This window comes from Asanoa hainanensis (assembly GCF_900188485.1).
GTDB classification, from domain to species: Bacteria; Actinomycetota; Actinomycetes; order Mycobacteriales; family Micromonosporaceae; genus Asanoa; species Asanoa hainanensis.
Genome location: NZ_FZPH01000001.1, coordinates 395,422 through 623,763, shown reverse-complemented (window position 1 = coordinate 623,763; position 228,342 = coordinate 395,422). Strand labels below are relative to the sequence as shown.

At 72.2% G+C, this 228,342-nt stretch carries 209 protein-coding genes and 5 pseudogenes (2 of these 214 cut by a window edge); 102 read left to right on the top strand and 112 right to left on the bottom strand.

All coding sequences use genetic code 11. The annotated features are described in order from the left end of the window. Positions 1-271, bottom strand: partial view of a sigma-70 family RNA polymerase sigma factor gene (locus CHC05_RS41980; protein ID WP_218824405.1) — the 5' portion only. The gene continues 695 nt to the left of window position 1, outside the view; 271 of the gene's 966 nt are visible here — the first part of the coding sequence; the start codon lies at positions 269-271; the stop codon falls past the left edge of the window. Positions 272-356: 85 nt separating this feature from the next. Between CHC05_RS41980 and CHC05_RS02920 the strand changes: the two genes are divergently transcribed. After that, entirely contained in the window at positions 357-806 is a 450-nt protein-coding gene (locus tag CHC05_RS02920) for a carboxymuconolactone decarboxylase family protein (RefSeq protein WP_089244725.1), read from the top strand. A 6-nt stretch (positions 807-812) separates the two neighbouring features. Here the strand turns inward: CHC05_RS02920 and CHC05_RS02915 are convergent, their stop codons facing one another. From CHC05_RS02915 to CHC05_RS02905, 3 genes are read right to left on the bottom strand one after another with little or no spacing between them, the layout of a single operon-like run. Then, positions 813-992: a hypothetical protein gene (locus CHC05_RS02915; protein WP_089244315.1), complete on the bottom strand. Its 180-nt coding sequence runs from the start codon at positions 990-992 to the stop codon at positions 813-815. A gap of 49 nt (positions 993-1,041) precedes the next feature. Beyond that, positions 1,042-3,807, bottom strand: a complete 2,766-nt coding sequence (locus CHC05_RS02910) for a glycoside hydrolase family 2 TIM barrel-domain containing protein (protein ID WP_089244313.1) — start codon at positions 3,805-3,807, stop codon at positions 1,042-1,044. Beyond that, positions 3,804-4,658: an SMP-30/gluconolactonase/LRE family protein gene (locus tag CHC05_RS02905; RefSeq protein ID WP_089244311.1), complete on the bottom strand. Its 855-nt coding sequence runs from the start codon at positions 4,656-4,658 to the stop codon at positions 3,804-3,806. Before CHC05_RS02905 ends, CHC05_RS02910 begins: the two co-directional genes overlap by 4 nt. Positions 4,659-4,708: 50 nt before the next feature. On the opposite strand from CHC05_RS02905, the gene CHC05_RS02900 reads away from it, so the two are divergent. After that, positions 4,709-5,359 carry an O-methyltransferase gene (locus CHC05_RS02900; RefSeq protein ID WP_089244309.1) on the top strand — a complete coding sequence of 217 codons (651 nt, stop codon included), beginning with the start codon at positions 4,709-4,711 and terminating at the stop codon, positions 5,357-5,359. Here the strand turns inward: CHC05_RS02900 and CHC05_RS02895 are convergent. Then, on the bottom strand, positions 5,343-5,582 hold the full coding sequence (locus tag CHC05_RS02895) for a hypothetical protein (protein ID WP_089244307.1): 240 nt from the start codon (positions 5,580-5,582) through the stop codon (positions 5,343-5,345). The two genes, CHC05_RS02900 and CHC05_RS02895, sit on opposite strands and share 17 nt — an antisense overlap. A gap of 59 nt (positions 5,583-5,641) precedes the next feature. On the opposite strand from CHC05_RS02895, the gene CHC05_RS02890 reads away from it, so the two are divergent. Next, entirely contained in the window at positions 5,642-6,613 is a 972-nt protein-coding gene (locus CHC05_RS02890) for an SLAC1 family transporter (protein WP_218824403.1), read from the top strand. On the opposite strand, the gene CHC05_RS43360 is transcribed toward CHC05_RS02890, so the two are convergent. Together CHC05_RS43360 and CHC05_RS02885 are read right to left on the bottom strand one after the other, a co-directional pair. Then, a complete protein-coding gene (locus CHC05_RS43360; protein ID WP_425426701.1) occupies positions 6,597-6,695 on the bottom strand; it encodes an MFS transporter small subunit in 99 nt (32 codons plus the stop codon). The genes CHC05_RS02890 and CHC05_RS43360 overlap by 17 nt on opposite strands. Then, positions 6,692-8,098, bottom strand: coding sequence for an OFA family MFS transporter (locus CHC05_RS02885; RefSeq protein WP_179266024.1), 1,407 nt, complete (start codon positions 8,096-8,098; stop codon positions 6,692-6,694). The genes CHC05_RS43360 and CHC05_RS02885 overlap by 4 nt, the downstream gene beginning before the upstream one ends. 174 nt (positions 8,099-8,272) lie before the next feature. Here CHC05_RS02885 and CHC05_RS02880 point away from each other — a divergent pair, with 174 nt between their 5' ends. Next, positions 8,273-9,376, top strand: a complete 1,104-nt coding sequence (locus CHC05_RS02880) for a pyridoxal phosphate-dependent aminotransferase (RefSeq protein WP_089244303.1) — start codon at positions 8,273-8,275, stop codon at positions 9,374-9,376. 85 nt (positions 9,377-9,461) lie between these two features. On the opposite strand, the gene CHC05_RS02875 is transcribed toward CHC05_RS02880, so the two are convergent. Next, positions 9,462-10,988, bottom strand: a complete 1,527-nt coding sequence (locus CHC05_RS02875; RefSeq protein WP_179266023.1) for an MFS transporter — start codon at positions 10,986-10,988, stop codon at positions 9,462-9,464. A gap of 82 nt (positions 10,989-11,070) precedes the next feature. On the opposite strand from CHC05_RS02875, the gene CHC05_RS02870 reads away from it, so the two are divergent. Next, the gene (locus CHC05_RS02870; RefSeq protein ID WP_089244299.1) at positions 11,071-11,937 is read left to right on the top strand and encodes an arylamine N-acetyltransferase family protein; all 867 of its coding nucleotides are present in this window, start codon (positions 11,071-11,073) and stop codon (positions 11,935-11,937) included. A gap of 191 nt (positions 11,938-12,128) precedes the next feature. Here CHC05_RS02870 and CHC05_RS02865 read toward each other — a convergent pair whose 3' ends face one another. Then, entirely contained in the window at positions 12,129-12,821 is a 693-nt protein-coding gene (locus CHC05_RS02865; protein ID WP_089244297.1) for a DUF4328 domain-containing protein, read from the bottom strand. 142 nt (positions 12,822-12,963) lie between these two features. Between CHC05_RS02865 and CHC05_RS02860 the strand changes: the two genes are divergently transcribed. Further along, positions 12,964-14,190, top strand: coding sequence for an EAL domain-containing protein (locus CHC05_RS02860; RefSeq protein WP_089244295.1), 1,227 nt, complete (start codon positions 12,964-12,966; stop codon positions 14,188-14,190). Positions 14,191-14,251: 61 nt separating this feature from the next. Here CHC05_RS02860 and CHC05_RS02855 read toward each other — a convergent pair whose 3' ends face one another. After that, positions 14,252-14,794, bottom strand: coding sequence for a lamin tail domain-containing protein (locus CHC05_RS02855; RefSeq protein ID WP_089244293.1), 543 nt, complete (start codon positions 14,792-14,794; stop codon positions 14,252-14,254). Positions 14,795-14,998: 204 nt separating this feature from the next. Here CHC05_RS02855 and CHC05_RS02850 point away from each other — a divergent pair, with 204 nt between their 5' ends. Further along, positions 14,999-16,195 (top strand): cytochrome P450, encoded by a 1,197-nt coding sequence (locus CHC05_RS02850; protein WP_089244291.1) that lies wholly within the window; start codon positions 14,999-15,001, stop codon positions 16,193-16,195. 157 nt (positions 16,196-16,352) lie between these two features. Here CHC05_RS02850 and CHC05_RS02845 read toward each other — a convergent pair whose 3' ends face one another. The 4 genes from CHC05_RS02845 to CHC05_RS02830 all read right to left on the bottom strand — a co-directional run bounded on the left by CHC05_RS02845 (position 16,353) and on the right by CHC05_RS02830 (position 19,558). Beyond that, positions 16,353-16,739: a VOC family protein gene (locus CHC05_RS02845; protein WP_089244289.1), complete on the bottom strand. Its 387-nt coding sequence runs from the start codon at positions 16,737-16,739 to the stop codon at positions 16,353-16,355. 36 nt (positions 16,740-16,775) lie between these two features. Next, positions 16,776-17,549, bottom strand: a complete 774-nt coding sequence (locus CHC05_RS02840) for a D-Ala-D-Ala carboxypeptidase family metallohydrolase (RefSeq protein ID WP_089244287.1) — start codon at positions 17,547-17,549, stop codon at positions 16,776-16,778. Positions 17,550-17,669: 120 nt separating this feature from the next. Next, on the bottom strand, positions 17,670-19,247 hold the full coding sequence (locus CHC05_RS02835; protein ID WP_089244285.1) for a non-homologous end-joining DNA ligase LigD: 1,578 nt from the start codon (positions 19,245-19,247) through the stop codon (positions 17,670-17,672). After that, on the bottom strand, positions 19,241-19,558 hold the full coding sequence (locus CHC05_RS02830) for a DUF3040 domain-containing protein (RefSeq protein WP_179266022.1): 318 nt from the start codon (positions 19,556-19,558) through the stop codon (positions 19,241-19,243). Before CHC05_RS02830 ends, CHC05_RS02835 begins: the two co-directional genes overlap by 7 nt. Positions 19,559-19,726: 168 nt before the next feature. Here CHC05_RS02830 and CHC05_RS02825 point away from each other — a divergent pair, with 168 nt between their 5' ends. After that, positions 19,727-20,296 carry a GNAT family N-acetyltransferase gene (locus CHC05_RS02825; protein WP_245870628.1) on the top strand — a complete coding sequence of 190 codons (570 nt, stop codon included), beginning with the start codon at positions 19,727-19,729 and terminating at the stop codon, positions 20,294-20,296. Between the two features lie 176 nt (positions 20,297-20,472). On the opposite strand, the gene CHC05_RS02820 is transcribed toward CHC05_RS02825, so the two are convergent. Together CHC05_RS02820 and CHC05_RS02815 are read right to left on the bottom strand one after the other, a co-directional pair. Then, a complete protein-coding gene (locus CHC05_RS02820) occupies positions 20,473-21,240 on the bottom strand; it encodes an isocitrate lyase/PEP mutase family protein (protein ID WP_089244281.1) in 768 nt (255 codons plus the stop codon). Between the two features lie 36 nt (positions 21,241-21,276). Beyond that, complete coding sequence (locus CHC05_RS02815) at positions 21,277-21,894, bottom strand: DUF998 domain-containing protein (RefSeq protein ID WP_089244279.1); 618 nt, start codon at positions 21,892-21,894, stop codon at positions 21,277-21,279. 149 nt (positions 21,895-22,043) lie between these two features. Here CHC05_RS02815 and CHC05_RS02810 point away from each other — a divergent pair, with 149 nt between their 5' ends. Further along, positions 22,044-24,224, top strand: coding sequence for an MMPL family transporter (locus tag CHC05_RS02810; protein WP_089244277.1), 2,181 nt, complete (start codon positions 22,044-22,046; stop codon positions 24,222-24,224). A gap of 9 nt (positions 24,225-24,233) precedes the next feature. On the opposite strand, the gene CHC05_RS02805 is transcribed toward CHC05_RS02810, so the two are convergent. Then, positions 24,234-25,106: an NAD-dependent epimerase/dehydratase family protein gene (locus CHC05_RS02805; protein WP_089244275.1), complete on the bottom strand. Its 873-nt coding sequence runs from the start codon at positions 25,104-25,106 to the stop codon at positions 24,234-24,236. Positions 25,107-25,152: 46 nt separating this feature from the next. Continuing rightward, positions 25,153-25,839, bottom strand: a pseudogene (locus CHC05_RS02800) (MIP/aquaporin family protein); the annotation flags it as partial. 47 nt (positions 25,840-25,886) lie between these two features. Between CHC05_RS02800 and pdxR the strand changes: the two are divergent. Further along, entirely contained in the window at positions 25,887-27,299 is a 1,413-nt protein-coding gene (pdxR, locus tag CHC05_RS02795; RefSeq protein WP_089244273.1) for a MocR-like pyridoxine biosynthesis transcription factor PdxR, read from the top strand. Here pdxR and CHC05_RS02790 read toward each other — a convergent pair. Together CHC05_RS02790 and CHC05_RS02785 are read right to left on the bottom strand one after the other, a co-directional pair. Beyond that, a complete protein-coding gene (locus tag CHC05_RS02790) occupies positions 27,286-28,716 on the bottom strand; it encodes a caspase, EACC1-associated type (RefSeq protein WP_089244271.1) in 1,431 nt (476 codons plus the stop codon). The two genes, pdxR and CHC05_RS02790, sit on opposite strands and share 14 nt — an antisense overlap. Further along, the gene (locus tag CHC05_RS02785; RefSeq protein ID WP_089244269.1) at positions 28,713-29,081 is read right to left on the bottom strand and encodes a hypothetical protein; all 369 of its coding nucleotides are present in this window, start codon (positions 29,079-29,081) and stop codon (positions 28,713-28,715) included. The genes CHC05_RS02790 and CHC05_RS02785 overlap by 4 nt, the downstream gene beginning before the upstream one ends. A 203-nt stretch (positions 29,082-29,284) precedes the next feature. Here CHC05_RS02785 and CHC05_RS02780 point away from each other — a divergent pair, with 203 nt between their 5' ends. The 4 genes from CHC05_RS02780 to CHC05_RS02765 all read left to right on the top strand — a co-directional run bounded on the left by CHC05_RS02780 (position 29,285) and on the right by CHC05_RS02765 (position 34,467). Beyond that, complete coding sequence (locus tag CHC05_RS02780) at positions 29,285-30,817, top strand: DHA2 family efflux MFS transporter permease subunit (RefSeq protein ID WP_089244267.1); 1,533 nt, start codon at positions 29,285-29,287, stop codon at positions 30,815-30,817. 127 nt (positions 30,818-30,944) lie between these two features. Next, positions 30,945-31,823 carry an expansin EXLX1 family cellulose-binding protein gene (locus CHC05_RS02775; protein WP_245870627.1) on the top strand — a complete coding sequence of 293 codons (879 nt, stop codon included), beginning with the start codon at positions 30,945-30,947 and terminating at the stop codon, positions 31,821-31,823. 82 nt (positions 31,824-31,905) lie between these two features. Beyond that, positions 31,906-32,970: an LCP family protein gene (locus tag CHC05_RS02770; RefSeq protein ID WP_089244263.1), complete on the top strand. Its 1,065-nt coding sequence runs from the start codon at positions 31,906-31,908 to the stop codon at positions 32,968-32,970. A 27-nt stretch (positions 32,971-32,997) separates the two neighbouring features. Then, positions 32,998-34,467: a sugar transferase gene (locus CHC05_RS02765; protein WP_245870626.1), complete on the top strand. Its 1,470-nt coding sequence runs from the start codon at positions 32,998-33,000 to the stop codon at positions 34,465-34,467. Here CHC05_RS02765 and CHC05_RS02760 read toward each other — a convergent pair whose 3' ends face one another. From CHC05_RS02760 to CHC05_RS41265, 9 genes are all read right to left on the bottom strand, one after another. Beyond that, positions 34,468-35,715, bottom strand: a complete 1,248-nt coding sequence (locus tag CHC05_RS02760; RefSeq protein ID WP_342745602.1) for a DUF1501 domain-containing protein — start codon at positions 35,713-35,715, stop codon at positions 34,468-34,470. It lies immediately after the preceding gene. Positions 35,716-35,723: 8 nt separating this feature from the next. Then, on the bottom strand, positions 35,724-36,992 hold the full coding sequence (locus CHC05_RS02755) for a DUF1800 domain-containing protein (RefSeq protein ID WP_089244259.1): 1,269 nt from the start codon (positions 36,990-36,992) through the stop codon (positions 35,724-35,726). After that, positions 36,992-38,164 carry a glycosyltransferase gene (locus CHC05_RS02750; protein WP_089244257.1) on the bottom strand — a complete coding sequence of 391 codons (1,173 nt, stop codon included), beginning with the start codon at positions 38,162-38,164 and terminating at the stop codon, positions 36,992-36,994. The genes CHC05_RS02755 and CHC05_RS02750 overlap by 1 nt, the downstream gene beginning before the upstream one ends. Next, positions 38,161-38,985, bottom strand: a complete 825-nt coding sequence (locus CHC05_RS02745; protein WP_089244255.1) for a glycosyltransferase family 2 protein — start codon at positions 38,983-38,985, stop codon at positions 38,161-38,163. The genes CHC05_RS02750 and CHC05_RS02745 overlap by 4 nt, the downstream gene beginning before the upstream one ends. Beyond that, the gene (locus CHC05_RS02740; protein WP_144022453.1) at positions 38,982-40,109 is read right to left on the bottom strand and encodes a glycosyltransferase family 4 protein; all 1,128 of its coding nucleotides are present in this window, start codon (positions 40,107-40,109) and stop codon (positions 38,982-38,984) included. Before CHC05_RS02740 ends, CHC05_RS02745 begins: the two co-directional genes overlap by 4 nt. Next, complete coding sequence (locus CHC05_RS02735; RefSeq protein ID WP_089244251.1) at positions 40,106-41,203, bottom strand: polysaccharide pyruvyl transferase family protein; 1,098 nt, start codon at positions 41,201-41,203, stop codon at positions 40,106-40,108. The genes CHC05_RS02740 and CHC05_RS02735 overlap by 4 nt, the downstream gene beginning before the upstream one ends. After that, positions 41,200-42,546, bottom strand: coding sequence for a polysaccharide biosynthesis protein (locus CHC05_RS02730; RefSeq protein ID WP_089244249.1), 1,347 nt, complete (start codon positions 42,544-42,546; stop codon positions 41,200-41,202). Before CHC05_RS02730 ends, CHC05_RS02735 begins: the two co-directional genes overlap by 4 nt. Continuing rightward, complete coding sequence (locus CHC05_RS02725) at positions 42,536-43,813, bottom strand: O-antigen ligase family protein (RefSeq protein ID WP_089244247.1); 1,278 nt, start codon at positions 43,811-43,813, stop codon at positions 42,536-42,538. The genes CHC05_RS02730 and CHC05_RS02725 overlap by 11 nt, the downstream gene beginning before the upstream one ends. A gap of 85 nt (positions 43,814-43,898) precedes the next feature. Then, positions 43,899-45,062, bottom strand: a complete 1,164-nt coding sequence (locus CHC05_RS41265) for a hypothetical protein (protein WP_089244245.1) — start codon at positions 45,060-45,062, stop codon at positions 43,899-43,901. A gap of 138 nt (positions 45,063-45,200) precedes the next feature. Here CHC05_RS41265 and CHC05_RS02715 point away from each other — a divergent pair, with 138 nt between their 5' ends. Further along, complete coding sequence (locus CHC05_RS02715; protein ID WP_089244243.1) at positions 45,201-45,518, top strand: hypothetical protein; 318 nt, start codon at positions 45,201-45,203, stop codon at positions 45,516-45,518. Between the two features lie 88 nt (positions 45,519-45,606). Here CHC05_RS02715 and CHC05_RS02710 read toward each other — a convergent pair whose 3' ends face one another. Beyond that, positions 45,607-47,373, bottom strand: a complete 1,767-nt coding sequence (locus CHC05_RS02710) for a galactose-binding domain-containing protein (RefSeq protein WP_089244241.1) — start codon at positions 47,371-47,373, stop codon at positions 45,607-45,609. Between the two features lie 200 nt (positions 47,374-47,573). On the opposite strand from CHC05_RS02710, the gene CHC05_RS02705 reads away from it, so the two are divergent. Further along, positions 47,574-50,633, top strand: coding sequence for a discoidin domain-containing protein (locus CHC05_RS02705; RefSeq protein WP_089244239.1), 3,060 nt, complete (start codon positions 47,574-47,576; stop codon positions 50,631-50,633). On the opposite strand, the gene CHC05_RS02700 is transcribed toward CHC05_RS02705, so the two are convergent. Continuing rightward, complete coding sequence (locus CHC05_RS02700) at positions 50,630-50,995, bottom strand: VOC family protein (protein WP_089244237.1); 366 nt, start codon at positions 50,993-50,995, stop codon at positions 50,630-50,632. The two genes, CHC05_RS02705 and CHC05_RS02700, sit on opposite strands and share 4 nt — an antisense overlap. Before the next feature lie 93 nt (positions 50,996-51,088). Here CHC05_RS02700 and CHC05_RS02695 point away from each other — a divergent pair, with 93 nt between their 5' ends. Genes CHC05_RS02695 through CHC05_RS02685 form a run of 3 tightly spaced genes read left to right on the top strand, consistent with a single transcriptional unit; the run spans position 51,089 to position 55,454 of the window. Continuing rightward, positions 51,089-53,650: a hypothetical protein gene (locus CHC05_RS02695; RefSeq protein WP_089244235.1), complete on the top strand. Its 2,562-nt coding sequence runs from the start codon at positions 51,089-51,091 to the stop codon at positions 53,648-53,650. A gap of 36 nt (positions 53,651-53,686) precedes the next feature. Beyond that, positions 53,687-54,577, top strand: a complete 891-nt coding sequence (locus CHC05_RS02690; RefSeq protein ID WP_089244233.1) for an SDR family NAD(P)-dependent oxidoreductase — start codon at positions 53,687-53,689, stop codon at positions 54,575-54,577. Between the two features lie 16 nt (positions 54,578-54,593). Beyond that, entirely contained in the window at positions 54,594-55,454 is an 861-nt protein-coding gene (locus CHC05_RS02685) for a fumarylacetoacetate hydrolase family protein (RefSeq protein WP_089244231.1), read from the top strand. On the opposite strand, the gene CHC05_RS02680 is transcribed toward CHC05_RS02685, so the two are convergent. Genes CHC05_RS02680 through CHC05_RS02670 form a run of 3 tightly spaced genes read right to left on the bottom strand, consistent with a single transcriptional unit; the run spans position 55,451 to position 57,638 of the window. Then, the gene (locus CHC05_RS02680) at positions 55,451-56,188 is read right to left on the bottom strand and encodes an SRPBCC family protein (RefSeq protein ID WP_089244229.1); all 738 of its coding nucleotides are present in this window, start codon (positions 56,186-56,188) and stop codon (positions 55,451-55,453) included. The two genes, CHC05_RS02685 and CHC05_RS02680, sit on opposite strands and share 4 nt — an antisense overlap. After that, the gene (locus CHC05_RS02675; RefSeq protein ID WP_089244227.1) at positions 56,185-56,790 is read right to left on the bottom strand and encodes a winged helix-turn-helix domain-containing protein; all 606 of its coding nucleotides are present in this window, start codon (positions 56,788-56,790) and stop codon (positions 56,185-56,187) included. The genes CHC05_RS02680 and CHC05_RS02675 overlap by 4 nt, the downstream gene beginning before the upstream one ends. Before the next feature lie 59 nt (positions 56,791-56,849). After that, entirely contained in the window at positions 56,850-57,638 is a 789-nt protein-coding gene (locus CHC05_RS02670) for an endonuclease/exonuclease/phosphatase family protein (RefSeq protein WP_179266041.1), read from the bottom strand. A gap of 171 nt (positions 57,639-57,809) precedes the next feature. Here CHC05_RS02670 and pgm point away from each other — a divergent pair, with 171 nt between their 5' ends. Continuing rightward, positions 57,810-59,462 carry a phosphoglucomutase (alpha-D-glucose-1,6-bisphosphate-dependent) gene (pgm, locus tag CHC05_RS02665; protein ID WP_089244223.1) on the top strand — a complete coding sequence of 551 codons (1,653 nt, stop codon included), beginning with the start codon at positions 57,810-57,812 and terminating at the stop codon, positions 59,460-59,462. Here pgm and CHC05_RS02660 read toward each other — a convergent pair. Together CHC05_RS02660 and CHC05_RS02655 are read right to left on the bottom strand one after the other, a co-directional pair. After that, positions 59,459-59,887 (bottom strand): DUF1810 domain-containing protein, encoded by a 429-nt coding sequence (locus CHC05_RS02660; RefSeq protein ID WP_089244221.1) that lies wholly within the window; start codon positions 59,885-59,887, stop codon positions 59,459-59,461. The genes pgm and CHC05_RS02660 overlap by 4 nt on opposite strands. A 9-nt stretch (positions 59,888-59,896) precedes the next feature. Next, the gene (locus CHC05_RS02655) at positions 59,897-60,394 is read right to left on the bottom strand and encodes a hypothetical protein (RefSeq protein ID WP_089244219.1); all 498 of its coding nucleotides are present in this window, start codon (positions 60,392-60,394) and stop codon (positions 59,897-59,899) included. Positions 60,395-60,431: 37 nt separating this feature from the next. On the opposite strand from CHC05_RS02655, the gene CHC05_RS02650 reads away from it, so the two are divergent. Next, positions 60,432-60,908, top strand: coding sequence for a GNAT family N-acetyltransferase (locus CHC05_RS02650; RefSeq protein ID WP_089244217.1), 477 nt, complete (start codon positions 60,432-60,434; stop codon positions 60,906-60,908). On the opposite strand, the gene CHC05_RS02645 is transcribed toward CHC05_RS02650, so the two are convergent. The 4 genes from CHC05_RS02645 to CHC05_RS02630 all read right to left on the bottom strand — a co-directional run bounded on the left by CHC05_RS02645 (position 60,905) and on the right by CHC05_RS02630 (position 63,773). Further along, positions 60,905-61,480: a TetR/AcrR family transcriptional regulator gene (locus CHC05_RS02645; protein ID WP_089244215.1), complete on the bottom strand. Its 576-nt coding sequence runs from the start codon at positions 61,478-61,480 to the stop codon at positions 60,905-60,907. The genes CHC05_RS02650 and CHC05_RS02645 overlap by 4 nt on opposite strands. A 41-nt stretch (positions 61,481-61,521) precedes the next feature. Next, positions 61,522-62,748: an MFS transporter gene (locus tag CHC05_RS02640; RefSeq protein WP_218824399.1), complete on the bottom strand. Its 1,227-nt coding sequence runs from the start codon at positions 62,746-62,748 to the stop codon at positions 61,522-61,524. A gap of 81 nt (positions 62,749-62,829) precedes the next feature. Next, a complete protein-coding gene (gene smpB / locus CHC05_RS02635; RefSeq protein WP_089244213.1) occupies positions 62,830-63,348 on the bottom strand; it encodes an SsrA-binding protein SmpB in 519 nt (172 codons plus the stop codon). 44 nt (positions 63,349-63,392) lie between these two features. Further along, positions 63,393-63,773 (bottom strand): hypothetical protein, encoded by a 381-nt coding sequence (locus tag CHC05_RS02630; protein WP_089244211.1) that lies wholly within the window; start codon positions 63,771-63,773, stop codon positions 63,393-63,395. 86 nt (positions 63,774-63,859) lie between these two features. On the opposite strand from CHC05_RS02630, the gene CHC05_RS02625 reads away from it, so the two are divergent. Next, positions 63,860-64,942: a Kelch repeat-containing protein gene (locus CHC05_RS02625; RefSeq protein WP_089244209.1), complete on the top strand. Its 1,083-nt coding sequence runs from the start codon at positions 63,860-63,862 to the stop codon at positions 64,940-64,942. Here CHC05_RS02625 and CHC05_RS02620 read toward each other — a convergent pair. Beyond that, positions 64,902-65,765 (bottom strand): oxygenase MpaB family protein, encoded by an 864-nt coding sequence (locus tag CHC05_RS02620; RefSeq protein WP_089244207.1) that lies wholly within the window; start codon positions 65,763-65,765, stop codon positions 64,902-64,904. The genes CHC05_RS02625 and CHC05_RS02620 overlap by 41 nt on opposite strands. 85 nt (positions 65,766-65,850) lie before the next feature. On the opposite strand from CHC05_RS02620, the gene CHC05_RS41260 reads away from it, so the two are divergent. From CHC05_RS41260 to CHC05_RS02605, 4 genes are all read left to right on the top strand, one after another. Next, on the top strand, positions 65,851-66,027 hold the full coding sequence (locus tag CHC05_RS41260; RefSeq protein ID WP_179266021.1) for a hypothetical protein: 177 nt from the start codon (positions 65,851-65,853) through the stop codon (positions 66,025-66,027). A gap of 8 nt (positions 66,028-66,035) precedes the next feature. Continuing rightward, positions 66,036-68,438: an ATP-dependent helicase HrpB gene (hrpB, locus tag CHC05_RS02615; protein ID WP_089244205.1), complete on the top strand. Its 2,403-nt coding sequence runs from the start codon at positions 66,036-66,038 to the stop codon at positions 68,436-68,438. A 68-nt stretch (positions 68,439-68,506) separates the two neighbouring features. After that, positions 68,507-69,904, top strand: a complete 1,398-nt coding sequence (locus CHC05_RS02610) for a M1 family metallopeptidase (protein WP_218824398.1) — start codon at positions 68,507-68,509, stop codon at positions 69,902-69,904. After that, on the top strand, positions 69,901-70,923 hold the full coding sequence (locus tag CHC05_RS02605) for an NAD(P)H-dependent flavin oxidoreductase (protein WP_089244203.1): 1,023 nt from the start codon (positions 69,901-69,903) through the stop codon (positions 70,921-70,923). Before CHC05_RS02610 ends, CHC05_RS02605 begins: the two co-directional genes overlap by 4 nt. Positions 70,924-70,931: 8 nt before the next feature. Here the strand turns inward: CHC05_RS02605 and CHC05_RS02600 are convergent, their stop codons facing one another. From CHC05_RS02600 to CHC05_RS02585, 4 genes are all read right to left on the bottom strand, one after another. Further along, the gene (locus CHC05_RS02600) at positions 70,932-72,005 is read right to left on the bottom strand and encodes an ABC-2 transporter permease (RefSeq protein ID WP_089244201.1); all 1,074 of its coding nucleotides are present in this window, start codon (positions 72,003-72,005) and stop codon (positions 70,932-70,934) included. Between the two features lie 25 nt (positions 72,006-72,030). Further along, a complete protein-coding gene (locus tag CHC05_RS02595; protein WP_089244199.1) occupies positions 72,031-73,479 on the bottom strand; it encodes a DHA2 family efflux MFS transporter permease subunit in 1,449 nt (482 codons plus the stop codon). Beyond that, on the bottom strand, positions 73,476-74,234 hold the full coding sequence (locus CHC05_RS02590; RefSeq protein ID WP_089244197.1) for a glucose 1-dehydrogenase: 759 nt from the start codon (positions 74,232-74,234) through the stop codon (positions 73,476-73,478). The genes CHC05_RS02595 and CHC05_RS02590 overlap by 4 nt, the downstream gene beginning before the upstream one ends. 160 nt (positions 74,235-74,394) lie before the next feature. Further along, positions 74,395-74,985: a TetR/AcrR family transcriptional regulator gene (locus tag CHC05_RS02585; protein ID WP_144022452.1), complete on the bottom strand. Its 591-nt coding sequence runs from the start codon at positions 74,983-74,985 to the stop codon at positions 74,395-74,397. Between the two features lie 143 nt (positions 74,986-75,128). Here CHC05_RS02585 and CHC05_RS02580 point away from each other — a divergent pair, with 143 nt between their 5' ends. Further along, a complete protein-coding gene (locus CHC05_RS02580; protein WP_089244193.1) occupies positions 75,129-75,590 on the top strand; it encodes a nuclear transport factor 2 family protein in 462 nt (153 codons plus the stop codon). Positions 75,591-75,640: 50 nt separating this feature from the next. Here CHC05_RS02580 and CHC05_RS02575 read toward each other — a convergent pair whose 3' ends face one another. After that, positions 75,641-77,089: an alkaline phosphatase PhoX gene (locus tag CHC05_RS02575; RefSeq protein ID WP_089244191.1), complete on the bottom strand. Its 1,449-nt coding sequence runs from the start codon at positions 77,087-77,089 to the stop codon at positions 75,641-75,643. Positions 77,090-77,186: 97 nt separating this feature from the next. Between CHC05_RS02575 and CHC05_RS42270 the strand changes: the two are divergent. Further along, positions 77,187-77,522: pseudogene (locus CHC05_RS42270) on the top strand (VTT domain-containing protein); the annotation flags it as partial. 56 nt (positions 77,523-77,578) lie between these two features. Here the strand turns inward: CHC05_RS42270 and CHC05_RS02565 are convergent. Further along, complete coding sequence (locus CHC05_RS02565) at positions 77,579-78,652, bottom strand: AIR synthase related protein (protein ID WP_089244187.1); 1,074 nt, start codon at positions 78,650-78,652, stop codon at positions 77,579-77,581. Positions 78,653-78,722: 70 nt separating this feature from the next. Here CHC05_RS02565 and CHC05_RS02560 point away from each other — a divergent pair, with 70 nt between their 5' ends. Genes CHC05_RS02560 through CHC05_RS02530 form a run of 7 tightly spaced genes read left to right on the top strand, consistent with a single transcriptional unit; the run spans position 78,723 to position 85,769 of the window. Then, on the top strand, positions 78,723-79,490 hold the full coding sequence (locus CHC05_RS02560; RefSeq protein WP_218824397.1) for a phosphosulfolactate synthase: 768 nt from the start codon (positions 78,723-78,725) through the stop codon (positions 79,488-79,490). Beyond that, entirely contained in the window at positions 79,487-80,389 is a 903-nt protein-coding gene (locus CHC05_RS02555; RefSeq protein WP_089244183.1) for an XcbA family protein, read from the top strand. The genes CHC05_RS02560 and CHC05_RS02555 overlap by 4 nt, the downstream gene beginning before the upstream one ends. Continuing rightward, positions 80,374-81,681 (top strand): class-II fumarase/aspartase family protein, encoded by a 1,308-nt coding sequence (locus CHC05_RS02550; protein WP_089244181.1) that lies wholly within the window; start codon positions 80,374-80,376, stop codon positions 81,679-81,681. The genes CHC05_RS02555 and CHC05_RS02550 overlap by 16 nt, the downstream gene beginning before the upstream one ends. After that, on the top strand, positions 81,678-82,574 hold the full coding sequence (locus CHC05_RS02545) for a 1-aminocyclopropane-1-carboxylate deaminase/D-cysteine desulfhydrase (RefSeq protein ID WP_179266020.1): 897 nt from the start codon (positions 81,678-81,680) through the stop codon (positions 82,572-82,574). The genes CHC05_RS02550 and CHC05_RS02545 overlap by 4 nt, the downstream gene beginning before the upstream one ends. Continuing rightward, positions 82,571-83,995 (top strand): argininosuccinate lyase, encoded by a 1,425-nt coding sequence (locus CHC05_RS02540; protein ID WP_089244177.1) that lies wholly within the window; start codon positions 82,571-82,573, stop codon positions 83,993-83,995. The genes CHC05_RS02545 and CHC05_RS02540 overlap by 4 nt, the downstream gene beginning before the upstream one ends. Then, on the top strand, positions 83,992-85,368 hold the full coding sequence (locus CHC05_RS02535) for a YlbE family protein (RefSeq protein ID WP_089244175.1): 1,377 nt from the start codon (positions 83,992-83,994) through the stop codon (positions 85,366-85,368). The genes CHC05_RS02540 and CHC05_RS02535 overlap by 4 nt, the downstream gene beginning before the upstream one ends. Beyond that, positions 85,365-85,769 carry an OsmC family protein gene (locus CHC05_RS02530; protein ID WP_089244173.1) on the top strand — a complete coding sequence of 135 codons (405 nt, stop codon included), beginning with the start codon at positions 85,365-85,367 and terminating at the stop codon, positions 85,767-85,769. Before CHC05_RS02535 ends, CHC05_RS02530 begins: the two co-directional genes overlap by 4 nt. On the opposite strand, the gene CHC05_RS41255 is transcribed toward CHC05_RS02530, so the two are convergent. Continuing rightward, the gene (locus tag CHC05_RS41255) at positions 85,755-86,375 is read right to left on the bottom strand and encodes a cupin domain-containing protein (RefSeq protein ID WP_179266019.1); all 621 of its coding nucleotides are present in this window, start codon (positions 86,373-86,375) and stop codon (positions 85,755-85,757) included. The two genes, CHC05_RS02530 and CHC05_RS41255, sit on opposite strands and share 15 nt — an antisense overlap. Before the next feature lie 100 nt (positions 86,376-86,475). Between CHC05_RS41255 and CHC05_RS02520 the strand changes: the two genes are divergently transcribed. From CHC05_RS02520 to CHC05_RS02505, 4 genes are read left to right on the top strand one after another with little or no spacing between them, the layout of a single operon-like run. Next, entirely contained in the window at positions 86,476-87,828 is a 1,353-nt protein-coding gene (locus CHC05_RS02520) for an FAD-dependent oxidoreductase (protein WP_218824396.1), read from the top strand. Between the two features lies 1 nt (position 87,829). After that, the gene (locus CHC05_RS02515) at positions 87,830-88,081 is read left to right on the top strand and encodes a hypothetical protein (RefSeq protein WP_089244169.1); all 252 of its coding nucleotides are present in this window, start codon (positions 87,830-87,832) and stop codon (positions 88,079-88,081) included. Positions 88,082-88,121: 40 nt separating this feature from the next. Further along, on the top strand, positions 88,122-88,610 hold the full coding sequence (locus CHC05_RS02510) for an MSMEG_0572/Sll0783 family nitrogen starvation response protein (protein ID WP_089244166.1): 489 nt from the start codon (positions 88,122-88,124) through the stop codon (positions 88,608-88,610). Beyond that, positions 88,610-89,467 carry an amidohydrolase family protein gene (locus CHC05_RS02505; RefSeq protein WP_089244164.1) on the top strand — a complete coding sequence of 286 codons (858 nt, stop codon included), beginning with the start codon at positions 88,610-88,612 and terminating at the stop codon, positions 89,465-89,467. Before CHC05_RS02510 ends, CHC05_RS02505 begins: the two co-directional genes overlap by 1 nt. Here the strand turns inward: CHC05_RS02505 and CHC05_RS02500 are convergent. The 3 genes from CHC05_RS02500 to CHC05_RS02490 are packed head-to-tail and all read right to left on the bottom strand — an operon-like array spanning position 89,462 to position 93,011. Further along, positions 89,462-90,583 carry an MSMEG_0565 family glycosyltransferase gene (locus CHC05_RS02500; RefSeq protein ID WP_089244162.1) on the bottom strand — a complete coding sequence of 374 codons (1,122 nt, stop codon included), beginning with the start codon at positions 90,581-90,583 and terminating at the stop codon, positions 89,462-89,464. The two genes, CHC05_RS02505 and CHC05_RS02500, sit on opposite strands and share 6 nt — an antisense overlap. Next, positions 90,580-92,061 (bottom strand): AllF/FdrA family protein, encoded by a 1,482-nt coding sequence (locus CHC05_RS02495; protein WP_218824395.1) that lies wholly within the window; start codon positions 92,059-92,061, stop codon positions 90,580-90,582. The genes CHC05_RS02500 and CHC05_RS02495 overlap by 4 nt, the downstream gene beginning before the upstream one ends. After that, complete coding sequence (locus CHC05_RS02490; protein WP_089244160.1) at positions 92,058-93,011, bottom strand: carbamate kinase; 954 nt, start codon at positions 93,009-93,011, stop codon at positions 92,058-92,060. The genes CHC05_RS02495 and CHC05_RS02490 overlap by 4 nt, the downstream gene beginning before the upstream one ends. Before the next feature lie 120 nt (positions 93,012-93,131). On the opposite strand from CHC05_RS02490, the gene CHC05_RS02485 reads away from it, so the two are divergent. From CHC05_RS02485 to CHC05_RS02475, 3 genes are all read left to right on the top strand, one after another. Then, positions 93,132-93,746, top strand: a complete 615-nt coding sequence (locus CHC05_RS02485) for a hypothetical protein (RefSeq protein WP_089244158.1) — start codon at positions 93,132-93,134, stop codon at positions 93,744-93,746. A gap of 73 nt (positions 93,747-93,819) precedes the next feature. Further along, positions 93,820-94,947 carry an MSMEG_0568 family radical SAM protein gene (locus CHC05_RS02480; protein WP_089244156.1) on the top strand — a complete coding sequence of 376 codons (1,128 nt, stop codon included), beginning with the start codon at positions 93,820-93,822 and terminating at the stop codon, positions 94,945-94,947. A gap of 2 nt (positions 94,948-94,949) precedes the next feature. Beyond that, complete coding sequence (locus CHC05_RS02475; RefSeq protein WP_218824394.1) at positions 94,950-95,429, top strand: MSMEG_0567/Sll0786 family nitrogen starvation N-acetyltransferase; 480 nt, start codon at positions 94,950-94,952, stop codon at positions 95,427-95,429. 1 nt (position 95,430) lies between these two features. Here the strand turns inward: CHC05_RS02475 and CHC05_RS42970 are convergent, their stop codons facing one another. Beyond that, complete coding sequence (locus CHC05_RS42970; RefSeq protein WP_281257636.1) at positions 95,431-95,562, bottom strand: hypothetical protein; 132 nt, start codon at positions 95,560-95,562, stop codon at positions 95,431-95,433. Between the two features lie 145 nt (positions 95,563-95,707). Here CHC05_RS42970 and CHC05_RS02470 point away from each other — a divergent pair, with 145 nt between their 5' ends. The 5 genes from CHC05_RS02470 to CHC05_RS02450 are packed head-to-tail and all read left to right on the top strand — an operon-like array spanning position 95,708 to position 103,332. Beyond that, positions 95,708-98,161: a glycoside hydrolase family 97 catalytic domain-containing protein gene (locus tag CHC05_RS02470; protein WP_179266018.1), complete on the top strand. Its 2,454-nt coding sequence runs from the start codon at positions 95,708-95,710 to the stop codon at positions 98,159-98,161. Positions 98,162-98,191: 30 nt separating this feature from the next. After that, positions 98,192-99,448: an ABC transporter substrate-binding protein gene (locus tag CHC05_RS02465; protein ID WP_089244152.1), complete on the top strand. Its 1,257-nt coding sequence runs from the start codon at positions 98,192-98,194 to the stop codon at positions 99,446-99,448. Next, positions 99,445-100,374: a carbohydrate ABC transporter permease gene (locus tag CHC05_RS02460; protein WP_089244150.1), complete on the top strand. Its 930-nt coding sequence runs from the start codon at positions 99,445-99,447 to the stop codon at positions 100,372-100,374. The genes CHC05_RS02465 and CHC05_RS02460 overlap by 4 nt, the downstream gene beginning before the upstream one ends. Continuing rightward, positions 100,367-101,212 (top strand): carbohydrate ABC transporter permease, encoded by an 846-nt coding sequence (locus CHC05_RS02455; protein ID WP_089244148.1) that lies wholly within the window; start codon positions 100,367-100,369, stop codon positions 101,210-101,212. Before CHC05_RS02460 ends, CHC05_RS02455 begins: the two co-directional genes overlap by 8 nt. Then, the gene (locus CHC05_RS02450; protein ID WP_089244146.1) at positions 101,209-103,332 is read left to right on the top strand and encodes an alpha-galactosidase; all 2,124 of its coding nucleotides are present in this window, start codon (positions 101,209-101,211) and stop codon (positions 103,330-103,332) included. Before CHC05_RS02455 ends, CHC05_RS02450 begins: the two co-directional genes overlap by 4 nt. Here the strand turns inward: CHC05_RS02450 and CHC05_RS02445 are convergent, their stop codons facing one another. Further along, positions 103,333-104,196, bottom strand: a complete 864-nt coding sequence (locus tag CHC05_RS02445; RefSeq protein WP_089244144.1) for an AraC family transcriptional regulator — start codon at positions 104,194-104,196, stop codon at positions 103,333-103,335. Positions 104,197-104,296: 100 nt separating this feature from the next. On the opposite strand from CHC05_RS02445, the gene CHC05_RS02440 reads away from it, so the two are divergent. From CHC05_RS02440 to CHC05_RS02410, 7 genes are all read left to right on the top strand, one after another. Beyond that, a complete protein-coding gene (locus CHC05_RS02440) occupies positions 104,297-105,016 on the top strand; it encodes an SDR family NAD(P)-dependent oxidoreductase (protein WP_089244142.1) in 720 nt (239 codons plus the stop codon). Further along, entirely contained in the window at positions 105,013-106,182 is a 1,170-nt protein-coding gene (gene dgoD / locus CHC05_RS02435) for a galactonate dehydratase (RefSeq protein ID WP_089244140.1), read from the top strand. The genes CHC05_RS02440 and dgoD overlap by 4 nt, the downstream gene beginning before the upstream one ends. Then, on the top strand, positions 106,176-106,997 hold the full coding sequence (locus tag CHC05_RS02430) for a hypothetical protein (protein WP_089244138.1): 822 nt from the start codon (positions 106,176-106,178) through the stop codon (positions 106,995-106,997). Before dgoD ends, CHC05_RS02430 begins: the two co-directional genes overlap by 7 nt. Next, the gene (locus CHC05_RS02425) at positions 106,997-107,611 is read left to right on the top strand and encodes a bifunctional 4-hydroxy-2-oxoglutarate aldolase/2-dehydro-3-deoxy-phosphogluconate aldolase (RefSeq protein ID WP_089244136.1); all 615 of its coding nucleotides are present in this window, start codon (positions 106,997-106,999) and stop codon (positions 107,609-107,611) included. The genes CHC05_RS02430 and CHC05_RS02425 overlap by 1 nt, the downstream gene beginning before the upstream one ends. Next, complete coding sequence (locus tag CHC05_RS02420; protein ID WP_089244134.1) at positions 107,608-108,543, top strand: sugar kinase; 936 nt, start codon at positions 107,608-107,610, stop codon at positions 108,541-108,543. Before CHC05_RS02425 ends, CHC05_RS02420 begins: the two co-directional genes overlap by 4 nt. Positions 108,544-108,672: 129 nt before the next feature. Beyond that, positions 108,673-110,565 (top strand): Xaa-Pro dipeptidyl-peptidase, encoded by a 1,893-nt coding sequence (locus tag CHC05_RS02415; protein WP_089244132.1) that lies wholly within the window; start codon positions 108,673-108,675, stop codon positions 110,563-110,565. Between the two features lie 84 nt (positions 110,566-110,649). Further along, complete coding sequence (locus CHC05_RS02410) at positions 110,650-110,961, top strand: hypothetical protein (protein ID WP_089244130.1); 312 nt, start codon at positions 110,650-110,652, stop codon at positions 110,959-110,961. On the opposite strand, the gene CHC05_RS02405 is transcribed toward CHC05_RS02410, so the two are convergent. From CHC05_RS02405 to CHC05_RS02365, 9 genes are all read right to left on the bottom strand, one after another. Then, entirely contained in the window at positions 110,945-112,003 is a 1,059-nt protein-coding gene (locus CHC05_RS02405; protein ID WP_245870623.1) for an ABC transporter ATP-binding protein, read from the bottom strand. The two genes, CHC05_RS02410 and CHC05_RS02405, sit on opposite strands and share 17 nt — an antisense overlap. Continuing rightward, positions 112,000-112,818, bottom strand: a complete 819-nt coding sequence (locus tag CHC05_RS02400) for an ABC transporter permease (protein ID WP_089244126.1) — start codon at positions 112,816-112,818, stop codon at positions 112,000-112,002. The genes CHC05_RS02405 and CHC05_RS02400 overlap by 4 nt, the downstream gene beginning before the upstream one ends. After that, positions 112,806-113,657 carry an ABC transporter permease gene (locus CHC05_RS02395; protein ID WP_089244124.1) on the bottom strand — a complete coding sequence of 284 codons (852 nt, stop codon included), beginning with the start codon at positions 113,655-113,657 and terminating at the stop codon, positions 112,806-112,808. Before CHC05_RS02395 ends, CHC05_RS02400 begins: the two co-directional genes overlap by 13 nt. Positions 113,658-113,663: 6 nt before the next feature. Further along, positions 113,664-114,794 (bottom strand): ABC transporter substrate-binding protein, encoded by a 1,131-nt coding sequence (locus CHC05_RS02390; protein ID WP_245870622.1) that lies wholly within the window; start codon positions 114,792-114,794, stop codon positions 113,664-113,666. A gap of 16 nt (positions 114,795-114,810) precedes the next feature. Beyond that, a complete protein-coding gene (locus CHC05_RS02385) occupies positions 114,811-115,320 on the bottom strand; it encodes a DUF1638 domain-containing protein (RefSeq protein ID WP_218824393.1) in 510 nt (169 codons plus the stop codon). 76 nt (positions 115,321-115,396) lie between these two features. Continuing rightward, positions 115,397-117,217, bottom strand: a complete 1,821-nt coding sequence (locus CHC05_RS02380; protein ID WP_089244120.1) for an ASKHA domain-containing protein — start codon at positions 117,215-117,217, stop codon at positions 115,397-115,399. Then, positions 117,214-118,068 (bottom strand): dihydropteroate synthase, encoded by an 855-nt coding sequence (locus CHC05_RS02375; RefSeq protein ID WP_089244118.1) that lies wholly within the window; start codon positions 118,066-118,068, stop codon positions 117,214-117,216. The genes CHC05_RS02380 and CHC05_RS02375 overlap by 4 nt, the downstream gene beginning before the upstream one ends. Positions 118,069-118,082: 14 nt before the next feature. Then, positions 118,083-118,748 carry a cobalamin B12-binding domain-containing protein gene (locus CHC05_RS02370; RefSeq protein WP_089244116.1) on the bottom strand — a complete coding sequence of 222 codons (666 nt, stop codon included), beginning with the start codon at positions 118,746-118,748 and terminating at the stop codon, positions 118,083-118,085. A gap of 67 nt (positions 118,749-118,815) precedes the next feature. Continuing rightward, the gene (locus CHC05_RS02365) at positions 118,816-119,586 is read right to left on the bottom strand and encodes an IclR family transcriptional regulator (RefSeq protein ID WP_218824392.1); all 771 of its coding nucleotides are present in this window, start codon (positions 119,584-119,586) and stop codon (positions 118,816-118,818) included. Between the two features lie 86 nt (positions 119,587-119,672). Between CHC05_RS02365 and CHC05_RS02360 the strand changes: the two genes are divergently transcribed. From CHC05_RS02360 to CHC05_RS02300, 13 genes are all read left to right on the top strand, one after another. Next, the gene (locus CHC05_RS02360; protein WP_089244112.1) at positions 119,673-121,112 is read left to right on the top strand and encodes a trimethylamine methyltransferase family protein; all 1,440 of its coding nucleotides are present in this window, start codon (positions 119,673-119,675) and stop codon (positions 121,110-121,112) included. 102 nt (positions 121,113-121,214) lie between these two features. Continuing rightward, positions 121,215-122,291: a quaternary amine ABC transporter ATP-binding protein gene (locus tag CHC05_RS02355; RefSeq protein ID WP_089244110.1), complete on the top strand. Its 1,077-nt coding sequence runs from the start codon at positions 121,215-121,217 to the stop codon at positions 122,289-122,291. Continuing rightward, a complete protein-coding gene (locus CHC05_RS02350; RefSeq protein WP_089244108.1) occupies positions 122,288-124,288 on the top strand; it encodes an ABC transporter permease in 2,001 nt (666 codons plus the stop codon). Before CHC05_RS02355 ends, CHC05_RS02350 begins: the two co-directional genes overlap by 4 nt. Next, a complete protein-coding gene (locus CHC05_RS02345; protein WP_089244106.1) occupies positions 124,285-125,244 on the top strand; it encodes an ABC transporter substrate-binding protein in 960 nt (319 codons plus the stop codon). The genes CHC05_RS02350 and CHC05_RS02345 overlap by 4 nt, the downstream gene beginning before the upstream one ends. 10 nt (positions 125,245-125,254) lie before the next feature. Beyond that, positions 125,255-127,639, top strand: a complete 2,385-nt coding sequence (locus tag CHC05_RS02340; protein ID WP_089244104.1) for a GcvT family protein — start codon at positions 125,255-125,257, stop codon at positions 127,637-127,639. Next, positions 127,636-128,838, top strand: coding sequence for a sarcosine oxidase subunit beta family protein (locus CHC05_RS02335; protein ID WP_089244102.1), 1,203 nt, complete (start codon positions 127,636-127,638; stop codon positions 128,836-128,838). Before CHC05_RS02340 ends, CHC05_RS02335 begins: the two co-directional genes overlap by 4 nt. A 16-nt stretch (positions 128,839-128,854) precedes the next feature. Continuing rightward, positions 128,855-129,103: a sarcosine oxidase subunit delta gene (locus CHC05_RS02330; protein WP_089244100.1), complete on the top strand. Its 249-nt coding sequence runs from the start codon at positions 128,855-128,857 to the stop codon at positions 129,101-129,103. Next, positions 129,100-131,922, top strand: coding sequence for a 2Fe-2S iron-sulfur cluster-binding protein (locus CHC05_RS02325; protein ID WP_089244098.1), 2,823 nt, complete (start codon positions 129,100-129,102; stop codon positions 131,920-131,922). Before CHC05_RS02330 ends, CHC05_RS02325 begins: the two co-directional genes overlap by 4 nt. Beyond that, positions 131,915-132,664, top strand: a complete 750-nt coding sequence (locus tag CHC05_RS02320; RefSeq protein ID WP_089244096.1) for a sarcosine oxidase subunit gamma — start codon at positions 131,915-131,917, stop codon at positions 132,662-132,664. The genes CHC05_RS02325 and CHC05_RS02320 overlap by 8 nt, the downstream gene beginning before the upstream one ends. Then, entirely contained in the window at positions 132,661-134,319 is a 1,659-nt protein-coding gene (betA, locus tag CHC05_RS02315; protein ID WP_089244094.1) for a choline dehydrogenase, read from the top strand. The genes CHC05_RS02320 and betA overlap by 4 nt, the downstream gene beginning before the upstream one ends. Then, a complete protein-coding gene (locus tag CHC05_RS02310; protein WP_089244092.1) occupies positions 134,309-135,151 on the top strand; it encodes a methylenetetrahydrofolate reductase in 843 nt (280 codons plus the stop codon). The genes betA and CHC05_RS02310 overlap by 11 nt, the downstream gene beginning before the upstream one ends. A gap of 46 nt (positions 135,152-135,197) precedes the next feature. After that, entirely contained in the window at positions 135,198-136,175 is a 978-nt protein-coding gene (locus CHC05_RS42265) for a hypothetical protein (protein ID WP_144022450.1), read from the top strand. Next, the gene (locus CHC05_RS02300; protein ID WP_089244088.1) at positions 136,172-137,872 is read left to right on the top strand and encodes a peptidase M16 family protein; all 1,701 of its coding nucleotides are present in this window, start codon (positions 136,172-136,174) and stop codon (positions 137,870-137,872) included. The genes CHC05_RS42265 and CHC05_RS02300 overlap by 4 nt, the downstream gene beginning before the upstream one ends. Here the strand turns inward: CHC05_RS02300 and CHC05_RS02295 are convergent. The 4 genes from CHC05_RS02295 to CHC05_RS02280 all read right to left on the bottom strand — a co-directional run bounded on the left by CHC05_RS02295 (position 137,865) and on the right by CHC05_RS02280 (position 143,943). Continuing rightward, positions 137,865-138,377, bottom strand: a complete 513-nt coding sequence (locus CHC05_RS02295) for a histidine phosphatase family protein (protein WP_089244086.1) — start codon at positions 138,375-138,377, stop codon at positions 137,865-137,867. The two genes, CHC05_RS02300 and CHC05_RS02295, sit on opposite strands and share 8 nt — an antisense overlap. Positions 138,378-138,386: 9 nt before the next feature. Continuing rightward, positions 138,387-139,778, bottom strand: coding sequence for a hypothetical protein (locus CHC05_RS02290; RefSeq protein ID WP_089244084.1), 1,392 nt, complete (start codon positions 139,776-139,778; stop codon positions 138,387-138,389). A gap of 251 nt (positions 139,779-140,029) precedes the next feature. Next, complete coding sequence (locus CHC05_RS02285) at positions 140,030-142,357, bottom strand: bifunctional salicylyl-CoA 5-hydroxylase/oxidoreductase (protein ID WP_089244082.1); 2,328 nt, start codon at positions 142,355-142,357, stop codon at positions 140,030-140,032. After that, the gene (locus tag CHC05_RS02280; RefSeq protein WP_089244080.1) at positions 142,354-143,943 is read right to left on the bottom strand and encodes an AMP-binding protein; all 1,590 of its coding nucleotides are present in this window, start codon (positions 143,941-143,943) and stop codon (positions 142,354-142,356) included. The genes CHC05_RS02285 and CHC05_RS02280 overlap by 4 nt, the downstream gene beginning before the upstream one ends. 60 nt (positions 143,944-144,003) lie before the next feature. Between CHC05_RS02280 and CHC05_RS02275 the strand changes: the two genes are divergently transcribed. After that, entirely contained in the window at positions 144,004-144,843 is an 840-nt protein-coding gene (locus tag CHC05_RS02275; RefSeq protein WP_179266017.1) for a PaaX family transcriptional regulator, read from the top strand. Here the strand turns inward: CHC05_RS02275 and CHC05_RS02270 are convergent. Genes CHC05_RS02270 through CHC05_RS02250 form a run of 5 tightly spaced genes read right to left on the bottom strand, consistent with a single transcriptional unit; the run spans position 144,840 to position 149,410 of the window. Continuing rightward, the gene (locus CHC05_RS02270) at positions 144,840-145,217 is read right to left on the bottom strand and encodes a RidA family protein (protein ID WP_245870621.1); all 378 of its coding nucleotides are present in this window, start codon (positions 145,215-145,217) and stop codon (positions 144,840-144,842) included. The genes CHC05_RS02275 and CHC05_RS02270 overlap by 4 nt on opposite strands. 11 nt (positions 145,218-145,228) lie before the next feature. Next, positions 145,229-145,981 carry an SDR family NAD(P)-dependent oxidoreductase gene (locus CHC05_RS02265; RefSeq protein ID WP_089244076.1) on the bottom strand — a complete coding sequence of 251 codons (753 nt, stop codon included), beginning with the start codon at positions 145,979-145,981 and terminating at the stop codon, positions 145,229-145,231. Continuing rightward, complete coding sequence (locus CHC05_RS02260; protein WP_089244074.1) at positions 145,981-146,817, bottom strand: enoyl-CoA hydratase family protein; 837 nt, start codon at positions 146,815-146,817, stop codon at positions 145,981-145,983. Before CHC05_RS02260 ends, CHC05_RS02265 begins: the two co-directional genes overlap by 1 nt. Then, on the bottom strand, positions 146,814-147,962 hold the full coding sequence (locus CHC05_RS02255) for an acyl-CoA dehydrogenase family protein (protein ID WP_089244072.1): 1,149 nt from the start codon (positions 147,960-147,962) through the stop codon (positions 146,814-146,816). Before CHC05_RS02255 ends, CHC05_RS02260 begins: the two co-directional genes overlap by 4 nt. A 41-nt stretch (positions 147,963-148,003) precedes the next feature. Beyond that, the gene (locus CHC05_RS02250) at positions 148,004-149,410 is read right to left on the bottom strand and encodes an amidase (RefSeq protein WP_089244070.1); all 1,407 of its coding nucleotides are present in this window, start codon (positions 149,408-149,410) and stop codon (positions 148,004-148,006) included. 137 nt (positions 149,411-149,547) lie between these two features. Here CHC05_RS02250 and CHC05_RS02245 point away from each other — a divergent pair, with 137 nt between their 5' ends. Next, positions 149,548-149,907, top strand: coding sequence for a VOC family protein (locus CHC05_RS02245; RefSeq protein WP_245870620.1), 360 nt, complete (start codon positions 149,548-149,550; stop codon positions 149,905-149,907). Here the strand turns inward: CHC05_RS02245 and CHC05_RS02240 are convergent. The 7 genes from CHC05_RS02240 to CHC05_RS02210 form a co-directional block, all read right to left on the bottom strand. Beyond that, positions 149,902-150,351, bottom strand: coding sequence for a VOC family protein (locus CHC05_RS02240; RefSeq protein WP_089244066.1), 450 nt, complete (start codon positions 150,349-150,351; stop codon positions 149,902-149,904). The two genes, CHC05_RS02245 and CHC05_RS02240, sit on opposite strands and share 6 nt — an antisense overlap. Positions 150,352-150,371: 20 nt before the next feature. After that, the gene (mdlC, locus tag CHC05_RS02235) at positions 150,372-152,015 is read right to left on the bottom strand and encodes a benzoylformate decarboxylase (RefSeq protein WP_089244064.1); all 1,644 of its coding nucleotides are present in this window, start codon (positions 152,013-152,015) and stop codon (positions 150,372-150,374) included. A 125-nt stretch (positions 152,016-152,140) separates the two neighbouring features. Beyond that, the gene (locus CHC05_RS02230; RefSeq protein WP_089244062.1) at positions 152,141-152,713 is read right to left on the bottom strand and encodes a hypothetical protein; all 573 of its coding nucleotides are present in this window, start codon (positions 152,711-152,713) and stop codon (positions 152,141-152,143) included. After that, positions 152,710-153,798, bottom strand: a complete 1,089-nt coding sequence (locus CHC05_RS02225) for a PEP/pyruvate-binding domain-containing protein (protein WP_245870619.1) — start codon at positions 153,796-153,798, stop codon at positions 152,710-152,712. Before CHC05_RS02225 ends, CHC05_RS02230 begins: the two co-directional genes overlap by 4 nt. Continuing rightward, the gene (locus tag CHC05_RS02220) at positions 153,795-154,160 is read right to left on the bottom strand and encodes a DNA-binding protein (RefSeq protein ID WP_218824391.1); all 366 of its coding nucleotides are present in this window, start codon (positions 154,158-154,160) and stop codon (positions 153,795-153,797) included. The genes CHC05_RS02225 and CHC05_RS02220 overlap by 4 nt, the downstream gene beginning before the upstream one ends. 50 nt (positions 154,161-154,210) lie before the next feature. Next, positions 154,211-154,681, bottom strand: coding sequence for a hypothetical protein (locus CHC05_RS02215; protein ID WP_144022449.1), 471 nt, complete (start codon positions 154,679-154,681; stop codon positions 154,211-154,213). A 52-nt stretch (positions 154,682-154,733) separates the two neighbouring features. After that, positions 154,734-157,202 carry a X2-like carbohydrate binding domain-containing protein gene (locus tag CHC05_RS02210; protein ID WP_245870618.1) on the bottom strand — a complete coding sequence of 823 codons (2,469 nt, stop codon included), beginning with the start codon at positions 157,200-157,202 and terminating at the stop codon, positions 154,734-154,736. Between the two features lie 106 nt (positions 157,203-157,308). On the opposite strand from CHC05_RS02210, the gene CHC05_RS02205 reads away from it, so the two are divergent. Continuing rightward, a complete protein-coding gene (locus tag CHC05_RS02205) occupies positions 157,309-158,454 on the top strand; it encodes an ROK family transcriptional regulator (RefSeq protein ID WP_089244054.1) in 1,146 nt (381 codons plus the stop codon). A gap of 67 nt (positions 158,455-158,521) precedes the next feature. Then, positions 158,522-160,300, top strand: coding sequence for a DUF2207 family protein (locus CHC05_RS02200; RefSeq protein ID WP_089244052.1), 1,779 nt, complete (start codon positions 158,522-158,524; stop codon positions 160,298-160,300). Here the strand turns inward: CHC05_RS02200 and CHC05_RS02195 are convergent. From CHC05_RS02195 to CHC05_RS02175, 5 genes are all read right to left on the bottom strand, one after another. Beyond that, on the bottom strand, positions 160,250-161,269 hold the full coding sequence (locus tag CHC05_RS02195) for a LacI family DNA-binding transcriptional regulator (protein WP_089244050.1): 1,020 nt from the start codon (positions 161,267-161,269) through the stop codon (positions 160,250-160,252). The two genes, CHC05_RS02200 and CHC05_RS02195, sit on opposite strands and share 51 nt — an antisense overlap. Positions 161,270-161,348: 79 nt before the next feature. Further along, entirely contained in the window at positions 161,349-163,565 is a 2,217-nt protein-coding gene (locus CHC05_RS02190) for a patatin-like phospholipase family protein (protein WP_179266015.1), read from the bottom strand. An 88-nt stretch (positions 163,566-163,653) separates the two neighbouring features. After that, entirely contained in the window at positions 163,654-164,013 is a 360-nt protein-coding gene (locus CHC05_RS43355; protein WP_425426699.1) for a UBP-type zinc finger domain-containing protein, read from the bottom strand. Between the two features lie 34 nt (positions 164,014-164,047). Continuing rightward, entirely contained in the window at positions 164,048-164,512 is a 465-nt protein-coding gene (locus CHC05_RS02180; protein WP_089244046.1) for a hypothetical protein, read from the bottom strand. 149 nt (positions 164,513-164,661) lie between these two features. After that, positions 164,662-165,903 carry a beta-ketoacyl-[acyl-carrier-protein] synthase family protein gene (locus CHC05_RS02175; RefSeq protein WP_089244044.1) on the bottom strand — a complete coding sequence of 414 codons (1,242 nt, stop codon included), beginning with the start codon at positions 165,901-165,903 and terminating at the stop codon, positions 164,662-164,664. Positions 165,904-165,932: 29 nt separating this feature from the next. On the opposite strand from CHC05_RS02175, the gene CHC05_RS02170 reads away from it, so the two are divergent. Then, complete coding sequence (locus CHC05_RS02170; protein ID WP_089244042.1) at positions 165,933-166,511, top strand: TetR/AcrR family transcriptional regulator C-terminal domain-containing protein; 579 nt, start codon at positions 165,933-165,935, stop codon at positions 166,509-166,511. A gap of 46 nt (positions 166,512-166,557) precedes the next feature. Here CHC05_RS02170 and CHC05_RS02165 read toward each other — a convergent pair whose 3' ends face one another. The 5 genes from CHC05_RS02165 to CHC05_RS02145 all read right to left on the bottom strand — a co-directional run bounded on the left by CHC05_RS02165 (position 166,558) and on the right by CHC05_RS02145 (position 170,987). Beyond that, positions 166,558-167,334 (bottom strand): ABC transporter permease, encoded by a 777-nt coding sequence (locus CHC05_RS02165; protein ID WP_089244040.1) that lies wholly within the window; start codon positions 167,332-167,334, stop codon positions 166,558-166,560. Beyond that, on the bottom strand, positions 167,331-168,278 hold the full coding sequence (locus CHC05_RS02160) for an ATP-binding cassette domain-containing protein (RefSeq protein ID WP_245870617.1): 948 nt from the start codon (positions 168,276-168,278) through the stop codon (positions 167,331-167,333). The genes CHC05_RS02165 and CHC05_RS02160 overlap by 4 nt, the downstream gene beginning before the upstream one ends. A gap of 87 nt (positions 168,279-168,365) precedes the next feature. Then, the gene (locus tag CHC05_RS02155; RefSeq protein WP_089244036.1) at positions 168,366-169,208 is read right to left on the bottom strand and encodes a DUF4097 family beta strand repeat-containing protein; all 843 of its coding nucleotides are present in this window, start codon (positions 169,206-169,208) and stop codon (positions 168,366-168,368) included. A gap of 32 nt (positions 169,209-169,240) precedes the next feature. Beyond that, a complete protein-coding gene (locus CHC05_RS02150) occupies positions 169,241-169,753 on the bottom strand; it encodes a toxin-antitoxin system HicB family antitoxin (protein WP_089244034.1) in 513 nt (170 codons plus the stop codon). A 55-nt stretch (positions 169,754-169,808) separates the two neighbouring features. Continuing rightward, entirely contained in the window at positions 169,809-170,987 is a 1,179-nt protein-coding gene (locus CHC05_RS02145) for an FAD-dependent monooxygenase (protein WP_179266014.1), read from the bottom strand. A 114-nt stretch (positions 170,988-171,101) separates the two neighbouring features. On the opposite strand from CHC05_RS02145, the gene ku reads away from it, so the two are divergent. Then, positions 171,102-172,070, top strand: coding sequence for a non-homologous end joining protein Ku (gene ku / locus CHC05_RS02140; RefSeq protein WP_089244032.1), 969 nt, complete (start codon positions 171,102-171,104; stop codon positions 172,068-172,070). Positions 172,071-172,093: 23 nt separating this feature from the next. Beyond that, positions 172,094-173,053 (top strand): Gfo/Idh/MocA family protein, encoded by a 960-nt coding sequence (locus CHC05_RS02135; RefSeq protein ID WP_218824390.1) that lies wholly within the window; start codon positions 172,094-172,096, stop codon positions 173,051-173,053. Positions 173,054-173,142: 89 nt separating this feature from the next. Here the strand turns inward: CHC05_RS02135 and CHC05_RS02130 are convergent, their stop codons facing one another. The 4 genes from CHC05_RS02130 to CHC05_RS02115 are packed head-to-tail and all read right to left on the bottom strand — an operon-like array spanning position 173,143 to position 176,993. After that, complete coding sequence (locus CHC05_RS02130) at positions 173,143-173,784, bottom strand: response regulator transcription factor (RefSeq protein ID WP_089244030.1); 642 nt, start codon at positions 173,782-173,784, stop codon at positions 173,143-173,145. 1 nt (position 173,785) lies between these two features. Then, complete coding sequence (locus CHC05_RS02125) at positions 173,786-174,967, bottom strand: sensor histidine kinase (protein ID WP_089244028.1); 1,182 nt, start codon at positions 174,965-174,967, stop codon at positions 173,786-173,788. Between the two features lie 5 nt (positions 174,968-174,972). Continuing rightward, positions 174,973-176,280 carry an FtsX-like permease family protein gene (locus CHC05_RS02120; RefSeq protein WP_089244026.1) on the bottom strand — a complete coding sequence of 436 codons (1,308 nt, stop codon included), beginning with the start codon at positions 176,278-176,280 and terminating at the stop codon, positions 174,973-174,975. Continuing rightward, entirely contained in the window at positions 176,277-176,993 is a 717-nt protein-coding gene (locus CHC05_RS02115) for an ABC transporter ATP-binding protein (RefSeq protein WP_089244024.1), read from the bottom strand. Before CHC05_RS02115 ends, CHC05_RS02120 begins: the two co-directional genes overlap by 4 nt. Positions 176,994-177,112: 119 nt before the next feature. On the opposite strand from CHC05_RS02115, the gene CHC05_RS02110 reads away from it, so the two are divergent. Then, positions 177,113-178,441, top strand: coding sequence for an AI-2E family transporter (locus CHC05_RS02110; RefSeq protein ID WP_089244695.1), 1,329 nt, complete (start codon positions 177,113-177,115; stop codon positions 178,439-178,441). On the opposite strand, the gene CHC05_RS02105 is transcribed toward CHC05_RS02110, so the two are convergent. Beyond that, positions 178,438-179,085, bottom strand: coding sequence for an NAD(P)H-binding protein (locus CHC05_RS02105; RefSeq protein ID WP_089244022.1), 648 nt, complete (start codon positions 179,083-179,085; stop codon positions 178,438-178,440). The two genes, CHC05_RS02110 and CHC05_RS02105, sit on opposite strands and share 4 nt — an antisense overlap. A 99-nt stretch (positions 179,086-179,184) precedes the next feature. Here CHC05_RS02105 and CHC05_RS02100 point away from each other — a divergent pair, with 99 nt between their 5' ends. The 4 genes from CHC05_RS02100 (at position 179,185) to CHC05_RS02085 (ending at position 183,564) form a co-directional block, all read left to right on the top strand. Next, complete coding sequence (locus CHC05_RS02100; RefSeq protein ID WP_089244020.1) at positions 179,185-179,748, top strand: TIGR03086 family metal-binding protein; 564 nt, start codon at positions 179,185-179,187, stop codon at positions 179,746-179,748. A gap of 81 nt (positions 179,749-179,829) precedes the next feature. Then, on the top strand, positions 179,830-180,171 hold the full coding sequence (locus tag CHC05_RS02095) for a hypothetical protein (protein ID WP_089244018.1): 342 nt from the start codon (positions 179,830-179,832) through the stop codon (positions 180,169-180,171). Continuing rightward, complete coding sequence (locus tag CHC05_RS02090; RefSeq protein WP_089244016.1) at positions 180,168-180,509, top strand: hypothetical protein; 342 nt, start codon at positions 180,168-180,170, stop codon at positions 180,507-180,509. Before CHC05_RS02095 ends, CHC05_RS02090 begins: the two co-directional genes overlap by 4 nt. Before the next feature lie 97 nt (positions 180,510-180,606). Beyond that, complete coding sequence (locus tag CHC05_RS02085; protein ID WP_089244014.1) at positions 180,607-183,564, top strand: glycosyl hydrolase; 2,958 nt, start codon at positions 180,607-180,609, stop codon at positions 183,562-183,564. A gap of 19 nt (positions 183,565-183,583) precedes the next feature. On the opposite strand, the pseudogene CHC05_RS02080 reads toward CHC05_RS02085, so the two are convergent. From CHC05_RS02080 to CHC05_RS02065, 4 genes and pseudogenes are all read right to left on the bottom strand, one after another. After that, positions 183,584-183,892 (bottom strand): annotated as a pseudogene (locus CHC05_RS02080) (DUF952 domain-containing protein); the annotation flags it as partial. Between the two features lie 51 nt (positions 183,893-183,943). Further along, positions 183,944-184,471, bottom strand: a pseudogene (locus tag CHC05_RS02075) (GNAT family N-acetyltransferase); the annotation flags it as partial. A gap of 47 nt (positions 184,472-184,518) precedes the next feature. Beyond that, positions 184,519-185,349, bottom strand: coding sequence for an ABC transporter permease (locus CHC05_RS02070; protein ID WP_089244012.1), 831 nt, complete (start codon positions 185,347-185,349; stop codon positions 184,519-184,521). Next, positions 185,346-186,191 (bottom strand): ABC transporter ATP-binding protein, encoded by an 846-nt coding sequence (locus tag CHC05_RS02065; RefSeq protein WP_089244010.1) that lies wholly within the window; start codon positions 186,189-186,191, stop codon positions 185,346-185,348. The genes CHC05_RS02070 and CHC05_RS02065 overlap by 4 nt, the downstream gene beginning before the upstream one ends. Positions 186,192-186,315: 124 nt before the next feature. On the opposite strand from CHC05_RS02065, the gene CHC05_RS02060 reads away from it, so the two are divergent. The 3 genes from CHC05_RS02060 (at position 186,316) to CHC05_RS02050 (ending at position 189,502) form a co-directional block, all read left to right on the top strand. Then, a complete protein-coding gene (locus CHC05_RS02060) occupies positions 186,316-187,257 on the top strand; it encodes a helix-turn-helix domain-containing protein (protein ID WP_245870616.1) in 942 nt (313 codons plus the stop codon). A gap of 145 nt (positions 187,258-187,402) precedes the next feature. Next, complete coding sequence (locus tag CHC05_RS02055) at positions 187,403-188,257, top strand: MHYT domain-containing protein (RefSeq protein WP_342745598.1); 855 nt, start codon at positions 187,403-187,405, stop codon at positions 188,255-188,257. Between the two features lie 18 nt (positions 188,258-188,275). Beyond that, on the top strand, positions 188,276-189,502 hold the full coding sequence (locus tag CHC05_RS02050) for a D-arabinono-1,4-lactone oxidase (protein ID WP_089244006.1): 1,227 nt from the start codon (positions 188,276-188,278) through the stop codon (positions 189,500-189,502). Here the strand turns inward: CHC05_RS02050 and CHC05_RS02045 are convergent. From CHC05_RS02045 to CHC05_RS02035, 3 genes are read right to left on the bottom strand one after another with little or no spacing between them, the layout of a single operon-like run. Further along, the gene (locus tag CHC05_RS02045) at positions 189,492-191,726 is read right to left on the bottom strand and encodes an FUSC family protein (RefSeq protein WP_089244004.1); all 2,235 of its coding nucleotides are present in this window, start codon (positions 191,724-191,726) and stop codon (positions 189,492-189,494) included. The genes CHC05_RS02050 and CHC05_RS02045 overlap by 11 nt on opposite strands. 21 nt (positions 191,727-191,747) lie before the next feature. After that, the gene (locus tag CHC05_RS02040) at positions 191,748-193,244 is read right to left on the bottom strand and encodes a GMC family oxidoreductase (RefSeq protein ID WP_089244002.1); all 1,497 of its coding nucleotides are present in this window, start codon (positions 193,242-193,244) and stop codon (positions 191,748-191,750) included. Between the two features lie 38 nt (positions 193,245-193,282). Then, on the bottom strand, positions 193,283-194,476 hold the full coding sequence (locus CHC05_RS02035) for an MFS transporter (protein ID WP_179266013.1): 1,194 nt from the start codon (positions 194,474-194,476) through the stop codon (positions 193,283-193,285). 19 nt (positions 194,477-194,495) lie between these two features. On the opposite strand from CHC05_RS02035, the gene CHC05_RS02030 reads away from it, so the two are divergent. Then, the gene (locus CHC05_RS02030; RefSeq protein ID WP_144022447.1) at positions 194,496-195,053 is read left to right on the top strand and encodes an ABATE domain-containing protein; all 558 of its coding nucleotides are present in this window, start codon (positions 194,496-194,498) and stop codon (positions 195,051-195,053) included. On the opposite strand, the gene CHC05_RS02025 is transcribed toward CHC05_RS02030, so the two are convergent. From CHC05_RS02025 to CHC05_RS02005, 5 genes and pseudogenes are all read right to left on the bottom strand, one after another. Further along, complete coding sequence (locus CHC05_RS02025) at positions 195,020-195,997, bottom strand: Gfo/Idh/MocA family protein (protein ID WP_179266012.1); 978 nt, start codon at positions 195,995-195,997, stop codon at positions 195,020-195,022. The two genes, CHC05_RS02030 and CHC05_RS02025, sit on opposite strands and share 34 nt — an antisense overlap. A 9-nt stretch (positions 195,998-196,006) precedes the next feature. Next, positions 196,007-197,242, bottom strand: a complete 1,236-nt coding sequence (locus CHC05_RS02020) for an MFS transporter (protein WP_089243998.1) — start codon at positions 197,240-197,242, stop codon at positions 196,007-196,009. A gap of 70 nt (positions 197,243-197,312) precedes the next feature. Then, the gene (locus CHC05_RS02015; RefSeq protein WP_218824389.1) at positions 197,313-199,016 is read right to left on the bottom strand and encodes a glycerol-3-phosphate dehydrogenase/oxidase; all 1,704 of its coding nucleotides are present in this window, start codon (positions 199,014-199,016) and stop codon (positions 197,313-197,315) included. A 68-nt stretch (positions 199,017-199,084) separates the two neighbouring features. Beyond that, positions 199,085-200,602 (bottom strand): glycerol kinase GlpK, encoded by a 1,518-nt coding sequence (gene glpK / locus CHC05_RS02010; protein ID WP_089243994.1) that lies wholly within the window; start codon positions 200,600-200,602, stop codon positions 199,085-199,087. A 207-nt stretch (positions 200,603-200,809) separates the two neighbouring features. After that, positions 200,810-201,616, bottom strand: a pseudogene (locus CHC05_RS02005) (MIP/aquaporin family protein); the annotation flags it as partial. A 679-nt stretch (positions 201,617-202,295) separates the two neighbouring features. Between CHC05_RS02005 and CHC05_RS02000 the strand changes: the two are divergent. The 7 genes from CHC05_RS02000 to CHC05_RS01970 all read left to right on the top strand — a co-directional run bounded on the left by CHC05_RS02000 (position 202,296) and on the right by CHC05_RS01970 (position 207,732). Continuing rightward, complete coding sequence (locus CHC05_RS02000; protein WP_089243990.1) at positions 202,296-203,000, top strand: response regulator transcription factor; 705 nt, start codon at positions 202,296-202,298, stop codon at positions 202,998-203,000. Next, positions 202,997-204,499: a sensor histidine kinase gene (locus CHC05_RS01995; RefSeq protein ID WP_089243988.1), complete on the top strand. Its 1,503-nt coding sequence runs from the start codon at positions 202,997-202,999 to the stop codon at positions 204,497-204,499. Before CHC05_RS02000 ends, CHC05_RS01995 begins: the two co-directional genes overlap by 4 nt. A 138-nt stretch (positions 204,500-204,637) precedes the next feature. Then, positions 204,638-205,015: a DUF1622 domain-containing protein gene (locus CHC05_RS01990; protein ID WP_089243986.1), complete on the top strand. Its 378-nt coding sequence runs from the start codon at positions 204,638-204,640 to the stop codon at positions 205,013-205,015. Continuing rightward, positions 205,012-205,311: a hypothetical protein gene (locus tag CHC05_RS01985; RefSeq protein ID WP_089243984.1), complete on the top strand. Its 300-nt coding sequence runs from the start codon at positions 205,012-205,014 to the stop codon at positions 205,309-205,311. Before CHC05_RS01990 ends, CHC05_RS01985 begins: the two co-directional genes overlap by 4 nt. Before the next feature lie 107 nt (positions 205,312-205,418). After that, entirely contained in the window at positions 205,419-206,726 is a 1,308-nt protein-coding gene (locus CHC05_RS01980) for an N-acetylmuramoyl-L-alanine amidase (RefSeq protein WP_089243982.1), read from the top strand. 51 nt (positions 206,727-206,777) lie between these two features. Further along, positions 206,778-207,113: a heavy metal-binding domain-containing protein gene (locus CHC05_RS01975; protein ID WP_218824388.1), complete on the top strand. Its 336-nt coding sequence runs from the start codon at positions 206,778-206,780 to the stop codon at positions 207,111-207,113. A 163-nt stretch (positions 207,114-207,276) separates the two neighbouring features. Beyond that, positions 207,277-207,732 (top strand): hypothetical protein, encoded by a 456-nt coding sequence (locus tag CHC05_RS01970; protein ID WP_089243978.1) that lies wholly within the window; start codon positions 207,277-207,279, stop codon positions 207,730-207,732. Here the strand turns inward: CHC05_RS01970 and CHC05_RS01965 are convergent. The 3 genes from CHC05_RS01965 to CHC05_RS01955 all read right to left on the bottom strand — a co-directional run bounded on the left by CHC05_RS01965 (position 207,713) and on the right by CHC05_RS01955 (position 212,538). After that, positions 207,713-209,053: a diacylglycerol/lipid kinase family protein gene (locus CHC05_RS01965; protein ID WP_245870615.1), complete on the bottom strand. Its 1,341-nt coding sequence runs from the start codon at positions 209,051-209,053 to the stop codon at positions 207,713-207,715. The two genes, CHC05_RS01970 and CHC05_RS01965, sit on opposite strands and share 20 nt — an antisense overlap. 49 nt (positions 209,054-209,102) lie before the next feature. Continuing rightward, positions 209,103-210,632 (bottom strand): alpha/beta hydrolase domain-containing protein, encoded by a 1,530-nt coding sequence (locus CHC05_RS01960; RefSeq protein ID WP_089243976.1) that lies wholly within the window; start codon positions 210,630-210,632, stop codon positions 209,103-209,105. 178 nt (positions 210,633-210,810) lie between these two features. Next, positions 210,811-212,538, bottom strand: coding sequence for a peroxidase family protein (locus CHC05_RS01955; RefSeq protein ID WP_089243974.1), 1,728 nt, complete (start codon positions 212,536-212,538; stop codon positions 210,811-210,813). 313 nt (positions 212,539-212,851) lie between these two features. Here CHC05_RS01955 and chvE point away from each other — a divergent pair, with 313 nt between their 5' ends. The 7 genes from chvE to araA all read left to right on the top strand — a co-directional run bounded on the left by chvE (position 212,852) and on the right by araA (position 221,785). After that, complete coding sequence (gene chvE / locus CHC05_RS01950; protein ID WP_089243972.1) at positions 212,852-213,982, top strand: multiple monosaccharide ABC transporter substrate-binding protein; 1,131 nt, start codon at positions 212,852-212,854, stop codon at positions 213,980-213,982. Positions 213,983-214,055: 73 nt separating this feature from the next. After that, positions 214,056-215,621: a multiple monosaccharide ABC transporter ATP-binding protein gene (gene mmsA, locus CHC05_RS01945; RefSeq protein ID WP_089243970.1), complete on the top strand. Its 1,566-nt coding sequence runs from the start codon at positions 214,056-214,058 to the stop codon at positions 215,619-215,621. Next, positions 215,618-216,859, top strand: a complete 1,242-nt coding sequence (gene mmsB / locus CHC05_RS01940) for a multiple monosaccharide ABC transporter permease (protein ID WP_089243968.1) — start codon at positions 215,618-215,620, stop codon at positions 216,857-216,859. The genes mmsA and mmsB overlap by 4 nt, the downstream gene beginning before the upstream one ends. Positions 216,860-216,876: 17 nt before the next feature. Continuing rightward, a complete protein-coding gene (locus tag CHC05_RS01935) occupies positions 216,877-217,923 on the top strand; it encodes a LacI family DNA-binding transcriptional regulator (protein ID WP_089243966.1) in 1,047 nt (348 codons plus the stop codon). Between the two features lie 3 nt (positions 217,924-217,926). Further along, a complete protein-coding gene (gene araB, locus CHC05_RS01930; protein ID WP_089243964.1) occupies positions 217,927-219,579 on the top strand; it encodes a ribulokinase in 1,653 nt (550 codons plus the stop codon). Then, positions 219,576-220,262, top strand: coding sequence for an L-ribulose-5-phosphate 4-epimerase (locus CHC05_RS01925; RefSeq protein ID WP_089243962.1), 687 nt, complete (start codon positions 219,576-219,578; stop codon positions 220,260-220,262). Before araB ends, CHC05_RS01925 begins: the two co-directional genes overlap by 4 nt. Positions 220,263-220,276: 14 nt before the next feature. After that, entirely contained in the window at positions 220,277-221,785 is a 1,509-nt protein-coding gene (araA, locus tag CHC05_RS01920; protein ID WP_089244685.1) for an L-arabinose isomerase, read from the top strand. A 40-nt stretch (positions 221,786-221,825) separates the two neighbouring features. Here the strand turns inward: araA and CHC05_RS01915 are convergent, their stop codons facing one another. After that, positions 221,826-222,644, bottom strand: a complete 819-nt coding sequence (locus tag CHC05_RS01915) for an SDR family NAD(P)-dependent oxidoreductase (RefSeq protein WP_089243960.1) — start codon at positions 222,642-222,644, stop codon at positions 221,826-221,828. Positions 222,645-222,716: 72 nt separating this feature from the next. On the opposite strand from CHC05_RS01915, the gene CHC05_RS01910 reads away from it, so the two are divergent. The 4 genes from CHC05_RS01910 to CHC05_RS01900 all read left to right on the top strand — a co-directional run bounded on the left by CHC05_RS01910 (position 222,717) and on the right by CHC05_RS01900 (position 225,115). After that, positions 222,717-223,436, top strand: a complete 720-nt coding sequence (locus CHC05_RS01910) for a LysR family transcriptional regulator (protein ID WP_218824386.1) — start codon at positions 222,717-222,719, stop codon at positions 223,434-223,436. After that, positions 223,433-223,618 carry a type 2 periplasmic-binding domain-containing protein gene (locus CHC05_RS41970; RefSeq protein WP_218824385.1) on the top strand — a complete coding sequence of 62 codons (186 nt, stop codon included), beginning with the start codon at positions 223,433-223,435 and terminating at the stop codon, positions 223,616-223,618. The genes CHC05_RS01910 and CHC05_RS41970 overlap by 4 nt, the downstream gene beginning before the upstream one ends. Positions 223,619-223,695: 77 nt before the next feature. Then, the gene (locus CHC05_RS01905) at positions 223,696-224,142 is read left to right on the top strand and encodes a nuclear transport factor 2 family protein (RefSeq protein WP_089243958.1); all 447 of its coding nucleotides are present in this window, start codon (positions 223,696-223,698) and stop codon (positions 224,140-224,142) included. Positions 224,143-224,215: 73 nt separating this feature from the next. After that, positions 224,216-225,115, top strand: a complete 900-nt coding sequence (locus CHC05_RS01900; protein ID WP_089243956.1) for a quinone oxidoreductase family protein — start codon at positions 224,216-224,218, stop codon at positions 225,113-225,115. Between the two features lie 370 nt (positions 225,116-225,485). Here CHC05_RS01900 and CHC05_RS01895 read toward each other — a convergent pair whose 3' ends face one another. Both CHC05_RS01895 and CHC05_RS01890 read right to left on the bottom strand, forming a co-directional pair. Continuing rightward, complete coding sequence (locus CHC05_RS01895) at positions 225,486-225,791, bottom strand: EthD domain-containing protein (protein WP_089243954.1); 306 nt, start codon at positions 225,789-225,791, stop codon at positions 225,486-225,488. A gap of 27 nt (positions 225,792-225,818) precedes the next feature. Then, positions 225,819-226,415 carry a hypothetical protein gene (locus CHC05_RS01890; RefSeq protein WP_245870614.1) on the bottom strand — a complete coding sequence of 199 codons (597 nt, stop codon included), beginning with the start codon at positions 226,413-226,415 and terminating at the stop codon, positions 225,819-225,821. A gap of 59 nt (positions 226,416-226,474) precedes the next feature. Here CHC05_RS01890 and CHC05_RS01885 point away from each other — a divergent pair, with 59 nt between their 5' ends. Continuing rightward, complete coding sequence (locus CHC05_RS01885) at positions 226,475-227,068, top strand: TetR/AcrR family transcriptional regulator (protein ID WP_089243951.1); 594 nt, start codon at positions 226,475-226,477, stop codon at positions 227,066-227,068. On the opposite strand, the gene CHC05_RS01880 is transcribed toward CHC05_RS01885, so the two are convergent. Beyond that, positions 227,065-228,342: the 3' portion of an elongation factor G gene (locus CHC05_RS01880; RefSeq protein WP_089243950.1), read on the bottom strand. It continues 663 nt past the right edge of the window; 1,278 of the gene's 1,941 nt are visible here — the last part of the coding sequence; the start codon falls outside the window, past its right edge; the stop codon is at positions 227,065-227,067. The two genes, CHC05_RS01885 and CHC05_RS01880, sit on opposite strands and share 4 nt — an antisense overlap.

The following is a 228,342-nucleotide window of genomic DNA, read 5'->3' as shown; positions in this document are numbered from 1 at the left end:
CGTCGTCCGCCGGCGACGGGCCGTCGTCGACCGTCACCACGAGCTCGTCGTACGAGGCCGACGGGCGGCGGGACCGCAGCACGTCCAGGCTGATCCGGCCCACGACCGTCGTCAGCCAGCCGCCGAGGTTGCCGATGGTCGCCGGGTCCTGCAGGGAGAGCCGCAGCCACGCCTCCTGGACAACGTCCTCGGCGTCGGCGTGCGAGCCGAGCATGCGATAGGCGACCGCGTGCAGCCGACCCCGCTGGGCTTCGAACGCCTCGTCGATCATCGCTGTTACCTTCCTCGCGCTCGCTCCGTCATGGGTGATGACGGATCCCGGACCGCACAGGTAACCGATGAAGGAGCAAGCCAAGATGTCAGCACGTCTGCAGAACCGGAACAACCCCGACGTCGTCAGCGCGATCCAGCAGCTCGTCAAGGCTATCCAGGCCGGTGGCGCAGACCCGCTCGTGCTCGAGCTGGTCCACCTGCGGGCCAGTCAGATCAACGGCTGCAGCCCCTGCGTGTACGCCGGTGTCGCGTCGGCGAAGCGCCACGGCGAGACCGACGAGCGCCTGCACAACGTGGTCGCGTGGCGCGAGACGGCACTGTTCACCGAGGCGGAGCGGGCGGCGCTCGCGCTGGCCGAGGCCGCGACGCGGCTCCAGGACGGCGCACCGGGCGTGACCGACGAGGTCTGGGAAGCGGCGGCCGCCCACTTCGACGAGGCGCAGCTGTCGGCGATCGTCACGGAGATCGCGCTGACCAACTTCTTCAACCGGATCAACCGGACGCTCCAGGAGCAGGCCGGCAAGACCTGGTGAGGGGGCCTAGGTGGAGCGCCAGACGTCTTCGTCGGGGAGGATGTCGGGCCGGATCGGGCGGGGTTCGGTCTCCTGCAGCTCGACCAGCTCGTCGGGGCGCACCCGGGGCGGCAGCTCGCCGAACCGGGCGTGCCGCAGGAAGGCGGCCTCCTCGTCGGTGAACACCACGCGGTCGTCGTCCTCCATACGCACATGATGCATCCGCCGGGCCACCCGTGGGAGGCCCGGCGGAAGATCAGATGGCGCGCAGCGTGACCACGAGGTCGAACGGCTCGGCATGCAGCCACGCCTCCGGCGAAGGCGGCGGTCCGCAGGCCGCGGTGCCCAGTCCGTGGTGGCCGTGGTCCAGGTGCAGGTGCACGTCGCGACCCGGGACCAGGTCGTCGGTGTGCCGGGCCGCGGTCAGCTCGGCCGTGCTCCACCGGCGGGCGGTCAGCTCGAACGTCGGATGCCCGATGATCTCCAGGCCGGCGCCGGCCGGATCCGTGAACGACGCCCGGCGCACCTTCGTCCGGTTGCCGTTCTCCTGCGGCCGCACGTAAGGGGTGTGCAGACCATCCACCGTGGACTCGTAGCGGCCGACCAGCGCCGCCGCAGAAGAGTCCACATAGGCCTCGCCCGGCCCGCCGCCGAACCATTCCACGGCGCCCAGCCGGCCCGGGATCGCCATCGACACGCCGGCCCGGGGGAGGGGGAAGGACCAGTCGCCGGTCGGCTCGACGTGCAGCGCGAGGGTGACCGCGTCGTCGTCGGCCGTCCACGTGTACGTGGCCAGCAGGGCGCGGTCGCTGCCCGCAGGCGCGACCCGGCTGGTGACGACGATGGCGCCGATGGTGCCCGCGACCTCCAGCACCCGGTGCGTCATCCGGTGCAGGCCGGCGGCCCGCCACCGGGCGGCGACCGGGTCCGGGCCGAACTCGTCGTTGTCGATCGGCGCCCGCCACACGTCCAGGCGCGGGCCACGTAGCGCCAGGTCGCCGAGCGCGACCAGCTCGCCGTCGCGGAACCGGGCCGGGCCGAGCGAGTACCCCTCCCGCCGTCGACCGGTCCGCTTCGGACGCGTGGCGGCCGACCGCAGCTGGACCTGGCCCGCCCCGACGGTGGCGCCGGCCAGCCGGGCGGTCACGGTCAGCCAGACCTCGCCGTTGCCCGCAGGAACAGCGACGTCCGGTGCGGCAATCGGCGCCGACGAACCAGGTTCGAGCGAAGGCGCCGCCTGCGAGCCGGCGGCGACCGTGGTGCCGTCGACCTCGACGGTCCAGTCGAGCGTGACGCCGGTCAGGTCGCGATGGTCGTAGCCGTTGCGGACGGTCAGCGCCTCGCCGTCGGCCACGAGCCGGACCGGCGCGAAGATGGCGCCGAGCTCGGTCAGGCCCGGTGACGGGGTGCGGTCCGGGAAGACCAGGCCGTCGATGACGAAGTTGCCGTCGTGCACCGGCTCACCGAAGTCGCCGCCGTACGCGAAGTGGTTGCCCCGCCGGATGCCGTGGTCGAGCCACTCCCAGATGAATCCGCCCTGGCAGCGCGGGTAGCGCTCGAACAGCTCGCGGTAGGTGCTCAGCAGGCCGGGCCCGTTGCCCATCGCGTGGGCGTACTCGCAGAGCACGAACGGTAGCCCGTCGGGCGCGGCGCCGATCTCGGCCACCTCGTCCGGTGTCGCGTACATCCGGCTGTGCACGTCGGTGTGCGCGTTCGACCGGTCGCCCTCGTAGTGCAGCGGCCGATCCGGGTCGACGGAGCGCGCCACCGCGGCCATCGCGGCCAGGTTGCGGCCCATGCCGGCCTCGTTGCCCAGCGACCACATCACGACGCTCGGGTGGTTCTTGTCGCGCTGCACGGTCCGGCGCATCCGGTCGACCAGCGCGTCCGTCCACCGTGGATCGTCGGTCGGGTTGTCGCGCCAGCCGTTCTGCTCGAAGCCGTGCGTCTCGAAGTCGTTCTCCACTACCACCCAGAAGCCGAGCTCGTCGCAGAGGTCGAGCAGCGCGGCGTCGGGCGGGTAGTGGCTGGTCCGGATCGCGTTGACGTGGTGCGTCTTCATCAGCTCGAGCTCGGCGCGCACCACGTCCGGCGGCACGACCCGGCCGAGGTCGGGGTGGAACTCGTGCCGGTTGACGCCGCGGAAGAAGATCCGCTGCCCGTTCGCGGTCAGCAGTCCGTCGACCACGGCCACCGTGCGGAAGCCGATCCGCAGCGACACCGTCTCGGTGCCGGTCGACACCGTTGCCTCGTACAACGTGGGTGTCTCGGGTGTCCAGGGAGCCACCGCGTCGAGCACGTGCTCGGTGTTGACGGCGACGTTGTGCAGTTCGAGCGACGGCACTGACAGAACGGCGCCGGAAGGCGCGTCGACCCGCAGCGTGCCCCGCCCGTCGGCAAAGGAAGCATGCACGAACACGTCGTCGATCCCGCCCGCCGGCCGGACCTCCAGCGTCACGGCGCGGAAGATGCCGGGCAGCCACCACATGTCCTGGTCTTCCAGGTAGCTGCCGGCCGACCACTGGTGCACCCGCACCGCGATCAGGTTGGCCTCACCGGGCCGCAGGTGCGCGGTCACGTCGAACTCGTGGGTGAGCCGGCTGCCCTGGGTGGAGCCGACCTCGGCGCCGTTGACGAAGACCCGCCCGTGCGAGTCGACACCCTCGAAACGCAGCAGCACCCGCTGCCCGGCCCAGTCGGCCGGCACGTCGACCACGCGGCGGTGGTCGCCGGTCGGGTTCTCGGTCGGCACGTGCGGCGGGTCGACCGGGAACGGATAGGTGATGTTGGTGTACGCCGGCTGCCCGTACCCGTGCATGGGCCAGCTCGACGGCACCGGCAGCGTGTCCCAGCCGTGGTCGTCGTAATCAGTGGCCCAGAAGTCGTCGAGACCGGTAGCAGTGGGGGAGAGCCGGAACCGCCACGCGCCGGACAGGTCGATCGACGGCGCGTCGGTGTGCAGGGCGGCCCGCGGCGCGACCGTGCCGTGCGGCCGACCGAAGTCGCCGAGGTGGGCGGTCATCCGGCGAACCCGTAGTCGGCGAACCCGGAAACCCCCGGCCGGGCGCGGAACAGGGCCCCGCTGGGCGTCGGGTCGTCGGCCGACGGCCGGGACGTGGTGATGTAGAGGTCGGTCAGGTCCGGCCCGCCGAACGCGCAGGCGGTCGGGCGACCCACGGGCATCTCGATGACCGCGTCCAGGGTGCCGTCGGGGCCGTAGCGATGCACCGCGGCGCCGTCCCAGAGCGCCACCCAGACGCCGCCCTCGGCGTCGAGGCACAGGCCGTCGGGCGTGCCTACCTCGGCCGGCACGGTCACGAACGGCCGCCGGTCGAACAGGTCGCCGGCGGCGTCGACGGTGAACAGGTCGATCCGCTGGGTGCCCGAGTCGACGTAGTAGGCGGTGCCACCGTCGCGTGACCAGGCCAGCCCGTTGGAGATGGTCACGCCCTCCAGCACGACCGTCACGCTCAGGTCCGGGTCGAGCCGGTAGAGCTTGCCGGCGCCCGTCGACTCGTCGGTCGCCATCGAGCCGCAGTAGAACCGGCCCTGGGGATCGCAGCCGCCGTCGTTCATCCGGATCGCACCGGCGGGCCACAGCTCGGGCAGGATCTTCGGCACGCCGGCGCCGGCGTCGAGCAGCGCGAAGCCGCGTTCGACGGCGAGCACGAGGCCGCCGTCGCGCCGGGGGCGGATCGCGCAGACCACGGACGAGACGGGGGTACGGGTGACCGCGCCGTCGCCGGGGTCCAGCGAGAGCATGTCGCCGGCGAGCATGTCGACCCAGTGCAGTCGGCCGGTCGCTGCGTCCCACGCCGGACCCTCACCGTGCCCGGCGAGCCGGTCGGTGACCTGTTCAACGTTGATCTTCATATCCGCCTCATCCTGCCACGCTGACGCGCATGCGGCCTAGGCTGGGGATCATGCCCGACATCACCAACCCAGCCATCAGTGACTATGTGCTCGCCCACTCCTCGGCGTCCGACCCGTTGCTGCGCGAGCTCGCCATCGAGACCAACCGAGCCTTCCCCGATGCGGCCGGCATGCAGATCTCGCACGACGAGGGTGAGCTGCTGACCATGCTGGTCCAGCTCGTCGGCGCCACGCGGGCGGTCGAGGTGGGTGTGTTCACCGGCTACTCCTCGCTCTGCATCGCCCGGGGGCTGGCGCCCGGCGGCTCGCTGCTGGCCTGCGACGTGAGCGAGGAGTGGACCTCGATCGCGCGGCGCTACTGGGACCGGGCCGGCGTCGCCGAGCGGATCAACCTGCGGATCGCGCCGGCGATCGAGACGCTCCGGGCGCTGCCGACGTCGGAGGACATCGACTTCGCCTTCGTCGACGCCGACAAGACGGGCTATCCCGCGTACTACGAGGAGCTCGTCACCCGCCTGCGCCCGGGCGGGCTGATCGTGCTCGACAACGTGCTGCGCGGCGGCCGGGTCATCGACCCGACGGCCACCGGCGAGGCCGACCTCGCGATCCGCGAGATCAACGACCGCGTCGTCGCCGACCCGCGGGTCAGCGTCGTCATGCTGCCGGTGCGTGACGGCGTCACCCTCATCCGCAAGAGCTGACCGGGGGTTCCGGAGCGGTCGCCGCCGGCGACTCGAGCAGCGCCCGCAGCCGCTCGGCGTCGGCGGCGGCCAGCCGGAACGACGCCCGGCAGGAAACCCCGGACCACAGCGAGAGCACCACCATGCCGCGGTCGGCGTAGACGCTGACGCGCATGCGGCGCCCGCCGTCGCGTACGTCGTCGAAGGTGTCGCCAACTCCCGGGAGCGGGTAGACCTCACCCATCCATCGAGGATGCCGGATGCTGCCGCGCGAGGGAACCCCGCACCGGTAACCTCGCATACGTGGCATATCTGGGCAAAGTGCCACCAAACATCTTCGGCATGCCGTTCGGGCTCGCGGGGCTTGCGGGGGTTTGGGGGACGGCGCACTTCTACGGCATCTCCCCCGCGGGCGTCACCGACGCGTTGCTGGTCCTCGCCGGCGTGGTGTGGGTGCTGTCCTGCGTTCTGTACTGCTCCCGGCCGCGCGACGTGCGCGCCGATCTGACCGACAACATCCTCTCGCCGTTCATCGCGCTCGCGCTGATCACGCCGATGCTGCTCGCCGCTCTGGGGCTGCGACCCAGGGCGGCCACGGCGGCCCTGGTGGTGGTCCTCGTCTTCCTCTCGCTCACCGTGCTCTACGGCGGTTGGATCACCGGGCAGTGGATCTACGGCCCGGTCGACGCGCCGAAGATCCATCCGGGCTATTTCCTGCCCACCGTCGCCGGTGGATTCGTCGCGTCGGCCGCGGCCACCGCGGTCGGTCAGCGGCGGCTCGGTGAGGTGATGTTCGGGCTCGGGCTGATCTGCTGGCTCGTGGTGGGTTCGATCATCATGAACCGGTTGTTCGTGAACCCGCTGCTGCCGGCCCCGCTGATCCCGACGCTCGCCATCGAGGCCGCTCCGGCGCCGGTCGCGAGCCTGGCCTACTTCGCGCTCAACGGCTCTCGGATCGACGCGATCTCCTCGTTGATCGCCGGGTACGGCGTGCTACTCGTCATCGCGCAGTTCCGCTTCCTCCCGGCTTACCTCCGACTGAAGTTCACTCCCGGTTTCTGGTCCTTCACGTTCGCCTTCGCCGCCGTCGCCAACGTCATGCTGATCTGGATCAACATGGGTCGGCCGACCGGCCACCTCGCGCTGAGCTGGCTGGTGCTGGGCGCGATCACCCTGCTGATCCTCGGCATCGGCCTGCGCACCCTGGTCGCGATCGTCCGCGGCCAGTACTGGCCCAGGCCGACGCCGCCGGCCAAGGTCACTGGAACAGCTTGACCGCGGTGATCACCGTCTCCACCACTCCGTAGCCCAGCAGGATCGCGATCAGGGTCCAGGACACCGCCAGTCGCCCGCTCATGCCGCCTTCTCCTCCACCAGTTGGACCGGGTTCGCCTGGGCCTGCTCGTGGTATCGCTCCGGGACCGGCCTGATCAGCAGGTTCGCCATGAACCCGATCGCCAGGACACCGACCATCGTGAACAGCGCCGGCCGGTACGCCTCGGCGGTCAGCGAGCCCGGCCTGCCCTGCGCGTCGAGGAAGCCGTTGATGATCAGCGGCCCGGCCACGCCCGCCGCCGACCAGGCGGTCAGCAGCCGGCCGTGGATCGCCCCGACCTGATAGGTGCCGAACAGGTCCCGCAGGTACGCCGGGACGGTGGCGAACCCGCCGCCGTAGAACGACAGGATCACGCCGGCGAGCAGCACGAACAGGGCGGTCGCGGTGTGCCCGACGGCCGCGAGCAGCGCGTACAGCACCATGCCGACGCCCAGGTAGACCATGTAGATCGGCTTGCGGCCGATCAGGTCAGAGGTGGACGACCAGACGAACCGGCCGGCCATGTTGAACAGCGAGAGCACGCCCACGAACCCGGCCGCGGCCGAGACGGCGACCGTCGACGTCGTACCCTCCCGGAAGAAGTCCTGGATCATCGGGCTGGCCTGCTCCAGGATGCCGATGCCGGCGGTCACGTTGCAGAACAGCACGATCCAGAGCAGCCAGAAGCTGCGGGTACGGATCGCGTTGGCGGCCGACACGCTCGCCGTGGTGACCAGCGGCTTGGCGGCGACCGTGGCCGGGTCGAAGCCGTCCGGCCGCCAGCCCTCGGCCGGCACCCGCACGTTGAACACCCCGAACATCATGATCAGGAAGTACCCGATGCCCAGCGTGAGGAAGAGCGCGACGAGCGCGCCGCCTTCCGCGACCGAGGAGCTCACGTTGGGGTCGTAGCCGCTGTCGTAGAACGACAGGAGTTGGCGCGAGGCCGGGCCGGCGATCAGGGCGCCGCCGCCGAAACCCATGATGGCCAGTCCGGTGGCCAGGCCCGGCCGGTCGGGGAACCACTTGATCAGGGTGGAGACGGGGGAGATGTAGCCGATGCCGAGGCCGATGCCGCCGATCACCCCGTACCCGAGGTAGACGAGCCACAGCTGTTCGGTGGCGATGCCGAGCGCGCTGACCAGGAAGCCCGTGGCCCAGAACGAGGCTGAGACGAACATGGCCTTGCGCGGCCCGTTGTTCTCCACCCAGGTGCCGGCGACCGCGGCCGACAGGCCGAGCATGACGATCGCGATGCTGAAGATGATGCCGATCGCGGTCTGGCTCGCCCCGAAGTGCGCGACGAACGAATTCTTGTAGACGCTGGTGGCGTACGCCTGGCCGATGCACAGATGCACGGCGAGGGCCGCGGGGGGAATCAGCCACCGGCTGAACCCCGGTGGTGCGACGGTGTGCTCACGATCGAGAGCGGATAACAGGGCCATTGGGGTGCCTCCTGCCGCATGAATCGTTTTCAATCTAAGGCGATCATGGATGGCCCGCATGTCGAGGCGCGCGGTCCGCGCGGTGCGGTGAGCGGTCGTGGTGGCTCGCCGACCGGACCACCGTCCGTTGATTGGCTCTGCCTCTTCGCTCTCTGGCGTGGCCACCATCGAGGGATGGACCGCTTCCCGCCCACGCCGATGTCCGACCTCGTCGACGAGCCGTGCCGGTACGACCTGGCGGAGAGCACGAGCCCGCCGCTGCTGCTGGGCTCGCTGCTGTCTTCCTCGGGTCTCGAAGACCTGCCCCTCGGGTACGGGACGACGCCCGGCTCGGCCGCGCTGCGTACCGTGGTGGCTTCGGACCTCGGCGTCGACGCCTCCGAGGTGCTGCTGACTCCCGGGGGCGTCGCGGGGATGTTCCTGGTCGCCCTGGTCACCTGCGGCGCCGACGCGCATGCGGTGGTGGCGACGCCGTGCTTCCCGCCGGCCGTGTCGGTGTTGACCGCGCTCGGGGCCTCGGTCTCGACGGTGCCGCTGTCCTTTTCTGCTGGCTATCGGCTCGACGTTCCCGCGATGCTGGCGGCCGTCCGCCCGTCGACCCGGCTGGTCTCGGTCGCCTCACCCCAGAACCCGTCCGGCGTACGGATGGCCGCGCGCGACCTGGCTTCGCTGGTGGCCGGGGTCGCGCGGGTGGCCCCGGACGCCGTGGTGCTGGTGGACGAGACGTACCGGGACGGCGCGTACGACGGTGTGCCGGCACCGTCGGCCGCGTCCCTCGGACCGTCGGTGGTGACGTGCTCGTCGCTGTCGAAGGCCTATGGCGCGCCCGGGCTGCGGGTCGGCTGGCTGACCGCGACGTCGCCCGATCTTTACGAGCGGCTGCGCCGAGCCAAGTTCACCAGCTTGATAAGCGGGTCGGCCGTCGACGAGGCGTTGGCGCTGGAGGTGCTGCGCCAGCGTTCGGAGGTGCTGGGGTCACGCCAGACGGCGTTGCGGGCCGCGCTGGCCACGCTCACGTCGTGGGCTGCGGCGGTGCCGTCGGTGGAGCTGTTGCGCCCGGATGCCGGGGCGCTCTGCTGCCTGCGGTTGGGGCCGGAGGTGTCGGTCTCGCGGTTCTACGCGGAGCTGGCGTCGCGGGACGTGCGGGTGGGCCGCGGCTCGTGGTTCTCCGAGTCGGACCGGGTGTTCCGGCTGGGCTTCGGCCACCTGCCGCCGGACCTGTTCGCGGAGGCGCTGGACCGACTCGGCTCGGCGGTGACCGCGGCTCGGGACGAGTAGGTCCCGACCGTTCCTGCGGTGGGGGCGCGTGTCGCACGGTATGCCTTCTGGCCCTGGATCAGGTCCTGGTCGAACGTGCCGGGGGTCAGCGCCGCTCGACTGCCGTGGTGTCGACCGGGCGGGCCGCGGCGGCGGTTGCCACGTCGGTGCGGTAGGTGCGACGGGCCCGCAACAGCAACAGGCCGTTGAGCAGCAGCGGCACGAGCATGATGAGGAACGCGGAGCGCAGGCCGCCGCCGCGCCCGGCCGGGCCGCCGAGCTCGTCGGCGACGAAGCCGAAGGCGATCGGCCCGGCCGCCTCGGCGGCCAGCTGGAGCACGGTCCGCACGCTCTCCGCCCGACCCCACAGCGCAGCCGGCACGATGTCGAGCCGGGCCGCGCCCAGCGGCGGGTTCGCGGCGGCCAGGCAACAGGCGCCGAGCGTGAAGAAGCCGATGGACACCCAGATCTCCGCGGCCAGCAGGCCGGGCAGGAAGAACAGAGCGGCAGCGGAGTACGCCACCGCCGGCACCGTGACCCGCGCCCGCGTGTGGCGGCGACGTAAGGCCCGGTCGGTCAGCCGACCGCCGAACAGGGTGCCGGCCACCGCACCGAGACCGATCGGGATGACCACGAGGCTGACCAGGCCTTGCGACAGGCCGTACCGATCCAGCGCGAAGATCAAGGCGAACGTCCGCAGACCCGCGAAGAAGAAGTAGCCGATCGCGGTAGCGATGATCAACGTCCGCACGGTACGAATGCCGAGCACGTACCGCGCCGCCTGCCAGAATGTCATGGTGTTCGGGTCGTCCCGCAGCACCCTGTCCTGGTCGGGCGGAACACCCTCGCCGAGGACCACCTCCCGGCCCCGATCGGCCGCCTGCTCCGCGTGGCGGTCCCGCGCCTCCCGGCCTTCGTCCGGGGTGTGGTTCTGGTCGCGGTCGAGCCCCCGTATGCGATGGATCCCGGTGGCGGGCGGCAACCGGCTGGCGCCGGTGCGGCTCGGTTCGGGCATCAACCGCCAGAGCGCGGCCGCCAACCCGAGGCTGAGGACGGCCAGACCCAGGAACGGCGCTCGCCAGGACAGCCAGGCCGCCACGTCGCCGCCGACCAGTAGGGCCAGGCCGGCGCCGACCAGCTCACCGGTGAGTACCCAGCCATAGATCTTCGCTCGTTCACCCGGCGCGAAGAGGTCGCCGATCAGGGACGCGACGATCGGACCCGACGCGGCCACCGCGGCACCGAGCGTGATCCGGGACAGCAACAGCCACAGGTAGTCCGGCGCGAGACCGCCGACCACCATCGAGGCGCCCCAGACCGCGATCGTGATCGCGAGCAACCGGACCCGAGCCGTGCGGTCGGCGAGCACGCCGGCTATCGGGGCAGCGATGGCGCCGACCCCGGACGAGACGGTCGCGAAGAAGCCGAGCTGGGCGTGCGAGATGCCGAGGTCGGCCTCCAGCGGCGCGCCGACCGCTCCGATCGTCCCGCTGTCAGCGGAGTTCAGGGCGAGCACCAGTGCCAACAGGACGATCACGCGAGCCCGGACCGGCCCGCCGAGGGCTTCCGACAGTCGGGCGATCAAACGCCTCGGCCCGGCCCCCGCGCGTACCGCCGGCAGCCGGCCGTCCACCCGTGCCGCATACCCGGCGCGTCGCCCGGGATGCGTCGGCGCGGGCCGGAAAACGTCACACCCTCGGGTTAGCGTCACCGGCATGATCGACGTGTCCAGCTACCTCCGTCGGCTCGGCGTGCGGGCAGAGCCCCCCAGCGCCGCCGCGCTCGCCACGCTGCACCGCGCCCATGCCGAGCGCATCGCCTACACCACGTTCGACATCCACCTCGGCCGCACCACCACCGTCGACCCGCTCGAGTCCGCCGTCCGGATCGCCCGACTAGGCCGCGGCGGCTACTGCTACCACCTCAACGGCGGCATGTCCGCGCTGCTCACCGAGCTGGGCTACGACGTGCGCTGGCACCTGGGCGGCGTCCAGGGCCACGCGGCCGCCGGCCCGGTCGGCGCCAACGGCAACCACCTGGTGCTGACGGTGCACGGCCTACCGACGCCCGAGTGCCCGGCCGGCGTCTGGTTCGCCGACGTGGGCCTGGGCGACGGCCTACACGAGCCGGTTCCACTGACGTCGGGCCCGATCGAGCAGGGTCCTTACACGTTCCACCTGGCCCGGTCGACGGTCGAGCCCGACGGCTGGCGCCTGACCCACGCTCCGACAGGCGGATTCGCCGGCATGGACTTCCGCGCCGCTGAGGCGAAGCCCGCCGACTTCGCGGCGATGCACACCCACCTGTCCACGTCACCGGAGTCGGGCTTCGTCCGCACGCTGACCGTCCAACGCCGCCACGTCGCGGGCGCCGACATCCTGCGCGGCCTGACCTTGACGACCGTCACCGCGACGGGCGTCGCCCGCCGCGACGTCACGAACGGAGAGGAGTGGTGGGCGATGTTGGCGGGCCTGTTCGGCCTAGGCCTGGCCGACGTGACCGCCGCCGAACGGACAGCCCTGTGGGACCGGGTCCGCGCCACCCACGAAGCGTGGACCGCGAGCCAGACCCCTACGTCCTAACGCGACCCGGTCCGCGGCGGCTGCGGCGCTAGCGAGCGCCCGGCCCACCCTCTCGTCGGGCTGCGGCGGCCTGGTCTGGTCGGTCTGCGGCGGGCTGAGGCGCTGGCTCAGCCCATCGCGCGGCAAGCCACCTGCACCGCTTGCGCGTCCAGGCACCCGGTCGCGACGTGTGGGCTCAGCCTCGGGCCCGGTCAGGGGAGGCGGTCAAGGCGCTGTTGCGTCTGTTGTCTGACGACGCTGATGCCGCGGGTCACCGTTGTCACCACCAGGACCGTGACGATGGTCCACAAAGGATAGGCGACATACCGCATGTCGAACTGGGTCCCGTGCAGGGATCCGCCGCGCGCGGTGGTCAGGTCGTAGAGGAGGCGCAGGACGACGAAAGCGACAGTAAGGAGGACGAGTGTCCGCCAACGATCGATCCGGATTTGGTGGTCCGGCCGGCGCGGCTGTTCGAGCGGTGGGGCCTCGCCGGCCGGGCGCGCGTCGTGCGTCGCCGCATCGGGGCTGGCCAGGTTGCCGATCGCGATGAGCCAGCCGGCCGCCGCCCACCTCGAGGCCGACGTGCCGTCGAGTCGTCGCGAGGCGCGCGCCGCGTGACAAAGCCAAGCGACAAAGCATGTCGCGGCGACCAGAGCGGTGGCGCCCCATGCCCGATTGCCCACAGTGGATGGTTCCACGCCCGCCGGAAAGAGGTGGTCAAGCAGGAGATAGGCATACAGGGCCGGTCCGAGGGGGTCGAGGTTGCCGTGCGTCACCGACTCGATCCGCTGCTCGTAGTGGCCCATCGCGAGCACCGTGCGCACCACGTCGGCGACGGCGAACGCGATCAGCGCCCACACCGCCAGCCGGCTCGTCGTGGTTGTTTTGGACCGGTCCGCCACCGGGCGACACCTCCTTCGCGGCTTCCGGAGAGTATGGCGGTCGTCCCGCTATGGGTTCTTACTGGCTCTTCGTCGGGATAAAAACGGACCCGAGCTACCAGAAGCGGTGGCGGTGACACGGCCTTCACCGCAGGCTCGAAGTATGGGCTTCGAGGTAGACCTTCCGCTCGACGAAGAGTTCGACGACATCATGCGGGAGCGGCTGATCGAGCCGGTCTTCCAGCCGGTGGTGTCGCTCGTCGACCAGCGGCCGGTCGGCTACGAGGCGTTCGCCCGGGGGCCGGAAGGCCGGCTGCGTACCCCGGCCGCGTTGTTCGCGGCGGCCGCGGAGGCCGGCCGGGCGGCCGAGCTCGACGAGTTGTGCGCGGTCCTGGCGAGCCGGGCGTTCCACGACGCCGGGATGCCGGAGCTCGCACTCTTCATCAACTTCAACCCCGACACGCTCAGCAACGAGACCGAGGATGGAGTGACACCCGCGTACGCGGAGGTGATGGGGGACAGCAACGTGGTCGTCGAGATCACCGAGAAGGCGGTCACCCGCCGCCCCGCGGGCCTGCTCGACGCCGTCGGTGACGCGCGCAAGCGCACCGCGCGGATCGCGCTCGACGACATCGGTGCCGACCCCGCGAGCCTGGCCGCGATGCCGCTGATCAACCCCGACGTGATCAAGCTCGACCGGACGATCATCCAGGACACGACGGCCGACTCGCACGTCATCAACGCCGTCCTCGAAGACGCCATGCTGCGCGGTGCCCAGATCGTGGCCGAGGGGGTGGAGCGGCACGAGCACGTGGACGTCGCCCGCTCGCTCGGCGCGACTCTCGGCCAGGGCTGGCTGTTCGGCCGCCCCGGCCCGCTCCCGAACGCCATCCGGCCGTCGGACCAGCTGCTCGCCCGGGTGGGTCCGCGACCGGCGTCGCACACGACGCCGTACGACGTGCTGGCCCGCACCGAACCGGTCAGCCTGACCTCAGCGGCCCAACTGGCGGCGATGTCGGAGCAGATCGAGAACCAGGCCACCCAGGCGAAGGACGCGGCGATCCTGGTCGTGAACATCGGCGATCTGCGGTACATGGCGGTGGACAGCCTGATCACGTACGCCTACCTGAACAGCCGCGGCGTCGAGGTCTTCCTGGTCGGCCACGGCGTGCCGTTCACACCGGGCGGCCGGGTACGCGGCATCCCGCTGGCCGAAGACGACCCGCTGCGCGACGAGCGCACGACGCTGCTGGTCGGCACCAGCTACGGCAGCGGCGTCTTCGCCCGCCGCAGGCCGGGCACCGACGCGTTCGACGCCGGCACCTGCTACGAGTGGGACCGCGTGGTCGAAGCGACCCTCCCACTCGTCAGCCGCGTCGAGCAGATCTAGCGTGAAACGGGAGAGCTCCGGTGGCCGAAGCCACCGGAGCCCTCCCCGATCCGAGCCTGGGTCAGCAGGCGACCCGGCCCACCCCGTCCCGGTCGCGCGGGCCGCGGTTGTCCCGGCCGTCACGGCCGCCGTCACGGCCGTCGCGACCGTTGCGCTCGCGGTACGAGCAGCTGTCGAGCGTGCGGCCGCGCGGGCCGCTCAGGGTCGCGGTGTCGCCGTCGTTGTTCCAGATGTGGTTGCCGCTCCGCCAGAAGACGGCCCGGTTGGTGTTGCGGCCGTTTCCGGTGTGCAGGCGGAGCGTGCCGCCGTCGCCGCCGATCCAGACGTTCCCGAAGCGGTAGACGTGGTTTGCCCGGTCCGAGAGCTCCCAGCCGTTCAGGTTCACGGCGCGGCGGCCGTGGTTGACCAGCGTGACGAACTCGCCGTTCAGGCTCTGGTTGGTGCGGGTGTCGCGGCCGGGCGCGTCGTACTGGATCGACTGGATCTGCACCGCGGCCGGAGCCGGGCGCTGCGGACGCGGGGCGGCCGAGGCCGACGCGGCACCGACGAGGACGGACCCGAGGGCGATCAGTGAAGCGGAAGCGATTCCGACGATCTTGCGCACAACTTCCTCCGAAATGTCCTTGGTGGAACGGGGATGTTCAGATCATTGCGGACATCTGGCCCCAAAAGCACGCGGAAAACATCCCCTAACGTCCGAATCGTCCATTTCATCCTAATGCGGTCGTCGGATCAGACGATGATCACCTGTCCGGTCGACTCTGGCCCTCGGCCGTTAGGGTGGCGGAGGGCCAGGAAGGGGCAGGAAATGGACTTTCAGACCGCTCTGACGTCGCTGTTCATGCCGGACGGACGCCTCGATCCGTACCCCGCGTACGACGTCCTCCGCGCCCACGCGCCGGCGTTCGACACGCCGGACGGCCGTTGGTTCGTCACCAGCCATGCCCTGACCAGCCGCCTGCTGCGCGACCCCGGCCTGCGTGTCGCGGACGCCGCCGACTACGACGGTTTCTGGCCGACCTGGCGGGACAACCGTGGCGTCGCGTCGATCGTGCTGTCCATGTTGCAGACCAACGCCCCGGACCACACCCGGGTACGCCGTGCGGCCGCCGCCACCTTCACCGCCCGGCGTGTCGCCGCCCTCCGCGACGTGATCGCCGGCCAGGCGGAGGACCTCGTCAAGGCCATGCCGGCCGAGGCCGACTTCATGACCGCGTTCGCGTACCCGCTGCCCATCGGGGTGATCTGCGCCCTGCTCGGCATCCCGGAGAGCGACCGCCCCTGGTTCCGCCAGCGCGCCGCGGACCTGACGGCGGTGCTCGAACCGATCAGCACCGAGGAGGAGATGCGCCTCGCCGACGTGGCCGGGCGCGACCTGGAGGACTACTTCATCGGGTTGATCGCCGAGCGCCAGGGGAACCCGCAGGAGGACCTGACCAGCGCGCTGGTCGCCGCCGCGGCCGACGAGGCCGCCCTGACCGGCGCGGAGCTCCTCGCGAACCTCGTGCTGCTGCTGGTCGCCGGCTTCGAGACGACGACGAACCTGCTCGGCACCGGCATCGCGATCCTGCTGGAGCGTCCCGAACTGGCCGACCGGTTGCGCGCCGACCCGGACCTGGCGCCGGCGTACGTGGAGGAGATGCTGCGCTACGACTCGCCGGTGCAGCTCACCTCCCGCTCGACCACGGAGCCGCTGGACGCCGGCGACGGCCTGACCCTGCCGGCGGGCGCGGAGCTGACCATCCTGCTCGGCGCCGCCAACCGGGACCCGGCCCGCTACCCGGACCCGCACCGCTTCGACCCGGATCGCACCAACATCCAGCCGGTCTCGTTCGGCGGCGGTGCCCACTATTGCCTCGGCGCACCGCTGGCCCGGCTCGAAGCCCAGGTCGCCTTCCCGCTGCTGCTGACCATGCTGCCCCGCCTGTCGCTCGCCACCGGCGCCGAGCGCCGCGACCGCCTGGTCTTACGCGGCTACGCGACGCTGCCGGTCACCACGACCTAAGCCAGGCCTTCGTCCTAGGATGCCTTAGAGGGTGTGACCACACCGGGCAGTGGCACGTAAGTCGCGGGCCCAGAAGATTAGGCACGCGGGGAGCGCGGCGAAGTGGGTGGTCAGCGGGCGACTTCCCGCAGCGAGCGAATCACGCCCCAGCCCGCGGTCATCGGGGGTCGCGGCGCAGCGGGTGGTCCGGTGGCACCTCGACCAGCACGATGCGTACCCCGTCTGGATCTTCGATCGACATCTCGATCAGGCCCCACGGCTCCGTCCGGGGTGGACGGGTGACCGTCACCCCGGCTGCGACCAGGCGGGCATGCTCCGCCCGCACGTCGCGCACCTGGAGCCAGAGCTGGATCGGACCCGGCGGCTCGAACGCCGACCCGCCCGAGACCTCCAGCAACCCCTGACCCAGGAAGAAGACCAGCCCGGGATGGGAAGGTGGCCCGAACTCGCGGTAGACCGCGAGCCCGAGCACCTCCCGATAGAACCGTTGGCTGCGCTCGACGTCGGACGGTCGGAGCAGGATGCGGCTGCTGAGAACCTCCATCCCTCCAACATGCCCTGTCGCGGCGCGTTCAGAGGGTCAGTTGTCGTCCAGCGGGTCGCGCATCGCTCGGCCACCCACCCCGCAGTTCGGGGCCGACCAGAACCGGCTCGGGCGGCCGTCGACGTGGGTGTGGTCGTTGTGGTCCGGGTAGCCCGGGCCGAGGATGCCCGCGAACCCGTGGTTGCGGGCCGCCTGAGCGAGCGTGCACAGCGAGTGTGGCCCGGAGCCGAGGTCGGCGGCGTCGCCGTACAGGTGCCGGCTGCTGCTCGCCCCGCCGACCGCGCTGTTGCACGCCTGGCTGCGGAAGCCGCTGGTCACCCGGATCTGCTGGTCGCCGAGGGCGTGCCGGAGCGCCTGGAGCTTCCACATCGTGACCAGGGCGTTGAACCGGGCGGTCGACGCCGACACGTTGCCGCCCGCCCAGGTGCTGTTGCAGTTGTTGAGCTCCGCGTAGGAGAAGTTGACCGGCGTGCAGTCGTCGTCCTGCAGCGCGTAGAGGCGGTTGAACGTGTTGGGGCCGGCGATGCCGTCGGCGCTGAGGCCGTACGCCTGCTGGAACCGGACCACGGCCGACCGGGTGGCGGGGCCGAAGGCGCCGTCGATGCCGAGGACGCCGCCGGTGCCGGGGTAGCCGGCGACCCGGATCTGGAGCTGGCGCACGTCTTCGCCGGACATCCCCTGGGACAGCTGACGGCCCCAGGTGTAGCAACCGTCGGCCTGCGCGGCACCCGCGGTGGTGACCAGGCCGACCGCTGTCGACGCGACGGCGAGGGAGAGGACTGCGAGAAGCTTGGTGAGTACGCGGCGCATGGAGCGCCTCCCGTCAAGGTCAAGTGGAAAACATTGACGGATGGAAGTATCTCCATGCAACATGATGGCGTCAATAATCGCCAGCGAACAACAATCAAGCGGCAAAAAACTACACCGAGGTCAGCGCAGCCGGGGCAGCTTCTGGCGGGCCACCACCACGTCGTGGAACGGGTCGCCCTCGGTTGCCAGTCGCTTCATGATCGTACGCAGCGTGAACGCGTCCGGCTTGAGCTTCGGGGAAAGCTCGTCCCAGTGGATCGGCGCCGACACCGGCGCACCCGCGGCCGGCCGTGGGCTGTAGGGCGCGACCAACGTGTTGCCAATCGCGTTCTGGGTGTAGTCCAGCCGCGCCAGCCCGTCCCGCTCCGACTTCTGCCACTTCCAGCTGACCAGGTCCGGCGCGGCGGCCCCGACCGTCCGGGACAGCTTCTCCACCCAGGCGCGCGTGGTCGCGTACGACGGGCCCCTGGTGATCGGGATCCAGATCTGGATGCCGCGTTTGCCGGTCAGCTTGGCGCGGGACAGCACGCCGAGATGGTCCAACGCCTCGCGGTGCAGCCGCGCCAGCGTCACCAGGTCCGCCCACTTCGTGTCGGTGCCCGGGTCCAGATCGATCAGCGCGTACGTGGGCTTGTCCGGCTTGTCCACCTGCGACGTCCAGGCGTGCCACTCCAGCGCACCGGAGTTGGCCGCCCACAGCAGCGCCGCCGGTTCGTCGGCGACGAGATAGGTCCGCGAGTCGCCCGGCGCGGCGTCCGGGTTGTCCCAGCGGGCGAGCCACTCGGGCGCGTGCCCGGGAAGCTCCTTCTGCCAGAACCCCTTGGTGCCCGCGCCGTCGGGATAGCGGTGCAGGTTCAGCGGCCGCCGGGTCAGGTAGGGCAGGATCGTCGGCGCGATCTGCGCCGTGTAGCGGAGGAAGTCCCGCTTGGTGATCGGCCTGCCGCGCCCGCGACCCGGGAACAGCACCTTGTCGAGGTTGGTCACCTTCAGGTCGCGGCCGAAGACGTGCCAGGTGCCCTGGGTCTTGAGCTTGTCGAGCGCCTTGAGCTCGTCCGGGTCGGCCGCCGTCGCGGCGTCGGGCTTCAGGGCCAGGCTGGCCGTCGCCGCCGGCAGGTCCGACCGCCACAACCGGTCCGGGTCGGCTTTCACCTCGTCGTTGGTGCGCCCCGACAGCACCGACCGGGGATGCTTCTCCGGATCCCAGTTCGGCGTCGCGTACGCGTCCTTCTTGTGCAGCAGGATCCAGTCGTCGGCGCGGGTGCGTACGAAGACGAACCGGCCCTTCAGTTTCTCGCCGTGCAGGTCGGCATGCAGCTCACCGTCGGCGAGGGCCTGCGCCGGGTCCTGCTCCTGCGGCTCCCACGTGCCGGTGTCCCAGACGATCACGTCGCCGCCGCCGTACTCGCCGGCCGGGATGACGCCCTCGAAGTCGATGTACTCCATGGGATGGTCTTCGACGTGGTACGCGCCGCGGCGCACACCGGCAGCCAGCGTCGGACCCTTCGGCACGGCCCAACTCACGAGCACACCATCGATCTCCAGGCGTACGTCGTAGTGGAGGTTGCGGGCGCGGTGCCGCTGCACGACGAATCGCCGGCCGCCGTCGCTCGTGGTGCGGCGCGTGCCCGACGGCTCCGGCGTCTTGCCGAAGTCGCGCTTGCCCCGGTACGGCGCGAGCTTCTCGCGCGGCGTCACCACGGTCGGGACCGTCGGCGCCGGCGGGGAGCGGCGGTGCGGCCGACGAACCAGGTCATCATGGCCAGTGCGGCGACGACACCCAGGGCGGCGACGCCGGGCCGATCCCACATGATCAGCATCAGCGGCGTCAGGGCGAGCAGCGCGACGATGACCACGATCGGCACCACGAGCCCCACCCATTGCCGGCTGCGCCCCCGCATTCGCCGGGCGAACCGTGGATCTTCGAGCGCCAGGTGCCGCTCGATCTCGGCCAACCGCTGCCGGTCGCTCTGACTGAGCACGGCCATCGCCTCCGTACAACCTGTCGTCATGCCGTACATATCGGCGCATACCCAGCCCGCCGACCTTCATGCCCCTCAGCCGCTTTGCTCTGCACCCACATACGCATCACCGGTAGCCGGCCTACCGGTGATGCGTATGTGGGTGCAGAGCAAAGGCCCGCGAAGCGGGTGGCTGACCAGCGCGGATATCGTCGCCGGGTGCCTTCTCTAGCAACTCCCGCGGTGCCGCCCGGCGCGATGTCCACGACGAAACAACCCGAGATCGACGGCGATGGCGTCCGGTTGCGACCCTGGCGTGCGGACGACCTCGAGGTCGTGCTGGCCGGCTACGCCGACCCCGGCGTCCAGCGTTGGCACTGCCGTTCGATGACCCCGCTGGAAGCGGAGGCCTGGATCGCGTCGTGGCGCGGCCGCTGGAGCGGCGAGAGCGGCGCCGGCTTCGCGATCGAGCGCGCCGGCGCGGTCGTCGGCCAGATCAGCCTGCGCCGGATCGACCTGGCCGAGGGGCTGGCCGAGGTCTCCTACTGGGTGCTGCCCACCGCCCGCGGCGCGGGAGTGGCCGGGCGGGCGTTGACCGCGCTCACCGGTTGGTCGTTCGGCAAGCTCGGGCTACACCGGATCGAGGTGGCCCACTCGACCGCGAACCCGGCCTCGTGCGCGGTCGCCGAACGAGCCGGCTTCGCCCTGGAAGGCACCAAACGCGCCGAGGCGAAGCACGCGGACGGCTGGCACGACATGCACCTACACGCCCGCCTGTCCACGGACTAACAGGCCTCGCCCTGCGGCCCGCGAACCCACGGGCGTTGGCCCTGGGCCGGGGACCTGCGGCGTTGGCCCTGGGGCCGCGGACCTGCGGCGTTGGCGCTGCGGGCCGGGAGCTACGGGCCTTGGATCTGCGGGCCACCGAAAGCCGGCATTGGTCGGCCGTGTCGCGGACCTGCGGGCTACCGATCAGCGGCGTATCGGATCAGGCGGTCCTGTGCCTCGGCGTATGAGGTTGCGGCGGGCGGTGCCTGGCCGTCGCGGACCGCGGTGGCGACGGCGACCGCCGCGTCCAAGGCCGCGCGGTAGGGGAGTGAGCCGGTGCTGACCCGGCGGATGCCCAGGTCGGCCAGGTGCGGCAGGGACAGCTCCGGGATCACCAGCACGTTGACCGGCACCGGCAAATTAACCGCGAGCTCGCGAAGCTCGGCCGGCTTCGTCGCGCCCGGGACGAAGATGCCGTCCGCGCCGGCCGAGACGTAGGCGGCGGCCCGTTCCAGCGTTGCCGAGAGGGTGGCGTCCTGGCCCAGCCAGTATGTGTCGGTGCGGGCGTTGACGTACACGGCCGGGTTGCGGTCCTTGATCTCCGCGATCTTCTCCGCGTGGGCCGCCGGCTCGACCAGCCGGCCGTCCGTGCTGTCCTCCACGTTGACGCCCGCGACGCCCAGGCTTGCCACGTAGTCCGCTACCTCGCCCGGGTCCGCCGAATAGCCGTCCTCGATGTCGACCGAGACGAACGCCGGCAGGGTCGACAGGGCGTGGGCCAGCGCCCGGGACGCGTCGCGGGTCGCGGCTCGGCCGTCTGGAACGCCCAGGGCCGCTGAGACGCCGAAGCTCGTCGTGCCTACCGCGGCGAAGCCCGCCGAAACGAAGGCCAGCGCCGAGGCGACGTCCCACGCGTTGGGAAGCAGCAGCGGGAGCGCGCCGTCGTGGAGGTCTCGGAACGTCATGCCCGGACGTTACCGGGCCGGACTGTCAACAACGGCTCATCCGCTTTTCTCTGAGGCGAGTGCTACGAAGGCCGGGTTGAGTTGGCGGGCGTTGAAGACCACTACTACCGGCCACAGGGACTCCGCGGCCGCCAGGAAGCGTTCCGTCAGGCCGATCTGGTCGCCGCGGTTGAACAGCTCGTACGCGAACCAGAACAGCAGGACGATCATCACGCCGACGGCCAGCAGGGACGCCGTCGGGCGCAGGGACCACGGGGCGAACGGCTCCGTGCGGAAGGCGAACGCCGGCCAGACCATGAGCGCGACGAAGCCCGCGCCGGCGACCAGGCCGTGCATCGCCGACTGGCCGACCACCGGCTGCGGGAAGAACGCGCTGGCCAGGGAGACCACGCCGCCGAAGACCATCACGACGCGGCCGGCCAGCATCGCTGGGCGCAGGCCCAGGCCGGTCACGATGAAGCAGATGCCCATGCCGGTGAAGCCGATGACCATGATCCAGCGGTCGGTGGCGCCGAGTCCGCCGAGGGCGCTGATCGTGTCGCGGGTCGAGCTGTAGCTCGCCGACTGCCGTGCGGTGGCCAGCACGAGTCCACCCAGGAGAAAGATCGGGGCCAGGATCGCCGAGACCAGGGCCCACCCCGGCACCGCACGCACCGCCCGATTTTGGCATGGTTCGTGCCAACTACGCCGGGTTTTTGATCACGCCGCAACCTGGGACGTTTTTCACATCCGGGTCAAGCTGTGAGCCGATAATCAGCTTTGCCGGGCATGGTCCATGCCACCCCCGCCCGCAAGAGGGAGACATGGCAACCGTCCTCTATCGCCTCGGCCGCGCGTCCTTCCAACGGCGCCGGCTCGTCGTCGCCCTCTGGCTCGTGGTCCTGGTCGCGCTCGGCGCCGCCGCCGCCGCGTTCATGAAACCGACCACCAACGACTTCACCATGCCGGGTACGGAGTCACAGCGCGCCATCGACGCCCTGGCCCGCGAGTTCCCCCAGGCCAGCGGCACCACCGGCACGATCGTGATCGCCGCGCCGCAGGGCCGCACGCTGCGCGACGCCGACGCCAGGGCGGCCGTCGAGGCGGTGGTGCGCGAGGCCGGCTCCCTGCCCGGCGCGGTCGCCGCGGTCGACCCGTTTGCGGCCGGCGCCGTCTCGCAGGACGGCCGGCACGCGCTGGTCCAGGTGCAGTTCGCGGCCCAGGACGACGCGATCACCGACGCGCAGCGGGACGCCTACGCGCACTCGGGCGCCGCCGCCGAGCAGGCCGGGCTGCGGGTCGAGCACGGCGGCGAGGTCATGCACAACCAGCCCGAGATGGGCGGCACCGAGGGCATCGGCGTGTTGATCGCGCTAGCCGTCCTCGTGGTCACCCTCGGCTCGCTGGTCGCTGCCGGGATGACCATGCTGACCGCGCTGATCGGGGTCGGCGCGGGCATGGCCGGGCTGTTCGCGCTCAGCGGCGTCGTGGGCCTGACCAGCACCGCCCCGATCCTCGCGCTGATGCTCGGGCTGGCCGTCGGCATCGACTACTCGCTGTTCATCACCTCCCGCTACCGCCAGCACGTCCGCGACGGGGTGCCGCCACCCGAGGCCGCCGGCCGGGCGCTCGGCACCGCCGGCTCGGCCGTGCTGTTCGCCGGTGGCACGGTCGTCATCGCGCTGGCCGGCCTCGCCCTGGTCGGCATCCCGTTCCTGACCGTGATGGGCCTGGCCGCCGCCGGCACCGTCGCCGTCGCCGTGCTGGTCGCGATCACCCTGCTGCCCGCGCTCCTGGGCTTCGCCGGCCGGCGCGTGCTGCCCCGCAAGGCGATCACCCTCGAGCAGTCACACCGCCGCGAACCGGCGGGCTTCCGGTGGGCCAAGCAGGTGATCCGGTTCCGGGTGCCGTTGCTGCTGGCCGGCCTGCTCGGGCTCGGCGCGCTCGCGCTGCCGACCCTGGACATGCGGCTCGCCCTGCCCGACGCCAGCACCGCGCCGGTCGGCAGCCCGACCCGGGCCGCCAACGACCTGATCACGGAGGGCTTCGGGCCGGGCTTCACCGGGCGCCTCGCCCTGGTCGTCAGCACCGACAGCGTGGCCGCCACCACCGCCGCGGTGGCCGAGGTTTCCCACGATCTCGCGGGTACGCCCAACCTGCTGGCCGTGACACCGCCGAACCTCAGCCAGGACGGGAAGACCGCGCTGCTGGGTGTGGTGCCGAAGACCGGGCCGACCGACCCCGCCACCGAGACGCTGGTGCACGACATCAGACAAACCGCCCGCGGGGTGGCGGGCGCCGACATCGCGCTCACCGGCCAGACCGCGGTCGGCATCGACGTGTCGGCGAAGCTGTCCCGCGCCCTGCCCACGTACCTCCTGCTGGTCGTCGGCCTGTCGGTCCTGCTCCTGGGCGTGGTGTTCCGGTCGGTGCTCGTGCCGATCAAGGCGGCGCTGGGCTTCCTGCTCACCGTCGGCGCGACGTTCGGCCTGACCACGCTGGTCTTCCAGCAGGGCCACCTGGCCGGGCTCGTCGGCCTCGACACGCCCGGCCCGCTGGTCAGCTTCCTGCCGATCCTGCTGATCGGCATCCTGTTCGGCCTGGCGATGGACTACGAGGTCTTCCTGGTGTCGCGGATGCGCGAGGACTTCGTGCACGGCGACACGCCGACCCGGGCGACGGTCAACGGCATGGGCCACGGCGCCCGGGTCGTGACGGCGGCCGCCCTGATCATGACCGCGGTGTTCGCCGGCTTCGTCCTGCTCGACGACCCCGTGATCAAGTCGATGGGCTTCGCGCTCGCGGTCGGTGTGGCGGTCGACGCGTTCGTCGTGCGGCTGACCCTCGTACCCGCGGTGATGTCGATGCTCGGCCGGTCGGCGTGGTGGCTGCCGCGCTGGCTCGACCGGATCCTGCCGGACGTCGACCTGGAGGGCGCGAAACTGCGCCGGCACCTCGACGCGGCGGCGAACGACCGCGAGTTGGCCGACGTCACGACCCACTGACCCGCGCGGTCACGCCCCCTGCGCCGCGAAGCCGTCGCGCCACGTCGGGTGGAGCGGGTTCCAGCCGCGGGAGCGGGCCAGGTCGTTGGACGCGCCGCGGGCCCAGTCCAGCTGGCCCGGGGTCGGCCCGGGTGCGGGCACGCCGAGCGCGGCGGACAGGACCGGCAGCCAGTCGCGGCCCGGTGCCGGCTCGTCGTCGACCACGTTGACCGGCCCGGACGGCCAGTCCAGCGCGGCGACGGTGGCCCGGGCGGCGTCGGCCACGTGCAGGAACGAGCTGACAGAGCCGTCCGCCTTGAGGTACGCGAGCATCCGCGCGTTCTGGTCTCCGGCCAGCGCGGCGGCGACCGGGCCGCCGGGCGCGTACCAGGTGCCGGGGCCGTACAGGATGCCGAACCGCAGCGACACGGCCGTGCCAAGCGAGGCGGCGGTGTCCTCCATCGCCTTGATGCCGTCGACCATCGCGCCGCGCGGCTGCTCGGCACCGAAATCCAACGGGGTGGCCTCGTCGGCCGGCTTCTCGCCGGGCTCGTACACCCAGGCGAGCGACTGCACGACGAACCGTCCGACGCCGGCGGCCTTCGCCGCGTCGACGAGGTTGCGCGTGCCGTCCTTACGCAGGCGGTCGGTGGCCGCGCCGTCAGCACCCGACAGGTCGGTGAGCTGGTGGATCACCGCGTCCGGCGCGGCGGCCACGACCGCCGCCCGCAGCGCGTCCCGGTCGAACGCGTCCGCCCGCAGGCCGGTCGCGCCCTGACGCCGGATGGCCTCCACGCCGGCCTGGTTGCGAGAGATCCCGGTGACCTGGTGTCCCGCGTCCAGCAACAGTGGAACGAGCTGCCGGCCGACCGCGCCGGTGGCGCCCGCGACGAAGATTCGCATGATGATCATTCCCCCATGGAGTGAGTGAGAGGTGGTGAAGCAGGACGCCCAGGGCCGCTCCGAGCATCGGCGCTACGAGGTAGATCCACAGGTCGACCGTCTGCCCCGACAGCGCGGCCGGGCCGAACTGGCGGGCCGGGTTGATCGAGCCGCCGCTACGCGGCCCGAGCAGGGCTACGACCAGACCGACATAGAGCCCGATGACATACGGCACGGTGCGGGCCCACGACGGCCGATCGAGCAGGAAGCCGATCAGGGCGATCAGCACCAGCATCCCGAGCACTTCGGCGATGAAGACGGACACCGGTTGCCAGGTCGGCGCGGGCCTGATCGCCGCGTAGTTGACCATCGGCGTGGCGGCGTGGCCGCCCCAGACCAGGCGGCCCAGGAACGTCCCCGCCGCGGAGCCGGCGAGTTGGGCGAGCACGTACGGCAGGACGCCGCGCCCTGGGAAGAGCTTCATCAGCCACAGGGTCAACGTCACGGCCGGGTTCATGTGGCCGCCGCTGCGGCGGCCGAGCGGTGACAGGATCAGCGCCGTCAGGATCACGCCGCTGACCGCACCGACAACGGCGAGTGCGGAGCCCAGGTCGGCGACGAACAGCGGCGAGCCTGGATCGCGTAGCCACCGGATCACCGTCAACGCCAGGAACAGCAGCACCGTGGTGAGCACGAACTCGTCGGCGGCACGCCTCAGCGTCGGGCCTGTCCCGTGCGCTTCCTGGTTCGTCATGCGAACGACGCTAGGCGCGTAGTGGAGCCGGAGTATGGTCCACTTTTGTGAGGGAAACGGGAGCCATTTCGGCGGGCGCCGACCTGTTCCTGGAGCTCAAGGGGCATCGGCTGCGGGCCGGCTTCGTCAAGGCCCTGCGCGACGCCGTGCGCAGCGGCCGGCTGGCACCAGGCACCCGGCTGCCGTCGTCCCGGTCGCTCGCCGCCGATCTCGGCATCGCCCGCAACACGGTGGCCGACTCGTACGCCGAGCTCGTCGCCGAGGGCTGGCTCACCGCGCGGCAGGGCTCCGGGACCCGGGTGGCCGTGCGGGCCGAGCCACGGGCCCGACCCGCCGCGCCGCGCACGCGGCCGACCGCGTCCGGGCCGACGTACAACCTGCTGCTCGGCTCGCCGAACCTCGCCGAGTTCCCCCGCGAGCTGTGGCTCGCCGCCGCCCGCCGCGCCCTGACCGCCGCCCCGAACGAGGCGTTCGCGCTCGGCGACGCGCTCGGCCGCGTCGAGCTGCGCACCGCTCTCGCCGGCTACCTGGCCCGGGCCCGCGGTGTCGACGTCGAGCCCGGCCGGGTGATCATCTGCTCGGGTTTCCACCACGGACTGCAGCTCGTCGCGACGGCACTGCTGGCGCGGGGAGTGGGGACCTTGGCCGTCGAGGCGTACGGCCTGGACATCTACCGCGACCTGCTGGCCGACCTCGGCCTGCGCCTCCTGTCCCTCGCGGTCGACGAGCGCGGTGCCCGCACGGACGACCTGCCTCCGCGTGGTGGGGTCGGCGCCGTCCTGCTGACGCCCGCCCACCAGTTCCCGACGGGCGTCGCCCTGCACCCGGAGCGCCGCGCCGCCGCGATCGACTGGGCGCGGTCCACCGGCGGCCTGATCCTGGAGGACGACTACGACGGCGAGTTCCGCTACGACCGCGAACCGGTCGGCGCCCTGCAGGGACTGGACCCGGAGCGGGTGGTCTACTTCGGCACGGTGAGCAAGTCGCTCGCCCCCGGGCTGCGGCTGGCCTGGATGGTGGTGCCGGCCGACCTCGTGCCGGACATCGTGGCGGCCAAGGGCCACAGCGACTGGGTGTCGAGCGCGCTGGACCAGCTCACGCTCGCGGAGTTCATCGCGTCCAGCGCCTACGACCGGCACGTCCGCACGACCCGGCTGCACTACCGGCGCCGCCGCGACCAGCTCGTCGCGGCCCTGGCGCAGCGGGCCCCGGGTGTCCACGTGTCCGGCCTGGCCGCCGGGCTCCAGGTGGTGGTCGAGCTCCCGCCGGGCACCGAGCGCGCGGTCGTCGACGCGGCGGCCCGGGAGGAGCTCGCGGTCAGCGGGATGGCCGAGTTCCGCTACGAGGCCGCGGACCCGCGGGATGCCCTGGTGGTCAACTACGCGGCGCCGTCGGGGACCGCCTGGACGGGCGCGCTGGACACCCTGTGCTGGGTGCTGGCCACGGTCACCCGTCGTTGAACGCCGCCCGCATCCGCTCGTCGAACCGGCCGTGCGCGGTTCGGCGGGTCAGCGCGAGGCACACCCGCCGGAGCCATTCGTCGAGCTCGCCGGCCGATGACAGGACGCCGTCCGCGCCGGACGCCTTGGCCTGGGCGCGCAGGTCGTCGGTGACCCGGGCGGTGAAGAAGACCGCCGGCCCGCCGTAACCGGTGGCTCGAATCCGCGAGAGGTCGTCGAAACCGACCTCGCGGCCCTTCCGCGTCACGTCCGAGATCAGGGCGTTGAAGCCGACCGCGCCCAGGAACTGGACGGCCTGGTTGGTGGTCATGGCCGGGTAGACCACGGCGCCGCGGGCGGTGAAGGAGCGGACGAGGATCTCGTTGCTCTCCGGCTCGTCGTCGAGCCACAGCAGGCGAATGCCGTCGAGGTCGTCCTTCGCCGGCGCGCGCACCGCCTGCTCCCCGAGCAGCTCGCGGGCCCGCTCGCCGACCCGAGGCAGATCCTCGTCGGCGATCCGGCGCAGTTCGGCGCGGGCCGCGACGATCTGCGCGGGCTGGCCCCCGCCGAGCCACTCACCGAGCGTGTCGAGCGCCGCCGCCCGGATCCCGGGTCGCGGGTGGTCGAGCAGGGCCCGCAGGTCCGGCGGTACGGGCGCGGCGGTGACCCGCATGCCGGCCGGGTTGCGGGCCAGCACGATGGGCGCCTCGGTGCCGAACGACCAGCGCTGCGGCGTCTGCCCGGGCGCGGCGGCGACCACCCGCCGGTGCGCGAAGGCGAACGCCTCGTCGACCGTGATCAGGCCGTCGTCGTCGGTGTCGGCGGCGCCGCTGCGCAGGCCTTCGACCAGGGCGGCGGTGAACACCGAGGGGTGCGGTTCGAGCGGATCGCCCTCGAACGAGTACTCGGTGGCGCGGGAGGCCGTGAGCACGACCGTGCCGCGGGCCTTGAGCTGTGCGACGAGCGCGTCCTCGCCCTTCGCGCCCTGGGCGAACGCGCCGCTGAAGCAGCAGTCGAGGACGACGACCTGCGCCCGGGCACGGCAGTCCTCCATGCGGTCCATCAGCCAGCCGGCCTCGACGGCGGTGGCGGCGAGCTGGGCCTTGACCGTGTCGGCCGACGCGAACCAGAGCCGCCGGCGGGCGTCGAGCAGCCCGTGGCAGGACAGGTAGACCAGCGCCAGGTCGTCGCGGTCGCAGCTCGCGGTGAAGTCGACGACCGCCCGGCGTACGTCGCCGGCGCCGCCGTCGGTCACCTCGGTGACCTCGAAGCCACCGGCCGCCGGATCGGCCAGCACCTCGCGCAGCGCGGCCGCGTCGTGCACGGGCGAGCGGAGCCGCCGAAGAGCCGGGTCGGTGTAGGTCGCGGTGGCGACGACCAGCGCCCGGCGCGGTCCGGCGGGCAGCGGCGGCGCGGCCCAGGTCTGTGCGTTCGTCATGCCTGGTCGTCGGGCGGTGCCACGCGGGCGAGGTAGGCGTCGACCAACGCCGCGCGCTGCTCGCGGGTGACCGGGCCGGCGAACTTCTGGCCGTCGATCTCGACGGTGACGTCGGCGGGCTGCCGGGACAGCCACGACACCAGCACCGCCAGCACCGCCTCGACGGCAGGGGGCGCGACGGAGATCAGCAGCGCGCCGACGGCCAGCGCCTCGCCGGCCTTGCTGCCGTGGGGCGACGGGCCGGTCGGACGGGTCACCGACTCGACGTCGAGCTCGAGCAACTCGTCGCGGAGGCCGTCGGCCAGCCGGGCGAGCAGGTCGTCGTCGACGTCGGCAGCCACGTCGACCCGAATCCGGAGCGCCATCGGGCCAGGCTACCGGCTGGCCGGCAGCCGACGGTATCGATGACGGCGAGTAAGCGGACCAACACCGTCAATTGTGGATCTAAGCGGCGGCCCAAACGTGAGCGCCGTCACCCAACGTGAAATTCGCTTCGATATTCGTACGCGTGTCTGGGAACATCGGGTCGCCTCGATCGGGGCGGGTCGATCCTGGGGGGAGATCGCGTATGACTACGCAGGCCGTGCCGGCGGCTGGGTCCGACAAGCTCGACAGCGGTGTGCTGAAGGTGGCGGGCGTGGTGGTGCTCGGCGCCATCATGTCGATCCTCGACATCACCGTCGTGAGCGTCGCCCTGCCGAAGTTCCAGAGCGAGTTCAACGCCACGTACGCCACCGTCGCCTGGACGATGACGGCCTACACGCTGGCGCTGGCGACGGTCATCCCCATCACCGGCTGGGCCGCGGACCGGTTCGGCACCAAGCGGCTCTACCTGCTCTCGCTGGTGCTGTTCGTCGGCGGTTCCGTGCTGTGCAGCTTCGCCTGGGACATCGGCCCGCTGATCGTGTTCCGCGCGATCCAGGGCCTGGGCGGCGGCATGCTGATGCCGCTCGGCATGACGATCATGACGCGGGCCGCCGGCCCCGACCGGGTCGGCCGCGTGATGGCCGTGCTCGGCGTGCCGATGCTGCTCGGCCCGATCGGCGGCCCGATCCTCGGCGGCTGGCTGATCGAGGCCGCGAGCTGGCACTGGATCTTCCTCATCAACGTGCCGATCGGCATCGTGGCCTTCGTGCTGTCGCTGCGGATCCTGCCCAAGGACCAGCCGCAGCCGTCCGAATCGTTCGACTTCCTCGGCATGCTGCTGCTCTCGCCGGGTCTCGCGCTGTTCCTCTACGGCGTCTCGTCGATCCCGGGTGAGGGCAAGGTCGGCTCGGCCAAGGTGCTGATCCCCGCGCTCGTCGGCCTGGCGCTGCTGGTCGCGTTCGTGCTGCACGCCCTGCGCAAGCAGCACCCGCTGATCGACCTCGGTCTGTTCAAGAACCGCAACCTGACGGTCTCGACGATCACGCTGACGCTCTTCACGGTCGCGTTCATGGGCGCGATGCTGCTGTTCCCGAGCTACTTCCTGCAGGTCCGCGGCCAGTCGACGCTCGACGCCGGCCTGCTGATCGCGCCGCAGGGGCTCGGCGCGATGGTCACCATGCCGATCGCCGGCCGGCTCACCGACAAGATCGGGCCGGGCAAGCTGGTGCTGCCGGGTCTGCTCCTGATCGCGCTCGGCATGGCCGCGTTCACCCAGGTGACCCCGGACTCGTCGTACGTGCTGCTGCTCGGCTCGTTGTTCGTCAGCGGCCTCGGCATGGGCATGACGATGATGCCGATCATGTCGGCCGCGCTCGGGTCGCTGACCCACCAGCAGGTGGCGCGCGGCTCGACGATGATGAACATCATCCAGCAGACCGCCGGCTCGATCGGCACCGCGGTGATGTCCGTGATCCTGACGAACCGGGTGCTCGACAGCCAGGAGGCCACCGCCTACAGCGCGGTCACGCAGGGCCAGGTGCCGGCCAGCCAGGTGCCGCCCGCGGTGCTCGAGCAGGGTCAGGCCTCGCTGGCCGACGCGTTCGGCCACACCTGGACGATCGCGGTCGTGCTGATCGTGCTCTGCCTGGTGCCGGCGCTGTTCCTGCCCCGCAAGCGGATCGAGAAGGCGGACACCCCGGACGACGCGCTCGCGGTCCCGATCGCCGTCCACTGAGCACTCAATCCGGGCGAACAACGCCCGGATTGACTGGACGACCATCTCGGACGAACCGGGCGGACGACACCGTGCGGCTGACGTCCGCCTGGCCAGTCCATGGTCGTGTACGGCAGGATCGGTCGCCGTGACCGGAGGATGGCAACGACGCTGGTGGCTGGTGGGCGGAGCGATCGCCCTCGCCGCCGTCGTGACAGGCGTGTTCGCGCTGCGTGGAGCGGGCAGCGCGTGCGCGGCGGCCGCGGCGACCAGCGGCAAGGCGACGTTCTACACCGACGACGGCGGCAACTGCTCGTACCCGAGCCCGCCGGACGACCGGCTCTTCGTCGCCCTCTCGCCCGCCGAGTACGCCGACGGCGCGAAGTGCGGGGGATACCTCGACGTCAAAGGCCCGAACGGCAGCGTCCGCGTCAAGGTGGTCGACCAGTGCCCGCCGTGCACGTCCGGCCACATCGACCTGAGCCGTGAGGCGTTCGCGCGGATCGGTGACCCCGTCGACGGCATCATCCCGGTCACGTACACGACCGTGACCAGCCCGAAGACCGGCAACCTGACCTTCCGCGTCAAGGAGGGCTCGTCGGCGTACTGGTTCGCGGTCCTGGTCGACAACACCGGCAACGCGCTGCGTACGATCGAGGCCAAGGGCCCGGGCGGCTCCTGGCGGTCCGCGCACCGCGAGCCCTACAACTACTGGCTGATCGACGGCGGGATCGGCTCCGGCCCCTACAGCGTCCGGGTCACCGACGTGCGCGGGCGCACGGCCACCGCGACCGGCGTCAAGCTCGCACCCGGTTCGACCCAGACCTCCCGGGTACGCCTCGGCGGCGGGAACGCTCCGACCGAGTCGAAGACACTCCCCACGAAGAAGCCGACACCCAGTCCGAAGGCGACGCCGACACCGACCGCGCTGCCGTCCACGACGCCGTCGGCGGGAGCACCACCGGAGGCCGTGGCCCTGGGCGCCGACGTGCCGGTCGACGCGGGCCTGGGTAGCCGCTGCGACTGACCCCGCCAAACGTGGCGCGGTTCACTGTGGACGGCTCGTCCTGGGGCGATGCATTTTCACGTCCTTGCGTACGATCGGTCCCGTGGCTGGACCGGAACTCATCGACGCCGATCAGACGCCGACCTCGCCGGTCGCGTCCGACACCCCCGCACCGCAGGAGCCGAAGCGCAAGCGGCGCAAGCTGCGGCTCTTCCTGCTGATCACCGGGCTGGTGCTGGTGGTGCTCGCGGGCGGCGGCGCCCTCGCCGGCGTGCTCTACGTGCGCGGGGTCGAGAAGAGCATCGACAAGGTGGACGCGTTCACCGAGGTGCCGGCGCAGCACCGGCCCGACAAGCTGGTCGCCGAGGCGATGAACATCCTGTTGCTCGGCAGCGACTCGCGCGATCCCGACAACACCGAGGGCTCCCGCAGCGACACCATCATCCTGCTGCACCTGCCGTCCGACCGCGCGACCGCGCAGCTCATCTCGATACCCCGCGACACCTGGGTGCACGTGCCGGAGTCCAAGGACGGCAAGCACGGCAACCGCGACGCGAAGATCAACGCGTCGTTCGCGTGGGGCGGCCTGCCGCTGATGGTGCAGAGCGTCGAGGAGTTCACCAAGGTCCGCATCGACCACGTCGTGCTGATCGACTTCGGCGGCTTCCAGCAGATCGTCGACGCGCTGGGTGGCATCGACGTCGACGTCGACCAGAACTTCACCTCGCACCACCCGCCGTACCGCAAGTTCACCAAGGGCACGATGCACATGGACGGCACGGTCGCGCTCGACTTCGCCCGCCAGCGCAAGCAGTTGGCCGACGGCGACTTCGGCCGGATCCGCCACCAGCAGGCGGTGATCAGGGCCATTCTCGACAAGGCGGCCTCCGGCGGGCTGCTGACGAACCCGGCCGGCCTCAACAGCTTCCTCAAGGCGACCGCCAACGCCGTGGCCGTCGACAAGACACTGTCCATCCTCGACCTCGCACCGCAGTTGCGTCATCTGCGCAGCGACAGCCTGGCATTCCTGACCACCCCGACCAAGGGCACCGGCATGGTCGGCTCGGAAAGCGTGGTGTTCGCCGACACCACGAAGTCGAAGCAGCTCTATGACGCCGTGCGCCGCGACGCCGTTCGGGAGATCCTGGACAAAGCCAAAGCCAGCTGACCGAGGAGCAGCAGCGGGGGGACGGGGATGGCCACACAGTCGCAGGCCGAGAGCGACAGCGACGTCGTGGTGCCGGCACAACGATCGCCGGGCGACGACGCGGTGCCGGGCGGCGGGTGGGCGACGGCGCCGACCACGGTGCTGCCCTACGTCGGCTCGCCCGCCTCGACCCGCACCCGCCGGCTGCGCGCCTGGATGGTGACGGCGCCGTTCGACCTCGCGGCGCTGGTGGCCCCGCTGCTCTGGACGATCCAATACTGGCGGGGCACGCTGACGATGGCCGGCCTGACCATCGTGTTCTTCGCGTTCGGCGGCCTCTACTCGGCCCGCCGCCACGTCAGCTTCCTCGACGAGCTGCCGATCCTGATCGGCCGCATGCTGGCCAGCGGCGCGGTCGTGGCGATCGTCGCGGCGCTGCGGCACGAGTCGGTCTACTACGTGACCGGTTTCGTGCGCGGCCTGGCCCTGGCCGGCTGTCTGGTGCTGGCCGGCCGGGTGGTGTCGCGCTCGCTGATCCTGCTCGCCCGGCACCGCCGCTGGGTCGAGCACAACACGATCATCGTCGGTGCGGGCCCGATCGCGGTCGAGATGGCGCGGCTGCTGCGCCGCGACCACCGCTACGGGCTGCGCTTCGTCGGCCACGTCGACAACGCGCCCCGGCCCGGCGGCCCGCCGCTGCTCGGTGACCTGGAGAGCCTGGAGCAGGCGATCGCCCTCGCGGAGTGCGACGTGCTGATCCTCTCCCACCCGGAATGTCCGGAGTCGACGCTGATGGAGATGCTGCGCCGCCCGGCCGCGTCCGCGTGCGACCTGTGGGCGGTGCCGCACCTGTGGGGCTCCCGGTCACACGTCGGTGGCATGGCCGACCACATCGGAGCTATTCCGGTCATCCACGTGCGGCACACGACGCTCAGCGGCCCGCGCTGGTGGGTCAAACGCGCCTCCGACATCGCGGTGGCGCTCGTCGGGCTCGTGGTGCTCAGCCCCGTGATGCTGCTCTGCGCCGTCGCCGTCTTCGTCGAGGGCGGTCGCGGGGTGCTGTTCCGGCAGGAGCGCCTCGGCCACCGCGGGCTCCCGTTCCAGGTCATCAAGTTCCGCTCGATGCGGCCGGCGAGCGACACCGAGTCGCGCACCGCGTGGACCATCGCCGGCGACCACCGGATCGGCCCGGTCGGCCGGTTCCTGCGGCGCACCTCGCTCGACGAGCTTCCGCAGCTCTGGAACATCCTGCGCGGCGACATGACGGTGGTGGGTCCCCGGCCCGAGCGACCGTACTTCGCGGAGAAGTTCTCGGCCGAGCACCCCGACTACGCCCGCCGTCACCGCGTCCCCGCCGGCCTCACCGGCCTGGCGCAGGTCAGCGGCCTGCGCGGCGACGTGCCGATCTCCGACCGGGCCCGCTACGACAACTACTACATCGAGAACTGGTCACTATGGCTCGACGCCAAGGTGATGGTCCGCACCATCGGCGAGGTGTTCCGCGGCGGCGGGCGCTGATCAGACCGGCGCGAAGATCGGCAACGGCGTCTTCGGCTGGTAGCCGTCGAGGTAGCGGGCCGGCTCGGCGCCCAGCACGGTGGACAGGGCCGCACCGAGCACGTCGCGGAAGTCCATGGTGGCCTTGAGGTCGCCGTCGTCGAGGTCGCGCAGGCCGGGCTGCTCGCCGTAGAGGCCGCCGGCGACGCGGGGACCGGCGACGAACACCGGGCCGGCCGTGCCGTGGTCGGTCCCGTCCGACGAGTTGGCCCGCACCCGGCGGCCGAACTCGCTGTAGACCAGCACCGACACCCGCTGGCCGTTGGCCGTCGTGGCCATCCGGTCGACGAACGAGGTCAGCGCGGTGTCGAGCTCGCGCAGCAGCATCTCGTGCCCGACCCGCTCCTGCGCGTGGGTGTCGAAACCACCGAGGCTGACCGAGTAGACGGAGGTCGGCACGCCGGCCTCGACGCAGCGGGCGACCAGACCGAGCTGGGCGGCCAGCGAGTTCGACCCACCGGTGCCGGTCGCCGGTGGATGGTCGCTGGCGGCCGACGGCGAGCTGGTGGCGGCGGACGCCTCGCGGACCATGGTGTCCATCTTGACCAGATCCGCGTACGAGAGGGCGGCGCGCGCCTGCAACGCCGACTCACCCGGCTGCGGCTGCCCGAGCGCGCCGATCATCGTGGTGGTCAGACTGGACGGCAGCGCCAGCCCGCCGACGCTGATGCACGCGCCGGAGCGGGTCGCGCCGGCCAGCAGCGGCGGCAGCACCGACTCGAAGCTGACCGCGGCCTCCACCGGCGCTGCGGTGCCGTCGAGCCAGCGACCCACCCACCCCGTGCGTACCGGCCGGGCGGGGTTCGCGGTCTGCCAGATGTCCATCGAGCGGAAGTGGCTGCGGTCCGGCCGCGGATAGCCGACCCCGGCGACGATCGCCAGTTGCCGGCTCTGCCACAGGCGGTGCAGCCCGGGCAGCACCGGGTTGAGGGCGAGCGCGGTGTCGAGCCGCAGCACCTTCTCCTGCGGGTAGGCCAGCTCCGGCCGGGCCCGGTAGTAGGCCGGGTCGGCGTACGGGATGACGGTGTTGAGCCCGTCGTTGCCGCCGTAGAGCGTGACGATCACGAGTTTCGCGTGCGTCGGCGCCTGCTCGCGGGTCTCGGGCGTCGACGTCGACAGGAGCTCGCTGATGCCGATGCCGGCGGCGCCGGCGGCCAGCGCGCCCGCGCCGACCACACCGGACGCCCGCAGGAACCGCCGTCGCGTCATCGGGTCCATCAGGTCACCAGGTATTCCGGGCTGACCAGCCCCAGCGTCAACAGGCCGCGGGCGTCGGTGACGTCCTTGAGCGCGGCGTACGTGCGGTCGGTCCACGAGTCGACGCAGAGCAGCGCGGCCAGCGACTCGGGTGTCAGCGAGCCGATCGGGGCGAGGCTGGCCAGGCGGGCGGCGATGCCGAACCGGACCTGGGCGGTGCCGGGCGTCAGCCAGGAGGCGCCGGCCGGCCAGCCACCAACGCTGGGCGGCGCGAACGGCACCTGCCCGAGCCGGTCGAGGCTGTAGAGAATCTTGTGGAGGGTGTCGTCGTCCCAGGTGCCGGGGCGCAGCCCGAGCTGCCGTGCGCCGCCGACCAGCCACTCGACGGGCTGCTTGACCTGGCGGCCGGCGCTCGCCTGGAACGCCTCGTCCAGCAGGAGCGCGGCGAGCATGGCGGACGGGTCGGGGAACCGCGCCGCGACCGCCTCGAGGGTGCGGGCCGGCATCGGGTCGTCGGACGCGCCGTAGCGGTGCCAGAGGCGGGCGGCGATGAACCGCGGGCACTCCTCGCGCCCGAGCAGGAGGTCGACGAGCCCGTCGGCGTCGAAGTTGCCGGTCACGCCGAGGATCGTCTTGCGGCCGGCGTCGTGCGCGGTGTCGGAGAGCCGGGCCCGGACCTCGTCGTACTCGATCTTCCATCCGGTCAGCGCCCGGCCGGCCTCCTTGACGTCGCGCTCGGTGTAGCTGCCGATGCCGAGCAGGAACAGCTCCAGGAGCTCGCGGCCCAGGTTCTCGTTGGCCGCCTTGCGGTCGTTGAGCTGGCCGTCGAGCCAGTAGATCAGGGCCGGGTCGCGGACCATCGCATGCGCCATCGCGCGGAAGTCGGTGCTGTCGCGCAGGGTGCGGTGCTGGCGCAGCATCAGCGTCGGGCGGATCACCTTGCGGATCGAGGTCGCCCAGTGGCCGTGCCAGAACCAGACGAGCTTCTCGCGCGCCTGGTGGTCGGCGGCGGTGAGCCGGTCGAGCCACCATCGGGTCAGCTCCGCCGTCTGGGTTTCCCGGGCCCGGTCGGCGCGGGCGCGCCGCTCGGGCGACGGGTTGGTCAGGCCGCTGAGCGGATCGGGTGGCAGCGACGGGAGCGGCGTCGCGGACGCGCCGATGTCGGGCGCCGCCGGCTGGAGCAGGGCGTGCACGGTGGCCTCGTAGCCCGACCTGGTCGCGGCCGCCAGCTCCGCCGCCGTGGGTCCGAAACCGGCACGCCGCAACAAAAGCGCCACCCCGCCGGACATCACGTCAATGTATGCGATGACGGCGCGGCGGGGAAACCGGGCTTGGACAATGTGGAATACGCGACGGCGAGCTGGGCCCGGACGGCTTCGCGGCCGTGGTGCGCGACCGCCCAGTCCCGACCGTTGTCCGCGAGCCGCGTGGCCAGCGCCGGACTGCCGGCTACCTCGGCGATCGCCGACACCCACTCGGCCGGCGTCGCCGCGACCAGGGCGTGCTCGTGGTCGCGGACCTCCGCCCGCTCGGCGACGGTGGGCGTGACCACCACCGGCACGCCGACGGACAGCGCCTGGATGAGCTTGAGCTGCACGCCCGTGCCGCGGAAGATCGGTGCGATCGCGACGGTCGCGCGCGCGTAGTACGGCGCGACGTCGGGCACGTCGGCGTGCAGCGTGACGCCATCGCCGGCCCGCGCGGACAGGTCGGCCGGCGGTTCCGAGCCGACGATGGTCAGCCGCACGCCAGGGACCGCCGCCCGGATCCCGGGCCAGCACTCGTCCAGGAACCAGCGCAGCCCGGCCACGTTGGCCTCGTAGCTCAGCCGGCCGACGAACAGCACCTCCGGAGGCCCTTCCGGCAGAGCGGCGCGGCGGGGCAGGTCACAGGGGCTGCGGACCACGTGCGTGCCGGGCCGGTCGTCGCCCGCCGCCGACACGATGATCGGGACGCCCCGGGCCACCAGGTCGTCCTCGCGCGCCTTCATCCGGCGGTGCTCGACGCGGCCCAGCGCCCGCCACAGCGGGTTCGAGCCGGTCGCCGCCAGCTGGGCGTAGTAGTCGCTGCGGAACTCGTCGAGGTCGATCAGCACCGGCGTGTCACCGCACGCCTCGACCAGGTGGGCCGTGCGGAACACGTTGAGGTGCACGACGTCCGGGCGCCAGCTCGCGATCTCGGCCCGTAGCGCCGCCCGCAGCCCGCGCGGGTCGGCATAGCCGGTCTGCAGGGACCGCCCGGTGAGCAGGGCGCGGCCGCTGCGCACGAGGCGCGCCCACTTGGGATTGCCGACCAGCAAGGGGTCGGCGACCGGCAGGTCCCGGGCCAGCTCGGTCTCAGCGGCGTCGTGCACCAGTCCGAGGAACCGGACCTCGTGCGACTCGGCCAGCAGGTCGAGGATGGTGTGGCTGCGCGGCCGGATGCCGGCCGGAATCCACGGTGCGACGAACAGGATCCTCATCCGGGAAACCTCCGCAGGGCCTGGGCCGCCAGCCGTTGCGTGCGGCCGCCGTGCAGTCCGAAGTAGACGGCCATGCCGTCGCGGTACAGCCGCTTCTTGCCGACCGTCGCGGTGCTGGTGCTCTCCCGGTGGTCGGCGACGCCGCGGCCGGCCGCCCCGATCCGGCCACCGGCCGCGCGCAGCCGCACGCACAGGTCGACGTCCTCGAAGTAAAGGAAGAACCGCTCGTCGAAGCCGCCCACCGCATGGAACGCGTCGGCCCGGACCAACAGGCAGAACCCGGACACCCAGTCGACGTCGGCCGTTCCTGGTGCCGGCGCGACGTCCAGGTAGGCCAGCATCGGCACCATGCGCCGCAACAGGGCCGACGCGGCCAGCCGTCGCTTCAGCGGGGCCGGCACGACCTCGTCCAGGCGGAGCGCGGCGATCCACTCCTTGGCCATCGACGGCGCGGACCCGGACGAGACCCCGAACCGGCCGTCGGGGTAGCGCATCCGGGGTGCCACCGCGACGAAACCCTCGTCGAGGGCCGCCAGCAGCGCCGCGTAGTCGGCCGGGTCGATCCGGCAGTCCGGGTTGAACAGCAGGTACGCGTCGGCGTCCGGCGCGCTCGCGGCCGCCGCGTTGACGCCGGCACCGAAGCCGTCGTTGGCCCGGCGCAACACGTGTGGCGTGTACGCGGAAGCGACCGCCGCACTGTCGTCCGTGGACGCGTTGTCGGCGACCACGATCCGGTCCACCGGCAGCGCCGACAGGCTGCCCAGGCTCTCCGGCAGGTCGCGCGCCGAGTTGTACGCGACGACGACGGCGACGACCCTCATCGGGCGGCCGCCGTCGCGTAGGCGTCGAGGTAGCCGGCGACGGTGTCCTCCCAGCGGAACCGGGCGGCGACGTGCTCCCGGCCGGCCGCGCCCCGGGCGGCGGCGCCGGCCGGGTCTGTCAGCACCCGCGCCACCGCCGCGGCCAGCTCTTCCGGCGTCGCGCCGACCTCCAGGGGGCCGCCGACCGCGGCCGCCGGTCCCGGGGAGGTGACGACCGGCATGCCGAGCGCCATCGCGTGCAGTACCTTGAGCAGCACCCCGCCGCCGAGGATCGACGGCAGCAGCGCGGCGTGTGCCGTCCGGAGCTCGGCGGCCAGGTCCGGCACGGTGCCGGCGACCACGACCCGCGACCCGGCCAGGGAGGTCACCTCGGGACCCGGCCGCGCGCCGACGATCCGGAGCTCGGCGGCCGGATGCGTACGCCAGACCAGCGGCATCACCTTGGTGACCAGGTGCTGCGCGACCAGCGCGTTGGCCCGGCGCCACAGCGCACCGCAGAACACCAGCCGCGGCGGCGTGCGGGGTGCCGGCGGGCGCCAGGGCTCGGCCGGCAGGTCGATGCCGGGCGGGGCCAGCACGACGCGCGGGTTCTCGGCGGCGACGACGTCGCGGTCGGCCGGCGACAGCGTCACGACAGCGTCGGCCCGGCGGATCGCGTCGCGCTCGAAGCGCCGGGTCCGCACCAGCTCGGCCAGCCGGTACGCCCGGGCCGGACCGGTGGCAGCGCGGACCGACTCGGCCATCACCGCGGCGGTGATGTCGTGCAGTCCCAGCACGGTCCGGGGGAGCCGGCCGACGATCTCGGCCGTCTGCAGATATTCGGCGTGCACGACGTCGGGGCGGATGCGGTCGACCAGCTCGGCCACGTCCACGGTGGCTTGGCGCGGCCAGGCCTGGCGCAACCAGCCCGGCCGGACGCCGAGGCGGTCGGTGAACCGGCCGGCCGGCGCGGCGCCGGGCAGCAGCGTGTAGCCGTCGCGCTCGGTGAACGCGCGCACCTGCGGCGAGTAGACGAACAGCTCGGTCTTGGCGGCCAGCCGGGGCACGAGCTTGACCACGGTGTCCGCGGCCGCGTGGTCGTGGTCGAGGTGCGGCGCGAACGGCGACAGGAGCAGCACCCTCATCCGGCCACCACCTCGGCGACGAACCGCCGCGCCACCGCTCCCTGCGCGGCGAGCCGATCGGCGGCGGCGGCGAACCCGGCGGTGTCGTCGGCCGCGGTGAGCGCGACCCGGTGCAGCGTGGCCGGGTCGACGTACGGGTCGACGACATAGCGGCCGAGGCCCAGGTCGACGAACGCGTCGTGGACCTTCCGCTCGTAGGCGATCGCGACCGTCGGGACGCCCATCGCCACCGCGAGCAGGGTCGCGTGCAGGCGGACGCCCAGCACCAGGCGCCGGGCGGCCACGCGCCGCAGCCAGTCGTCGAGGCCTTTGTCGAAGGACCCGGAGCCGTCCAGCGGGTTCGCGACCACGTCGGTGAGGTCGGGCAGCGCACGGGCGTGCACGGCGTCGTCCTCGCCGCGCGCGCCGCGTCCGTACGCCATCGGCAGGAACGATCCGGTCCAACCGTCGGCGGCCAGGGCGCCGGCCACGCCGCGGAGGGTGTTCAGCAGCGAGCCCTCCATCGGCGCGGCGAGCGGGCGCATCGAGACCGCGAACCCACGGCCGTCGGGGGCGGGCCGTTCGGGCATCGGCAGCGCGTACGCCAGATCGCCGATCACCTGGGCCGAGGGACCGAAAGAGGCGGCGCTGCGGGCATCGCGGACGCCGACGGCCGTGCAGCCCGCGCCGATCACGCGCAGGAGCCGCCGCCCGGCCGCGGTGCCGCCCTCGCGCACGCCGGCCCCGGCGACCGCGACCGGCGTTCCCGCGAACCGGGCCATCGCGACGAGACGCGCGAACATCGGCAGCGTGCCGGGCCAGGGCAGGTTGGGGGAGCGTTCCTGGAAGACCGTGCCCGGCCCGAGCAGCAGCAGGTCGCTGCCGCGCAGGGCCTGGTGTGCGGCGCCCTGCCGGCCCGCCGAGCCACGGGCGCGCAGGGTCGGCAGATGCACCGCCTCGACGCCGTGCACCTGCGTCACGCGCGAAGGCTCGGGGCAGAGCACGACGAAGTCGGCATCCGGCGAAGCGGCCCGCACCGCACCCATCAGCGCGTGCAGCAGAAGCTCGTCGCCCAGGTTGTCGGAGCCGAACCAGCCGGCGATGGCGATTCTCACCTGCGCGCCTCCCGAGAGAGCAGACCCCGTGCCTGCCCGGCGGCCAGCACCACCAGCAGCGCACCGGTGGCCAGCACCGCCGGCGTCGAGCCGAACCGGCCGACGACCACCAGCACCGCCGCCGCGGCGGCGACCATGGCGATCCCGACCAGCACCGGCCGCACGAGGGCGCGGTCGCGGATGAACCAGAGCATCGAGCCGGCCACGATCAGCTCGGTGAGGACCGTGGCCCAGGCGGCGCCGGCCGCGCCGTACGTGCCGTCCAGGAGCAGGTTCAGCAGGAGGTTGCCGGCGACGCAGTAGACCAGCACGAGCAGCCGGGAAGCGGCCCCGCCGGCGGCGAGCAGGATCGCCGACAGCCCGTAGTTGGCGAACCGCAAAGCCAGGAACAGCGCGAGCACGGCGGTGAGCGACAGCACCTCGGGTGCCGTGCCGAACAGGACCGTCACGCCGATCGGCAGGGCGACCAGCAGCAGGCCGGCCGCAGCGGTGCCGGCGACCTGGAAGAAGCGGTAGATGGCGGTGGGCTCGTTCGGCGAGCCGCGCCGGGCCGCGAACGCCAGCGCACCGACGCCCATCGCGGCCGCGACCTGCACGGCCGGGCCGACGATGCCGGCGGCGGCGACGTACGAGCCGACCTCGGCCGCGGTGACGAACAGCGCCAGCACGAACACGTCGCCGCGGAAGTAGACCAGCCCGAGCAGGTCCGCGGCGAAGTAGGGCAGCGACCCGCGCACCCGGTCCCGCACCGCGACCCGGCCTGGGCGCACCCGCCACGCACCGGTCGCGGCCAGCGCGGCCAGCGACCGGACGGCCGCGGCGGCCAGCACCAGCACGGCGGCCGTGTCGAGCGTGAGCCCGCCGTGGAGCGCGGCCAGCGCGCAGGCGGCCACGAGCAACGCCCCCGCGGCCCCGTTGACGGCGGCCTCCCGCCACGCCTTCGCCGTGCCGCGAACGAGCACCCATGCGGTCTCGTTCCACTGCTCGAGCAGGCTCGCGGCGAAGAACATCACGAAGGCGGCCGCGGCGAACGGCCACGCGCACAGGGTGGCGACGGCGAACAGCGCCAGGCGGCCGGCGTGCAGCCGGGCCACCTCGTCGGCCGGCACCGTTCCTGCCGCGACCTCCCGGGTGAGGTGGGTGACCAGTCCGAAGGAGAGCGCCGCCGCCGTCAGCGAGGCGCCGAGCGTGGCCAGGCCGTAGTGGCCGACCGCCTCGGCACCCGCTCCGCGCGCCAGCAGCGCCATCACCACGAGCGTGGCGAGCCGGCTCGCGATGCTGGACAGGCCCAGCAGGCCGGAGGCGACGGTCAGCGACGGGCGCCGGCCGGCGTCAACGGTCATCCGACCGCAACCAGCCGCCGAAGAAACCGATGACGAGCAGGAACAGCAGCAGGTACGGCCCCTGCATCAGCCCCCAGCCCGTCAGGCCGATCAGCAGGATGCCGGGGGTGGCGCTGACCAGCACCCGCGCCGGCAGGTCGGCGCCGCGGGTGCGCCACGCGCGGCGGGCCGCCAGCACCAGCACGGCTACCACCGGTGCCCACCAGAGCAGGGCGCCGGCGATGCCGGTCTCGGCCGCGGTGAGCAGGACCATGTTGTGCACGGGCACGCCGGTCTGGGTGAGCCGGTCGGTGTCGCCGACGACGTCGACGTAGCCGTTGGGGCCGACCCCCGCCCACGGGTGCTTCGCGATCGTGTCCAGGGCCACCCGGGTGACGTGGCCGCGGGCGCCGCCGCCCGGGTCGGAGGCGAACCGCGCGATCAGCCAGGGCAACGACAGCGCGCCGAGGAGCGCGGTCATCCCGATCGCCACGAGGTGCTTGCGCTGCCAGCGACCCGCCGCCATCGACTCCAGCAGCACGAAGCCGGCGACCAGCACGACCACTGCGACCAGCACGGTGCGGCTCTGGGTGAGCCAGACGCCGGCGAACACGGCGCCGAGGGTGAGCCAGGTCGCCCAGCGTTCGAGGCGGCCGCGCTGCGGCAGCGCGAGGACGGCGAGGCCACAGAGGAACAGCACCTTGGACAGCTCGCCGGGGTGGGCGGTCAGGCCGGTGGCGCGGCCGAGCACGTCGAGCGCCTGGGCGCCCTCGACCCGCCGCAGCGGCAGGCCTACCGCGGCCAGCCCGACGGCGAGCAGCTGGAGCCAGGCGACGCCGGCCAGGGCCCAGCACAGCGGCGCGCGCAGGCGCCCAGCAGCGGCGCCGACCGCGAACGCGGCGGCACCCATCGCGAAGGCCAGCAGCCCGGAGACCGTCAGCGCCGACCGTGGCCAGACCGTGAGTGCCAGGACGGCGAGCCAGACCAGGAACGGCGCGAACAGCAGCAGGGCCCGCCCGACGTCGCGCGGCGCCCGCCAGGCCAGCACGCCGACCGCGACCACCACGGCGATGGTGTACGTGTGGAGGGTCGGCCGGAGGTTGCCGATGCCGGCGTAGACCGGGCTCTCGGCCGGCAGCAGGGCCAGCGGTCCGACCGCGACGGTGGCGACCAGCAGGACGACCGCGGCGGCCGCCCACGGATCACCCCACCGCTGCCACCACCGGGTGCCGCCGTCGGGCGTGACCGCCGGTGCGTCGACGGCCGCGTGCGAGGTGCCGGACGGCATGACGAAAACTCCCGAGCCCCGTGGAACGCGAGCCTGCCTCGCGCCCAGCGAGTCTGCCACAGCCGTCGATGCCCGCCGGCACCGGTCAGAACTTCGCCGCGCCCCGCACGCCGTTGGCGACCTTGCGGATGTCGTCGACCCAGTTCGGCGGCGCGGTCATCCGCAGCACGAGCTGCCGGTCGACGGCGCCGCCCGGGGTGCCGGGCCAGTAGCCGACCACAACGAGGCCGTAGCGCTTGCCCCCGTCGAGCGTCAGCGTCTCGGCGAGCGTCGCGTTCGGACCGGCGAACCGCCACTGTGCACCCCAGGCGTCCTCCACGGTGCGCAGCTCGTCGCGGTGCGCCTCGTCGCAGACCGGGGTGCAGGCGCGCACGGTCAGCTCGCCGCCGATCGGGCCGTCGGCGGTGCTCCGGCCGCAGTTGTAACGGACGTTTCCGGCGCTGACCGCCGCCGCGGCACACTCCCAGCGCGCCGGCAGGGTCAGCGTGAAGCCGAGGCCGTCCAGGTTGACCGGGCGCACCGGGTCGGTGGGGCTGAACACGGGCCACTTGTCGGGCCAGTCGCCGGGTCGCGGCGGCTCGAGGCCCGGCTGCACGGGTGGTGCGGTCGGTTGGGCCGCGGTCACCGTGCCGGTGTTGCTCGGCGTCGGCGTCGGGTCGTCGCCCCCGTCGCCGCCGGCGAGCGCGAACACCACACCGCCGCCGGCGAGCAGCACGACCACGGCGGCCGCGATGCCGATCAGCAGGCCGCGCGGGCGGCGCTTCTTCGGCGCGGAGAACGCGATGCGGCGGCCGGGTGCGGCGAACGGGTCGGGTGCCGGCGGCTCGGTGAGGTCGACCGGATCTGGCTCGACGACGTCCGCGGGCCGGGCGATCGGCGGTGGATCCTCGACCACGAGGTCGTCGTCGTCGTAGGAGACCTCGCGGGGCGCGTCGGACCGGTAGTCGCGGCCGAGGGCGGTGAACACCCGCTCGGCGCCCGGGTCCTGGTCACCGGGGTAGGCCACCCAGGGCGCCGCGACGGTGAAGTCGGCGCGCACGAAGCTCGTGGGCTGCTCGGGCTCCGTCGAGACGGTGGTGCTGGCCGCGAACGCGTCGCGCCACTGCTGGTCGGCGGCGACCGCCTCGTCCAGCACGGCGACCGTCACCGAGTCGCCGGGCTCGTCGCCCTCCTCGACCGCGAGCCAGACGGTGCCGATGTCGCAGGCGCCCAACCGCCCGATGACGCGATATGGAATGTCCGGCCGCATCTCCAAACCCCTCCCCGGTAGCCGCACAGGATGCTAGCGGTCGAGAGCCGCAGGCCAGAGATCCGGTCGCGGTCGTCCGCGAGATCGACCGAATCGGATGATCCACATCGCGCGTTCGGACCACTACCGTGCCGCCTCGTGAGTGATCCTGAACCGAACCGGCTGATCGCCCGGCTGGCGCCGTGGCGGCTCGACGAGGACGACCCGCGGTTCCGCCCCCCACCGCGCCCGGCGGTTGTCGGGCTGGTGGCGGTCCTGCTGGTGGTGCTGCCGGTCTGCGGCTTCTTCTTCTGGCACGGCGAGGACGAGATCGCCGTGGACCGGACGCGGGTCGGCACCGAGGAGATGCTCACCGGGCGGTGCTTCAACGAGGTCAACGACCGGATGCGGCTCGACAAGGCGATGCCGGTGGCCTGCACGGAACCGCACGAGGTCGAGGTGGTCGGGACCCGCTGATGTGGAACGAGGGCGACCAGCGGCGGGTGATCTGCCTGGCGGGCGACCCGGCCCGCAAGCGGACCGGGTCGCTGATGGGCTGACGGCGTCACCAGCCGACGGCCACCAGGAGCCACTGGGGGCTGCCGTGCGAGATGAACGAGGACTGCTCGGCGTAGTCGTCGTACGGGAAGCCGTACGACAAATTGTTGATCGCGCGGTCGTGCCAGAACTTGGCGTAGTAGTTGGCCGGCGGAGCCAGGTAGAAGTTCGCCGGGTTCGACTGCTGCGCCGCCGGCAGGTGCGCGACGTGCCGGTTGAGGGCGGCGCAGCCGGCGGCGTTGTTGGCCAGCGGCCCCGCGCACCCGAAGATGTCCGACGTCGCCGCCGGCAGACCGTTCTGCGACGCGTACGCCGTCAGGTAGTTCTGGTACTGCCCACCGGCCCGGAACTGGGGTGAGTTCCCCGGCGACGGGATCCGGTAGGGCGCCTGGATCGTCGCCAGGTGCTTGAACTCGGCCGGCACCGCGTCGCTGAACCGCTGGAACGTCACCGCCCGGTCCTCGGCGAAGGTGGCCTCGGTCTCGCCCACCGACGCGTCGTAGCCGTCGCGCGAGTGCAGCCGCATCGCCAGCTTCAGCGCGAACGCGTCGACCCGGGTGGTGTTGCCGTTGAACACGTTCGGCCCGACGGTGAACTCGATGAAGTCGTTGTACTCACTGGTCGGCGAGCCGAGATGGAAGTACATCCGGCCGGCGGTGTTGGCCGGCATGTCGAAGTACGGCTGCTCGGCGATCGAGTGCACCTGGCCGTTGTAGCTCCAGTAGACCTGGCTGTCGGGGTAGCGGCCGTTGGTGCGGTTCAGGATCTTCACCATGACCACGTTCTGCGCGGCCGGGATCGTGCTCGTGTCGCCCCAGAAACCACCGGTCGGCGGCGGGTTCGTGGTCGGTGGCGGGGTGGGGCCGCCGCCGGTGGTACGCACGACGAACTCCCACAACGAGTAGCCGTACGCGGTGCCCCGCGCGGTGCCGTTCATCCGCACGTAGCGACCCGAGCCGGAGACGCTCAGCGTCTGCGTGCCGCCGGCGCCGGTCGTGGTCGAGTAGACGGTAGCCCACGGACCGTCGGGCCCCGCGGAGACCTGGACCTGGAAGGCGCGGGCGTACGCCGGCTCCCACTGCAGCACCACCTGGCAGAGCGTCTGCGTGCTGCCCAGGTCGACCCGCAGCCACTGCGGGTCGGCGAAGGCGCTGGACCAGCGTGTCGCGCCGTTGCCGTCGAACGCCGCCGACGCGGGCATGGTCGCGTTCTCCACGGTCGACGCGGCGGCCGGCCGGTTGAGCGCGGCGTTGCCAGAGCAGGTGGGGCCGGTGTCGATCAGCCCGTAGACCTGGAACTCCCAGAGCGAGTAGCCGTAGGCGGTGCCCCGGGCGGTGCCGTTCATCCGCACGTAGCGCCCGGTGCCGGTGACGGTCAGGGCCTGCGTGCCGCCGGCCCCGGTGGTGGTCGAGTAGATGGTGGTCCAGGGTCCACCGGCCGCGCCGGCCACCTGGATCTGGAAGGCGCGCGCGTAGGCCGCCTCCCACTGGAGCACGACCTGGCCGACGGAGGTGGTCGCGCCGAGGTCGACCTGGATCCACTGTGGGTCGGCGAAGGCGCTCGACCAGCGGGTGCCGGCGTTGCCGTCGACGGCGGCCGACGCGGGCGAGGCGGCGTTCTCGGTCGACGAGGCCGTGGCCGGCTTGCCCTGGGAGACCAGGACAAGGGCGGCGTCGGCGCGCGACCGGGTGGTCACGACGAACAGGGCGGTGAGCAGAGTGGCCGCGGCGACCACGGCCAAGGCGGCGCGGCGGCGGGACAGGGCATGAGGCATCGCGACTCCTGCGGGGACGGAAGCAGGGTGAGAGAGCGCTCTCAGGCGGAGACGTTCGTCCCGCCGGGCGGCCTTGTCAAGAACCAATTCGACAACGGCGAATATTCGCGCCCTTGACTGGCTCTTGACTGGAGCGTTCCGAGTCGTGACCCTGTGGGAGAGCGCTCTCCAAATCCGACCGTCCCCGTATTGGAGTGCACATGCCAGCCCCACCCCGCCGCCGGCTGCTCGTCGCCGGCGCGATCCTCACGCTGCTCCTCGCCGGCACGCTGGTCGCCACCCCGGCCGCGGCCGCAGGCCCGCTGATCTCCCAGGGCAAGACCGCCACCGCCTCGTCGGTGGAGAACGCCGGCACCCCCGCCTCGGCCGCCGTCGACGGCAACGCCGGCACCCGCTGGTCCAGCGCCTTCGCCGATCCACAGTGGATCCAGATCGACCTGGGTGCGAGCTATGCCGTCGACCAGGTCGAGCTCGTCTGGGAGACCGCAGCCGCGCGGTCCTTCGAGCTCCAGGTCTCCGCCGCCGCCGGCGGGCCGTGGCAGTCGATCTACTCGACGACCACCGGCGCCGGCGGCACGCAGACCCTGGCCGTCACCGGCACCGGGCGCTACATCCGCCTGTACGGCACCGCCCGGACCACCGGCTACGGGTACTCGCTCTGGGAGTTCCGGGTCTTCGGCACCACCGGCGGTGGCGGGCCCACCGACCCGCCACCGGCCGGCGGCACCCCGATCTCCGCCTTCAAGAACGTCACCGCCTCGTCGTACGAGGGCGGCAACGCTCCCGCGGCGGCGCTCGACGGCCGCACCACCACGCGCTGGTCCAGCCTGTTCGCCGATCCACAGTGGATCAGCATCGACTTCGGCGGCACGGCGAGCATCAACCAGGTGGTACTCAACTGGGAGGGCGCGTACGCCTCGGCGTACCGCCTGGAGACCTCGACCAACGGCACCACCTGGACCACCATCTACTCGACCGCCGCCGGGCGTGGCGGCGTCGAACGGCTCGCCGTCAGCGGCACCGGCCGGTTCCTGCGGATGTACGGGACCGCGCGGGCGACCGGCTACGGCTACTCGTTGTGGGAGTTCCAGGCGTTCGGCACGCTCGACACCAGCGCGACGACGCCGCCGCTGCTGTCGGGGCCGACCCGTCCGCCAGGGACGACGGGACAGTTCGCGCTGACCGCGCCGGCCGACGCCGCCATGGTCACCACGACCCGCCGCCCGGTGCTGTCCTGGGCCGCGGTCGGCGGCGCGACGTCGTACCAGGTCTGGATCAACGTCAGCCGCACCGACTACGACTTCTCCGCGTCGGGCAACCTCATCGACCTCTACACGCGGGTCGCCACCGTGACCGGCACCAGCTACACCCCGAGCTGGGACATGGCGGACCGGTGGACCTACAAGTGGTACGTCACCACGGGTTCGACCACCTCGACCATCCGGCGGTTCAGCGTGTACGTGCCCACGCTGGAGACCGTCGCCGACGGCGTCAATATCGTCGCCGGTGCCCGTGACCTCGACCGCAACGGCTCGATCCAGCCTTACGAGGACTGGCGGCAGCCGATCGAGACCCGGGTCAACGACCTGCTCGGCCGGATGACGGCGGAGGAGAAGGCGTACCAGATGTTCTACAACGCGCAGGCCTTCCCGCGCTCGGGCTGGCACTTCGGCCCGGCCGGCGCGGCGGACCTGCACGCGGCGCTGCTCGATTCGTCCGGCACCCGGCTCGGCATCCCGTTCGTCTCGGCCGGCGACACCATCCACGGCTACCAGACGACGTACCCGACCCAGAGCGCCCTCGCCGCGGCCCGCAACTACGCGCTCGACTACAAGCTCGGCGACATGCAGCGCCGGGAGCAGCTCGAGGTCGGCACCCGCGGCGTGCTCGGCCCGCTCGCCGAGGTCGGCACCAAGGTGCTCTACCCGCGCATCCAGGAGGGCAACGGCGAGAACGCTTACGTGGCCGCCGCCCAGACCCGTGCGCTGGTGGCCGGCTTGCAGGGCGGTCCCGAGCTCAACCCCGCCTCGGTGCTGGCGACCGTCAAGCACTGGCCCGGCGAGGGTGCCGGCGGCGAGGCCCTGATCGTGTACGACGGGGTCACCATCAAGTACCACATGATCCCGTTCCGGGCGGCGATGGAGGCCGGCGCGGTCAACATCATGCCCGGGTACGCCGGTTCGTCGCTGCTCGACCCGGGCGGCCCCGGTGCGGGCGACAGCGCGCCGATCCTGGCTTACCTGCGGCAGAACCTGGGTTATCAGGGTTTGATCACCACCGACTGGTTGCCCTGGGGCTCCTGGATCGGCGCGGCCCGGGCAGGCTCCGATGTGATGGGCGGGGCGGACCCGGGCGCGGTCGGCTTCTCGATGGCCAGTTTCATCGCGGGTGTTCCCGCTGCGCGGATCGACGACGCCGTGCGCCGGGTGCTGCGGATCAAGTTCCAGCTCGGCCTGTTCGAGAACCCCTACGGCGACCCGGTCAACGGGCCGTACCGGATGCACCAGCCGTCGTACACGGCTCTGGCCAACCAGGCCTCCCGCGAGGCGATGACGCTGCTCAAGAACGACGGCGCGGTGCTGCCGCTGCGCCTGGCCGCGGGTGACACCGTCGTCGTGGCCGGCCCGCGGGCGACGGACACGTCGGCGTGCTGCATCTGGACCAGCTACTTCCACCAGGAGTACGGGTCGCAGACCATGCTGGACGCCATCCGCTCCCGAGGTGCGCAGGCCGGGGTCAACGTGGTCTCGGGCGACGCGCCCAACCCGAAGGTGGCGATCGTCGCCGTGGGGGAGGGCTCCTACACGCACGGGACACAGTGGGTGAAGGAGCAGCCGTACCTGCCGCCGGACCAGCTCGCGCTCATCCGGGGGTTCCGCGCGCGCGGGATCCCGGTGGTGGTCGCGCTGGTCATGCCACGCCCGTACGTGATCACCGACTGGAACGCCGACGCCAACGCGATCGTCGTCACCTACCGCGGTGGCGAGGAGATGGGCCCGGCGCTGGCGAGCCTGCTGTTCGGCGACTACGCACCGACCGGCAAGCTGCCATGGCAACTGCCGCGTCTGTTGAGTGACGTCTTGCGCCCAGGCGGCAGTGACGTGCTCGCCGACGCCACCGAGGCGTGGGACCTGCCGTACGACCTGGGAGCCACGGCGGCCCAGCGCACGACGCTGCGGTCCCAGATCGACGCGGGCCAGCAACCGACGCCGACGGGCAACCCGCTCTACCAGTACGGAGCGGGCCGAACGGGCTTCTAACGCGTCTGCGTGAGGGCGAGGTTGTGGCCGTCCGGGTCACGGAAGAACGTCATCCACAGCTCGCCCTTCTCGTCGCGATGCACGAGATGCGGCTCGTCAAGGAAACCAACCCCTTCCTTGACGAGCCGCTCCCGCTCGGCGTCGAGGTCGTCGACGGTGAAATAAAGCGTCACCTTGCTGGCGAACGCCTCGGACTCGGGCACGCCGAGGTAGAGGCGCACGTCGCCGCTCTGGAAGAACGCCATCGACTGCCCGGGCACGTCGAAGAGGAAAGGCACCCCGAGCACGTCCCGATAGAACCGGACGGACCGCTCGAGCTCGCTCACACTGACGTGGATCTGCGAAACCGCACCAACCGACATACCCTCAGCTCACCAGCCGTAACCAAGAGTCGCAACCGGACACCCGGACGGGCGTTGCCGAAGCCGGCCGGGGTTGGCCACGATGGTGACACTGTGGACGACGACGTGTTCGAGGCTGCCGTCACCCGCGCGCTGGCCAGCCCCGAGATCAAGAGCGTGCTGGTGCGGCTGGCCGCGGGTCGGGCCGACCGGCACGCGGAGCTCGAGGTCGAGCTGACCGAGCACGTCCGCCGCGGCTGGGCGGAGATGCGCGCGCTGGTCGCGGTGGAGGCCGATGCCTACGAGGCGGCGGATACGCCGACGAATTCGCGGTCCGTCGACCAGTCCGAGCGCAGCCGCGCCTACCTCGAGGACCTGACGCGTGAGCTGGAAGGGCTTCCACCGATCGCCGAGCTGCGGGCGGCCCTGGTCTCGGCATTGGTCGAGCGGGCGGTGCTGCCGGCCGTGCGCGAGTGGATCAACCTGGCGCTGGCGCGGGACCGTCATCGTCGATACCGGGCGCGGTTCGAGGTCGCCGACACGTCCGGGCTGCGGCAGATGTCGGCGCCCGAACACGAGCTCGCGACCGGCTCGTTCGCTCGACTCGATACGCTGATGAGACAGATCGGCGGCGGCGCGATCGGCATCTCCGGGCCGCGCGGCATCGGCAAGTCCACGCTGGTCAGATCGGCGTGCGGACCGGACTGGTTCGGCGAACTGCGCACGTCCCTCGGGGTGTTCGTCCCCGCGCCGGTCGAGTACGTGCCCAGGGAGTTCCTCCTGCACCTGTTCGCCTCGCTCTGCCTGCGAGTCTCTCCCTACGCGGAGGAGCCGGACGAGCCCCGCCGTGCCCCGGCCGTCCCGGCGCAGCTCGTCGTGTTTGGCGTGATCGTGGCCGCTGTCGGAGGAGTCGTGCTGCTGGCGACCGGTGTGGCCGCCGCGCGGTCGGCTCCCACGACGGTGGCCGGCGTCGGCGGTGCACTGGCCGTCGCTGGGGCGCTTCTCGCGCTGCGCCCGCGTCTGCGCATCAGCGACCGCGACCTGATGAGTGATCGGCCCCGCTGGCGCACGCCGGTCGAGCATCTGGCGCGGCGGGCGGACCGCCGCACCATGTGGGTCCTCCTGGTTCTGGCCGTGCTCGCCTTCGCTGCCATCGGCGCTGGGTGGTTGGTCTCTGGCGACCCGAGGTCCCACACCTACCTGTCCATCGCCGGTCTGATTCTGCCGGTGCTGGTCGCCTACGCGGCGCTCGACGGGGACGCCGAGGCTCTGCCACGTGCGGCCCGCGTGGGCGTTCTGGGCAGCCTGGGGCTGCTGGTCGCGGGTGCGGTGGTCACGGGGGCGACGGCGGTCGGCGACCGGCTCGCCGTCGTGGTCTTCGTCGTCGGCGCGGTGCTCGCGTCGGCTCGGACGGCGCTGCGACACCTTTCGCTGCCTCTGCCCGCGGGTCAGCCGCTGGACGCCGGCCTGACCAGCGCGGGCGTCGCCGCCATCAGCGCCGGCCTGGCGGCGAGCGCGGCGGTGGCGTGGAGCACCTCGCCGCACGCCGGCCTCGTCTGGGGTCCGGTGTTGCTGGCTGGCTGCTTCGGGTTCGAGACCGCCCGGCGGAGTTGGCGCACCATGGTCGAGGGTCCGCCACGCGGGCCGTTCGACCCGCATGCGGCGCGAGCGCGGGCTGAACTGCGCCGGATCCGCTACCAACAAACCGTTACCACAGGCTGGGCCGACGCGATCAAGATCGGCGCGTTACCGAAGACCCCGCTTGCCGTGGAGCACAGCGTCAGTGGCGGGGAGAGCATGGCTCGGGTCCCGTTGACCTATCCGGAGATAGTCGCCGCGTTCCACGCCTACGTCGCGTCGCTGACGCGGGACGGCGCGGCCGTGGTGATCGGGATCGACGAGCTGGACAAGCTGGCGCCCGAGGCGGCCGTGCGGTTCATGAACGACATCAAGGCGATCTTCGAGGCACACGTGCCGGGCTGCTACTTCCTGGTGTCGGTCTCCGAGGAGGCGCTCGCGGGCTTCACCCAACGTGGCCTGCCCACCCGCGACGTGTTCGACACCGCCTTCGACGAGATGCTCCGCCTCGCGCCGCTGAGCTACGACGCGACGGTGGCCATGCTCGCCAAGCGGGTCATCGACCTCCCGCGCGGCGTGGCCGTGCTGTGCCACGCCCTCGCCGGCGGGCTGCCCCGCGACGTGATCCGCGTGGTCCGCGCGACGGTCGCGGCCCGCGACCGGACGCGCGAGGACAGGATCAGCGATCTGGCCCGCCGGGTCTGCACCGAGCAGGCGCAGGCCCAACTGCACGCGCTGCGCACGGCGGCCCGCGCGCAGGCCGACTGGCGGCAGGTCGTCGCCATCACGGACTGGGCCGACACCCGCACGATCGACGATGTCGCGCAGGTCGCGAACCTGCCGAAGGAGGTCGACGACCCGGCGGCCGTCGCGCTGCTGCGGGCACACGCGACGTCGCTCTACCACCTCGCGACGGTGGCCACATTCCTCGGCACCGCGGGCAACGACGAGCGCGAGCGGGTTGAGACCGGCGTCGGTGTCGAGACGCTCGCCCTGGCCCGGGCCGAGATGGCGGCGAGCTGGGCCCTGGCCTGGCGTCGGGTCTCGGAGTTCCGGGCCGCGTGGGGAATGGTCGTGATCGACCCGCCCGAGTCCTGACCTGTTTCGATCACCGGAAGCGGGGAAGTGCGAGGTATGGCATTCGGGGCGGAGTCGACCGCTGCCGAGGTGGTGGCGGGTGTCGACCTGGCCGGGCAGCGGGCCGTGGTGACCGGGGGTGGGTCCGGGATCGGGCTGGCGACCGCGAAAGCGCTGGCCGCCGCGGGCGCTCAGGTCACCGTCGCGGTGCGGGATCCCGCCCAGGGCCGGGCGGCGGGCCTGCGCTGGGAGCTGCTCGATCTCGCCGATCTCGGCTCGGTGCGGGCGTTCGCCAACCGCTGGACCGGGCCGCTGCACATTCTGGTCAACAACGCCGGTGTCATGCGTACCCCCGAGGCACACACGCCGCAGGGCTGGGAGTTGCAGTTCGCCACCAACCATCTCGGTCACTTCGCGTTGAGCCTCGCGCTGCATCCGGCACTCGGCGGCACCGACGACGGTGGGCGGGTCGTCGCGGTCACGTCGGCCTCCCACCTGCGGGCGCCGGTCGACTTCGAGGACATCAACTTCGCGCACCGGGCGTACGACCCGACCGTCACCTATGACCAGTCGAAGACCGCCAACGTGCTCTTCGCGGTTGAGGCGGCGCGGCGCTGGGCCCACGACGGGGTCACCGTCAACGCCGTCAACCCCGGTGGGGTGCGCGGCAACCTCCAGCGCCACCTGTCGGAGGCCGAGCTCGCCGACATGGACGAGCGCGCCGCCGCCGGTCCCGGCTGGAAGTCGGCGGAGCAGGGGGCCGCCACCTCGGCCTACGTTGCGAGCGCACCCGGCCTCGCGGGCGAGTCCGGACGCTACTTCGAGGACTGTCACGAAGCGGGCCTGCACCAGGCGGGCATGCCCGGCGGGGTCGCGCCGTACGCCGTCGACCCGGCCAACGCCGCCCGGCTCTGGGAGATCTCCGCGGAGGCGGTCGGCGTCGGGTAGCCGTACGCTGCCCGTCATGCACATCGTCCGGTACCGCCGCGAACACGATGACACCGCCCGCGTCGGCGTTCGCGAAGACGGCGTCGTCCGTGAGCTGCCCGCGCCCTCCGTGGCCGCGTTGCTGCACGAGACGGTCGCCGACCTTCGGGAGCTCGTCGCCAACCCGGGTGACGTGGTCGACGACGCCCGGCTGCTCGCGCCGGTCGACGGTGGCACCGAGGTCTGGGCCGCCGGCGTCACGTACCTGCGCTCGCGCGAGGCGCGGATGGAGGAGAGCAGCGAGGCCGACATCTACGGCCGGGTGTACGACGCGGCCCGCCCCGAGCTGTTCTTCAAGTCCGCGGCCTGGCGCGTCGTGGTCGACGGCGAGCCGGTCGCGATCCGCGCCGACTCCGGCCTCGACGTGCCCGAGCCGGAGCTCGCCCTGGTGGTCAACCGGTTCGGCGAGCTCGCCGGCTACCTGGTCTGCAACGACATGAGCTCCCGCTCGATCGAGGGCGAGAACCCCCTCTACCTGCCACAGGCCAAGGTGTACGCCGGTGCGTGCGCGCTGTCGGCCGGCATCCGCCCGGCGTGGGAGGTCGACGGCAGCGATCTGGCCGTGGCCGTGCGGGTCACCCGGGAAGGCGCGGCGGTCTGGTCCGGCGCGACGTCGACCGCCCGGCTCAAGCGCCCGTTCGCGGAGCTGGTCGACTACCTGTTCCGCGCCGACAACTTCCCGGACGGCGCCGTCCTGTCGACCGGCACCGGGTTGGCGCCCGCGCTGGACTTCACGCTGCGCCCCGACGACGTCGTCACGATCACCATCGACGGCGTCGGGGAGCTGACCAACCCGGTCGTGGTCGGCAAGGACCACTTCGACTTCCAGCGCCCCTAAGCCGCCGCGAGGCCGTTCAGCCAGCCCTGCCACGCCTCGGTCTCGGCCGACCGGTCGCGGTCGTCGAAGTAGTGCGCGGTCGCGAACATCATGTCGTTGTAGCCGTGGATCAGCGTGTAGATCGCGTCGTCGGTGCGCATGCCCACGAAGCTCGGCTCGATCACGAACTCCACCGTGCCGTCGACGGGCTCGATCCCGGGCACGGACAGGCGCGCCGGCTGGCCGTTGGCCGCATCCGCGCCGGCGCCCACCGCCGCCGTCATGGCCGCCCACGAGTCCTTGGTCACCGGACCGGGCAGGAACACCGACCGGGTCGCGGTGCGGGGCGCGAAGTGCTTCAGATAAACGGCGAGCTTCGTCATGTACGCGCGGTCGCCCACGGACAGGCCGTTGTATTCCGCCTCCCAGTCGTCGCCGAGCAGGCCACTGTGGACGAAATGCACGACCGCGCCGCCGCCGTCGCGGGACTCGATGAGCCACTCCATGGCCATGAACGTGCCGTCGGGGTTCTTGTCCTCCTGGGTCGCGAAGTGGCGACCGGGCTCCCAGGCCGTGATGCTGGAGTGGGCGACCTGCCCGAACATGTCGAACGTGCTGGTCTTGCTCGCGCTGTCGATCTCGGTGCGGCCCATGAGCCAGGAGTCGACCGCGGCGCCGTTCGTGATCGCCTCCCAGACCTGGTCGGGCGTGGCGTCGACGGTGAACTCTTCGCGTACCTCGAACGGGTGCGTCATGATCGCTGCTCCTTGGCTGGTGGGTCGGCGTCCTCGGTGATGCTCGGGTGCACCGCGACGATGACGCGGTGCGGCCGACCAGTTTCAGTGTGATATTTGCTGATAATTCCGGCTAGCGCGTGGGTCAGTTCGTCCACGAACGCGGCGCGGTCGGCCGGCTTGGCGAACCGCACCTCGGCGTCGAGCCCGAAGGTGGCCAGGGGCTTCCGCGCCCGCGCCGCCCCGTTGATCAGCACGCCCGTCTCGCGGACGAGCCGCGAGGCGAGGGCGAGCAACCAGCGCGCGGACAGCCGGTCGGGGGACCGGGCCGGATCGGGCGCGACCGCCGCGAGGGCGGCCGGCGAGATCACGTAGGCGGCGGCGGAAGCCCGCATCACCCGCTCGGTCATGTTGCCCTTGCGGCGCTCCTCGACCAGCTCGACCAGGCCGTGCTGCTCGAGCGTCTTGACGTGGTAGTTGACCTTCTGCCGGGGCAGCCCGAGCCGCGCCGCCAGGCTGGTCGCGGTGTGTGGCTCGGCCAGCTCCGCGAGCATCCGGGCCCGGATCGGATCGAGCGACACCTCCGCGACGGCGGCGTCCTCGATCACTGCGACGTCCTGCATGCCGTAACCCTCTCACCGACAACTTTTGTTGTCAAGGAGGGTTTTGTTTTCAAGAAGGCCTAGTCGCTCAGGTCGGCCACCACCGCGGCGTGGTCGGTGGGCCAGACGCCGTCGACGGCGGCTGTGCCGGCGCGATGCACCCCGAGCACCCGGCCGGCCCGGTGGGCGCTCTGCAGCACGTGGATGTAGTCGATCCGCCCGCTGGGCGCGACCCACGCGGCCGCGTGCGGGTTGGCCCGGTCCCAGGTGAAGCCGGGGTCGCCGGGTTCCGCGAACCACCAGGCGTCCAGCAGCACCTGGTCGGGCACGAACCCGACGGTCAGCACGCCGGTGAAGCGCCGCAGCTCGTCGGAGTCCGGCATCGCGTTGAGGTCGCCGACCACCAGCGGCGGATGCCCGTCGTGCGGGAGGCCGGCGACGTGCCGGGCGACCCAGTCGAGCTGCGCGGACCGACCGGCTGAGCCGGACAGCACACTCAGGTGGGTGGTGACCAGCGGGATCGTCCCCTGCGGAGCGTCGACCAACACACTCAACGCGGCCCGACTGGGGTCACCAGGCAGGTCGTACGCCTTCTCGGTGCGAATGGGCCACCGACTGAGCACCGCGACGCCGTTGCGCAGCCCGGGACCACCGTCGACCCGGACCCGCCAGGTCTCTTGGTCGCTGCCGGTGCCGAAGGCCCAGTGCAGGCCGAGCTCGTCGGCCAGCCACTCCGCCAGGTTCTCGTCGTCGTCGGCCCAGACCTCCTGGAGCCCGACCAGATCCGGCCGCTGTTCGCGCAGCACGGCCAGGATCGCCGCCCGCCGCCGCTCCGGCTCCCCGAACCGCCACCACAGGTTCCACGTCATCACCCGCACGCCGACCACGGTGTCACACCGACGCCCGGGCAGCGCGCACGTCACCGTGGCGCGCGAAACCGCATGGCGCGCCGAAGGCCGGACCGTCACGCGGAAACGGCGGGCGCGTTGAGGGAGGGGTCGGCCCGTAGATCCCGGCCGGTTGACCGGACCGGCGTTACGATGCGGGGCGTGTCCAACAACCCCCGCGCCGGGCAGCCGGCTGAGCCCGGTGATCTGATCGACGTCGGGGCCGTTCTCGCCGCCTATCATGACCAGCACCCCGACCCGTCGGTTCCGGCTGAGCGGGTCGCGTTCGGCACCTCGGGTCATCGCGGTTCGAGCCTGCGGCGGGCGTTCAACGACGACCACATCGCCGCGACCAGTCAGGCGATCGTCGAGTACCGCACGGAGCAGGGCATCACCGGGCCGTTGTTCCTCGGCCGCGACACGCACGCGCTCTCCGAGCCCGCCACCGAGACGGCCCTCGAGGTGTTCGCCGCCAACGGGGTGACGGTGCTCATCGACAGCCGCGACGGGTTCACGCCGACGCCGGCCGTCTCGCACGCGATCCTCACCTACAACAAGCGCGGCCCGGCCGCCCGCGCCGACGGGGTCGTGGTCACCCCCTCGCACAACCCGCCCGACGACGGCGGGTTCAAGTACAACCCGCCCAACGGCGGCCCCGCCGACACCGACGCGACCGGCTGGATCCAGGACCGGGCCAACGAGTTGCTGCGTGCGAAGCTGGCCGGGGTGCGCCGGATGCCGTACGGGCGGGCCCGGGCGGCGGAGACCACCCAGGAGTTCGACTTCACGGCATCCTATGTGGACGACCTGCCGTCGGTGGTCGACCTCGTGGCGATCCGCGACGCCGGGGTGCGGATCGGCGCCGACCCCTTGGGCGGGGCCAGCGTCGCCTACTGGGCCGAGATCGCCGAGAAGCACGGGCTCGACCTGACCGTCGTCAACCCGGCCGTCGACCCGCGGTTCGCCTTCATGACGCTCGACTGGGACGGCAAGATCCGGATGGACTGCTCGTCGCCGTACGCGATGGCGTCCTTGATCGCCAAGCGCGACCAGTACCAGGTGTCGACCGGCAACGACGCCGACGCCGACCGGCACGGCATCGTCACGCCGGACGCGGGCCTGATGAACCCGAACCACTACCTGGCCGTCGCGATCGACTACCTGTTCCGCAACCGCGATGGCTGGCCCGCCGACGCCGCGGTCGGCAAGACGCTGGTCTCGTCGTCGCTGATCGACCGCGTCGCCGCCGACCTCGGGCGGACGCTGCTCGAGGTACCGGTCGGCTTCAAGTGGTTCGTGCCGGGCCTGCTCGACGGCACGGTCGGCTTCGGCGGCGAGGAGAGCGCCGGGGCCTCGTTCCTGCGCCGCGACGGTGGCGTGTGGACCACCGACAAGGACGGCATCATCCTCAACCTGCTCGCCTCGGAGATCATCGCCCGCACCGGGCGCACCCCGTCGCAGCACCACGCCGACCTGGTCGCCCGCTTCGGCAGCCCGGCGTACGCCCGGGTCGACGCGCCCGCCACCCGCGAGCAGAAGGCGGTGCTGGGCAAGCTGTCGCCGTCGCAGGTGACCGCGACCAGCCTGGCGGGCGAGCCGATCACCGAGATCCTGACCGCGGCCCCGGGCAACGGCGCGGCCATCGGCGGCCTCAAGGTGGCCACGGAGAACGGCTGGTTCGCCGCCCGCCCGTCGGGCACGGAGGACGTCTACAAGATCTACGCGGAGTCCTTCAAGGGCCCCGAGCACCTGGCCCGCATCCAGGAGGAGGCCAGGGGAGTGGTCGGCGCCGCCCTGAATGCCTAGTGCAGCCGGGCCAGCGTCGCGTCGTCCTCGACCCCGCCGTAGAAGCGGTCGAGGACCGCGCGGAACACCGGCTCGCCCGGCGCCGCGTGGGTGAACAGCGTCATCGACGAGCGCAGCTTGAGCGCGTCGACCGGGCCGAAGATGCGGACCTCGTCGCTCGACTCACCGTCGACCAGGATGCGGGCGCACTCGCGTAGCCGGGGGCCGAGCACCGGGTGGTCCAGGTAGGCGCGGGCCTCGTCGAGGCCCGAGATCGCGTACGCCTGGGCCATGGAGCTTCGCCCTAGGCCGGCGATCTGCGGGAAGATGAACCACATCCAGTGGCTCCGCTTGCTGCCGGCCCGCAGCTCCGCCGCAGCGCGCTCATAGGTCCCGTCCTGCGCCTCGACGAAGCGCCGAAGCTGCCACGGATCGTCATCACTCACCCGGCCAGCCTAAGGTGCCGGCACGCTCCTAGGCGTGATCCACGGGCGGCGGGGTTGCTGTGCGACGCCCAGGTCGGCCGACAGCTGGTGCCGAAGCGCGCTGGCCTTCGCGCGCACGATCACCGAGTCGCGGTCGGTCACGGTGGCGGTGTCCTCGGGCAGCCCGTCGGCCGCCGCCTGAAGGGCGTTCTGGAGCGCGAAGTACGCGTCCCGGGCTGCCTGCGACAGGAACAGGCCGCCGGCCTCCTCGCCGAAGTACCAGCTCTGGAACGCTTGCCGGGTGGCGCGCAGCCCCGCCCGGTCCGGACTCGACGACAGCCACTGCCGCGGAACGCTCTCGGTGAGATGGAAGAGCCGCTGGTAGTGCGGCAGCCGCAGGTCGCGCAGGCTGCGGTCGTACTCGTGCTCCGCCTGGATGCGCAGCTGAGCCCGGCTGGTGACATAGCTGACGGCGCCGCCGACGAGCAGCCCGGTGAGCGCGGAGATCATCGAGATCCACGGATCCATCCGCCGAGTATCGGGCTCCCACTACCCTTGACGCATCATGACTTTCGCTCTGGTTCCGTTCACCGCTGACCGGGCCGCCATGGTCGCCGGGTGGGTACGGTCGGCCGACGAGGCCGACCGGTGGTGCTCACGGGCCCAGCACCCGTTCCCCGCAGACGTCGTCTCCGACTGGTCCACACAGGACGATGTCGCCGCCTACCTGCTGCTCGACGCCGGCCGGCCGGTCGGCTACGGCGAGGTCTGGTCCGACGACGAGGAGGACGAGGCCGAGCTCGCCCGCCTGCTGGTCGCGCCCGAGGAGCGGGGCCGGGGCGTGGGCCGGGCGCTGACCCGGGCCCTGGCGGCGCGGGCCGGCTTCGACGACGTCTTCCTGCGGGTACGCCCGGACAACGCGCCCGCGTTGGCCGCCTACCGGGCCGCGGGTTTCGCCGACGTCGCGCCGGAGCTCCAGGCGGAGTGGAACGCGCCGCAGCCCCGCCCGTACACGTGGCTGCGCTGGACCGGAACGCCCTAGTCGAGGGTCGCCGCGAGCAGGGCGCGGACGAGCGTCAGGCCGGCCGCGAGGCTTTCCGTGCGGTCGTGGTCCATCCGCATGCCGACCGCGATGCCGTCGTAGATGACCTGGAGCTGCTGGCCGAGTGACACCGGGTCCGGGGCGCCGGCCTGGCGGGACAGGTCCGTGAACAGGGCGCGGACCCAGGCGCGGTAGTCGTCGGCCGCGGACACCGACGCCGCGCCCGGCATGGCCTCGGCGGTGGCGGAGACGAACGGGCAGCCGCGGTACTCCGGGTTGGTGAAACGGCCGCCCTGGATGTCGAAGACGCCGACGATCTTCTCGCGCGGGGTCGCGTACGCGGTGAGCCCTTCCGCGACCCGCTTCTCGATCGCCGCGTGCCGGCCCTGCAGGTACGCCCGGATCAGCTCGTCCTTGCTGCCGAACGTGTTGTAGAGCGTGGCCTTGGCGACGCCGGCGTGTTCGATCACGCGGTCGATGCCGACCACGTGGACGCCCTCGCGGTAGAACAGCTCGTCGGCCGAGGCCAGCAGCCGCTCGCGGGCCGAGGGCTTCGAGGTGGTCACCGCCATCTCACTCACCGCCTTTTCACCAAACCGTCGTCATCGTACGTTCAGCCGGCCGCCTGGACCCGGGGTGCCTGGCGGCGCAGGAGGGCCAGGCCCGCGAGCGCGGCCAGCACGATCACCGCGATGCCGTACTCGCGTGCGGTGTCGAGCAGGCCGCCGGCGTGCACCACCAGGTAACCGGCGATCACCGCGGGCACGCCCAGGCCCAGGTAGGACACCACGTAGAGCAGGGCCAGCACGCCGGCGCGCTCGTGCGCCGCGACCAGCGGCACCACGATCCGGATCGCGCCCTGGAAGCCGCTGCCGAAGCCGATGCCAGCGACGCCGGTCGCGATCAGGAAGGCCACGGTGGAGCCGGCCGAGATCGCGAACAGGGAACCGGTCACGCCGACGATGAGGCCGACGATCCCGACCCCGAGGGCGGTCCTGGCCGGGCGGTTGTTGACCGCCAGCACGCTCAGCGCGGCCACGGCGGCCAGCACGAACAGGCCGAGTCCGCCGTAGACCGCCGACGTGGAGCCGGCCAGCCCGCGGACCAGGGACGGGCCGAGCGACGCGTAGAAGCCCGCGAGGGCCCACACCGCGAACAGCACGGGCGCGGCGATCGCGACCGGGCCGCGGACGGTGCGGGGCAGCTTGATCTCCGGGATCAGCGAGTGCCGGGCGCCGGGCGCGCGGCTGACCGTCTCGGGCATCAGGGCGACGCCGACCGCCTGAAGCAGGAGCACACCGAGCAGCGCCAGGTAGATCAGGTGGGTGGGCGCCGGCAGGAACTGCACGACCAGGGCCGAGAGCAGCGCGCCGCCGCCGGTGCCGATGCCGGGCGCGACCGCGTTGGCGGTGGTGCCGCGGGCCCGGTCGATGTCGAGCATCCCGGCGCCGAGCGCGGCCAGCGCCGCGCCGGTGGCCAGGCCCTGGACGACCCGGGCGGCGAGCAGCTCGGGTACGCCGCCGGCGAACGCGAACACGACCAGCGCGGCCGCCTGCACCAGCAGGGCCACGAGCAGGACCGGCCGGCGGCCGACGTGGTCGGAGAGGCGGCCGAAGACCAGCAGGGAGAGCAGCACGGCGACCGCGTACACGCCGAACACGACCGTGGTGGTCATCGGCGAGAAGCCCCACTCGGCCTGGTAGGTGGCGTAGAGCGGGGTCGGCGCGCTGGACGCGGCCAGCAGCGACACGACGATCGACGCGAGCAGCCACAGCGACGGGGTGCGGCCGAGGCGGAATCGGGTTGCCGGCCGAGCGGCCAGGACGGCGGACGAGCTCACTGCGGCTCCCTGGGTAGACAGGTCTGTCTAGTGCAACTCACACACTAGACAGACCTGTCTGTCAGAACAACGAGAGCCCGATCACCTGCGCCCGCTGGTGCGCCCCTTCAGCGCGCGGCCCATGGCGCGGGCGATCTCCCGATCGGCGTCGCGCTGGGCCAGGACCTGGCGTTTGTCGTATTCCCGGCGGCCCCGCGCGATGCCCAACTCGACCTTGGCCCAGCCGTTCTCGAAGTAGAGCGCCAGCGGCACCAGGGTCAGCCCCGGCTCGCGGATCTTCTCGAGAATGCGGTGGATCTCGGACCGGTGCAGGAGCAGCTTGCGGATCCGCCGCGGCCCGTGCGTCGACCAGCCCCGCATGCCGTATTCCGCGATGTGCAGGCCGTATAGATGCAGCTCACCGTCGCGTTCCTGGGCGAACGCCTCGGCCAGCGAGGCGTGCCCGAGCCGGAGCGACTTGACCTCGGTGCCGAGCAGCACAAGCCCGGCCTCGTACGTCTTGAGGATCTCGTACTCGTGGCGGGCCTTCTTGTTGGACGCGACCATCCGGCGCGGTGTCTCCCGGCGGGCCCGCTCCGGGCGGGGCGTGTCGCGTCTCATGGCCGCTCAGTCTGCCAGGGCCGCACGGTGGGCACCCGTGATTATCAGCGCTCGCGGAAGCCGTCGCGCATGCGGCGGAAGAACCCACCCTCGCGCGGCAGCGCCGGAGCCGCCGGCACCGGACTGGCGGACCGGCGCGCGACCGGCTGGTCGTAGTCGGTGTTGGCGATCGCGTCGATCACCTGGGCCTCGGTGAAGTCCTCGGAGCCCGGAATCCGGGGCACGAACCCGACGAGCATGCCGTCGCGCATCACCTGCGCCTCGAGCCCGGCGGTGCCGTCGGTGTCCCAGAGCGCCTCGCGCTCACCGGGCAGCACCACCCGGACGCCGGTCTCCGAGCGGCCGGCGCTGGCCTGCGCCATGTGTGCGGGAACACCCCGGTCGCGGAGGGCGTCGACCACCCGGCGGGCACGGTTCTCGTCCATGCCTTGCAAGGTAGCGCGGGTCGGTGAGAATCTGCTGAAAGCGGGCCGGTGTGAACCTGACGACATCCTGGGGACTCGTCAGCCGCATGAGGCGTGTCCCGCTCCTGCTCGTGGCCGTCGTGCTGGCCGGCTGTGTCGATGATCCACCCGTGCCGGTCGGCCCGCCGGAGGCGGCCATGCGGGTGGCCCGGGCCGCGCACACCGCGACGCCCCTGCCGGACGGCCGGGTGCTGATCGCCGGCGGTTGTGCGACCGACGGCTGCGGTGAGACGCAGTCGACCTCCGAGCTCTACGTCGACGGCCGGTTCGTGGCCGGCCCTGCGCTGGCCGAGGCGCGGTTCAACCACACCGCGACCGCGCTGCCCGACGGCCGGGTGCTGGTCGCGGGCGGTTTTCCCGGCGAGACGTCGGCACCGAGCGGCACGGCCGAGATCTTCACGGGTACGACCTTCGTGCCGGCCGGCACCATGACCGCCCGACGGGCCAACCACACGGCGACCCGGCTGCCCGACGGCCGGGTCCTGCTGGTCGGCGGCGTGTCCGGGCGGGCGGCGCTGGCGACGGCCGAGGTCTTCGACGGCACCGGTTTCCGTGCGGTCGCCCCGCTGCCGGGCCCGCGCTCCCGGCATGGCGCCGCGCTGCTGGCCGACGGCCGGGTTCTGGTCGTCGGTGGGCAGTCCGCGACGGCACACGGGGTGGGGCTGCTCGACACGGCGTTGCTGTACGACCCGGCGCGGGACGCGTGGCAGGAGGTGCCGGGCCGCCTGCCGATGCCGTCCTACAAGCTGGCGGCGGCGCCGTTGCCGGACGGGCGGGCGCTGGTCGTCGGCGGGCAGACGGCCGACGACGCCGCTGCCCGGCTGGCCACGACGCTGCTCTTCGACCCGCGCGCCGGTCGTTTCACGCCCGCGGCGTCGATGGCCGAGCCCCGCTACAAGATCTCCGACGCGGTGGTCGCCCTGCCGGACGGCCGGCTCGCGGTGGCGGGTGGCTACGGCGTCGAGGTGTACGCCGACGGCCGGTTCGAGGTGGCGGCGCGGGGCACGGTGGAACGGCAGTACCCGGCGGTGGCCCCGCTGCCGGACGGCTCGGTCCTGGTCACCGGCGGCTACGACGACCGCACCCGGGTCACCGCGACCGTGCTGCGGGTCCCGGTCCGAGCTCGCTGATCTCGTACCCGTCCGGATAGGACTTCGTGTTGATGCCGTCCTCGAACATCCCGACGGCGCGCGGCCGGCCGAGGTGGCGTTGGATCGCCGCCCGGGCCTTGAGCGCCGCGTGCAGGCCGGCGCGCACCGGCCATGCCGGCGGTGGCACGCCGGTGGCGGCTCGCAGCCGCTCGTCGTAGAGGGCGCTGACCAGGGCATTGCCCAACGGCGACAGTGCGCGAGGGAGCCGGGTGAGCAGCAGCGAGCGGGTGGCCCGCTCGATGGTGGCCGCGGGCTCGTTCGGCACCAGGTGCGCACGGTCGTAGTCGTCGAACCAGCGCTCGAGCTCCGCCAACGAGTCGGGGAGGCCGTTGACGCCGAGGTGCTCCCCGAGCTCACGGTAGAACCGGTAGGTGGCCTCCCGCTCGTGGCAGCAGGGCCGACGCCAGCCGTAGCGGTCGAGCCACCGCAACGGAACGACGACGAGGCACGCCAGGACATATACGAACTCGTCGGCCGGGACGCCACGGTGCGGCCGGTGGAGCTGGTTCATCCGGCGGATCGCGGCCCGGCCGCGCGGATGGTCGAACCCGTGCAGCACGATCTCGAACATCAACAGCCCGGTGTCGTCGACCCGGCGCTGGGTGCGCTTGGTCAGCTCACCGGTGGAGGCCAGGATCGCGGCGACGGTCGGTGTCGAGAACGTACGGTTGAAGGCCAGGTTGAGCGCGAGCTTGAGATCCCACGGAAACTCGAACCGAACCATCGTCCGGTAGATCTCGACGTAGTCCCGCACCGGATCGAGGCTGCGGATGCGATCGAGGTTCCGGTACCGGTTCTTCACCGCGCCGAGCGTAGCGCGGCGGCCCCGTCTGTCACACTGAGTGCGGTTCGCACCACGTGGGCCGCACCAGTTGAGAAGGATGTTGATGACAGCGAACCACGACCACGCGAGCCTGTTCCTGGCCGCGGACGGTGCGGCGGGCGACGCCGCCGGCGAACCGGGACCAGCACCTGACGGCGGAGCCGAGGCGATGCGCCAGCTCCTCGACCCGTTCGCCGTGCAGCCCGCGCCGACGGCCGAGGACTCCGCCACCTCGAACTGACCGCTTCTTTGCTTCCCCTCGAGCCTGACCTGCCGATCCGCCGTGTGCTGCCGCGGGTGCGGGAGGCGTTGGACGGGCACGGCAGTGCCGTGCTCGTCGCGCCGCCCGGCACCGGTAAGACGACCCTGGTGCCGCTCGACCTCGCCGGTCACGGGCGGGTGCTGATCGCCGAGCCGCGGCGGCTGGCCACCCGGGCCGCTGCCCGGCGGATGGCCGCGCTCCTCGGGGAACGGGTCGGCGGGCGCGTCGGGTACGCCGTGCGCGGTGAGCGACGGACCGGCCCCGACACGCGCGTCGAGGTGGTCACCACCGGCCTGCTGGTGCGGCGGCTCCAGCACGACCCGGGCCTCGACGGCTTCGACACCGTGATCCTCGACGAGTGCCACGAGCGCCACCTCGACTCGGACCTCGCGCTGGCGTTCTGTGTCGACGTGCGGGCCAACCTGCGTCCCGACCTGCGTCTGCTGGCCACCTCGGCGACCGCCGACACGGCCCGACTGGCCGACCTGCTCGGGCCGACCGTCACCGCCGACGACGCGCTGCACCCTGTCGACGTGGTCTGGGCGCCACCATCCAAGGTGGATCCACCGCGTGGCCTGCGGGTCGACCCGAAGCTGCTCGACCACGTCGCCGCCACCACGCGCCGGGCGTTCCACGAGCGCGCTGGCGACATCCTCGTGTTCCTGCCGGGCGCGGGCGAGATCGCCTCGGTCGCCGAGCGGCTGAGAGACCTACCCGTGTGGATGCTGCTCGGTCGCCAGGACGCCGCCGAGCAGGACGCCGTGCTGCGCCCGTCCGCACAGCGTCGGGTCGTGCTCGCGACGGCGGTCGCCGAGAGCAGCCTGACCGTCCCAGGTGTCCGCGTCGTGGTCGACGCCGGACTGGCCCGGGTGCCGCGCACCGACCATGCCCGCGGCCTCGGCGCTCTGGTCACCGTGCCCGTCTCCAAGGCCGTCGCCGAGCAGCGCGCGGGCCGGGCGGGACGGGAGCTGGAAGGCACCGTCTACCGCTGCTGGTCCCAGGCCGCGCACGACCGGCTGCCGGCCTTCCCCGAGCCCGAGATCGCGGCCGCCGACCTCACCGGCTTCGCGCTCGACTTGGCGCTCTGGGGTGCTCCGGGCGGGCAGGGGCTGGCGCTGCCCGAAGCGCCTCCGGCCGGGCCGATGACGGTCGCGGTCGAGACGCTCCGGGCGCTCGGGGCGCTCGACGACGCCGGGCGGGTCACCGACCGCGGCCGGCGGATCGCCGGGGTCGGCACGCATCCCCGGCTGGCCCGGGCGTTGCTCGACGGCGCGCCCGTGGTCGGCGCCGACCGGGCCGCCGAGGTGGTCGCCCTGCTCGACCGCGAGAGCGCCACCGAGGATCTGGTCGCGGGCTGGCGCCGGGTTCGCGCTGACCCGGCCTATCAGCGGGAGGTACGCCGCCTGCGCTCCGACCTCGGCGCGGTGCGCGGCGCCGCGCGGTTGCCCGACGACCTGGCCGCCGGGCTGCTGGTCGGGCTCGCGTACCCGGAACGGCTGGCCAGGGCCCGCGGCGCCGGCGCGTCCGCGTACCTGATGAGTGGCGGGACCGCGGCGGACCTGACGCCGGGCTCGCCGCTGGCCGGCTCCGACTGGCTGGCCGTCGCCGCCGCGGACCGCCCGCCGGGCCGCGCCTCCGCGCGGATCCGTTCGGCGGTGGTCATCGACGAGGCGACCGCGCGGGAGGCCGGCGCGTCACTCCTCGCCACGGAGGAGGAGGTCGCCTGGTCCGGCGGCGACGTGGTGGCCCGCCGGGTGGAGCGGCTCGGCGCCGTCCCGCTCGTCGAGCGTCCATTGTCGACGCCCCCGGCCGAGCTCGTCGCCGCGGCGCTCCGCGAGGGGCTCGCGAAGGAAGGGCTCGGGCTGCTGCGCTGGTCCCCAGGGGCGGTCGCGCTGCGGCAACGGTTGGCCTTCGCCCGCCACGCGCTCGGCGAGCCGTGGCCCGACGTGAGCGACGCCGCCCTGCTCGAAACCGCCCCCAACTGGCTCGGGCCCGAGCTGGCCCGCGCCCGGCGGCGCGCCGACCTGACCAGGATCGACGTCGCCGCCGCGCTGCGCCGGTTGCTGCCCTGGCAGATCGCCGGCCGGCTGGACGCGGTCGCGCCCGAGCGGGTCGCCGGGCCGGGGGAGCGGCGGCTGCGGGTCGACTACGCGGACGCGGAGGCGCCGGTGGTCGCGCTCAAGGTGCAGGAGGCGTTCGGTTGGCGGGACACGCCGACCGTCGCCGAGGGCCGCGTACCCGTGCTGCTGCACCTGCTCTCGCCCGCCGGCCGGCCGGTGGCGGTGACCCGCGACCTCGCGTCGTTCTGGCGCACCGGCTACCCGCAGGTCCGCGCTGAGCTGCGCGGGCGCTACCCGAAACATGCCTGGCCGGCCGATCCGACGGGATGATCGTCGCTGGACGTCTCCTGTGGACCGGTGCGAGGATCGGCTTGCAGCTCTCGATGAGGAGGACCGCCTTGCCGTCTGTCCTGTTGCGACGTGCCGCCGCCGGTGCCGTCGCCGCGCTGACCGCGCTCGCCGTCGCCACACCCGCCCTCGCCGGGGGTGGCTCGACCATCGGCTCGCCGGGCCTCGGCGACTCCTACTTCCCGCTTGCCGGCAACGGCGGCTACGACGTGCGGCACTACTCCCTCGACCTCGACTACAACCGCACCGGCAACCAGCTCGACGCCACCGCGGTGATCACCGCGCGGGCCACCCAGAACCTCACCCGGTTCGACCTCGACCTGCGTGGCTTCAGCATCAGCTCGCTGCGGGTCGACGGCGACCGGGCGCGGTTCACCCGGGACGGCCAGGAGCTGGTCATCACGCCGAAGCGGATGCTGCGGGCCGGGCGCACGTTCACCGTGCGCGTCGACTACGCGGGCGAGCCGACCGAAGTGATCGACCCCGACGGCAGCAGCGAGGGCTGGGTGACCACGGCCGACGGCGCGTTCGTCGTCAACGAGCCGCAGGGATCGCCGGGCTGGTACCCGGCCAACGACAACCCGCGGGACAAGGCGACGTACGACTTCTCGATCACCGTCCCGAAGGGGATCACCGCGATCGGCAACGGCCGGCTCGTCGGCAAGCACGACCACAAGGGCAAGACGACGTGGCGCTGGCGCGAGGACTCGCCGATGGCGCCCTACCTCGCGACCGTCACCAACGGCGTGTTCGAGCTGCGGGTCAGCAAGGTCGGCCGGATCCCGCTCTACCACGCGGTCGACCCCGTCGAGGTGCCCAAGGGCGCGTTCGACCGGCTCGCCGCCGAGGCCGAGATCATCACGTTCTTCTCGAAGGTGTACGGGGAGTACCCGTTCAGCAGTGGCGGCGGCATCGTCGACCACGCGCCCGAGGTCGGCTACGCGCTCGAGTCGCAGACCAAGTCGCAGTACGACGAGACGCCGGGCGCGGGCACGGTCGTGCACGAGATCGCCCACCAGTGGTTCGGCAACAGCGTGAGCCTGACGGTGTGGCAGGACATCTGGCTCAACGAGGGCTTCGCGGCCTGGTCGGAGTGGTACTACGACGAGCGGCACGGCGGCGACACCGCGCAGCAGTCGTTCGACGCGTCCTTCGCCCGCCCGCCGACGAGCTCGTTCTGGACACGCCCACCGGCCAACGTCGGCGGACCGGCGGTCATGTTCAGCTCCCCGGTCTACGATCGAGGCGCGATGACACTGCAGGCACTCCGCGTGAAGATCGGTGACAAGGCGTTCTTCGCCCTGCTCCGCGACTGGTACGCCCACAACCGCGACGGCAACGTCACCACGGCCGACTTCGTCCGGCTGGCCGAGAAGCGCGGCCACCAGCAGCTCGACGCGTTCTTCCAGACCTGGCTGTACGAGCCGGCGAAGCCGACCACCTGGTGACCTCACCGCTGCCCGACCTGGCGCTGCCGGTCATCGCCGCACCGATGGCCGGCGGCCCGGGAACCCCGGCGTTCGTGGTCGCCGCCGGCCGGGCAGGCGGGATGGGCTTCGTCGCGGGCGGCTACCAGCCACCGGAGGCGTTCGCGGCCGAGCTCGCCACGGTCACTGCCGCCGGGGTCCCGTTCGGGGTCAACCTGTTCGCGCCCAACACGGTGCCGGTCGACCCGGCGGCCTACCGGGGCTACGCCGCGCTGCTCGCACCCGAGGCCGCGCGGTTCGGGGTGGCCCTGCCGCCCGACCCGGTGGAGGACGACGACGCCTGGCGGGACAAGCTCGACGTGCTCCGGCAGTGGCCGGTCCCGCTGGTCAGCTTCACCTTCGGCCTGCCACCGCCGGCTGACCTGGCTTTGCTCCGGGCGACCGGGGCGGTGCTGGCCCAGACGGTGACGTCGGTTGTCGAGGCCCGGGCGGCCGCCGACGCCGGCCTGGACGTGCTGGTGGTGCAGGCCGCCGCCGGTGGTGGGCACTCGGGCACGTTCACGCCCGACCGGCCGGTGCCGGTGGTGCCCCTGCCGTCCCTGGTCGCGGAGATCCGCGCGGCCGTGTCGCTGCCGGTGATCGCGGCCGGCGGCGTCGGCACCGCCGCCGACGTGGCCGCCGCGCTGGGCGCCGGCGCCGCGCTGGTCGCGGTCGGCACGTCGTTGCTGCGCGCGACCGAGGCCGGCACTTCGGACACCCACCGCGCCGCCCTGGCCGACCCGGCCCGGACCACCACGGTGGTGACGCGGGCGTTCACGGGCCGCCCGGCCCGCGGGCTGCGCAACGAGTTCACGGACCGCTACAGCCCCCTGGCGCCGGCGGGCTATCCGGCCCTGCACACCCTGACCCGCCCGATCCGCCGCGCGGCCGCCGCCACCGGTGACCCGGAACGCCTGCACCTGTGGGCGGGCACCGGCTTCCGCCACGCCACCGACGACCCGGTGGCCACGATCCTGACCCGCCTGGCGGCGGAGGCGTAGCGCCGCGGTCAAGGTTTGGGTTTGGGGCTGACCGGCCGGCCCAGCACGAGCGTGGCGGCGGCCAACACGGCCACGCTGGCGACGCACCAGATGGCGAGCTTTCCGGCCGTCCAGGCGGCCGAGCCGGCGGGGAAGTAGATCACCGACCGGACGAGGTCGGCGCCGAGGCCCGGCAGGTCCCACTCGTGAATGCCCCGGAAGAAGCCCGGCAGGAACTCCGGCGGGTAGATGCCGCCGGACCCGGGGTTGCCCAGCACCACCACCAACAGGATGATCAGCGTGGTGCCGACCCGGGCGAGCCAGCTCTGCACGGCGGCCGCGAACAGAGCGGCGGCGAACGCGAGCAGCATGCCGGCCCCGAACAGGCCGAACAGGTTCTGGTGCCAGATGCCCAACCCCGGACCCACGATGAGGGTGCCGGCGAGCGCGAGCAGCAGGGCGTGCACCGCCAGCCCGGCGATGCGCACGCCGGCCCGACCCAGGGTGCGCGGCACGGTGCCGAGCGCCAGGCTCAGCGCGATGCCACCGAAGTAGCCACCGATCACCAGGCCGATCGCCAGGTAGAAGGGCACCACGCCGCGCGGGTCGTCCGGGTTGACCGGCACGGCGTCGGTCACCGAAAGCGGCACACCCGCGCCACGGGCGGCCACGGCCAGGATCGCGGCCGTCGCGGTCGTGGCGGTCGGCCCGGCGGCGGTGGCCACGGTCAGCGTCAGCCCGTCGGCCGCGCTGGTGAGCGCCGAGTAGACGTGACCGCGGCGCACCGCGTCGTCCGCGTCCGCCGGGCTGTCGTAGTCGACGGCCCGAAGCTGCGGAGCCGTGGCGGCCAGCAGGGCCTGCGCGGTCTGGTCGCCCCGCACCACCCCGACCGGCACGTGGTGCGGTTTGGGGTTGTGCAGGGCGCCGACGAACGCGGCGATGAACCCGACGCCGACGAGCAACGCGAGCAGCAACGGCCCGGCACCGGCCACGATCCCGCGGCGCAGAGGCAGCAACGGCGGTGGTTCGCGCCGCGGCCGGAACGCGCCGACGATCTCCTGCCCGGTGATCCGCCACCACCGGCCCGGCTGAGTCCCGCCCATTTCATGATGATATGGGCGGTACCCCTCAGTGGGCGGCCACGAGCTCCGGAGCGTCGTCCGCGGCCGGCGTGTGCCGCGGCGACCGGGCGTTCACCATGACGGCCGTGGCCAGGGCCGCGGCGAGGACCACCCCGGTGGCCAGCCAGTAGGCCAGGGAGAAGCCGTGCACCTGTGACCCGGCGACGGTGGCACCGCCGTGCGACACCAGGTACGCGGCGGCCGAGCTGGTCGCGACGGTGTTCAACAGCGCCGTGCCGATCGACCCGCCGACCTGCTGGGACGAGCTGATCAGGGCCGACGCCACACCGGCGTCCTGCGGCGCGACGCCGTGGGTCGCGACGCTCATCGCTGGCATGAACGCGGCCCCGACGCCGAGGCCGACGACGGTCTCCGCGACGGCGATCTCGAGGAAGCCGCTGCCGCCGTCCAGGCGGGTGAGCAGCACGAGCCCGACCGCCGTCACCAGATACCCGCCGACCATGATCGGCCGCGGCGACAGGCGATGTGCGAGCCGCGCCCCGACCTGCGTCGCCCCGACGATCTGTGCCACCGCCAACGGCATGAAGGCGAGGCCCGCCTGCACCGGTGACCAGCCCTTGACCTGCTGGAAGTAGTAGCTCAGCAGCAGGAACATCCCGAACAACCCGACCGCGGCCAGGGTGACCGACAGGTACGCGGCGGCCCGGTTGCGTTCCGTCAGCACGCGCAGTGGAAGCAACGGCGACCGCACCCGCGCCTGCGCCGCGATGAACGCGGCCAGGAGCAGGACGCCCGCGACGAACGACGCGATGGTCAGGGCGCCTGTCCAGCCGTCGCTCTCGGCGCTGCTGAAGCCGTGCACCACGGCGACGAGGCCGACGGTGGCGAGCAGGACGCCGGGGACGTCGAGCCGGGCGCGGTGCCGCTCGCCCGTGTCGTGGACCGTCGGTATGGCACCGAGGATCCCGACGACGGCGATCGGCACGAGCACGAACATCGAGAAGCGCCAGCTCAGGTACTCGGTGAGCAGGCCGCCCGCGATCAGGCCGACCGCGCCGCCGGCCACGGAGACCGCGCTGAACACGCCGAAGGCCTTGGCCCGCTCGCGTGGCCGGGTGAACGACAGCGAGATGAGCGACAGGGCCGCCGGCGCCAGCAGGGCCGCGAACACACCTTGGAACGCTCGTGCGATCAGCAGCATCGGTGCGTTGACCGCGAGTCCGCCGATCGCCGAGACGATCGCGAACCCGGCGAGGGCCCAGAGGAATACCCGCTTGCGGCCGACCATGTCACCGATCCGGCCCCCGACGAGCAGCAGGGCGCCGAACGCCAGGCCGTACGCGGTGACCACCCATTGCCGGCTGCCGTCGGAGAAGTGCAGCGCCTGCTGGGCCGAGGGGAGCGCGATGTTCATGACGGCCGAGTCGAGCACGACCATCAGCTGGGCGATGGAGATGAAGAACAGGGCTCTCCACCGCTGGGAGTCGGAGGTCATGCTGCCGTCAGCCCGCCGTCGATCGCGAGCGCGGCACCCGTGATGAACGGGGCCTCGTCGCTGAGCAGGAAGGCCGCGAACGCCGCGAGCTCGGCGGGCTGGCCGATCCGGCCCATGGGATGCATCGCGTTGGCGAGCTGGAGGGCCTCTTCGGGGTTCGCGCCCATGTTGCGCCGCAGCAGTGGGGTGTCGACGCCGCCGGTGACCAGCGCGTTGATCCGCACGCCGGTGGTCGCGACGTCGAGCGCCGCGGACCGGGTGAGCCCGATGACGCCGTGCTTGGCGGCGCCGTAGGCGGCGAGGCCGGCCACGCCGGTGACGCCGGTGGTCGAGGCGTTGTTGACGATGGCGCCGCCGCCGGACGCCTGGAGCGCCGGGATCTGGTACTTGAGTCCGAAGAAGACGCTGTCGAGGTTCAGCGCGAGCTCCGCGCCCCAGGCGTCGTGGTCGACTTCGGTGATCGGGCCGAGCGCGGTGGCCGCGCCGACGTTGTTGAAGGCGCCGTCGAGCCGCCCGTAGTGGTCGAGGGTGCGCCGCACCAGCAGCTCGACCTCGGCCCCGACGGTGACGTCGGTCGGCACGAAGAGCACGTCGCGCCCGGCCGCGCGCAGCTCGGCGGCGAACGCCTCGCCCGCGTCCTTGCTGCGGGCGGCCAGCACGACCCGGGCGCCCTCGGCGGAGACGCGCTCGACAACGGCGCGTCCCATGCCGGAGGTGGCGCCGGTGACCAGGATGACCTTGTCGGTGAAACGCATGTTCGGCCTCTTCCAAATGGGGAGAATTGAGCGGACGATCATCGTCCGGTTCGAGAAGCTACCCCAAGAGGACGGCGGTCGTCCGCTTCTTGTGACCCGAGGCGCAGTGAGCCCAGCCACCCTCGGTCGGTGCCGGCGTGGCTGGGCGTGCCGGTGGTTCCTACGGTGCGAGCGGGGTCCGCCCGGGGGCGCGCATGCCGTCCAGCAGCAGGGTCAGCATGCGGCGCCAGCCGTCCGGCCCGGCGTCGACGCCGAGGCAATGGTCGGTGTCGAGCGGGGCGCGCGAGGCGAGCAGGAGGTCCTGCCAGGTCACGTCCGCCCGCAGGTCACCGGCCTCGTGCGCGCGGTCGGCCAGGAGTCGGACGGCGTCCTGCAGCGCGACGGTCCGCTGGGCGAGCTCGGGCGACGGCTGCTCGTCGTGGGCGGTGAACTCCGCCAGCCCGCGGCTGTCGCGGTGGGCCGTGACGAGCTCGGTCATGAACTCGGTGAGCCCGTCCCACGCGTCCGGTCGGTCGAGGCAGGCCTTCGCGACCTCCACCATCTCGTCGTACAGGCCGATCACGACGGCGTCGAGCAGGGCTTCCTTGGTGCCGAACCGCCGGTAGAGGGTGCCGACGCCGACGCCGGCCGCTTTCGCGATGTCCAGCGCGGACACCTCGAGCCCGCGGGTGGCGATCGCCGCCCGGGTCGCATCGATCAGCTGGAGCCGGTTGTGCCGCGCGTCCGCGCGGATGCCGGAGGAGGGGTCCACCCGCTGAAACCTAACACTTGGGACGGCGATCGTCCGTTTCGCGGCGTGAACGGCGTCACGATAAACGGACGATAGTCGTCCGGCGAGCTGTGGTCCGGAAAGCGGACGACCTCCGTCCGCCTGAACCGAGATGAGGTACGACCATGAGTGAGCTCGCCGAGATCGTCCGGCGGCTGGACGCGTTGGAGGCGGCCGAGAGCATCAAGCGGATGAAGGCTCGCTACTGGCGCTTCGTCGACGAGAAGAAGTACGACGACCTGGTCGCGCTGTTCGCACCCGGAGCGAAGATCGTCATCCACGGCACCGAGTGGCCGTCGGCGCGGGAGTTGGTCGACGCGACGCGCGAGTACACCGGTGGCGCCCCGACGGTTCACCACGGGCACATGCCCGAGATCGAGATCCTCGGGGAGGACGTGGCCTCCGGGGTCTGGATGCTGGAGGACCTGGTGCCCTTCAAGGCCGGCGAGAACGCGCCTCCGGGACACCGCGGGTACGGCATGTACCGGGAGACGTACCGCAGGATCGAGGGGATCTGGCTCATCGACTCGCTGGAGCTGACCCGCTTCCGGATGGATCCCATGGACAACTGGGTCCGGGAGGCCTGATCGGAGCCGCGGAGGCCGGGCTGCCTGCCCGGCCTCCGTCGGCGTTCCGGTCAGCCGAGGTACTTCTCCCACGGGCCGGTGATGGCCAGGGTCAGGCCCGGGTCCTGCATGTTGACGAAGAGCACCTTGCCGTCGGCGGTGAACGTCGGGCCGCAGAACTCCGAGTCGTTGAGCTCGTTGCGGGCGATCGCGTACGTCGGGCCGCCGGGGAACGAGCTCAGCACGTGCGACGCGCCCTCGCCGTCCTCGGCCAGCACCAGGCTGCCCCACGGCGTCACGGTGACGTTGTCCGGGCCGTCGAAGGTCAGGTCGGTGTACTTCGGTGCCGAGCCCGCCTCGGTCGACGCCTGGTGCGGGAAGTACGTGACGAGCTGGATGGTCTGGTTCCGGAAGTTGTAGAACCACACCATGCCGTCGTGCGGGGCCGCGTCCGCCGGCAGGTCGCCCTCTTCCCAGGCGTACGAGTTGACGACGTACACGCCCTCGTCGGTGGCCCAGACGCCCTCGAACTTCTTGCCGCGGGTCACCTGGCCGTCGGCGAACTGCTCGCGCACCGGCTTGGTCTGCGCGTCGCGCTCGGGCACCTCGATCCACCGCACGGGGAACGGGCGGCCGAGCTGCGCGGAGGTCAGGTAGGCGACGTCCGGCAGCACCGAGCCGTCGTCCATGATGATCTGCATCGCGGCGAGGGTGCCGGCGTTCGGGGCGAGGCGGGTGAGCACGCCCGGGCCGAGCTTGACCCCGCGCGGCGCGGTCCAGCGGTAGAACAGGCCGTTCGGCTCGCTGGCGTCCTCGGAGAGGTAGATGCTCGCCTTGTCCGTGCCGATCGCCAGCGCCTCGTGGGCGTACCGGCCCAGGCACTTGATCGGGCGCGGGTCCGACTTGCCGTCGGAGGAGACCTCGAAGACGTAGCCGTGGTCCTTCTGGAAGACGCCCGTGCGACCGCTGTCGGCCTCCCACGCGTCGCCGGCCTGGTCGTCGGTCTCTTCGCAGGTCAGCCAGGTGTGCCACGGGGTCGGCCCGCCGGCGCAGTTGGAGACGGTGCCCGAGATGCCGACGAACTCGCCGTAGTTGCGGCCCGCGCGGTCGGTCGTGATCACCGTGCAGCCGCCGGCGTCGATCGCACCGGGGTCGTAGACCGTGCCCTTGACGTGCGGCACGCCGTGCTCGTCGCCCGGGTCGATCTCGTGGTTCTGGATGATCGTGTAGCGGTCACGCCCGGCGTCGAAGACGGCCATGCCGTCGTGCGAGCCGGGAGTGCGGCCCTGGCCGTGGTCGAGCTTGCTGACCCCGGTGCGGGTCACGATCGTGTACGTGAAGCCGGCGGGCAGGGCGAGGATGCCGGCCGGGTCCTTCACCAGCGGCCCGAACGGCTTGTGGTCGTCGGACGGGCGGGGCTGGTTGGGGTGCGCCTGGGCCAGCGAGGGCACGGCACCGGCCACAGCGAGGCCGACACCGGCGGCACCGCCGGCGAGCAGGGCGCGACGAGAGGTAGACACGTGTTGTTGCTCCTTGATCCGGAGGAGAGACAACCCGAGCCAACGCGGCCAGACCGACAGCGCAACGCCATCCACGTGAGCTGTCGGCAACGCCGACATGAAGACTCCGGGTCTACCCCGACCGCCAGGTCCGGGGATCGACAGGGACTCTCCCGGTGCCCGGCGGCGGCCGCGCCGCGAAGGGTGGACGCATGGATGTCGTCCTCTGATCGCGGTCGCGGCCGCCGGTGCGTTCGTCGGAGACCACGTCTCGTACGCGCTGGGTCGGGCTGCCGGTCGCGGCCGCGGTCGCGGGTCGCGGGTGTTGACCTGGGCCCGGTCGGCGGTCGCGGAGCGCGGCGGGCTCATCCTCGTGGTGGCCCGGTACATCCCCGGCGGTCGGACGGCGGTGACGCTGTCGATGGGCGCGCTCGGCTACCCACGGCGGCGGTTCGCCGCCTTCGATGCCCTCGCCGCGGTGACCTGGGCGCTCTACTCCGCGCTGGTCGGCTACTTCGGCGGCACGACGTTCGAGGGTGACCCACTGCGCGGGCTGCTGCTCGGCCTCGGCGTGGCCATGTCGTTGACCGTGGTGGTCGAGACCGTCCGGTTCGCGCGGGCCCGTTTGGCGCCGGTCGACGACGGCCGCCGCAGCCCCGTGGCCGGCGCTGATGCCACGTCGACCACCCGGTCGCCGGACCGCAACGCGATTACGCCGGTCGCGTCGATGGCGCCCACCCGGGCCGCCGCCAACCCGCGTGCGGTGAACGACCGCACGCAGTCGTCGGTGGTCGCGGGCTCGCAGGTGAGCAGGAAGCCGTAGCACGGGAAGCAGGTGCACCAGCGCGACAGCGCCACGCCGGGCGGCGCCGGGACGGCGTCGAGGTCGACGGTCGCGCCGAAGCCGCCCCACTCCAGCAGCATCGCCAGCGACCCGACCAACCCGGCCATGCTGATGTCCTTGGCCGCCGCCGCGTGGCCGGCGTTGGCGATCGTGTGCAGCAGCCGGACGTCGTCGGCGAGGTCCTTGCCGCGTTCCTCGAAGGACGGGAAGAACGGGAAGTCGGCGCGCATGACCCCCTGCAGGCAGGCCGCGACGACGAGATCCTGACCGGCCCGGACCCGCGTCGTCGACAGCACGGCACGCGCGGAGCCGACCGCGAACGCCGAGATCGCCGGTGGACCGTCGGAGATCGTGAGGTGGCCGCCGACGATCGGCACCCGGTAGAGATCCGCGGCGTACCGCATGCCTTCGAGCGCGCGGCGGGCGGTGGCCTCGTCGCCGACGACCGTGTCGACGATGCCGAGGGGGAGGCCGCCCATGGCGGCCACGTCGTTGACGTTGGCGAGCACGGCGGCGATGCCCGCGCCGTAGGGGTCGGCCCGGACGAACGGCGGGAACAGCGCCTCGCCGCAGGCGATGACGGTGCCGCCGTCGGCGTCCAGGGCGGCGCCGTCGTCACCCGGACCCGCGACCCAGCTGTGGTCGCCGAGGACCTCCGAGACCAGCCGGATCGCCTGCTTGGCCTGGGCCGCCGGATTGTTCCGCACGGCGGCGACGACCTCGTCCAACGAATCGTTCATGGACACCTCGTCACGAGATGGCAGCCGCCGAGGCTGTCGCAAAGTAAACGTTCGTCATAGCATAGACGACGTGGGTCCGTCGTTCCTGTCGCTGCCACCGCGGTCAACGAAGCCGCGCCGCGCCGGGCTGACCCACGTTCTCGACCGTGGCCTGCCGGTTTCCGCCACCACCGAGATCCTCGAGTCGGTCGGTGAGCACGTCGACGTCTGGAAGTTCGGCTGGGGCACCGCGTACGTCGACCGCGGGTTGGACCGCAAGCTCGCCGTGTTGAAGGACCACGAGGTGGCGTCCTGCCTGGGCGGCACGCTGCTGGAGATCGCCTGGTCGCAGGGCCGGGCCGAGCAGTGTCTGGAGTGGGCACGGCGCAGCGGCTTCGACGCCGTCGAGGTCTCCCGCGGGGTCGCCGACATGCCCCTCGACGCCAAGCGCGAGCTGGTCAAGAGCGCGGCGGAGACGTTCGTCGTGCTGGCCGAGACGGGCGTCAAGGACGCGGCGGTGGTGCTGTCGAGCAGGCAGTGGCGCGACGAGATCGCCGAAGACCTGGCCGCCGGCGCGACCTGGATCATCGCCGAGGGCCGGGAGAGCGGCACCGTCGGCATCTACGACAGCGCCGGCGTCCCGAAGCCCGACATCATCGACGCCGCGGTCGACGCGGCCGGGCTCGACCGGGTGCTCTTCGAGGCGCCCCGTAAGGACCAGCAGGCGTGGCTGATCAGCCGGTTCGGCCCCGACGTCAACCTCGGCAACATCGCGCCCGCCGAGGTGCTGCCGCTGACCACGCTGCGGCTCGGGCTGCGGGCCGACACCGCCCCGCTCTCGCTCGGCCGGCCTCTGTGAACGGTCCGGACCTCCGGTCGCGGACCAACGTCGTGCCCAGCGCCTACCGCGGCGTGGCGGTCACGCACCTGCCGTTCGCCCTGGGCGACGAGAAGCTCCGAGCCCACTTCCTCGGCCGGGAGGCGTACCGGCGCACCCGCTTCGTCGTGGCTCGCGACCCGGCCGGCAAAACCGTCCTGCTACGCGTCGACAAGGCGTCGACCGAGCCGCTCTTCTCGCCGATCGTCGAGGTCGACGTGCTCGCGACCGACTGCGCCTACGTCGTCGATGACGAGGCCGACACCGCCGTGCCGTCCGAACTGGCCCGGGTCGCCGCGACCGTGCCGGGCACGCCCCGCGCCGTCGTGGTGCAGGGCCGCTACGCGCACGTCAGCTTCATCGTCAACCCCGCACCGCTGCGGCTGGTCGTCCAGGAGGTGCTGCCGCCGGAGCCGGCGAAGCTGCTCGACCAGGTGCGCCGGCTGCTGGCCGTGGCCGAGGACCTGCCGCCGATCCTGCCGGCGGCCGACACGGTGTCCTTCGCCGACCTCGCAGCCGGCGCGAAAACGGAGCGCTATTTGTTGCCCTGCGCCGGGTCGGGCGTCGCGGTGGGCCTCAGCGAGACCGCCTACCTCGACCAGCGCCCACCCCGGCAGGACTGGACCCTACTCGGCTGCGCCCGCTCGCGCGACATCCACGAGTGGTTCTACGGGGATCAGCCGCCCACTGTGGACATGTGCCCACGGCAGCGGCCCCACGAGCGCGGCACCGCCGTGCTGACCAAGTGCTGCCTGCTGGAGGAGAAGATCGAACGCGACGGCGACCGCGTCGTCGTGCCGTGGGGCGCCTCGCTCGGCCAGGTCGGCGAGGCCCTGCGCGAGGTGGCCGGCCGCTGGGAGCCGCAGTGGCGACCCGTCTGACGGAGTCCGGCGCGTACGCCCGCCTCTGGCGGACGCCCGCGCTGGCCGACATCTTCGAGGAGCCGCGCCGCCTCCAGTCCTGGCTGGACATCCTCGTCGCGCTCGCCGCCGCCCAGGCGGAGGTCGGACTGATCCCTGGGCGGGCGGCGGAGCAGATCGCGCGGCACGCCCGCGCGGACCAACTCGACGTCGAGTTGGTGGCGGCCGAGACGCGGCGCACGGGACACTCCACGCTCGGCCTGATCCGGGCCCTCCAGACCAGGCTTCCGGAGCCGGCCAGCGAGTACGTGTACTACGGCGCGACCGTCCAGGACCTCACGGACACCTGGTTCGGCCTGGTGATGCGCGACGTCGGCGCGCTCGTGCGGGCCGACCTGCGCCGCGCGCACGCGACGCTGCTGCGCCTCGCCGCGACCCATCGCGACACCGTCATGGCCGGCCGCACCCACGGCCAGCCCGGCGCCCCGATCACCTTCGGCTTCAAGGTCGCCACCTGGGCCGACGAGCTGGGCCGGCACCTAGCCAGGCTCGCCGAGGGATCGGCCCGCTGGTCGGTCGGTCAACTCGCCGGCGCCGTCGGCGTGCTGGGCTTCTTCGAGCCGGACGGCATCGCCCTGCGCCGGCTGTTCTGCGAACGGCTGAAGCTCGCAGACCCCGGGCTCTCGTGGACGTCCACCCGGGACCGCGTCGCCGAGTTCGGCAGCGTCCTGAGCCTGGTCGCCGGGACCCTGGCCCGGATCGGCAACGAGGTGTACGAGCTGCAACGCCCCGAGATCGGCGAGCTGTCCGAAGCCCCGTCGCAACACACGGTCGGCAGCATCACGATGCCGCACAAGCGGAACCCCGAGCTCAGCGAGCACCTCGACACCCTCGCCCGGCTCGCCCGGGCCAACGCCGGCATCCTGGCCGAGGGCATGGTCAGCGGCCACGAACGCGACGGTCGGGCGTGGAAGGCCGAATGGGCAGCGCTGCCGGACGTCGCGCTGGCGGCCGGCACGGCGGCGTCGTTGGCTGCCGACCTCGTCGACGGGCTGGTCGTCCACCCCGACCGGATGCGGGCCAACCTCGGCCCACGCTGGGCCTCCGAGCGCGTCCTCGCCGAGCTGTCCCGCCGGCACGGCAAGCACCGGGCCCAGCAACTTCTCCAGGACGCGCTGTCCGCGAACCCCGACGGCGACCTGGCCGAGGCGCTGAAGGAGCACGACCTGGACGAGAAATGGACCCGGGAGCCGGCCGTCGCCACCGCCGGCGCCATGGTGGACGCGATCGTCGCCCGCGGGACGCCGGAATGAAAGCCCGCCGTCGCCTCGCGGTCCTGCCCACGCCCCTACACCGGCTGCCCGCACTGGAAAGAAAGCTCGGCACCGGCCCGCTCCACCTCAAGCGGGACGACCTCACCGGCTTCGGCGTCGCGGGCAACAAGGCCAGGCCGCTGGAGTTCCTGCTCGGCGACGCGCTCGCCCGAGGCGCCGACACGCTGGTCACCGCCGGCGCGCCCAGCTCCAACTTCATCGCCGCAGCCGCCCTGGCCGCCCGCGTGTGCGGGCTGCGCTGCGACATCCTCGTGGCGGGCGCGCCGACCCCGGTGGAGCTGGCCAGTCGCAGCGGAGCCCGGCTGCTCTTCACCGGCGCCGACCGGGACGACCTCGACCGGCTCGTAGACGAGCACGCGGCCAAGCTCCGCGCCGAGGGCCGCGACCCGTATCCGGTGCCGCGCGGCGGAGCGACGCCCGTCGGCGCGCTGGGCTTCGCGGCGGCGGCGGAGGAGCTCGCCGACCAGCTCGCCGGCGACGCCACCGTGCTGATCCCGACCGGATCGGGCGCCTCCCTGGCCGGCTTCCTGGCCGGGCAGGCGGCGATCGGCGCGTCCTGGCGGACGTACGGCGTCTCCGTGAGCCGCCCGGCCGACCGGATGCGCGCCGAGGTCCTGGACCTCGCCACCCGCTGCGCGGCGCTCGCCGGCACGCCCGCCCCCGATCCCCGCGACCTGCACCTGATCGACGCGACCGGGACCGGCTTCGGCCAGGTCAGCGACGCCGACCGGCGGGCGATGCGGACGGTGCTGGACACCGAGGGCATCCTGGTCGACCCCACCTACGGCGCGAAGATGTTCGCCGCGCTGCCGACCGAGGCCCCCGCCGTCCTGTGGCACACCGGCGGCCTGCCCTGGGCGTTGAAGCCATGACCGGCCCGGGCGAGGAGTTGATCGCGGCGGGATACGCGTGGGAGACCGCCGACGCGTCCGTCCTGCACGACGCACTGAACCTGGCCGACCTGGCCCACGCCGTCGAGCTCGCCGACCGGGGCGTCGTGCCGGCCGAGTCGGCCCGGAAGCTGATCGGTGCCCTGCTCGACATGTCGGCCGTCGACTACGACCCCCGGCACGGCGAGCTCTACGACTCCCGCGAACGGCACCTCACGGCCCGCATCGGGGCCGACGCCGGCTGGCTGCGGGCCGGCCGGACCCGGCGCGAGGCCGTCCGGATCGCGCTCCGGATCACGCTGCGGGCGCAGCTGCTCGACCTCGTCGCCGGCGCCGCCGGGCTCGCCACCGCCCTGGCCGACCAGGCCGAGCGGCACGTCGACACGCTGATGCCCGACTACACGTACCTCCAGCAGGCGCAGCCCACGACGTTCGGCCACTACCTGCTGTCGTTCGCCGACCCGGTGCTGCGCGACGCCGACCGCCTGCTCGCCGAGCTCGGCCACGTCAACGGGAGCCCGGCCGGCTCGGGGGCGGCCAACGGGTCGCCGATCCTGGCCGACCGGGAGGGCTCCGCCCGCGCGCTGGGCTTCGACCGGGCCATCACGCACACCCGCGATGCGATGTGGCAGACCGACCCGTTCCTGCACCTGCTCACGACGGCCACCAGCCTCGTGCTCACCCAGGACAAGCTCGCCGAGGACCTGGAGATCTTCACCAGCGCGGAGTTCGACTTCGTCGACCTCGCCGACGCGTACACCCGGCCCAGCATTCTCATGCCGCAGAAGCGCAACCCGTACGCGTTGACCGTGGTCCGTGGCTCGGCGGGGGTCCTGCTCGGACGGCTGGCCGGGCAGGCTGCGGTGGCGAAGACCCCGTCGGCCCGCAGCGACAACCTGATCTACGTGTACGGCGAGCTCCCGCGCGCGATCGACCTGGCCGCCCGGGTCACCCGGTTGAGCGCGGCGGTGGTGCGCACGCTGGCCGCCCGCCCCGAGCGGATGCGCGCGGCGCTGGACTCCGGCGTCACCGCGGCGGCCGACCTCGCGGACCTGCTCATGCGGCGCTTCGCGGTGGACTACCGCACCGCGCACCGGGTCGTCGCCCGCGCGGTGCGGGCCGGGCTCGACGCCGACAGCCTGGCCAAGGCGGCGTCCGACGTGACGGGTCAGGACTGGCGGATCGACGCGACCGAGCTCGCGGTGGCGCTCGACCCGGCGACCCTGGTGCGGTCGCGGACGGCCCTCGGCGGCGCCGCGCCGAGCGCCATGGGGCCGATGGTGGCCGGCGTGCGCGCCGCCGCCGAAGAGCTGGAGCGGCGCGTCGAGCGGAGCCGCCGCCGGATAGCGGCGGCCGAGACCGCGGTCCGGGAACGCGCCCACGAACTCGGGAGGATCGGATGAGCGTGGTGAACCTCGGCCTGTCCGGGCTCGCGGAGGCCGTCGCGGCACAGGGCGCCCCCGTGGTGCACGTCGACTGGCGGCCCCCGGCCGGCGGTGATGCGGTCGCCGTGCGCGCCCTCACCGACCTCTACGGGCTGCGCTCGCTCGACATCGACCCGGCGAACGCCGAAGTGCTGCGCCGGCTCGACACCGGCGTACCCGTGGTCGTCGACGTGCGTAGGGCCGGGGACGTCGTGCCGGGCATGACAGACCGGACCCTGCTGCATCCCGGCCCACCGATCGCCTGGGACGACGTGTGCGACCCACTGCGGCGGTCGATGCGGGCGGCGGCGGTCGCCGAAGGGTGGGCGCGGCAGGTGGACGAGGCGGAGGCGTTGCTGGCGACAGGCCGGATAACCCTGGCCGCCGCCAACGACCATGCCACCGTGGTGCCGATGGCCACCGCGCTCGGCCCGAGCATGCCGGTCTGGGTGGTCGACAACGCGGCCGGCGGGGTGCGGGCGTTCGCGCCGGTCGGCCAGGGCGCCGGAGACGTCGCCTGGATGGGCCGCGAGACGCCGGCGGCCGTCGAGCGCCTGGTCTTCCTGCGCGAGGTGGCCGGGCCGCGGTTGGCCAGGATCCTGGCGAGCATCGGCCCGGTCGACGTGCTCGGGCTGGCCGCGCAGGGCGTGCAGATGGGCGACGACGTCCACATGCGCACCCAGGCGTCGACCAACCTGCTGCTCCGCTCCCTGCTGCCGGCCGTACCGGCCCTGGGCGACGACCCCGCGACGCAGGAGTTCTGCGCGTACCTCTCGGCGAACCATCTGTTCTTCCTGACGGTGGCGATGGCCGCCGCCAAGTCCCTCACGCTGGCCGCGGAACAGGTCGCGGGCGCCACGATCGTCACGACGATGGCCCGCAACGGCACGACCTACGGGATCCGGCTGCCCGGCTCGCCGCGCTGGTTCGTCGCCCCCGCGCCGCCGGTGGAGGAGGCCCTGTTCCATCCCGGGTACGGCCCGGAGGACGGCGGCCTGGACATCGGCGACAGCGCGGTGCTGGAGCTGGTCGGCCTGGGCGGCCCGGCGACGGCGGGATCGCCGGCGGTCGCGGCGTTCCTGGGCGGCTCGATGGCCGACGCGGCCCGGGTGACGGAGTCGATGCGCCGGATCTGCGCGGCCGAGAGCACGAGGTTCAAACTGCCCACCATGGACTTCCGGGGTACGCCGCTCGGCGTCGACGTGCGCCGCGTCGTCGAGACGGGGGTGACGCCCAAGGTGAACACCGGCATCCTGCACGCCCACGCGGGGCTGGGTCAGGTGGGTGCCGGTGTCGCGACCGCGCCGCCGGCCGTGTTCCGTGCGGCCCTGCTCGCGAGCGCGGCCTCGTGAGCACCCGCAGCGTCCACGCCAAGCTGGTCGACGGCTACCAGGTCGACGTGACCGCCGGTGCCTACTCGCTGCGGGTCGACGAGCCCGAGACCGTGGCCGGCGGCACCGGCACCGGCCCACAGCCGACCGACTACCTGCTGACCGCGGCCGCGTCCTGCTTCGCGATGGCGATCGCCTACAGCGCCCGCAAGCGCGGCCTCGCGCTCCCGCCGCTGGAGGTCAACGCGACCGGCACGTACGACGGCCCGGCGTTCGCCGAGATCGCCCTGGAGGTGGTCGTCGACCTGCCGGACGCCGAGATCGAGCGGCTGATCGCGGCGGGGGAGCGGGTCTGCTACGTGACCAACACGCTGCGGCGGGGCCCGAGCGTGACGATCCACCACAGCTCACCCGTTGCGTAGCGCCATCCAGATCGCCCGGGCCGGCACGGCGGTGTCGTTCGTCCAGTAGTGCGGCACCTGCCCGCTGAAGTGCAACGAGTCGCCCGCGTCCAGCGTGTAGGACCGCTCGCCGACCCGGAAAGTCAGCGTGCCCTCGACGACGTGGACGAGCTCCTCGCCGGGGTGCTCCATCGCCTTGTCGCCGCTGGACGCGCCGGGCGTCACGGTCGCGACCGCCGCGGCGGTCTGGAACTGCCGGTAGGACCCCGTGATGCCGGCGAGGGCCAGGCCGTCGTGCGGCGTGTAGACCGTCGGGCGCCGGTCGGCCTTCGTGAAGTGCACGGGCTCCTTCGGCTGCTCGTCCTCCTCGACGAAGTGGCTCACCGGCACGCCGAGCGCGACGCCGAGCTTGAGCAGCGTCGTGATCGTGGGAACCATGCCGTTGCGCTCGATCTTGTGGATCGCCGCGGCCGAGACGTCGCTCAGCACGGCCAACTGCTGCAGCGAGTGCCCCTGGGCCGTGCGCAGGGCGTGCAGCTTCGGACCGATCAGACTGACGATCTCGCGGACCTGGTCAGGACCGGACTCGTCGGTCTGCGCCGGCGAGGGCGCGTCGGTGACGGCCATCGGGCAACTCCTCCACATCGGTGCCTGTTGACACCGCGAACTGACGTGCAGGATAGTCAACGCGCGGTGTTCCATGATGTACGCGCATTCTGCCACGGGAGTGAGTCCATTGGCGCGCAAGGTGGTCATCATCGGCGGCGGTGCCGCCGGAATCGGAGCAGCAGGGGCGGCCAAGGCCGCCGATCCGTCGAACGACGTCGTCGTCTACACGAGCTTCGAGGACGTCGGCTACAGCCCGTGCGGCATTCCCTACGTGCACGGCAAGGAGATCCCGGACTTCCAGCGGCTGTTCCTGGCCACCAAGGAGACGTACGAGAACGTCGGGATCGACATCCACTATGAGACGACGGTGCGCTCGTTCGACCCGGCCAACCGCACGGTCGAGGTCGAGGGCGAGGGCACGACGAGCTACGACGAGCTGATCGTCGCGACGGGCTTCGACTACCAGGATCCCGGCGTACCCGGCGGCGATCTCGGCGGTCTCTACTACGTCAAGAACATCCGCGCGGCGATGGAGTGGGACAAGGTCCTCGACTCCGTCCAGCGGGCGGTCGTCGTGGAGGCGTCCCCGCTCGGCCTGGAGATGGTGACCGCGCTCGCCCACCGCGGCATCGAGACCCACCTCGTCGACCCCCACCCCTGGGCGCTGGGCGAGCTGTGCGACCCCGACGTCGCCGGGCCGGTGCAGGAGTCGTGGGCCGAGATGGGCGTGACGATGCACTGGAACACCACCCTGCGCGGCTTCGTCGGCGGGGGCGGGCAGGTGCGCGCCGTGGAGACCTCCGACGGGGAGATCCCGGCCGAGCTGGTGGTCGTCGCGACGCACAAGGTGCCCAACAACGCGCTCGCCCTCGCGGCCGGGCTCAAGGCCGGCTCGACCGGCGGTCTCGTCGTGGACGCCCGGATGGCCACCTCCGCATCGCACGTGTGGGCGGCCGGCGACGTCTGCGAGATCCCGCACGGGCTGGGCGGGCTGCCGTTGCAGGGGCTGACCGGCAGTCACGCGTACGCCCAGGGCAAGGTGGCCGGCACCAATGCGGCCGGCGGCGAGCGCAGCTACCAGCCCGTCTACGTGCCCTGGGGCATGGTCGCGGGCAAGTGGATGATCGGCGGGGTGGCCCTCGGCGAGGTCGCGGCCGCCGCGCTCGGCATCCCGCACGTGGTCGGGCGCGCGACCGGCATCTCCCGCGCCCGCTACTACCCGGACGTCAAACAGGTCCGGGTCAAGCTCCTGGCCGAGCCCGGCACGCTGCGGTTGATCGGTGCGCAGCTCGTCGGCGGTGAGGGCATCAAGGAACGGGCCGACTTCCTCGCGGTGTGCGTACGCAAGGGAATCACCCTGCACGACCTCGCCACGATGGAGAACGTCTACTCGCCTCCGATCGGCGCGCTCAACGAGCCGATCAGCGTGGCCGCCCAGGACGGTGTCGCCACCGCCGCCAAGCAGGTGTGAGATGGCGTCGCCGACGAAGTGGTTACGTGCGAACGCGCAGCACTACCTGCTGCGGGACGCCCAGGCCCGGGTGGCCCGGGCGCACGGGGTGGCACCGCCGCCGATCCGCGGGTCGCTCTTCTGGTCCCGGATCTTCGTACCCGTCTACCGGCTCCTGCCATGGTCGCTGCGCCGCACGGTGATGACGGCCATGCCCGGCAGCCACCGCAAGCAATGGCCGCGGCCGACCCGACCCGAGGGTCCCGCGGTCTGAAACCCAGTTCGAGCACCCCAACCAGTTCGAGGAGGCCACCGTGCCGAAGACCGTCACCACCGAACTGCCGGCCGAGGGCGAGCGACTGTACAACGCGGAAGAGAAGGTGTTCCCCGACATCCAGGCCGAGCCCGGGCAGAAGGCGTTCATCTTCATCCACACCGTGCCGTACGAAGGCTCCGTCGCCCTGGTCAACCTGCTCACCTCGACCCGCCTCGTCCGCAAGGGCTTCGACGTCAACATCGTCCTGTATGGACCGGGCGTGCTGCTCGCCTCCGGCACCCGCGGCTACCCCGGCGTCGGCCAGGAGGCGTTCCCGGGCCACCTGGCGATCAACAACCAGATCAAGACGCTGCTCAAGGAAGGCGCGACGATCTACGCGTGCCGGTTCGCGATGGGCGCGCTGTACGGGTTCCGCGAGGACGACCTGATCCCGGGCATCACCCCGTTCAACCCGCTCGACGTGCTGGACTCGGCGCTCACGGCCTGGAAGGAAGGCGCCTTCCAGATGAACACCTGGACCGTTTGATGGCCCAGCCCGACAAGGTCCGCGGGCGGGTGGTCGACGCGCACAGCCACATCGGTGCGATGCAGGCCTGGAAGTTCTACGACCTCAAGGAGCCGGTCAAGCCGACCGTGTACGAGTTCGCGGACGGCCGGGACTACCTGCGGCACCTCGACGGCGTGGGCGTGGAGCGCGGGCTCGTGCTGCCCAACTACGGCATCCCCGTGCAGGACCAGGCGTTCTCGCTCAACCCGCTGGTCATCGACACGGTGGCGGCGAACGACCGGCTCGTCGGCGGCCTGTGGGTGTCGATCCTGCCGCAGAACAAGGAGCGGACCCTCGAGACGCTCAAGCACGCGGGCGAGCCCGGGATCGTCGCGCTGAAGACCACGTTCCTGCTCGGCGGCAACCCCGACCCCAACACGTGGGACGACGACACCCGCGAACTCGCCGAGGCGTGCTTCGCCGCGGCCGAGCGGCACGACCTGGTGTTCCACTTCCACACCAGTGCCGGCGGCGCGTCGGACATCAACAACTTCATCCCGCTGGTCGAGCAGTATGGCAAGCGCATCAAGATCTACCTGGTGCACTTCGGTGGCGGCGTGAGCGGGCACATCAAGCTGGTGCCGCGGTTCCTGGACTGGGTCGAGCAGGGCTACCGGGTCTACTGCGACACCACCTGGACCATCGGATTCGGGGCACGCTGGCTGATGACCGAGATCGAGAAGCGCGGTGTCGGCGCGGATCGGGTGCTGTTCGCCTCGGACGAGCCCTGGAGCGACTTCTGGGGCGAGTACTGGAAGATCCAGGGCGCGCCGGTCAGCGACGAGCTCAAGCAGCGGATCCTGTACCGCAACTACGAGGAGCTCTACGGCTCATAGGGACTGGTAGATCGCGACGTGGCGGGCGGCGGAGGCCGCCCAGGTGAACGACGGCACCACCGCCCGCCCGCCTTCCACCAACGTCTTGCGCAGCGTGGCGTCGGTCATGACCCGTTCCAGGGCGTCCGCGAGGGCGTACGGGTCGCCGGGCGTCGGCAGCAGCGCGTCCCGCTCGTCGACCAGGAACTCGCGGAACACCGGCAGGCGGCTGGCGACCACCGGCAGGTCCGCCGCGAGCGCTTCGAGCACGGCCAGGCCGAAGCCCTCGTTGAGGGAGGGGAAGGCGAGCGCGTCGGCGCCGCGGTACCAGGCGGCCACCTCCTCGTCCGCGAGCGTGCCCAGCCGGACGACGTCGATGCCCAGTGCGGACACCATCCCCATCGCCTCCCGCTCGTACTGCCCGTAGTCGCGGAACGAGTGGCCGCCGATGACGGCCAGCACCGGGTGCCGGCCCCGGTCGCGCAGGATGTCCAGCGCCTCGAACAGCGTCTTCGTGCCCTTGCGCGGCTCCACGCCACCGACGGTCAGGAACACGAAGCGGTCGTCGGCGCCGAGGGTGGCGCGCAGCGCGGCCGCACGTTGCGGCTCGATCGGGAGGAAGCGGGCCGGGTCGACTCCATTGCGGACGATCCGCGCGGTGATGCCGTACTCCTCGTGCAGCTGGCGCCGCCAGTAGTCGCTGACGACGAGGACGTGGTCGGGCTCGACGATCGCCTTGCGCTGGCAGTCGATCAGGGCCTGGGTGGTGAAGTCGTCAACGTGGTGGACGGTCCGCACGACTGTCACCGCGGCTCCGGCGTCCCGCACTCGGGCTGCGGCGCGGGCCGAGATGCAGTCCTGCGAGTGCAGCACGTCGAACCGGTCCGCGACCGCGGCCAGGCCGGTGGTGAGCGAGTCGATGGACGCGAAGACCTTCTCCTCGAGCGACGTCGTGTCCGTCGGTGCCGGGAAGAGCGTGAACGGCACGGTCGTCGGGCGGAAGAACTGCTCGCCGGGGGTGCCAAGGCCGAAGACGTGGACGTCGACCCCGGCTGCCGCGAGCGCCTCGGCGACAGCCAGGGTGTGTACGACGCCGCCGCGCGGGCGGGTGGAATAGGTGAGCAGGCCGACTCTCATAGCTGTGCCCCCGCGATGCTGGCGTCGCGCTTGACGATCGCGGCGGCGGTCAGCGCGGCCCGGGCCGCCGTCTCGGTCACGATGCAGCCGGCCTCGACGAGGGTGCGCACCTGGTCGTCGTAGCCCTGCGGATCCGCCTCGGTGCCGAGGACGTACACGACGACCTGTGGCCCGTGGAGGTCGGCGCACGCGGAGGCGAGCTGGCCCGCCGGGTCCGGGTGGGAGCCGTGGCCCAGCACGACGTCCAGCAGCACCACCGCGACGTCTGGATCGTCGCGCAGGTCGCGCAGCAGGCCGATCCGGGTCTCCGGGTCGATCATCGGGTGCGGCCGGCCACGGGTGTACTCCTCTTCGCCGAGGTCCAGGCAGACGCTGGCGTGCGGTGGGGCGGGGAGCCCGTACCCCTTGTCGATCGGGGTGTTCGACCAGACCGGGCCGATCGTGCGGCCGAGCAGCACCAATGCCTCGTAGCAGAGGGTGCCGCCCGAGTAGAGGCCGCGGACCGTGGTGCGCTCCGGCGCGAGGCGGGCGATGACGTCGCCGAGGTCGGGGCCGTGCCGGCGGGTGGGGTCCGGTGGCGTCTTCCCCAGTCGGCTGAGGGCGGCGGTGACGCCGCCTTCGATCGTGCCGTCGGCCAGGCCGATGAGCGCGGTGACAACGGGCTTGCCCGCATCAGCCAGGATCCGGCGCGCCACCGACTCGGCGGGCGGCTTGGACACCAGGAGAATCACCTCGGTGTCCGGGTCGTCGGACAGGACCTTCATCGCCTGTGCGGCCATCCGTCCGCCGACGGCCTCGGAGAGATCGCGCCCGCCCAACCCGATGACCTGGGAGACTCCCGAACCCCAGCGGTCCAGCAGGGCCATCGCCTCCTGGGCCCCGGTGCCGGCCGCGGCGATCACTCCGACCGGGCCGCGGCGCACCGCGTTGGAGAAGCCGAGGCCGACGCCGCCGAGCACTGCCGTGCCGGCGCCCGGACCCATCAGGAGGCGGCCACGACTGACGGCGTGGTCCTTGAGCGCGATCTCCTGCTCGACCGGGACGTTGTCGCTGAACAGCAGCACGTCCAGGCCGCGGGCGAGCGCTTTGTGGGCTTCGAGGGCGGCATAGTCACCGGGTACGGAGATCACGGCCACTGTGGACTCGGGCTGCGCGCGCAGCGCGTCGTCCAGCGATCGGGGCACGGCCGTCTCGTCGCGTGCCGGGCCCCCGCGTCTCTCGAACAGCGTGCGGTGCGCCGCGTCCAGCGCCGTCTCCGCGCTGGTGTCGTCGGTGGCCCGAACGGCCAGCACCAGGTCGCCGGCGCCGGCCCCGGCGGGGTCGAACCCCTGCTCCCGGAGACTCTCGACGGTGGCGGTGGTCGCCATGGCCACCGCCGCCCACTCGACGCCGGCGACGTCGCGCATCGAGCGGGTGCCGGCGAGTTGGACGACCGAGTCGACGTACACGTCGGGCAGGATCCTGATCGCTTTGGTCACGCGGCACCCCGTCCCGCCATGCCCCGCACGATCCGGGTCGCGCGGCCCGGGTCACCGGACAGGGCGCTCGGCACCAGCCAGGGGCGGGTGATGACGGCGCAGCCGCCGCCCGCGTCGAGGAACCGCAACGCGGCCCGGACCTTCGGACCCATGCTGCCCTCGGGGAACTGGCCGTCGCGCAGATGGCCGCGCATCTCGTCGGCGCCGACCGTGGTGATCGCCCGCTCCCGGGGAGTGCCGAAGTCCAGCATCACGGTGTCGACGTCGGTCACGAGCACGAGGGCCGTGGCGCCGACGGCGGTCGCGAGCAGCGCCGCCGCGAGGTCCTTGTCGATCACGGCCTCGACGGCGACGAGGTGGTCGCCGTCGGCGGCGACCGGCACGCCACCGCCACCGGCCGCGACCACGACGAAGCCCTCGTCGAGCAGCTTGCGGATCGCGTCGATCTCCACGATCTCCAGTGGCGGGGGCGACGCGACCACCCGCCGGTGGCCTCGCCCGGCATCGTCCGCCGTGGTCCAGCCCGGGTGTCGCGCGGTGTCCTCGGCGGACAGGAACGGGCCGATCGGCTTGGTGGGTCGGGTGAACGCCGGATCGGCGGCGTCGACCCGGACGTGCGAGACCAGGGTGACCGCGTCGGGTGGCCGGCCGCCCGAGACCTCGCGCAGGGCCAGGCAGAACAGGCTGCCCAACTGGCCCTGGGTCATCGCGACCAGGGTGGGCAGGGGGAGCGCCGGCACCGCGGGCTCCCCGGCCTCGTGCTGGATCGCCAGGTTGCCGACCTGCGGTCCGTTGCCGTGTGCGACGACGACCCGCCAACCGCCGAGCCGCAGCCGGTGCACGGCCTGCGCCATCGCGGTGGCGTTGGACGCCAGTTCCCGCTGCGTGCCACGCTGTCCGGCACGGGTGAACGCGTTTCCTCCGAGCGCGACAACCGCTGTCCTTTGCACTGGGCTTCCTTCCCGCAACGGTGCGAGGGCGCCGGTGCATGTCTAGGATCCGACGTGCGAAGCTGACGATAGTGAACGCCGCTAGCTGTGCCAAGAGCCCTGCGAAGGTCGGTGAGGCGAATGTCCGGACCCGTGCCCGCTGAGCACGCCGCTTTCGCGCGGAGACTGCGCGCCGCCGAGGATCGGCTCTATCCACTGGCGATGGTCGACACCGACCTCTACGAGCGTGCGGTGCGGCTGGTCGGGCGGCTGGCCGGCCGGCTCGCGGAGACGTGCACCAACCTGGACGAGCTCGCGGCCGCGGAGGCTTCGGTGCGTGGCTGGCTGGACGACGGGGACGTCACGGGCGGCGTACCTGTGGCTGGGCTGGATCCCGACATGGTGGTCTCGGCGGCGCTGGCCGCGCGGTTCCGGGCCCTGCTGGGCGAGCAGGCGGCGGCGCTGCGGGCGCGGGCCCTGGACCGGGCGCGGGCCGCCGGGTTGGCCTGGGCCGTGCTGGAGCAGCCCGACGCGGCGGCGTGGCGGGGTGCGTCGGCGCGGTGGGTGGAGGCGCACGTCCACAGCGGAACGGTCCTCGTCAGGTCGGTGGTCGCCGACCCGGACAGCGGTGCGCCGCTGTACCGGATCGAGGTGTACCCGGGCGTCGGTGACTTCCGGGTGGCGGAGTTCGACGACCGGGCCACCTGGGAGTCGACGGTGGAGGATGAACGCCGGTCGGTCGAATCGGAAAGTTGATGAGCCTACTATCTTCGTAGACGCTCCCCGTGGTATCACAGATCGAGGTGACACTCCCCGGGAGGTTCCAGACATGACGTCGACAGCGAGCCCCACCCGGATCTCCGAGGCCGCGAGCGCGCTGATCCTCGACGTCCAGGCCCGCGGCCTGCGGGTCGAAGCCCAGATCGAACAGCGCTCCGGCGGCGCCGGCCCCACCGACTGCGGGATGCTGTGGATCGAGGGCTACCCGGTCACCGCGCCCACCGGCCCGGTCGCCGCCGCGTCGCCCTATGTGCTGCGGCCCGAGGACGACGGCTACGGCATCTACCGAGACGGCTCGCGGCTGGCCTCGGCCACGACGCAGCGCCGCCCCCGCTACTACGACCTCACCACCGCCGACGGGGTGCCGTACTGGCACATCGCCCTGCTGCATCTCGACTCGGTGGCGAGCACGGTCGTGCAGCACTGCGCCTACTGGGGCAACGCCGACCAGTGCACGTTCTGCGGCATCGGCCTGTCGTTGGAGTCCGGCCGCACGATCGCCCGCAAGACCCCCGAGCAGCTCGCCGAGGTCGCCGTCGCGGCCCGCGACCTGGACGGCGCGGTCGACGCCACGCTGACCACCGGCAGCACCCGGTCCGTCGACCGCGGAGCGTTGTACGTCGGCCGTTGCGGCGAGGCGGTCAAGCGGGCCAGCGGGCTGCCGGTCGAGGTGCAGTTCGAGCCGCCCGACGACCTCGACGTCATCGACCAGGTGGCAGCCATGGGCATCGACTCGGTGGGCATCCACGTCGAGACGTTCGACCCCGCCGTGCTGGCCCGCGTCGCGCCGGGCAAGGCCCGCACGGGCATCGAGGGCTACTTCACCGCGTGGGAGCGGGCGGTCGCGGCGTTCGGCGAGGGGCAGGTCTCCACGTACGTCATCCTGGGCATGGGCGAGGACCCGGAGCTCACGGTCGAGGGCTGCCAACGGGCGATCGACCTGGGCGTCTACCCGTTCGTCGTGCCGTTGCGGCCGGTGTCGGGGAGCCTGATGGGCGAGTGGAAACCGCCGTCGCAGGCGTACACGCGGCCGATCTATTCGAAGGTCCTCGCCTATCTGTCGGACCGCCGGATGACCACGGCGACCGCGAAGGCTGGCTGCGCCCGCTGCCAGGCCTGCTCAGGGCTCAGCTCGATGGAGCCGCTGCTGCAAATCGGCCGCCGACCCGCCTCCTGACCGTGCCGCGCCAGGCCGAACGCCTCCGCATCGGGTGCCGGGTGGCCACCTCGGCCGCGGACCTGGCCGCGCACCACGCCGTCCGGCACCGCGTCTTCGTGGCGGAACAGCACATCTTCGCGGGCTCGGACCGCGACGCCCACGACGCCCGCCCTTCCACGATCCCCGTGATCGGCGACGTCGACGGCACGATCGGCGGATCGGTGCGGCTGTTCCCCCTCGACGCCGCGGGCCGCCGCTGGCAGGGCGATCGACTCGCGGTGCTTCCGGAGTTCCGCGCGTACGGCCTGGGCGCACCCCTGGTCCGCTTCGCGGTCGACACGGCGGGCGCCCGAGGGGGCTCGGTCATGGTGGCCCACATCCAACTCGCCAACGTGCGCTTCTTCGAACGGCTGGGCTGGCACCGGGACGGCGACCTCGAAACCTACGCGGGCCTACCGCACCAACCCATGGCCATCGACCTGGGCCGCGGTCCCCGCTAGGTCAGCGGACCCGGAACTGGCCGCCGCAGGTCGGGCAGGTCCAGGGCTCGTCGGGGTCGCGACTGGTGGGGGACAGCGCGGCGTCGTCGCGGGGGCATCGAGGGCCTCGGCCGGTCTTCTTCCGCTTGCTCATGGCACCACGATAGGGCGGTCGGCGGATCGTCGGATCGTCCATGCAACAAGTAAGAAACCCCATGTGGGCGAGCATGTCGGGACCTATACCGTCGCACCGGAACACGTCAGGTGCATGAACGGCCCGCAGCACATGGAGCAAAGTGTTGAGCGACGAGATACGCCCCCGGCCGGTGGGCGCCGTCGTCCGGAACTCGGACGCCGGTGTCGAGCTGACCGTGACCTGGCACGGCGAGATCGTCCTTGACCGGATCCCGCTCGGCTTCGCCGTCAACGGCAACGAAGTTGGGGTGAATGCCGAGCTCGTCCGGGTTTCTGAGCGGACGGTCAGTGATCGGTTCCGGCTTCGCTCGGGCAAATCGGTGGGATCCCACGCGTACGAGCACCACGAGAGCACGCACACCTTCCGCACCGGCGACGGGCTCGAGTGGCAGGTCGTCGTGCGTACCGCGCGGGACGGGGTGGCGTTCCGCTACGTCCTGCCGAAGCTCGACGGCACCGCCCGGATCACCGGCGACCGGACCGCGATCACGCTTCCCGCGCGGTCCCGGAACTGGGTCCTCGACTACCAGACCTGGTACGAGACACCCCGGTTCGGCGTCGACACGACCGACCTGGCCCCCGGTGCGTACGGCTTCCCGTTCCTGAGCCGCTTGGACAACACAGCGCACATCCTGGTCACCGAGTCGGGCATCGACGGCCGGTTCGCCGGCGCCCACGTCGTCGCCGGCGACCCGGAGCCGGGCGGCGGCCGGACCCTGCGCTTCACCCTGGCCGACGACAGCGTCGAGGTCGCCCGCGGCGAGGTCACCCCGTGGCGCGTCATCCTCGTCGGCACCCTGCCCGAGCTCGTGGAGTCGCTGCTGGTCGACGAGCTGGCGCCGCCGGTCTCACCGGAGCTGGCCGACGCGACCTGGGTCCGGCCGGGGCGCGCCGCCTGGTCGTGGTGGTCCGACTTCTACTCGGGCGCGCGGCTCGACAAGCAGAAGCACTTCGTCGACGTCGCCGCCGACCTCGGGTGGGAGCACCTGCTCATCGACTGCGGATGGGAGGAGACCTGGGTTCCCGAGATCGTCGCGTACGCGAGCCGCCGCGGCATCCAGGTGCACCTCTGGACCATCTGGCGCGACCTCAACACCCCCGAGGACCTCCGCAAGTTAGCGCTGTGGCGCTCCTGGGGCGTGGCCGGGATCAAGGTCGACTTCATGGAGTCCGAGTCGAAGGACCGCTACCGCTGGTACGACTCGGTGCTCACGGAGACCGCCCGGCTCGGCCTCATGGTGAACTTCCACGGCTCGGTCATCCCGCGCGGCTGGGCCCGGACCTTCCCGCAGGTCATCGGGTACGAGGCGATCCGCGGCGCCGAGTACTACGTGTTCTTCGCGGACCAGGCGCTGACCGCCGCGCACAACGTGATCCAGCCGTTCACCCGCAACATCGTCGGTGGCATGGACGCCACCCCGGTCGCGTTCGGCGCACCGAACCGCACGACCAGCGACGGCCACGAGCTCGGACTCTCGGTGGCGTTCGAGGCCGGGATCACCCATTTCGCGGACCATGTCGACGCGTACGCGGATCGACCGCTCGCCGCGCGCTTCCTGGCGGAACTGGCACCGGCCTGGGACGAGACGGCCCTGCTGGCCGGTGACCCCGACAGCCACGCGGTCATCGCCCGCCGGGCCGGCGACCGCTGGTTCGTGGGCTGTATCGCGACCGGCGAGGCCCGGACGATCGAGGTGCCGCTGGAGCGGCTAGGCGTGGGGCCGGACGCCCAGGTGTGGATCGTCGGCGACGACGCGACCGGGCTCGCCGAGCGGACCGTCACCGCCGAGGACGTTTTCACCGTCGAGGTGGCCCGCGACGGCGGCTTCGTCGCGATCGTGGCACCGGCCGGCACCGAGGTGTTCCGGGCCGAGCCCCGGCCGACGCACCCCGCGCCGGTCGTGCACCCGGCGGTCGCCGAGCTCGGCCCGGACGGCACCGCAAGCCTGACAACCGACCCGGGCGCCCGGCTGCGGCTGCCCCTCGGCTGGTCGGCCGACCGGGTCGGCGAGACCGGCTGGCTCGTCCGCCCCGACTCGTCCCTGCGGCCCGGGCAGCTCGGTGTCGTCACCGTCGAGCGGGACGGCGACGGCGTCGTCCCCGTGGTCGCCCACGCGCGGATCGTGTACCCGCTGACACCGGGCGCGTACGCGCTGTCGGACCTGCCGATGCTCTCCTTCGCCAACGCCGACGGCCCGGTCGAGCGCGACCAGTCCAACGGCGGCGGCAACCCCCGCGACGGGCAGCGGATGCGCGTCGCGGGCCAGGAGTTCGAGCGTGGCCTCGGCACCGCCCCGGCCTCCGAGGCCACGTTCCACCTCGGCGGCCGCGCCGAGACGTTCGCCGGCGCGGTCGGCGTCGACGACGAGTCGACCGGCCGGGCCCGGGTCAGCGTGCTCGCCGACGGGCACGAGATCTTCGCCGCCGACGTCGAGGCGGGCAAGCCCGTCACGCCGTTCAGCCTCCCGGTCCACGGCATGCGGACGCTCAGCCTGCGTGGCGCGACCGACGACCCCGGCGTCCACGTCGACTGGGTCGACACCACCGTCCACGTCTGAAATCCCCCACCCCATCATCAGAGGAGCACCATGAAACGTAGGTGGATCGCCGCCACGGCCCTGGCCGCGGCGGTCACCCTGCTCAGCGCCTGCTCGGGACAGTCCGACGGGGCGTCCGGTGAGAAGGTCACCCTCACGTACGCGAACTGGAGCGAGGACCAGACGCCGGCGATGCAGCAGATCGCCGACGAGTTCCAGAAGGCCAACCCCGACATCACCATCAAGGTGCAGACGCTGCCGTGGACCGAGTACTGGACGACGCTCCAGGTCGGCGCCGCCGGCGGCACCGCGCCGGACGCGTTCTGGATGCTCGCCGACCACTTCCGCGAGTACGCCAAGGGCGGCCAGCTGGTCGACATGTCGGACACGGTGAAGGCGAACAACATCGACCTGAGCGTGTACCCGAAGGCGGTCTCGGACTCGTACACGTACGACGGGAAGCTCTTCGCCCTGCCGAAGGACTTCGACACCAACGGCATCTGGTACAACAAGGCGCTGTTCGACGCCGCCGGCGTCAAGTATCCCGACGACACCTGGACCTGGCAGGACGCGCAGGACGCGGCGAAGAAGCTGACCGACCCGGCCAAGGGCGTGTTCGGCATCGCGGCGCCGATCGACGCGCAGGGCGGCTTCTACAACACGATCCTGCAGGCCGGCGGCTCGATCATCAACGCCGACGGCACCGCGTCCGACTTCGGCAGCCCGGCGGGCGTCGAGGGCCTGAAGTTCTGGACCGACCTCCAGGCCGCCAAGGCGTCTCCGACGCTGGAGCAGCTCTCGGACACCGAGGCCGTCTCCATGTTCGAGAACCAGAAGGTCGCCATGTACTTCTCGGGTGCGTACTGGGCGCTGCGGTTCCACAACAACGCGGCGTTGAAGGGCAAGGTCGACGTCGCGCCGCTGCCGCAGGGTGTCAAGCGGGCCACCGTCACCAGCGGCATCGGCAACGCGGGCTACGCCGGCAGCAAGCACCCGGAGCAGCTCAAGAAGTTCCTCGCCTTCCTCGGCGGTTCGAAGGCGGCCGAGATCCAGGCGGCCACCGGCACGGTGCTTCCCGCGTACAAGGGCACGCAGCAGCCGTGGCTCGACTCGATGCCGGAGTACAAGCTCCAGGTCTTCATCGACGCCACCGACTACAGCGTGCCGCTGCCGGTCGCGGGCAACGCGTCCGAGTGGCAGGGGCTCGCCACGCAGTACCTCGGTCCCGCGTGGAGCGGGAAGAAGCCCGTGGCGGACGCGGCCAAGGAGTACCAGACCGCCGTCGACCAGGTGCTCGCCAAGAAATGACGTCCTCGGCAACGAAGCTTCCGCGGCGGCCGTCCGGCCGCCGCGGGGGCGTTTCCGCTCCCAACGGGTGGTGGGCGCTGGCCTTCATCGCCCCGGCCACGATCGGCCTGCTGGCGCTCTACGTGTGGCCGTTCCTGCGGACCGTGGTCGACAGCTTCCAGGACGTGCCGGCGTTCGGGCCGGCGACCTGGGTCGGCACCGACAACTACACGGCGCTGCTCCACGACCCGGAGTTCTGGCAGGCGTTCCGCAACTCGGCGCTCTACACCGCGATCGTGCTGCTCGGAGTTCCGATCGCCATCGCGCTGGCCGCGCTGATCGAGCAGGTCGGGCGGGGACGCGCGATCTACCGCGTGCTGTTCTTCCTGCCCGTGGTCACCCTGCCCGTCGCCATCGGCATGGTCTGGCGCTTCATCTACAACGGCGACTTCGGGCTCCTCAACACCGTGCTGTCCTGGGTCGGCGTCGACGGCCAGTACTGGGTGGCCGACCCGCGGTTCACGATCTACGCGTTCGGCGTGGTCGGCATCTGGATGGGCCTCGGCATCAACCTCATCATCCTGGGCGCGGGCCTGACGGCCATTCCGAAGGCCGTGTACGAAGCGTCCGCATTGGACGGTGCCGGCCGGGTGCGGCAGTTCTTCCGGATCACCGTGCCGCTGCTGAGCCCCAGCATCTTCTTCGTCACCGTGCTCAGCGTCATCGGCGCGCTGCAGATGTTCGACCTGAACTTCATCATGCTGCGCGGGGTGAACAACACGGCGCTGGCCGACTCGAAGACCATCGTCTACCTGTTCTACGAGAAGGCGTTCGTCCAGTTCCACCAGGGCTACGGCGCCGCCATCGCGGTCGTGCTCCTGCTCGTCATCATGATCGCGACGGCGCTCCAGTTCCGTCTGCAGAGATCCTGGGTCTTCTATGACTGAGTCCACCCTCCGGCGCGGGCCCCGGCGGGCCAGGCGCTGGCACCTGCACCTGATCCTCGCCGCCGCGGCCGCCTTCATGGTGGTGCCGTTCGCCTGGCAGCTCCTCACCGTGTTCAAGTCGACCGCCGAGGTGACCAGGATCCCGCCGACGATCCTGCCGCACGGTTGGAGCCTGCACGCGTTCGAGACGTTCTTCGACACGGTGCCGTTCTGGTCGATGTTCGCGGTCTCCGCCGGCGCGCTCGTGCTGCGGGTCGGCGGGCAGGTCGTCGTCGCCGCGCTCGCCGGGTACGCGTTCGCGCGCATCCCGTTCCGCGGCCGCGGCCTGCTGCACGGCCTGTTCCTGGCCATGCTGATGGTGCCGAGCCAGCTCTTCCTGATCGGCCAGTACGGCCTGATCCGGGATCTGGAGCTGCTCGACACGCTGCCGGCGCTGGCCATTCCCGGCCTGTTCTCGGCGTTCGGCACGTTCCTGATGCGGCAGGCGTTCCTGAGCATGCCCGACGACTACGAGGAGGCGGCCCGGCTCGACGGCGCCAACCCGTTCCAGGTCTTCTGGCACATCATGCTGCCGATGGCCCGGCCGACCGTCGCCGCCCTCGCCGTGCTCACCGGGCTCTACTCCTGGAACGACCTGCTCTGGCCCCTGATCGTCTCGCCGTCGGGGGAGAACCGCCCGCTGTCGGTGGGTCTCGCCGGACTGCAGGGCCAGTTCGGCACCGACTACCCCACGCTGATGGCGGGCGCGTTCGTGTGCTCGATCCCGCTGATCACCGTGTTCCTCGTTCTGCAACGTCAGTTCTTCGCGGGTATCGCGGGAAGTGGGATCAAGGGATGACAGACACGATCCATCTGCGGGCGGGCGGCACCAGCCTGGTCGTCGCCGTCGACGGCGGCCGGCTGCCCCGCATCCTGCACTGGGGGCCAGACCTCGGCGAGGTCGGGTCCGCCGCGCTGGACGACCTGCGGGTGGCGGCGCTGCCCGCCATCGGGGACAGCGCGGTCACCTACCCGCAGCCGGTGCCGGTGCTGCCGCAGCTCGCCGAGGGTTGGCTCGGCCGGCCCGGGCTGGTCGGGGACAGTGACGGGCGCCGCTGGGCGCCGAAGTTCCGCGACGCGACCGCGCGGGTCGACGACACGGCCGACGGGCCGGTGCTGGTCAGCTTGGCGCACGACCCCGAGTACGGCCTGGAGCTGGAGCTTTCGCTGCAGGTGCTCGCGGCGAGCGGGCTCGTGCGCCAGCGGGCCGTGGTCACGAACGCGGCTGGGGCGCCGTACCGGATCGGCGCTCTCGAACTGGCCCTTCCCGTGCCGTCGGAGGCGACCGAGATCCTCGACCTGACCGGCCGCTGGGCGCTCGAGCGGGTGCCGCAGCGCCGGCCGTTCCACGTGGGGGAGTGGGCGCGGACCTCGCGCGGCGGCAAGCCCGGGCTGGAGCACACGCTGCTGCTGGCCGCAGGCGAGGCGGGTTTCGGCTTCCGGCACGGGCTCGTCTGGGCGACCCACCTCGCGTGGAGCGGCAACCAGGTGCTCGCCGCGGAGCGGATGCCGGCGGGCACGCGGCACCTGACCGCGGGCGAGGTGCTGCTGCCGTCCGAGGTGGTGCTCGGGCCGGGCGAGGCCTACCGCAGCCCGTGGCAGTACGGGTCGTGGGGAGTCGGCCTGGACGAGCTCGCCGGGCGGTTCCACCGCCACCTGCGGCAGACTTCTCGCTCTCCTCGGCCCGTCGTGCTCAACACCTGGGAGGCGGTCTACTTCGACCACGACCTCGACACCTTGGCCGCCCTGGCCGAGCGGGGCGCGGAGGTCGGTGCCGAGCGGTTCGTGCTGGACGACGGCTGGTTCCTCGGACGGCGCGACGACACCACGTCCCTGGGCGACTGGACGGTCGACCCGGCCGTGTGGCCCAACGGACTGGAGCCGCTCGTCGCCCGGGTGCGCGAGCTCGGCATGGACTTCGGGCTCTGGTTCGAGCCCGAGATGGTCAACCTCGACTCCGATCTGGCGCGCGAGCATCCAGAGTGGATATTCGACGCGGGACACGGTGCCGGCCTGCCGTCGCGGCACCAGCACGTGCTCGACCTCGGGCACCCTGGCGCGTACGCCCACGTGTTCGAGCGGACGAGCGAGCTGGTCGGTGCGCTGGGCATCGCGTACATCAAGTGGGACCACAACCGGTATCTGCTCGACGCCGGCCACACCCCCGACGGCCGGCCGGGAGTACGGGTCCAGGTCGAGCAGGCGTACCGGATGATGGCGGAGCTCAAGGCGGCCCACCCGGGGCTGGAGATCGAGTCGTGCGCCAGCGGTGGCGGGCGGATCGACCTCGGCGTGCTCGAGTTCACCGACCGGGTCTGGCCCAGCGACTGCAACGACCCGCACGAGCGCCTGGAGATCCAGCGGTGGACCGGGCTGTTGGTGCCGCCGGAGCTGCAGGGCACCCACCTCGGTGCGGAGGAGTCGCACACCACGCACCGGACGCATCCGCTCGACTACCGGGCCGAGAAGGCGCTGTGGGGACACCTGGGCGTCGAGGTCAACCTGCTCACGGCCGACGAGGAGACGCGGGCCGCGATCGCGCGGTGGGTCGCCTTCCACAAGCGGCACCGGGCGCTGCTGCACTCGGGCGACGTGGTCCATGCCGACCTGCCCGACGCGGCGTTGCGCCTCGAAGGCGTCGTCGCGGCGGACCGGGCGGAGGCGCTCTACGCCTTCAGCGTCGTCGAGCGGCCGTCGACCTGGCCGCCGGGGCGGATTCGCCTGCCGGGATTGGACGATCTCCGGACGTACGCCGTCTCCGCCGTCCATCCGGGGTCCGCGCCCGCGGCCGACGCAGTGCTGCCGCCGTGGCAGCGTGCCGGCGTGGTCCTGCCCGGGCGGGTGTTGCGGCTCGTCGGCATCGAGGCGCCATCGCTGGACGTCGACCGGTCCGTGCTGTTGCACGTCGTGGCCCGCTAGCTAGCCCTTCGCGCGGTTGCGGTATTCGCTCGGGCTGGCCTCGTGCATCCGCTTGAAGTGCCGCGAGAAGTAGAACGGGTCCGGATAGCCGACCTCGCGGGCGATGGTGGCGACGGTCGCGTCGGTCGTGTCGAGGAGGTTGCGGGCCTGGGCCATCCGGAGGGCGGTGTGGTGTGCGAGCACACCGCCCCCGGTGGCGCGGCGGAACAGCGCGCTGAGGTGGGACGGCGAGACCCCGACCAGCGACGCCAGGTCGGCCACCCGGACGGTGCTCGCCAACCGCTCGGCGAGATAGGCCATCGCGCGCTGCAGCGGATCACCCGGCAACGGCATGGCGCGGTCGACCACGATCTGCGTCAGCAGTTTCCAGGCGGCTCCGGCCGCGCCGGTCAGGCTCGCCGGCGAGTGGTCCCGTTCCAGGGTGGTCACGATCTCGTCGAGCATGGCGACCGCGCGGTCGAGCCGCCGGATCGGCACCACCGGCCGGATCGCGCTGGCACCGATCTCCTCGATCAGTTCGGGTAGGTCGGTGCCGCGCAGGTGACACCACCAGATTGTCCAGGGGTTGGTCGCCGAGGCGCCGTACGCGTGTGGCGTGCCGCTGGGCACCACCAGCGCCATGCCGGCGCCGACCCGGTGTTGCGTGCCGGCGATGTTGGCCCAGCCGGTGCCCGCCGCGCAGACGATGAGCACGGTCTCCTCGATGCCGGAAGGGCGTTCCATCAGGTGATCCGCGGCGGCCGGGTAGTAGCCGGTGTCGGTCACCAGCAGGCGCCGGGTCACCGGGCGGGCAGCGGTCTCGACGACGACCCGGCGTGGGACGACCGTCAGTCGCTGGTTGCGGAAGCCCTCCTGGATCGGCATCGGCCTAGTATTCGCAAACGGCATCGGATTGTCCAGGTGGAGGCGAGCATCAGCCATTGCCCACGCGGGCGGTCGCCGGTTGACTGGCCGCGTGGGAAACATGTTGTCGGGAAAGGTCGCCGTGGTGACCGGCGCGGCCGGCGGGATCGGCGCCGCGGTGGTCGAGCGGTTTGTGGCCGAGGGCGCGCGGGTGATCGCGGTGGACGTGGCCGACCAGCTCCCCGACCGGGCCGGTGTCCTGACGATCACCGGTGACGTCGCCGAGGCCGCGATCTGGCGGCGGGTCGCCGACACGGCGCGCGCCGAGTTCGGGCGGCTGGACGTGGTGCACAGCAACGCGAGCGTCACCGTCCGGGCGCCGGCCCACGAGCTGTCCGAGCGCGACTGGGACCGGCAGATCGCGGTCAACCTCAAAGCGACCTACCTGGCCGTCCACGAGTGCGTCGGGCTCCTGCGCGAGGCCGGGGGCGCCGTTGTGTTGAGCTCCTCGGTGCACGCGGTGGTCGGCCTGCCCGGTCACCCCGCCTATGCCGCGGCCAAGGGCGGCCTGGTGGCGCTCGGCCGCCAGCTGGCGGTGGAGTACGGCCCGCACGTCCGGGTCAACACCGTCCTACCCGGACCGATCCTCACCTCCGCCTGGGACGACGTCAGCGAGGCCGACCGCGTTCGCAGCGTCGCCGCCACCGCGGCCGGCCGGTTCGGCCGGCCTTCCGAGGTCGCCGCCGCGGTCACGTTCCTGGCCAGCGACGAGAGCTCGTACATCACCGGCGCCTGCCTCGTCGTCGACGGCGGCTGGACCGCTATGAAGGACTCCGCATGACGCCGGACCACGGCGCCGCCGGCCGGATCGTCCGCGTCGAGACGTTCGTCGTGCCGCCGCGCTGGCTGTTCTGCCGGATCGAGACCGACCAGGGCGTCGTCGGCTGGGGCGAGCCCATCGTGGAGGGCCGCGCCGAGGCGGTCCGCGCGACCGTCGAGGTGCTGGCCGAGTACCTGGTCGGCCAGGACCCGCTGCGCATCGAGGACCACTGGCAGGTCCTCGCCAAGGGCGGCTTCTATCGCGGCGGTCCGGTGCTGTCCAGCGCGCTGGCCGGCCTCGACCAGGCGTTGTGGGACATCGCGGGCAAGGCCTACGGCGTACCGGTCCACGCGCTGCTCGGTGGCCCGGTCCGCGACCGGGTCCGGATGTACGCCTGGGTCGGCGGCGACGAGCCGAGCGCGTTGGCCGAGAACATCGCGGCGCGGCTCGACGAGGGCTTCACCGCGGTCAAGATGAACGCCACCGGCCGCATGCCCGCGCTGGCGACCGTCGCCGACGTGGCCGGCGTGGTGGACCGGGTCGCGCTGGCCCGGGAGGTGCTCGGCCCGCACCGCGACGTCGCGGTCGACTTCCACGGCCGCGTCGGCGCGGCGGACGCCCGGCGGATCCTGCCGCTCATCGCCCCGTACCAGCCGATGTTCGTGGAAGAGCCTGTCCTGCCCGACCGGCCCCACCTGCTGCGCGACGTCGTGACCGCCAGCACGGTCCCGGTCGCGACGGGCGAGCGGCTCTACTCGCGGTGGGACTTCCGGCCCGCGCTGGAGGCCGGGGTGGCCGTGGTGCAGCCCGACCTGTCGCACGCCGGCGGCATTTCGGAGACCCGCCGGATCGCCGCCCTCGCGGAGGTGTGGGACGCCCAGCTCGCCCCGCACTGCCCGCTCGGCCCGATCGCCCTCGCCGCCAGCCTCCAGGTCGCCTTCGCGACGCCGAACTTCCTGATCCAGGAGCACTCGATCGGCATCCACTACAACGAGGGCGCCGACCTGCTCGACTACGTGGCCGACACGAGCGTGTTCGCGTTCAATGACGGGTACGCCGCCCGGCCGATCGGGCCCGGGCTGGGCGTCGCGATCGACGAGGCCGCGGTGCGGCGGGCGTCCCAGGCGGGACACGCGTGGCGCAACCCGGTCTGGCGGCACGACGACGGTGGGTTCGCCGAATGGTGACGGTCCCCTTGGTCGCGCGCTTCGACCTGGGCCAGGGCGGTCGCTGGACCTCCCTGGCCGGCGGCGGCCGTGAGTGGTTGTGGTTTCGCGACGATCCCGCGCGGTCCACGGTCGGGCCGGGGTCGGCCTTCGTGGACGCCGGTGGCCTCGAAGAGTGCGTACCCACGGTCCGCGGGCTGCCCGACCACGGCGACGCGTGGAGCCGTCCGTGGACCGGCTCCGCGGCCTGCGGCACGGTGAGCTGTCTTGGCTTCGAGCTGTCGCGCGCCGTCACCGACGAGGCCGGTGCGGTCGTGGCCACCTACCGGCTGTCCGCCGACCCGGGGTTCCGGTTCGTGTGGGCGGGGCACGCCCTGCTCGACCTCAGCGAGCGGGCCCGGATCGTCGCACCGCACGGGACCCCCGCCCGCCTGTATCCCGAGGCGGCGCCACTGCTGCGTGGCGGCTGGCCGGGTGCGGCCCCCTATCTCGACGGCTCCTGGCCTGCGCCGCACGGGCTGGAGCTCGACCGGCTCGGCCCCGACGACGGCACCGCCGTGGGCGTGGTGCTGTGCTGCGCCGGGGCACGGGTGGTGGACGGTCCCGACGTGCTCTCCCTGCGGGTGGAGGCTCCGGCGGGCGTGCCGGTCGCCACCGCGCTGTGGCGGAACCTCGGCGGCTTCCCCACGGGGGCGCCGTATCGCAGCGTCGGCGTCGAACCGATGCTCGGCACCGTCTTCGACCTCGCGGAAGCGGGCCCCGGCGACGCGGCGGTGGTCCCGCCGTCGGGCGAACTGAGCTGGCGGCTCGTGCTGGCCGCGGAACGGATGGACTGATGGCTTTCCTCTCCACGTTGGCGGCCCGGCGTCTGCTGGCGATCGTGCGTGGTCCGGACGCGCGCGCGGCCACGCGTACCGTGCTGACCTTGTTCGAAGAGGGCGTCGACCTGGTCGAGGTCTCCCTGGTGACACGGGACGCGCTGACGGTGCTCCGCGAGGCACGCGCTGCTCTCGGACCGGAGGTGCACCTCGGTGCCGGCACGGTGGTCACCGCCGACGACGCCCGGGCCGCGGCCGACGCCGGCGCTTCCTTCCTCGTCACTCCGGCGGTGAGCGCGGGGGTGTCGGCCGGGCGCGCTCTGGGCCTGCCGGTGCTGGCCGGCGCGCTCACCCCGACCGAGGTGGTGGCCGCGCTCGGCGCCGGAGCCACCGCCATCAAGCTGTTTCCCGCGTCGCTCGGCGGCGTGCGTCACCTGCGCGCGCTGCGCGACCCGTTCCCGGAGGTGCCGTTCGTGCCGGTCGGTGGGGTCGGCGTGGCGGAGGCGACCGACTACCTGGCGGCCGGTGCGGTGGCCGTCGGGGTGGGCTCGCCGCTGGTGGGCGATGCCGCCGCCGGTGGGAGCATCGACGACCTGCGGACCCGGATCCGGGCCTTCCGGGAGGCCCTGTGATCGACGTCGCCACCTTCGGCGAGACGATGGCCGCGCTGCGGGCCGACGGCCCGATCCGCCTGGGCGGGACGATGCGCCTCTCGGTCGCGGGCGCCGAGTCCAACGTCGCGATCGGCCTGGCCCGGCTGGGCCACCGGGTCCGCTGGACCGGCCTGGTCGGACGCGACGAGCCGGGCGAGCTCGTGCTGCGTACCCTGCGCGCGGAGGGGGTCGACGTCACGCACGCCCGGGTCGACTCGCGGGGACCGACGGGTCTGTTGCTGTTCGAGCGCCGGATCGGCGACGTCGTCCGGGTCACCTATCACCGGGCCGGCTCCGCGGCCTCGTACCTGTCGAGCGGGGACGTCTTGCCCGCACTCGACCCACCGCCCAGGCTGCTGCACGTCACGGGCATCACCCCGGCCCTCGGACCCGCGCCCGCGTCGGCTGTGGCGGCAGCGGCCCGCTCGGGTGTTCGCGTGTGCCTCGACGTCAACTACCGAAGCCGCCTCTGGGACCGCGACCAAGCGGCGGCGGCCCTGCGCCCGCTGGTCCCGTCGCTGTCGGTGGTCGTCGCGTCCGACGACGAGCTGGACCTGATCGCGCCGCCCACGGCCACGACGGAAGCCGACCGGGTGGCCGCCCTGCTCGACGCGGGAGTGACCGAGGTGGTCGTCAAACGCGGCGCGGCCGGCGCGACCGGCCACACCACGCGGGAGACCGTCCACACCCCGGCCAGGCGGGTCCGCGTCGTCGATGTGGTGGGAGCCGGGGACGCCTTCGTCGCCGGCTACCTGTCGGGCCTGCTGGACGACCTGGACCTGACGGGCCGCCTGGACCGCGCGGTCACCACGGGAGCGTTCGCCGTCGCCTCACCCGGCGACTGGGAAGGCCTGCCGACCCGGTCGGAGCTCGACCTGCTCGACACGGGCCCGGAGTCCACACTGCGCTGATGTTCGTGATCATCATCATCGGTCGGGGGCCGGGCCGGAACGCGAGACGGGCTTAACATGAGCGAGTGGATCATCATGATCCACTCCCGCCGATACCCCTCGGTGAGTCCCTCTCGAACGGAGACGTTCATGCGCAGACCTTCCAGTCTGGCAATGCTCGGCGTCGCGATGTCCGGCACGCTGCTCGCGGCCGTCGCCGCCTCACCGGCCGCCGCTGCGCCGGCCGACACCCCGCCGCCGCACATCGTGGTCGCCGACGGCATGACGCAGCCGGTCTTCTCGTTCGCCGACGCGATCGAGGAGCGGGTCTACGTCCAGACCCCGGTGGACACCGACCACGACGGCCAGCTCGACCGGGTCGCGATCGACATCTCGCGCCCCGCCGAGACCGCCACCCAGGGCTTCAAGGTCCCCGTGATCTTCGAGCAGAGCCCGTACCGCAAGGACACCTGGGACGACGTCCCGTACCCGAGCGTGCTGGTGGACGACCTGCCGCAGAACGGCTTGTCCGGCCACTCGGCGCTGCAGCGCGCGGCCGCGGGCCCGACCCCGAACCCGAACGCCGCGGCCAAGGCCAACCTGCCCGGCTCGCTCGACGACTACTACGTGCCCCGCGGCTACGCCGTGGTGCTCGGCCAGAGCGTCGGCACCGGCGACTCGGACGGCTGCCCGACCAGCGGTGACCAGGCCGAGACCCTCGGCACCAAGGCGGTCATCGACTGGCTGAACGGCCGGGCCAAGGCGTTCGACGCCGCGGGTGCGCCGGTCAAGGCCACCTGGACCACCGGCGCGGTCGGCATGACCGGCGTCTCCTACAACGGCACGCTGCCCAACCAGGTCGCCACGACCGGGGTCAAGGGCCTCAAGACGATCGTCCCGGTCTCCGCGATCAGCAGCTGGTACGACTACTACCGGGCCAACGGCCTCGTCGTCGCCCCGGGCACGTACCAGGGCGAGGACCTCGACATCCTGGCCCAGTACACCGCGGGTCAGGCGCGGGCCGAGGGCAAGTGCCTCGACGAGCTCGACGACATCACCCAGAAGCAGGACCGGGTCACCGGTGACTACTCCAAGTTCTGGGAGGACCGCGACTACCGCGACGCCAGCGACGTGAAGGCGAGCGTGTTCGTCGTACACGGTCTGAACGACTGGAACGTCAAGACCGAGAACTTCGCCGGCTGGTGGGACGAGCTCGCCAAGAAGGACGTCCCGCGCAAGATCTGGCTCCACCAGGGCGGCCACGGCGGCCCGGGCAACAGCGCGACCGTGACGCTGCCGAGCGGCCAGGCCTGGACGTACAAGCAGACCGAGAACCGCTGGTTCGACTTCTGGCTCTGGAACGTCCGCAACGGCATCATGGACGAGCCGACGGCCGTCGTGCAGCGCGAGGACCGCAACTACACGACGTACGCCAACTGGCCGGACAACGCGGCCAAGGAGGTGGCCGTCCGGTTCGCCGCGACCAGCTCGACCGGCACCGGCACGCTGACGACCGGCAAGGCGCCCAAGGGCAAGGTCGAGCAGAGCTTCGTCGACGAGGGCCGCACGATCGCGCCGCGCACGCTGGTGGCCGGTCCGGAAACGGCCAGCCCGAACCGGCTCGCGTACGTCTCGCCGGCGCTGACCCAGAACGTCCGGATCTCCGGCCGTCCGGAGATGCGCCTGCGGATGGCCATCGAGAACAAGCCGGACGCCAACCTGACGGCGTACCTGGTCGACTACGGCGTGGCCGGCTCGACCGCCGCGCCGGTCGTGGTGACCCGGGGCTGGATGGACCCGCAGAACCGCAAGAGCGCCTCGAAGACCGAGAAGCTCAAGCAGGGCAAGATGTACGACTTCAAGTGGACGATGGAGCCGAAGGACTACATCTTCCAGACGGGCCACCAGATCGGCGTGGTGGTCTTCTCCAGCGACCAGGACTACACCCTGCTCCCGCTGGGCGGCACCGAGCTGACGGTGGCACCGAACGACAGTGAGATCCGCCTGCCGGTCGTCGGCGGCAAGGCCGTCCTCGGCTTCTGACGCAAGGTTTTCACAAGGTCTGTAATCGATCGTCTGGGGCGTGCCCGATTTCCGGGGCACGCCCCACACGATGGAGGACCTGCTGTGCGCATCTCCAAGCTCGCCGCCACCCTGCCCGCCGCCGCGTTGATTCTCGGTGGGACCGCTGTTCCGGCTGAGGCAGCGGTGCCGCCGCCGGTCACCTGGAAGAACACGACGTCGCGGGGTGGGCCGATCCGCGAGTGCGACGCCAGCACCTGCGATGTCGTCGTCAGCCTGCCGGCCGGCGTCCGGGTGCAGTGGAGCACCTACACCTACAACTCGGTCGGCAACAGGTGGTACTCAGTCCGCTACACCGGTGAGTACGAGGTGTACCGCGGGATGATGTACTGCGCCAACCTCACCGCGGGCTGCTGACGACGACCGGGATCGGCAGCAGGGTCACGCGCACGGCTGTGCCGGGCGGCAGGTCCGCCAGCCGTGCGCTCGACACCTGCGCCACGACGAGCGTCTCGTCGGGCAGGGACACCGTCACCCGGGCCAGCGGGCCGAGGAAGCTCACCGCGACCACCCGAGCATCAGCCAAAGGGTCCGCCGTCAGGTCGACCGACTCCGGTCGCACCAGCGCCTCGACCGGCCCGGGCGCGACGGAGGCGTTCAACACCGGCAACGGCGTTCCGAGCACCGACACGCCATCGGCCCCGAGGACGCCCGCCAACCGGTTGCTGAGCCCCACGAACGACGCCACGAAGGGCGTCGCCGGGTTGCGGTAGATGTCCTCCGGCGACCCGATCTGTTCGAGGCGCCCGGCCTGCATCACGCCGACGCGGTCCGCCAGCGCGAGGGCCTCCTCCTGGTCGTGGGTGACGAACAGGGTCGTGGTGCCGACCTCCAACTGGATGCGGCGGATCTCGTCGCGGAGCTGCAGGCGCACCTTCGCGTCCAGGGCCGACAGCGGCTCGTCGAGGAGCAGCACCTGCGGCTGGATCGCCAGCGCCCGGGCCAGCGCCACCCGCTGCTGCTGGCCGCCCGAGAGCTGCTGCGGGAAACGCGCGGCGTGGGTGCCGATCCCGACCAGCTCGAGCATCTCCAACGCCCGCCGGCGCCGCGCCGCCGCCGACTGCCGGCGCAGGCGCAGCCCGAACTCGACGTTCTCGGCGGCGGTCAGGTGCGGGAACAGGCTGTACGCCTGGAACACCATGCCCATGTCGCGGCGGTTGACCGGCACGCCGGCGACGTCCTTGCCGCCGACCAGGATCCGGCCCGAGTCCGCGTCCTCCAGCCCGGCCAGGATCCGCAACGCGGTCGTCTTCCCGCATCCGGACGGGCCGAGCAGCGCGACGAGCTCGCCCGGCGCCAGGTCGAGGTCGAGGCCGTCGAGGGCCTGCACGGTGCCGAAGCGCCGGCTGACCTCTTCCAGGCGCACCGCCACTCCGGTGGACACGGCCGTTGTCGTCACGGGACCGACCTTTCCCGACGGCGCCGGCGGCCGACGAAGGAGAGCAGATACAGCAGGACGAAGGCGAGGACCAGTGCGGCGAGGGACACCGCGAACGAGATGGTGGCGCTGCTCTTGCCGAGCTGGTTGATGGCGACCTGCAGGTTGTCGCGGTTGAGCAGCGACGCGATGGTGAACTCGCCGAGCACCAGAGCCACGGTGAGGAACGCCGCGGAGAGCACGGCGGAGCGGATGTTCGGCAGCACGACCCGCCACATGACCGTGAGCCAGCCGGCGCCGAGGCTGCGGGCGGCCTCGGCGAGCGTGCGCACGTCGATCGCGGACAGCCCGGTGTCGATCGCCCGATAGGCGAAGGGCAGGGCCAGAATGGTGTACGCGAGGAAGAGCGTCACCGAGGACCCGCCGACGAAGTAGACGACCCAGGCGTACACCGGTGCCAGGCCGACGACGAGCACGATGGCCGGGATCGTCAACGGCAGCAGGCAGAGGAACTCCACGAGCCGGCGCAGCCGGGGCAGCCTCAGGCGCACCCAGACCACGGTCGGCACGAGCAACACGAGGGTCAGCGCCACGGACAGGAGCACGAGCCAGAAGGACGCCTTCATGCCGGTCCACAGCACCGGGTACGTCTCTTCGAGCGCGGGCCAGTCGACCAGCAGACGCCAGGTGTCCCACGTCAGCGTGTCGCCGGGTCCGCGGGTCGTGAACTCGAGCAGGGCGAACAGGGGGAGTAGGAACACAAACGAGAGGACGCCGACGACGACCCAGCGCAGGACCGCCTGTCGACGGGCCCGGCGGCGCACTAGTCCAGCCATCGCGACGTCCTCCGCTGCAACAGGGCGTACAGGGCCATGACGACCGCGACGACCACGACCATGCCCAGCGCCATCGCCTTGCCGACGTTCTCGCGGCCGAGCAGCACCTCGCTGGTCAGCGCCGAGCGGATCTGCAGCGGCACGATCGGGCTGCCCTGGCTGACCAGAGCGGCCGCCGTCGCGTACGCCGAGAATGCGTTCGCGAACAGCAGCAGTGTGGAGCCGATGAACGCCGGCGCCAACAACGGCCCCGCCACCCGCCGCCAGTAGTACCAGGTCGACCCGCCGAGGCTCTCGGTCGCCTCCCGCCACTGTGGACGGATGCCGTCCAGGGCGGGCAGGAACACGATGACCATCAACGGGATCTGGAAGTACGTGTAGACCAGCACCAGCCCCGGCAGGTCGTAGAGCCACACGCCGCCGGCGAAGATGTCGACGCCGAGCGAGTCGCGCAGGAACAGCGTGACGAAGCCGCTCAGGCCGATCGTGGCCATGAACGCGAACGCCAGCGTCACGCCGCCGAACTGGGCCAGCACGCCGCACGCCGAGGTGACCACCCGCCGGACGGTGCTGTCCGGCTCGGCGGTCACCAGGGCGTAGCCGAGCAGGGCGCCGATCACGGCCCCCAGGATCGCGGTCACCGCGGAGAGCACGATGCTGCGGACGAACGCCTGGACGATGTAGCCGTCGGCCAGGGCCGTCACGTTGTCCAGGGTGGCCCGCCCGTCGTCGCCGAGGAACGCGCCGATCGCCACCACCAGCGTGGGGATGACCAGGAAGACGCCCACGAAGACGAAGAACGGGACCACGCCGAGGAGGTCACGAAGACGCCTGCTCATCGATGGTCAGCCGACGACTTTGGCCCAGTTGGCGGCGAGGTAGTCGTTGGCCGCCTTGGTCTGCGCCTCGGTCAGGAACACCGGGGTGCCGGTGACCGGTGGCAGCGCGTCGAAGGCGGCGGCGTCGAGCGTGCCGGCGGCCTTCATCGCGTCGGCCCGCACCGGGCGGGCCCCGCCCTTGAGCCACAGGTTCTGGCCCTCGTCGCTGTAGAGGAACTCCTGCCAGAGCCGGGCGGCCGCGGGGTGCGGCGCGTCGGCGCTGATCGCCTGGACGTAGTAGGAGCCCACCACGGCGTTCGCGGGTACGACGGTCTTCCACTCGACCTTGCCCTTGAGCTTGGCGCCCTGGGCCACGTTGAGGTAGTCCCAGTCGAACACGACGGGAGTCTGGCCGGACTCGATCGTCGCCGGGGTCGGGTCGACGGGCAGGAAGTTGCCCGCCTTCTTCAAGGAGCCGAAGAAGTCCACACCCTTGGCGATGTCGTCCGCCGAGCCACCGTTGCCCAAGGCGGCCGCGACGACGCCGTTGAACGCCGCACCGGCCTGCGTCGGGTCACCGTTCAACGCGACCTTCCCCTTGTACGCGGCCCCGAGCAGGTCCGCGACGCCGGTGGGAGCCGGCACCTTCGACGAGTCGTACCCGATGGACATGTAGCCGCCGTAGTCGTTGACCCACGTGCCGTTGGCCTCCTTCAATGCGGCCGGGATGTCCTCCCAGGTGGCCACCTTGTACGGCGCGAACATCGACGTGTTCGCCAGCGCGACGGCTGTGCCCAGGTCGAAGACGTCCGGCGCGCCGCCCTGCCCCTTGAGCTGCTTGGCGGCGTTGATCTCGTCCTGGCTGGACGCGTCCGGCTGCGCCGAGTTCACCGGGATGCCGTACTTCGCGGTGAACGCCTTGATGATCTCGCCGTAGTTCGCCCAGTCCGGCGGCAACGCGATGACGTTCAGCGCACCCTCCTTCTTGGCCGCCTCGACGAGCTTGTCCATCCCGCCCAGGTCGGCGGCGCTCGTGGCCTTCGCCGCGTCACTGGCCGCGGCCTCGTTGTTGCTCGACGGCGGGGAACAGGCGGAAAGGGCCAGCGCGACGGCGGACAACGCCACCACGGCCGTCCCACGGGTGATCGAGATTCGCACGGAGCTCTCCTTCACATCATCGATTGAGCAGTGCCGCCAGCTCGCGTTCCAGGCCGGCATCGCCGACGTGCAAGATCGTGAGCGGGAGGCCGAGCCGGTCGGCGGCGGCGTGGGCCAGCGCCGACAACCGCGCGTCCGGCCGTTGAGCCAGCCAGACCACGCGCCGGTAGTGCCCGAAGTAGTCGTCGCGCAGGTCCGGCCAACGATCGAGGCCGAGCTCCGCGACAACCGTCCGCTCGAACGAACGGACCAGAAAGTCGGTCAAGATGTACGTGCCCGGCTCGCGCCGGGACAGGTCGCTGATGCGGTCGGCGCCGGCGAGCACGTCGTAGCAGTGGGTGCCGCCCAGCCGGCGCAGCCCGAGCCGGCCGCAGACCTCGTCCAGGGCGCCGTACGTGCCGCAGTCGGCGTACGCGACGGCCACCGTGGCGTAGCGGCCGCGCAGCGCCGTGGCGAGCTGCTCCACGGCCGGGGCGATCCGCGCCGGCCGGTTGTGCAGCAGCGGCGCCAGTGGATGCACGTCCACCGGCCAACCGCGGGCCGCGGCCACGCGGGAGACGTCCGTGGCAAGGGCGCCGCAGGCGATGACCGCGGTGCGGGCGTCAGGGGAAGGCGAGCAGATCGACGAAGCGGTCGTTGAAGTCGGTCCGGTCGGAGAGCTCAACGTATTCGACCTCCTCCAGCAACGTCGTGGCGCCGGCCCGCTCCCGCAGGCTCAGCAGCGCCATCTTGGCCCCCTCGCCGGCCACGTTCCCGGCGCTGACGACCCGCAGCACGGGCAGCTTGGGCACCAGCCCGATCCGGATGGCGCTCGCCGGTGACAGGTAGCTGCCGAACGAGCCGGCCAGCAGCACCTGTTGGATCTCCGTGCGGTCGATGCCCAGCTCCGCGAGCAGCAGGTTCCAGCCGGTGGCGATGGCCGCCTTCGCGAACTGCAGCGCGCGCACGTCGCGCTGGGACAGCACGACCTCCTCGTGCAGCACGAAGACGCGCTCGCCGTCCCAGGTGCCGAACCGGTCGGCGAGGGTCGGTGCGATCCGGGCGGCGTCGTCCTCGGGGACGAACCGGCCGGTCGGGTCGATCAGGCCGGTGTCGACGAGCGCCGCGACGGCGTCGACCAGGCCGGAGCCGCACAGCCCGGCCGGCTTCGCGTCGCCGATCACGCCGAGCTCCAGCGCGCCGGCGCGGATGCGGACGACCTCGATCGCGCCGTCGGCGGCGCGCATGCCGCACCGGATGGACGCGCCCTCGAACGCCGGCCCGGCCGGCGCGGCGGTCGCCACGAGCCGCTCGGCGTTGCCCAGCACGATCTCGCAGTTCGTTCCGATGTCGACGAACAGCCGCATGCGCCGGTCGCGGTCCATGCCGGAGGCGAGCAGCCCGGCGACGATGTCACCACCGACGTACGCGCCCAGCGACGGGAACACCGCCGCCCGCGCCCGCGGGTGCACCTGGACGCCCAGGTCGGCGGCCATGATCTCGGGGAAGGCCCGGGTGGACATGATGAACGGTGCCACGCCCAGCGGCTCCGGGTCGATGCCCAGCGCGATGTGCACCATGGTGGCGTTGCCGGCCAGCGCCACCTCGTAGATCTCGTGCGGCTCGACCTCGGCGGCGGTGCACACCTCGCGGGTGAGCTCGTCGAGCGTCTCGTGGGCCAGGGAGCGCAGCCGGCCGAGCGCCGCCGGGTCGAGCATCGTCGCACTGATCCGGGTGATCACGTCGCCGCCGAACGGCTGCTGCGCGTTGAGCGCCGACCGCACGGCCATCGGGGTGCCGGTGCTGACATCGAGCAGGTTCGCGACGACGGTGGTGGTGCCCAGGTCGAACGCGATCCCGAAGCACCGGTCAGTGGTGTCGCCGGCCTGGACGTCGACCAGGACCTCGTCGACGATCACCGCCGTCACCCGGTAGTCCGCGGCCCGCAGGGTCCGGCCCAGCTCGCGCAGCACCGCGAGGTCCACCCGGGGTTCGAGGTCGTCGATGGCGGCGAGGACCCGCTCGAGGTCGGGCGTCTGGTCGGCGAGCGTCGGCTCCGTCAGCTCCAGGTAGCGCTTCTGGATGGCCGGCCGCAGGATCACCTGCCGGCCCACGCCCACCGTCGCGGCCTTCGGGCGGGTGACCAGCGGCGGCACCTCGACCCGCAGGTCCTCGGTGACCTGCGCGCGGCAGGCCAGCCGCCAGCCCTCGCGCAACTGGTCGGCGCCGAAGGCCCGGACGTCCAGCGTGGACACCGGCAGCCGACCGTCGTCCACCCGGATCAGGCACTTGCGGCACGTGCCGTGGCCGCCACAGGTGGAGTCGATGGCGATGCCGTTCCAGCTCGCGGCGTCGAAGACGGTCACACCGGGCGGCACACGGATGTCCCGGGCGGCGGGCGTGAAGTGCACCCGCACCCGACCGTGCCCGTCCAGCTCGCTCATCCCGCCTGCCTGGCCCGGAACATCGAGATCCAGTTCGCGCCCCACTCGTCGTTGCCGAGCAGCAGGTCGGCCGCCTTGACGGCGTCGACGATCTGCGGGGTACGGGCGTCCATGATCGCGCTCGTCAGGCCGGCGTGCATCGCCATGGGCAGGAAGGCCGCTCCCAGCGCGTGCCGGTGCGGCATGCCGAACGAGACGTTGGAGGCACCGAGCGTCATGTTGACGCCGAGCTCGTCCCGGATCATCGAGATCGTCTCCAGCGTCTTGGTGACGAGGGACGTGTCGGCGCCGACCGGCATGGCGAGCGGGTCGATGACGATGTCCTCGGCCGGGATGCCGTAGCGGCCGGTCGCCACGTCCACGATCTTGCGAGCCAGCTCCAGCCGCCGGGCCGGGTCCTCCGGGATCTCCTCCTCGTCGTTGGGCAGGGCGACGACCGCGGCCCCGTACCGCTTGACCAGCGGCAGGATCGCCGCGAGCCGGTCGTCCTCCGCTGTCACGGAGTTGACCAGCGCCTTGCCCTCGTAGGCGGCCAGCCCGGCGTCCAGCGCCTCGACCACCGACGAGTCGATGCACAGCGGCAGGTCGGTCATGCCCTGCACCAGGCGGACGACCCGGGAGAGCAGGTCGGCCTCGTCGAGCAGCGGGACGCCCATGTTGACGTCGAGCATCATGGCGCCGCCGGCCACCTGCTCGGCGACGTCGAGCTCGATGCGGGACAGGTCGCCGGCCCGCAACTGGTCCTGGAAGATGCGGCGGCCGGTAGGGTTGAGCCGTTCGCCGATGACGCAGAACGGCTGGTCCGGGCCGATCACGACGGTCCGCGAGGCGGACCGGACAACGGTGTGCACGTCGCTACACCCCTCTACGTCGCTGCCATGACCCGCCGGCGTTGCATGAGGTCCTTGGCCTTCTTGACGGCGGCGGACGCGTCGGCGGCATAGCCGTCGGCGCCCACCGCGTCGGCGTACTCCTGGGTGACCGGAGCGCCGCCGACCATGACGATCACCTGGTCGCGCAGGCCCGCCTTGACCAGCGCGTTGATGTTGGCCTTGAACATCGGCATCGTGGTGGTGAGGAACGCGGAGAAGCCCACGATGTCCGGCTTGTACGTGCGGATCGCCTCGATGAACTTCTCCGGCGAGACCTGGACGCCGAGGTCGATCACGTGGAACCCCGCGCCCTCCAGCATGATGTTGACCAGGTTCTTGCCGATGTCGTGCACGTCGCCCTTGACGGTGCCCATGACGAACGTGCCGAGCGTCGCCACCCCGGTCTCGGCGAGCAACGGGCGCAGCCGTTCGAGCGCGCCCGCCATGGCCCGGCCGGCGATGAGCATCTCGGGCACGAAGAAGTCGCCCCGCTCGAACCGGGCGCCGACCTCCTCCAGCGACGGGATGAGCGCGTCGAACAGCAGCGTCTCCGGGGCCATCCCGGCGTCGAGGCCGGCGTTCGTCAGGTCGAGCACCGCCGGCGCGTTGCCGACGAGCGTCTGGTCGTAGAGGCCCTGGAGGATCTCCTCGGGAGTCATGCGCCCACCGCGCTTCGCGCGGGCATGACTCGGGCTACTGAGCCAAATGATTCGGTCGCAAGCTCCCTCATGCGGCGCCCTCCGTTCGTGCGGTGTGGCCGAGAATCGATGACAGCGTCGCCGCCTCGGTGACCAGCAGCGCGCCGATCTGCTCGGCCCGTCGGTCGGTGATCCGGGCGGTGGGGCCGGAGACGGAGATCGCGGCGACGACGGCGCCGTCCCGCGCGCGGACCGGGCTGGCCACGGCCACCAGACCGGGTTCCAGCTCCTCGTGGGCGACCGCGTAGCCGCGCCGGACCACGGTGGCGAGGTCGCGTTCGAGATCGGTGCGGTCGGTGATCGTCCGTGGGGTGCGGCGTTCGAGCGTGCCGGTCGGCAGCGGCAGCGTGCGGAACGCGTAGAACACCTTGCCGAGGGCCGAGCAGTGCGCGGGCACGCTCAGCCCGACCCAGTTGGTGGTGCCGAGCAGGTGCACGCTGTCGACCTGTGCGACCTGGACCACCGCGTCACCGCGGGGCACCGCGAGGTTGACGGTCTCGCCTGTGCGGGAGCCGATCCGGTCCAGCGTCGGCGTGCTCAGCTCGACGAGGTCGCTGCCGACGCCCTGCCGGGCCGCGTACACGGCGAACACCGCGCCGGGGCGGAACACGCCGCTGCGGTCGCGCTGCACGAGCCGGTGGCGTTCGAGCGCGTGGAGCAGCCGGGACACGGTGGACTTCGCGAGGCCGGTCTCCTCGACCAGCGAGGTGAACGACCGGGGCCCGGCCGCCTCGACCACATGCGTCAGCAACTCGGCGGCCCGATCGACCGCCTGCGTGCCGGTCTGCTGGTTGCCCACACGCGACTCCGGAGTTCCATATTGTAGAACTACAGTTTCAATTGATGAGCGTAAAATCGGGCCGACCATCGCGTCAAGGAGGCCGGATGTTCCGAAACACGATGCCCCGGTACGAGATCCTTTCCGAAGACGCGATGGCCGTCCTGGACAAGGGCTGGCGGCGGATCGTCAGCGAGATCGGCGTCGAGTTCGTGTCCGACCGGGCCCTCGACCTGTTCCGCGCGGCCGGGCAGACGGTCGAGGGCAACCTGGTCACGTTCGACCCGGACTTCGTGCTCGAGCAGGTCGCCAAGGCGCCGCGCGAGTTCGACGTGCAGGCCCGCAACCCCGCCAACACCGTGCACCTCGGCGGTGACCACATGGCGTTCAGCGCGGTCTACGGGCCACCGTTCGTCCGTGACGGGCAGGTCCGCCGCGACGCCACCATGGACGACTTCCGCCGGTTCACCAAGCTCGCTCAACGGTTCCCGCAGCTCGACTCGGCCGGCGGGGTGATCTGCGAGCCCAACGACGCCCCGCTCGACTCGCGCCACCTCGACATGGTCTACGCGTTGCAGACGCTCACCGACAAGGTCTACATGGGCAACGTCGTGTCCGGCGGCAACGCCCGCGACACCATCGCGATGACCGAGATCCTGTTCGGCGGGCGGGAGTCGATCGAGCGTACGCCCGCGACGATCTCGCTCATCAACTGCAACTCACCGCTGCGCTGGGACGACCGGATGCTCGACGCGCAGCTCGAATACAGCGCCGCCAACCAGGCCGTCGTCATCACCCCGTTCCTGCTGATGGGCGCGATGTCGCCGGTGTCGATCCCGGCGACGCTCGTGCAGCAGATGGCCGAGGCGCTGACCGGGATCGCCCTGTCGCAGCTCGTCCGGCCCGGCTCGCCGGTCATCTTCGGGTCCTTCCTGTCCAACATCGACATGCAGTCCGGCTCGCCGTGCTTCGGCACGCCGGAGTCGGCGATCGGCCTGCTCTGCACGGGACAGATCGCCCGCCGGTTCGGCCTCCCGTTCCGCACCGGCGGCGGCCTGACCTCCAGCCAGTCGGCCGACGCGCAGTCGGCGTACGAGGCGATGATGACCATGTTGCCGACGTTCCTGGCCGGCACGAACTGGGTCATGCACGCGGCCGGCTGGCTCGAGGGCGGTCTGGTGGCCGGCTACGAGAAGTTCGTGGTCGACGTCGAGATCCTGCGCATGCTCCAGGTGGAGTTCACGCCGCTGGAGATCGACGAGGCGGCGCTGGCGTTCGACGCGCACACCGAGGTCGGGCACGGCGGCCATTTCCTCGGGGCGGCGCACACGCTGGAGCGGTTCCGCACGTGCTTCTACCGCCCGCTGCTCTCGTCGTCGGAGAACTACGAGCGCTGGCTGCGCAACGGCGGCCAGGACGCGGCGGCCCGGGCGGGGGAGATCGCCCGCAAGCAGCTCGACGAGTACGAGCAACCGCCGCTCGACGACGCGATCCGCGCGGAGCTGGACGAGTACGTCGTCCGGCGGCGAAAGGAACTCGGCGACTGAACCTTGACGGGCCGTGACGGCCGTACGGATACTGTCGCGAAATATCACGACTGATCAGCTGGGACCGACCACACCGGACTGCGCGCAGACATCGAGGCACCCATGCCAGAGCCGTTGATCAGTGCCGAACGGGTGCCCGCCGCCACCGTCCAGGACGGCCCGCCGGCGCTGGCCGTGTCGAAGCTCTGGAAGGTGTTCGGGCCGCGCGCGGACAAGATCGTCGGCACCCCATTGGCCGAGCTCCCGCGCCCCGAGCTCCTGGAGCGGACCGGATGTGTCGCGGCCGTCCGCGACATCTCGTTCACCGTGGCGCCGACCGAGGTGTTCGTGGTGATGGGCCTGTCCGGGTCCGGCAAGTCGACTCTCGTGCGCTGCCTGACCCGCCTCGTCGAGCCGACCTCCGGCGACGTGCTGATCGAGGGCGAGGACCTCCGCGCCGCCGACCAGCGACGGCTGCGCGAGCTGCGCCGGCACCGGTTCGCCATGGTGTTCCAGCACTTCGGGCTGTTGCCGCACCGGCGCGTGCTGGACAACGTCGCGTACGGGCTGGAGATCCGCGGTGTGGCCAAGGCCGAGCGGCTCCGGCGCGCCGGCGAGGTGCTCGACCTGGTCGGCCTCAGCGGTTACGCGGACCACTTCCCGGACCAGCTCTCCGGCGGCATGCAGCAGCGGGTCGGTCTCGGCCGGGCCCTCGCCGTAGACCCGCGGATCCTGTTCTTCGACGAGCCGTTCTCCGCGCTCGATCCGCTGATCCGGCGGGACATGCAGAACGAGGTCCTGCGGCTGCACCACGAGGTCGGCAAGACGATGGTCTTCATCACCCACGACCTGCACGAGGCCCTGCGCCTCGGTGACCGCATCCTGATCATGCGCGACGGCGCGGCCGTCCAGATCGGACGCCCGGACGAGGTGGTCGGCGCGCCCGCCGACGACTACGTGCGGGACTTCGTCGCCGACGTGCCCAAGTCGCACGTGCTGACCATCCGCTGGGTGATGCGCCCGGTCCGCGCCGATGATCCACTCGACGGTCCGGAGCTCGGCGCCGACGTGGTCGTGCGCGACGCCGTCCGCGCGGTCCTCTCGTCGGCGGCGCCGGTCAAGGTCGTCCACGACGGCGAGCTGGTCGGCATGGTGGACGACGAGGCGATCCTGCGCGTGATCGTGGCGGAAGAGCCATGACCACGCTCAGCGCCGGGGCGGTCCGCCGGGCCGCGCGGCTGCCGCGGAGCTGGCTGTTCGGCGGTGTGGTCGCGGTCTGGGTGCTGTTGTGGATCCCGCTGCACGGCCAGGACACCCTCGCGCTGTCCACGTCGGAGCTCACGTCCCTGCACGAGCGGCTCAACGACCTGCGCGACGCGATCAACAACACCCGGGGCAGCAGCCCGGTCTTCAGCGCGTTCTTCGACGTGATCCGCGAGGCCGTCGACGCGCTGACGGTGTTCCTCCAATCTCTGATCAGCCAACCGGCGTACGGGCGGCCGGTGCCGTTGATCGGCTGGCTGGGTGTCGTCGTGGTGGCCACCCTTGCCGCGTACGCCGCCGGCAACCTGCGCGTCGCCGTGCTGACCGCGGCCGGGTTCACCTCGTTCGGCCTGCTCGGCTACTGGCAGCAGAGCATGGACACCCTGGCGTTGACCGTGGCCGCGGTGCTCATCTGCCTGGTCATCGGCATCCCGCTCGGGATCTGGGCCGGCCTGTCCGACCGGCTCCATCGGGTGCTCACGCCGGTCCTCGACTTCATGCAGACGATGCCGACGTTCGTCTACCTCGCGCCGCTGACGCTGTTCTTCCTCATCGGCCCGGCCTCGGGCGTCATCGCGACCCTGATCTACGCGATGCCGCCGGTCATCCGCATCACGGCACACGGCATCCGCACCGTGGCTTTCTCCTCCGTGGAGGCCGGCACCTCGCTGGGTGCGACGAAGTGGCAGTTGCTGCGCACGGTCCGGGTGCCGCTGGCCAAGCGCACGATCGTGCTCGGCGTCAACCAGACCGTCATGTGCGCGCTGTCGATGGTCACCATCGCCGCGCTGATCGACGCGCCGGGGCTCGGCCAGGTCGTCCTGCGCGCGCTGCAGACCCTCGACGTCGGCACCGCGTTCCGCGCCGGGCTGGCCATCGTGATCATGGCGATCGTGCTGGACCGGGTCACCACCGCCGCACGCGACCGGGTCGAAGCCCGCTACCGCCTGGGTCCGAAGGCCCGCGGCCGGCGGCGCATCGTGCTGGCCGGGCTGGGAGTCGCGGCGGCGGTCGCGCTGTACCTGTCGTACACCTATGTCTGGGCGGCCTTCTTCCCCGGCCCGGCGGGCACCGGCGTCGTCGGCGGTCAGGTCGCCGCCGGGGTGACCGACGCCAGCGACTGGGTACAACTCCACCTGGGCGCCGTCACCGACGCCATCCGCAACGCGATCAGCTACGGGCTGCTGAACCCGCTGCAGGCCCTGATCGCGCAGTCACCCTGGTATCTGGTGTCCGCGGTCGTGCTCGCCCTGGCGTGGATCGTCGCCGGGCCGCGGATCGTGCCGACCGTCGCGGTCTGCCTGGGGCTGCTGGTCGCCACCGGCCTGTGGCAGGAGGCCATGGTCACGCTGGCCGCCACCCTGGTCGCCACGGTCATCGTCATGGCACTGGGCATCGCGGTCGGGGTCTGGATGGGGCGCAGCGACCGGGCGGACGCGCTGATCCGCCCGACCCTCGACGCGGCGCAGGTGATGCCGGCGTTCGTCTACCTGGTGCCGTTCCTCGGCCTGTTCGGCGCGAGCCGGTTCACCGCCATCGTCGCGGCCGTCGTGTTCGCGGCACCCGTGGCGATCAAGCTCGTCGCGGACGGCGTGCGGGGCGTCCCGGCCACCGTCGTCGAGGCGGCGACCTCCTCCGGCTCCAGCGCGTGGCAGGTCGTCACCAAGGTCCAGCTTCCGCTGGCCCGCCAGTCGGTGACGCTCGCCGCCAACCAGGGCCTGATCTACGTCCTGTCGATGGTGGTGGTCGGCGGCCTCGTCGGCGCCGGTGCCCTCGGCTATCTCGTCGTCGCCGGGTTCTCCCAGTCCGACCTCTACGGCAAGGGCCTGGCGGCCGGCGTCGCGGTCGTGCTGCTCGGCGTCCTGCTCGACCGCACCACCCAGGCAGCTGCCCGGCGCATGGACGCCGGCACGAGAAGGGGGAGGGATCAGTGAACAAAACAGGCAAGCTCATAGCGGTCGTCACGGTTGGCACCCTCGCGCTGACCGCCTGCGGTTCGAAGATCGAGAGCTCCGGGTCGTCCGGGGAGCCCAGCAAGGCGGCCTGCGGCACGGTCAACATCGCGGTCAACCCGTGGGTCGGCTACCAGGCCGACGCCGCCGTCATCGCGTACCTCGCGACCAAGGAACTGGGTTGCACGGTCACCAAGAAGAACCTCACCGAAGAGGTGTCGTGGCAGGGCTTCGGCACCGGCGCGGTCGACGTGGTCCTGGAGAACTGGGGCCACCCCGACCTAAAGAAGACCTACATCGAACAGCAGAAGGTGGCCGTCGAGTACGGCTTGACCGGCAACAAGGGCATCATCGGCTGGTACGTGCCGCCGTGGCTGGCGCAGGAGTACCCGGACATCACCGACTGGAACAACCTAAACAAGTACGCGGACAGGTTCAAGACCTCCGAGTCCGGTGGCAAGGGCCAACTGTTGCTCGGCGACCCGTCGTTCGTCACGAACGACGAGGCCTTGGTCAAGAACCTCAAGCTCGACTTCAAAGTGGTGTACGCCGGCAGTGAAGCCGCGCTGATCCAGGCGTTCCGGACGGCCGAGCAGCAGAAACAGTGGATGATCGGCTACTTCTACGAGCCGCAGTGGTTCCTGAGCGAGGTCAAGCTCGTCCACGTCAACCTCCCGCCGTACACGGCCGGTTGTGACGCCGATCCGGCGAAGGTCGCCTGCGACTACGCCCCCTTCGACCTCGACAAGATCGTCAGCAAGAAGTTCGCCGACTCCGGCAGCCCGGCCGCCGCGTTGATCAAGAACTTCCAGTGGACGAACGAGCACCAGAACGCGGTGGCGCTGGACATCGCGGTCAACAAGCTCTCCGACGACGACGCCGCGAAGAAGTGGGTCGAGGCCAACTCCGACGTGTGGAAGGCCTGGATCAAGAGCTGAAGGAGGGTCCATGGCAGCGCCGCGGGTCGTCATCATCGGAGCCGGCGTGGTCGGGGCCGCGCTCGCCGACGAGCTGTCGGCGCTGGGCTGGACCGACGTCACCGTCGTCGAGCAGGGCGCCCTGCCGCGGCCGGGCGGGTCGAGCTCGCACGCGCCCGGCCTGGTGTTCCAGACCAACGCCGCGAAGGTGATGACAGGGTTCGCCCGCTACACCATCGACAAGCTGACCCGCCTGGGCTGCTTCGCGCCGGTGGGCAGCCTCGAGGTCGCGACGAGCGAGGCGCGGCTGGCCGACCTGCACCGCCGCCAGGGCTGGTTGACCGCGTGGGGCGGCGCCGGGCGGGTGCTCTCTCCTGCCGAGTGCGCGGGCCTTCACGACCTGCTGGGCCCGGTCCTCGGAGGACTGCACGTGCCGGGTGACGGAGTGGCGAACTCGGTCCAGGCGGTCTCGGCGCAGTTGGCCCGAGCGCGCGTCCGGGTTCTGGATGGCCACGAGGTGCTGGACATCCGGGTCGTGGGCGACCGGGTCAGCGGTGTCGTCACGTCCCGTGGCGAGGTGCCCGCCGACATCGTCGTCTGCTGCGCCGGGATCTGGGGGCCGCGTGTCGCGCGGATGGTGGGTCAGAGCCTGCCCCTGACGCCGCTGGCCCACCAGTTCGGCTGGACCGATCCGCTTCCGGCGCTGGCCGGCCAGCAGGCGGAGGCGGTGCGGCCGATCCTGCGGCACCAGGACGCCGACCTCTACCTGCGCGAGCGGTTCGACCGCGTCGGCGTCGGCTACTACGGGCACCGCCCGATGCCGATCGCGGCCGACGACATCGTGCCCGGGCCGATGCCGTCGGTGCTGCCGTTCACCGCCGACGACTTCGAGCCCGGTTGGGCCGCCGCGCAGGACCTGCTGCCGGCGCTGCGGGAGGCCAAGGTCGAGGAGGGCATGAACGGGCTGTTCTCGTTCACCACCGACAACATGCCGCTGCTCGGCCCGTCCGCGGCGGTGGCGGGCCTGTGGTTCGCGGAGGCGGTCTGGGTCACCCACTCGGCCGGCGTGGCCCGGGCGGTCGCCGAGTGGCTCGCCCGCGGGCACTGCTCGTCGTTCGACCTGCACGAGTGCGACCTCAACCGGTTCGAGCCCCACCAGCTCGCGCCCGACTACGTGCTGGCCCGGGGCTGCCAGAACTACGTCGAGGTGTACGACGTCATCCACCCGCTGCAGCCGATGGAGTCACCGCGACCGCTGCGCACGACGCCGTTCTATCCCCGGCAGCTCGCTCTCGACGCCGCGTTCCTCGAGTTCGCGGGCTGGGAGCGGCCGCAGTGGTACGGCCACAACGCCGCTCTCCTGCCCGGTCGCGAAGTCCCGGCGCCTCACCCCTGGGCGGCGCGCTACTGGTCGCCGATCGTGGGTGCCGAGGCGCTGGCGACTCGCGAGACGGTGGCTCTCTACGACATGACCACGCTCAAACGGGTCGAGGTGACCGGCCCCGGAGCCGCCGCGTACCTGCAATGGCTCACGACCGGGAATGTCGACCGGTCGGTCGGCACGGTCACCTACTGCCTGCTGCTCGACGTCGACGGCGGCGTCCGCAGCGACATCACGGTGGCCCGGCTCGGCCCGCACGAGTTCCAGGTCGGCATCAACGGCCCGCTCGACGTCGACTGGTTCGCCCGGCACCTGCCCGCCGACGGCTCGGTCGCCGTCCGCGACACCACCGCCGGCACCTGCTGCGTCGGCGTCTGGGGGCCGCGGGCGCGGGACCTGGTGCAGTCGCTGACGGTCGACGACTTCTCCAACGAGGCCTTCCGCTACTTCCGAGCCCGGCGGACGTACATCGGAACCGTTCCGGTCACCGCCCTGCGACTGTCCTATGTGGGCGAGCTGGGCTACGAGCTGTACACCACGGCCGACCTCGGCCTCAAGCTTTGGGACACGCTGTGGGCGGCCGGGCAGGAGCTCGGGATCGTCGCCGGCGGCCGGGGTGCGTTCGCCAGTCTGCGGCTGGAGAAGGGGTACCGCTTGTTCGGCACCGACCTGACCTACGAGCACGACCCGTACGAGGCCGGCCTGGATTTCGCGGTGAAGCTGGACAAGGGTGACTTCCTCGGCCGGTCGGCGCTGGCGTCGCGGACGAACCTCGCCCGCCGGCTGACCTGCCTGACCCTCGCGGAGGTCGTCATGGGCAAGGAGCCGGTGTATGCCGGTGACGAATGCGTCGGGCACGTCACGAGCGCGGCGTACGGCTACACCGTCGGCACCGGGATCGCCTACGCCTGGCTGCCCGCGTCCCTGGCGACACCCGGCCAGACCGTCCACATAGGCTACTTCGACCGCCGTGTGCCGGCTACGGTCGCCGCCGAGCCGTTGTTCGACCCGCGCATGGAACGGCTACGCGCGTGACGCACCCCGACTTCCTCTGGGCCGACCCTTCGCCCAAGCGTGGCTACGACGTCGTCGTGATCGGGGCCGGCGGGCACGGCCTGGCCACCGCCTACTACCTGGCCCGCAACCACGGGATCACCAACGTGGCCGTGCTCGAACGCGGGTGGCTGGCCGGCGGCAACATGGCCCGCAACACGACGATCATCCGGTCCAACTACCTGTGGGACGCGAGCGCGGCCATCTACGAGCACTCGCTCAAGCTGTGGGAGGGCCTGTCCGAGGAGCTGGACTACGACATCCTGTTCAGCCAGCGGGGCGTGCTCAACCTCGCGCACAGCCTGCCCGACGTGCGGGAGGGCGTGCGCCGGGTCAACGCGAACCGGCTCAACGGGGTCGACGCCGAGTGGCTCACCCCGGCCGAGGTGAAGAAGCTCGTGCCGATCATCAACACGTCACAGGAGCTGCGGTACCCCGTTCTGGGTGCCACCTTCCAGCCCCGCGCCGGCATCGCCAAGCACGATTACGTCGCGTGGGCTTTCGCGCGGGCCGCCCACCGGCTCGGCGTTCACCTGATCCAGAACTGCGAGGTCACCGGTTTTCTCCGCGACGGCGACCGGGTGACGGGGGTCGAGACCAGTCGCGGCACCATCGAGGCGGCCCGGGTCGCCCTGTGCGCGGCCGGGCACACCTCGGTGCTGGCGGCTTCGCTCGGGTTCCGGCTCCCGCTGGCCAGCCATCCGCTCCAGGCGCTGGTGTCCGAGCTGTTGGAGCAGGTGCTGGACACCGTCGTCATGTCCAACGCCATCCACGTCTACGTGAGCCAGGCCCACAAGGGCGAGCTGGTGATGGGTGCCGGCGTCGACGCGTACAACGGCTATGGCCAGCGTGGCTCGTTCCACGTCATCGAGAGCCAGATGGCGGCCGCCGTGGAGCTGTTCCCGATCTTCGCCCGCGCGCACGTGCTGCGTACCTGGGCCGGGATCGTCGACGTCTCGCCGGACGCGTCGCCGGTGCTGGGCCTGACGCCGGTCGAGGACGTGTTCGTCAACTGCGGCTGGGGGACCGGCGGCTTCAAGGCCACCCCGGGCGCGGGCTGGGTGTACGCGGACACCATCGCCCACGGCCGTCCGCACCCGCTCGCCGCGCCGTTCGCCTTGGACCGCTTCACGACCGGAGCCCTCGTCGACGAGCACGGCGCGGCCGCGGTCGCGCACTGAAAGGGGGGTCGCCGCGATGCTGAGCGTGCCGTGCCCGTGGTGCGGGCCGCGCGACGAGACCGAGTTCCGGTACGGCGGCCAGGCGCACGTCGCCTATCCGGACGACCCGGCGACGTTGTCCGACGCCGAGTGGGCCGAGTACCTGTTCATGCACGACAACCCCAAGGGCTGGTTCGCCGAGCGCTGGTTCCACACGGCCGGCTGCCGGCGCTGGTTCGACGTGGTCCGGCACACGGTGACCTACGCGTTCGAGGCACCCCGATGAGCCAGCCGTTCCGGCGCGTCGACGGCGGCCGGGTCGACCGGGGGCGGACGGTGACGTTCCAGTTCGACGGGACGGCTTACGAGGCACATCCGGGCGACACGCTCAGCTCGGCGCTGCTCGCCAACGGGGTCCGGATCGTGGCGCGCGGACCGTACACCGGCCGGCCGCGCGGCGTCTACGGCATCGCGGCCGAGGAGCCCAACGCGTTCGTCCAGGTCGACTCCGGGCCGGGGGAGCCGATGGTGCGGGCCACGACGTTGGAGGTGTACGACGGACTGGTCGCACGGTCGCTGGCCGGCAAGGGGGAGCTTCGCGCCGAGCCCGACGACAGCCGGTACGACAAGACCTGGGCGCACTGCGACGTGCTCGTGGTCGGCGCCGGCCCAGCCGGCCTCGCGGCAGCGCACGCCGCGGCGGTCACCGGAGCGCGGGTGATCCTGGCCGACGAGCGTCCCTCGCCGGGCGGCGACCTGCTGGGCGGCCGGGCCCACCTCGACGGGCGTCCGGCCATGGACTGGGTCGCCGACACCCACGCCCGATTGGCTGCCCTGCCGGAGGTGCGGGTGCTGACCCGCACGACCGTGACCGGCTTCTACGACGGCAACTTCCTCGTCGCGGTGCAGCGGCGCACCGAGCATCTCGGTTTGGCCGCGCCGGCACACGTGGCCCGGCAGCGGCTGTGGCACATCCGGGCCGGCCGGGTGGTGCTGGCCACCGGTGCGCACGAGCGGCCGATCCTGTTCCCGGACAACGACCGCCCCGGCATCATGCTGGCCGCGGCGGCGGCCGGGTACGCGTGGCGCTACGGCGTGCTGCCCGGGCGGCGGGCCGTGGTGGCCGGCGCGCACGACGGGGCGTTGTGGGCTGCGGTTGAACTGGTGGACGCGGGTGTGGAATTGGCCGCGGTGCTCGACGTCCGGTCGCTCCCGGAGGGCCAGGTGCACCGCGCCCTGCGGGACCGGGGCGTCGTCGTGAGCGCCGGGCACGGCGTGGTGGGCACGGACGCCGACGCGTCCGGCGTGCTGTCGGCGGTGTGGATCGCACGCACCGACGGGGAGGCCCGCCGGATCCCGTGCGACCTGCTCGCCACGTCGGGCGGCTGGAATCCGGCCGTCCACCTGTACAGCCAGGCGGGCGGGCGGCCAGTGTGGTCTCTCGACCATGCGGCGTTCGTACCCGGCGATCCCGTGCCCTCCGTCTGGTGTGTCGGCGCGGCCGCCGGGACCTTCGACCTGGCCGACGCGCTCGCCGAAGGCGGGGAGGCGGGCTGGCAGGCGGCCGCCGCCACCGGTGAGGAGCCCTTGCCGCCCGCGACCGACTCGGTTTCGGGTACGGGCGCGCCGGCCGCCTGTTGGCTCACCGGGCCGGTCGACGAGCGAGCCGACTCCGTCTTCGTCGACCTGCAGCGGGACGCGACCCTGCGCGACGTGCGGCGCGCCGTCGGCGCCGGGATGGTCTCCAGCGAGCACGTCAAGCGGTTCACCACGGCGGGAACGGCGGCGGACCAGGGGCGCACCACCGGCGTGACCACGGTCGGCATCCTGGCCGGGCTGCTCGGCCTGCCCGTCGGCGCGGTCGGGACGACCACCTACCGGCCCCCGTACACGCCGATCTCCTTCGGTCTGCTCGCCGGTCGGGACCGTGGTCGCCTGCTGGATCCCGAGCGGCGGACGCCGATGCACGAACGGCACGAGGCCGCCGGTGCGGTCTTCGAGGACGTGGGGCAGTGGAAGCGGCCCTGGTACTACCCGCGGCCCGGCGAGGATCTGCACCGCGCCGTGGAGCGGGAGTGCCGTGCGGCCCGCGAGAGCGTCGCGATGATGGACGTGTCCACGTTGGGCAAGATCGAGCTGCGTGGCCCGGACGTCGGTGAGTTCCTGGACCGCGTCTACACCAACAGGTTCTCGACGCTGCGGGTGGGCCAGTGCCGCTACGGCGTGATGTGCCTGGCCGACGGGATGCTCTTCGACGACGGCGTTACGGCCCGCATCGCACCCGACCACTACCACCTGACCACGACCACCGGAAACGCCGCGAAGGTGCTGGACTGGCTGGAGGAGTGGCTGCAGACGGAATGGCCGTCGCTGCGGGTCTCGGCGACATCGGTCACGGACCAGTGGGCGGCGGTCGCCCTCGTCGGCCCCGGCTCGCGCGAGGTGCTGAGCCGGCTCGCGCCGGCGCTGGACGTCTCGGCCGCGGCCTTCCCGTTCCTGACGGTCCGCGACGCGACGGTGGCCGGGATTCCCGCGCGGGTGTTCCGGATCAGCTTCACCGGCGAGCTGAGCTACGAGATCAACGTGCCGGCCTGGTACGGGCTCGCCCTCTGGGACGCGGTGGCGGCGGCCGGGGTCACGCCCTACGGCACCGAGACCATGCACGTCCTGCGGGCCGAGAAGGGCTTCATCGTCGCGGGCCAGGACACCGACGGCACGGTCACCCCGCACGACGCCGGGCTCGGCTGGGCGGTCTCGACGGCCAAGCACTTCATCGGCCAGCGCTCGCTGACCCGCACGGACACCGCCCGAGCGGACCGCAAGCGCCTCGTGGGCCTGCTCCCGGCCGACCCGTTGGTGGTCCTGGCCGAAGGAGCGCAACTCGTCGTGGACGCGGACGCCCCGACGCCGGTCCCGATGCTGGGCCACGTCACGTCCAGCTACCACAGCGCGGCCCTGGGCCGGTCGTTCGCGCTGGCCCTGGTAGCCGGCGGCCTGACCCACCGGGGCGAGACGTTCTACGCGGTCGACAGCGGCCGGGCACACCCCGTCGTGGTGACGGACCCGGTCTTCTACGACGCCGAAGGAGCCCGCCGCGATGGCTGACCGGCGGCGCAGCCCACTGGCCCACCTGACCGCCGACCTGGCGGCCACCGGCCTGCTGCGCGAGATCCCGTTCCTTCGTTCCTACGAGGTGCGCGGCGACCCCACCGACCCGGCGCTGGCGCGGCTCGGCGCTGCCCTGTTCCCGGGGCCGTTGCTGGCCGCCGCCTGGCCGTCGGCCGGCGGCACGACCGGCACCGGGCCGCGCTACGCGCTGTGGTGCGGACCCGGCTGGTACCTGGTGGTTGACGAACCCGTCCCGGCTCCCGGGGAGGCCGGGCAGGCGGCACCCGGGTCCGGTGAACCCGGTCGCTTGCTCGCTGAGGCGAGCAAGGCCGTGCCTGCCGCAGGCGGACCTGGCCCGACGTTCGCTGGGGCGGTGGCCGCGGTGCCCGCGGCCGGTGCCTCCGGCGCGGGTCTGGCGGAGGCCATCGCCGCCGCAATCGGCGCCGACGGCGAACCGATTGGTCTGTCCGCTGTGGACGTTTCCGCGAGCCGGACCGTGCTGGAGCTGAGCGGGCCGCAGGCGCGGGACGTGCTGGCGCACGGGTGCGCTCTCGATCTGCATCCGCGCGTGTTCGGGCCCGGCTCGTGCGCGCGGACGAACCTCGCCAAGGCCCAGGTGATCCTGCACCAGACCGCACCCGCGACCTATCGGGTCTTCGTCGGCGCGTCGTTCGCCGACTACCTCGCCCGGTGGCTGCTGGACGCGGCGGTCGAATACGTCGAAGGGGAGCCCGAGTGACCGACGTGGACTTTGTGATCGTGGGTGGGGGATCCGCGGGCAGCGTGCTCGCCAACCGGCTCTCGGCGGACCCGGCCAACCGCGTGCTGGTGCTCGAGGCGGGACGGCCGGACTATCCGTGGGACGTCTACATCCACATGCCGGCCGCCCTCACGTTTCCCATCGGGAACCGGTTCTACGACTGGGGCTACTCGTCGGAGCCCGAGCCGCATTTGCAGGATCGGCGGATCTACCACGCCCGGGGGAAGGTGCTCGGCGGGTCCAGCAGCATCAACGGGATGATCTTCCAGCGCGGCAACCCGCTCGACTACGAGCGGTGGGCGGCCGACCCGGGCATGGAGGCGTGGGACTACGCGCACTGCCTGCCGTACTTCCGGCGCATGGAGAACTGCCTCGCCGCCGACCCGGACGACACCTTCCGCGGCCGGGGCGGCCCGCTCGTGCTCGAACGCGGCCCTGCGTCCAGCCCGCTGTTCCAGGCCTTCTTCGCGGCGGTGCAGGAGGCCGGCTATCCGCTGACCGACGACGTCAACGGCTACCGGCAGGAGGGCTTCGCGCCGTTCGACCGCAACATCCACGGGGGACGGCGGCTGTCGGCGGCCGGGGCCTACCTGCGCCCGGCGATGCGGCGCCGCAACCTGGAGGTGCGTACCCGCGTGCTGGTGACCCGCGTGCTCTTCGAGGGCACGCGGGCGGTCGGGGTCGAATACCGGCAGGGCTCGGGCCCGCTGCGCCAGGTCCGCGCGGGCGAGGTCGTCCTGTGCGGCGGCGCGATCAACTCCCCACAGCTGCTCCAGCTCTCCGGCGTCGGCCTGGCCGACGACCTGACCGCCCTCGGCATCGACGTGGTCGCGGACCTGCCGGGCGTCGGCTCGAACCTGCAGGACCATCTCGAGGTGTACGTGCAGCACGCGTGCACGCAGCCGGTGTCGGTGCAGCCGTACCTGAAGTGGCGGCACCGGCCCGGGATCGGGCTCAAGTGGCTGCTCGGCCGCACGGGACCGGGCGCCACGAACCACTTCGAGGGCGGTGGCTTCGTCCGGAGCAACGACGACGTCGCGTACCCCAACCTGATGTTCCATTTCCTGCCGATCGCGGTGAGGTACGACGGCTCGGCGCCCGCGGGCGGACACGGCTACCAGGTCCACATCGGACCGATGTACTCCGACGCCCGCGGCACGGTGCGGATCCAGAGTCTGGACCCCCGGGTGCACCCGCGGCTGCGCTTCAACTACCTGTCGACGGCGCAGGACCGGCGCGAGTGGGTCGAGGCCATCCGGGTCACCCGGCGTATCCTCGGCCAGCCGGCGTTCGCGCCGTTCGACGGCGGCGAGCTCTCACCGGGCGCCGCGGTCGAGACCGACGAGCAGATCCTGGACTGGGTGGGCCGCGACGCCGAGACGGCCCTGCACCCGTCGTGCACCTGCCGGATGGGCACGGACCCCGACTCGGTCGTCGACCCGGGCAGCATGCGCGTACACGGCCTGACCGGGTTGCGGGTGGTCGACGCGTCGGCCATGCGGTACGTCACGAACGGCAACATCTACGCCCCGGTGATGATGCTGGCCGAGAAGAGCGCCGACCTGATCCTCGGCGCCACACCGGAACCCGCGGTGGCGACCGACTTCTACCGGCACCGAGACCATGCGCGATGACCCGGCGACGCTGACGCGCCTGCTGTCGACCGTCCGCTACGAGGTGATCCCGACGGCGACGGTCGAGAGCCGGGTCCGGGACGCCGTGCCACCGGACGTCACGGTGACCGTGACCGCCTCACCCACCAAGGGCCTGGAGCCCACGCTGGACCTGACGGAACGGCTGGCTGCGGCCGGCTACCGGGTGGTCCCGCACGTCGCCGCCCGGCTTCTCGCCGGCGAGGCCCATCTCGCGGAGGTGGTGGACCGGCTGGTCCGCGCGGGCGTATCGGACGTGTTCGTGCCGGCCGGCGACGCCGATCCGCCGCTCGGCCCGTACGACGCGGCCCTGCCGGTCCTCGCCCAGCTCAGCGCGCTGGGCAACCCGTTCCCCCGGGTGGGCATCACCGGCTATCCGGAGAGCCATCCGTCGATCGAGGACGACATCACCATCCAGTCGATGTGGGACAAGCGCCGGCACGCGACCTACATCGTGAGCAACCTCTGCTTCGACCCGCGCGTCATCGCCCGCTGGGCGGTCCGGGTCCGCCGCCGCCAGGTACCCCTGCCGTTGTTCCTGGGCCTCGCGGGCCCGATCGACCGGGCGAAGCTGCTCGGCGTGGCCACGAAGATCGGAGTCGGCGAGTCGACCCGCTTCGTCACCCGCCACCCGTCGTGGTTCGCCCGGCTGGCGGTCCCGGGCGGCTACACGCCGGATTCCCTCATCCGCAACGTGGCGAAAGCGCTGCGCTCACCAGAGGTGGGCCTGACCGGCCTGCACATCTTCACCTTCAACCAACTGGCCGAAACGGAACGGTGGCGCCAGGACCTCCTCGCCCGCTACGCCCGCTGACCCATGGGCAACGGGAAGACCTCTCGCGTCACGTACGCTCCCCGATGTGTCAGCGCCCGCCACCGCCGTACCCGCGCCGAATTTCGATCGTCTCGCAGCGTTTCCCGAAGTTCGTGGCGTGTGTGATGCCGCGAAAACCGGGGACTGGCATGGGGTCGAGGCCGGATTCCGTGAGCTCACCGACCCGGTCCTGCACCAGATCGCGATCGGCCTCGCCGGTCGGCTGCTCGATCGGGCCGTCGCCGAGGAGGCCGCCGCGGCGGATCCGACGTCGGCGCTGGCCGGGACGCTGTGGGCCTGGCGGCTTGTCGAAGACGGTTGGGAGATCCGCACGGGGGCCTGGGGGAACGAGGTCAGCGCCGAGCAGTGGAAGGGTTTCCGTGCGCATCTGCGGCGGGCGGAGCAGATCCTGATCCAGGTGACCGCGCGGCATCCGGACTACACGAGCGCGTGGACCGAGCGACTCCACACCGCGCGGGGGCTCGGCCTGGGACAAGCCGAGGCGCGCAGGCGTTACGAGAAGGCCATGCGCGCGGTGCCGCATTTCTTTCCCGCGCAGCAGGTCATGATTCAGCAGCTGTGTCCCAAGTGGGGCGGCTCGTACGACGCTATGCACAGCTTCGCCGACGAGTGCGCGGAGGCGTCCCCGCCCGGCTCCGTCAACGGCGCCGTGGTCGCGTTGGCGCACATCGAGCATCTCCTCCTCGTGATCCGCGACGAGAGCGCCGGCGCCGGGGTGGCGTATCTGAAGCGCGTGAACGTTCAGGAGGATCTGCGGTGGGCGGCCGAGCATTCCGTGCTCAACCCCGCGTTCCAGCCGGCGCCCGGCTGGGTGGCCGCGCACAGCGCGTTCGCGATGGCGTTCAGCATGGGCGACAACCAACCCGCCGCGGCCAAGCACTACGAAGCGCTGCTGGCCGGCGGGAACCTCGCCGACGAGACGCCCTGGAAATACTTCGACGACCAGGTGGCCGAGTTCGTATCGCTCCGCGACCACGCGTTCAAGAAGGGAGCTCGCCCGTGATCGGGGAGACAGAGGTCGACGGGGTGCAGACCCTCCTGGCGCCGAAGAGCGGCCCGGTCGCGGCCGGCCTGGCCTTCCGGGTGGGCCGGGCCGACGAGACCCTTGCCACCGCCGGCATCACGCACCTCCTGGAGCACCTGGCGCTCCACGGCGTCGGGCTCGGCGACTATCACCACAACGGCGCGACGGGATCGGTGGTCACCCACTTCCACCTGCGAGGGTCCGAGGACGACGTCGTCAAGCACCTGATGGCGGTGTGCGACGCCCTCGCCGACCTGCCGTTGGACCGGTTGGAGACCGAAAAGGACATTCTGCGTACGGAGGCGGCCACCCGCAAGACGGGTGCCAACGAGTCGATGCCGCTGTGGCGGTACGGCGCGCAGGGCCACGGCCTGGTCAGCTTCGAGGAGTTCGGCCTGCCCCGGCTGACCGCCGACGAGGTGCGGGAGTGGGCCGCCACCTGGTTCACGCGCCAGAACGCCGTGCTGTGGGTGACCGCCGACCAGGTGCCCGCCGGGCTGAGGCTTAACCTGCCCGAAGGGACTCGCCGACCCGTGCCGCAGCCGTCGTCGGCGCTGCCAACGACGCCGGCGTACTTCACCGCGCATTTCAACGCCGTCGTCTTCGACGCGGTCGTCCGCCGGCGCACGGCCGGGTCGGTGTTCTCCGCGGTGCTGGAGCGGGAACTGTACCGGTCACTGCGCCAGGAGGGCGGCTACTCCTACACGGCGAACGCTTCCTACGATCCGCGGGACGCCGGCTTCGCCGTCGTCACCGCGTTCGCCGACGCCGTGCCCGACAAGCAGGACGCGGTGCTCGGCGGCTTCGTCGACGTGCTGGCCAAGCTCCAGGTCGGCCGCTTCGAGCAGGCCGATCTCGACAGCGTGCGCACGCAGGCGGAGGAGGCGTTGCGCCACGACGGAAGCGACGCGGCCCGGCTGCCGGCCGCCGCCGTGAACGCCTTGGTCGGACACCCGCACCAGACCGCCGCAGAGCTTCTCGACGAGGTACGCGCTGTCACCGTCGACGACCTCCACGAAGTGGCGATGGAGACCGCGGGCTCGGGGCTGTTGCTGGTGCCGCGCGGGCACGACGCGGAGTGGGCCGGGTACGCGCTCGCCCCGGCCTTTTCCGACACGGTGGTCGACGGACTCCGCTACCAGCCCCGGGCGGGCGGCGCGGCGCGACTCGTCGTCGGTGCCGAGGGCGTCAGCGTCGTCGACGGCGACCATGCGCTCACCGTGCGGTACGCCGAATGCGCGCTCGCCATGGCCTGGCCGGACGGCGGTCGCCAGCTCATCGGTCTGGACGGCATCTCCGTGCGGGTCGAGCCCACCGTCTTTCCCGTGAAAGCCGACCAGTTGGCCCGCATCGACGCGAGCGTTCCGCCCGGCAACCTCATGCGGCTACCGGCACGAGAGCCGACCGCGATTCCGCGGCCGAGGCCCCGAACGCCCGCCGCGCCGAGCCGAGCGTCGAAGGCCGGCCTGATCGTCCTGATCGTGCTCGCGTCGATCGTGGGCTTGATCGCGGTCCTGGACGCCGCCGTGATCCTCCTCGCCGACCCGGTGAACAACCCCGAGAACGCCGCCCTACGCGAGCCGGGCTCGTTCACCGTGCTCGGCTTCCTGCTGTTGGTCACGGCCTCGTTCGTGATCTGGGCGGTCCACGTGGCCCGGATGCGCAAGATCACCTGAGCGGCACGCGGTTCGCGGTCCTGGCGGCCAGGTCGACCTCGAACAGGTCGGGCAGCCGAAGGTCGTCCCAGAACGCGATCGGGTCGACGATGTCGGCCAGCCACAGGGCCATCGCCATGCCGTGGGTGGCGACGACCAGCGGTCGGGCGTCCGCGCGGGCCTGCCAGTGCCGGATGCCGGCGTCGAACCGTGCGACGACCAAGTCGCGTCGCTCCCACCCAGGGTGGTCGGCGCGCGCTAGGTAGGCGCGCCGGCGGGCCCGGAAGTCACCGTGAAAGGGCTCGTCGCGCGCGACTTCGTTGAAGCGGGCGTCGGTGTCGACTTGGCCGGCGGGCTCGAGTGTCTGGCGTGCTTTCGGCTCTTCGCTCGATACGAGCAGGACGTCCGGCGGGATGAGACCGGCGAGCGTCTCCGCGCCTTGCCGGCCCTCGGCGTCGAGCTCCCAGTGTTCGGGTCGGACCTCGGGGTCTAGGGCTGGCATGGCGTGCCTGGCGAGGAACAGCATCGCCGAAGGTTAGTGGCTCGTGCCGGGTTCGACCGCGTGCTCGTCCGCGGCGGCCCGGGCGCGCTGGATCTGGTTCAGTGCGAAGGCTCCTACCAGGACGGCCGAGCAGCCGTAGGTGAACCAGCCCACGCGTACGTTGCCGTAGCCGAGGAGGGCGGGTAGGCCGACCAGCCAGCCGCCGACGACCTGGAGCAGTAGCCAGTAGGAAACGACGATCTTGGCGGATTCCGCCGCTGACCGCAGTGGCTCCGCTCGGTCTCGGTCGCCGCCGGTTACCAGCAGCGCCCAGGCCGCGAAGAGCACCGCGTTCGCGCCGACGGCCGTGGCCAGCGACCAGCCCAGTGCCGCGGGTGCGTCGGTCACCAGGTAGTCACGGGTCTGGCGCGCGAACACCAGCGCCAGCCAGCCGCCGAGTGTCAGCAGCGAGACCGGCGCGATGATCGCGCGGATGGTCACCCCCAGCGCCGTGGCGGCGGCGAAGGCGGCGGCCAGGGCCCGCAGCGCGGCGTGGATCACGGTGATCCGGATCCGGCGCGCGGTGACGACCAGGACGAACCACACGCCGTTGACGGCCAGGATGCCGGACATGCCCAGGACGTAGCCGACGAACTTGAGCGCGAGGTCCAGCGTGCTGCTGATCTGGTCGACGATGTTGCTGGAGGCGCGCCGGCGGCGCGGTGGCCGGCGGCGGTTGAGCAGCGGCTCGACCGGTCGCACGCTGGTCGGAAACCCGTCCACGAACCCGACGATCAGCACCACGACGGCGGCCAACAGCCATCCCGCGAGCCCGACCAGCACGAGGGCCGTCAGCGTCGCGGCGCCGACCTCGGGGAACCAGGTCATGGGGTTGACCGCGACGAACGCACAAGCGAGCAGCGCGGCGTTGCCGAGCGTCACCGGCAGGACGACGGCTCGCGTCGTCGCGGTCTGATCGTGCACGCCGGCCTTGAGATACAGGAACCAGCCGCTCACCAGGAGGGTGAGCGCGAGCAGGACCAGGCGGGCGACCTGGTGCGCGCCGGTCGGTGCCTCCGCGAGCACCGCCATCGTCAACGTGCCGCCGATCCAGTAGGCGAGCACCGCCGGCCACGTCGACGTGTACCGCCGCAGCGGTAGGCCCAACGCGAGCGTGCCGAGTCCCGTCGCGACGAGGAACACCGGCAGGTGGTTGTCGGACAGTCCGGCGACGAGGAACGCGCCGAAGACGGCGAGTGCGGCGAGCGTCAGCCAGACCCACCGGGCGGCGCTCGGCTTCTCGAGGTTCAGCGCCAGCAGCCGGTCGTGGTCGGCGCAGAAGATGTCCGTGGTGCGGAGCTTCGCGGTCGACTCGTCCTCCCAGCAACCGCGCGGCGGCTCAGGTTGGTCGATGCCGAAGCGATTCCACCAAGGCGAGGAGTTCATGGCCAGCCCCCAAACGGTGCGGCGTAGTGACGGGCACGCTACGCCGCGCGACACCGCCGCACAGCGTCCTGGAGGCTCGGCGGTGCCGGCTCGACGTCGCGGTGCCAGGGTCCACTTGGGACAGCTCTCGGCCGCTTCGGCCATCCGTGCCCGCCGATCGAGGACGTCGCCTGCGCGCCCGGCGCCGCCGGGTGCGACGAATGTCCAACCCTGGTGAGGCGTGCGGGGGAGTCCTGTCGCCGGGACCAGGGCTACGGCCGCCAGCGGCGGTGGCGGGTGCCGGTGTCGCCGGTGCGGATGAGGTCGAGGCGCGGTCGTGGGCCGTCGCTGCGGCCGCTCTGCGGTCGGCGTGAGCCGGCCTGCCAGGGCTGCGGCCACTGCGCCCCCGGGCCGGAGTAGCCCTGCTCGGCGGCGGCGTGCAGCGTCCAGTTCGGATCGTAGAGGTGGGCCCGGCCGATCAGGCACAGGTCCGCGCGGCCGGCGAGCAGGATCGAGTTCACGTCGTCGTACGACGAGATCACGCCGACCGCCATCGTCGCGATGCCGGCCTCGTTGCGGATGCGGTCCGCGAACGGGGTCTGGTACGAGCGGCCGAAGGCCGGCTGTTCGTCCGGCGAGACCTGGCCCGTCGAGACGTCGACGATGTCGGCGCCGGCCCGCGCGAACGCCTGCGCGATCGAAACCGCGTCGTCCCCGTCGATGCCGTCGGGGATCCAGTCGGTCGCCGAGATCCGCACGCTGGTCGGCAGGTCCGCCGGCCACACCGCGCGCACCGCGTCGAAGACCTCCAGCGGGAAGCGCAGCCGGTTCGCCAGCGAGCCGCCATAAGCGTCGGTCCGGTGGTTCGTCAGTGGGGAGATGAACGAGGAGAGCAGATAGCCGTGCGCGCAGTGCAGCTCCAGCAGGTCGAAGCCCGCCTCTGCCGCGCGGCGGGTCGCGGCCACGAACTGCTCCCTGACGACGCCCAGGTCATCGACGGAGAGTGCGCGTGGGGTCTGGTTGATGCCCGGCCGGTACGCCAAGGAAGACGGCCCGACGACCTCCCAGTTGCCCGCCGGCAGCGGGTCGTCCATGCCCTCCCACATCAACCGGGTGGAGCCCTTGCGGCCCGAATGTCCCAACTGGACACCGATCTTGGCCGCCGAGTGCTCGTGCACGAACGAGACGATGCGCCGCCAAGCCGCGGCCTGCGCATCCGTGTAGAGGCCCGTGCAGCCCGGGGTGATCCGGCCGGTCGGTGAGACGCACACCATCTCGGTCATCACCAGGCCCGCCCCGCCGAGTGCCTTGCCGCCGAGGTGGGCCAGGTGGAAGTCGTTGGGCAGTCCGTCCTGGGCGCAGTACATGTCCATCGGCGACACGACGACGCGGTTGACCAGGGAAACCCCGCGCAGCTTGAACGGCTGGAACATCGGCGGCCGGACCTCGCCGTCGCCCGCGAACCAGGCGTCGACCCGGGCCACGAACTCGGGGTCGCGTACGCGCAGGTTCTCGTAGGTGACCCGGCGGCTGCGCGTCATGATGTTGAAGGCGAACTGCCGCGGGTCCTGGTCGGTGTACTGCCCCAGGTTCTCGAACCACTCCAGGCTCGCCTGCGCCGCCCGTTGCGTCGACACCACCACCGGCCGCCGCTCCGCCTCGTAGGCGGTCAACGCCGCATCGACGCCGGCTTGCTCGCGCAGGCACGCGGCCAGCGCCAACGCGTCCTCCATGGCCAGCTTGGTGCCGGAGCCGATGGAGAAGTGCGCGGTGTGCGCGGCGTCGCCCAACAGCACCACGTTGTCGTGCCGCCAGCTCTCGGTGCGGACCGTCGCGAAAGTGAGCCAGCGCGAGTTGTTGACGTGCAGGGCGGCGTCACCCAGCACGTCCTGGAACAGCGAGCGGACCGCCTCGACCGACTTCTCGTCGGACTCGCCTGGCAGCAGGAAAAGATCGGTGAAGCCGGCGCGGTGCCACACCCGCTCGTTCATCTCGACGATGAAGGTGCTCGCCCGCGCGTCGTACGGATAACCGTGCAGCTGCATGACGCCGTGCGGCGTCTCCTTGATGTCGAACGTGAACGCGTCGAAGACCTTGTCCGTGCCGAGCCACATGTAGCGGCACCGCGTGGGCGTCACCGACGGCCGGAACTCGTCCGCGTAGCGGGTCCGCACGGTCGAGTTGACGCCGTCGCTGGCGACGACCAGGTCGTACGACCGGCGCAGGAGCTCGACGTCGGGCGCCGCGGTGGAGAACCGCAGGTCGACGCCGAGCTCCCGGCAACGCTCCTGGAGAATCTCCAGGAGGCGTTTGCGGCCCATGGCGGCAAACCCGTGCCCGCCACTGGTGTGCACCTGGCCGCGGAAATGGACGTCGACGTCGTCCCACCGGGCGAACTCGCGGGCCATCCGCTCGAAAATGCGCGGGTCGGCATGCTCGATGCCGCCGAGCGTCTCGTCGGAGAACACCACGCCGAACCCGAAGGTGTCGTCGGCGGCGTTGCGCTCCCAGACGGTGAGCTCGTCGGCCACGCCCAACTGCCGGGCCAGCGCCGCGAAGTAGAGCCCACCGGGACCACCGCCGACCACCGCGATCCTCACGCGGACGCCTGCCGCCGCAGCACGTACCGCTGGACCTTGCCCGTGCTCGTCCGGGGCAGGCTGGCGATGAACTCGACGGCCCGTGGGTATTTGTAGGGAGCGATCTGCCGCTTCGCGAACTCCTGGAGCTCCGCGACCAACGCCGGCGTGCCGTCGAAACCGTCCCGCAGCACCACGTACGCCTTGACGATGTGCCCGCGCGCCGGGTCGGGAGCCGCGACGACGCAGCACTCGTCGACCGCCGGGTGGCCCGTCAGCGCCTCCTCGACCTCGGGGCCGGCGATGTTGTAGCCCGACGAGACGATCATGTCGTCCCGCCGCGCCAGATAATGGAAGTAGCCGTCCTCGTCCTGCACGTAGGTGTCGCCGGTGAAGTTCCATCCATTCTGGACGTACGCGGCCTGCCGCGGGTCACTCAGGTAGCGGCACCCGGTGGGACCCTTGACGGCCAGCCGTCCCGGGGTGCCGCGGGGCACCGGCGCGCCCGCGTCGTCCAGGACGGCGGCCTGGTAGCCCGGGACCGGCAGGCCGGTGGCGCCGGGCCGGATCGCGTCGTCGGCCGCGGAGATGAACACGTGCAGCAGCTCGGTGGAGCCGATGCCGTCGATCAGCCGCACCCCGGTCGCCTCGAAGAAGTCGTGCCAGGTGGTGGCCGGCAGGTGCTCGCCGGCGGAGACGGCGCGGCGCAGGCTGCGCAACCGCTCGGGCCGGCCGGAGCGCAGCATCGCCCGGTAGGCGGTCGGCGCGGTGAAGCAGACCGTCGCCGCGTGCCGCTCGATCAGGTCGGCGAGCTGGTCCGGCGTGGCCTTCTCGATGAGCAGCGTCGCGGCACCCACCCGCAGCGGGAAGACCAGCAGGCCGCCGAGCCCGAAGGTGAACGCCAGCGGGGGAGTGCCGGTGAACACGTCGTCGGGCCGCGGCCGCACCAGATGCCGCGAGAACGTGTCGGCGATCGCCAGGACGTCGCGGTGGAAGTGCATCGTGGCCTTGGGCCGCCCGGTCGTGCCGGAGGTGAAAGCCAGCAGCGCGACATCGTCGGCGGAGGTGTCGACGGCGGCGAACCGGTCGCCAGCACCATCAAGGACGAGCTCGTCGTAGGTGACAACGGGAGCCCCACCGAGCGAGGCCAGCCGCAGGTCGTCGACGAACCGGCCGTCACACAGGGCAAGATCCACCTGGGCTATCGAGGCGACGGCGGTCAGCTCCGCCGGGCGCAGCAGCGGCATCGTCGTGACCACCACGCCACCGGCCTTGAGGACGGCGAACCAGCACGCCGCGAGCCACGGGTTGTTGGGACCGCGCAGCAGCACGCGGTTGCCGGGCACGAGGCCGTGGTCGCGGGTCAGCACCGTGGCGATCCGGTTGGACCAGCGGTCCAGCTCGCCGTAGCTCCACGTCTCGCCCGACGGGGTGAGTAGGCAGGGGCGGTCGGCGTCGGCGGTCAGCAGCTCGACGGCGCAGTTGAGCCGGTCAGGGCCGGCCTCGACGAGCAGCTCGGGCCACTGCGCGAACGGCGGGAGCTGGTCGCGGCAGAACGTGTCCACGTGTGCGGACGGTTTGAGCGCGGTCGCATAGTCCCACGTCATTCTCCAAGTATTCGTATTCCGTGACGGCAGTCAAGAGAACGCATCAGATATGGTTTCTCCGTGGTGGTGGAGACGGACGATTCGGGCGGTCGCGGCCAGAAACCAAGAGCCCTGATCGTTTCGGTGTACGGGTTGTACGCGCGCGAGACCGACGGCTGGCTGAGCGTGGCCTCGATCATCCGGTTGCTGGCCCAGTGCGCGGTGGACGAGCCGGTGGTCCGGTCGGCGATCTTCCGGCTGAAGCGGCGCGGCCTGCTCGACGCGGTCCGGGTCGACGGCGTCGCCGGCTACGCGCTGTCGGACGCCGGCCGCGAGATCCTCCACGAGGGCGACCGGCGGATCTTCACCCGGCATCGCGCGACACCGGCCGACGGTTGGCTGCTCGCGGTGTTCAGCGTGCCGGAGAGCAAGCGCGACCAGCGGCACGTGCTGCGGTCCCGGCTCGCCTGGCTCGGCTTCGGCACGGTCTCCGCCGGGGTCTGGATCGCGCCGGCCCACCTCTACGACGAGGCACGGGAGACGCTCGAGCGCGACGGCCTGGCCGTCTACGTCGAACTGTTCCGCGGCGACCACCTCGCCTTCGCGGACACGGCCGCCCGGGTGGCGCAGTGGTGGGACCTGCCCCGGCTGAGCAAGCTGAACGACGACTTCCTCCAGCGGTACGAGCCCATGGCCGCGGCCTACGCGCGCGGCGGAAGGGTCGACGACGCGCAGGCGTTCGCGGACCACGTCAACGCGCTGACGGACTGGCGCCGGCTGCCGTACCTCGAACCGGGCCTGCCGCTGGAGACCCTCCCGCCGGACTGGAACGGCGTGCGCGCCGCGGACGTCTTCTTCGCACTGCACGACCGCCTGGGCGCGGCGGCGCACCGGTTCGTCGACGCGGTCCGCGCGGGTTAGACCACCGCGAAGCCCTGCACCTCGACCAGCGCCTCGACGTCCCACAGCCGGGAGACCCCGATGCCGGCCATGGCCGGGTAGTCGGTGCCGACCAGCCGCCGCCAGACCCGGCCGATCTCCGGTGCGCGGGCGCGGTAGTCGGCCAGGTCCGTCGCGTACACGGTGAGGCTCGTGAGCTGGTCGGGTCGTCCGCCGGCGGCCGCCAGCGCGGTCAACAGGTTGGTCAGCGCCTGCTGGAACTGCGCGACGACGTCAGCACCGATGATCCGACCGTCCGCGTCCAGCGCGGTCTGCCCCGCCAGGAAGATGACCGTGCCCCGGCCGACCACCGCGTGCGAGAAGCCCCGCGGTGTCGCCAGCGATGGTGGGTTCACCCGCTCCACGGTCACTGCACCGCGCCTCCGTCCACATTGATGGCCTGTCCCGTGACCGCGCCGTTGGTCAGGCAGAACCAGACCGCGTCGGCGACCTCGTCCGGCCGGATCAGCCGGCCGATCGGCTGCTTGCGCTCCAACAGCCGCCGGGCTTCCGCCGGGCTGCGCCCGGTGGTCGCCGCGATCGTCTCGACGGTGACGTCCGTCATCGGGGTGTCGACGTAGCCGGGTGCGACCGCGTTGACCGTGACCCCGGTGCCGGCGAGCTCGGCGGCCGCCGACCGGACCAGGCCCAGCACACCGTGCTTGCTGGCGGTGTACGCGGCGATGTAGGGCTCACCGACGTGCGAGGCCGAGGAGGCGATGACGACCACGCGCCCCCAGCCGGCCGCGCGCATCGCCGGCACGCACCGCCGGACGCAGCGGAAGGGCGCCGTCAGGTTGAGGTCCAGCATCCGCTGCCAGTCGGCGTCGGACGTGCGGTCGAGCCGGGCGGAGTGCCCCGCGCCGGCACAGGCGACGAGCAGCTCCACCGGTCCCCAGGTGCGCTCGACCGTGGCGTACGCGGACTCGATCTGGGCCGGGTCGGTGACGTCGGCCGGGACGGCCAGGACCGGCCCGCCGCAGTCCGCCGCCGCCTCGTCCAACGCCGGCTTGTCGCGGGCCACCAGCGCGACCCGGACCCCCTGCGCGCTCAGCCGCTGGGCGACCACGCGTCCGATCCCACGACTCGCGCCGGTGACCAGCGCGACGCGGCCCTCCATCAGCGCCCCTGCCAGCGCGGCGGGCGCCGCTCGGTGAACGCGGCGTGGAACTCGGCATGGTCCTTCGTGGTCATCAGCAGCGCCTGGGTCATCGCGTCGAGCTCCATCGCCGCCGACATCGGCATGTCCAGCTCCCGCGTCAACAGCGACTTGGTCTGGGCGAAGGCGAGCGTCGGCCCGTCGGCGAGCGTGCGGGCGAGGTCGGTCACGGCGGCGTCGAGCTCGTCGTCGGACACCAGCCGGGACACCAGGCCGTACCGGTCGGCGGTCGCCGAGTCGATGGTGGCGCCGAGCATCAGCAGCTCCGTCGCCCGCCCCAGGCCGACCACGCGCGGCAGCAGGTACGCGGCACCCATGTCGCCGCCGGACAGCCCGACCTTCGTGAACAGGAACGCGAACCGGCCGGACGTGCCGACGACCCGGAAGTCCGACGCCAGCGCGACGACCGCCCCGGCGCCGGCGGCGATGCCGTGGATCGCGCTGACGATCGGGATCGGGCACTCCCGCATCGCCCGGATCACGTCACCGGTCATCTTGGTGAACCGCATCAGGTCGCGCGGCTCCATCCGGACCAGCTCACCGATGATCTCGTTGACGTCGCCGCCGCCGCAGAACCCCTTGCCCTCACCACGGATTACCAACGCGCGTACGTCCTGGTGGTGGGGCAGTTCGGCGAGCAGGTCGCGCAGGTCGGCGTAGCTCTCGAAGGTCAGCGCGTTGAGCTTCTCGGGGCGGTCCAGGGTCACGGCGGCCACCCCGTCGGCCTTGGCGAACCGGAAGTGGTTCCAGGACGTGGTCAGCCGGGGCGAGGCGTGGAACCGGTAGGGCTCGGTCATCCGTTGGCATCCAAGTCGATCAGGTCGCGGGCGATGATGGTGCGCTGGATCTCGGAGGCGCCTTCGTAGATGCGTAGGGACCGTACATCCCGGTAGAGCTGTTCGAGAAGGTGGCCGCCGCGCAGCGCGACCGCGCCGTGGAGCTGCACGCAGCCGTCGACGATCCGCTGCGCCGCCTCGGTGGCGAACAGCTTGGCCATCGCCGACCGGCGGCGCTGGTCACGCGGTTGGTCCCCGGCGTCGTACGCGGCCGCGGCGGCGTAGACGAGCAGCCGGGCGGCTTCGAGCTCGGTGGCCAGGTCGGCGACGCGGTGGGCGACCGCCTGTTGCCGGGCCAGCGGGCCGCCGTGCACCTCCCGGGTCCGGACGTACGCCACGGTCGCGTCGAGGGCGGACTGGGCCATCCCGACCGCGAACGCGCCGACGCTGGGCCGGAACAGGTCGAGGGTCCGCATGGCCACCGCGAAGCCGCCGTCCACCTCGCCGAGCAGCGCCTCCGGGCCGACGCACACGCCGTCGAAGACCAGCCGTCCGATGGGGTGCGGCGACAGCATGTCGAGCGGCTCGCCGGACAGCCCGGCGGCGTCGCCCGGCACGGCGAACGCGGTGACGCCCTTGGCCCGCGCGTCCGGGGTGGTGCGGGCGAACACCGAGTAGACGTCGGCGTCCGGCGCGTTCGAGATCCACATCTTCTCGCCGGTCAGCCGCCAGCCGGGCCCGTCCCGCTCGGCCCGGAGCTTCAGCGCGGCGGCGTCGGAGCCGGCGTCGGGCTCGGAGAGGGCGAACGCCGCGACGGCCTCGCCCGACACGACCCGCGGGATCCACCGGGCCGCACACTCGGGCCGGCCCGACTGCAGGATCGGATAGCTGCCCAGGCCCTGCAGAGCCAGTGCGGTCTCGGCCTCGGCGCTGACCTGGGCGAGCGTCTCGCGCAGCAGGCAGAGCTGGAGGGCGGCGGCGTCGCGTGGTTGGTCGCCGGTGCCGCCGAACGCGGCCCGCACGAGCCCCGCGTCGCCCATCGCCCGCAGGAGCGGGCGGTTGACCCGGCCGTCGTGCCGGGCCAGCGGGGCGAGCCGCTCGGTCGCCGCCGCCCGCGCCCAGTCGACGAACCCCCGATGCTCGGCGCTCAGGCGAAACTCGACCATCGGCTAACACTAATGCAATTGTGACGCCCGTCAACAGACCGTCAGATGGCCGGGTGCAGATCGCGCACGGGGCTCATGGACTCCAGCAGCGCGGCGAGGTGCAGGATCGTCGACTCCGCGTGCCAGTTGGCCACGAGCTGCACGCCGATCGGCATGCCGTCACCGTTCGTGCCGAACCGCATCGACAGGGCCGGCAGACCCGTCAGGTTGAACGGGACAGTCGTCGAGCTCACGTGGAACGCGCTCACCGTCTGGCCGTCCACCTTCATCTCGGAGATCCCGTGTGCGTGCGCGGGGAAGGTCGTCACCGGGAGCAGCAGCAGGTCGTACCGCTGGAAGTAGTCGGTGAAGCCGTCCCGGAGCCGCTCGCGGCCCTCGTCGGTGTCCACATAGTCCGCCACCGTGAGGTCGGGCAGGTCGAGCAGCGTCTTGGAGTAGAGGAACATCTGGTCCTCGTGACCCGCGGTGACCTCCCGGACGGGAGGCTTCATCTCCATGCGGTGCTCTCGCGTCCACAGGTCGAGCGGGTTGTCCCGTTCCAGGGCCGGGATGGTGACCTCGTCGACCTGGGCTCCCGTCTGGCTTAGTGCATCGGCGGCCGCCCGTACGGTTGCCGCTACCTCGGGGTCGACCGGGCCGAGTCCCGAGTCGACGAGCCAGCCGACGCGGACCGGGCGGTCCGGTGCCTCGCCGAGGCCGACGTCGACGTCGCGCGGGACGTCGGAGTAGCCGTCGAAGCCGTCCGGACCGGCCAGCAGCCCGTACGCCAGCTTGAGGTCGCGGATCGAGCGGGCCATCGGGCCGGCGTGCCAGTCGCGGCGCGGCTCGCGGGGCCAGATCCCTGTCATCGGGACGCGCCCGTGGGTGGCCTTGAACGCCATGATGCCGGTGTCCGCCGCCGGCCCGCGCAGCGAGATGGACAGGTCGCTGCCGAGCCCGATGGGTGACATCCCGGCCGCGATGGCCGCGGACTCGCCGCCGCTGGAGCCGCCGGAGGAGCGGTCGAGGTCCCAGGGGTTGTTCGTCCGGCCCGTCAGCAGGTTGTCGGACTCGATCCAGTACGAGAACTCCGGCAGGTTGGTCTTCGCCAGCAGGATCGCGCCGGCGTCCTTCATGCGTGCGACGGCCGTGGCGTCGGTGTCGGGGACCCGCCCGGCGAAGATCGGCGAACCGCGCTGGGTCGCGACGCCGGCGGTGTCGAACGAGTCCTTGGACGTGAACGGCACGCCGTGCAGCGGACCCACCTCCGCGCCCGACGCCAGTGCCTGGTCGGCCTTCCGCGCGGCGTCCAGCGCACCGTCGGCGAGCGTGACGATCGCGTTGGTCTTGGAGTCGACCGCCTCGATGCGGTCCAGGTGCGCCTGCACCACCTCCGCCGAGGAAACCTGCCCGGTGCGGATCAACTCGGCGATCGCGGTCGCGTCGAGGTGGTTGAGCTCGGTGGTCATGATGGAATCTCCTTCTCGAACAGCGCGTACAAGATCCGTGACTCTTAGATTACGACCATCATCTGAGCGGCGCAGCGATTCGGATGAGAGGGTGGGTTATGCCCTTGAGTGCGCACAATCTCCGACCTTCGATCGCCGTGTCCGACATCGCGGTTGCGGTCGCGTTCTACGAAGGCAAACTCGGCCTTCGCGCGTTGTGGTCCGGACCCAGCGCCCGCATCGCCGAGGGCGGCCGCGTCTACGGCTCGGGCGGCGGGCCGGCGCTCAACGTCTACCAGTCGGCGACTGCAGGGCAGACCGCCGCTACGTTGGCGACCTGGTACGTGGACGACCTCGACCAGATCGTCGACGAGCTCACCGCGGCCGGGGTGGAGTTCACCCGCTACGAGCAGTTCGAGCACGACGCGAAGGGGATCACCCCGCGGGCCGGCGGTGGACGCATCGCGTGGTTCCAGGACCCGGACGGCAACACCTTCGCGGTCGAAGCCGACTCATGAGGCGGGCGCGCGGTCCGACGGTCGGGTGGTGACTTCCTGGAGCGTCCAGCCGTTGCCGTCGGGATCGGCGAACGAGGCGTACGACTCGTAGCTCTTCCGATCGGGGTCCGGTCCCGGAATGCGGGCCGCCGGCTCGAAAACGGCGGCGGCGCCACCGTGGTAGACCTCGGTGATGTCGACGCCGCGCTCGGCCATCTCGTCGCGCGCCTGGACGATGTCCGGGGTCGCCAGTTCGAGGTGTCGCATGGATCCCGGCGGCGCGGGCATCGGCAGCCCGAACACGATCGACGCGTGCCCGGCGCCCGTCGGCGTGATCTCCACGACGTGCGTGTCCCCGTCCTTGATCTCGATGTCGACCCGCCAGCCGAGCACGTCGCGATAGAACTCCGCGGCCCGGTCGACGTCCGACACGGGAATGCTGACGACTTCGAGGTTGACGTTCATCGGGTCACTCCTTCGGTAGCTCACCCACCGGGTCCGGTGGCGTGTGTGCCGTAGTCCGGGCGGGTGGTCACCACGATCACGGTCGGGCGGTCCGACCCGCCGCCGAGGGCGGCGGTGAACTCGCGCTTGAGCTCGGCGGTGGTGCTGACGTCGACGGCCGCGCAGCCGAACCCGCGGGCGATGGACGCGATGTCCAGACCTGGAAGCTCCAGGCCGGGTACGCCGGGCGTGTGCTCGATCTGCCCGAACTCCTTGAGCACCGCGTACTCGCCGTTGCGGATGACGACGTACACGTTGGGAACCTGGTGTCGCGCGGCCGACCACAGGGACTGGATGGAGTACTGGAACGAGCCGTCGCCGATGAGCCCGACCACCGGGCGGGTGTCGCCGCGGTCGCGGTTGCCCAGGGCGATGCCGACCGAGGCGGGCAGGGCCCAGCCGATGCCGCCGGCCGGGGTGGCGTAGTTGGCGTCGGTCTCGACGGTGGGCAGCCACTCCTGGTGCTGCGGCATCGTCGAGGTGGACTCGTTGACCAGCACGGCGTGCTCGGGTCGCACGTCGGCGAGTGCGGCGTACACCTGGTCCGGGGTGAGCGCGCCCTTTTCGGCCGGGACCTTGGTGTGCGTGCGGTCCATGGGCTTCGGCGCCTTGCGACCGTTGGCGGCGACCAGGTCCGTGAGCTGCTCGATCGACTGCCGCAGCTCGCCCAGGATGCTGTCGCCGACCCGGGCCGCGGCGGCCACGTGCGGGTCGTGCGTGATGTGCAGCAGGTCGGTGCCGGGCTCCAGCACGTCGCCTTCCTCGAAGGCGTAGTAGCGGAACACCTGGGCGCCGATGACGACGACCAGGTCGTGCCCGGCCAACGTGCCGCTGATCGACTTGAGCGACTCACCGATCGGACCCTGGTACAGCGGATGGTCCTCCGGGAACGACACCCGGTCCGGCAGCGGCGTCCCGTACACCGCGGCGTTGAGCTTCTCCGCGAGGGCGACGGCCGCGTCCCAGCCCTGGGCGCGGTCCACGTCCGGGCCGAAGATCAGGGCCGGGTGGTCGCTGTCGGAGATGCGGTCCGCGAAGTGCCGCAGCCGCTCGGCCTCGGGCGCGAAGCTCGTGCTGGCCCGGCGCCGGACGGCCGGACCCTCCAGCGGGCGGTTCCAGTCGTCGAGCGGCACGGACAGGAACACCGGTCCGGCGGGCGGCTGGGACGCGGTGACGAAGGCGCGCATGAACGCCTCCGGCACGTCTTCGGCGCGGTAGGGCTCGTACGCCCACTTCACCCACGGGCGCGGGGTCACCGGCGCGTCAGGGTTGCTCAGGTACGGGTCGCCGATCATCATCTCGCGGTGCTGGTTGCCGACCAGGACGATGAGCGGGGTGTGCGCCTGGCTGGCGTTGATGATGTTGCCCATGCCGTTGCCGAGCCCGGCGTGCGAGTGCAGGCTCACCAGCGTCGGCCGGCGGGTGGCCTGGGCGAAGCCGTCGGCCATCGCCACGGCGGACGCCTCCTGCAGCGCGAGCACGTACGTGAAGTCGTCCGGGAAGTTCGCCAGGAACGTCTCCTCGGTCGAGCCGGGGTTGCCGAAGATGGTCGTCAGCCCCAGATCGCGCAGCAGGTCGTAGGTGACGCTGTGCACGGTGGTCTTGGTGTTCGCCTGGGTCGTCACGGGTCAGCTCCTCAGAGCTGGTGAGGGCGGCCGCGCGAACGTCAACGACGGCGGGCGATGCGCGGTCGTCGCGAGATCAAGGAACCACCGTAACGCTTGCGCCGCCGACGTTTGCCCGTTTCCGATTATCTGGTGATGCCGAGCGTGGCCACGAGGTCCTCGTGGAGCTCGAACCAGACCTTGTGGCACGAGTCGACCTCGACGCCGGTGATCCAACGCGGCTCGGCCCGGGCCAGCGCCGCGGCGAAGCGGTCGTGGTAGCCCGCGAAGCGGCTCAACCTCTCGGCGAGGGGGCGTTCGAGGTCGCGCAGTCGGTCGGCGAGGTCGGAGAGCTGGTGCACGGTCTCCGGGGCGCGGTCGGGCTCCAGCTGCCACGCGGTGAAGATCTGCAACGCGCGGGCGTTGAGCGGCCCGAACTGCTCGTGGACCGCGGCGACGGTCCCGTGCGCGCCGGTGCGGTCGAGCTCGTCCCGGAGCTCCGCCTCGTTGTGCCGGCGCCCGAGCTCGGTGAGCGACCAGCCCGTCAGGTCGGCGAACGAGGATCGGCTGACCCGGCCGTACGCCTGGGCGTCGAGCAGGTCTTCGTGGGTCTGTTCGGTGTCGAGGCCGAACCGGGCGGCGACGGCCGCGGTGCTGGCGAAGCCGTTGAGCCGCACCGCGTGGAGCACGAGCAGGTCCACCGGCGACCGGTGGGTCATCGGTGGGATCCGGCGGTGACGGTGCCGGCGATGCCGTCGACGGTGACCGGCGCGCCGTCGGTCAGGTCGACCATCGCACGGTCGGCGCCGACGACGGCGGGGATGCCGAACTCCCGGGCGACGATGGCGGCGTGGCTGAGCACGCCGCCGCTCTCGGTGACGACCGCGGCGACGAGGCGGAACAACGGTGTCCACGTTGGATCAGTGGCTCGGCACACCAGGACGTCGCCGGGTCGCACGCGGGCGAATTCGTCGACGGACCGCACCAGCCGCGCCGGGCCGGTCGCCCGGCCGGAGCCGCTGGGCACACCGGTGGCCAACGGCGGCCCGAACGCGGTGATCGGCCGTGACTGCAGCAGCCAGATCCGGTCGCCGTCGATCGCCCACTCGACGTCCTGGGGCCGGCTCGCCACCTCCGCGCAGCGCCGACCGAGCGCGACGAGCCGGTCCACCTCGTCAGGCGCCAGGCACGGGCGGTTCCGGTCCGGAGCGGGTACGGGTGTGCGCACGAGCCCTTGCGCCCGTAGGTCCAGCCGGGTCTGTTTGCTCCCGACGACGACCCGCACGCCGGCCGCGCTGACGACGACCTCGTCGGGCACCACCACCCCGGAGACCACGGACTCGCCGAGCCCCCAGGACGCGTTGACCACCACCGCGTCGGCGCCGGTGCGCGGGTCGCGGGTGAACAGCGCCCCGGCGCGGTCGGCGGGGATCAGCTCCTGGACGATCACGGGTACGTCGGCCTCGTCCGCGAGGCCGAGGTGGGCCCGGTAGCCGCGTGCTCGGTCTGTGCCGGCCGAAGCCGCGCACCGCCGGACGGCGGCCAGCACCTCGGCGGGGCCACGGGCGCCGAGCACCGTCTCGAGCTGGCCGGCGAAGGACGCCGCCGCCGAGTCCTCGGCCAGTCCCGACGACCGCACCGCGACGGCGGTGCCGCGCAGCCGACCGACGATCTCCTCCGGGTCGGTCGGTCCGACCACGACGAACCCGTCCGGCACGGGCAGGCCGGCACGCATCAGCACCGCGAGCGCGTGCGCCTTGCCGCCGCACTCAGGGCCGGCGTCGACCAGCGGGACGACGGTCACGTGCCGGCCTCACCGTCGAGCCGGGCCAGCACGCGCTCGTGCCGCTGCTGTGCCGCCTGCGCGGTCCGCAGCGCCAGCGCCGGCGCGATCTGGGCCCAGGTGAGTCCCTCGGCCCGGGCGACGAACAGCAGCCCGGCCTCGAGCTGGTCGAGCTCGGCGCGGGCCGACGCGAGCAGGGCGATCGCGTCGAGCAGGTCGTCGGGCAGCTCCAACGCGCCGCGGTCGGTGTTGGCCCGCCACAGCGCCTGCCGGATCAGGGTGAACGCGTCCTGCGGTTGGCCGTCCGCGAGCCAGGGCAGCCGCGGAAGGTCTTTGCCGCCGCGCTCGGTCAGCCGGGCCTGGGCACGCCGTTCGTCGTCCACGCCGCTCAGCCTGGCTTTCAACAACCTGTTTGTCAACAAACTGTTGAAGGTCAGTCGAGCCGCAGGCTGGTCAGGCCGGCGGTCAGCTCCTGTTCGGTGTACTCGCGGGCTTTCTCACCGGCGACGACGACCGCGTACGGCGCCTGCAGGGACGGCACGTCCGGGACGGAGAACGAGAACCAGCACGTGCCGTCGTCGGCGAGCCGGGGCAGAGTCAGGGTGCCGCTGGTGGATCCGCTGCTGGTCGTGACGACCACGCGGGCGCCGTCGACGACGCCCGCGTGGGCGCCGGTGCCGGCGCAGCCGCCGTGGCCGTCCTTGGTGAACGACGCGCTGTCGCCGAGCACGACGGCGCCGGAGACGACGAAGGTGCCGAAGATCGGCGGCAGCACCGGCTCTTCGGGCCGCGAGCCGCTGTAGCTGGCGCGGAACATGCCGACGGCGAGCAGGAGGCCGAGAAAGCCGCCGAGCCACAACCAGGGCGGGCGTCGTGGGGTCGGCGGCGTCTCCAACGGCTGCATTCAGGGAGTGTCGCCGCAAAGAGTTGATCTTCGCAACTCACACTCTCAGAGGTCAGCGGACGGTGTAGCGGATGACGTCCGTGCGTAGGACGTCGCCCGACACCTTGACCGCCTTGAAGGTGTGCTGCTTGTTCGGCAGGCCCGAGACGCTGTACGCCGTCCGCCGGGTCGCGCGCGCCGCGCCGTGGGTGTCGACGCGGCCGGTGAGCTTGCCGTCCACGAAGATGTCGACCAGCCCCTGGTCCGGCGCGACGGCCGTGATCCAGTCGACACCGGTGCCGGTGAACGTGTACGAGACCGAGTCGCCGTTGCGGGTCGTGGCGTGGACGTCGTCCAGGTGGTCGCCGCGGAACGCGAAGTCGAGCTGCGCCGCGCCGACCGGAAGCCCGGCGAGGTAGGCCGCGCGCAGGGTGACGGTGGATCCCGCCACGGTGTAGTCGGTGCCCCGGGTGAGCGCCACGCCGGCGCGGGAGACGCCGACGAGCTCGGCGCCGTCGCGGAGCAGCTTGATCTCCACATCGGACGGTGCCTGGCGGTCGAACGACGCGGCCGGCGGGTCGAGCAGGCTCGGCTGCAGCACGTCGATCCGGTCGACCAGCATGAACGAGCCGGACTTCTTGACCGCGGTCAGCGTGTGGCTCCCGTCAGGCAGGTCGTTGACCGTGAAGACGGTCTGCTGCGCCAGGCGTGGCTGTCCCTCCTCGCGTCCGGTGTGGACGGTCTTGACGAACTCGCCGTCGACGTAGATGTCGACGTCACCCTGCGAGGAGTCCATCTCCGTGACGTACGAGACGCCCGTGCCCTGGAACGTGTACTGGAATGAGTCGCCGTTGCGCTCGGTGTAGTGCACGCCGTCGTTGTAGTCACCGAGCCCGCGGCCGGTGCTCTGCGACCACGAACCGACGTACGCGATGCCAGGGTCGGTGTCGTCGTGGGTGATCGTGCGGACCGGGCCGGCCGTCGACGGCGGGGCGGGGTGGCCGGTGTCGGTGACGTCGACCGTCAGCGGCTGGCTGGTCGCGGCCACCTCGCGGCCGTCGTTGCGAGTCCACTCACCCTGGTACGCGACCCGCAGCGCGTCGTCGTTGACAGCGACCGTGGCGCCGCGCTGGGGTGTCACCTTGAGCAGGCGCACGCCGTGGATCGGCACCGCCGGGGCGGTGAAGCTGTCCGTGAAGCGGCCGAGGTCCTTGCGGTCCCACAGGTCGCGCACGGTGGCGGCGCCGGTCAGGCCGAGGTCCGACCAGTCCACGGTGATGTCCTTGTCGGCGCGGCCGAGGTTGAACAGCGCGACGGTGTAGCTGCCGTCGTCGCCCCGCGCGTACCAGGTCTGCTGCTGCGTCGTCGTGGAAACCGGTCGTGCGGGGACGCCGGCCTGGTCGACCGCGATCACCTCGGGGTTCGTGAGCAGGCTCAACCCGTACGCGTCGAGCTTGGTCAGGTCGTTGCCGAGGTAGAGCGGCGCGGCGGAGATCGACCACAGCGTCATCGCGGTCCGCCGCTCGTCGCGGGTGAGCCCGTCCATGGTGCCGTTGCCGATGTTGAGCGAGTCGAGGTCGTTCCACCCGCCGTTGCCGCCGTAGCGCCACCAGGTCGCGAGGTTCGGGAAGAGGCGGGCGACGTTCTGCCACTGGGTCAGTGCCTCGTCGCCGCAGTAGCACTCGACGTCCCAGTCGATGCGCCAACCGTTGGCCTTGGACCGCCAGAAGTCGGCGTACTTCGGGTCGACCGCCCAGGACAGCTCGAACCAGATCTTGTTGCGCTTGAGCGCCGCCGACCACGCGGTGACGTCGTCCCGGGCGTCGAGCGAGAGGTCGCTGATGCCGGAGCCGGGGGTGACGCTGTCGAACTTGACGAAGTCGACGCCCCACTGCGCGAACTGGTCGACGATCGAGTCGATGTACTTCTGCGAGCAGGGGTTCGCGAAGTCCATCTTGTAGCCGATGTGCCAGTAGTCGGCGGGGCGCAGCGGCTGCGCCGCGATGTCGTGCGTCGTGCAGCCGGGCGCGCCGGCGATCGGCAGGCTCGCGTTGTACACGTCCGGGCCGACGCCCGGAATCATATAGAGGCCGAACTTCTGCCCGTTCGCGTGGACGTGGTCGATCACCGTCTGCAGGCCCTGCGGGTAGAGCGTGGCGCTGGGCTTCGGCCGTCCGTTGGCGTCCACGCCGTCGTTCCAGCCCGCGTCGACGTTGATCCGGTTGTAGCCGTACTTCTGCAGCTTCGCCTTCATCGCGTCGGACTGCTTGACGAGCTGGTCGGCGGTGATCCACTTACCGTTGCCGGTGTAGACCTGCATGCTGTAGCTGCTCCAGCCCAGGTACGGCTTGGCGGCCCAGGGGTCGCCGGGTCCGTCGGCGGGCGCTTCCGACGGTGCGGACAGGAGCGCGACGGCGGGTGGGGCCGCTGTGCGCGGTGGGCTCGGCTTGGGTCCGGGAGTGGCCATCGCCGGCACGGCGCTCGCGCTCAGCGGAAAGAGCAGCGCGGCGGTCAGCATGGCGATGCGTAGCGGTGACCTCACGGTCGGGCCTCCTGTTTGGACGAGATCAGGCGGCGCGAGCGTAGGTCCGGCTGTGCACGCGAATCAATACTTGACGAAGGAAATTATTACCCCTAGATTTCGACCCATGCTCCACGAGGCTGCCCTGGCTCCGGCCGCGACGGCGGTGTTCACCGCCGTGTTGACCGAGGGTCCACTCAGCCGCGTCGCGCTCGCCCGCCGCCTCGACCTGTCCTCGGCCGCGGTGACCAAGGGAGCCCGGCCACTGATCGAGTTGGGCTACCTCGAAGAGCTGGCGGCGACCGAGCGCACCGGCCCCGGCGCGGGTCGCCCCGCGAGCCCGCTCGCGGTGCGGGCGGACCGCGAGTTCTTCGTCGGCGTGAAGATCACCGGGGACGAGCTGATCGGGGTGGTCTGCGACCTGCGCGCCGAGATCCGGGCGTCGGCGCATCGGCCGCTACCCACGCCCGACGTCGACCAGGTGCTCGCCTCGCTCGCGTCGCTCGTCGACGAGCTCCTTGACGGAGACTTCCGGGCTCGTACGCGCCGGCTCGGGCTGGCCGTCTCGGGCGATGTGGACTACTCCACCGGCCTGGTGCGGTACTCACCGTTCCTGGGCTGGCGTGACGTGCCGCTGCGGTCGCGGGCCGAGCAGGTCATCGGCCTCACGGTCACCGTCGAGAACGACGTGAAGGCGCTGACCACCGCCGAGCACTGGTTCGGCGAGGGCGTCGGTGCCGAGTCCTTCGCGCTCGTGACGGTCGGCGCCGGCATCGGCTGCGGCCTGGTCGTCGGCGGCCGGCTCGTCTCGGGCTCGCACGGCGTGGCCGGCGAGATCGGCCACATCGCGGTCGACGCCAACGGTCCCGACTGCCACTGCGGCGGCCGCGGATGCGTCGAGGCTCTCGCGGGCGCGTCCGCGATCGTCCGGCAGGCCCGCGCCGTCGCCGGCCGGCCGGAGCTCACGCTCCCGGACGCCGTGGCGCTGGCCCGCGCGGGCGACGCGGCCGTCGGCGCCGTCTTCGACCGGGCCGGGGACGCGATCGGCGCGGGCATCGCCGCGGTCGCGAACCTGGTCGGCCCGGCCCGGATCGTCGTCTCCGGCGAGGGCCTGTCGGCCTACGACCTGTTCGAGCCGCGCATCCGGGAGAGCTTCCAGCGCCAGGCCTTCGGCGCGGCGGCCGACTGCCCACTCTCGATCCGCCCGTTGCCGTTCGAGCAGTGGGCCCGTGGCGCGGCCACGGTGAGCATCAAGGCCCTGGTCGCCTCCTGACGCTGTTCACGGCGAATGCATCCCGGGAGCACGAAGTCGACACCCGACCGGGCGATCGTGGTGACCGATGACCACCGTCGACCTGCTGATCGAAGTCGGCCTGCCCGCCGCCTGTTTCGTCCTCTTCATCTGTGTCAACCTCGCCGCCCGCCGGCACAACCGGCCGCGACCTGTCACGCCCGGGCCGGCGTCGACGGACCTTCCCGGCAGCGAGTCGCCGGCCGTGGTCAGTCTGCTCGTCAACGACTGGCAGGTGACCGCGGACGCGGCCGGGTCCACGGTGTTCGACCTCGCGGCCCGTGGCTACCTCGACCTGCGTCACGACGGCCCGGATCCGCGCCACACGACGGCTAGCCTGACCGGTCGTGACCCGCTCGAGCTCAACCGGTACGAGCGCCTGGTGCTCGACCGGGTGGCCGACCGGGCGCGCGGCGGTGCCGTCCCGCTGCTCGCGCTGGCCTTCAACGACGGCGGGCGCTACGCCGACTGGTGGCGGCGGCTGACCCGGCACGTCGTCGAGGAGGCGCGGGCGCTCGGCCTGACCCGACCGCGGTTCTCGCTGCGGATGGTCGCCGCGTTGCGCGTGCTCACCCTGCTCGTCGCGGCGGGCATCGCGTGGGGCGTCATCCACGCGGTGGCCCGGGTCGACGCGGGCGAGCTGTCGCGCGACGAGCAGTACGCGGCCGGGGCCGGCCTGTGCGTCGTGGTCTTCGGGTTCCTCAGCATCTTCGGCCGATATCGCGAGGGCCAGCGCGAGACCGCCGCGGGTCGGGCTGCCGCCGCGCGCTGGCTCGGGCTGCGGGCGGCGCTGGCGGGGGACGAGTCGTTCGCCGAGCTACCACCGACCGCGGTCTCGACCTGGGGTCGGCAGGTCGCGTACGGCACCGCGCTCGGCGTGAGCCGGTTGGCGCCGTGGGTCGTCGACCTGGGGATGACCTACGACCGGCGGATCTGGTCGTCCTACACCGGGGCGTGGCGGCAGGTTCGGGTGCGGTATCCCGTGCGGGCGTCTGCCGCGCCGCAGAGCTGGAACCCCTTGCGCGCGCGGCCGACCGCACCGCCGGCGACCGTCACGGGCGAGGTGATCTGGTGCGCCCTCAACCGGACCACGGACCTGGACTACGCCGACTACCCGGCCCGGGGCGACGACAGCCAGCCGGTGACCTACCACCTGGTCGTCGACGACGGTAGCGGCGACGAGGCCGAGGCGTGGATCCTGCTGGAGGAGCTCGCCGGCTCGTTCCAGGTCGGAGACGTGGTGACGGTCGAGGTGCAGCCGCTCAGTCGCAAGGTGCTTGGCATCGGCGTGGTGCGCGCCGCGCCGGGCGACCCGTACGTGGACGAGCCGGGATCACTGCCTAAACCGGCGGAGCGGGAATCGGCCCGGCGGGCGGCCGAGGCGGCGGCGATGACCCGCCAGGTAAGGCCGGAACACCTGCTCACCGTTGCCGAGGTCGGCCACGCGCTCGGCCGTCGGGTGATCCTGTCCCGGAACCGCCTGTCGGCCGGGAGCGCCGCGCGGACGGCCGAGTACGTCGACAGCGGCACCGGTCGTGCGCTCCTCACCGTCATGGTGCTCGCCGGCGCACCCGCCGTCGTCGCGGGCGGCGTCTCGCGGGCCCTGGACCGGCCGCTGCCCGTCGCGGGCGGTCGGGCGTACGCGGGCCGGAATCGTCTGGTCGCCCACCACGACGGCGTCACCGTGTCGCTGACCGTCGCGGATGGCGACCCGGCCCTGCTCTCCGACCTGCTCGCGACTGCCGTGCGGCGCATCGAGGCCACCGGCGATGCCGGGTCACCGCCCTGGTTGCGCGGTGCTGCCGCGGACGACCAGGTGCGTGGCTAGCTCCATCCGGGTCGACTCCAGGCGCTCGCCGTTGACGATGCGCAGCAGCGTGCGCGCGGCGGCGACGCCCATCTCGTGGAGCGGCTGCCGGACCGTGGTCATCGGGGGAGCGGTCCACTCCGCGAAGTTCAGGTCGTCGAAGCCGACCACGCTGACGTCGCCGGGAATGGTCAGGCCCGCCCGGCGCACCGCCTCGTAGACGCCGGTCGCCTGCTGGTCGCTGCCCGCGAAGATGGCCGTCGGCGCGTCGGGCAGGGCCAGCAGCGCCTCCGCGCCGCGGAGCCCGCCCTCGTGCATGAAGTTGCCGTAGCGGACCAGTTGCCGGTCGGCGGGCAGGCCGGCCGACTCCAGCGCCGCGCGGTAGCCCGCGATCCGGGCCCGCGTGCACTGCAGCCGTTCCGGGCCGCCGATCGCGGCGATCCGTCGGTGACCGAGACCGATCAGGTGCTCCGCGGCCGCGTACCCACCGGCGAAGTTGGTCGCTCCGATCGACGCGACCTCCGGCGGCGGCTGGCTGACGCCGTCGACGACGACGATCGGGAGGCCGCGCCGGTCCAGGTCGGCCTGTTGCCGGCCGGTCAGCTCCGAGAGCACCAGGATCGCGCCCTGGGAGCCGCGGGCCAGGGCCGAGTCGACCCAGCGGCGGGTCAGCGACTGCCGGTTGTGGACGGTGGAGACGACGAGGGCGTGGCCGGCCGCTTCGAGCACCTCTTCGACGCCCGAGAGGATCTCCAGGCCCCAGACGCTGTCGAGGTCGTTGATGACCAGGTCGACCAGGTCGCTGCCGCGGCCGGCCCGGCGCACGGCGCGGGGGCGTCGGTAGCCCCGCTCGGTGAGCAGCCGTTCGACCCGGGTGCGGGTGGCCGCCGAGACGTCGGTGTGGCCGTTGAGCACTTTGGACACTGTGGAGATCGCGACGTTGGCCTCCTTGGCGATCTCCGCCATGGTGGGCCGGCCGGTGGCTGCCATAAGTTTCGAAAACCTTCGATCCAAGGGCTGTGTCGGCACCGTACACCCCTGGTCGGCGAACCGAAACTGCTCTCGAAACTCAAGCGGCAGGCGGTGGATCCGGTGCGGCGAGCGTGCGCACGGCCGCGGTGAGGAAGCCGACCAGCACCGCCAGCACCAGCCCGAACGCGGTCCAGCGGAACACCGGGTCGCCGCTGTGGTAGAGCGCCACGGCCGCACCGACCAGGCCGCCGAGGGCGAACACCAGCCCGGCGAAGCCCAGGAGCAGCAGGACCAGCCGGTTGCGCAGCCGGGTGGCGACGCGCGTGGGGTCGTCGCGCAGCGCGCTCCACAGCCCGGACCGCAGCGGCCCGGTGCTGGCCCGGGCGAGCCGGTTGAGCAACGACAGGTCGGCCGGACGGTCCTCGGCCACGACGGCCTCCAGCGTGTGCTGCCAGCCGGCCCGGTCGACCGCGGTGGGACGCCCGTGCGTGAGCAGCCGGGTCGCCGACCTCGCCAGGCCGGTCGCGGTGGCCCGGCCGTCGTCCGTGCGTAGGAACGTCCGGAGGCGCTCGCCGGTGGGCCGGTGGTGGGCCGCCGCCAGCCGGGCTTCCAGCGCGGCACCGTCGGCGGCACCGGCCCGGCCCGATTCGTCGTCCAGGATCGCGCGCCGCATCCACTCGATCCGCCGCGCGACGACCACCTCGGGCTGGTCGGCCAGCACGAGGCGGACCAGGTGCGCCGCGGCGTCCAGCCGTCCCCACAGCCACTCGTCCGCCCGCCCGGTCGCGGTGCCGAGGACACCGAAGAGCCGCTGCTCGGGGCGGCTGACGTCCGGACAGATCCGGGCGACGTCGAACGGCGGCGTGTGCGGCCGCACCGACGGCGCCGCGAAGGCCCGTGCCAGCACCTCCGCCGCCAGTGCCCGCTCGACGACCACGGGGGCGGGCACGCCGACCGACTCCGCGTATGCGGCAGCCGCGGACCGCACCACGACCAGGAGGTGCTCCCGCACGCGCTGCTCCGCGACCACGCCGTCGACCAGCGCGGCGAGCTCCTTGTCGGACGCCGTCGGGCCGATGCCGTCCGCGGCGGCCCGCGATCGGGTCGCGTCGCGCACCGCGTCGTCGATCGCCAGGATTTTGGTCAGGGCCGCGCTCAGGGCCATGGTGCGGGCGGGCGCCGGCCCGTCGAGGTGCCGCCGCGTTTCCCGCAGCAGGGTCGTGACGACCTGCCGGGCGGCGGAGACACCCCATGTCCACAGGGGACCGTCGATGGCCTGGTCGACCCGCGCGCCGGCCGGTGGCACCCACAAGGCGTCGAGACTAGTGACGTCGATCCGAGCCGGGCGGCCCGGGTCGGTGGCGAGCAGGCGGCGGGCCTGCCAGATCCCGTCGACGGTGCGCGCCCGCCGGTACTCCTCCACCAGCCCGGCCGCGGTGGCCAGCAGGCCCTCGTCGGGCAGCCGGTCGAAGAGCCGGTCGACGGGCGACTCCGCCGCGGCCGCGAGCCGGTCCCCGAGGGCGCGGAAGGCCGCCTCCCGCGGGGAAGGAGGAAGGGGACCCCAGCGCCGGTTGCCGGGCCCGACGTAGGCGAGGACCCGCCGGTACGGCCCGCTGACCGTGCGCCGGCTCATCTCCTCGACCACGGCTGCGAACAGCGAGTCGTCGGCCGAATCCCGGTGGGCGCGCAGGGGTTCTTCGCTCACCGGCTCGAAGGCGCCCGGAAAGCCCACGGCCGCGCGCCCGGCGGTGACCAATGCCTCGTCCGCGGTGAAGTCGTTGCGGGCCGTCGGGTGCGGGCCGATCTCCGGGTGGTGCACCTGGCGCTGCGCGTCGGCGACGAACCGGTAGCGCCGGGGTCCACCCGTCGCCGGCGCCGTCACGAACAGGGTTACCGGCTCGCGTGGCGGGCCGCCGCGCCGGGCGACGCGCTGTGCCCGGGGCCGGACAGCGGACCGCATCAGCTTCGTGAGGTACGCGCTGTCGAGCAGGCTCCGCGGGCGCTCGCTGGTGTCGTCGAGCAGCTTGCCGGTGGCCAGGGCGGCGTCGCGCACCCACAGGTCGCGCAGCTCGGTCGGCAGCGGCTCGCCGGCGGCGACGGCGCACGCGAGCAGGATGCCGTTGAGGCCGCCGGCGTTCGTACCCGCGATGATGTCGACGACGACGGTGGTGTCGGTGTCCCGGCACAGGTCGCGCCACGGTCCTTCGGCCCGCCGGAGCCGGTCGAGCTCGTGGGTGACGCCGGCAGCCCAGACGGCGCGGTCGGCGCCGCCGTCGAGGACCAGCGCCAGGCGTAGCTCGGTGTTCGTCCGCATCGCTCGCTCCCGCCAGGTCCCCATATCCGAAAAATCCGGGCATACCTCGCAAAAGTCTTGCATGGCCGGCGGGGTGCCGGTGGCGGGATCAGCCGAGCAGCTCGTCCGGATAGCACCAGCGCCACGACTCGCCGACCTCGGCCGACTGGATCACCGGATGGCTGGTCGCGTGCGCGTGCTTCGTGGCGTGCCGCGGCACGGACGAGTCGCAGCAGCCCACGTGGCCGCAGGTGAGGCAGACCCGCAGGTGCACCACCGGCTCGTCGGTCGGCAGGTGGTCCTCGCAGGTCGTCGGGTGGCCGACGTCGCGGGCCGGCATCTCGTCGAGATGCCCGCACAGCTCGGGCTGGTAGACCGGCAGCTGCCCGGACCGCGCGAGCTGCCGGAACAGGCGCAACGGCTTGTCGTGGCGTTCGTCGTCCGGATCACCACGGTGGCGCCTCAGCACAGTGTCGCTCCCACAAGGTCAACGTAGCGCGCCGTCATTCGGCGTGCTGGGCCAACTCGGTGGCGGCCCGCTCCAGCCGCGCCGCGAACGTCGCGGGGTCGACGAGGTGGGCCGCCAGCAGGACGCCGTGCCGGGCGGAGACGTCGGCCTTGAGTGCCGGCTCGTCGGGGTCGGGTTCGTGCACGCCGAGCGCGCCGGCGAGCAGCAGCAGCACGACCTGCGGGTCGACGTCGGCCTGCCACTCGCGGGCCCCGGTCACCACCGCGGTCAGGGTGTCCCGCACGTCGGAGCTGTCCAGCCCGTCGGGGTTACCTTCTTCGAGCGCATGGCGTACGACGGTGCCGAGCAGCAGGCCCACCTGCGCCGGGTCGACACCGGACAGGCGCGCGATCGCGGACTCGAACGCCTCCGCGTCGCGTTCCCCGGCCGCCGTGACCGCATCGTCGGCGGCATCCGCGATCGGTCGCGCCGCCGCGGGCACCGCACTCCACCGTTTCACCCGCTGAGCCTAGGGCTTGTCCCGTGGGATCACGCGGCCACCCCGCCGGGCCCAGACGACGACCGACCGCACGCGGAGCCGGGCCGATGCGGCACCGGCATCCGACCTACCCGCGCGCACGCCCGGACGCCGCGTGGACCTCCCTGCGGTCACGCGGGGGTGAAGATCACGCTGACGTTCTGGCCGCCGAAGCCGAAGGAGTTGCTCAGCACCGGGCCCGGGCGGACCGTGCGGGTCTCGCCGGTCACGACGTCGAGGGCGACCTCGGCGTCCTTGGTCTCCAGGTTGAGCGTGCGTGGGATCACGCCCTCGACCGCGGAGAGCAGCGCGACGATGCCCTCGACCGCGCCGGCCGCGCCGACCAGGTGGCCGATGCTCGACTTCGGTGCGGTCAGCACCGCGTTTGGCCCGAGCGCCGCGCTCACGGCGGCCGACTCGCCGATGTCGCCGACGACCGTGGAGGTGGCATGGCAGTTGACGTGCCGGATGTCGCCGGGCTCGAGGCCCGCGTCCGCGAGGGCCTTGCGGATCGCCCGGATCTGGCCGGCGCCGGTCGGGTCGGGCCCGGTGATGTGGAAGCCGTCGGCGGTGATGCCGAAACCGGCCAGCCGGCCCAGCACGCGGGCGCCGCGCGCGGCGGCGAAGTCGGCGCGCTCCAGGATCATCGCGCCGGCACCCTCGCCGAGCACGAAGCCGTCGCGCCCCGTGTCGAACGGCCGGGACGCGGCGGCCGGGTCGTCGTTGCGCCGGCTCAGCGTGCGGGCCTGCGCGAAGCCGGCGATGGTCAGCGGCTTGATCGCGGCCTCGGAGCCGCCGGCGATGACCACGTCGGCCTCGCCGTCGCGGATCAGCCGGGCGCCCAGCGCGAGCGCCTCGGCACCGGAGGCGCAGGCCGACACCGGCGTGTAGACGCCGGCGCGGGCTCCGTACTCGATGCTGATCCAGGCCGCCGGACCGTTGGGCATGAGCATCGGGATGGTCAGCGGCGAGACCTTGCCGGGGCCGCGATCCTCGATGAGGTCGTCCTGGTCGAGCAGCGTGGTGACGCCGCCGATGCCGGTGCCCATCGCGACCGCCAGCCGCTCGGGCTCGACCTCGGGCGTGCCGGCCGCGGCCCAGGCCTCGCGCGCGGCGACGAAGGCGGCCTGCTCGGCGCGGTCCATCCGGCGGGCCTGCACGCGGGTCAGCGCGTCGGCGGGGGAGACCGCCATCGGCGCGCCGATCTTCGTCGGCAGGTCGTCGGCGAAGGCGAACTCGGCGACCAGGTCGTCGATGCGGCGGACACCGGAGCGACCGGCGAGCATGCCCTGCCACAGGGCGTCGACGTCGCCGCCGAGCGGAGTCGTCGCGCCCAATCCGGTGACGACGACATCGACTGGGGAGGTGGACATGCGTTAGTTGTATCGCATACAACTAAGAGGTGTCCACCGCCGTGCCGCCCCGGGTGCGCGGGCGGCGCACCCGCGCGCTGATCCTCGACCGGGCCGTCGACCTGTTCGCCGAACGCGGGTTCGACCAGGTCAACGTCGCTGCGATCGCCGCCGCGGCGGGCGCGCACCCGAACCAGATCACCTACTATTTCGGCTCGAAGGACGCCCTGTTCGTTCACGCGGCGTTCCTCATGCTGTTGCGCGACGCGGCGCGCCTGGAGCCGATCGGCCGCCGCCAACGCACCCCGGCCGCGTTCCGGGCCGCGCTGTCGCGTACGGCGCTGGCCCTGCCGTCGCTGCCCGCGGTGGTCGAGGCGATGTCGATCACCCGCCGCCGCCCGGAACTGCGGACGCTGGCCGAGCAGAACCTGACGGTCCTGTTCCGCCAGGCCGAGCACTACCTGACCGCGATCCTGACCCGGCGCGGCTGGTCGGTCGACCGCCCACCGGAGGTCGAGGCCCGCACCTTCTGGAGCGCGGTGCTCGGCGCCCGCCTGATCGCCGAGTCGGGCTACCCCGGCACCTCGGCCGACGTCGACGTGGCCGGCGTCCTGACCGTCCACGACTGACGAACCCGGCGGGCCGGGTGGCCGCGCCGGGTCCGAGGTGGTGCGGTCAGGCGCCGCGGGGGCGGTTGTAGAGGGCGCGCGACCAGAAGAAGCCCACGGCCGCCAGGACGACGCACCAACCGATCGCCCACCAGGCGCTGGTGCCGATGCCCGAGCCCATCAGGAGGCCGCGGAGGGTTTCGATGATCGGCGTGTATGGCTGGTGTTCGGCGAACCAGGCCACCCCGGCGGGCATCGAGTCGGTGGGCAGGAAGGCGCTGGAGATCAGCGGCAGGAACTGGAGGATCAGCGTCAGGCTGTTGGCGCCCGCGACCGTCTTCGTGGCCAGCCCGAACGCGACCGCCATCCAGGTCAGCGCGAACGTCAGCATCGCGAAGACGCCGAACGCCGCCAGGTATTCGACGGGCGTCGCCGACGGGCGGAAGCCCAGGGCCACGGCGACGAGCACGACCAGGACACCGCTGATCAGCGTACGGACGAGACTGCCGATCACCTGGCCGGTGAGCACCGACATGCGGGCGATGGACATCGTCCGCAACCGGGCGATGAAGCCCTCGAGCATGTCCTGGTTGATTTTGATGGCGGTCGCCGCCGTGCCGGTGCCTGCGGCCATCAGGATGACGCCGGGCGCCACGTAGTCGATGTAGCGGCCGGCGCCCGCCGGCAGGAAGTCGGCGCCGAGCGCGTTGCCGAAGACGCCGACGAACAGCAGCAGGAAGATGACCGCGGTGCCGATGCCGCTGATCGTCATGACCGGGTACCGCAGGGCGTGCTTGAGGTCCCGGCGGAACATCGTCGCCGAGTCGATCATCGTGGTGGTCATCGGGCACCGTCCTTCGTGGACATGGCGGGGGTCTTGGCGGTCAGGGCGAGGAAGACGTCGTCGAGGTCCGGGGTGTGCACCGAGAGGCCGTCCGGCTCGACCTGTTCGTGGGCCAGGCGGTCGAGCAGGGTACGCAGCGTGCCCACCCCGCCGTCGCCGGGCACGTCGAGGGTGAGCGCCTCGTCGTCCCGGGTGCCGTCGGCCAACCGCGTCGCCGCGTGGTCGAGTCGGGCCGGGTCGCTGAACTGGAGCCGCACGTGGCCGCCCGGCACCAGCCGCTTGAGCTCGGCCGGGGTGCCCTCGGCCACCAGCACGCCACCGTTGAGCACGGCGATCCGGTCGGCGAGCTGGTCGGCCTCGTCCAGATACTGCGTCGTCAGGAAGATCGTGGTGCCGGCCGCGACCAGCTCTCGGACGCTCTGCCACATGGTGTGCCGGCTGCGCGGGTCGAGCCCGGTGGTCGGCTCGTCGAGGAAGATGATCCGCGGCCGGCCGACCAGCGTCATCGCGAGGTCGAGCCGGCGTCGCATGCCGCCGGAGTACGTGGCCGCCATGCGGCCGGCCGCGTCGACCAGGTCGAAGCGCTCGAGCAGCTCGGCCACCCGCTCCCGGCCCGGGCGCCGACCCAGGTGCAGCAGGTCGGCCATCAGCTGGAGGTTCTCCGCACCGGTCAGCATGTTGTCGACGGCGGAGAACTGCCCGGTGACACCGATCGAGCGGCGTACGCCCTCGGGGTCCTTGGCCAGGTCGTGTCCGGCGACCCGCACCACGCCCGCGTCCGGGGCCTGGAGGGTGGTCAGGATCTCGACGGTCGTGGTCTTGCCGGCGCCGTTCGGGCCGAGCAGGGAGTAGACGGTCCCTTCGGCGACGCGCAGGTCGATCCCGTCGAGCACGGTGTGCTTGCCGTACGCCTTGCGCAGGCCGGACACCTCGATCGCGCTCATGGTGTGGTCCTCTCTTTGCTGCCAGGGCAGCATGGGTAGCCATGGCAGCAGTGCTGCCGCGGCTCTGAAGAAGGTGAAAGGGGAGGGTCAGGCCCGGTGGATCACGATGTCTCCGAAGTACGTGCGGGCGCGCACCTCGACGGTCTCCTCGCCCTCGGCCGGGCCGGAGGACCCGCCGAGGCTGTTGCGCACAGCGCCGTTCTTGACGTCGAGGTCGAGCCAGGCGGCGGTGCCGGTCGGGATGCCGACCTCGAGCGAGCCGGCCGCGGTCTCCAGAGACACCCGGCCGCGCACCGCTTCGAGCACCCGCAGGCTGCCGTTGGCGGTCTTCAGCGCGGCGCCGCCCCGGGCCCGGTCGACCGCGATGTCGCCGTTGGCCGAGTTGGCCCGCAGTGCGCCGCCGGCGTCGCCGACCCAGGTCTCACCGCTGGAGTTCTTCACCGTGGCGACGCCCTCGACGGCGCCGACGTGCAGCTGGCCGGTGCCGGTGGAGATCTCCGCGTCGCCGGCGACCCGGGCGACCGTGATGTCGCCGGCGCCGGTGGTGAGCCGCGCCTTGCCGGTGTCGCCGAGCCGGATCGCGCCGAACCCGGTCTTGTAGCGGGTCTCGCCGAGCGGTCCTTCGGCGTCCAGGTCGCCGGCGCCGTTGTCACCGTCGAGCCGCGAGCCGGCGGGCAGCGCGATCTCGACCTCGATCCGGCCGGTCTTGCTGCCCAGCCACCGGGTGAGGTTCTTGGGCGTACGGATGCGCAGCTGGCCGTTGGCGAACTCGACCTGGGTCTCCTCGGCCATCTTGGTGGAGCTCGACGACGAGCTGCCGGGCCGCACCTCGACCTCGGTGGTGGCGCGCTCGCCGGCGGTGATCCGCACGTTGGCGACTACCAGGCTGAGGTTGACGTCGATCGGGCCGGGGGTGGTGAACGTAGGCATGGTGATCCCCTCGTGTGAGTGTCTGGACCGGGTCAGCGGACCCAGCCGGTGAACCGCTGGCCACCGTCGTCGCCGACATGGGTGGTGGCGGTCCGCTGGTGCTGGTCGGCGTCGAGGACGGTCGCGGCGGCGCGCACCAACCAGGTGTTGACCGAGACGTGCGCCCGGCCGGCGGCCGCCTCGACGCGGGACTTGAGCTCGTCGGGCAGGCGGAGGTTGATCCGGGCGGAGGCGGCACCGGCGGTGAGAGCGGCATCGTCGATGGGCGTCGCCGCCGGCCGTGGTGCCTCCGTGGCACCACTTGGCATCACCGACACCACGAACTGCGGGTCGCGGCCGCGCAGCCGCACGTCGACCGAGCCGGGGGCGAGCTCGCGGGTGATCTCGTCGGCCGCGGCCGACAGCGCCTCGAGAAAGGCCAGGCGGACGGCCGAGTCCAGCGGGGCGGTGAGCCGCTCGGCGATAGCACGGGCGTCGTCGCCACCGGCTTCGGCGGCGACGGCCAACTCCTCACGGAGCTTGTCGACGTAGGGCGTCAGGTCCATGGCACTACTATGGCACCACGATGGCACCACACGCAAGGGCGGGTGGTGCCAAGGCTCAGTAGGTCGGCAGGGTGATCGCCGTCGCGGCCCGGTGGATCGGCTCCACCACCTTGGCGAGCAGGCGCTCCTTGCCCGGCAGCCGGTTGACGACCGCGAGCATGCGCATCGACATCCGCACCTGGCCCCGGCTGCGCAGCACCATCCGCTTGATGTTGGCCGGCCCGAGCGCCTGGTTGCGCTCGACGAACGGCCGCATCCGCTGCTCGTAGGCGCGTGGCCCGGCGTCGAGCCCGCCGGCCGCGAGCTCGCCGGCCAGCACGTAGGCGCCGACCAGCGCCAGGCTGGTGCCCTGGCCGGACGCGGGGGAGGCGCAGTAGGCGGCGTCGCCGACCAGCGTCACCCGACCACGGGACCAGCTGTCGAGCCGCGCCTGGCTGATCGAGTCGAAGTAGAAGTCGTCGGCGCCGGCCAGGCCGTCGAGCAGGCGCGGCACCTCCCAGCCCTCGTGCGCGTACGCGTCGGCCAGGAACGCTTCCTGCTCCTCGCGTCCGCGGGGACGCTCACCGCCCGGGTCCGTGAACAGGAACATCGCCTTGGCGTCGGCCTGGCCCGCGGTGCTGTAGACGAGCGCGGTGCGCCCCGGCCCCACGTAGGTCAGCTCCGCGCGGTCGAGCCCGAGGTGGTTGGGCACCGAGTAGATCGCGACGTAGTGGCCGAGGTCGTGCACGCCACCGGCGCCGAAGGCCAGCGAGCGGGTCCGCGAGCGCAGCCCGTCGGCGCCGACCACCAGGTCGTAGGTCTCCTGTCGCCCGCTCTCGAAGGTCACGGCCGACCCGAGCGCCGCGATCGCGTCGCCGAACCGGTAGTCGACCCGGTCGCCGGTGGCCTCGCGCAGCAGCCGGGCCAGGTCGCCCCGCAGCAGCTCGGCGTCGTCGTGGACCCGGCCGCCGAAGGTGTCGGCCTCCATGCTGGCCACCTGGCGCCCGCGAGCGTCGACCACCGACCCGGTGCGCACGCCCGTGCGGTGGGCGCGGATCGCTTCCAGCAGGCCCATCCGCTCGACCACGGTGAGCGCCGCGCCGCGGATGTCCACCTTGTAGCCGCCGTCGCGCGGCGCGGATGCCCGCTCGACGACCGTCACCCGCGCGCCGTGCTCGGCCAGCCACCAGGCCAGCGCCGTGCCGGCGATGCCGGCCCCCGAAACGAGGATCTTCGCGTTCGCGATGCGTGTCATGCCGACGATGGTACGCACGTCTTAGACAAGTGTGCAAGACAGTTGTTTGTCAGCGGCTGGCCAGGTTCCGATGCGAGGCTCACGGGTATACCGATTCCGCTGGAGGTGGTGGCGATGGCGCGTCCGATCTGGAGCGGTGTGATCAGCTTCGGGCTGGTGGCGGTCCCGGTGCGGATGTACTCGGCGACCCGCGAGCACGAGGTCTCGTTCCACCAGTTCGAGAAGGGCACCAGCGACCGCATCCGCTACCAGCGGGTCAACGAACGCACCGGCAAAGAGGTCGAGTACGCCGACATCGTCAAGGGCGCGGACGTCGGCGGCGGCGACTACGTGATCCTCGACCCCGACGAGCTCGACTCCATCGCGCCCGGCCGGTCCCGCAGCCTGGAGATCCACACGTTCGTTGACCTCGACGAGATCGACCCGATCTCGTACCAGAAGGCCTACTACCTGGGTCCGGGCCGCGAGGAGACCGGCCGCACCTACGCCCTGCTGCGCGACGCGATGGCCGACGCCAACCGGGCCGCGATCGGCACCCTGGTCATGCGCGGCAAGGAGTACCTGACCGCGATCCGCGGCGTCGGCGACGTCCTGGTGCTGCAGACCATGTACTTCGCTGACGAGGTGCGTGACCCGAGCGACATCGGCGACGTCCCGGGCAAGATCAAGCTCAAGTCGGCCGAGATCAGCATGGCCGGTCAGCTCATCGACTCGATGACCGGCGGGTGGAAGCACGAGGAGTACCGCGACACGTTCACCGACCGGGTCAACGAGCTCATCGAGGCCAAGCACGCCGGCCAGGAGATCACCGCGACCGAGGCGGCTCCTGCGGCGACCGGCGTCAGCGACCTGATGGACGTGCTGCGCCGCAGCGTCGAGGACGCCCGCTCGCGCCGCGGCAGCGCCAAGAAGGCGCCGGCCCGTAAGAGCACGGCGAAGAAGGCGCCCGCGAAGAAGACCGCCGCGAAGAAGGCGCCGGCAAAGAAGACCACCACGGCGAAGAAGGCGGCGACGAAGGGTACGACCAAGAAGGCGGCCGCGAAGAAGACCACGGCGAAGAAGTCGGGCCGGCGCGCGGCCTAGCGGCGACGAGCGGGGGGCTCGAGGTGGACCAGATCGGTGTGGGCATCATCGGCACCGGCTACATCGCGGCCGCGTGTCACGGCCCGGTGGTGACCGCGGCGCCCGGCGCGCGCCTGGTGGGCGTGCTGTCCCGGCGGGTCGACGCCGCGCGGGACTTTCTGACCACATTGGAGGTCGACGCCGCCACGCCGTACGACGACCTCGGCGCGTTCCTCGCCGACCCGGGCATCGACCTGGTCGTGGTGGCCTCGCCCGACGGGCTGCACTTTCCCCAGGCCGAGGCGAGCCTGCGCGCCGGCAAGCACGTCCTCGTCGAGAAGCCGATGGCGCTGAGCCTCGCCGACGCGCAATCCCTGGTGGACCTCGCGGCGGAGCGGGGCCTGGTGCTCGCGGTGAGCTACCACCTGCGCTGTCACGCCGGCCACGAGCTGCTCCGGCGCCAGATCCTCGACGGCGCGCTCGGCGCGCTCCGCTACCTGCGGCTGGCCTGGTCGTTCCCCATCGACGAGTCCAACTGGCGGGCGCGGAGCGACGTCGCGCGCTGGTGGTCGCTGTCGGCCACCGGCACCCACTGCCTGGACCTCGCCCGCTGGTTCGCCGACGACCCGGCCGACTGGACCCGCTTCGAAGCGGTCCTCAACACCACCCGGTGGGGCGGGCGCGACGAGTCGGCGGTGATCGCCGCGCAACTCGCGTCCGGCGCGAGCGTCGACGTGCTGGCCTCGATCCAGTTCGCGGAGTACACCCGCCTGGAGCTCTTCGGCGACCGCGGCTCGGCGTTCTGCGAGGGCACCCTCGGCCCGGAGGGCGGCGGCACGATCGTCCTCAACGGACAGCCGCTGGACTTCACGCCGACGAACCCGTTCGCGGTGCAGCTCGACCGGCTCCTGGCCGCGATCAACGGCCAGTCCGCCGGCCCACCGGCCGACGGCGCGGTCGGCCTGCGGGCGAAGCGCGACCTGCTCCTCGCCGGGGGCGGCTGAGGCGTGTCTCGTGGATCATGGCGGGCACCCGCCGGGCCCGGACGCAGCCTGGACCTCGCCGAGGCACCGCGCTGATCCACGAGACACCCCTAGCGGGCATCCAGGTAGCGCAGGACGGCGCGGACGCGGCGATGGTCCTCGGCCGAGGGCGGCAGGTCGAGCTTGGTGAAGATGGCGGTCACGTGCTTCTCGACGCTGCGGCCGGCCAGGCGGAGCTCGGTGGCGATCGCCGGGTTGGAGCGGCCCTCCGCGACCAGCGCGAGGATCTCCCGCTCGCGGGCGGTCAGCCGGGCCAGGCCGGCGTCCGGTGCGGCGAACAACTGCCGGACCACCTCCGGGTCGAGGGCCACGCCGCCGTCGGCGATCCGCCGCAGCGCGTCCAGGAACGCGGCGGTGCTGACGATCCGGTCCTTGAGCAGGTAGCCGACCCGCTCCGGGTGGTCGCGCAGCAGGGCGTTGGCGTAGACGGTCTCGACCCACTGCGAGAAGACCAGCACGCCGGTCGCCGGGTGGGCGGCCTTGATCGCGATCGCGGCACGGACACCCTCGTCGGTGAAGGTCGGTGGCATCCGGACGTCGACGATCGCCACGTCCGGGCGGTGCTCGGCGACGGCGGCGATGAGTGCGGTCGCGTCGGAGACGGTAGCCAGCACGGTCACGTCGTGGTCGGTCAGCAGCGCGGCGATGCCGTCGCGCATCAGGGCGTTGTCCTCCGCGATGACGACCCGCATGTCAGGCCGCCGGCAGGCGCATCGTCACGGTGGTCGGTCCACCGTCGGGACTGGTCACGTCGAGCCGGCCGTCGAGCGCCTTCGCCCGGGCCACCAGCCCGCGCAGGCCCGTACCCGAGAGCGAAGGTGCCGCACCGCCGCGGCCGTCGTCGGTCACGACCAACCGTAACCACCCGTCGGCGCCGGTGAGCGACAGCCGCACCGTGGTCGCGCCCGCGTGCCGCGCGGCGTTGCTGAGCAGCTCGGCCGCGGTGAAGTAGAGCGTGGTCGCCGCGTCCGGCGGAGGCGGGTGGTCGAGGTCGACGGACACCGCCACCGGCAGGCCACTGCGCGCGGCCAGCGTGCCCAGCGCCGTCGGCAGCCCGGCGTCCAGCGCGGGCGGGTGGATGCCGCGGACGATCTCGCGGAGCTCGTCGAGCGCGTCGGTCACCGTGGCCCGGGCTTCACCGACGAGGTCGGACGGGCCGAGCCGCTTCTCGATCCGGGCCAGCGTCATGCCCAGCGCGACCAGCCGGGCCTGGGTGCCGTCGTGCAGGTCGCGTTCGAGCCGCCGCAGCGTGGTGGCCGCGTCGGCGGTCAGCGCCGCGCGGCTGGTCTCCAGCTCACCGATCCGCCGTTCGGCCGGGCCAGGTGCGAGCAGCAGGAAGGCCAGGGTCCGGTCGACGGCGACCAGCCCGCGCAGCAACCACGGGCACAGCACCAGCAGGACCGCACCGATCGCGGCCGCGTAAGCGGTCTCGGGCCGGCTGTCGACGGCCGGCAGGCCCAGGTCCCGGGTGTTCGGCTCCCACCACAGCGGCGAGGTCAGCAGCAGAACCCCGAAGACCGTGCCGAGCAGCGTGATGTACGCCGTGACCGCCGCGAGTGGCGCCTTGGCGAACGCGTACACGGCCGCCCGCCAGGCCCGCCCGTCGGTCAGCACCTCGCGCGCCCGCGCGATCGCCGTGCGGCCCGACAGCGGCGGCGGCGCCGGCAGGTCCCACCCCAGCAGCGGCCGGGCCACGAAGCCGAACCAGCCGGGCAGGTGCCGGGCCAGCAGCAGCACCCCGACCAGCAGCGGCAGGCCGACGACGGTGAGCGCGAGCGGGGCCGCGACCAGCAGGGCCGCCGGCACCAGCACGGCCGGAGCGGCAAGCAACAGGCTGGCCACCGCGTAGGCCATCTCGCGCCCGGTGCGCGCCATGGCTTTCACCTGACCTCCCTGACCGGCGGGCGGCGGGTCAACAGCGCGGCCGGTAGGACTGTGCCGGCGGCGACAACGGCGGCGGTGACCAGCACGCCGGCGGCGAGGGTGGTTGTTGGCACATAAGGCATCCAGGTGCCCAGGGCCGTGTGGACCATCGGCATCAGCGTCACGCCCGCGACGCCGGTGGCGAGGACGAGACCGGTGACCGTCACGATGCCAGCTTCGCAGACCACGACCGCCAGCACCCGCCCGCGCGTGGCGCCGGCCAGCCCCAGCAGGGCCAGGTCGCGGCGCCGGCCGACCACGACGGTCGCGAGGGTGTTGACCGCCGCGACGGCCGCGAACAGGCAGTAGACCGTGGTGCCGGAGTAGTCCAGCCAGGCCTCCGCCGCCGGGCCGGCGCGGCCGGTGACGTGCGTGGTCGTGGTGTGCACCGCGATCTTCACGCCGGCGAACGCGACCGCGAGTACCAGCGGCACCAGCGCGCCGGACAGCGCCCGGGACAGCACCGCCACGCTGTCGGCGGCCAGGTGTCCGGTGCCACCGGCGAGGGCCAGCACCGGGCGGCCTACCGCGACCGCGGACCGCAGCACGAACGGGCCGAGGAACCCCACGCCGACGCAGAGCGCGAGCATCACGAAGAACGCCGCGTCGTCCGCCGCATCCGGTGCCAGGTCGGCGATCGACACCGACAGCGTCACACCGCCGGCCACCAGCAGCAGCCCGAACGCGGCCCTTACCGCGGTGAACCGTGGGCGGCGGGTCTCGGCCTCGGCGAGCGCGACGGCCGGCCGGGCGCGGGACGGGCGGACGGCCGCGATCAGCGCGCCGACCGTCGACGTGACCACGAGGACGCCGAGGATCGGCGCCAGCAGCAGGGGTTCGGGCGTGAACCGCGCGCCGGCGGGTGCGAGGCCGTGGTCGACCAGGCTGCCCAGCCAGGCCCAGCCGGCCAGCAGGCCGAGCAGGTAGCCGGCGCCCCCGGCGGGCAGCGCGACCACCGCCGCCTCCAGGGCCACCGCACGCCGGATCCGGCCGGGTGTGGCGCCGATGGCGCGCAGCAGCGCGACGTCCCGCGCCTGCTGCGCGATCGCGGCGTTCATCGTCACCCCGACCAGCAGGATCGTCAGGTAGACGGCGATCAGCGCGAACGCGGTCAGCGCGTCCAGGAGGTCGGGGGAGCCGTCGACCGTCAGGCGGAGAGTCAGCGTCGCGCTCAGCACCATGGCCGCCACGAGTTGGGTGCTGGCCGGGCCGACGAACGCCCATCGGTGAGCGCGCAGCGCCTGGGCCGCGATCCCCGCCCTCACGCCGCCACCGCCAGCAGGGCCGAGATCGACGGGGCGTCCGGCGTACGCGTGTCGGCCACCAACCGCCCCTCCCGCAACAGCAGCAACCGGTCGCTGTGCGCGGCGGCGAGCGGATCGTGGCTGACCATCACCACCGTCACCCCGTCGCGGTCGACCGCGTCCCGCAGCAGCCGGAGCACCTGGCCGCCGGTCGTCGGGTCGAGCGCCCCGGTCGGCTCGTCGGCGAACACCACGGCGGGGCGGGTGACCAGCGCCCGGGCCACCGCGACCCGCTGGCGCTGCCCGCCGGACAGGTCGCCGACCAGCCGGTCGCCGAGCCCGGATAGGCCCACCGCGTCGAGGATCGTCGCGAGCGCGGCCGGGGTGATCCGCGGGCCGCCGAGCCGGGCCGGCAGCAGCACGTTGCGGGAGACGGTCAGCGTCGACAGCAGGTTGTAGGACTGGAACACGAAACCGACCCGGTCGCGGCGCAGCCGGGTCAGCGCGGCCTCGCGGAGCCGGGTGACGTCCCGGCCGGCCAGCCGCACCCGGCCCGCCGTCGGTCGGTCCAACCCGGCCAGGCAATGCAGCAGCGTGCTCTTGCCGGACCCGGTCGCGCCCATCACCGCCACGAACTGGCCCGCCGGCACGGCCAGCGAGACGTCCCGCAACGCCCAGAACCGATCCCCGTACCGCCGACCCAGCCCGTCCGCCACCACCGGTGTGTCATCCATGCCGACCAGCCTCGCCGCCGCCGGGTGCGGGCACGACCGGGCCGCCCGCCTGGCGCTGGTGCGGTCGACCGCACCGTTCGGGGGTTTCCGACCTTGCGTGGATGGGCAACGCTGGCGGCATGACCTGGGTCGAGTCCGTCCGTGCGCGGGCGCGCAGCACACTGAGCACCGCCGGGCGCCGGGGTGACCCGCCGCCCTTCACGCCGCCGCAGCGCCTGGCGCCGCGCGAGACGCCGGTCGTGCTGGTCGACAAGGCACCGAGCGTCGACGACGGCATTCCCCGTGGCGTACGCGTCGCGGGTGCCTGGGCCTGGCGGATCATCCTGTTCGTCGGGGCCGCGTACCTGCTGCTGCGGGTGATGGGTCTGCTCCGGGTCGTGCTCATCCCGGTCGTGGTGGCCATCCTGCTGGCGGCGCTGCTGGAGCCGGTCGCGGCCGCCATGCGCCGGCGCGGCGTCAACAAGTCGCTGGCCGCCGCGCTGGTGCTGATCGGCGGCCTGATCGTCGTGTTCGGCGGGCTCAGCCTGATCGTGCAGACCTTCATCTCCCAGTTCGACGACCTCTCCGACCAGGTCGGGCAGGGCATCGACGAGATTCAGCGGTGGTTGGCGCAGAGCCCGCTGCACATCTCGCAGGCGCAGGTCAGTGACGCGATCGAGCAGTTGCAGCGGCAGTTCACCGACAACCGCGAGAGCCTCGCGACCGGCGCGCTGAGCACGGCGACGACGGTCGGCGAGGTCGTCACCGGGTTCTTCCTCGCGCTGTTCACGCTCTTCTTCTACCTGCGCGACGGCGAACAGATCTGGACGTTCCTCTGCCGGCTGCTGCCCCGGGGCGCCCGGGTGCCGGTGGCGCGGGCCGGGCACTACTCCTGGCACACCCTCGTCTCGTACGTGCGGGCCACGGTGCTGGTCGCCTTCGTCGACGCGGTCGGCATCGGCATCGGCCTGGCGATCCTGCGGATCCCGCTGGCGCTGCCGCTGGCGGCCCTGGTCTTCCTGGGCGCGTTCGTCCCGGTGGTCGGTGCCACCGTCACCGGCGCGGCCGCCGTGCTGGTCGCCCTGGTCACCCAGGGGCCGATCAGCGCGCTGATCGTGCTCGCCATCGTGATCGGCGTGCAACAGCTCGAGGGCCACGTCCTCCAGCCGCTGATCATGGGGCGTGCGGTCGCCCTGCACCCACTGTCGGTCATCCTGGCGATCGCCACCGGCATCGTCGTCGGCGGCATCGTCGGCGGCCTGGTCGCGGTGCCGATCCTCGCGGTGGCCAACACGGCGGTGCGCTATCTCGTCGACCATCCGACCGGCGAGCCGACCCCGGACCGGGAACCGCCGGGCACCGAGCCGACCGACGACGACGAGCCGAAACCACCGGACACCACCGACCCGCCGGTGCCACCGACGGTGGAGTCGTCGGTCGACCCACCGCCCGCCCCGAAACCGGCCTAGAGCTCGGCGATCGCCGCCTCGATGGGGGTGTCGCCGGCGGTGACCTCGAACTGGCGGCGCACGGCCAGGTTGCCGGTCACCACGGCGGCGATCACGGCTGCGACGTCGGCGCGCGGGATGCTGGCGCGGGCGACCGTCTCGGCGGCGGTCACCTTGCCGGTGCCCGGCTTGTCGGTGAAGCCGTCCGGCCGCAGGATCGTCCAGTCCAGGTCGCGCCGGCGCAGGTCGGCGTCGGCGGCGCTCTTGGCCTCCAGGTAGACCTCGAAGTCGTCGTCGAGGGCCGGGTCGAAGTCGTCGGCGCCGATCGCGGAGAGCAGCACGTAACGGCGCACGCCGGCCGCCGTGGCCGCGTCGGCCAGCAGGATCGCCGCGTCGCGGTCGACCGTCTTCTTGCGCGCCGGGCCGCTGCCCGGGCCGGCACCGGCGGCGAACACGACCGCGTCGGCCCCGCGCAGCGCTGCGGCGACCGCGTCCACGGAGGTCCTCTCCAGGTCGAGCACCACGGGCTCGGCACCGGACGCGACCACGTCGGCGGACTGGTCCGCGTCGCGGAAAATGGCCACGGGCGTGTGGCCCGCGTCGGCGAGCCGCCGGTTGAGCAGCCGGGCCACCTGGCCGTGGCCGCCGGCGATGACGATCCTCATGCCCCGACGCTACGCCTGACGATCGAGGACGTGGGCATAGCGGGCCGGTGTCGCGTTTCTTCAAGCCGGCCACCTGGACGCGCACCTAACGTGGGCCGCATGCACCTCGACACCGTGATCTCCTCCGCCGCCGGCCAGACCGGCACAGTCCTGCGCGGCGTGCCGGCGGGCCGCCTCGCCGCTCCGACGCCGTGTGCCGACTGGGACGTGCGCACGTTGGTCAATCACCTCCTGCAGGTGGGCAGCGCGCTGGCGCTGGCCGGGCGCGGCGGTCCCGTGCCCGGCGAGCTGTGGACGACCGAGCTCGTCGACGACGGCTTCGCCGCGCGCTTCGCCACCGACGCCGCCGCCGCGTTCGAGGGCTGGGCCACCCCGCCGGCGGCGCCGATCTCGATGGGCGGGCACGAGATGCCGCCGGCCGCGGTGGCCGCGATGCTCGCCGCGGACCTGACCATCCATGGCTGGGACCTGGCCCGAGCGACCAATCAGGACTACGAGCCGGACCCGGCCGCCGTCGACCTGACCGCCCGCTTCATGGCCGAGATGGCCGAACAGGGCCGCGCGATGGGCATCTTCGCCCCACCGGTCCCGGTCACCCCGGACGTGGGTCCCTTCGCGACGGTCCTCGCGGTCAGCGGCCGCGACCCGTCCTGGCGGCCGTAGGGACCCACGCCGGCCGCACCGGGCACCTACGATGATCCGACTTGATCATCGATGCGGGGGGCGCGGTTGCTGTCGTTGGTTGTGGCGGAGGTACTGCCCGAGTTGCTGGTCCTGCTCGTCGGTCTGGCGCTGGTGCTGTCCCGGCGGCGTCGGCTCGGTTCCGCGGCCTGGCTGGCCGGGATCGGGTCAGCACTGTTGTCACTCGGGCTGGTCAACTACCTCGCCTGGGCGCTTACCATGTTCCAGTTGTTCGAGGACGGCGACTCCGTGGCCATCGTGCGGCGGATGGGCCTGCTCGCGAACGTCGGCTGGGTGGTCAACTCCACCGGGATGCTGCTGGTCGTCCTGTCCGTCTTCGCCGGTCGTTCCCCGCGCGTCGCCGCGGTCGAGCCCGTCGCCGACACCGCCGGGGCGACCTCATGATCATGGGCCTGGTGCATCCGGCGATCGTGTTGGGCGGTCTGGTGGCGGCGATCGCGCTCCGCCGGCGGCTGGGTGCGGCGGCCCGCGCCGCGATCGCCGGGTTCGCGGTTCTCGCCGGCAGCCTCGCCCTGGGATGGTGGTTCGACAGCCTGCGGTGGACGTTCGACGGCATGGACCCGGACCGGGTGCCCGGCATCGGTGACCTGCCGCCGATGCTGGTCACGCTCAGCCTGGCGATGGCGATGGCGCTGGCGGACGCCGCCGGCATGGCTCTGCTGGTGGTCGCGGTGCTGCGCGGTCGGGCGCGGGACCCGGAGGCAGCCGGGACCACCTCGTGAGAGCGCTCTCTCGCCCACTGAGAAGCCATTGACATCTGCCTCTGGGTTTGGTCACCTGCTCAGCAACAGAACGCCCCCGACCGTCCCCGGAGGCACCATGAAATCGCTCTCCAGCCGATGGCGCGCCACCGCCGCCGTCCTGGCCGTCGCGCTCGTGACCACCGTGCTCTCGTTCACCATGATCGACCGGGCCGGCGCCGCACCCCTGGGCGCCGGCAGCTATGCCACGACCCGGCCGGCCGGCGCCGCCGCACCGGTCGCCTGTGCCGGCGTCTCGGCCAACCCGCGCCTCTACGTCACCGCCAACGCGCCCACCGGCGCGGTGCCGACCAACGACTGGTGGTCGTCCCTGCTCTACAAGCGGGACAACGTCGGCTGCCAGTACTCCGCACCGCTGCACGCGCACCCGATGTCGTTCCAGCCCGCCGCCGACGGCCTCGGCGTCTCGTACACCACCACCGCCACCGTCTCCGGCACGCCGACGACCGTGGGGGAGTACCACTACCCGTACAGCCGGGAATTCACCCTCGGTGTGGCCGGGCTCAGCTCGCCCGACGTGAAGGTCGACGGCTGGACCGACTGGACCGTCTCGCCCTACTGGTCCGGCGGCGGGCGCACCCTGCGCACCACCATCGGGCACGGGCTGCCGTTCGTGTACGCCCAGGTGACCGGTGGCAACGCGGTGCTGAGCTTCCCGAGCGCGCCGGCCGTCTGGGTCAACAGCGGCACCCGGGTCGGCTTCACCATGCGGGGCCACGACTACGTCGCGTTCGCGCCGACCGGTGCGACGTGGACGGTCAGCGGCACCACCATCACGTCCACCCTGGCCGGTCGCGGCTACCTGTCGGTGGCGCTGCTGCCGACCACGACCTCGACGCCGGCCGCGGAGCGCACCGCGCTGGCCGACAGCTACGCGACCTACGCGCACCGGCACGTCACCGGCACCACGGTGAGCTGGTCGTTCAACCAGGCCACCAGCACCGTCAACGCCACGTACGCGTTCGCCACCACCGCCCGCGAGGGCAGCGGCGGCGGCACCGTGGTCAGCCTCTACCCGCACCAGTGGAAGAACCTGGCCGCCGGCACCCCGATCACACCGACGTACGTGTCGGCGCGCGGCCCGATGCGTACCCTGGTCGGCGCGTCGTCCTTCACCACCGCCACGAAGTTCACCGGCGTGCTGCCCGAGGTCCCGGCCGTCGCCACGTCGACCGGCGCCGACCTGACCACCCTCGGCACGCTGCTGGACCAGTCGGCCAACAGCGACCCGCTCGCCGGTTTCGGCAACGACACCTACTGGACCGGCAAGGGCCTCGGCCGCGCCGCCCGGCTCGCCGAGATCGCCGACCAGCTCGGCCGCACCGCGCAACGCGACCGGATGCTCGCGGCCATCAAGACCAGGCTCACCGACTGGTTCACCGCCTCGTCGGGCAAGACCCAGCGCGTCTTCGCGTACGACGCCGCCTGGGGCACCCTGGTCGGCTTCCCGGCCTCGTACGGCTCGGACACCGAGCTCAACGACCACCACTTCCACTACGGCTACTTCATCGCGGCGGCGGCCACCCTCGCCCGGTTCGACCCGGCCTGGGCGGCGCAGTCCCAGTACGGCGCGATGGTCAACCTGCTGATCCGCGACGCCAACAGCTGGCAGCGCAACGACCCGATGTTCCCGTTCCTGCGTGACTTCGACATCTACGCCGGGCACGACTGGGCCTCCGGGCACGCCGCGTTCGGCGCCGGCAACAACCAGGAGTCGTCGTCGGAGGGCATGAACTTCGCCAACGCGCTGATCCAGTGGGGCATCGCGACCGGCAACACCGCCGTCCGCGACGCCGGCCTGTTCATCTACACGACCCAGGCCCAGGCGATCCAGGAGTACTGGTTCGACTCGTCGGACACCAACTACCCGGCGGCGTTCGGGCACAGCGCGGTCGGCATGGTCTGGGGCGACGGCGGCGCGTACGCCACCTGGTTCAGCGGCGAGCCGGAGATGATCCAGGGCATCAACCTGCTGCCGATCACCGGCGGTTCGCTCTATATGGGCCAGCGGCCGTCCTATGTGAACACCAACTGGGACGAGCTGGTACGCAACAACGGCGGCCAACCGACCGTCTGGCAGGACATCCTGTGGTCGTTCCGGGCGCTCGGCTCGGGCGGCTCCGGCGACGCCGCGCTCGCGGCGCTGCGGGCCAACCCCAGCTATCCGCCGGAAGAAGGGGAGAGCCGGGCACACACCTTCCACTGGATCCGCAACGTCGCCGCGCTCGGCACGGTCGACGCCACCGTCACCGCGGACACGCCGCTCTACGCGGTGTTCACCAAGAACGGCGTCCGCACGTACGTGGCGACGAACGTGACCGCCAACCCGGTCACCGTGCGGTTCTCCGACGGCCGGACGCTGACCGTGGCCGCCGGCCGCACCGCCACCACCGGCGCCTTCACCTGGAGCGGCGGCGGGGGAGTGGCGAACCCGCCCACCGACCCGCCGACCGACCCCCCGACCAGCAACCCACCCACGAGCAACCCACCCACGAGCAACCCGCCGACCAGCAACCCACCGGTCGGCTCCAACCGGCTGTTCGTGCGCTCGGGCGGCCTGCTGTCCACATCGGCCGGTGCCGGCGCGACCACCGTCACCCTGGCGGCGGCCAACGGCAACTGGGACGGCACCCCGCACAACCAGGCCACCTTCACGCTGTGCGGGCTGCGCGGCCCGGTCAGCGGCGCGACCGCGTTCAGCCTCCAGGTCGACGCGGGCGGTGCGGTGGCGCAGGGCCTGCAGGCGCGGGTCTCCTACGACCCGTCCGGCACGGGCACCTGGAGCCGGCTGGAGACCTACAACTACTTCGCCACGGACCCGGTGGTCGGCACGGAGAACTACACCCAGGCGGCCGGGCTGCGCTCCTCGTCGGGCACGCTCGCCGCGATGAACGGCGGCTGTGCGCGGCTGGAGGTGTGGAACGCGATCGGCAACGCGCCCACCACGGTGCGGGTCGACGCCACCGCCACCGAGGGGAGGCAGTCGACGGTGACGGTGCCGTTCACCGTCTCGTAAGCAGGGCTGGCCGCGGCGCTCACGGGAGGGCCGCGGCCACCGCCTCGTCGACGGGGATGTCGTCGCGCAGGGCGATCACGGCCACGACGGCGGTCAGCGGCATCGGCGCGTACAGGTGGGGGAACAGGGCACCGCCGCGGGAGGCCTCCCAGCGCAGGTCGTCGCCCAGCACGTCGGGGTCGACGGCCAGCATGGTCAGGCCGGTCTGCCCGGCGAACACCCGGGCGGCGGTCTCGACCACCTGGTCGGCGCCGGAGAAGTGGATGAACCCGTCACCGCGGTCGAAGTCGGAGCCCGCGTAGACCCCGGCGGCCTCGGCGGCGCGCCACTCGGCGGTGGCCAGCAGCTTGTAGATCACAGGGGCCGAGCCTACCGGCGCCGTCGGCACCCAGAACCGCAGCTTGCCGGCGCGCTCGTCCTCGAACACGCCGCCGTTGGCCTCGATCACCTTCCGTGAGCCGACGTTGTCGACGTCGCAGGTGACCAGCGCCGAGACGATGCCGAGCGAGCGGGTGATCGGCAGCGCGGCGCGCAGCATGGCGGTGGCGTGGCCGCGCCGCCGGGCGGTCGACCGCACGTCGTAGCCGATGTGCCCACCGAGCTCACGTAGCCCCTCCGTGAGCCGGTGCCGGATGGCGAGCCGCCCGAGGTAGGTGTCGCCGTCGACCCACCACAGCGTCGTCGCCGGCACGAAGCCCGCCCGGCGGGGCGTCTCCTCGTCGGCGCGCAGGCCCGCCACGTACTCCGCGAACACGCCAGGCTCCGCCCAGCGGTCGCCGTACTCGCGGAGCTCGGATCCGATCATCGTCTGGTCGTCGGTGGCACCGCGCCCCTCCGCCTGGAACTCGGTCATGGCCGCGAGGAACGACCGGTGGACATCGACGGTGGGTGGCTGCAGCGCGGGCATGCCTGTTCCTATCGCGCACGACGGCCACCGCGCACCACGTTTTCTGGTCAGCCGACCCGACGCAACGCGCGGTCCCGGCGGGCCGCCACCAGCGAGCCGGACTCCCGCCGGGCCATCCGGCGCAGCACCACCGGCGCGACCAGCAGCCCGGCCACCGCCCAGACCGCCAGCACGCCGACCGTCTCCGCGTGCCGCCACGAGTCGCCGAGCTCGACCGCCACGGCCGCGTCCGGCAGCAGCGCCGCCCGCATGCCCAGCCCCAGCCAGTAGAACGGGAAGACCTGACCGATCGCCTGCAACCAGCCGGGCAGGGCGGCCAGCGGGTAGAAGATGCCGGAGATGCCGACCAGGCCCAGGATCGGGAGGGTGAGCAGGCTCTGCGCCCGGGCGGTGCCGAACGCGGAGCCCAGCACCACGCCCAGCGGCAGCGTCGCCACCATCGCCAGCGCGAGCAGGCCGACGACTGTCAGCCAGGTGCCCGCGCCGCCGGTCACCAGGCCCGGCACCAGCAGGGCCGCCGGCACCAGGAAGACCGCGAGGTCGGCCAGCAGCCCGCCGCCGACCAGCAGCAGGGTGCCGATCAGGTACGCCGGCAGGCCGTGCGGGGTAGCCCGGGCGCGCAGCAGCGTGCCGTCCTCGCGGTCGGCGGTGAGCTGCTGGCTCAGCGAGACCATCCCGAACGCCGCGTTCATGCCGAGGATGCTGGGCACCGCCAGCGCGCCGAGGGAGAAGGCGCCGAAATCGCGGCCGCGCAGCGCGACCGCGGCGCCGACCATGAGTAGCGGCCAGAGGAGGTGGGAGAACAGCTCGGGGCCGTTGCTGAACGACTGCCGAAGCAGGATCAGGCCCCGGCGCCAGCCCGAGCGCAGCGCGATCACGCCGCCACCTCCGTCTCCGCGTGCCGGACCAAGGTGAGATACGTCTGCTCCAGCGACGCCCGGTGCACCTCGAGCTCGGCGATCGCCGAGCCGTGCGCGGCGAACAGCTCGCGGACGAAGCCCGTCGAGTCCGGCGTCGACTCCTGGAACCGCCGGCCACCGAGGCGCCAGCGCACCTCGTCGGCGCCGACGATCTCGTGCGCGAGCGCGGCCGGTGTCCCGTCGGCGACCACCCGGCCCCGGTCGAGGATGACGATCCGGTCGGCGAGCCGCTCGGCCTCCTCGAGGTCGTGCGTCGTCAGCAGCACGGTGGTGTCCAGCCCCGCGACCAGGTCGTGGAACTCGCGGCGGGCAACCGGGTCGAAGCCCGCCGTCGGCTCGTCCAGGAACAGCACGTCGGGACGGCCGACCACGCCGATCGCCACGTCGAGCCGGCGGCGCTGCCCACCGGAGAGCGTCCGGACCTGCTGGTCGGCCTGGCCGGTGAGGCCGACGGCGGCCAGCAACGGGACAGCCGGCCACGGCCTGGGGTAGTAGCCGGCGAGGTGGTCGAGCAGCTCGCCCACGCGCCACCTGCCGTGGTCGCGCCAGGACTGGAGCACGATGCCGACGCGGGCCCGCCACGCGTCGTCGCCGCGCGCCGGGTCGGTGCCGAGCACCGTGAGCCGGCCGGCGGAGGGCCGCCGGAAACCCTCCAGGATCTCGATCGTGGTGGTCTTGCCGGCGCCGTTGGGGCCGAGCACCGCGACCGTCTCGCCCGCGCCCACCCGGAAGGTCACGTCGTGGAGCACCTCGACCGGGCCGTAGCGCATCCGGATGCCGTCGACGTCGATGACTGTCATACCGGCGGACAGTAGGTTTCGTTCACGGCACCGTCAACGGTAAAGTCGTTTGCTGACAACGGATTCCGGCAATCATTGCAATGGCGGTGGCCGGAAACGCAACAGTTGTTGCAATGGGCTGACGATGAACGCAACGGAGGTGGCCGTGCCCGGTGGCAGGCTCACGCACGACGAGCGGATGGCGATCGCGGCCGGGTTGGCCGAGGGTGAGGGCTACGCGGAGATCGCCCGCGCGCTCGGCCGGCCGACCTCGACCGTGACCCGTGAGGTGGCCCGCAACGGCGGCCCGCGCGGCTACGCGGCCGACCGGGCGCATCGGGCGACCACCCGGCGGGCGCGCCGGCAGCAGCCGGCGCTCGGTGCCGACGAGCCGCCTTCGGCGGACAACGCCGAGCAGCGGCGGGCGTTCGTCGAGGAGTTCGCCGCGATCATGGCCGGGGCCGGCATTCCGCGCACGGTGGCCCGGGTGCTGTCCTGCCTCTACACGACCGACGCCGGCGCGCTCACCGCCCGCGAGCTGGTCGAGCGGCTGCGGGTCAGCCCGGCGTCGGTGTCCAAGGCGGTGGGCTATCTCACGGCGCTCGACCTGCTGCGCCGCGAACGCGTCGGCCGGCGGGAGCGCTACCTGGTCGACGACGACGTCTGGTCGCGCTCGTGGGAGACCAGCGCGCGGGCCCACCTGGCCTGGGCCGAGGCGGCGGCCCGCGGCGCCGCGGTGTTCGGCCGGGAGTCACCGGCCGGTGTCCGGCTCGCGGAGCTGGCCGGCTTCTTCGGCCGGCTCGGCGACGACATGTCCGGCGGTCCGTCCGACGCCGAGGTCGCCGACGTCCTGACCGTGACCGCCGCGTTGGTGCACGCCGGCGTGGCCCTGCGGCCGGCCACCCTGAGTGCCGGGCTCGACTGGCCGGCGACCCGGGTCGAGCGCGCATTGCACGACGCCGTACGGCGTGCCGATCTGACCGGACCGGTAGTAATTCGCCGGGAGCACGGCACCGCTTACCGGGCGATACCCAAGCTGACCCGGACACAGCGGACCGCATTGACGGCCCTCGCCCGGTCATCGTGAGGCTACCCAGCGGTTTATGACCGAAAGTGTCATGGTCATCGTCCCGTTGGTAGGACATTGTTGATCTCGCAACCAGAGGGCCGGACAACGGAAGCGAATAATGGCGCACATTGATCAATTCGGGTACGGCTGGATTACTCCAGCGTTGAGCTACGCGCTGTCGGTGCTGGGTTCGGCACTCGGCCTGATCTGTGCCCAGCGGGCGCGCGAAGCGCACGGCACCGCACAACGCTCGTGGTGGCTCATGCTGGCCGCCTGGGCGATCGGCGGCACCGCCATCTGGAGCATGCACTTCATGGCGATGCTCGGATTCTCGGTCACCGGAGCCCCGATCCGGTACGACATCGGGCTCACCGCGGCCAGCGCGCTGCTGGCGATCGTGATGGTCGGCATCGGCCTGTTCATCGCCGGAATGGGCCGCCCGATGCTCCTCAAGGTGCTCGTCGGCGGCGTGATCGCCGGCCTCGGCGTCGCGGCGATGCATTACACCGGCATGGCCGCGATGCGGCTCAACGCCGAAGTCCACTACGACACCACCAAGGTCGTTCTCTCGATCGCCATTGCCGTCGTCGCGGCCGCCGTCGCGCTCTGGCTGGCGACCAACGTCAAGGGCACCCTCGCCGTGATCGGCTCGGCACTGGTGATGGGCGTGGCGGTCAACGGCATGCACTTCACCGGCATGTACTCGATGTCGGCCCAGCTGCACGAGGAACAGGGCACCCAGTCCGGCGCGACCGCCTCCAACCTGCTGGTCCCGATCGTGCTCGCCGTGATCCTGGTCGTCATCGGCCTGGTCTACGCGGTGCTCGCCGCACCGACCGCCGACGACCGCGCGGGCGCCGAGTATCTCCAGAACCGGATGGCCGGGCGGACCGACAGCCCGCAGAGCACGGCCCCCGCTCCGGACCCGCACGGCCTGGCCGCCCGCAACGAGCCCGCCCGGCCGACGTCGGGCCCCGACCCCCAGGGTCTGGCCTCGCGTTTCCAGAGCCGCCGCTGACCCAATAGTTTGGTGCCCATGGAGTTCAACTGGGCACGCAGCCACGCGTACGGTGCCGCCAGGGTGGCCAGTCCCGTGACCGTCGACGAGGCACGGGAACTGGTCGCCGGCACCGACCGGGTGCGGGCGCTGGGCACCCGGCACTCGTTCACCGGCATCGCCGACACCACCGGCCTGCTGCTGTCGACCGCCGCCCTGCCGATGGACCTGGTGCTCGACCAGGCCGCCAGGACCGTGACGGTGGGCGGCGGTGCCCGCTACGGCGAGGTCGCGGTCGAGCTCGACGCGCGGGGCTGGGCCCTGGCGACCATGGCGTCGCTGCCACACATCTCGGTCGCGGGGGCGGTGGGGACGGGCACGCACGGCTCCGGCGACCGCACGGGATCGCTGGCGGCCGGCGTACGCGCGGTCGAGATCATCGGCCCGGACGGCGCGCTGCGCCGGGTCTCCCGTGGTGAGCCCGACTTCGCCGGCAGCGTCGTCGCGCTCGGCGCCCTCGGCGTGGTGACCCGGGTCACCCTCGACGTCGAGCCGTCCTATGTGGTCCGGCAGGCGGTCTACCGGGACCTGCCCTGGTCGCTGGTCGAGACCGACTTCGACGCCCTGACCGGCGCCGCCTACAGCGTGAGCCTGTTCGTCGACTGGGACACCGACCGGATCGCCCAGGTCTGGCTGAAGAGCCGTGGCACGCTGCCGGCCGAGCTGTTCGGCGTCGCGGCGGCCGGCGAGCCCGTGCACATGCTGGCCGGCGGGAGCACCGAGGCGGTCACCGGCCAGCAGGGGGCGCCCGGCCCGTGGCACGAGCGGCTGCCGCACTTCCGGCTGGCCTTCACCCCGAGCCGGGGCGAGGAGCTGCAGACCGAATACCTCGTGCCACGCGCGGCCGTCCAGGACGCGTTCGCGGCGCTGCGGCCCCTCGGCCCGCGGATCGCGTCCGTGCTCCAGATCTCGGAGATCCGGACCGTCGCCGCCGACGACCTCTGGTTGAGTCCCGCCTACGGCACCGACGTGGTCGGCATCCACTTCACCTGGGTCAAGGACGCCGACCGGGTGTACGCGCTGCTGCCCGACCTCGAGGCCGCGTTGCTGCCGCTCGGGGCGCGGCCCCACTGGGGCAAGTGCTTCGCCACCACCGACGTCGCCGGCAGCTACCCCCGGATGGCCGACTTCCGCGCGCTGCGGGCCCGGGCCGACCCGACCGGCAAGTTCGGCAACGCGATGGTCGACGAGCTGCTCAACCCGTGACGGCGTGCGGCTTGGTCTCCTCGGCCAGCCGGGCCGGCTCGACCAGGCTCACCTCCAGCCGGCGGGCGGCGTCGATGTGGTCGGCGGTCCAGATGACCCGCACCGCGGTCGAGGTCGCTCCGTCGTCGCCGCTGCGCAGGTCGTGCTGCACAGCGTCGACGAGCTGACCGTCGGCGACCAGGTCCGGCGGTGCCGGGGCCGGCGTGGGGCGCTCTCCGGCGATGCTGTCGGCCAGCTCCGCGTACCAGCGTCCGACGTCCCGGCTCGTGCGCAGCAGCAGCGACCGGGCGGCAGCGCGGTCGCCGGCCGCGGGCCGCCCGCGTTGCCAGAGGTCGAGCACCGCGTCGGCGGCGATGCGCAGCCCGGCCACCCCGTTGACCAGGCCGGTGATCTGGGCGAGGGGCATCGGCTTGGCGCCGCGCTCCGACAGGTAGGTGCGGAACGTGTCGTCGAGCCGGCGGGACGCCGCCAGGGCCCGCTGCGCCTCGGCGGTCGGCACCGGCGGGCGCGCGGTGCCGTCGCAGCACAACGCCGCGTACGCGATCGCCGCGTGCAGGTAGCGGGAGCAGTCGGTGTACGCGGCGGCGAGCGCGTTGCGCAGCTCCTTGCGCGCGCCGCGCGGCCAGAGCAGCAGCCCGACCAACAGGCTGATGCCGACCCCGATCGCGACGTCCTCGACCCGGATCAAGCCGAGCTGCCAGCCCGCCGGTTTGATGATGTTGAACAGGATCAGCAGGGTGACGGTGAACGCCGCCTGCCCGGCCGCGAACGAGATCAACGCCGGTGCGACGCCGGCCGTCAGGATCGCGAACGGCAGCAGGGCCCAGAGCACGGTGAGGTGGGTGTCGAAGCCGATCAGGATCATGGAGCCGATCACGAAGCCGACGACCGTGCCGAGGATGGCCCGCACCGCGTTCTGCCCGGTGGCGAGGGCGTTCGAGCGCAGGACGGCGAGCGTGCCGAAGATGACCCAGAACGCGTGCTGCACGTCCGTGTAGTGCACGACGACGACCGCCGCCGCCACGCCGAGGGCCCCGCGCAGGCTGTTGTGCAGCCAGGTGGAGTGCCGTTCCAGGTGCGCCACCGCCCGGTCGCGCGCGGTGGCCAGCGGCCCGGCCAGCCCGCCGGGTTGCTGCCCGAGGAACCGCTGGACCCAGGTGCGCCGCTCGGCTGCCACGCTCACCTCGACGTCGCGGGCCACGAGGCGGATCGCGTACGCGACCTCCTGCACCCGGAAGCTCGGCGCGAGCGCGCTGACGAACGTCGCCATCCGGCCGGCCGGCGGCGTCGTGGTCGTCTCCTGGCCCAACTGGCTCAGTGCCGCGTCGAGCCGCCGATGGGCCGCGTGCAGTGTGTCGGGTGAGGTCTCCGGCCGTTCCAGGAGCGTGGCCGCCGCGTCGAGCACGTCGCCGGCGGCGTCCTTCCCGGCTGCGGCCGCCTCGGTGCTCACCGTGCGTGCCGTCGGATGCCGGACGACGTCGCGGATCCAGGTCAGCTCGTCGATCAGCCGCACCCGGGTGCGGGCCGAGGTGGACAGGCCGGTCGGGCGCACGGGCGTCGCGAGGAAGCTGCGGTGCAGCCCCGTGACGGCCTGGTCGGCCCGGTCGAGCAGCGCCGTGTACCCCTCGTCGGACGGCCCGGCACCGCGCCAGATCGCGGCGCCCGCGTGCAGGGTGCCGGCCAGCTCGCGGCAGGCGGCCACCGTGGGCGCGCGCAGCGGGTCCCGGGCCGGCGCGGGCCAGAGGAAGCGGACCGCGAGCAGCGAGGCGCCCGCCGCCAGGCCCCAGCCGGCCAGCCGCGGCACGACCTGGTCGGGGCCAGCGGGCAGGGACACGGCGAGGATCACCGCGAGCAGCAGGGAGATGCTGGCGCCGGCGAGAACGGAGCTCACCACGCCGGAGAACAGGATCAGGAAGGCGATCAGCAAGGTGAGCGGGGCCGCCAGCCAGACGTGCCGGGAGATCAGCGTGCCGACGGCGATCAGCGCGCCGCCGGCGACGATCAGCCCGACCTCCGCCTCGATCCGCTCGTGCATCGGCCCGCCGAACTCGACGAGCAGCAGCAGGCAGAACACGCCGATCGCGGCGAACGTGCCGATCGCGACGTTGTCGATGACCTCGAGGCCGATCGCGAAGACGCTGGGGGCCACGACCGCCGCGCGGGCGGCCCGGCGCACGGCGACATCGGTCCAGAGGCGCTTGACGGCGCCGGTCGTCAACCGCACCAGACCACCACAAACCGGAGGTTAGCCGATCAGGCTCGCGGCGCGCTCCGCGATGGCCAGGGTCGGCGCGTTCACGTTGCCTGACACGATCGTCGGCATCACCGAGGCGTCGGCGACCCGCAGGCCCGCGATCCCGTGCACCCGCAGCGTCGGGTCGACCACCGCCGCGCCGTCGATGCCCATCCGACAGGTGCCGACCGGGTCGAACGAGCTCGTCGCCGTGTCCCGGACGTACTGCGCGAGCACGGCCGTGCTCGTCACCCCGGCGCCCGGGTACTCCTCGGCGGCCCGCAGGTCGGCCAGCGCCGGCGCGTCGCCGACGTCCCGCGCCGCCCGCAGCCCCGCCACCATCCGGTCGACGTCGCCGTCGTCGGTGAGGAACGCGGGGTCGATCAGCGGTGGCTCGAACGGGTCCGGACCGGCGAGCCGGACCGTGCCGCGGCTGTCCGGGGACATCAGGGCGAAGACCACCGAGTAGCCGGGCTCGTCGCCGGGCGTCCACCGTGGATGGATGGGCTCCGCCACGAAGGCGAGCTGGAGGTCCGGCGGACCGGCGCCGGAGCGGGCCAGCACGTGCGGTCGGCGGGCCAGCGTCCCGTCACCCACGGGCCGGCTGGCGGCGTACGCGACCTGCGACCGCGGATGGTCCTGCAGGTTGCCTCCGACGCCGGGCAGGTCCGCGACCACCGGCAGGCCGACCTCGCGCAGGTGGTCGCCGGGCCCGATGCCGGAGAGCAGCAGCAGCCGTGGCGAGCCGATCGTGCCGGCGGCCAGCACCACCTCGCGGTCCGCGTACGTGACGCCGGTGTGCCCGTCGACCCGGTACGCGACGCCCCGGCAGGCACCGTGCTCGACCACCAGGCGCACCGCCGCCGCGTCGGCCAGCACGGTCAGGTTGGGCCGCGCCGCCGCCGGAGCGAGGTAGGCCTCGGCGGCGCCGAGCCGCACGCCGTCCCGCACCGTCACCTCGTTCCACGAGGTGCCCTCGGCGTTCGGGCCGTTGCTGTCGGGGTTCGGATGGTGCCCGGCCTCGACCGCGGCGGTGAAGAACGCCTCCCACAGCGGGTCGGTGTGGGCCGGCTGGTCGACCGGCACCGGCCCGGCCTGGCCCCGATAGGCCGGGTCGCCGCCGAGAGTGGTCTCGCTGCGCATGAAGAACGGCAGCATCGACTCGTACGTCCAGCCCATCGCGCCCGCCTCGTCCCACGCGTCGTAGCTCGCGGGGTCGCCGCGCACGTGGGTCAGCCCGTTGATCTCCCCGGAGCCGCCGAGCACCCGGCCCTGCGGATACGGCAGTGGCTGCCGGTCGGCACCCTCCTGCGGGACGGTGGTGTAGCGCCAGTCCACCTCGGTGCCGGCCAGCGCGGGCCAGGCCAGTGGGTCACGGGCGAGCGCTGGTGGGAAGGCGGTGCCGGCCTCCAGCAACAGGACGCTGGCGTCGGGATCCTCGGACAGGCGGGTGGCCAGCACACAACCGGCGGTGCCGGCGCCCACCACGATGTAGTCGAAGGAGCGCATGGCGATCCTCCCAAGGGATCGGCCCGTCGGGTCCAAGGTTAGGCCGCCGCGCGGCCGGCTGTCCGGGGAATCGCGGAACGCGCGGCGACGCGCAGGGGAAGCAGGGCGACGAGCTGGGCGGCGCCGACCAGGAGCAGCACGCCGCGCGGCGGCAGCCAGGCGGTGACCGGGCCGGTGGCGGCGGCGCCGAGGGCGTACGCGCCGACCTTGATGCTGGCAGCCGTCGCGACCACCTGGCCGTAGCGTCCAGAGGGGACGGACCGCTGCCGCACCGCGAGGGTGGCGGCGAGCATCGGGCCGGTCGCGACGCCGCCCACGAGGGCCACCGCCAGCGCGAGCGGCAGGGTCGGCGTCGCCGCGATGCCGGCCAGCGCCAGCCCGAGCACGGCGAGCGCGACGGCCAGCACCGGCACGGGGTCGAAGCGGCTCAGCAGCCGGGCCGACGCGAGCGCACCGGCCAGCGAGCCGGCGCTGAGCGCGGTGAGGAACCAGGCGCCGTGTCCGGCCGGGTGTCCGAAGTGGAGGGCCAGCAGCGGGAAGGTCACCGGCAGCAGGCCCTGCGCGGCGAAGCCGATCGTGGTCGCGGCGGTGGTCGCTCGGAGCTCCGGCACCCGCCACAGCAGCACCAGCCCCTCGTGCGGCGCGGCCGGCTTGCCGGGGTTCGTGGTGGGCCCGGGCATCGGCGCACCGGCCACCAGTGCCAGCCCGACGAAGGCCACGGCCGCCGTGGCGGCGAGCGCGGGGCCGGCGCCGGCGAGGCTGGCGACCACCGCGACCAGCGCGGGGCCGCCCAGTCCGGCGACGTCGTAGCTGGCCGCGTCGAGGGCGTTCGCCCGGGCGAGCCCGCGCTCGCCGGTGCGCGGCACCAGGGCGCTGTAGCCGCCGGTGAGGACCGGTGCGGTCAGGCCCGCGAGCAGGCCGAGGCCGATCAGCACCACGGCGGGTGCCCGGCCGGCGAGCACGAGGATGCCGGCCAGGCCGGTGGCCAGCGCGACCTGGTTGGCCAGGAAGAGGGCGCGGGGCGCGCACAGCCGGTCCAGCAGGGCGCCCAGCACCGGGCCGGTGACCAGCGTCGGCAGGGCGAAGGCGGCGACGACCAGGCCGGCGAGCCCGGCGTCCCCGGTGCGGGCGACCACGTGCAGCGCGACCGCGACGGCGGCCGCCTCGTCGGCGAGCCTCGATCCGGTCGCGGCCACCAGCAGGCGGCGGGTCGCGGCTGTAACGGGTTGCACGAGGAGTACCGTAACAGCCGTGTTCGGATTCTCGCGCTGGGCGGCCCTGGCGACGGCGCTCGCCAACACGGCGCCGGGTCAGCGCCATCCCGACCTGCTGACGACGCCCACCGAGCTGGCGGCGTTGTTGCGCGCGCACGACGAGCCGGAGCCGGTCGAGGTCGACGCCGCCGACCTGCGTGACGCACTGGCCGCACGGGAGGCGTTCAACGGCGTCTTCGAGGCGGCTTCCGAGGAGGCGCTGGCCGAGCGGCTCAACGCCATGCTGGCCAGCAGCGCCCGCCCGCGGCTGGCCGCCCACGCCGGCGTGCCGTTGCACCTGCACGTCGACGCGCCGGGTTCGTCGTGGGGTGGGTGGCTCGCCGCGTCGGGGGCGATGGGGCTCGCGCTGCTGGTCGCCGAGCACGGCGTGGGGGTGCTCGGCCGGTGCGCCGCCGGCGACTGCCGGGACGCGCTGCTCCGCGTCGGCCCGGGCCCGGCCCGCCGGTTCTGCGGGGCGACCTGCGCCAGCCGGGTCCGCGTCGCCGCACACCGGGCCGCGGCTCAGGGCCGCAGTGGCAGCCCGGCGGCTCCGTAGATCGCGTCGATCAGCGACATCGTCGCGACCGCGTCGTTGGGCGGGGTCAGGTTGGTGTGCTTGCCGTCGACGGCGGCCACGAACGCGCGGAGCTGGTGCACGTACGTCGGCTCGCCGCCGAACCGCTCCTGGCGCCGCCGCCCGTCGACGGTCAACGAGAACCGCGAGGGCAGCTGCGGTGTCGCGTAGTTGAACACCGACATCGTGCCGCGGGTGCCGACCACCCGGGCGCGGATCCGCAGCAGAGTCGACGACCACATGGAGGCCTGGATCCGCCCGGTGCCGCCGCCGGGAAGCACGAACTCGGCCGTCATGGCCCGGTCGACCCGCGGGTCCCGGCGCAGCGTCAATGCTTGGGCGGACGTCACCGTGGGCTCGCCCGGGCTGAGTATCCGCAGGCAGTGCACGGCGTAGCAGCCGGCGTCCATCAGGGCGCCGCCGGCCAGGTCGTACTGGTAGCGGATGTCGCGGAAGCGGGGGAGCGGGAAGCACATCGAGGTCTCCACCCGCTCGATCGCGCCGAGCTCACCCTCCCGGACGGCGCCGGCCATCCGCCGGGCGAGCGGGTGGTAACGGTAGTGGAACGCCTCCATCACCACGAGCCCGGTGCCGGCGGCCGCGTCCCGCACCTCGATCGCCTGTGCGGCGTTGCTGGTGAACGGTTTCTCGCAGAGCACGTGCTTGCCGGCCGCGATCGCGGCGAGCGTCCACCGTGCGTGGAGGCCGTTGGGCAGCGGCACGTAGACCGCGTCCAGGCTCGGATCCGCCACGAGGTCCTCGTACGACCCGTGCACGGTGGCGATGCCGTGCCGCCGGGCGAACGTCGCCGCCCGCTCGCGATCCCGCGCCGCGACCGCCGCGACCTCGACCCCGTCGACGGCCTCCGCCGCCCTGACCAATGCCGCCGGCGCGATCCGCGCGGCGCCCAGCACTCCGATGCGCACGGCCGCAGTCTAGGCCGGCACCTCGGCCGCGCCGACCGCCTCGACCTCCTCGGCGTCCACGGGCGCGGCCAGCTCCCGTTCGGCCCGGCCGATCAGCGAGTGGCCGGTGGCCAGCACGGCGATCGCCAGCACGAAGGCCACGCCGCCCAGGTAGAACGGGACCGACAGGTTGAACGCGTCGGCCAGCTTGCCCGCGACGAACGGGGCCAGGCCGCCGCCGATGAACCGGACGAAGCCGTACGCGGACGATGCCGTCGGGCGCTCGACCGGTGAGACCAGCATGACCGCCTGGGTGGTCAGGGTGTTGTTGATGCCGATGAAGGCGCCGCTGACGATGACCGCGACGATCACCGTGGTCGGGTTGTCCACCCCCGCGCCGATCACCGTCATCACGATGCCGAGCGCGGCCAGGTTGACGTACAACACCTTGGCGGTGCCGAACCGCGCCTGCAGGCGCGGGGCGAAGAACACGCTGAACAGCGCGACCAACAGGCCCCAGCCGGTGAACACCAGGCCGAGCTCGTGGGCCTCGAGCTCCATCGGGTACGGCGCGTAGCCGAGCATCGTGAAGAAGCCCCAGTTGTAGAGCAGCGCGGTCAGGCCCATGATGAGCAGCCCACGGTGGCGCAGGGCCTGCAGCGGCGCGGCGATGCTGGTCGGCCGCGCGGGCTTGGGCAGCGCGGGCACGAACGCGACGGTCGCGACCAGGGCGATGAACATCAGCGCCGAGACGCCGAAGAACGGGCCCTTCCAACTGATGCTGCCGAGCTCACCGCCGAGCAGCGGGCCGACCGCGATGCCCAGGCCGAGCGCCGTCTCGTACAGGATGATGGCTCCGGCGAAGCCGCCGCTGGCCGACGCGACGATGACCGCGAGGCTGGTCGCGATGAACAGCGCGTTGCCCAGGCCCCAGCCGGCGCGGAAGCCGACGATCCCGCCGATCGAGTCGGAGGCGCCGGCGAGCGCGGCGAACACCACGATGATCACCAGGCCGACCACGAGCGTGCGCTTGGCCCCGATCCGGCTGGATACGGCGCCGACGATCAGCATGGCCACGGCGGTAACCACCAGGTAGCTGGTGAACAGCAGGGACACCTGGCTCGGCGTGGCGTGCAGGTCGTCGGCGAGCGCCGGCAGGATCGGGTCGACGAGGCCGATGCCCATGAAAGACACGACGCAGGCGAACGCCACGGCCCAGACGGCGCGGGGCTGCTTGAACGGGTTGGTGGTCGGTGCCGATGACATAGCTGTACTATACAGCTTGTTGAAGCCGGAGAAAGGGCCCCTCGTCGAGGAGGGGCCCTGACTCCGGTGCTCAGCCCAGGTCGACCGCGACGAGCCGGGCCGCGTCGGCGGCCGCGTCGTCGGGTGCCTCCTGTGCCTTGCGGTCCGCCTCGATGGCCTGCTCGTACGCGGCCACCTCGCGGTCCACGTCGACGTCGGTCCAGCCGAGCACCTCGCCCATCAGCCGGGCCGCGTCCGGTGCCGCCTGGACACCACGCGAGAACGTCTCGAAGTACGCCCGCGTGCGCCGGGCCAGCACGTCGTCGAGGTGCAGCGCGCCCTCGTGGCTGGCCGCGTACATCGCCTCCACCCGCAGGTAGTCGTCGGCGCCCGGCAGCGGCTCGGCCAGGCCGCGGTCCTGCGCGACCAGCCTCAGCAGCTCGAAGATCAGCGACCCGTACCGGTTGAGCAGGTGCTCGATCCGGTGCACGTGTAGCCCCCAGGCCTCGGCGAGCTCGTGCCGCTGGTTCCACAGGGCCTTGTAGCCGTCGGCACCGACCAGCGGGATGTCCTTGGTCGGCGACTCGGGCACGTTCTCCTGCTCGAGCTGCCGCACCGCCAGGTCGACGGTGTCCTCGGCCATCTTGCGGTAGGTGGTGTACTTGCCGCCCGCCACCACGACCATGCCCGGCACCGGGCTGGCCACCGAGTGGTCACGGGACAGCTTGCTGGTCGACTCGGCGGCGCCGGCCACCAGCGGGCGCAGTCCGACGTAGACACCCTCGATGTCGGCCTCGGTCAACGGGCTGACCAGCACCCGGTTGACGTGCTCCAGCAGATACTCGATGTCCGTCGCGGTGGCCGCCGGCCGGGCCTTGTCGAGCTCCCAGTCGGTGTCCGTGGTGCCGATCAGCCAGTGCCGGCCCCACGGGATGACGAACAGGACGCTCTTCTCCGTACGCAGGATCAGCCCGGTGTCGATCGGGATCCGGTCCCGCGGCACCGTGAAGTGCACGCCCTTCGAGGTGCGCACGTGGAACTCACCACGGGTGTCCGCGAGCTGCTGCGTGTCGTCGGTCCAGACGCCGGTCGAGTTGATCACCACCTTGGCCCGCACCTCGCGTGTCGCGCCGGTCATCAGGTCCTCGACCAGCGCGCCGACGACCTGCTCGCCCTCGCGCAGGTAGTCGACCACCCGCGCGCGGTTGGCCACCAGCGCGCCGTAGCTGGCCGCCGTGCGGACCACGCTCATGGTGTGCCGGGCGTCGTCGACCTGGCCGTCGTAGTACTGCACGGCGCCGATCAGCGACGACCGCTTCAGCCCGGGCGCCACCTTGAGCGCGCCCCGGCGGGTCAGGTGCTTGTGGTGCGGCACGCCGCGGGCGGTGCCGGACGTCAGCCCCATCGTGTCGTAGAGGATCAGGCCGCTGCCCACGTACGGGCGCTCCCAGATCCGGTGTTTGAGTGGGTAAAGGAACTGCACGGGGTGCACCAGGTGCGGCGCGATCCGTTGCAGGAGCAGACCGCGCTCCCGCAAGGACTCGGCAACCAACCCGAACTCGAACTGCTCCAGATAGCGCAGGCCGCCGTGCATCAGCTTGCTGGAGCGGCTCGACGTGCCGGACGCCCAGTCGCGCGCCTCGACCAACCCGGTCGACAGGCCACGCGTGACCGCGTCGAGGGCGCAGCCGGCGCCGACCACACCTCCACCCACGACCAGGACGTCGAGTTCGCGCTCGGCCATACCGGCGAGGGCCCGGCTGCGTTGTGCTGCGGAAAGGGCCACGGCCTCCACGTCAACCTCCTGCTGTCATGCGGTGGGGCGCCGCGTGCGCGTACGCAGGCGGCGCCCCGGTTGGAACATCAGTCGACCTCGAGCCAACCCATGGTTCGCTCGACGGCCTTCTTCCACATCTTGTAACCCTCGGCGCGCTGGTTGTCGTTCCATTCGGGCGTCCAGCGGCGATCCTCGTGCCAGTGCGCCCGCAGCTCCTCCACCGAGTTCCAGTACTTCACGGCCAGGCCGGCGGCGTACGCGGCGCCCAGCGCGGTAGTCTCCGCGACCACCGGCCGGCTCACCGGCACACCCAGGACGTCGGCCTGCATCTGCATCGTCAGGTCGTTGGCGGTGATTCCGCCGTCCACCTTGAGGATGTCGAGCGTGACACCGGAGTCCTTCTGGGCCGCCTCCACCACGTCCTTGGACTGGTAGCAGATGGACTCCAGAGTCGCCCGGGCCAGGTGTGCGGCCGTGTTGAACCGCGACAGGCCGACGATCGCGCCCCGCGCGTCGGACTGCCAATAGGGTGCGAACAGACCGGAGAACGCGGGTACGAAGTAGACGCCCCCGTTGTCCTTGACGCTGCGCGCCAGGGTCTCGCTCTCCGATGCGTTCTTGATGATGCCGAGCTGGTCGCGCAGCCACTGCACGGCCGAGCCGGTCACCGCGATCGAGCCCTCCAGTGCGTACACCGGGTCCTGGTCGCCGAACTTGTAGCAGACCGTGGTGATCAGGCCGGCCTTCGACCGGACCACCTCGTTGCCGGTGTTGAGCAGCAGGAAGTTACCCGTGCCGTAGGTGTTCTTCGCCTCGCCGACGGCGAAGCAGACCTGGCCGACCGTGGCCGCCTGCTGGTCGCCGAGCGACGCGGGAAGCGCCACCTCGCCACGGAACGGGCCGTCCGCCTTCGTCATCCCGTACAGGTTCGGGTCCGACGACGGCCGGATCTCGGGCAGCATCTGCCTCGGAATGTTGAAGAACGAGAGGAGCTCGTCGTCCCAGTCGAGCGTCTCCAGGTTCATCAGCATGGTCCGACTGGCGTTCGTGACGTCGGTGATGTGCAGTCCGCCGTCCCGTCCGCCGGTGAGGTTCCACAGCACCCAGGCATCGGTGTTGCCGAAGAGCGCATCACCGTTCTCCGCTGCCTCGCGGACCCCGTCGACGTTCTCGAGGATCCACTGGATCTTCCCGCCGGAGAAGTACGTCGCCGGCGGGAGACCGGCCTTGCGCCGGATGACGTCGCCCCGGCCGTCGCGATCGAGCGCGGCCGCGATCCGGTCCGTCCGGGTGTCCTGCCAGACGATCGCGTTGTAGTAGGGCCGCCCGGTGCGGCGGTTCCAGACCACGGTCGTCTCGCGCTGGTTGGTGATGCCCACCGCGGCGAGGTCGCTGGCCGAGAGGTTCTGCCGGGACATCGCCGTGGTGATCACCTCCTGCGTGCGCTGCCAGATCTCGAGCGGGTCGTGCTCGACCCACCCGGCCTGCGGCAGGATCTGCTCGTGCTCGACCTGGTGGCGACCGACTTCGCGCCCCTCGTGGTCGAAAATCATGAACCTCGTGCTTGTCGTGCCTTGGTCGATAGCGCCTACGTAATCCGCCATCTCAGTCGTTCCTTCCGGGTCTGTGGGTCCGGTCGCCTACCTCGTGTTGGGGCCGGGCCCCGGATCCACTGGGCCGGAACCGGGATCTCGTGGATCTCCCGGATCGATGCGCCCTGTGCCGGGATCGAAGCCTCGGTCGGGTCGGCCCGGCTCGCCTCGAGTGGGCTCGATGTAGCCCCGCTCGCCGCGCGGTGTGTTCGTCTGCGCCTCGCCGCTCGCGTCCACCGGCGTCTCGATCTCGCCGCCGCGGCCGGCAGGCGCCTCGGTGCCCTGCAGGTACGGCAGAACCCGACCGATGAGCGTCACGTAGATCAGACCACCGATGAGGCCACCGATGATCGGAGCGACAATCGGCACCCACCAATAGAGCTGGTTGTACTGATCTCGCCACGCCGTTCCGTATCCGGTGATGTAGGACGCCAATCGGGGCCCGAAGTCACGAGCCGGGTTGATGGCGTAACCGGCGTTCGTACCCCACGCCATACCGATCGCCACAACGACCAGACCCACGATGAAGGGTGTCAGGTTCGAGAGCGGCGGGTCGTTGAGACGGTCGGTCAGCACGAAGACCAGGAACACCAGGATCGCCGTGCCGATGACCTGGTCCAGGAAGCCGCCCCACAGGCTGACCGGCAACGTTCCGTTACCGGGCAGGGTGGAGAAGACGCCCTGGGACTTGGCGGTCAGGCCCGGGTCGAAGTTGTGCAGCACCGAGTTGTACGCCCACCGCACGAGCAGCGCGCCCACGAACGCGCCCGCCACCTGCGCGATGATGTACGGCACCACGCTCTTCCACGGGAACTTGCGGAACGCCGCCAACGCGATCGTGACGGCCGGGTTGATGTGGGCGCCGGAGATGCGTGCCGCGGTGTAGACACCGAGCACAACACCGAGGCCCCACGCCCACGCGATGCTGTCGTGGTCACCTAGGCCGGAACCACCGGCCACTACCTGTGCGACCACGCCGACACCGAACAGAATCAGAATCATCGTGCCCAGGAACTCTGCGATCATCTGGACCGCGATGTTCTGTCTGCTGAGAATTCCTCGAATTCCAGCCACAGCTTTAGCCCCCCAACAGTGCGAACTGGCGAATCGTTGGTGGCAGTCACCGCCAGGAGCGCGCCTCAAGGCCAACAAAAAGGATGAAGGCCCCAACCGGGGAATAGACACGTAACTAACGGCTATGTCTGAATATTCGGATTCGCCCTCTCTCAACGTCAGTCAAGCACGGGACCTCCGATAGGGCCACGGCCAACGGCTTTAAACACGAGAATTGCTCTTTTTTTACGGCATAGTGGGGCAGATGCGAGGTCTCGCCCGAATTCCGGCGGCGCGAATGACGGCCGCAACGGATCACCTATGTCAGGCTAACCGGCCGGCCAGTGCCGGGAGTCCGGATCAGTTTCATCCACAATGGTTGGTGACCGGCGGTGCCCGAGACGGCTGGCGCGGCCGGTGTGGCGGTCCGCTGAGAGTCTGCTGTGGGTCACGATCGCGTACCTACCCCGCGGTGCCGGTGTCCGTGGGTGGCGGTGTGCCCGGCGCCCTTCCCGCGCAGGTAGCGGCCGGTGCGCGCGACGAACCGGACACGCTGGCCACCGTGGCACACATCGACGGCCGGGACGTTGTCACAGCCTCTTCCTAGCGCGCTCCCAGGCAGTTCCGATCCTCGACCCGTAAGAGATACGGTGTGCCAGCTCGAGCCACCCGGGTGCTCGTCGTCGACGACGAGCCCAACATCTGCGCCCTGCTCTCCGCCACGCTCCGGCTGGTCGACTTCGACGTGCGGGTGGCGTCGGGCGGCTTCGAGGCGCTGACCGCAGCCGAGGACTTCGGGCCCGACCTGGTCGTGCTCGACGTGATGCTGCCGGACCTCGACGGGTTCCAAGTGGCGCAGCGGCTGCGCGCGGGCGGTGGGGCGGGTGTGCCCGTGCTGTTCCTGACCGCCAAGGACGCCGTCGAGGACCGGATCTCCGGGCTCACCGTCGGCGCCGACGACTACGTCACCAAGCCCTTCAGCCTGGAGGAGGTCGTGCTGCGGATCCGGGCGATCCTGCGGCGCAGCCACGCGGCCGACTCGGATCCCGGGGTGCTGCGGTACGCGGACGTCGAGCTCGACGAGGACGCGCACGAGGTGCGCCGGGGCGGGCGGCTGGTCGACCTGTCGCCGACCGAGTTCAAGCTGCTGCGCTACCTGCTCGTCAACGCCGGCCGGGTGGTCAGCAAGGCGCAGATCCTGGACCGGGTGTGGAGCTACGACTTCGGCGGCGACGGCAGGATCGTCGAGTCCTATGTGTACTACCTGCGCAAGAAGATCGACGCCCGCGGGCCCGCGCTGATCCACACCGTCCGCGGCGTCGGCTATGCCCTGCGCCTGCCACGGGAACAGGAATGATCCGGGCGCGGCGCTGGCGGCACTGGACGCTGCGCGCCCGGCTGGTGGTCGCGGTGGCCACCCTGACCGCGTTCGCGCTGCTGATCGCCAATGCGATCGGGCTCGCGCTGCTGCGCCGCAACCTCACCGACCGGATCGACGAGCAGCTCCACGCGATGGGCCAGGGCGCCAGCCAGCGCCGGACCTGGGAGACCCCGCCGCCACCGAACCCGTTCCCGCGCGGGCGGTTCGACGTGGACCGTGCCATGGCGCTGGTCCCGCCCAACGGTGAGGCGCCGTTGCTGGCCGTCGCCGCGGGAGTGCCTTCACCGGATCTGCCGACGTACGCGGCCCTGCTGGAGCGGGCCGGCGGCGAGCCGTTCACGGTGAACGCCGTGGACGGCACGATGACGTGGCGGCTGCTCGTGGTGGCCAACCGGGACGGCACCCTGATTGTCTCGGGCGCCTCGCTGCAGGCGGTGGACGCCACCGCGGACCTGCTGCTGGCCATCGACGTCGTGGTGATGCTGGTGGTCCTGGCCCTGCTGGCGGTCGTGGCGGCGTTGGTCGTCCGGATGGGCCTGCGGCCGCTGACCCGGATGGAGCGCACCTCGGCCGAGATCACCGGCGGCGACCTGTCGCGGCGGGTCCGGGACGCCGACCCGCACACCGAGCCCGGCCGGCTCGGCATCGCGCTCAACTCGATGCTCGACCGGATCGAGGCCGAGGTGTCCGCCCGGACCACGTCCGAGCGCCGGCTGCGCCAGTTCGTGGCGGACGCCTCGCACGAGCTGCGTACGCCGCTCACCTCGATCCGCGGCTTCGCCGAGCTCTACCGGCGCGGGGGAGCGGTGCCCGGGCCGCGGCTCGACGAGATGATGGGCCGGATCGAGGCCGAGGCGGCCCGAATGGGCCTCCTGGTCGAGGACCTGCTCCAGCTTGCCCGGCTCGACCTGCAACGCCGCCCCGAGCGGCAGCCCGTCGACCTGCTCGCCATCGCCGCCGACACCATCCGCGACGCGCACGCCCGGCAGCCGGACCGCCCGGTCACACTGGCGGCCGTGGGTGGCGCGGGCGACGACGCCCCGTTCGAGGCGGTGACGGTGCTCGGCGACGAGCACGGGCTGCGGCAGGTCGCCACCAACCTGGTCGCCAACGCGTTGCAGCACAGCGTGGCCCCGGCGGCGGTGGTGGTCCGGGTCGGTCGTCGGCTGCCGGGTGCGGGCGGCGTCCCGCCCGCCGCCGCGGTCGGGGAGGTGCCCGCCGACCGCCCGCTGGCCGTGCTGGAGGTGTCCGACGGCGGGCCGGGCGTGCCCGTGGAGCACGCCGAGCGGGTCTTCGAACGCCTCTACCGCGCGGACCCGAGCCGCAACCGGCGCAGCGGCGGCTCCGGACTCGGGCTGTCCATCGTGTCCGCGATCGTCACCAGCCACGGCGGCCGGGTGGAGCTGCACCCCACCCCAGGCGGCGGAGCCACGTTCCGGGTGCTGCTCCCCGAGGACGGCCGGAACCCGCCCTAGTCGGCCGCGGCGGTCACCGGCGAGCGGCAGGGGTTCGCCCGGTGACCGTCGCGGTCCTTCCTCGCGAAGATCACCCGTCCGGGTGACTGGCGTCGTGGATGCCGGCGGGAGCCGGCGCGGCGATGAGTAGGTTGACGGGTGAGCGTCGAGGAGCGGGTCAGCGACGCCGTCAACGTGCTCGTCACGATCGTCGAGGCGGGCGGCGCGATCATCATCGGCGTAGGGGCGGCCTATGCCTTCGGCCGGCTGCTGTGGCTCACGCTGCGCGACCGCGACACGACCTCCTTCGTGCAGGTCCGCCTGGACCTGGGCCGCATTCTCACGCTCGGCCTCGAGTTCCAGCTGGCCGGCGACATCCTGCGCACCGCGATCTCACCATCGTTCAGCGACATCGGCCAACTCGCGGCGATCGCGGCCATCCGCACGGCACTCAACTGGACACTGCGCCGCGAGATCGACGAGGAGCGCCGCCAACTGGCGGCCGGCCGCGGCGACGACCGGGTGTCGCGGACGTGAGCCTGGGCGAGGTCACAGAGGCCGCCAGCGCGGTCGCCGTGGCGATGGGCATCGTCGTCGCCGCGGCGAGCCTGGCGGCGACCCGGAAGCCGATGGCCGCGCTCGCGGTGCTGCTGGACTTCCTTACCGTCGCCGGGCTGCTGCATCTGGCCGCGGACCCGACCTACCTGCGGGCGCTGTCGGCGGGGATCGTGCTGGCGGTGCGGCACCTGATCACCTGGTCGCTGCAGACGGGTGCGGGCGGCCTGTTCGCGCCGATGCCCCGCCGGCCCGGCCGCGCGGGGAAGGCCGACTGACGTTCGACCGCGTAGATTGTAGCGATTTTTTTGAAGGAAATATACGTAGCCACCCCTTAGGCTGGACATCCTTTACATAGATAGGCATCACCGTATACGGTGCCGCCATGGTTCGCCGTCTGCTGCTCTCCGCCGCGCTGGTGGTCGGCCTCGTCGCCGTGCCGGCCGCCCCGTCCGCCGCCACCACCGTCGAGCGCTCCTTCGCCGCCGCGGCCGCGCGTTACGGCGTACCCCCGGAGCTTTTGATCGCACTGGGTTTCGTTCAGTCCAGGCTTGACCATCGGGCCGCGGGGCGCGCGGGCGCGCACGGCATCATGCAGCTCGCCGACAACGCCGTGGTGCACACGCTGTCCGAGGCGGCGGCGCTGACCGGCCGGTCCCGGGCCGAGCTGCGCACCAGCGAGGCCGCCAACGTGGCCGGCGCCGCCGCGGTGCTGCGCTCCTACGCCGACGCGGCGGGGCTCGACGCCATCGGCCGCGCCGACCTCGACCGCTGGTATCTCCCGGTCGCGAGGTTCGCCGGGGCCGTCGACGACCAGGTGGCGCGGCTGTTCGCCGACACGGTGTACGACCGGCTGGCGGTGGGCGTCGCGCCCCGACCGGTCACGCCCGATCGCGGCAAGCTCGCCGACGTGCCCGCCTGGGGCACCGGCGACGCCCGCGTCCTGAGTGCCGACTACGCGCCGGCGGTCTGGGCGCCCGCGGACCCGGGCAACTACACCGTGTCCAGCCGGGAGAGCAGCTACCCGATCGACTACGTGGTCATCCACGTGACGCAGGGCTCGTACGCGGGGAGCATCGCCTGGTTCCAGAACCCGGCGTCCAACGTCAGCGCGCACTACACGTTCCGCTCGTCGGACGGCGCCGTGACGCAGTCGGTGCGGGAGAAGGACATCGGCTACCACGCGGGCAACTGGGACTACAACACGCGTTCGATCGGCATCGAGCACGAGGGGTTCGTCGACAACCCGGCCTGGTTCACCGACGCGATGTACCGGGCGTCGGCCGCGTTGACCCGCAACCTGACCGCGAAGTACGGCATCCCGCGCGACCGTTCCCACATCATCGGCCACCGCGAGGTGCCGGGCGCGACGCACACGGATCCGGGCCCGCACTGGAACTGGACGTACTATCTGCAGCTCGTCAACGGCGTCACGGGCACTGGCAGCGGCACCGTCGACACCGCGTCCACGAACCTTAATGTCCGAAGTGGACCGGGAACGGGCTACGCCGTGGTGGGCTCGGTGGCCGACGGCGCGGGGGTGACCGTCTGGTGCCAGGCGACCGGCACGACCGTCACGGGCACGTTCGGCACGAGCAACGTGTGGAACCGGATCGGCACGGGCCGCTGGGTCTCCGACACGTTCGTGCTGACCGGCCACAACGGATTCATCCCCGGCGTGCCGCGCTGCTGAGCTGGGCCAAACCGCCTACCCGGCCGGGCGGTGCGGGTCAGGATGGTAGGCATGACGACGACGGAGTTCCTGGCGTCCACGACGTTCGAGGTGCCCGGCTATCGGGTCGAACGGACGTACGGCATCGCCTGGGGGATCATCGTGCGCAGCGTCGGCGTGGTTCGCGGGGTGACCGGCGGGCTCAAGGCGTTGCGGCAGGGCGAGGTCCCGGAGTACACGCAGGTGGTCGACGCCGCGCGGCACACCGCGTTCGAACGGCTGGTCGGGCACGCGCACGAGCTCGGCGGCAACGCGGTGATCGGGGTGCGCTTCGACTCGTCCGACATCGGCAATGGACTGTCCGAGATCGTGGCGTACGGTACCGCCGCTCAGGTTACGCCGGTGTAACGACGCGACTGCCGTGCGCGCTGGTCCAGCGACCCCGTCGGTGCGTGTGTCGTCGCAGTTACAGCAGGTCAGGGGCCGTGGGATTGTTCACGCTCGAAGGTGTCGGACCGTCATGATCAGCTAGCCTGGCCGCTCGGAATCCCAGTATCTAGGAGCGGCTGGTATGCGGCGCGGTATCGCGACGGTGTTCGTTGTCGGGCTCGTTGGACTCGGGGCCGCCGCGTGCGGTTCGGACGGTGACGCGGCCTCGGCCGGGTCCGGGTCCGGGTCCGGCGAGGTGAAGGCCGAGGACAAGGCGGTCGTGACCGCTTCGGCCTGCGACGAGGCGATCGCCGACAGCGAGGCCAGACTCCAGGACCTCGCCGCCGCCCTCGACAAGCTGGGTGACGGCGGCAGCGAGGGCGAGGCCGCTGCTCCCGCCGAGAAGACCGTCGACGACACCATGCAGTGGTGGGGCTACCAGCTCGACCTGCTGTCGAAACAGGACATCAACGCCGACGTCAAGACGGCGATCACGGATGCGGCCAAGACAATCTCGTCGCTGAGCAAGCGCCCGCTCGCGGAGAGCATGCCCACTTTGGAGGGCATCCCGACATCCCTCAAGAACGTCTGCGTGTAGGCCCCGAGAGGGCCAGCCGTCCCAGGTGGGCCCAGTCGAGGGCGGCGCGGGCCTCGCGTACGCCCGGCCGGTCCCGCGGCACCCTGACCCGCAGCGCGCCGGGCCGGATCCGGGCGACCAGCGGCGTGTCGAGCAGCAGTGACTCGCCGTCGACGCCCACCGGCACCGGCGCGCCGCCGGCCTCGACGACCGCCTCGTGCGCGACGCGCAGGGTGACCGGCGCGGCGTTGCGACCGCGCAGCAACCGGACGGCGTCGGCCGTGGACTCGACCGTGACGGCGATGACGCCCAGCCGGCCGCGATCGAGCCGCGGTCGGTGGCCGAGACCCGCGACATCGTCCACCGTGTACGGGTTGTTGCTGACCAGGACCGCCTGCGGTCCCGCGCACACGGTGCCGCCGACCCGCAAGCTGAGCCGCGGCCCGACCTCCTGGGTGAGCAGGTCGGGGAGCAGGGCGAGCGCGGTGCCGGCCTTGTCGGCGCGGTAGGCGTCGCTCTGGACGATGGCCGCGTACACGCCGAACGAGGCGTTGTTGACGAACGTCCGGCCGCCGAGGTCGCCCAGGTCCACCCTGATCTCGACGCCGTCGGTCAAGGCGTCGAGGCAGGCGGCCGGATCGTCCCGGTCGAGGCCGAGATCGAGCGCGAAGTGGTTGCGGGTGCCGGCCGAGATGACCAGGAACGGCAGGTCGTGCTCGGCGGCCACCCCGGCGACGATGGCCTGGGTGCCGTCACCGCCCGCGACACCGAGCAGGTCAGCACCGCGCCGCACGGCGTCCTGGGCGAGCGCCGCGACGTCGGTGGTGCCGTTGGTGTCGAGCAGGACCACCTCGGCGCCCAGCGCGCGGGCCTTCTCCGCGAGGTCGAACCGCCCGACCTTGCCGCCACCGGAGCGCGGATTCATGATCAGGAAGGGCTGGCGGGGCGGGGGAGTGGCGGTCTCGTGCGGCGCCCGCGCGGCCTGGGTGAGCGCGCGGCGCCCAGAAACGCCGCCGAGGACGAGCAGCCCGGCGGACACCGCGGCGACCCAGACGAGGTGGTGCAGAGCGAAGACGAACAACACGGCGAGCGGCGCGGCCACCAGCAGCGCGGCGGCGAGCCAGCGCAGCACCCCCGAGTGGGCCAGGAACCACCAGACGGCGGCGACGGTGACGACGAGGCAACCGGCCGCGATGAGCACCATCGCGACGCTGCCCTTGGCCCCGGCTACCACCACCGGAACCGCGAACGCGGCCAACACGGCCAGGAACGCCGCTCGGGCCAACCACCGATGCAGCAGCGACGACCCCGCGTGTGGCGGGGCCGTCGACTGCATCACCATATCGACCGATTTTACGCCAATTTCGGATTCCAAGTATCCACAACCGCGCCTACGTCAGGGCCAGCACTCCCGTTAGCGCCGAGGTTTCGCGGAGGATTGCTGCGCGCGTGGCTGGGTCCGGCACCCGGAGGGTGGCTTGCAGGGAGACCAGGGCCAAGTGGACGATCGCCGTCAGGTCGTGGCCCGCGGTGCCTTCCCGCTCCGCTCGCGCCAGGCTCGCGCGGAGGTCGGTGGCGACCCGGGCGGGGATGCGGCCGGCGGCCGCGTGGTCGTCGATCAGGTAGCGCAGGTCCGAGTACCAGGCCGGGTCCCGGCTCACCGAGCGCGGCACGTAGCCCGCGCGCACGGCCGAAGCGGTCGCGGTCACCGACGGCGAGGCGTAGGACAGCACCGTCGGGTACAGCGCCGCGAGCTGGGTGTCCGTCAGCGGCAGCGAGCTGCCGTCCAGGAAGCAGAAGCCCGGCCCCGAGTTGCTGCCGCTGTTGACCCGCACCGGCACCTCCTGCTGCGCGAGCCGGATGCCGCCGAGTGACAGGCCGAGCTCGTCGCGGGCGACCGCGGTGCCGTTCATGGAGATGCGAGGCGCCGTCGGTGGCTCTACCCCGCGCAGAGCCCACGCGACCGTGTGGTCGTACACCGCGTTCTGGACCATGTGTTGCGGCACCCGGGACAGCGACGGCAGCGCGCAGGTCTGGGGTTCGCCCGGGAAACCACCCGGGTACGTGCCGATGTCGCGCTTGCGTAGCGGGCCGTAGTCGGTGATCAGTTTCCAGTCGCCGTGTGAGGCGCCGGCCACCTCCCAGGCGCGAAGCACCGGCGAGTCGGCCTGGGCACGGGCCGCCGCCGAGAGGATGCCGCTGGCCACGTCGCCCTCGGAGTTGATGCGGAAGACCTTGGTGGTCAGGTCGGTGCGCAGCACGCCGCCGCCACCGTGCAGGACCACCGCGTCGACGACGCCGGCCAGCGGCTGCACGCCGTTGTAGTAGGTGGCGAGCCGGCCCGCCGACTGCGAGTGGCCGGTGGCGATCACCAGCTTCGGCCGAGGAAGCCCGCCCAAGACCGATGAGCGCACCGCCTGGACCGCCTGGCTGAAGATGTCGTACGACAGCGAGTCGTCGTTGATCGTGCCGCCGGCGGTGACGTCGAGCGTGCCGTACCGGCTGGGGCTCCACGCCTTGAGCCCCGTCGCCGAGTGCACGCCCGCCCGCTGCGCGGAGATGCCCACCCACGCGTAGCCCGACCGCAGGAAGTGCTCGTGCGACTGGAACCAGTCGACCTCCTGGTCCCACTGGTTGCTGACGTTGTACCACTCGGCCACGACGACGCCGTTGAACGCGCCAGGGGAGACCGGGCGACGGACCACGATCCGGGTGGCGTACGGGTGCCCGGTGCTGACGGCGGTCGCGGTGGCGGTGCCGCTCGTGGCGTAGCGGGCGGCCGTGCCGCTGACGAAGAACTCCTGCTCGACGTAGCCCGCGGCGGGGAGGTCGACGTCGGTGGCCAGGAACGGATAGCCGTGGCCGGGGTCGCCGACCGCGGTGGTGGCCGCGATCGGGCCGCTGACCGCCGGGACGGGCACGGAGCCGGCAGCCCAAGCCGGCGCGGCGACGGGGGCGATAGGGGCGACAATTCCGACTAGTAACGCGAGGACTGCGAGGAGACGGGTTCGCATGACCAAAAGATAGGCGTACCTATTCGGAACTTTCAATCGTACGAATAGAAGTCTGATTGGTTTCGACAAATGTTTTGGATTGTATTCAGCGGCCCACCCGATGCCACGGCGCGAACCCGTTGGCGACCTCGCGCAGCGCCGGCCGCAGCTCCGGATGGTGCCGCAACAGCACCGAGACCATCGTGTTGTCGGCGACCCAGTCCAACCCCGCCTGGGTGTAGACGGCCGGCGTGTAGTCGCGCGTGAAGAACCGGTCGCTGTTGAGCCGGCGCGACGCGATCAGCACGAAGACCCGGAACGCCGTGTCGCTGAAGGCGAACCCGCGCGGCGGCCGTTCGGCGAACATGCCGACCATCAGGTCGAGGCTCTCGATGTCGTCGCCGTAGACGGTGCGCAGCCGGGCCGCCACCAGCGGATCGCCCGTCAAAGAAGAGAAGCTCGTCGCCGGACGCAGGTGCATGAGCCGCCGGAACTCGTTGTAGCGCGGCACACCCAACTCCCGGATCCGCAGCAGGTCCGTCGCCGCCAGGTCGACCAGGCGGCCGTCGGGCCGCTCGAACTCCTGGAGGAGGCGCGGGAAGTTGTCGAGCACCAGCGCGCCCGGGTGGGCGATGCCGAACGAGTAGAACAGGTCGGCCATCCGGCTGCCCGCGGCGACCTTGAGGGCCGCCGGCCCGGACAGCTCGCGCAGGTTCCAGCGCCGGATCAGCGCGTCGTCGAACGCCGCACGGACCTCGTAGTCGTCGGGGATCAGCGGGTGCATCCGGTAGACGGCGACGAACTCCTCGGTGAGCGTGAACGGCACGCCGAAATGGTTGGTCGCCGAGCCGATGATCCCGCTGATCGCCTCGTTCGCGCTGATCCGACCGAACCCGCGCCGGACCCGCTCCCCGGCCAGCCCCCACCAGTTGGCCCGCATCGCGGTCACCGTGGTCGGATGGCTGATCATCGCGGGCGTCCACTCGACCGTGTGGATCTTCGCCAGCAGCGCCGCCAGCACCAGCCGGGCGCGTTGGAAGAGCTCCTCGTCGCCCCACGACGGGTGGTCGGACCGCAGCCGGTCGCAGATCGCGTTGTGCTCCCGGGCGAACAGGTCGTGCAGCATCACCAGGCCGAGCCAGAAGCCGGGCTCCTGGGAAGGGTCGCGTCCGCCGTCGGCGAGCACGGGCCGCACGGCGCCGACGCGCAGCTTGCCCTCGGACCCCGTGCGGGCGGCCCGCTGCTCGGCGACGCTGTTGCCGTAGAGCACCGAGCCGTCCCACCAGTGCGTGTGCAGGTTGTCGGTGCCGGCGACGCGGGGGATGGTCAGCGACCCGCCCGGCCAGGGGTCGTCGGGTGCGAGCGGGATCGACCACGCGTCGGCGGCCGGGCCGTGGCCGTGGGTGAACCAGTCGCGGACCATGAACTGGATCCAGGACGCGGCCAGCACGTTGAGACTCGGCGCCGGCTTGAACGACCGGCGGGTGAGCAGTGCGCGGCTCACCGTGCGCGGGTTGGGTGTCAGGACCTCGCGGGCATCGCCGGTCAGCACCGACCGCAGCGGGATGTTGCGGCCGAACCGGGCGCCGGCCATGCCCATCGCCGGTTGGTCGAGGTCGTTCCACGAGCCGTCGGCGGTGCGCTGGGTGGTCCAGGCGGCGACGAACGGCGCGGCCGTCGGGGTGCCGCCGGCGTCGTGCAGGTTGGAGCGGCGCAACGTGTCGCGCAGGCCGACCAGCACGGCCAGGCCGAGCGGTCGCGGCAGCCGTTGCCAGCCGACGAGGCGGTCGACCCAGCCGGTGAACCGGCCGTAGGCCCGCGAGAACCAGCCCATCCGCCAGAGGCTAGTCGCATCGACCCTCGTCACGCTGTCCCGCGATCCGTACAGGCTGCCGATTCGGACATGTCCGTCCATGTTGGGTAGAGCGCATTGTCACGCTCGGTGTCCGTCGAGTCGCAATTGCTGTTAACGCTCACACCTGCGCTGTTGTCTGCCCTGGGAGCGCGTCACCAGCGTTTGCCTTGTTACGAGACCGTGACCGCAAGATGTCGGTGCGAGGTCTTGACGACATTGTTGTTAGCGCTAACACTGTGGCTCGTTGTAACCCGGAACGTTGATGGCATACGAACCCCGAAGGGGGGACAGCTTGAAGAAGCGACTTCTGGCCGCTCTGGGCGCCGCGGCAGTGGCGTTGAGCATGGCGGCTTGCAGCGGTGAGGGCGCCGGCAGTGGCACCGACACCGCGAACCAGGCCCCGACCGAGCTGACGATCGGCGTTTCGATGCCGACGCAGACGTCCGAGCGCTGGATCGCCGACGGCAACTCCGTCAAGGAGAAGCTGACGGCCAAGGGCTACAAGGTGGACCTGCAGTACGCGGGTGACGACATCCCGACCCAGTCGCAGCAGGTCGACCAGATGATCACCCAGGGCGCCGACGTCCTGATCATCGCGGCCATCGACGGCACGGCGCTCAGCAGCCAGCTCCAGGCCGCCGCCGACAAGAAGATCCCGGTCATCTCGTACGACCGGCTGATCCGCGACAGCAAGAACGTCGACTTCTACGTCAGCTTCGACAACTACAAGGTCGGCGTCGCGCAGGCGACGGCGCTCCTCGTGGGTCTCGGCGTGCTCAACAAGGACGGCTCGGAGGGCACGGCCAAGGGCCCGCTCAACGTCGAGCTGTTCGCCGGCTCGCTCGACGACAACAACGCGCACTTCTTCTTCGACGGCGCGATGGACACGCTCAAGCCGTTCATCGACAAGGGCACCCTCGTCGTCAAGTCGAAGCAGACCTCCATCGAGCAGGCGGCGACCCTGCGGTGGCAGCAGGAGACCGCGCAGAAGCGGATGGAAGACCTGCTGACCTCGAGCTACAACGACGGCGCCAAGGTCGCCGGTGTGCTCTCCCCGTACGACGGCCTCTCCCGCGGCATCATCACCGCGCTGCAGAACGCCGGCTACAAGGGCAAGATGCCGGTCGTGACGGGCCAGGACGCCGAGATCGCGTCCGTCAAGCTCATCAACGACGGCGTGCAGAGCTCGACCATCTTCAAGGACACCCGACTGCTGGCCGAGCAGGCCGTCATCGCCGCCGAGGCGTTCCTGAAGAAGGCGACGCCGGAGGCCAACGACACCAAGACGTACGACAACGGCGTCAAGGTCGTTCCTTCGTACCTGTTGCCGGTCGAGACGGTCTACAAGGATGACATCCAGAAGAGCCTGATCGACTCGGGCTACTGGACGGCTGACGAGGTCGCGGCCGGCCAGGCCAAGTGACCAACCGGCAGGCCCGGTGACCCCGCGTGGGTCACCGGGCCTGCCGCCCCGCACGCACGCAGAAGGAGGACGGATGACCGACGTGCTGCTGGAGATGCGCGACATCACCAAGACTTTCCCCGGTGTGAAGGCGCTCGAGGACGTGTCGATCGCCGTCCGACGCGGGGCGATCCACGCGATCTGCGGTGAGAACGGCGCGGGCAAGTCCACGCTGATGAAGGTGCTCTCCGGGGTCTACCCGACCGGCTCGTACACGGGCGAGATCGTGTTCGACGGAAAGCCGGTGCATTTCAACGGCATCCGCGACAGCGAGTCCCAGGGCATCGTCATCATCCACCAGGAGCTCGCGCTGGTGCCCTACCTCTCGATCGCCGAGAACATCTTCCTCGGCAACGAGCGGCGCGGCACGGGTGGCCTGATCGACTGGAACCGGGCCAACGCCGAGGCGGCGTCGCTGCTCAAGTCCGTCGGCCTCGACGAGAACCCCACCTCGCCGGTGATCCAGCTCGGCGTCGGCAAGCAGCAGCTCGTCGAGATCGCCAAGGCACTGTCCAAAGAGGTCAAGCTGCTGATCCTGGACGAGCCCACGGCCGCGCTCAACGACATCGACTCGGCGCACCTGCTCGACCTGCTCCGCCGCCTGCGCGACCGGGGCATCACCTGCATCATGATCTCCCACAAGCTCAACGAGATCACCGCGATCGCCGACTCGACCACGGTGATCCGCGACGGCCGCACCGTCGAGACGCTCGAGATGAAATCGTCCGACAGCGCCCTCGATGCTCCGTCGCAGAACGCGACACAGGCGCGGATCATCCGCGGCATGGTCGGCCGCGACATCGACAGCTTCTACCCCGACCGCGAGTCGCACGCGGGCGACGAGGTCTTCCGCATCGAGGACTGGACCGCCTGGCACCCGACCCAGGACCGCAAGGTCGTCGATGGGGCCAACCTGAACGTGCGCGCCGGCGAGGTCGTCGGCATCGCCGGGCTGATGGGCGCCGGGCGCACCGAGCTCGCGATGAGCGTGTTCGGCCGCTCCTACGGGCGCGACGTCAGTGGCCGGATCTTCATGCACGGCAAGGAGGTCCGGGCGCGCTCGGTGGCGGAGGCGATCCGCAACGGCATCGCGTACGCCACCGAGGACCGCAAGCGCTACGGGCTCAACCTGATCGCCGACGTGTGCCGCAACATCTCCGCCGCCGCCCTGGGCAAGCTGGCCCGCGGTGGCTGGGTCAACGGCAACGAGGAAATCAAGATCGCCGAGCAGAGCCGGCGTGACATGAACATCAAGACGTCCAACGTGATGGCGACCGTCGGCACGCTCTCGGGCGGCAACCAGCAGAAGGTCGTGCTGTCCAAGTGGTTGTTCACCGACCCGGACGTGCTGATCCTGGACGAGCCGACGCGCGGCATCGACGTCGGTGCCAAGTACGAGATCTACACGATCATCAACAAGCTGGTGGCGCAGGGCAAGGCGGTCATCGTCATCTCGTCCGAGCTCCCTGAGCTGCTCGGGATCTGCGACCGCATCTACACGCTCTCGGCCGGCCGCATCACCGGGGAGCTCCCGGTGCGCGAGGCCACCCAGGAAAACCTCATGGCGCTCATGACCAAGGAGAAGGAGCTCGCCGGATGACCGACACCAAGCCCCCCGAGACGCGGGAGTCCGGCACCGCTCCGGCGGTCGCGCTGCACACCGGCACCAGCGACCCGCGTACGCTGATCATGCGTAACCTGCGGCAGAGCGGCATCTACGTCGCGTTCGTGGTGATCGTCGGGCTGTTCGCGATCCTGACCGACGGCGTCTCGCTGAGCCCGGGCAACATCACGAACATCCTGCTGCAGTACTCGTACATCCTGGTCCTCGCGATCGGCATGGTCATCCTGATCATCGGTGGCCACATCGACCTGTCGGTCGGCTCGGTGGTGGCGCTGACCGGCGCGGTGTCCGCCGTGCTCGTCATCCAGCAGGGCATGCCCTGGTGGGTCGGTGTGGTCGCGGCGATCACCGTCGGCCTGGCGGTGGGTGTCTGGCACGGCTTCTGGGTCGCGTACGTCGGCATGCCCGCGTTCATCGTGACGCTGGCCGGCATGCTGCTCTTCCGCGGACTCACGCTCCAGGTGCTCGACAACATCTCGCTGTCGCCGTTCCCGGCGGAATACCAGAAGATCGCCAACGGCTTCCTCAACGGCCTGCTCGGTGGCAACGGCTACGACGCCTTCACGCTGATCATCGGCGCGGTCGCGGTGGCCGGCATCGCGGTCAGCGGCTGGCGCACCCGGGCGGCCCGCGTCCGCTACGAGCAGTCGGTCGAGTCGTTCCCGCTCTTCGTGCTGCGGATCCTGCTGGTCGGCGCGGTGATCATGTACTTCGCCTGGCAGCTCGCCCACGCCCGCGGCCTGCCGATCGTGCTGATCATCCTGGCCGTCCTGGTCATCGCCTACGGCATGGTCACCCGCCGCACGGTCTTCGGGCGCCAGGTGTACGCGATCGGCGGCAACCTGTCGGCCGCGCAGCTCTCCGGCGTCAAGGTCAAGTCGGTCAACTTCTGGATGTTCGTCAACATGGGCTTCCTGGCCGGCGTGGCGGGTGTCATCTACTCGTCGCGGTCCAACGGCGCGCAGCCGGCGGCCGGCAACATGTTCGAGCTCGACGCCATCGCCGCCGCCTTCATCGGTGGTGCGGCCGTGGCCGGCGGCGTGGGCACCGTGGTCGGCGCCATGGTCGGTGGTCTGATCATGGCTGTGATGAGCAACGGCATGCAGCTGATGGGCATCGACCAGTCGGTCCAGTCCGTCGTCAAGGGCCTCGTGCTGCTGCTCGCCGTGGCGTTCGACATCTACAACAAGCGTCGCGTCGGCGCCAACCGCTGACGTCGCTGATCGCACCGATGGACGCACCGACCGCGGACTCCGCCCCGACCCGGCCACTGGCCATGTCGGACGTGGCCGCCCGCGCGGGCGTGTCGCACCAGACCGTGTCGCGGGTGATCAATCGCCACCCCAACGTGGCGGTGGCCACCCGGGCACGGGTCCTGGCGGCGATCGCGGAGCTCGGGTACCGCCCCAACGGGGCGGCCCGGGCCCTCGCCACCGGTTCGACCCGCACGATCGGCCTGGTCACGTCGAACATCAGCCAGTACGGGCCGGCACAGACGATGCTCGGGCTGGAGCACGCGGCCCGCGCGGCCGGCTACTTCCTGACCGTCTCGGTGCTCGACGACGCCGGCGCCCGCACGATGACCGAGGCGGTCGACCGGCTGGCGACCCAGTCGGTGGACGCGATCGTCGCGCTGAGCACCTACGACGAGGCCGTGCTGGCCCTGCGCCAGGTGCACGCCGCCGTCCCGCTGATCGCGGTGCAGGCCAGCGGCGAGGGCGACGGCCCGGCGGTCTGGGTCGACCAGGAGGCGGGCGCCGCGCTGGCCACCCGGCACCTGCTCGACCTCGGCCACCGCACCGTCCACCACGTCAGCGGGCCGGCCGGGTCGATCGAGGCGGCCGCCCGCGCGTCGAGCTGGCGGGCGGTCCTCGAGGCCGCCGGCGCGCCACTGCCGTCCGTGTTGCGCGGCGACTGGTGGCCGGCCTCCGGGCACGCCGCCGGCCGGGAGCTGGTCGCCCGCCGGCGCGGGGGCGAGTCGGTGACCGCCGTGTTCGTCGCCAACGACCAGATGGCCTTCGGGCTGCTCAACGCCTTCCACGAGGCCGGCCTGCGGGTGCCGGACGACGTCAGCGTCGTCGGCTTCGACAACGTGCCGGAGGCGCCCTACTACATCCCGCCGCTGACCACGGTCCGGCAGGACTTCGCCGAGTTGGGGCGGCGCGGGGTGCAGCTCGTGCTCGGGCTGCTCGGCGGCGAACAGGCTCGGCCGCGACCGGTCGTGCCGCAGTTGTTGGTGCGCGCGACCACCGCGCCACCGGCCCGGGGGAAAGGGTGACTCATGTACGTCGTCGGGGTGGACTTCGGCACGCTGTCCGGGAGGGCGGTCGTGGTCCGGGTCGCGGACGGGGCCGAGCTGGGCAGCGCCGTCTCGGTGTACGACCACGCCGTGGTCGAGAGCCGGCTGCCGGCCACCGGTGAGCAGCTGCCGCCGGACTGGGCCCTGCAGATGCCGGGGGACTGGCTGGCGGTGCTGCGCGACGCGGTCCCGGCCGCCGTGCGCGCCAGCGGCATCGACCCCGCCGAGGTGATCGGCATCGGCACCGACTTCACCGCCTGCACCGTGCTGCCGACGACCACGGACGGCACGCCGCTGTGCGAGCTCGACGCCTTCCGGGACCGGCCGCACGCGTACCCGAAGCTGTGGAAGCACCACTCCGCCCAGCCGCACGCCGACCGGATCAACGCGCTGGCCGCCGCGCGCGGCGAGACCTGGCTGGCCCGCTACGGCGGCAAGATCTCCAGCGAGTGGGAGTTCGCCAAGGCGCTCCAGGTGCTCGAGGAGGATCCGTCCGTGTACGCGGCCATGGACCGCTGGGTCGAGGCCGCCGACTGGATCGTGTGGCAGCTCTGCGGCAGCTATTTGCGCAACGCGTGCACGGCCGGTTACAAGGGGATCTACCAGGACGGCGCGTACCCGTCGGCTGACTATCTGGCGGCGTTGAACCCGGGGTTCGCGTCGTTCGTCACCGACAAGCTTGAGCACGAGATCGGCCAGCTCGGCGCGCTGGCGGGTGGGCTGACTGCCTCGGCCGCAGAATGGACGGGTCTACCTGAGGGCATCGCGGTCTGCGTGGGCAATGTGGACGCACACGTCACCGCGCCGGCCGCTAAGGCCACCGAGCCCGGCCAGATGTTGATGGTGATGGGCACCTCCACGTGCCACGTGATGAACAGCGACCGGCTCGGCGAGGTGCCGGGCATGTGCGGCGTCGTCGACGGCGGCATCGTGCCGGGGCTGTACGGATACGAGGCCGGGCAGAGCGGCGTCGGCGACATCTTCGCCTGGCACGTCGACAACTTCGTACCCGCGTCCTATGTGGAATCCGCGACCGCCGCGGGCATCAGCGTGCACGACCACCTCACCGCCCTGGCCGCCGCGCAGGAGGTCGGCGAGCACGGCGTGGTCGCGCTCGACTGGCACGGCGGCAACCGCTCGGTGCTGGTCGACCACGAGCTGTCCGGCGTGCTGGTCGGCACCACCCTGGCCACCCGCGCCGAGGACGTCTACCGCGCGCTGCTGGAGGCCACGGCGTTCGGCACCCGGACCATCGTCGAGGCCTTCGAGAGCAACGGCGTCGAGGTGGCAGAGCTCGTGGTGGCCGGCGGGCTGCTGCGCAACGCGTTCCTCATGCAGCTCTACTCGGACGTCTGCCGGCGCCCGCTGTCGGTGATCGACTCCGAGCAGGGTCCCGCGCTGGGCTCGGCGATCCACGCGGCCGTCGCGGCGGGCGCCTACCCGGACGTGCATGCCGCGGCCGAGGCGATGGGCAAGGTCCGGCGGGCCGTGTACGTGCCGGACGACCAGCGGGCGACCGCCTACGACGCGCTCTACGCGGAGTACCAGCTCCTGCACGACCACTTCGGCCGGGGCGGCAACGACGTCCTGCACCGGCTGCGCGACATCCGCCGCACCGCCAAGGAGTCAGCGTGACGACCGTCCCCGTTCAGCGTTCTGAGAACGGCTCGCACCAGGAGCAGCGGGGTGCCGTGGCCGCGTTGCACCAGGAACTGGTCCGCTACGGCCTGGTCACCTGGACCGCCGGCAACGTGTCCGAGCGGGTCCCGGGCGCGGACCTCTTCGTGATCAAGGGCAGCGGCGTCTCGTACGACGGCTTGTCCTGGGAAGGCATCACCGTCTGTGACCTGGACGGTGAGGTTGTCGACGGGGTGCGCGCCCCGTCCAGCGACACCGCCGCGCACGCCTACGTCTACCGGCACCTGCCGGAGGTCAACGGCGTCGTGCACATGCACAGCCCGTACGCGACCGCCTGGTCCGCCCGTGGCGAGGCGATCCCGTGCGTGCTGACCGCGATGGCCGACGAGTTCGGCGGCCCGATCCCGGTCGGCCCGTTCGCCCTGATCGGCGACGACTCGATCGGCCAGGGCATCGTCGCCACGCTGGCCGGCCAGCGCTCGCCGGCCGTGCTGATGCGCAACCACGGCGTCTTCACGATCGGCGACAGCGCCCGGTCGGCGGTCAAGGCGGCGGTGATGTGCGAGGACGTGGCCCGCACGGTGCACCTGTCGCGGCAGCTCGGTGCGCCCCTGCCGATCGCCCAGGCCGACATCGACTCCCTCTACGAGCGGTACCAGAACGTCTACGGGCAGCGTTGAAAGGAAACATCGTGATCGACGACCCCTTCGCCGGCAAGGAAGTGTGGTTCCTGACCGGCAGCCAGGGCCTGTACGGCGAGGACACCCTCGCGCAGGTCGCCTCGCAGTCGCAGCGGGTGGCGGCCGCGCTCGACGCTTCCGCCGACCTGCCGGTGCGCGTCGTCTGGCAGCCGGTGCTGACCAGCTCCGACGCGATCCGCCAGATCATCGGGCGGGCCAACGAGCACCCGGCCTGCGTCGGCGTGATCACCTGGATGCACACGTTCTCGCCGGCCAAGATGTGGATCGCCGGTCTCGACGCGCTGCGCCGCCCGCTGCTGCACCTGCACACCCAGGCCGACGCCGCCCTGCCGTGGGCGACGATCGACATGGACTTCATGAACCTCAACCAGGCCGCGCACGGCGACCGGGAGTTCGGCTTCGCCCTGACCCGGCTGCGGGTCCCGCGGACCACGGTCGCCGGGCACGTCAGCGACCCGGTGGTGGCGGCCCGGATCGGCTCGTGGGCGCGGGCCGCGACCGGCGTGGCCGAGGCCCGCTCGCTGCGGCTGGCCCGGTTCGGTGACAACATGCGCGACGTCGCGGTGACCGAGGGCGACAAGGTCGAGGCGGAGCTGCGGGTCGGCGTGTCCGTCAACGGCTACGGCGTCAACGACCTGGTGTCCGTTGTGGACTCCGTGTCGTCCGAAGCGGTTGACGACGTGGTATCGTCCTATTTGGAGCTGTATGACGTCGCTCCCGATCTCCGTCCGGGCGGTGAGCGGCACGAGAGCGTGCGCTACCAGGCGCGGGTCGAGGCCGGGCTGCGGTCGTTCCTGACCTCCGGCGGCTTCCGGGCCTTCACCACGAACTTCGAGGACCTGGGCGGCCTCCGTCAGCTTCCCGGGCTCGCGGTGCAGCGGCTGATGGCCGACGGCTACGGCTTCGGGGGAGAGGGCGACTGGAAGACCTCGGCCCTGCTGCGCATCCTGAAGGTCGTCGGCGCCGGCCGGCCGGGCGGCACGTCCTTCATGGAGGACTACACGTACCACCTCGGCCCTGGCACCCCGAAGATCCTCGGCGCGCACATGCTGGAAGTCTGCCCGACGATCGCCGGCGACCGCCCGCGCGTCGAGGTGCACCCGCTGGGCATCGGCGGCCGCGAGGACCCGGCCCGGCTGGTCTTCACGGCGGCGACCGGTCCGGGCGTGACCGTCGGCTGGGCCGACCTCGGCGACCGGTTCCGCTGGGTGGCCAACGACGTCGACCTGGTCGAGCCGAACGAGCCGCTGCCGAAGCTGCCGGTGGCCCACGCCGTGTGGGAGCCGCGCCCGGACTTCTCGACCGCGACCGAGGGCTGGCTCACCGCCGGCGGGCCGCACCACACGGTGCTGTCGACCGCGGTGACCGCCGAGGAGATCGGCACCCTGGCCGACCACCTGGGCATCGAGCTCGTACACATCGAGGCCGGCACGACCCGGCGCGGCCTGGCCAAGGAGCTGCGCTGGAGCGCCGCGTACCACCGGCTGGCGCAAGGCATCTGAGTTTTTTGGGGGCGCGGCCCGGTGCCGCGCCCCCTTTCGCTCAGATCGCCGTCGATCGGCTGAGGTGCTCCCACTCCGCCACCTCGGCCAGCAGGGCCGCGTGGTGCTCGCGCAGGCCGTCGACCGCGTCGTCGCCGAGCAGCAGCCGCAGCGGGGGCTTGGCACTGTCGAGCGCTGCCAGGATCGCCGCCACGCCCTTGACCGGGTCGTTCGGCTCGGCGCCTTCCAGCTCCCGGGTGAACCGTCGGGTCGCACCCGCCGTCGCGTCGTACGCCGGCAGCTCCCGGGTCACGTACTTGTTGTTGTTGAACTCGGTGCGGAACGCGCCGGGCTCCACGATCAGCACCCGCACCCCGAGCGGCGCGAGCTCCGTCGCCAGGGTCTCGGAGAAGCCCTCCAGGGCCCACTTGGCCGCGTGGTAGGCACCGAACGCCGGGTATGTCTTCCGTCCGCCGAGCGAGCTCATCTGCACGATCGTCCCGCTGCCCTGGGCCCGCATCAGCGGCACGACGGCCTTGGTGACCTCGGCCGCGCCGAAGAACACGACCTCCAACTGCTCGCGCAGCTCGGCCATCGTGATCTCCTCGACGGCGCCGAGCACCAGCGAGCCGGCGTTGTTGACCAGAACGTCGACCCGGCCGTACGCGTCGAGGGTTGCCTTGACCGCTCTTGCTATCGAGTCGGGGTCGGTGACGTCCATCGTGGTGGTTCTGATGTGTTCGTGCTCGGCCAGGTCGCTCAGCGCCGCTGGTCGACGCGCCGTGGCCATCACCCGATCGCCGGCGGCCGCCGCGGCGAGCGCGATCTCCCGGCCGAAACCCGACGAACACCCGGTGATCAACCAAACTCTGTTCTGCATGCGGTCGATGCTGCGGCGGCGTAGTCGGCCGCGGCCAACACCGGCTGCCTGGCGCAGCGGTAGGTTCGGGCTGTGACCCCAGATCTTCGGCAGTTCCGGTACTTCGTGGCCGTCGCCGAGGAGCTGTCGTTCACCCGCGCCGCGACCCGCCTGATGATCGCGCAACAGTCACTGTCGCAGCAGATCACCGCGCTGGAGCGGAACCTCGGGGTCAAACTGTTCGAACGTGACAGCCGGGGCACCAGACTGACCGATACCGGGGCGTTGTTCCTCCCCGAGGCGCGGGCGGCGCTGGCCCGCGCGGACGAGGCGGTGGCCGTCGTCGCACGGGCGCGGCGCGGGGAGGCCGGCGAACTGAGCCTGGCGTTCCTGGCGACCACCGCGAACCACCTGCTGCCGCCGATCGTCCGGGCCGCCCGGTCGCGGCTTCCATCGGTCTCGGTCCTGACGACCGAGACCGCCATCGGGTCGCTGGTGGACGGGGTGCTCGACGGATCTTTCGACCTGGCCTTCACCCGCCCGCCGCAGGTACCGGGCCTGGCGTCGCACACGATCGCCACCGAACAGGTCTGCGCGGTCCTGCCCGCCGGCCACCCACTCGCCGACCGCGCCGCGCTGTCCCTGGCGGACCTGGCGGGGGAGCGCTGGGTGATGACGCCACGCAGCTCGTGGGAGCCGTGGCACCGGGCGTTCGACGAGAGCTTCCGGGCGGCGGGCTTCAGCCCTCAGGTCGTCGCCCGCGACGCCAGCGTCCAGGGGTTCTGGGCCTGGTCGCGGCCGGGGTCGGGGTGACCCGCCTGGGCCGGTCGGCCCACCACCTACGCCGCACGGGAGTCGTCTTCGTGCCGCTGACCGGCGAGCTCATGCCGACCGACATGGTGTGGCGCCCGGACAACACCGCGCCGGCGCTGCGCCGGCTCCGCGAGGTGGTCACCGACCTGGCCACCAGCACGGACCTCACCGAGGCGGGCTGAGCCACGGGCTCTACCTGGCGGCGTGTCAGGCAACCGGTGTTGGCCGGCCCGGCCCGGTCCGCCGCAAGATCGGTCCCATGAGCAACCACGAATCGGACCGGGCGGCGCTGCGCGACCTGGTCGACGCATACGCCCGCCTCGCGGACCGCCGCGACGCGACCGGTCAGGCCGCGCTGTTCACCTCGGACGCCCGGGTCTCGGTCTTCATGGGCGGAGCGGACGGCGGAGACCCGGCGCCGGTCATCGAGGGCCGCACGAGGCTCGCCGATGAGTTCGGCGCGTTGCGAAACTACGAGCAGACGACCCACTTCAACGGCCAGAGCACGGTCACGATCGAGGGCGACGACGCGACAGGCGAGACCTACTGCCTGGCCCACCACCTGTGGACCGAGAACGGCCAGCGCGTCCTGATGGTCATGTCGATCCGTTACCACGACCGCTTCGTCCGCGACGAAGGTCGCTGGCTCTTCGCCGAACGCCAACTGATCGTGGACTGGGTCGACCGCCGCCCCACGACGGCCTGAACCGCCTGTCCTGTCCGTACGCGAAATCGGTTTGCCGCAGTCCGCTGGCGCGACCAAGATCACTGTTGTGCGGATGCTCAGTTTCGCGGATGGCGCGGCGTCGGTCGTGACGGTTTCCCGGCCGGAGCCGGCGGCCGGGCGGGTGTTGGTCCGGACCGAGGCCGTGGGCGCGGGCGTCGGGTTGCTCCGGGCGTTGGCCGCCGACACACCTGGCTCACCCGGCGGCGAGATCGTCGGCACGGTCGTCGTGGTCGGCTCCGGCGTCGACCGTTTCGCCGTGGGCGACAGGGTCGGCGGGGTCGTGTTCGCGGACGCGTACGCGGAGTTCGTCGTCGCCGATCCGCGGTTGATCAGCGCGATCCCGCCGGAGGTGGCGCCGGGCGTTGCCGTGGCGGTGGTCCGCGGCGGGCTGGTGGAGCTGGCCGCGTCGCGCACCGGCCGCTTCTCGGCCGGCGAGTCGGTGCTCGTCACGGCGGCCGCGAGCGGGGTCGGGCACCTGGCGGTGCAGTTGGCGCGGGCACTCGGCGCGGGCCGGGTGGTCGGAGCGATGAGCTCGCCCGACAAGTCGGACTTCGTGCGCTCGTGCGGCGCGGACGCGGTCGTCACCTACGACGAACCGGCGTGGGGCGACCCGGTCGACCTGGTGCTGGACGGGGCCGGAGGCCCGCTGGTCGCCCGCGGCATCGAGGCGCTGTCGCCGTTCGGGCGGTTGGTCGCGTTCAGCGCGGGCGGCGGATCGGTGGACGCGGGAGCGCTGCTGCCGGGGATGAAGACCGTCACGGCCCTGACGATCGGCACCCTCCACCGCACCCGGCCGTCCGTGGTCGAGGACCTGCGGGCGGAACTGTGGGCACTGCTCGCCGCGGGTCACCTCGACCCGCGGCACGTCGACCTACCGTTCGACGCGGCCGCGGACGCCGTGGCCCTGCTGGCAAACCGCGCCAACCCGGGCCGCGTCGCACTGTTGTCGTAACCAGCCCTTCGTGGTCGAGTTGCTGTCGCGGGAGTGCCTTTGAGGAAGGCTCCCGCCGTGACCGCGCCTTCGTGGTCGAGTTGCTGTCGCGGGAGTGCCTTTGAGGCAGGCTCCCGCCGTGACCGCGCCTTTGTGGTCGAGCTGCTATCGCGGAGGTGCCCTTGGCCACGCTCGGACAGCCGACAGGCCATCGCCTGCGTGCTGCTCAAGGTGGACCTGCCGGTGCCACCGGAGCCGACGAGCCCTTAGCCCCCGCCCACGGCGGCGGGCAGGGGTTCTCGCGCGGCCTACGTGGTCTGGGCCTACGTGGTCTGGCACGTACGTACGTGACAGAACATGTACTCAGCACGCGGCCCCGCCAGCCGCCGCGCTACGGCTGCTCGATGTCCGAGAACAGGCCCATGAACGTCACCTGCGTTCCCGCGAGCCCACCGAACAGGGCAGCGGCGGCGGGTGTCTTGACCGCGGTCGAAGCGTCCTCGTAGCTGTCGAAGTACAGGTCGAGCGTTCGATAGGCGGGTGTGGGTGTGCCGTCCTCCTTCGGCCACACCTTGGCCGATTCGAGCCGCCGGAGCTTCGGCAGCGATTCCGCGGCCTGGCGGACCTCCGCGTACGCGTTCTCGAACTCGTCCGGGTTCGCCGGGTTGTCGACGATCAACGTGATCTTGGTTGGCAAATCGCTTTCCTTCTCGATCGGGGTGGCTCAGTTGGTCTTAGCCGTGCGGCGCAGCCGGATGGCCGCGATGAGGAAGAGAATCGCGCCGGGGATGGCGTAGCCGATCGCGTTGGTCAGCGCCGGGTCCTCGGCGGAGGCGGCCGCCACGAACGCCCCACCGGCGAGCACCGAGAGGCCGCCGCTGATGATCATCGGCCACTGGCCGCCCATCCCGCGGCGCGTGACGCCGACGATGAGCTGCACCAGCCCGGCCACCACCGCCCAGGCACCCCACACGCGCAGCACGGCCGGGATGCCGGACGTGCTGGCGACGGCCAGGCCGACGGCCGCGAGGAGGCTGACCACGATGTTGACGGACAGCAGGGTGGTGGTGCGCGACGAGCGCAGGTCGACGACCGCGGCGGCCGCGTCGACCAACGGGTAGATCACGAGGAGGGTGGCAGTCAGCGCGCTGAGCTCGTCGGCGATCGCGAACGTCACGACGGCCCAGACGACTGCGAACCCGAAGCGGGCGAAGTAGAGGCGCCGGAGTGCGGTCGCCGTCGTCGAGACCCCGGGTGCGGTGACGGTGGTCATGGTCAGCCTTTCGATGGCGGGGCAGAACGAACGTTCTGTCTCGCTCACGATGACAATCGCGGCTCGGGTTTGTCAAGACAGAACGTTCTATCCGCTACGCTGGGCGCATGGCTCGCAGCGAACCCGGGACCCAGCCGTCCGAGGCACGCCTTCGGCTCCTGACCACGGCAACCCGCGTCTTCTACACGGAAGGCATCCATTCGGTGGGTGTCGACCGGATCGTCGCCGAGGCCAAGGTGACCCGGGCCACCTTCTACCGGCACTTCCCGGGCAAGGAAGACCTGGTTCTCGCCTACCTCCAGAGCGCCGACCAGGCCATTCGCGACCAGGTGGAAACGGCCATCACCGGCGCGGGCATCTCGGCGAGCGACGCCGTCCGCGCGGTCGCGGCGGCGATCGCCGAGGGCATCCAGTCGCCCGGGTTCCGCGGATGCGCCTTCCTGAACGCGGTGGCCGAGTATCCCGATCTCGCCCATCCCGTGCACCAGGCCGTCCTCGCCCACCGCTCGTGGTTCCTCGACACGATCAACACCCTGATGGCACGCATCGACGAGACCGGGGCCGAAGGCGCCGCGCAGCACTTCGTCATGCTGCGCGACGGCGCCATGGCGGCCGGGTGCCTGTTCGACCCGGCCGCGATCTGCGCGACCTTCCTACGCGGTGTCGACGGCCTGGTCGAGGCCCACGGGTCGCGTTCTTAGACCCGACGTTGTACGTGCAGCAGGTACTCGCGGCGGTCCAGCGGGTTGTGGTCGGTGCGCGGGCGTTCCGGCCACGGGCACGGTGCCGGGGCGTAGTGGTCGAACGCGCTCTCCAGCACGCCCTCGCCGCGGGTCAGTGACGGCAGCCGGGTCTCCAGGGCGTGCACCCGGGCGGCCGGGATGTCGCCCTCGACGACCGCGACCGGGCCCGCCGTGCTGGTGTCGGTGGGCAGCGCGCGGTGCTTGGCCAGCACCGGCAGCACCGCGCCGAGCAGGTCGGCCGGCACTTCCAGGCGGAAGTGGTGCACCGGCTCGTGCACGGCGGTGCGGGCCCGACGCAGCGCGGCCATCAACACCAGGGGCGTCAGGTTGCGGAAGTCGCCGGCCGTACTCGACATGCTCTTGTCGAACGTGCCGTGCGCGTGACTCTGCCGCGCGTAGTAGCCCGAGTGCGTCATCGTCACCACGCAGTCGAGCACCCGCCAGCCGTGCGGCCCGGCGCTCAGAACTTCGTGGACGGTCTCCTCGACGGCCACGAAGAACGCCGGCGGCATCGACCCGAGCTCGACGCCGAGCCGGAACGTGGTCCCCGAGTCGACCGGGCCGGGCTCGACCCGCAGGCCGACGGTGGCCAGGAACGGCGCTTCGTGCTTGAGCTCGTACGCCGCGCCCGTGCCGACCACCCGCTCCACGCAGATCGTGGTCGACTCGCGGAAGGTGACCGCCAGGCCGTACTCGTCGGCCAGGGTCGCCTGGATCACCTCCTTCTGGACCTCGCCGTAGAGCGACACGGACGTCTCGTCACGCACGTCGTCGCGGCGCAGATTGATCAGCGGGTCCTGCTCGGCCAGCTCGGTCAGGGCCGCGTGCAGCGCGCCGGCGTCGGCGGGACGGTCTGGCACCACGACGGTCTCCAGCGACGGCGGCGCGAAATGCTGTTGGGCGCCGGGCCGTGGCCGGCCGAGGGTGTCGCCGATCCGGACCTCCGAAAGGCCGCGCACGACCGCGATCCGCCCGGCTGACACCGTCGAGCGCGCGGTGAGGGCACCGTTCTCGAAGACGCCGATCCCGGTGACCTTCGTGCCGGCGCCGACCCGGTCGCGCACTGCCAGGATGCCGTCGAACATCCGCACGTACGCCAGCCGCTCGCCGGCCGCGCCACGGTCCACTTTGAACACCGTGCCGGACGGCGCGGCGCTCTCGTCACCGTGCGTGGCCGGGAGCAGGTCGTGGATCCCGGTCATCAGCTCGGGTACGCCGGTGCCGGTGATCGC

Coding starts and splice junctions, on each gene's coding strand:
- CHC05_RS02845 (WP_089244289.1), bottom strand. CDS start 16,739: ATGGAGGTTCTCAGCAGCCGCATCCTGCTCCGACCGTCCGACGTCGAG.
- CHC05_RS01975 (WP_218824388.1), top strand. CDS start 206,778: ATGACGACGACGGAGTTCCTGGCGTCCACGACGTTCGAGGTGCCCGGC.
- CHC05_RS02725 (WP_089244247.1), bottom strand. CDS start 43,813: ATGCCGTCCGGCACCTCGCACGCGGCCGTCGACGCACCGGCGGTCACG.
- CHC05_RS02060 (WP_245870616.1), top strand. CDS start 186,316: ATGAACGCAACGGAGGTGGCCGTGCCCGGTGGCAGGCTCACGCACGAC.
- CHC05_RS02105 (WP_089244022.1), bottom strand. CDS start 179,085: ATGAGGATCGTCATCGCCGGCGGCCACGGCCAGGTGGCCCGGCTGCTC.
- CHC05_RS01885 (WP_089243951.1), top strand. CDS start 226,475: ATGGCTCGCAGCGAACCCGGGACCCAGCCGTCCGAGGCACGCCTTCGG.
- CHC05_RS02625 (WP_089244209.1), top strand. CDS start 63,860: ATGAGGCGTGTCCCGCTCCTGCTCGTGGCCGTCGTGCTGGCCGGCTGT.
- CHC05_RS02830 (WP_179266022.1), bottom strand. CDS start 19,558: ATGACGACAGGTTGTACGGAGGCGATGGCCGTGCTCAGTCAGAGCGAC.
- CHC05_RS02690 (WP_089244233.1), top strand. CDS start 53,687: ATGGCATTCGGGGCGGAGTCGACCGCTGCCGAGGTGGTGGCGGGTGTC.
- CHC05_RS02650 (WP_089244217.1), top strand. CDS start 60,432: ATGACTTTCGCTCTGGTTCCGTTCACCGCTGACCGGGCCGCCATGGTC.
- CHC05_RS02400 (WP_089244126.1), bottom strand. CDS start 112,818: ATGGCTGGACTAGTGCGCCGCCGGGCCCGTCGACAGGCGGTCCTGCGC.
- CHC05_RS02465 (WP_089244152.1), top strand. CDS start 98,192: ATGAAACGTAGGTGGATCGCCGCCACGGCCCTGGCCGCGGCGGTCACC.
- CHC05_RS02655 (WP_089244219.1), bottom strand. CDS start 60,394: ATGGATCCGTGGATCTCGATGATCTCCGCGCTCACCGGGCTGCTCGTC.
- CHC05_RS02905 (WP_089244311.1), bottom strand. CDS start 4,658: ATGAAGATCAACGTTGAACAGGTCACCGACCGGCTCGCCGGGCACGGT.
- CHC05_RS02330 (WP_089244100.1), top strand. CDS start 128,855: ATGCTGAGCGTGCCGTGCCCGTGGTGCGGGCCGCGCGACGAGACCGAG.
- CHC05_RS02200 (WP_089244052.1), top strand. CDS start 158,522: ATGACCACCGTCGACCTGCTGATCGAAGTCGGCCTGCCCGCCGCCTGT.
- CHC05_RS02125 (WP_089244028.1), bottom strand. CDS start 174,967: ATGGCGCGCACCGGGCGCGAGATGGCCTACGCGGTGGCCAGCCTGTTG.
- dgoD (WP_089244140.1), top strand. CDS start 105,013: ATGACGCCGGACCACGGCGCCGCCGGCCGGATCGTCCGCGTCGAGACG.
- CHC05_RS02755 (WP_089244259.1), bottom strand. CDS start 36,992: ATGTCCGGCGGGGTGGCGCTTTTGTTGCGGCGTGCCGGTTTCGGACCC.
- CHC05_RS02780 (WP_089244267.1), top strand. CDS start 29,285: ATGACTACGCAGGCCGTGCCGGCGGCTGGGTCCGACAAGCTCGACAGC.
- CHC05_RS41265 (WP_089244245.1), bottom strand. CDS start 45,062: ATGCGGCCGGACATTCCATATCGCGTCATCGGGCGGTTGGGCGCCTGC.
- CHC05_RS02260 (WP_089244074.1), bottom strand. CDS start 146,817: ATGACCGAGCCCTACCGGTTCCACGCCTCGCCCCGGCTGACCACGTCC.
- CHC05_RS02545 (WP_179266020.1), top strand. CDS start 81,678: ATGAAAGCCCGCCGTCGCCTCGCGGTCCTGCCCACGCCCCTACACCGG.
- CHC05_RS02680 (WP_089244229.1), bottom strand. CDS start 56,188: ATGACGCACCCGTTCGAGGTACGCGAAGAGTTCACCGTCGACGCCACG.
- CHC05_RS02155 (WP_089244036.1), bottom strand. CDS start 169,208: ATGCCTACGTTCACCACCCCCGGCCCGATCGACGTCAACCTCAGCCTG.
- CHC05_RS02710 (WP_089244241.1), bottom strand. CDS start 47,373: ATGCCTCATGCCCTGTCCCGCCGCCGCGCCGCCTTGGCCGTGGTCGCC.
- CHC05_RS02425 (WP_089244136.1), top strand. CDS start 106,997: ATGGCTTTCCTCTCCACGTTGGCGGCCCGGCGTCTGCTGGCGATCGTG.
- CHC05_RS02360 (WP_089244112.1), top strand. CDS start 119,673: ATGTTCCGAAACACGATGCCCCGGTACGAGATCCTTTCCGAAGACGCG.
- CHC05_RS02870 (WP_089244299.1), top strand. CDS start 11,071: ATGATCGACGTGTCCAGCTACCTCCGTCGGCTCGGCGTGCGGGCAGAG.
- CHC05_RS02040 (WP_089244002.1), bottom strand. CDS start 193,244: ATGCGCTCCTTCGACTACATCGTGGTGGGCGCCGGCACCGCCGGTTGT.
- mmsB (WP_089243968.1), top strand. CDS start 215,618: ATGACCGACACCAAGCCCCCCGAGACGCGGGAGTCCGGCACCGCTCCG.
- CHC05_RS02230 (WP_089244062.1), bottom strand. CDS start 152,713: ATGACCCACCGGTCGCCGGTGGACCTGCTCGTGCTCCACGCGGTGCGG.
- CHC05_RS02785 (WP_089244269.1), bottom strand. CDS start 29,081: ATGGCGCTCCGGATTCGGGTCGACGTGGCTGCCGACGTCGACGACGAC.
- CHC05_RS02110 (WP_089244695.1), top strand. CDS start 177,113: ATGACCTGGGTCGAGTCCGTCCGTGCGCGGGCGCGCAGCACACTGAGC.
- CHC05_RS02805 (WP_089244275.1), bottom strand. CDS start 25,106: ATGCGAATCTTCGTCGCGGGCGCCACCGGCGCGGTCGGCCGGCAGCTC.
- CHC05_RS02205 (WP_089244054.1), top strand. CDS start 157,309: ATGCTCCACGAGGCTGCCCTGGCTCCGGCCGCGACGGCGGTGTTCACC.
- CHC05_RS02265 (WP_089244076.1), bottom strand. CDS start 145,981: ATGGAGGGCCGCGTCGCGCTGGTCACCGGCGCGAGTCGTGGGATCGGA.
- CHC05_RS02255 (WP_089244072.1), bottom strand. CDS start 147,962: ATGGTCGAGTTTCGCCTGAGCGCCGAGCATCGGGGGTTCGTCGACTGG.
- CHC05_RS02445 (WP_089244144.1), bottom strand. CDS start 104,196: ATGCCGATCCAGGAGGGCTTCCGCAACCAGCGACTGACGGTCGTCCCA.
- CHC05_RS02900 (WP_089244309.1), top strand. CDS start 4,709: ATGCCCGACATCACCAACCCAGCCATCAGTGACTATGTGCTCGCCCAC.
- CHC05_RS02840 (WP_089244287.1), bottom strand. CDS start 17,549: ATGCGCCGCGTACTCACCAAGCTTCTCGCAGTCCTCTCCCTCGCCGTC.
- CHC05_RS02370 (WP_089244116.1), bottom strand. CDS start 118,748: ATGACTCCCGAGGAGATCCTCCAGGGCCTCTACGACCAGACGCTCGTC.
- CHC05_RS02215 (WP_144022449.1), bottom strand. CDS start 154,681: ATGCAGCCGTTGGAGACGCCGCCGACCCCACGACGCCCGCCCTGGTTG.
- CHC05_RS02820 (WP_089244281.1), bottom strand. CDS start 21,240: ATGACGTTCCGAGACCTCCACGACGGCGCGCTCCCGCTGCTGCTTCCC.
- CHC05_RS02145 (WP_179266014.1), bottom strand. CDS start 170,987: ATGACACGCATCGCGAACGCGAAGATCCTCGTTTCGGGGGCCGGCATC.
- CHC05_RS02880 (WP_089244303.1), top strand. CDS start 8,273: ATGGACCGCTTCCCGCCCACGCCGATGTCCGACCTCGTCGACGAGCCG.
- CHC05_RS01915 (WP_089243960.1), bottom strand. CDS start 222,644: ATGCAGAACAGAGTTTGGTTGATCACCGGGTGTTCGTCGGGTTTCGGC.
- CHC05_RS02595 (WP_089244199.1), bottom strand. CDS start 73,479: ATGACCTCCGACTCCCAGCGGTGGAGAGCCCTGTTCTTCATCTCCATC.
- CHC05_RS02085 (WP_089244014.1), top strand. CDS start 180,607: ATGAAATCGCTCTCCAGCCGATGGCGCGCCACCGCCGCCGTCCTGGCC.
- CHC05_RS01980 (WP_089243982.1), top strand. CDS start 205,419: ATGGTTCGCCGTCTGCTGCTCTCCGCCGCGCTGGTGGTCGGCCTCGTC.
- CHC05_RS02565 (WP_089244187.1), bottom strand. CDS start 78,652: ATGAACGATTCGTTGGACGAGGTCGTCGCCGCCGTGCGGAACAATCCG.
- CHC05_RS02190 (WP_179266015.1), bottom strand. CDS start 163,565: ATGCGGACGAACACCGAGCTACGCCTGGCGCTGGTCCTCGACGGCGGC.
- CHC05_RS02280 (WP_089244080.1), bottom strand. CDS start 143,943: ATGACGTGGGACTATGCGACCGCGCTCAAACCGTCCGCACACGTGGAC.
- CHC05_RS01900 (WP_089243956.1), top strand. CDS start 224,216: ATGCTCAGTTTCGCGGATGGCGCGGCGTCGGTCGTGACGGTTTCCCGG.
- CHC05_RS01935 (WP_089243966.1), top strand. CDS start 216,877: ATGGACGCACCGACCGCGGACTCCGCCCCGACCCGGCCACTGGCCATG.
- CHC05_RS02675 (WP_089244227.1), bottom strand. CDS start 56,790: ATGCAGGACGTCGCAGTGATCGAGGACGCCGCCGTCGCGGAGGTGTCG.
- CHC05_RS43360 (WP_425426701.1), bottom strand. CDS start 6,695: ATGAGCGGGCGACTGGCGGTGTCCTGGACCCTGATCGCGATCCTGCTG.
- CHC05_RS02455 (WP_089244148.1), top strand. CDS start 100,367: ATGACTGAGTCCACCCTCCGGCGCGGGCCCCGGCGGGCCAGGCGCTGG.
- CHC05_RS02415 (WP_089244132.1), top strand. CDS start 108,673: ATGCGCAGACCTTCCAGTCTGGCAATGCTCGGCGTCGCGATGTCCGGC.
- CHC05_RS42970 (WP_281257636.1), bottom strand. CDS start 95,562: ATGAGCAAGCGGAAGAAGACCGGCCGAGGCCCTCGATGCCCCCGCGAC.
- CHC05_RS01955 (WP_089243974.1), bottom strand. CDS start 212,538: ATGGGCTGGTTCTCGCGGGCCTACGGCCGGTTCACCGGCTGGGTCGAC.
- CHC05_RS02810 (WP_089244277.1), top strand. CDS start 22,044: ATGGCAACCGTCCTCTATCGCCTCGGCCGCGCGTCCTTCCAACGGCGC.
- CHC05_RS02765 (WP_245870626.1), top strand. CDS start 32,998: ATGGCCACACAGTCGCAGGCCGAGAGCGACAGCGACGTCGTGGTGCCG.
- glpK (WP_089243994.1), bottom strand. CDS start 200,602: ATGGCGGATTACGTAGGCGCTATCGACCAAGGCACGACAAGCACGAGG.
- araB (WP_089243964.1), top strand. CDS start 217,927: ATGTACGTCGTCGGGGTGGACTTCGGCACGCTGTCCGGGAGGGCGGTC.
- CHC05_RS02745 (WP_089244255.1), bottom strand. CDS start 38,985: ATGAGGGTCGTCGCCGTCGTCGTCGCGTACAACTCGGCGCGCGACCTG.
- CHC05_RS02250 (WP_089244070.1), bottom strand. CDS start 149,410: ATGACCACCGAGCTCAACCACCTCGACGCGACCGCGATCGCCGAGTTG.
- CHC05_RS02850 (WP_089244291.1), top strand. CDS start 14,999: ATGGACTTTCAGACCGCTCTGACGTCGCTGTTCATGCCGGACGGACGC.
- CHC05_RS02160 (WP_245870617.1), bottom strand. CDS start 168,278: ATGAGCGCGATCGAGGTGTCCGGCCTGCGCAAGGCGTACGGCAAGCAC.
- CHC05_RS02920 (WP_089244725.1), top strand. CDS start 357: ATGTCAGCACGTCTGCAGAACCGGAACAACCCCGACGTCGTCAGCGCG.
- CHC05_RS02150 (WP_089244034.1), bottom strand. CDS start 169,753: ATGGACCTGACGCCCTACGTCGACAAGCTCCGTGAGGAGTTGGCCGTC.
- CHC05_RS02730 (WP_089244249.1), bottom strand. CDS start 42,546: ATGACCGTTGACGCCGGCCGGCGCCCGTCGCTGACCGTCGCCTCCGGC.
- CHC05_RS02700 (WP_089244237.1), bottom strand. CDS start 50,995: ATGTCGGTTGGTGCGGTTTCGCAGATCCACGTCAGTGTGAGCGAGCTC.
- CHC05_RS02790 (WP_089244271.1), bottom strand. CDS start 28,716: ATGACGAACGCACAGACCTGGGCCGCGCCGCCGCTGCCCGCCGGACCG.
- CHC05_RS02590 (WP_089244197.1), bottom strand. CDS start 74,234: ATGCGTTTCACCGACAAGGTCATCCTGGTCACCGGCGCCACCTCCGGC.
- CHC05_RS02050 (WP_089244006.1), top strand. CDS start 188,276: ATGGAGTTCAACTGGGCACGCAGCCACGCGTACGGTGCCGCCAGGGTG.
- CHC05_RS02325 (WP_089244098.1), top strand. CDS start 129,100: ATGAGCCAGCCGTTCCGGCGCGTCGACGGCGGCCGGGTCGACCGGGGG.
- CHC05_RS02600 (WP_089244201.1), bottom strand. CDS start 72,005: ATGGGCGGGACTCAGCCGGGCCGGTGGTGGCGGATCACCGGGCAGGAG.
- CHC05_RS02165 (WP_089244040.1), bottom strand. CDS start 167,334: ATGACCACCACGATGATCGACTCGGCGACGATGTTCCGCCGGGACCTC.
- CHC05_RS02350 (WP_089244108.1), top strand. CDS start 122,288: ATGACCACGCTCAGCGCCGGGGCGGTCCGCCGGGCCGCGCGGCTGCCG.
- CHC05_RS02460 (WP_089244150.1), top strand. CDS start 99,445: ATGACGTCCTCGGCAACGAAGCTTCCGCGGCGGCCGTCCGGCCGCCGC.
- CHC05_RS02705 (WP_089244239.1), top strand. CDS start 47,574: ATGCCAGCCCCACCCCGCCGCCGGCTGCTCGTCGCCGGCGCGATCCTC.
- CHC05_RS02750 (WP_089244257.1), bottom strand. CDS start 38,164: ATGAGGATCCTGTTCGTCGCACCGTGGATTCCGGCCGGCATCCGGCCG.
- CHC05_RS02295 (WP_089244086.1), bottom strand. CDS start 138,377: ATGCTGTTCCTCGCCAGGCACGCCATGCCAGCCCTAGACCCCGAGGTC.
- CHC05_RS02535 (WP_089244175.1), top strand. CDS start 83,992: ATGAGCGTGGTGAACCTCGGCCTGTCCGGGCTCGCGGAGGCCGTCGCG.
- CHC05_RS02685 (WP_089244231.1), top strand. CDS start 54,594: ATGCACATCGTCCGGTACCGCCGCGAACACGATGACACCGCCCGCGTC.
- CHC05_RS02540 (WP_089244177.1), top strand. CDS start 82,571: ATGACCGGCCCGGGCGAGGAGTTGATCGCGGCGGGATACGCGTGGGAG.
- CHC05_RS02630 (WP_089244211.1), bottom strand. CDS start 63,773: ATGGACGAGAACCGTGCCCGCCGGGTGGTCGACGCCCTCCGCGACCGG.
- CHC05_RS02515 (WP_089244169.1), top strand. CDS start 87,830: ATGGCGTCGCCGACGAAGTGGTTACGTGCGAACGCGCAGCACTACCTG.
- CHC05_RS02430 (WP_089244138.1), top strand. CDS start 106,176: ATGGTGACGGTCCCCTTGGTCGCGCGCTTCGACCTGGGCCAGGGCGGT.
- CHC05_RS02175 (WP_089244044.1), bottom strand. CDS start 165,903: ATGTCCACCTCCCCAGTCGATGTCGTCGTCACCGGATTGGGCGCGACG.
- CHC05_RS02130 (WP_089244030.1), bottom strand. CDS start 173,784: ATGCGGGTCGTCATCGCGGAGGACAACGCCCTGATGCGCGACGGCATC.
- CHC05_RS02895 (WP_089244307.1), bottom strand. CDS start 5,582: ATGGGTGAGGTCTACCCGCTCCCGGGAGTTGGCGACACCTTCGACGAC.
- CHC05_RS02580 (WP_089244193.1), top strand. CDS start 75,129: ATGAGTGAGCTCGCCGAGATCGTCCGGCGGCTGGACGCGTTGGAGGCG.
- CHC05_RS02505 (WP_089244164.1), top strand. CDS start 88,610: ATGGCCCAGCCCGACAAGGTCCGCGGGCGGGTGGTCGACGCGCACAGC.
- CHC05_RS02320 (WP_089244096.1), top strand. CDS start 131,915: ATGGCTGACCGGCGGCGCAGCCCACTGGCCCACCTGACCGCCGACCTG.
- CHC05_RS02860 (WP_089244295.1), top strand. CDS start 12,964: ATGGGCTTCGAGGTAGACCTTCCGCTCGACGAAGAGTTCGACGACATC.
- CHC05_RS02240 (WP_089244066.1), bottom strand. CDS start 150,351: ATGAACGTCAACCTCGAAGTCGTCAGCATTCCCGTGTCGGACGTCGAC.
- ku (WP_089244032.1), top strand. CDS start 171,102: ATGGCGCGTCCGATCTGGAGCGGTGTGATCAGCTTCGGGCTGGTGGCG.
- CHC05_RS02760 (WP_342745602.1), bottom strand. CDS start 35,715: ATGACGCGACGGCGGTTCCTGCGGGCGTCCGGTGTGGTCGGCGCGGGC.
- CHC05_RS02485 (WP_089244158.1), top strand. CDS start 93,132: ATGTCCGGACCCGTGCCCGCTGAGCACGCCGCTTTCGCGCGGAGACTG.
- CHC05_RS02020 (WP_089243998.1), bottom strand. CDS start 197,242: ATGTCATCGGCACCGACCACCAACCCGTTCAAGCAGCCCCGCGCCGTC.
- CHC05_RS01905 (WP_089243958.1), top strand. CDS start 223,696: ATGAGCAACCACGAATCGGACCGGGCGGCGCTGCGCGACCTGGTCGAC.
- CHC05_RS01970 (WP_089243978.1), top strand. CDS start 207,277: ATGCGGCGCGGTATCGCGACGGTGTTCGTTGTCGGGCTCGTTGGACTC.
- CHC05_RS41260 (WP_179266021.1), top strand. CDS start 65,851: ATGACAGCGAACCACGACCACGCGAGCCTGTTCCTGGCCGCGGACGGT.
- CHC05_RS01965 (WP_245870615.1), bottom strand. CDS start 209,053: ATGGTGATGCAGTCGACGGCCCCGCCACACGCGGGGTCGTCGCTGCTG.
- CHC05_RS02740 (WP_144022453.1), bottom strand. CDS start 40,109: ATGAGGGTGCTGCTCCTGTCGCCGTTCGCGCCGCACCTCGACCACGAC.
- CHC05_RS02115 (WP_089244024.1), bottom strand. CDS start 176,993: ATGGATGACACACCGGTGGTGGCGGACGGGCTGGGTCGGCGGTACGGG.
- CHC05_RS02355 (WP_089244110.1), top strand. CDS start 121,215: ATGCCAGAGCCGTTGATCAGTGCCGAACGGGTGCCCGCCGCCACCGTC.
- CHC05_RS02450 (WP_089244146.1), top strand. CDS start 101,209: ATGACAGACACGATCCATCTGCGGGCGGGCGGCACCAGCCTGGTCGTC.
- CHC05_RS02480 (WP_089244156.1), top strand. CDS start 93,820: ATGACGTCGACAGCGAGCCCCACCCGGATCTCCGAGGCCGCGAGCGCG.
- CHC05_RS02910 (WP_089244313.1), bottom strand. CDS start 3,807: ATGACCGCCCACCTCGGCGACTTCGGTCGGCCGCACGGCACGGTCGCG.
- CHC05_RS02500 (WP_089244162.1), bottom strand. CDS start 90,583: ATGAGAGTCGGCCTGCTCACCTATTCCACCCGCCCGCGCGGCGGCGTC.
- CHC05_RS02395 (WP_089244124.1), bottom strand. CDS start 113,657: ATGAGCAGGCGTCTTCGTGACCTCCTCGGCGTGGTCCCGTTCTTCGTC.
- CHC05_RS02100 (WP_089244020.1), top strand. CDS start 179,185: ATGCACCTCGACACCGTGATCTCCTCCGCCGCCGGCCAGACCGGCACA.
- mmsA (WP_089243970.1), top strand. CDS start 214,056: ATGACCGACGTGCTGCTGGAGATGCGCGACATCACCAAGACTTTCCCC.
- CHC05_RS01995 (WP_089243988.1), top strand. CDS start 202,997: ATGATCCGGGCGCGGCGCTGGCGGCACTGGACGCTGCGCGCCCGGCTG.
- CHC05_RS02340 (WP_089244104.1), top strand. CDS start 125,255: ATGGCAGCGCCGCGGGTCGTCATCATCGGAGCCGGCGTGGTCGGGGCC.
- CHC05_RS02195 (WP_089244050.1), bottom strand. CDS start 161,269: ATGGCAGCCACCGGCCGGCCCACCATGGCGGAGATCGCCAAGGAGGCC.
- CHC05_RS02885 (WP_179266024.1), bottom strand. CDS start 8,098: ATGGCCCTGTTATCCGCTCTCGATCGTGAGCACACCGTCGCACCACCG.
- CHC05_RS41255 (WP_179266019.1), bottom strand. CDS start 86,375: ATGGCCGTCACCGACGCGCCCTCGCCGGCGCAGACCGACGAGTCCGGT.
- CHC05_RS02090 (WP_089244016.1), top strand. CDS start 180,168: ATGATCATGGGCCTGGTGCATCCGGCGATCGTGTTGGGCGGTCTGGTG.
- CHC05_RS02915 (WP_089244315.1), bottom strand. CDS start 992: ATGGAGGACGACGACCGCGTGGTGTTCACCGACGAGGAGGCCGCCTTC.
- CHC05_RS02310 (WP_089244092.1), top strand. CDS start 134,309: ATGCGCGATGACCCGGCGACGCTGACGCGCCTGCTGTCGACCGTCCGC.
- smpB (WP_089244213.1), bottom strand. CDS start 63,348: ATGAGACGCGACACGCCCCGCCCGGAGCGGGCCCGCCGGGAGACACCG.
- CHC05_RS02065 (WP_089244010.1), bottom strand. CDS start 186,191: ATGACAGTCATCGACGTCGACGGCATCCGGATGCGCTACGGCCCGGTC.
- CHC05_RS02670 (WP_179266041.1), bottom strand. CDS start 57,638: ATGACGTGGAACCTGTGGTGGCGGTTCGGGGAGCCGGAGCGGCGGCGG.
- CHC05_RS02645 (WP_089244215.1), bottom strand. CDS start 61,480: ATGGCGGTGACCACCTCGAAGCCCTCGGCCCGCGAGCGGCTGCTGGCC.
- pgm (WP_089244223.1), top strand. CDS start 57,810: ATGCGGGGCGTGTCCAACAACCCCCGCGCCGGGCAGCCGGCTGAGCCC.
- CHC05_RS02380 (WP_089244120.1), bottom strand. CDS start 117,217: ATGAGCGAGCTGGACGGGCACGGTCGGGTGCGGGTGCACTTCACGCCC.
- CHC05_RS02290 (WP_089244084.1), bottom strand. CDS start 139,778: ATGAACTCCTCGCCTTGGTGGAATCGCTTCGGCATCGACCAACCTGAG.
- CHC05_RS02440 (WP_089244142.1), top strand. CDS start 104,297: ATGTTGTCGGGAAAGGTCGCCGTGGTGACCGGCGCGGCCGGCGGGATC.